Origin of the sequence: Nonomuraea sp. NPDC049400, assembly GCF_044466425.1 — a bacterium.
GTDB lineage: Bacteria > Actinomycetota > Actinomycetes > Streptosporangiales > Streptosporangiaceae > Nonomuraea.
Map to the genome: position 1 here is coordinate 285,310 of NZ_JBITMP010000002.1, position 175,322 is coordinate 460,631.

At 70.5% G+C, this 175,322-nt stretch carries 138 protein-coding genes (1 of these 138 running past the window's edge); 72 read left to right on the forward strand and 66 right to left on the reverse strand.

Going from position 1 to position 175,322, the window contains the following annotated elements:
* Positions 1-1,639 carry the 5' portion of an amino acid adenylation domain-containing protein gene (locus ACIBVN_RS03230; RefSeq protein ID WP_397132113.1) on the reverse strand. 530 nt of this gene lie to the left of the window's left edge, so the window shows 1,639 of its 2,169 coding nt (coding positions 1-1,639); the start codon lies at positions 1,637-1,639; its stop codon lies beyond the left edge, outside the window.
* An 11-nt stretch (positions 1,640-1,650) separates the two neighbouring features.
* Entirely contained in the window at positions 1,651-2,730 is a 1,080-nt protein-coding gene (locus ACIBVN_RS03235) for a serine/threonine protein kinase (protein ID WP_397132115.1), read from the reverse strand.
* A 369-nt stretch (positions 2,731-3,099) separates the two neighbouring features.
* On the opposite strand from ACIBVN_RS03235, the gene ACIBVN_RS03240 reads away from it, so the two are divergent.
* The 9 genes from ACIBVN_RS03240 to ACIBVN_RS03280 are packed head-to-tail and all read left to right on the forward strand — an operon-like array spanning position 3,100 to position 27,215.
* Positions 3,100-3,306 carry an MbtH family protein gene (locus ACIBVN_RS03240; protein ID WP_397132117.1) on the forward strand — a complete coding sequence of 69 codons (207 nt, stop codon included), beginning with the start codon at positions 3,100-3,102 and terminating at the stop codon, positions 3,304-3,306.
* A complete protein-coding gene (locus tag ACIBVN_RS03245; RefSeq protein ID WP_397132119.1) occupies positions 3,290-5,239 on the forward strand; it encodes a condensation domain-containing protein in 1,950 nt (649 codons plus the stop codon). Before ACIBVN_RS03240 ends, ACIBVN_RS03245 begins: the two co-directional genes overlap by 17 nt.
* On the forward strand, positions 5,236-6,276 hold the full coding sequence (locus ACIBVN_RS03250; protein WP_397132121.1) for a TauD/TfdA family dioxygenase: 1,041 nt from the start codon (positions 5,236-5,238) through the stop codon (positions 6,274-6,276). Before ACIBVN_RS03245 ends, ACIBVN_RS03250 begins: the two co-directional genes overlap by 4 nt.
* Entirely contained in the window at positions 6,273-11,666 is a 5,394-nt protein-coding gene (locus ACIBVN_RS03255; protein WP_397132123.1) for an amino acid adenylation domain-containing protein, read from the forward strand. The genes ACIBVN_RS03250 and ACIBVN_RS03255 overlap by 4 nt, the downstream gene beginning before the upstream one ends.
* Positions 11,667-11,671: 5 nt before the next feature.
* Complete coding sequence (locus ACIBVN_RS03260) at positions 11,672-20,971, forward strand: amino acid adenylation domain-containing protein (RefSeq protein ID WP_397132125.1); 9,300 nt, start codon at positions 11,672-11,674, stop codon at positions 20,969-20,971.
* A complete protein-coding gene (locus ACIBVN_RS03265; RefSeq protein ID WP_397132127.1) occupies positions 20,968-22,746 on the forward strand; it encodes an ABC transporter ATP-binding protein in 1,779 nt (592 codons plus the stop codon). The genes ACIBVN_RS03260 and ACIBVN_RS03265 overlap by 4 nt, the downstream gene beginning before the upstream one ends.
* Positions 22,743-24,509, forward strand: a complete 1,767-nt coding sequence (locus ACIBVN_RS03270) for an ABC transporter ATP-binding protein (RefSeq protein WP_397132129.1) — start codon at positions 22,743-22,745, stop codon at positions 24,507-24,509. Before ACIBVN_RS03265 ends, ACIBVN_RS03270 begins: the two co-directional genes overlap by 4 nt.
* 8 nt (positions 24,510-24,517) lie before the next feature.
* On the forward strand, positions 24,518-26,326 hold the full coding sequence (gene asnB, locus ACIBVN_RS03275) for an asparagine synthase (glutamine-hydrolyzing) (protein ID WP_397132131.1): 1,809 nt from the start codon (positions 24,518-24,520) through the stop codon (positions 26,324-26,326).
* A 25-nt stretch (positions 26,327-26,351) separates the two neighbouring features.
* The gene (locus ACIBVN_RS03280) at positions 26,352-27,215 is read left to right on the forward strand and encodes an alpha/beta fold hydrolase (protein WP_397132133.1); all 864 of its coding nucleotides are present in this window, start codon (positions 26,352-26,354) and stop codon (positions 27,213-27,215) included.
* On the opposite strand, the gene ACIBVN_RS03285 is transcribed toward ACIBVN_RS03280, so the two are convergent.
* From ACIBVN_RS03285 to ACIBVN_RS03295, 3 genes are read right to left on the reverse strand one after another with little or no spacing between them, the layout of a single operon-like run.
* Positions 27,148-27,909: an aspartate/glutamate racemase family protein gene (locus tag ACIBVN_RS03285; RefSeq protein ID WP_397132135.1), complete on the reverse strand. Its 762-nt coding sequence runs from the start codon at positions 27,907-27,909 to the stop codon at positions 27,148-27,150. The genes ACIBVN_RS03280 and ACIBVN_RS03285 overlap by 68 nt on opposite strands.
* Positions 27,910-27,940: 31 nt before the next feature.
* A complete protein-coding gene (locus tag ACIBVN_RS03290; protein ID WP_397132137.1) occupies positions 27,941-29,581 on the reverse strand; it encodes a PhpK family radical SAM P-methyltransferase in 1,641 nt (546 codons plus the stop codon).
* A 12-nt stretch (positions 29,582-29,593) separates the two neighbouring features.
* Positions 29,594-30,559 (reverse strand): helix-turn-helix domain-containing protein, encoded by a 966-nt coding sequence (locus ACIBVN_RS03295; RefSeq protein ID WP_397132139.1) that lies wholly within the window; start codon positions 30,557-30,559, stop codon positions 29,594-29,596.
* A gap of 374 nt (positions 30,560-30,933) precedes the next feature.
* Between ACIBVN_RS03295 and ACIBVN_RS03300 the strand changes: the two genes are divergently transcribed.
* The 5 genes from ACIBVN_RS03300 to ACIBVN_RS03320 all read left to right on the forward strand — a co-directional run bounded on the left by ACIBVN_RS03300 (position 30,934) and on the right by ACIBVN_RS03320 (position 37,091).
* Positions 30,934-31,155 carry a hypothetical protein gene (locus ACIBVN_RS03300; protein WP_397132141.1) on the forward strand — a complete coding sequence of 74 codons (222 nt, stop codon included), beginning with the start codon at positions 30,934-30,936 and terminating at the stop codon, positions 31,153-31,155.
* Positions 31,156-31,498: 343 nt separating this feature from the next.
* Complete coding sequence (locus tag ACIBVN_RS03305; RefSeq protein WP_397132143.1) at positions 31,499-32,482, forward strand: ABC transporter permease; 984 nt, start codon at positions 31,499-31,501, stop codon at positions 32,480-32,482.
* Positions 32,483-33,322 carry an ABC transporter permease gene (locus ACIBVN_RS03310; protein ID WP_397132145.1) on the forward strand — a complete coding sequence of 280 codons (840 nt, stop codon included), beginning with the start codon at positions 32,483-32,485 and terminating at the stop codon, positions 33,320-33,322.
* On the forward strand, positions 33,319-35,388 hold the full coding sequence (locus ACIBVN_RS03315; RefSeq protein ID WP_397132147.1) for a dipeptide ABC transporter ATP-binding protein: 2,070 nt from the start codon (positions 33,319-33,321) through the stop codon (positions 35,386-35,388). Before ACIBVN_RS03310 ends, ACIBVN_RS03315 begins: the two co-directional genes overlap by 4 nt.
* Positions 35,385-37,091, forward strand: coding sequence for an ABC transporter family substrate-binding protein (locus ACIBVN_RS03320; protein ID WP_397132149.1), 1,707 nt, complete (start codon positions 35,385-35,387; stop codon positions 37,089-37,091). The genes ACIBVN_RS03315 and ACIBVN_RS03320 overlap by 4 nt, the downstream gene beginning before the upstream one ends.
* A gap of 66 nt (positions 37,092-37,157) precedes the next feature.
* Here the strand turns inward: ACIBVN_RS03320 and ACIBVN_RS03325 are convergent, their stop codons facing one another.
* Complete coding sequence (locus ACIBVN_RS03325; protein ID WP_397132151.1) at positions 37,158-37,580, reverse strand: peptidase inhibitor family I36 protein; 423 nt, start codon at positions 37,578-37,580, stop codon at positions 37,158-37,160.
* 53 nt (positions 37,581-37,633) lie between these two features.
* Positions 37,634-38,662, reverse strand: a complete 1,029-nt coding sequence (locus ACIBVN_RS03330) for a polysaccharide lyase family 1 protein (protein ID WP_397132153.1) — start codon at positions 38,660-38,662, stop codon at positions 37,634-37,636.
* A gap of 342 nt (positions 38,663-39,004) precedes the next feature.
* Between ACIBVN_RS03330 and ACIBVN_RS03335 the strand changes: the two genes are divergently transcribed.
* Positions 39,005-40,063, forward strand: a complete 1,059-nt coding sequence (locus ACIBVN_RS03335) for a PQQ-dependent sugar dehydrogenase (RefSeq protein WP_397132155.1) — start codon at positions 39,005-39,007, stop codon at positions 40,061-40,063.
* 88 nt (positions 40,064-40,151) lie between these two features.
* On the opposite strand, the gene ACIBVN_RS03340 is transcribed toward ACIBVN_RS03335, so the two are convergent.
* Complete coding sequence (locus tag ACIBVN_RS03340) at positions 40,152-40,673, reverse strand: snapalysin family zinc-dependent metalloprotease (protein ID WP_397132157.1); 522 nt, start codon at positions 40,671-40,673, stop codon at positions 40,152-40,154.
* Between the two features lie 162 nt (positions 40,674-40,835).
* On the opposite strand from ACIBVN_RS03340, the gene ACIBVN_RS03345 reads away from it, so the two are divergent.
* Positions 40,836-42,698: an ABC transporter ATP-binding protein gene (locus ACIBVN_RS03345; protein WP_397132159.1), complete on the forward strand. Its 1,863-nt coding sequence runs from the start codon at positions 40,836-40,838 to the stop codon at positions 42,696-42,698.
* A gap of 97 nt (positions 42,699-42,795) precedes the next feature.
* Positions 42,796-43,344, forward strand: a complete 549-nt coding sequence (locus ACIBVN_RS03350; RefSeq protein WP_397132161.1) for a hypothetical protein — start codon at positions 42,796-42,798, stop codon at positions 43,342-43,344.
* Here the strand turns inward: ACIBVN_RS03350 and ACIBVN_RS03355 are convergent.
* The 3 genes from ACIBVN_RS03355 to ACIBVN_RS03365 all read right to left on the reverse strand — a co-directional run bounded on the left by ACIBVN_RS03355 (position 43,298) and on the right by ACIBVN_RS03365 (position 45,463).
* Positions 43,298-44,014, reverse strand: coding sequence for a TetR/AcrR family transcriptional regulator (locus ACIBVN_RS03355; RefSeq protein WP_397132163.1), 717 nt, complete (start codon positions 44,012-44,014; stop codon positions 43,298-43,300). The two genes, ACIBVN_RS03350 and ACIBVN_RS03355, sit on opposite strands and share 47 nt — an antisense overlap.
* A 24-nt stretch (positions 44,015-44,038) precedes the next feature.
* Entirely contained in the window at positions 44,039-44,437 is a 399-nt protein-coding gene (locus ACIBVN_RS03360) for an STAS domain-containing protein (RefSeq protein ID WP_397132165.1), read from the reverse strand.
* Positions 44,438-44,908: 471 nt separating this feature from the next.
* Positions 44,909-45,463 (reverse strand): hypothetical protein, encoded by a 555-nt coding sequence (locus ACIBVN_RS03365; protein WP_397132167.1) that lies wholly within the window; start codon positions 45,461-45,463, stop codon positions 44,909-44,911.
* A 415-nt stretch (positions 45,464-45,878) separates the two neighbouring features.
* Between ACIBVN_RS03365 and ACIBVN_RS03370 the strand changes: the two genes are divergently transcribed.
* Positions 45,879-48,290, forward strand: a complete 2,412-nt coding sequence (locus tag ACIBVN_RS03370; protein WP_397132169.1) for a PQQ-dependent sugar dehydrogenase — start codon at positions 45,879-45,881, stop codon at positions 48,288-48,290.
* A gap of 106 nt (positions 48,291-48,396) precedes the next feature.
* A complete protein-coding gene (locus ACIBVN_RS03375) occupies positions 48,397-49,566 on the forward strand; it encodes a carbohydrate-binding protein (RefSeq protein ID WP_397132171.1) in 1,170 nt (389 codons plus the stop codon).
* 123 nt (positions 49,567-49,689) lie between these two features.
* Here the strand turns inward: ACIBVN_RS03375 and ACIBVN_RS03380 are convergent, their stop codons facing one another.
* On the reverse strand, positions 49,690-51,309 hold the full coding sequence (locus ACIBVN_RS03380; protein ID WP_397132173.1) for an AMP-binding protein: 1,620 nt from the start codon (positions 51,307-51,309) through the stop codon (positions 49,690-49,692).
* An 85-nt stretch (positions 51,310-51,394) separates the two neighbouring features.
* Here ACIBVN_RS03380 and ACIBVN_RS03385 point away from each other — a divergent pair, with 85 nt between their 5' ends.
* Positions 51,395-52,261, forward strand: coding sequence for a LuxR C-terminal-related transcriptional regulator (locus tag ACIBVN_RS03385; RefSeq protein ID WP_397132175.1), 867 nt, complete (start codon positions 51,395-51,397; stop codon positions 52,259-52,261).
* Between the two features lie 27 nt (positions 52,262-52,288).
* Here the strand turns inward: ACIBVN_RS03385 and ACIBVN_RS03390 are convergent, their stop codons facing one another.
* Both ACIBVN_RS03390 and ACIBVN_RS03395 read right to left on the reverse strand, forming a co-directional pair.
* Positions 52,289-53,551: an ABC transporter substrate-binding protein gene (locus tag ACIBVN_RS03390; protein WP_397132177.1), complete on the reverse strand. Its 1,263-nt coding sequence runs from the start codon at positions 53,549-53,551 to the stop codon at positions 52,289-52,291.
* 44 nt (positions 53,552-53,595) lie between these two features.
* Positions 53,596-54,477: an AraC family transcriptional regulator gene (locus ACIBVN_RS03395; RefSeq protein WP_397132179.1), complete on the reverse strand. Its 882-nt coding sequence runs from the start codon at positions 54,475-54,477 to the stop codon at positions 53,596-53,598.
* A 94-nt stretch (positions 54,478-54,571) separates the two neighbouring features.
* Between ACIBVN_RS03395 and ACIBVN_RS03400 the strand changes: the two genes are divergently transcribed.
* Complete coding sequence (locus tag ACIBVN_RS03400; protein WP_397132181.1) at positions 54,572-55,354, forward strand: phytanoyl-CoA dioxygenase family protein; 783 nt, start codon at positions 54,572-54,574, stop codon at positions 55,352-55,354.
* Positions 55,355-55,359: 5 nt separating this feature from the next.
* On the opposite strand, the gene ACIBVN_RS03405 is transcribed toward ACIBVN_RS03400, so the two are convergent.
* Both ACIBVN_RS03405 and ACIBVN_RS03410 read right to left on the reverse strand, forming a co-directional pair.
* Entirely contained in the window at positions 55,360-56,943 is a 1,584-nt protein-coding gene (locus ACIBVN_RS03405) for an amidohydrolase (protein WP_397132386.1), read from the reverse strand.
* 65 nt (positions 56,944-57,008) lie between these two features.
* Positions 57,009-58,286 carry an MFS transporter gene (locus ACIBVN_RS03410; RefSeq protein WP_397132183.1) on the reverse strand — a complete coding sequence of 426 codons (1,278 nt, stop codon included), beginning with the start codon at positions 58,284-58,286 and terminating at the stop codon, positions 57,009-57,011.
* A 119-nt stretch (positions 58,287-58,405) separates the two neighbouring features.
* Here ACIBVN_RS03410 and ACIBVN_RS03415 point away from each other — a divergent pair, with 119 nt between their 5' ends.
* Together ACIBVN_RS03415 and ACIBVN_RS03420 are read left to right on the forward strand one after the other, a co-directional pair.
* Positions 58,406-59,890, forward strand: a complete 1,485-nt coding sequence (locus ACIBVN_RS03415) for a PucR family transcriptional regulator (RefSeq protein WP_397132185.1) — start codon at positions 58,406-58,408, stop codon at positions 59,888-59,890.
* Positions 59,891-59,922: 32 nt separating this feature from the next.
* Positions 59,923-60,540, forward strand: a complete 618-nt coding sequence (locus ACIBVN_RS03420; protein WP_397132187.1) for a TetR family transcriptional regulator — start codon at positions 59,923-59,925, stop codon at positions 60,538-60,540.
* Between the two features lie 79 nt (positions 60,541-60,619).
* Here the strand turns inward: ACIBVN_RS03420 and ACIBVN_RS03425 are convergent, their stop codons facing one another.
* The 4 genes from ACIBVN_RS03425 to ACIBVN_RS03440 are packed head-to-tail and all read right to left on the reverse strand — an operon-like array spanning position 60,620 to position 66,237.
* Entirely contained in the window at positions 60,620-63,190 is a 2,571-nt protein-coding gene (locus tag ACIBVN_RS03425; protein ID WP_397132189.1) for a family 78 glycoside hydrolase catalytic domain, read from the reverse strand.
* Between the two features lie 7 nt (positions 63,191-63,197).
* Positions 63,198-64,025 carry a carbohydrate ABC transporter permease gene (locus ACIBVN_RS03430; RefSeq protein WP_397132191.1) on the reverse strand — a complete coding sequence of 276 codons (828 nt, stop codon included), beginning with the start codon at positions 64,023-64,025 and terminating at the stop codon, positions 63,198-63,200.
* On the reverse strand, positions 64,022-64,909 hold the full coding sequence (locus ACIBVN_RS03435; RefSeq protein WP_397132193.1) for a carbohydrate ABC transporter permease: 888 nt from the start codon (positions 64,907-64,909) through the stop codon (positions 64,022-64,024). The genes ACIBVN_RS03430 and ACIBVN_RS03435 overlap by 4 nt, the downstream gene beginning before the upstream one ends.
* Before the next feature lie 26 nt (positions 64,910-64,935).
* Positions 64,936-66,237 (reverse strand): ABC transporter substrate-binding protein, encoded by a 1,302-nt coding sequence (locus ACIBVN_RS03440; protein WP_397132195.1) that lies wholly within the window; start codon positions 66,235-66,237, stop codon positions 64,936-64,938.
* 232 nt (positions 66,238-66,469) lie between these two features.
* On the opposite strand from ACIBVN_RS03440, the gene ACIBVN_RS03445 reads away from it, so the two are divergent.
* Complete coding sequence (locus ACIBVN_RS03445) at positions 66,470-67,510, forward strand: LacI family DNA-binding transcriptional regulator (RefSeq protein ID WP_397132197.1); 1,041 nt, start codon at positions 66,470-66,472, stop codon at positions 67,508-67,510.
* Here the strand turns inward: ACIBVN_RS03445 and ACIBVN_RS03450 are convergent.
* The 5 genes from ACIBVN_RS03450 to ACIBVN_RS03470 form a co-directional block, all read right to left on the reverse strand.
* Positions 67,507-67,866 (reverse strand): hypothetical protein, encoded by a 360-nt coding sequence (locus ACIBVN_RS03450; RefSeq protein ID WP_397132199.1) that lies wholly within the window; start codon positions 67,864-67,866, stop codon positions 67,507-67,509. The two genes, ACIBVN_RS03445 and ACIBVN_RS03450, sit on opposite strands and share 4 nt — an antisense overlap.
* A gap of 9 nt (positions 67,867-67,875) precedes the next feature.
* Complete coding sequence (locus tag ACIBVN_RS03455) at positions 67,876-68,781, reverse strand: hypothetical protein (protein ID WP_397132201.1); 906 nt, start codon at positions 68,779-68,781, stop codon at positions 67,876-67,878.
* Positions 68,778-69,143, reverse strand: coding sequence for a YbaB/EbfC family nucleoid-associated protein (locus ACIBVN_RS03460; RefSeq protein ID WP_397132203.1), 366 nt, complete (start codon positions 69,141-69,143; stop codon positions 68,778-68,780). Before ACIBVN_RS03460 ends, ACIBVN_RS03455 begins: the two co-directional genes overlap by 4 nt.
* Before the next feature lie 122 nt (positions 69,144-69,265).
* Positions 69,266-72,658 (reverse strand): alpha-L-arabinofuranosidase C-terminal domain-containing protein, encoded by a 3,393-nt coding sequence (locus ACIBVN_RS03465; protein ID WP_397132205.1) that lies wholly within the window; start codon positions 72,656-72,658, stop codon positions 69,266-69,268.
* Positions 72,659-72,820: 162 nt separating this feature from the next.
* Positions 72,821-73,864 (reverse strand): LacI family DNA-binding transcriptional regulator, encoded by a 1,044-nt coding sequence (locus tag ACIBVN_RS03470; RefSeq protein ID WP_397132207.1) that lies wholly within the window; start codon positions 73,862-73,864, stop codon positions 72,821-72,823.
* Between the two features lie 204 nt (positions 73,865-74,068).
* Between ACIBVN_RS03470 and ACIBVN_RS03475 the strand changes: the two genes are divergently transcribed.
* The 5 genes from ACIBVN_RS03475 to ACIBVN_RS03495 all read left to right on the forward strand — a co-directional run bounded on the left by ACIBVN_RS03475 (position 74,069) and on the right by ACIBVN_RS03495 (position 79,908).
* The gene (locus ACIBVN_RS03475; protein ID WP_397132208.1) at positions 74,069-75,349 is read left to right on the forward strand and encodes an ABC transporter substrate-binding protein; all 1,281 of its coding nucleotides are present in this window, start codon (positions 74,069-74,071) and stop codon (positions 75,347-75,349) included.
* The gene (locus ACIBVN_RS03480) at positions 75,346-76,287 is read left to right on the forward strand and encodes a carbohydrate ABC transporter permease (protein ID WP_397132210.1); all 942 of its coding nucleotides are present in this window, start codon (positions 75,346-75,348) and stop codon (positions 76,285-76,287) included. The genes ACIBVN_RS03475 and ACIBVN_RS03480 overlap by 4 nt, the downstream gene beginning before the upstream one ends.
* Positions 76,284-77,105 carry a carbohydrate ABC transporter permease gene (locus tag ACIBVN_RS03485; RefSeq protein ID WP_397132212.1) on the forward strand — a complete coding sequence of 274 codons (822 nt, stop codon included), beginning with the start codon at positions 76,284-76,286 and terminating at the stop codon, positions 77,103-77,105. The genes ACIBVN_RS03480 and ACIBVN_RS03485 overlap by 4 nt, the downstream gene beginning before the upstream one ends.
* 27 nt (positions 77,106-77,132) lie before the next feature.
* Entirely contained in the window at positions 77,133-78,635 is a 1,503-nt protein-coding gene (locus ACIBVN_RS03490) for a glycoside hydrolase family 43 protein (RefSeq protein WP_397132388.1), read from the forward strand.
* 79 nt (positions 78,636-78,714) lie between these two features.
* Positions 78,715-79,908, forward strand: coding sequence for a cytochrome P450 (locus tag ACIBVN_RS03495; protein WP_397132214.1), 1,194 nt, complete (start codon positions 78,715-78,717; stop codon positions 79,906-79,908).
* Positions 79,909-79,934: 26 nt separating this feature from the next.
* Here the strand turns inward: ACIBVN_RS03495 and ACIBVN_RS03500 are convergent, their stop codons facing one another.
* The gene (locus tag ACIBVN_RS03500) at positions 79,935-83,426 is read right to left on the reverse strand and encodes a protein kinase (RefSeq protein WP_397132216.1); all 3,492 of its coding nucleotides are present in this window, start codon (positions 83,424-83,426) and stop codon (positions 79,935-79,937) included.
* An 88-nt stretch (positions 83,427-83,514) separates the two neighbouring features.
* On the opposite strand from ACIBVN_RS03500, the gene ACIBVN_RS03505 reads away from it, so the two are divergent.
* Genes ACIBVN_RS03505 through ACIBVN_RS03520 form a run of 4 tightly spaced genes read left to right on the forward strand, consistent with a single transcriptional unit; the run spans position 83,515 to position 87,936 of the window.
* On the forward strand, positions 83,515-84,780 hold the full coding sequence (locus ACIBVN_RS03505; protein WP_397132218.1) for a CoA transferase: 1,266 nt from the start codon (positions 83,515-83,517) through the stop codon (positions 84,778-84,780).
* 6 nt (positions 84,781-84,786) lie between these two features.
* Positions 84,787-85,527 (forward strand): 3-oxoacyl-ACP reductase FabG, encoded by a 741-nt coding sequence (fabG, locus tag ACIBVN_RS03510; protein ID WP_397132220.1) that lies wholly within the window; start codon positions 84,787-84,789, stop codon positions 85,525-85,527.
* Positions 85,524-86,384, forward strand: coding sequence for a MaoC family dehydratase N-terminal domain-containing protein (locus ACIBVN_RS03515; RefSeq protein ID WP_397132222.1), 861 nt, complete (start codon positions 85,524-85,526; stop codon positions 86,382-86,384). Before fabG ends, ACIBVN_RS03515 begins: the two co-directional genes overlap by 4 nt.
* Positions 86,377-87,936, forward strand: a complete 1,560-nt coding sequence (locus tag ACIBVN_RS03520; RefSeq protein ID WP_397132224.1) for an acyl-CoA dehydrogenase family protein — start codon at positions 86,377-86,379, stop codon at positions 87,934-87,936. The genes ACIBVN_RS03515 and ACIBVN_RS03520 overlap by 8 nt, the downstream gene beginning before the upstream one ends.
* Before the next feature lie 51 nt (positions 87,937-87,987).
* On the opposite strand, the gene ACIBVN_RS03525 is transcribed toward ACIBVN_RS03520, so the two are convergent.
* From ACIBVN_RS03525 to ACIBVN_RS03560, 8 genes are all read right to left on the reverse strand, one after another.
* Complete coding sequence (locus tag ACIBVN_RS03525) at positions 87,988-89,178, reverse strand: ABC transporter permease (protein ID WP_397132226.1); 1,191 nt, start codon at positions 89,176-89,178, stop codon at positions 87,988-87,990.
* Between the two features lie 34 nt (positions 89,179-89,212).
* Positions 89,213-89,878: an ABC transporter ATP-binding protein gene (locus ACIBVN_RS03530; RefSeq protein ID WP_397132228.1), complete on the reverse strand. Its 666-nt coding sequence runs from the start codon at positions 89,876-89,878 to the stop codon at positions 89,213-89,215.
* A complete protein-coding gene (locus ACIBVN_RS03535) occupies positions 89,875-90,972 on the reverse strand; it encodes an efflux RND transporter periplasmic adaptor subunit (protein ID WP_397132230.1) in 1,098 nt (365 codons plus the stop codon). Before ACIBVN_RS03535 ends, ACIBVN_RS03530 begins: the two co-directional genes overlap by 4 nt.
* Complete coding sequence (locus ACIBVN_RS03540; RefSeq protein WP_397132232.1) at positions 90,969-91,478, reverse strand: hypothetical protein; 510 nt, start codon at positions 91,476-91,478, stop codon at positions 90,969-90,971. The genes ACIBVN_RS03535 and ACIBVN_RS03540 overlap by 4 nt, the downstream gene beginning before the upstream one ends.
* Positions 91,475-92,293 (reverse strand): ABC transporter permease, encoded by an 819-nt coding sequence (locus ACIBVN_RS03545; protein WP_397132234.1) that lies wholly within the window; start codon positions 92,291-92,293, stop codon positions 91,475-91,477. Before ACIBVN_RS03545 ends, ACIBVN_RS03540 begins: the two co-directional genes overlap by 4 nt.
* Before the next feature lies 1 nt (position 92,294).
* A complete protein-coding gene (locus ACIBVN_RS03550; protein WP_397132236.1) occupies positions 92,295-93,182 on the reverse strand; it encodes an ATP-binding cassette domain-containing protein in 888 nt (295 codons plus the stop codon).
* Positions 93,179-94,693 carry an AAA family ATPase gene (locus ACIBVN_RS03555; protein ID WP_397132238.1) on the reverse strand — a complete coding sequence of 505 codons (1,515 nt, stop codon included), beginning with the start codon at positions 94,691-94,693 and terminating at the stop codon, positions 93,179-93,181. Before ACIBVN_RS03555 ends, ACIBVN_RS03550 begins: the two co-directional genes overlap by 4 nt.
* A gap of 104 nt (positions 94,694-94,797) precedes the next feature.
* Positions 94,798-95,409: a response regulator gene (locus ACIBVN_RS03560; RefSeq protein ID WP_397132240.1), complete on the reverse strand. Its 612-nt coding sequence runs from the start codon at positions 95,407-95,409 to the stop codon at positions 94,798-94,800.
* A 480-nt stretch (positions 95,410-95,889) separates the two neighbouring features.
* Between ACIBVN_RS03560 and ACIBVN_RS03565 the strand changes: the two genes are divergently transcribed.
* The gene (locus tag ACIBVN_RS03565) at positions 95,890-98,490 is read left to right on the forward strand and encodes a BTAD domain-containing putative transcriptional regulator (RefSeq protein ID WP_397132242.1); all 2,601 of its coding nucleotides are present in this window, start codon (positions 95,890-95,892) and stop codon (positions 98,488-98,490) included.
* A gap of 194 nt (positions 98,491-98,684) precedes the next feature.
* Here ACIBVN_RS03565 and ACIBVN_RS03570 read toward each other — a convergent pair whose 3' ends face one another.
* The gene (locus ACIBVN_RS03570) at positions 98,685-99,587 is read right to left on the reverse strand and encodes an ABC transporter ATP-binding protein (protein WP_397132244.1); all 903 of its coding nucleotides are present in this window, start codon (positions 99,585-99,587) and stop codon (positions 98,685-98,687) included.
* A 183-nt stretch (positions 99,588-99,770) separates the two neighbouring features.
* Here ACIBVN_RS03570 and ACIBVN_RS03575 point away from each other — a divergent pair, with 183 nt between their 5' ends.
* Positions 99,771-100,244, forward strand: a complete 474-nt coding sequence (locus ACIBVN_RS03575) for a VOC family protein (protein ID WP_397132246.1) — start codon at positions 99,771-99,773, stop codon at positions 100,242-100,244.
* A gap of 417 nt (positions 100,245-100,661) precedes the next feature.
* On the opposite strand, the gene ACIBVN_RS03580 is transcribed toward ACIBVN_RS03575, so the two are convergent.
* Positions 100,662-101,231 carry a TetR/AcrR family transcriptional regulator gene (locus ACIBVN_RS03580; RefSeq protein WP_397132248.1) on the reverse strand — a complete coding sequence of 190 codons (570 nt, stop codon included), beginning with the start codon at positions 101,229-101,231 and terminating at the stop codon, positions 100,662-100,664.
* 85 nt (positions 101,232-101,316) lie between these two features.
* Between ACIBVN_RS03580 and ACIBVN_RS03585 the strand changes: the two genes are divergently transcribed.
* Positions 101,317-101,727, forward strand: a complete 411-nt coding sequence (locus tag ACIBVN_RS03585) for an organic hydroperoxide resistance protein (RefSeq protein WP_349454003.1) — start codon at positions 101,317-101,319, stop codon at positions 101,725-101,727.
* 72 nt (positions 101,728-101,799) lie between these two features.
* A complete protein-coding gene (locus tag ACIBVN_RS03590) occupies positions 101,800-102,210 on the forward strand; it encodes a hypothetical protein (protein ID WP_397132250.1) in 411 nt (136 codons plus the stop codon).
* A 33-nt stretch (positions 102,211-102,243) separates the two neighbouring features.
* On the opposite strand, the gene ACIBVN_RS03595 is transcribed toward ACIBVN_RS03590, so the two are convergent.
* Both ACIBVN_RS03595 and ACIBVN_RS03600 read right to left on the reverse strand, forming a co-directional pair.
* Positions 102,244-103,017, reverse strand: coding sequence for a S1 family peptidase (locus tag ACIBVN_RS03595; RefSeq protein WP_397132252.1), 774 nt, complete (start codon positions 103,015-103,017; stop codon positions 102,244-102,246).
* Positions 103,018-103,139: 122 nt separating this feature from the next.
* Positions 103,140-104,264, reverse strand: a complete 1,125-nt coding sequence (locus tag ACIBVN_RS03600) for an acyltransferase family protein (RefSeq protein WP_397132254.1) — start codon at positions 104,262-104,264, stop codon at positions 103,140-103,142.
* 111 nt (positions 104,265-104,375) lie between these two features.
* On the opposite strand from ACIBVN_RS03600, the gene ACIBVN_RS03605 reads away from it, so the two are divergent.
* The 3 genes from ACIBVN_RS03605 to ACIBVN_RS03615 are packed head-to-tail and all read left to right on the forward strand — an operon-like array spanning position 104,376 to position 106,824.
* Positions 104,376-104,960: a hypothetical protein gene (locus ACIBVN_RS03605; RefSeq protein WP_397132256.1), complete on the forward strand. Its 585-nt coding sequence runs from the start codon at positions 104,376-104,378 to the stop codon at positions 104,958-104,960.
* A gap of 23 nt (positions 104,961-104,983) precedes the next feature.
* Entirely contained in the window at positions 104,984-106,156 is a 1,173-nt protein-coding gene (locus tag ACIBVN_RS03610) for a sensor histidine kinase (protein ID WP_397132258.1), read from the forward strand.
* Positions 106,153-106,824 (forward strand): response regulator, encoded by a 672-nt coding sequence (locus ACIBVN_RS03615; protein WP_397132260.1) that lies wholly within the window; start codon positions 106,153-106,155, stop codon positions 106,822-106,824. Before ACIBVN_RS03610 ends, ACIBVN_RS03615 begins: the two co-directional genes overlap by 4 nt.
* 109 nt (positions 106,825-106,933) lie before the next feature.
* Here the strand turns inward: ACIBVN_RS03615 and ACIBVN_RS03620 are convergent, their stop codons facing one another.
* Positions 106,934-107,563, reverse strand: a complete 630-nt coding sequence (locus ACIBVN_RS03620) for a FadR/GntR family transcriptional regulator (RefSeq protein ID WP_397132262.1) — start codon at positions 107,561-107,563, stop codon at positions 106,934-106,936.
* A gap of 97 nt (positions 107,564-107,660) precedes the next feature.
* Between ACIBVN_RS03620 and ACIBVN_RS03625 the strand changes: the two genes are divergently transcribed.
* The 3 genes from ACIBVN_RS03625 to ACIBVN_RS03635 are packed head-to-tail and all read left to right on the forward strand — an operon-like array spanning position 107,661 to position 111,618.
* Positions 107,661-108,968 carry an SLC13 family permease gene (locus tag ACIBVN_RS03625; protein ID WP_397132264.1) on the forward strand — a complete coding sequence of 436 codons (1,308 nt, stop codon included), beginning with the start codon at positions 107,661-107,663 and terminating at the stop codon, positions 108,966-108,968.
* A complete protein-coding gene (locus ACIBVN_RS03630) occupies positions 108,965-110,131 on the forward strand; it encodes a CaiB/BaiF CoA transferase family protein (protein ID WP_397132266.1) in 1,167 nt (388 codons plus the stop codon). The genes ACIBVN_RS03625 and ACIBVN_RS03630 overlap by 4 nt, the downstream gene beginning before the upstream one ends.
* On the forward strand, positions 110,116-111,618 hold the full coding sequence (locus ACIBVN_RS03635) for a carboxyl transferase domain-containing protein (RefSeq protein WP_397132268.1): 1,503 nt from the start codon (positions 110,116-110,118) through the stop codon (positions 111,616-111,618). Before ACIBVN_RS03630 ends, ACIBVN_RS03635 begins: the two co-directional genes overlap by 16 nt.
* 28 nt (positions 111,619-111,646) lie before the next feature.
* Here ACIBVN_RS03635 and ACIBVN_RS03640 read toward each other — a convergent pair whose 3' ends face one another.
* Positions 111,647-112,513, reverse strand: coding sequence for an LLM class flavin-dependent oxidoreductase (locus tag ACIBVN_RS03640; RefSeq protein ID WP_397132270.1), 867 nt, complete (start codon positions 112,511-112,513; stop codon positions 111,647-111,649).
* A gap of 252 nt (positions 112,514-112,765) precedes the next feature.
* On the opposite strand from ACIBVN_RS03640, the gene ACIBVN_RS03645 reads away from it, so the two are divergent.
* Both ACIBVN_RS03645 and ACIBVN_RS03650 read left to right on the forward strand, forming a co-directional pair.
* A complete protein-coding gene (locus tag ACIBVN_RS03645; protein ID WP_397132272.1) occupies positions 112,766-114,235 on the forward strand; it encodes a hypothetical protein in 1,470 nt (489 codons plus the stop codon).
* 5 nt (positions 114,236-114,240) lie between these two features.
* Positions 114,241-114,516: a protealysin inhibitor emfourin gene (locus tag ACIBVN_RS03650; RefSeq protein ID WP_397132274.1), complete on the forward strand. Its 276-nt coding sequence runs from the start codon at positions 114,241-114,243 to the stop codon at positions 114,514-114,516.
* 34 nt (positions 114,517-114,550) lie between these two features.
* Here ACIBVN_RS03650 and ACIBVN_RS03655 read toward each other — a convergent pair whose 3' ends face one another.
* Genes ACIBVN_RS03655 through ACIBVN_RS03665 form a run of 3 tightly spaced genes read right to left on the reverse strand, consistent with a single transcriptional unit; the run spans position 114,551 to position 118,127 of the window.
* Complete coding sequence (locus tag ACIBVN_RS03655) at positions 114,551-116,671, reverse strand: NACHT domain-containing protein (protein WP_397132276.1); 2,121 nt, start codon at positions 116,669-116,671, stop codon at positions 114,551-114,553.
* A gap of 51 nt (positions 116,672-116,722) precedes the next feature.
* Positions 116,723-117,964, reverse strand: a complete 1,242-nt coding sequence (locus ACIBVN_RS03660; RefSeq protein WP_397132278.1) for a YcaO-like family protein — start codon at positions 117,962-117,964, stop codon at positions 116,723-116,725.
* 37 nt (positions 117,965-118,001) lie between these two features.
* The gene (locus ACIBVN_RS03665; RefSeq protein ID WP_397132280.1) at positions 118,002-118,127 is read right to left on the reverse strand and encodes a hypothetical protein; all 126 of its coding nucleotides are present in this window, start codon (positions 118,125-118,127) and stop codon (positions 118,002-118,004) included.
* A 247-nt stretch (positions 118,128-118,374) separates the two neighbouring features.
* Here ACIBVN_RS03665 and ACIBVN_RS03670 point away from each other — a divergent pair, with 247 nt between their 5' ends.
* The 3 genes from ACIBVN_RS03670 to ACIBVN_RS03680 are packed head-to-tail and all read left to right on the forward strand — an operon-like array spanning position 118,375 to position 120,860.
* The gene (locus tag ACIBVN_RS03670; protein ID WP_397132281.1) at positions 118,375-119,211 is read left to right on the forward strand and encodes a hypothetical protein; all 837 of its coding nucleotides are present in this window, start codon (positions 118,375-118,377) and stop codon (positions 119,209-119,211) included.
* A 4-nt stretch (positions 119,212-119,215) separates the two neighbouring features.
* On the forward strand, positions 119,216-119,647 hold the full coding sequence (gene tnpA / locus ACIBVN_RS03675; RefSeq protein WP_397132283.1) for an IS200/IS605 family transposase: 432 nt from the start codon (positions 119,216-119,218) through the stop codon (positions 119,645-119,647).
* Complete coding sequence (locus tag ACIBVN_RS03680; RefSeq protein WP_397132285.1) at positions 119,640-120,860, forward strand: RNA-guided endonuclease InsQ/TnpB family protein; 1,221 nt, start codon at positions 119,640-119,642, stop codon at positions 120,858-120,860. Before tnpA ends, ACIBVN_RS03680 begins: the two co-directional genes overlap by 8 nt.
* A 16-nt stretch (positions 120,861-120,876) precedes the next feature.
* On the opposite strand, the gene ACIBVN_RS03685 is transcribed toward ACIBVN_RS03680, so the two are convergent.
* A complete protein-coding gene (locus ACIBVN_RS03685; protein ID WP_397132287.1) occupies positions 120,877-121,746 on the reverse strand; it encodes a hypothetical protein in 870 nt (289 codons plus the stop codon).
* Positions 121,747-121,969: 223 nt separating this feature from the next.
* Positions 121,970-122,836 (reverse strand): SAM-dependent methyltransferase, encoded by an 867-nt coding sequence (locus tag ACIBVN_RS03690; RefSeq protein WP_397132289.1) that lies wholly within the window; start codon positions 122,834-122,836, stop codon positions 121,970-121,972.
* Between the two features lie 269 nt (positions 122,837-123,105).
* Between ACIBVN_RS03690 and ACIBVN_RS03695 the strand changes: the two genes are divergently transcribed.
* Together ACIBVN_RS03695 and ACIBVN_RS03700 are read left to right on the forward strand one after the other, a co-directional pair.
* The gene (locus ACIBVN_RS03695) at positions 123,106-123,702 is read left to right on the forward strand and encodes a TetR/AcrR family transcriptional regulator (protein WP_397132291.1); all 597 of its coding nucleotides are present in this window, start codon (positions 123,106-123,108) and stop codon (positions 123,700-123,702) included.
* Positions 123,699-125,501 carry an alpha/beta fold hydrolase gene (locus ACIBVN_RS03700; protein ID WP_397132293.1) on the forward strand — a complete coding sequence of 601 codons (1,803 nt, stop codon included), beginning with the start codon at positions 123,699-123,701 and terminating at the stop codon, positions 125,499-125,501. The genes ACIBVN_RS03695 and ACIBVN_RS03700 overlap by 4 nt, the downstream gene beginning before the upstream one ends.
* A gap of 5 nt (positions 125,502-125,506) precedes the next feature.
* Here ACIBVN_RS03700 and ACIBVN_RS03705 read toward each other — a convergent pair whose 3' ends face one another.
* Positions 125,507-126,010, reverse strand: coding sequence for a GNAT family N-acetyltransferase (locus tag ACIBVN_RS03705; RefSeq protein ID WP_397132295.1), 504 nt, complete (start codon positions 126,008-126,010; stop codon positions 125,507-125,509).
* A gap of 148 nt (positions 126,011-126,158) precedes the next feature.
* On the opposite strand from ACIBVN_RS03705, the gene ACIBVN_RS03710 reads away from it, so the two are divergent.
* Positions 126,159-126,785, forward strand: a complete 627-nt coding sequence (locus ACIBVN_RS03710) for a TetR/AcrR family transcriptional regulator (RefSeq protein ID WP_397132297.1) — start codon at positions 126,159-126,161, stop codon at positions 126,783-126,785.
* 9 nt (positions 126,786-126,794) lie between these two features.
* On the opposite strand, the gene ACIBVN_RS03715 is transcribed toward ACIBVN_RS03710, so the two are convergent.
* Entirely contained in the window at positions 126,795-127,133 is a 339-nt protein-coding gene (locus ACIBVN_RS03715) for a helix-turn-helix transcriptional regulator (protein WP_397132299.1), read from the reverse strand.
* Positions 127,134-127,351: 218 nt separating this feature from the next.
* On the opposite strand from ACIBVN_RS03715, the gene ACIBVN_RS03720 reads away from it, so the two are divergent.
* Positions 127,352-127,720 carry an STAS domain-containing protein gene (locus ACIBVN_RS03720; RefSeq protein ID WP_397132301.1) on the forward strand — a complete coding sequence of 123 codons (369 nt, stop codon included), beginning with the start codon at positions 127,352-127,354 and terminating at the stop codon, positions 127,718-127,720.
* A gap of 116 nt (positions 127,721-127,836) precedes the next feature.
* Here ACIBVN_RS03720 and ACIBVN_RS03725 read toward each other — a convergent pair whose 3' ends face one another.
* Positions 127,837-129,462: an SMI1/KNR4 family protein gene (locus ACIBVN_RS03725; RefSeq protein ID WP_397132303.1), complete on the reverse strand. Its 1,626-nt coding sequence runs from the start codon at positions 129,460-129,462 to the stop codon at positions 127,837-127,839.
* A gap of 164 nt (positions 129,463-129,626) precedes the next feature.
* Here ACIBVN_RS03725 and ACIBVN_RS03730 point away from each other — a divergent pair, with 164 nt between their 5' ends.
* On the forward strand, positions 129,627-130,733 hold the full coding sequence (locus ACIBVN_RS03730) for a LacI family DNA-binding transcriptional regulator (RefSeq protein ID WP_397132305.1): 1,107 nt from the start codon (positions 129,627-129,629) through the stop codon (positions 130,731-130,733).
* Positions 130,734-130,786: 53 nt separating this feature from the next.
* Here ACIBVN_RS03730 and ACIBVN_RS03735 read toward each other — a convergent pair whose 3' ends face one another.
* On the reverse strand, positions 130,787-133,390 hold the full coding sequence (locus ACIBVN_RS03735) for a hypothetical protein (RefSeq protein ID WP_397132307.1): 2,604 nt from the start codon (positions 133,388-133,390) through the stop codon (positions 130,787-130,789).
* A gap of 336 nt (positions 133,391-133,726) precedes the next feature.
* Between ACIBVN_RS03735 and ACIBVN_RS03740 the strand changes: the two genes are divergently transcribed.
* Positions 133,727-135,805: a SpoIIE family protein phosphatase gene (locus ACIBVN_RS03740; RefSeq protein ID WP_397132309.1), complete on the forward strand. Its 2,079-nt coding sequence runs from the start codon at positions 133,727-133,729 to the stop codon at positions 135,803-135,805.
* 45 nt (positions 135,806-135,850) lie between these two features.
* On the opposite strand, the gene ACIBVN_RS03745 is transcribed toward ACIBVN_RS03740, so the two are convergent.
* Positions 135,851-136,741 carry a diacylglycerol/lipid kinase family protein gene (locus ACIBVN_RS03745; RefSeq protein ID WP_397132311.1) on the reverse strand — a complete coding sequence of 297 codons (891 nt, stop codon included), beginning with the start codon at positions 136,739-136,741 and terminating at the stop codon, positions 135,851-135,853.
* A 74-nt stretch (positions 136,742-136,815) separates the two neighbouring features.
* Here ACIBVN_RS03745 and ACIBVN_RS03750 point away from each other — a divergent pair, with 74 nt between their 5' ends.
* Positions 136,816-137,538: a phosphatase PAP2 family protein gene (locus tag ACIBVN_RS03750; RefSeq protein WP_397132313.1), complete on the forward strand. Its 723-nt coding sequence runs from the start codon at positions 136,816-136,818 to the stop codon at positions 137,536-137,538.
* A complete protein-coding gene (locus ACIBVN_RS03755; protein ID WP_397132315.1) occupies positions 137,525-138,196 on the forward strand; it encodes a phosphatase PAP2 family protein in 672 nt (223 codons plus the stop codon). Before ACIBVN_RS03750 ends, ACIBVN_RS03755 begins: the two co-directional genes overlap by 14 nt.
* Here the strand turns inward: ACIBVN_RS03755 and ACIBVN_RS03760 are convergent.
* Both ACIBVN_RS03760 and ACIBVN_RS03765 read right to left on the reverse strand, forming a co-directional pair.
* Positions 138,173-139,732, reverse strand: a complete 1,560-nt coding sequence (locus ACIBVN_RS03760) for a phospholipase (protein WP_397132317.1) — start codon at positions 139,730-139,732, stop codon at positions 138,173-138,175. The genes ACIBVN_RS03755 and ACIBVN_RS03760 overlap by 24 nt on opposite strands.
* Positions 139,729-140,520: a DUF1206 domain-containing protein gene (locus ACIBVN_RS03765; RefSeq protein ID WP_397132319.1), complete on the reverse strand. Its 792-nt coding sequence runs from the start codon at positions 140,518-140,520 to the stop codon at positions 139,729-139,731. Before ACIBVN_RS03765 ends, ACIBVN_RS03760 begins: the two co-directional genes overlap by 4 nt.
* A gap of 200 nt (positions 140,521-140,720) precedes the next feature.
* Between ACIBVN_RS03765 and ACIBVN_RS03770 the strand changes: the two genes are divergently transcribed.
* Positions 140,721-141,962 (forward strand): polysaccharide deacetylase family protein, encoded by a 1,242-nt coding sequence (locus ACIBVN_RS03770; RefSeq protein WP_397132321.1) that lies wholly within the window; start codon positions 140,721-140,723, stop codon positions 141,960-141,962.
* Here the strand turns inward: ACIBVN_RS03770 and ACIBVN_RS03775 are convergent.
* Complete coding sequence (locus tag ACIBVN_RS03775; protein ID WP_397132323.1) at positions 141,929-142,969, reverse strand: glycosyltransferase family 4 protein; 1,041 nt, start codon at positions 142,967-142,969, stop codon at positions 141,929-141,931. The genes ACIBVN_RS03770 and ACIBVN_RS03775 overlap by 34 nt on opposite strands.
* Positions 142,966-145,800 (reverse strand): methyltransferase domain-containing protein, encoded by a 2,835-nt coding sequence (locus tag ACIBVN_RS03780; RefSeq protein WP_397132325.1) that lies wholly within the window; start codon positions 145,798-145,800, stop codon positions 142,966-142,968. Before ACIBVN_RS03780 ends, ACIBVN_RS03775 begins: the two co-directional genes overlap by 4 nt.
* Before the next feature lie 91 nt (positions 145,801-145,891).
* On the opposite strand from ACIBVN_RS03780, the gene ACIBVN_RS03785 reads away from it, so the two are divergent.
* Both ACIBVN_RS03785 and ACIBVN_RS03790 read left to right on the forward strand, forming a co-directional pair.
* Positions 145,892-147,004: a D-glucuronyl C5-epimerase family protein gene (locus ACIBVN_RS03785; protein WP_397132326.1), complete on the forward strand. Its 1,113-nt coding sequence runs from the start codon at positions 145,892-145,894 to the stop codon at positions 147,002-147,004.
* A gap of 38 nt (positions 147,005-147,042) precedes the next feature.
* On the forward strand, positions 147,043-148,062 hold the full coding sequence (locus ACIBVN_RS03790) for an LCP family protein (RefSeq protein ID WP_397132328.1): 1,020 nt from the start codon (positions 147,043-147,045) through the stop codon (positions 148,060-148,062).
* On the opposite strand, the gene ACIBVN_RS03795 is transcribed toward ACIBVN_RS03790, so the two are convergent.
* Positions 148,063-151,146, reverse strand: coding sequence for a protein kinase (locus tag ACIBVN_RS03795; RefSeq protein WP_397132330.1), 3,084 nt, complete (start codon positions 151,144-151,146; stop codon positions 148,063-148,065).
* 240 nt (positions 151,147-151,386) lie between these two features.
* On the opposite strand from ACIBVN_RS03795, the gene ACIBVN_RS03800 reads away from it, so the two are divergent.
* Positions 151,387-152,571 carry an esterase-like activity of phytase family protein gene (locus tag ACIBVN_RS03800; protein WP_397132332.1) on the forward strand — a complete coding sequence of 395 codons (1,185 nt, stop codon included), beginning with the start codon at positions 151,387-151,389 and terminating at the stop codon, positions 152,569-152,571.
* A 148-nt stretch (positions 152,572-152,719) separates the two neighbouring features.
* Here the strand turns inward: ACIBVN_RS03800 and ACIBVN_RS03805 are convergent, their stop codons facing one another.
* Together ACIBVN_RS03805 and ACIBVN_RS03810 are read right to left on the reverse strand one after the other, a co-directional pair.
* Complete coding sequence (locus tag ACIBVN_RS03805; RefSeq protein WP_397132334.1) at positions 152,720-153,820, reverse strand: LacI family DNA-binding transcriptional regulator; 1,101 nt, start codon at positions 153,818-153,820, stop codon at positions 152,720-152,722.
* A gap of 221 nt (positions 153,821-154,041) precedes the next feature.
* The gene (locus ACIBVN_RS03810; protein ID WP_397132336.1) at positions 154,042-155,028 is read right to left on the reverse strand and encodes a hydroxyacid dehydrogenase; all 987 of its coding nucleotides are present in this window, start codon (positions 155,026-155,028) and stop codon (positions 154,042-154,044) included.
* Positions 155,029-155,279: 251 nt separating this feature from the next.
* On the opposite strand from ACIBVN_RS03810, the gene ACIBVN_RS03815 reads away from it, so the two are divergent.
* The 7 genes from ACIBVN_RS03815 to ACIBVN_RS03845 all read left to right on the forward strand — a co-directional run bounded on the left by ACIBVN_RS03815 (position 155,280) and on the right by ACIBVN_RS03845 (position 163,212).
* On the forward strand, positions 155,280-156,266 hold the full coding sequence (locus tag ACIBVN_RS03815) for an ABC transporter permease (protein WP_397132338.1): 987 nt from the start codon (positions 155,280-155,282) through the stop codon (positions 156,264-156,266).
* Positions 156,263-157,129 (forward strand): carbohydrate ABC transporter permease, encoded by an 867-nt coding sequence (locus tag ACIBVN_RS03820; RefSeq protein WP_397132340.1) that lies wholly within the window; start codon positions 156,263-156,265, stop codon positions 157,127-157,129. Before ACIBVN_RS03815 ends, ACIBVN_RS03820 begins: the two co-directional genes overlap by 4 nt.
* A 28-nt stretch (positions 157,130-157,157) precedes the next feature.
* Complete coding sequence (locus ACIBVN_RS03825; RefSeq protein WP_397132342.1) at positions 157,158-158,729, forward strand: DUF3502 domain-containing protein; 1,572 nt, start codon at positions 157,158-157,160, stop codon at positions 158,727-158,729.
* Positions 158,730-158,793: 64 nt separating this feature from the next.
* Positions 158,794-158,937, forward strand: a complete 144-nt coding sequence (locus ACIBVN_RS03830; protein WP_397132344.1) for a hypothetical protein — start codon at positions 158,794-158,796, stop codon at positions 158,935-158,937.
* Entirely contained in the window at positions 158,937-161,030 is a 2,094-nt protein-coding gene (locus tag ACIBVN_RS03835) for a glycosyl hydrolase family 95 catalytic domain-containing protein (protein WP_397132346.1), read from the forward strand. Before ACIBVN_RS03830 ends, ACIBVN_RS03835 begins: the two co-directional genes overlap by 1 nt.
* On the forward strand, positions 161,027-162,502 hold the full coding sequence (locus ACIBVN_RS03840) for a glycoside hydrolase family 43 protein (RefSeq protein ID WP_397132348.1): 1,476 nt from the start codon (positions 161,027-161,029) through the stop codon (positions 162,500-162,502). The genes ACIBVN_RS03835 and ACIBVN_RS03840 overlap by 4 nt, the downstream gene beginning before the upstream one ends.
* Positions 162,499-163,212 carry an alpha/beta fold hydrolase gene (locus ACIBVN_RS03845; RefSeq protein ID WP_397132350.1) on the forward strand — a complete coding sequence of 238 codons (714 nt, stop codon included), beginning with the start codon at positions 162,499-162,501 and terminating at the stop codon, positions 163,210-163,212. The genes ACIBVN_RS03840 and ACIBVN_RS03845 overlap by 4 nt, the downstream gene beginning before the upstream one ends.
* Before the next feature lie 43 nt (positions 163,213-163,255).
* Here ACIBVN_RS03845 and ACIBVN_RS03850 read toward each other — a convergent pair whose 3' ends face one another.
* The 3 genes from ACIBVN_RS03850 to ACIBVN_RS03860 all read right to left on the reverse strand — a co-directional run bounded on the left by ACIBVN_RS03850 (position 163,256) and on the right by ACIBVN_RS03860 (position 165,018).
* Entirely contained in the window at positions 163,256-163,675 is a 420-nt protein-coding gene (locus tag ACIBVN_RS03850) for a sensor histidine kinase (protein WP_397132352.1), read from the reverse strand.
* Positions 163,676-163,832: 157 nt separating this feature from the next.
* Positions 163,833-164,141 (reverse strand): hypothetical protein, encoded by a 309-nt coding sequence (locus ACIBVN_RS03855; protein ID WP_397132354.1) that lies wholly within the window; start codon positions 164,139-164,141, stop codon positions 163,833-163,835.
* A 25-nt stretch (positions 164,142-164,166) separates the two neighbouring features.
* Positions 164,167-165,018 carry a TetR/AcrR family transcriptional regulator gene (locus tag ACIBVN_RS03860; RefSeq protein WP_397132356.1) on the reverse strand — a complete coding sequence of 284 codons (852 nt, stop codon included), beginning with the start codon at positions 165,016-165,018 and terminating at the stop codon, positions 164,167-164,169.
* A gap of 64 nt (positions 165,019-165,082) precedes the next feature.
* Between ACIBVN_RS03860 and ACIBVN_RS03865 the strand changes: the two genes are divergently transcribed.
* A complete protein-coding gene (locus tag ACIBVN_RS03865; protein WP_397132358.1) occupies positions 165,083-166,831 on the forward strand; it encodes a right-handed parallel beta-helix repeat-containing protein in 1,749 nt (582 codons plus the stop codon).
* A 49-nt stretch (positions 166,832-166,880) separates the two neighbouring features.
* Here ACIBVN_RS03865 and ACIBVN_RS03870 read toward each other — a convergent pair whose 3' ends face one another.
* Positions 166,881-167,510 carry a response regulator gene (locus ACIBVN_RS03870; RefSeq protein ID WP_397132360.1) on the reverse strand — a complete coding sequence of 210 codons (630 nt, stop codon included), beginning with the start codon at positions 167,508-167,510 and terminating at the stop codon, positions 166,881-166,883.
* Positions 167,450-168,547, reverse strand: a complete 1,098-nt coding sequence (locus ACIBVN_RS03875) for a sensor histidine kinase (RefSeq protein WP_397132390.1) — start codon at positions 168,545-168,547, stop codon at positions 167,450-167,452. Before ACIBVN_RS03875 ends, ACIBVN_RS03870 begins: the two co-directional genes overlap by 61 nt.
* Before the next feature lie 130 nt (positions 168,548-168,677).
* Here ACIBVN_RS03875 and ACIBVN_RS03880 point away from each other — a divergent pair, with 130 nt between their 5' ends.
* From ACIBVN_RS03880 to ACIBVN_RS03890, 3 genes are all read left to right on the forward strand, one after another.
* Positions 168,678-169,652, forward strand: coding sequence for a hypothetical protein (locus tag ACIBVN_RS03880; protein ID WP_397132362.1), 975 nt, complete (start codon positions 168,678-168,680; stop codon positions 169,650-169,652).
* Between the two features lie 69 nt (positions 169,653-169,721).
* Complete coding sequence (locus ACIBVN_RS03885; RefSeq protein WP_397132364.1) at positions 169,722-170,315, forward strand: RNA polymerase sigma factor; 594 nt, start codon at positions 169,722-169,724, stop codon at positions 170,313-170,315.
* A 50-nt stretch (positions 170,316-170,365) separates the two neighbouring features.
* Entirely contained in the window at positions 170,366-170,857 is a 492-nt protein-coding gene (locus ACIBVN_RS03890; RefSeq protein ID WP_397132366.1) for a peroxiredoxin family protein, read from the forward strand.
* Here the strand turns inward: ACIBVN_RS03890 and ACIBVN_RS03895 are convergent.
* The 4 genes from ACIBVN_RS03895 to ACIBVN_RS03910 form a co-directional block, all read right to left on the reverse strand.
* Positions 170,824-171,018: a DUF5708 family protein gene (locus tag ACIBVN_RS03895; RefSeq protein ID WP_397132368.1), complete on the reverse strand. Its 195-nt coding sequence runs from the start codon at positions 171,016-171,018 to the stop codon at positions 170,824-170,826. The genes ACIBVN_RS03890 and ACIBVN_RS03895 overlap by 34 nt on opposite strands.
* 141 nt (positions 171,019-171,159) lie before the next feature.
* Positions 171,160-172,698, reverse strand: a complete 1,539-nt coding sequence (locus ACIBVN_RS03900; protein WP_397132370.1) for an OmpA family protein — start codon at positions 172,696-172,698, stop codon at positions 171,160-171,162.
* Between the two features lie 55 nt (positions 172,699-172,753).
* The gene (locus tag ACIBVN_RS03905; protein ID WP_397132372.1) at positions 172,754-173,122 is read right to left on the reverse strand and encodes a barstar family protein; all 369 of its coding nucleotides are present in this window, start codon (positions 173,120-173,122) and stop codon (positions 172,754-172,756) included.
* Positions 173,123-173,129: 7 nt separating this feature from the next.
* Entirely contained in the window at positions 173,130-173,543 is a 414-nt protein-coding gene (locus tag ACIBVN_RS03910) for a ribonuclease domain-containing protein (RefSeq protein WP_397132374.1), read from the reverse strand.
* 215 nt (positions 173,544-173,758) lie between these two features.
* Here ACIBVN_RS03910 and ACIBVN_RS03915 point away from each other — a divergent pair, with 215 nt between their 5' ends.
* Positions 173,759-174,961, forward strand: a complete 1,203-nt coding sequence (locus ACIBVN_RS03915) for an alginate lyase family protein (RefSeq protein ID WP_397132376.1) — start codon at positions 173,759-173,761, stop codon at positions 174,959-174,961.
* Positions 174,962-175,322: the final 361 nt, after the last annotated feature.

A 175,322-nucleotide genomic window follows, 5' to 3' on the forward strand; every position in this document is an offset into this window, starting at 1 on the left:
GTGGCCCGCAGATCCAGAAGGTCCCGTCCACGGACGACTCGGTCTGCCCGTAGATATTGAACAGCGGAACGTCCGGACAGGTCGCAAGGTAAAGGTCCTGCAGCGGAACGGGAAGCACGTCGGCACCGGTGATCACGGCCTTGAGCGAGCTCCACGGCATCGACGGCTCCTGCTCGAGCAGCAGCTTCAGTTCCGACGGGACGACGCTGAGCAGGGTGACGCCGTGCTCGGCCACAAGCCTGGCGATCCAGCGGCTGTCCCGGGCGGCCCTCGGGGGAGCGATCACCACCTGGGCACCCGCACACAGCGGGCTGAAAAGCTCCACGATGGCCAAGGAGAAAGTGAACGACGCGAGGTGCAGCAGCCGGTCGCGCGGCGTGATCTGGTAGGCGGCGTGCTCCCAGCGCATGCTGTTGCACAATCCTCGGTGGGTCAGCATCACACCTTTCGGCCGGCCGGTGGTGCCGGAGGTGTAGATGACGCAGGCCGTGCTCTGCGGGACGTCGGGGGTGTCGAGGTTCTCTCCGGAGGTGGCCGCGACGCGCCAGTCGTGTTCGTCGACGGAGATGATCGTGGCGTCTGTGGCGGGCAGTCTTTCGGCGAAGTCGGAGTGGGTCAGCACCAGCTGGGCTCGGGTGTCGCTCAGGATATGGCGCAGCCGCGACTCCGGATGCGTCGGGTCGAGCGGCACGTACGCGGCGCCGGCCTTGAGCACGGCCAGGACGGCGACCGCCAGGTCGAGTGAGCGCTCCATCGCGATCCCCACCAGGTCGCCCGCGCGGACCAGCTGCTCGTCGACCAGATAGCGGGCGAGCCGGTTGGCCCGCGTGTTGAGGTCCGCATAGCTGAGTGCCCCGTCGGGGTGAATCACGGCAAGGGCGTCACCGGCCTTGTCCACCTGCGCCTCGACCAGCCGGTGCAGGCACTCGGCGGTGGAGACCGGCGGCACGCGCGCACCGCTCCACTCGACCGTGACCATGCGGTGCGACGCCGGCGGCAACGCGGCCACCTCCCCGACCGTGAGGATGTGATGCGACGCCGCCGCCACCTCCCCGGCGGTCCGCTCGGCTGCGTCCGCGCACGCCGTCCGGAGCGCGTGCTCCAGGTGGTCGCGGAACCAGCGGCCCTCGTCCTCGCCGAACGCCGCCGCGTCGAGCTCGACCATGCCGGTGAGCGCGTCGCCCTGACGGTCGAGCGTGACGCTTACGGCCCACCGGAGATCCGGCAGGTCGCCGTGGACGCGGGCCATGCGGCAGGCGACGGCGGCCAGCCGCTCGTCGGCCGGCGTGGCGGGAAAGGACGCGTCCTGATCGGCGTACGCCTCAGCGAGGTCAGCGAGCACCTGCTCCACCAGCTCGCCGAACGGTTGATCGGGCCGGACGTCCACCAGGACGGGAACACCGTTGGGCGCGTGGCCGGCCAGCGGCGCGCAGGTCACCAGGATCCGGCTCGGCGCGTCGTACCGCTGCACGCACGCCCCCACGGCGGCGAGCAGCCGCGCGAAGGTCTGTGGATGCGGGTCGCCGGGCAGCGGTCCGAGCAACCCTCCGACTGCCAACTCAAGACGGCGGACGCCGCCCGCGCCCGGTCTCCTGCGCCCGATCGCCGGCGCCTGCGCCCGCCTTCTCAGTCCGGCCAATCGCGACCTCATCAGAACCTGCCGTGGCGCCTGGGGAAGTAGTCCTGCAGCGTGCCCTCCCTGTGGACGTCCACGGTGGAGCAGTGCAGCCCTCCTCCGAAAGTCGCGACATCCCAGAACGGCACGGGGATGACCTCGAAGCCGAGCTTGTCCAGCAGCTCCATCTGCGCCACCTCGCTCGCCTCCACACAAACCGTGTCGGGCCCCAGACTGAGGATGTTCATCGACAGCCACGGGCTGCAGAAGCAGAGCCTGGGCAGACCGTCCCACGTCATGGTGGGCGGCGCGGCGGGCACGATCTCCCAGTCGTTCATCTTGAAGTACTCGACCAGCTCGGGCTCGGCTTCGCGTTCACCGCAGTGCAGCACGAGCCCGGGACGCAGCGGTACCCATGTCGCGTCGATGTGCACCGGATGCGCGTTGGCGAAGGTGACAGCATGAACGCGATGGGAGGGGAAGTGCCGCCGCAACCAGTCCACGCCGCTGCGGTTGGTCACCATCGAGAGCTGGACGAACAGGTCCTTCCCGAACCTGACGATATCGGCGGCGTCGAACAAGGGCTCGGCCTCGGTGAGCACCAGGTCGTTCGCGCGGACCCTGGCTATTTGCTGCGCGAAGTCCAGGCTTTCGTATTCCGGCCAGAAGTCCTTTTTGTACGACGCGTCGGTCAGCCGGGGCTTGGGCGCCGCCTCCCAGCGCATGTCCGGGTCCGCCCGGTAGTAGGAATCGATCAGCGGGCGGTAACAGAGATATTCGAACCACCGGCTGCGATAGCACATCGTGGCTTCGAGAATCTCGTTTCCGACGGTGATGAGAACATCGCGGGGCGGCATGCATCCGAACATGCTGTCCTGCGTCCAATCAGGAGTGGAAACCCGCTGGGAGAAGTCGATCGACTCCGGCCGGTCCACCCGGATTCCCCGGCTCCGCAGAATTTCCGCGAAATTGTCGAGTTGTTCGTTCGCGGCCGCCGTGAGGTCGTCGGGAATCGGGCCGTAGACACCGTGCGGAAATCCGTCTTCCGGCCAGCTTCTGTGTACGGCCGGCTCCGGCGCCTGCACCATGGTGCCGTCGGCGCGGCCGAGAATCACATGGGTGAGGGGATCCCATCCGTTCCAAGAGTTAACTTTCACCAGGCGAAACCCCGATCGAGCGCGATGTTGGCAGGGCCGGGCGCGGTGTGCGCGGTGGACGGGCAGGCCACGGCCTGTTTCCGGTGTCGGACTCTAGCCACGGCTGCTCGGCGGGCACAAGCGTGCGGCGCGGAGAGCGCACTCCCGGTCAATCGACCGTATTTCCCGACAAGAGTTGGCTTGACGGAACGTGCGCTCTCTTGACCGGCAGCACGGTCCTGACTTCGCGTCATTGCCCGGCAATTGGGCCCCTTGTTAAAGTCCGGCACCGTACCGGCCGGGCGGGAAACCGGCCGACCGGCGCCATCGGCGGACAAGGGGGATCGCGTGTCGACCGACAACGATGACGACCAGCGGCTCTACCAGGTCGTGTGCAACGACGAGGAGCAATATTCCATATGGTTCGCCGACCGAGAGCTGCCGCTGGGGTGGCGCGCGGCCGGGATGACCGGAACAAGGCAAAAATGCCTCGACCACATCGCCGAGGTCTGGACGGACATGCGGCCGTTGAGCCTGCGTGAGAAAATGGGTTGAACGCGTGCTCGGCGGCTCTCCTTTCGACAATGGAAAAGCCGGGGGCGCGGACGCCGCGGACCACTCCGGATGGCGGGAGCGCGTCGGGCGGCTGTCCGAGCGGCAGCGTTCGCTGCTCTACGCCCGCTTGGCCCGATACCTGGGCCAGGACGCGGTCGATCCGACTGTCCGCGTAGTCGCCTACGTCGTCGAGAAGCGGGCGGGCACGCTGACGAACGGTGAGATCCGCGCGTTCGCGCAGTCGCGGTTGCCCGCCGCCTTCGTGCCGTCGCGCCTCGTCCGGATGGCGGCGCTACCGGTCCTGCCCAGCGGCAAGGTCGACCGCTCCATGCTGCCTCCTCCCGACGTCAGGGACCTCGCGATCGAAACGCCCTATGAGGCGCCGAGGACGGATACGGAACGCAGGCTCGCGTCCCTCTGGTCGGAGGTGCTGGGTCTGCCCGTGGTCGGCGTGCACGACGAATTCTGGGCGCTGGGCGGCCAGTCCGCCCTGGCCGCGCGGCTGGTCGCGAGAGCGCGTGACGCCTTCCAGATCGAGTTGCCCGTGGTGAGCCTCTTCGAGGAGCCCACGATCGCCGGCCTCGCCCGCCTGATTGACTCCGCGCCCGCGGCGGTCCCTGTTCCCCGTGCCGCGCGGGGAAGGACTCCGCTGTCCTCGGCGCAGCACCGGCACTGGTTCCTGCAGACGCTGGAGCCGGACAGCGCCGTCTACAACATCTGCGACGCGATCCGGATCGCCGGTCCGCTCGACACGGCGGCCCTCGGCAGCGCGATCGCCGAGATCCACCGCCGCCACGACATCCTGCGGACCAGGTACGTGAGCGAAAGGGGACTTCCCGTCCAGGAGGTGCTCCCCAGCGATGCCGTGCCACTGCCACTGGACGACCTGCGCCATCTGCCCCTCCGAGAACGCGACGAGGCGGCCGCCACGCTGTTGGCCCGCGAGAGCCGCCGGCCCTTCGACCTGTCCAGGCTTCCGCTGCTGCGCGCCCGGCTGATCAGAATGCGCGCGGACGAGCACGTTCTGCTGCTGGTCGCGCACCACATCGTCGCGGACGACTTCGCCTTTGCCGTATTCCATCAGGAGCTTTCCGCGCTGTACGCGGCGTTCGCCACGGGAGGGCCGCTCCTCCCCGCGCCGCCGATGCAGTACGCGGACTACGCGGCCTGGGAGCAACAGGCCGTCGAACGGGATCTGCCGGAGGCGTTGGACTACTGGAGACGCCAATTGGCCTCCACCAGGCGGCCTTCCCGTCCGCTCACCGACTACTCGCACCCGCCCCGCCCGGCAAGGCTCGCCCGTACCGCTGAGTTCCACGTCACCGGCCGTACCGTGGACCTCCTCGCGGCGTGGGCGCGCGGGCACCGGACCACCATGTTCGCCGCCGTTCTCGCCGCCTTCTCCCGCATGCTCGGACGGCGCACGGCCGCGGACGACGTCGTCGTGGGCGTGCCGTTCGCCAACCGTGGACACCGGCATCTCGACCGCCTGATGGGCTGCTTCATCAACCCCGCGGCGCTGCGCGTCGACCTGGCGGGGCGGCCCGACGTGCACACCGTGCTCGCCCGCGCCCGCGATGCGATCGACCAGGCCCGCCTCCGGCAGCACATCCCTTTCGAGAAGGTTGTGAACGCGCTGCGGACGGACCACGACGCCGAGCTGTTCCAGGTGGTGCTCAACTTCATGGACGCCGCGAACGCCCCGGAGCTGGCGGGATGCTCGACCAGCCACATGGACGTCGGTGCCACGTTGACGGCCAAGCACGACATGACGCTCTACGTGCGCCATGCCCCTGGCGTCCTCGATGGCCATCTCGTCTGCGATGCGGATCTCTTCGCGGACCAGACCGTGACGGACATCGTCGCCGACTTCACCGTGACGCTCGAGGAAACGGCCGCTCTGTCGTCCCTGCCACGGAGGTCAGCTCGATGAGTGACACGCACCCAAGCGCACCCCGCCCGCGGCGCAAGCCGGTTCTGATCGACGCGGCGGACCTGGTGACCATGGAGTCCTTGGTGCCGGACGGCTCGCTGCCCCTGGTGATTCGGCCCAGCAAGCGGGTCGACCTGGTCACTTGGACGGAGGCGAACAGAGAACTGCTGGAGCGCCGCCTGCACACGCACGGCGCGATTCTCTTTCGCGACTTCGGCGTGCGGGAGGTGGCGGAGTTCGAGCGTTTCGCGCTCGCCCTCACACCTGACCTGCTCAACTACGTCGAGGGCTCCTCGCCGCGGACCATGCTGGCCGAGAAGGTCTACACGTCCACCGAATATCCTCCTGAATACCCGATCTCACTGCACAACGAGCTCTCGTACGCGCACAAGTGGCCGGCGAAGCTGTTCTTCTTCTGCCAGACAGCCCCGCGAAGCGGCGGGGAGACCCCGATCGCCGACTGCCGGCGTGTGCTGCGGATGCTGCCCCAGGACCTCGTGTCCAGGTTCACCCGATCGGGCGTGCGCTACCTGCGCAACCTTCGCGACGCCGACGGCCCGGGCCTCGCCTGGAGCACGGTGTTCGAGACCCGCGACAAGGACTTCGTCGAGCGGTACTGCGCGGAGGGCGGCATCGACTTCCAGTGGCACGCGGACGGAAGCCTGCAGACCAGCCAGGTACGGCCGGCCGTGATCCGGCATCCGGTGACCGGCGAGCCCGTTTGGTTCAACCAGGCCGACCAGTGGCATCCGTCGAACCTCGGCGAGGAGCTGTCGGCGGCGCTGAACTCCGTCGCCGACGCGGCCGAGCTGCCCATCAACGCCGCGTTCGGCGACGGTTCTCCGATCGACGTTCGCGATCTCGGCCTGGTGCGCCGGACGATCCGGACGGCCATGGTGCGCTTTGCCTGGAAAGAGGGCGACATCTTGCTGATCGACAACATGCTCGTGGCGCATGGACGCATGCCGTTCACGGGGCCGCGCCGGGTGCTCGTCACCATGGGCGAGACCGTCTACCTGGATGACGTGACGGCATGACAGGCGACCGCGTGGCGGGATACCGCCTCTCCCCCCAGCAAGAGCGGCTCTGGGCGTGGGGCAGGCGGGGCGTTCACGTTCACTGGACGCAGGCCGTGGTAGCGCTGCCGGCGCCGATGGACGTAGGCGGCCTGCAAAAGGCGCTGGCCGTGGTGACCGCGCGGCACGAGATCCTGCGCACGGCCTTTCGCACGCTTCCCGGGCTGAAGGATGCCGTGCAGGTCATCGAGCCGCACGCGGCGCCGACGGTGGAGCACGTAGCGGCCGCGGACGATCGGCGGGCGGCGGTCGCCGAAACGCTCAGGCGCGTTCGTACGGGCGCCGACCTGGCGATGGCCCCGCAGCTGCGGTGCGTGGCGATCGGTTCCCCGGACGGAACGGGGGATCTCGTGCTCAGCGCGCCCGCGCTCTGCACCGACGCGGCGGGGATGCGCGTCATCGTAGGCGAGCTCATGGCCGCCTACCACGGCCGCGGCCTGCCCGCGGCCGACGAGATCCCCCAGTACGCCGACTACGCGGAATGGCAGCGCGAGATCACGCCCGAGACGACGGACGGCGCGCTCGTGAGCGACCTGGAGCCGGCCGAGGCGTGCTACCGCCTCGGCGAGGACAGCTTCGCTCGCGCCGCCGCGGCGGCCGGGTCCATCGAGGCGCCACTCGCGGACTTCCTCCTCGCGTGCTGGCGGATCGCCCTTCAGGCGATTCCCGCGCAAGACCGCGGCGGGGCCGCGATGTGGCTCGCCGTCGACGGCCGGGACGACGAGCGCCTTGCCTCCGCGGTCGGGGTGTACGAAAGGAGGGTTGCGGTCCCGTCCGACGCCGGCGAGACCGACCGCTTCGACCAGGTGGCATTGCGGGCGCGGCAGGAGATCGACGCCGGGGAGGCCTCCGTGGGGTTCGCCTGCCGGATCACGAAGGACGAGCCGTCGATCTCGCTGCTGCGCAGCCGTACCGGCGCGCTCGCCCTCGAGCTCGCCGTCACGGTGCGACCGCGCGACGCCGAACTGCTGCTCTCCTACGACCCGGCCCGGCATGACGAGGACGGCGTACGGCGGCTCGGCGAGCGTTTCCTGCGCACGGTGGAAGCGGCCGCCGCCGACCCGTCGGCGATGGTGGGCGACCTCGACATCCGCACGGCCGCGGAGCGGCGCGAGTTCCACGCCCGCAACGACACGCGCGTGGACGTCCGGCTCACCTGCCCGCACACGATGGTCAAGGATCAGGCGGCGCGTCGCCCGGACACCACCGCCCTCGTGTGGGGCAAGAACCGGCTCTCCTACCGGCAGCTGGCCGAGCGCGTCGCCCAGATCGCCGGCATGCTGTCGGCCTCCGGCGTGCGGCGCGGCGACCGGGTGGGCATCTGCCTCGATCGCTCACCCGACCAGGTGGCCGGCGTGCTGGCAGTGTGGGAGCTCGGCGCGGCCTTCGTGGCGGTCGGCGCCGATGACCCCGCCCACCGGGTGACCCGCCTGCTGGAGGACGCCCGCTGCGGCGCGGTGCTCACCGATGCGCGGCACCGCAGGCTGTTGGACGGCTGCGCGGCCGTCACCCTGCTCGTGGAGTCGGCGGGGGAGACCAGGCCTGCGCCGTCCGGCCGCGCGGATCTCGACGATGTGGCCTACATCGCCCACACCTCCGGCTCGACGGGGCGGCCGAACGGCGTGGTCGTCAGCCACCGCAGCGTGGCGAACTACCTCGCCTACGTCTTGGGCGAGTACGGCGTGACCGCTTCCGACGTCGTGCTCCAGCAGGCGCCCTTCACCTTCGACGCCTGGCTGCGCGACTGCGTGGCCCCGCTCACGGCTGGGGCTTCAGTGGTGATCGTGGACGATGATCGGCGGCGCAGCTCGGCGGCGCTGGTCTCCGAGATCAGGCGCACCGGGGTCTCCAGAATCCTGCACAGCGTGCCCACGCTGCTGCGTGACCTGGCGGAAACCCTGTTGGCCCGCGGCGAGCGTCTGGACCAGGTGCGGACCGTGCTCAGCAGCGGAGAGCCGCTCTACCCTGCGGACCGCGACCTGCTCATAGCCGCGTTCGGGCCGAAGACGGGCATCGTCAACCAGTACGGGCCCACCGAGTGCACGATGACGACGACGTTCCACCCGGTCACGCCTGGGACGACCGGCGACGCCGTCCCGCTCGGCAGGCCCATCCGCAACGCCCGCGTGTATGTCCTCAACGGCAACGGCCGGCCCGTGACCACGGGCGCGGTCGGCGAGATCCACATCGGTGGAGCGGGCGTGGCGCACGGCTACTTCGACCAGCCGGCGCTCACCGCGGAGCGTTTCGTGCCGGACCCGTTCGCGGAGGAGCCCGGTGCGCGCATGTACCGGACCGGGGATCTGGCGCGCCTGCGCCCCGACGGCCACATCGAGTTCCTCGGCAGGAGAGATCACCAGGTCAAGCTGCGAGGGGTCAGGGTCGATCTCGGCGAGATCGAGTCCTGTCTCTCGGCGCATCCCGGAGTGCGCGAGGCCGCCGTGGCCGCGGTCACCGGCGCCGCGGGCGGCGCGCGTCTGTCCGGACACATAGTGCCCCGTACGCCGGATTCCCCGACGCTGGACGAGATCAGGGATTGGCTGGCGCAGCGCCTGCCCGCGCACCTGGTGCCCGCCGTGATCACGTTCACCGCCGCGCTGCCGCGCAACCGGCACGGCAAGGTGGACCGCCACGCCCTGGCGGCCGAGGCCGCGAACGCGCCGGTCGAGGCGTACGTCGCCCCCCGCTCGGCGACGGAGCAGGTGGTGGCCCGGGTCTTCGCAGAGACGCTCGGCCTGGACCGGGTGGGTGCTGACGGCGATTTCTTCCGGCTCGGCGGCCACTCGCTGCTGGCCACCAAAGTGGTCTACGAGATCGGCGAGGCGCTGGGGGTGAAGGTGCCGCTGCGGAGCATCTTCGAGCACCGCACGGTTGCCGCGCTCGCCCTGGCGCTGCGCGACGAAGGGGACGAGCACGATGACGGGCCGATCCCCCGTCAGCCCGAACTGCCCGATTACCCCGTGTCATTCCCGCAGCGACGGCTGTGGCTCGCCGACGCCCTCGGCGATCACGGGAACAACGTGCAGGTCGTGGCCCGCGTCAAGGGCGAGGTCGAGCTGGGCCTGCTGCGCCGTGCCCTCGATCTGCTCGTCGCCCGGCACGAGGCGCTGCGCACCACCTACGTCGTGTCCGGTGGCGAGCCGGTGCAGAGGATCCACGAGGCTGAGCCCTGCGACCTTTCCGTCGTCGACCTGACCCGAGCGGACGACGTCGACAAGCGCGTCCGGCGACTCGTGCTCGCCGATGCCAAGACCCGGTTCGACCTCACGCGGCTCCCGCTGTTCACCGCCCGCCTGATGCGGACGGCCCCCAAGGAGTCCGTACTGCTGTTGACCCTGCATCACATCGTGATCGACGAGTGGTCCGTCGGCGTGCTGCTGCGCGAACTGGTGCTGCTCTACGACGGGCTCGTGCGCGACGACGCCAGCACGCTTCCCGACATGCCCGTCCGGTACCGCGACTTCGCGGCCTGGCAGCGGGAACGGCTCAGCGGCGAGCGGATAGAGCCGCTGGCGGGGTACTGGAGGCGCAAGCTGGCCGGCGCGCGCCTCGACCTTGCCCTGCCGACGGACAACTCGCCGCCCGCTGAGCCCACGCTGAGAGGCGGCCGCGTCTCCGCGCCCCTGCCCGGCAAGCTGACCGCGAGGCTGACGCGGCTCGCGGAGGAGCGCGGTGCGACGCCCTTCATGGTGCTCCTCGCCGCGTTCAAGACGCTGCTGTTCCAGCATTCCGGCCAGGACGACATCGTGGTGGGCTCGCCGATCGCCGGCCGCACCCGGCGGGAGATCGAGCCGGTTGTGGGGTTCTTCGCAAACATCCTGGTTCTGCGCACAAGCCTCGCCGGGGACCCGCGCTTCGAGGAACTGCTCGACCGGGTGAAGGAGAGCGCCCTCGGCGCCTACGGTCACCAGGACATGCCGTTCGAGACCCTTGTGGAGATGCTGCGGCCCGATCGGGTCGCGCACCGCATTCCGGTGGCCCGGATCTGGTTCGTCCTGCACAACGCGCCGATGCCGGCGTTCGAGGCTCCTGGAATCGCCCTCGCTCTGGAGGAGAGGCCGAGCGACACGGCCCAGTTCGACCTCAACATGGCGCTCACACAGACCGACGGTGGGTTGGTGGCCGCCCTCGAGTACAGCAGCGACCTGTTCCATCGGGCGACCGTCGAGCGACTGTTCCGCGCGTACCGCGAGGTGCTCGAACGCGTCGCGGACGACCCGGGGATCCGATTGAGCGAACTGTGCGGCCACCTGGCGGCCGGCGTGGGGAAGGAGCGGCTGATGGCCCTGGAAAGGCAGGAGCGGTCCAGCGGGAAGAGCTTCAGCGCGTTCAGAGCGGCGAAGGTCGAACCCATTCGCGTCGCCCGTGACGCGCTGGTGCGGATGGAGCCGCTGCGGCCGGGTTCCTCGCAGCCGCTGGTGATCCGGCCCGGCGACGGCGGCGTCGCGCTCGACGAGTGGGTCGAGGGCAACCGCGACCTCATCGCCGAGCGCCTGCGCACGGTCGGCGCCATCCTGTTCCGCGGCTTCGCCGTCGAGAGCGCCGAGGACTTCGAGAAGGTGGTGCGGGCGTTCTCGCCGGACCTGCTTGATTACTACGAGCGCTCCACTCCCAGGAACGAGGTCGGCGGCAAGATCTACACCTCCACCGAGTTCCCGCCCGACCGCTTCATCCCGTTGCACAGCGAGAGCGCCTACTCCTCCTTCTGGCCGCGCACGCTGTGGTTCTGCTGCCTCCAGCCCCCCGAGGAGGGCGGCGCCACGCCCATCGCCGACACCCGGGAACTGCTCAGGCTCCTCGATCCGGGGCTGAGGCGACGCCTCGCCGAGCGCAAGGTGATGTACATCCGCAACTATCACGACGGCTTCGACATCCCCTGGCAGGTCGCCTTCCAGACCGATGACCGCGACGCGGTCCTCGACTACTGCCGAAGAGCCGGCATGGAATGGGAGTGGCCACCCGACGGCACGCTCCGGACCCGCCACGTCCTCGACGCGGTCGTCGACCACCCGGACACCCGGGAACCGCTCTTCTTCAACCAGGTGCACGCGTACCACATCTCATCGCTCGATCGTCAGACGCGGCGAGCGGTTCTGGAGATGTTCGGCGAGGACGACCTGCCCCGCGACGTCAGGTACGGCGACGGCCGCCCGATCGACCCGGCCGACCTGGAGCAGATCCGCAGGGCCTACGAGCAGGCCACGATCACCTTCCCCTGGCAGCGGGGCGATCTCCTGCTGCTCGACAACATGCTCATGGCCCACGGACGCGAGCCGTACCGGGGGGCGAGAAAGGTGGTCGTCGCCATGTCGGACCCCTATGACCGCCAGAAGCTGAACAAGGGGGTGTGACCGGGATGACCGCGTCCCACGAAGTCGTCGAGGGATTCCGGCTCTCGTCGCAGCAAGCCACCCTGTGGCTTTCCGGAGGGCAGGACAGCGTCCTCGGCTGCCGGCTCGCGTTGAGCGGGCCGATCGACGTCCGAGCCCTGCGGCGGGCGATCGAGCACGTCACACGGCGGCACGAGATCCTGCGCACCTGCTTTCGGCGCCTGCCCGCCATGGCCCTCCCGCTTCAGGTGGTCCAGGCCGACATGCCCGCTCGCTGGCACGAGGAGGGGCTCGGCACCACCACGCCCGACCTCGCGGAGGGTCCCGTGCTCACGGCGGGGATCACCGTTGACTCGCCCTCGTCGGCCCGGTTGGACCTGCGGCTTCCCGCCATGAACACCGACGCCGGGGGCATGGTCAACCTGGTGGAAGCGATCTGCCGGACCTACCGGGAGCTCCGGTCGGGCGATCGGCTGTCGCCGTCAGAGGCGGTCCAGTACGTCCAGTACTCCGAATGGCAGCACGGGCACGCCCGGGAGACGGAGGACGGTGAACGGTACTGGAAGGGGTTAGAGGAGCGGGACACCGACGCGGCGTGGCCGCTCCCCACGACGCCGGAATCCGTTGCCGACCGGCTCAGGGGGGCCGTCACCTGGTCGCTGCCCGCCGACGTCGTCCGCGAACTGGACGGGCGCGCCCGTGACGCGGGCGCCGAGCCGTCCGACGTGCTGTTCGCGGCTTGGACGGCCCTGCTTTCGCGGATGGCGGGCAGGGACGTGGTCGTGCACGGTGTGGTCGACGCCCGCACGTTCGACGAACTGCGCGATGCGATCGGCCCCTTCTCGCTCAGGCTGCCCGTCAGGGTCGGCGCCGCCGCGGACCTGTCCTTCGAGCACCTCCTCGGCGAGATCGCCGCGACGCTCGACGAACACCGCGCCTGGCTGGAACACGCGCCCGCCACGGCGGCCAGCCGGCCGATCGTCTTCGAGCACCTGCGCCATCCCGCCATGTTCGACCTCGGCGACGCCCGCGCCGCCATCGTGGGTCTCGACGCCCACCTGCCCGGGGAATCGCTCCGCCTGACGTGCCGGCGCGCCGGCGACGCCGTGACCCTCGATTTCGGTTACGACCTCGCCGTCATGGGGCATCGCGACGCCGCACGCGTCGCCGAGATGTACGTCACCCTGTTGAGGTCCGCGCTCGACACGCCCGCCTCCCCGGTCGGCGCCCTGCGCTGGCTGGGCGACCACCAGCGGCGCGAGGTGCTCGACGCGTTCAACCCGCCGATCGCGCCCGTGACCGGACAGAGCTTCAAGGACCTCTTCGAGGCCCAGGTCAGGCGGTCACCCGAGGCGGTGGCCGTCAGATGCGCGGGCGAGACGCTCACTTACGCCGAGCTCAACCGCCGGGCCAACGCCCTCGCCGCGCGCTTGCGCGAGGCCGGCGTCGAGGGGGGCGCGCCGGTCGCGATGTGCCTGGAGAGCTCGGTGCCGGCGCTGGTGGGGATCGTCGGCATCCTCAAGGCCGGGGGCGCCTACATGCCCGTCGACCCCGCAGACCCCGTCGATCGGCAGCTTTCCGTTCTGCGGCACGCGGACGCCGCCGCGGTCGTGGGTGGAGCGCACCTCGCCGGGCGGCTCCCCGATGGCATGGCGCACCTGCCCGAGGTGGCCGCCGACGACGCGGAGCACTCCGACCCCCTGATCGAGGTGCGCGATTGCGAGGCCGCGTACATCATCCACACCTCAGGCTCGACGGGGCGCCCCAAGGGCGTGGTGGTCGCCCACAGCAGCCTGGCCAACTACCTGACCTGGGTCAACGACACGCTGGTCGGCGATGTCGCCGTGCCGGCCGTCTCGCGGCTGACGTTCGACGCCTCTCTCAAGCAGGTCCTCGCGCCGCTCGTCCGGGGCGGCGACGTCTGGTTGCTTCCCCACGGCGTCACCGCCGACCCAGACCACCTCTATCGCGTGCTGCGCGACCATGAGGGCCCCGTCGGGTTCAACGGCGTGCCGTCTCTGTGGCAGGCGCTGATCGACGTGGCCTCCACCGACCCCGGCGTGCCCTTCGGCGGCCGGCTGACCCGCGTGATGCTCGGTGGTGACACGCTGCCGCCGCGCCTGGTCGAGCGGACGCGCGCCGTACTGCCCGGCGTCGAGGTGTGGAACCTCTACGGGCCTACGGAGGCGACGGCGAACGCCGGCGCGGGCCCCGTCGAGCCAGGGGAGACCGTCACCATCGGGCGGCCGATCGCCAACACGCAGATCTACCTGCTCGACCGCGACCTCGAACCGGTGCCCGTCGGGTTGGCGGGCCGGCTCCATGTCGGCGGGGCGGGTGTGGCCCGCGGCTACGTGGGCCTTCCCGCCGAGACCGCCGAGCGGTTCGTGCCCCACCCGTTCTCCGACCTGCCTGGGGCGCGCCTGTACGACACGGGGGATCTCGCGAGGTTCACCACCGACGGCCGGCTGGAGTTCCTGGGCCGCGACGACCTGCAGATCAAGCTCTACGGCTTCCGCATCGAGCTGGAAGGCGTTGAGGCGAGCCTGCGGCTGCTGCCCGGAGTGCGCGACGCCGCCGTCGCGCTGAAAGAGTCGCCAGACGGCGGACGCCGCCTGCTCGGGTACCTCGTGCCGGAGAGCGGTGCCCGGCTCGCCGTGCCGAGCCTGCGCGAGCGGATCCTGGACCTGCTGCCCGGCTACATGGTGCCCGCGGAACTCACTGTGGTCGAGGCGCTGCCGCTGACACCGACCGGCAAGCTCGACCGGCGGGCGCTCACCGAACTCGTCTCTGGCACCACGGCGGCGGACGGCGCTGCGGCGCCCCGCACTTTCGTCGAGGACCAGCTGATCGGCATCTGGAGCATGCTGCTCGGACACGACCGCATCGGCTTGGACGACGGCTTCTTCGCGATGGGCGGGCACTCGCTGCTGGTCATCCGGCTGATGTCGCGCGTGCACGAAGTCTTCGGGGTCGAGCTCCCGCCCCGGGCCCTCTTCCGCGCCCCCACCCTGCGCGCCCTCGCCGCGCTCGTGGAGGCGGCGATGGCGGAGCGGCGCGAACCCAGGACGCCCGCCCTCGCCCCGGCCCCAGCAGACAGGGAGCCTGCGCTCTCCTTCGGCCAGGAGCGGCTGTGGATCCTGGAGCAGATGGAGCCGGGCAGCCCGCGCCACAATGTGCTGGCGACCCGGCGCATCGTCGGAACGGTCGCTCCAGAGGCGGTGCGGGAGGCTCTCGACGAGATCGTGCGACGGCACGAGGTGCTGCGGACGGGATTCCTCAGCGTGGACGGCATGCCCCGGCTCGTCGTCCACGATCGCGTGCACGTGGCGCTGGACGTGGTCGATGACCACGACGACCTCGCCCGCCTGGCGAGCGTGCCCTTCGACCTCGCCCGCCCTCCGCTGCTCAGGGCGGTGCTGCTGCGCGAAGGCCCCCAGGAGGCGGTGCTCGTGCTCATCGTGCATCACATCGCCTGCGACGGGTGGGCGAAGACGGTCCTGCTGTCGGAGTTCGCCGAACTCTACGGGGGGATGCTCACCGGCGTGCCGGCGGACCTTCCCGCCCTGCCGGTGCAGTACTCGGACTTCGCCGCCTGGCAGCGCGATCGGCTCACCGACGAGGTCCTGGTCGAGCAGCTCGCCTACTGGCGCGAGCGGCTGGACGGCGCGCCGACGCTGCGGCTCGCCACCGACCGGCACCGCCCCGCACGGCGCCTGTACAAGGGAGGCGCCGTACGCAGGGCTCTGCCGGACGAGACGACACGGGCCCTCCGCCGGCTGTCCGTCGAGCACGGCGCGACCCTGGTGATGACCACGCTCACCGCCTTCGCGATCCTGCTTGCGCGCTACTCGGGCCAGCGGGACATCGTGGTCGGCACGCCCGCCGCCAATCGCAACAGGGTCGAGCTGGAGAACCTGATCGGCTTCTTCGTCAACACGATCGCGCTGCGCATGGACCTCTCCGGCGACCCGAGCTTCGCCGAACTGCTCGACCGCGGCAGAGAGGTGGCCCTCGCCGCCTACGCCAACCAGGATCTCCCCTTCGAGAAGCTGGTCGAGGAGCTCCAGCCGGAGCGGGACCTGTCGAGGTCGCCGATCTTCCAGGTGATGTACGTCCACGTGCCTCCAGGAGCGCCGGAGGTGGCCCTCGGAGAGGGCACCCGGCTGGAACCCGCCGACGTCGAGCCCGGCACGGCCCTGTTCGACCTCAACCTCTCCGTGCTCGAGAATCCCGGCGGGCTCGAACTCAACCTCAACTTCGACGCGGAGCTCTTCGACGCCGCCACCGCCGAGCGGATGCTGGCGCACCTGGAGGAGATCCTGCGGGCTGTCGCCGAGGACCCGGCGCGACGCCTTTCCGCGCTGCCGTCCGTCCCCGAGGCGGACCGGTCCCGCATCGCCGAGTGGAGCGGCACGGCCGAGCCTGCCGCCGCTGACGAGTGCCTGCACCAGCTCATCGAGGCCCAGGCGGAGCGCACGCCCGACGCGGTGGCGGTTGAATTCGACGGCGGCAGTCTCACTTACCGCGAGGTGAACGAGCGCGCCAACCGTCTGGCCCACCGTCTGTCCGCCCTCGGCGTGGGCCCGGAGACGCTGGTGGCCGTGTGCGCCGAGCGGTCGAGCGAACTGGTCGTCGGGCTGCTGGCCGTGCTCAAGGCGGGCGGGGCCTACGTGCCCGTGGACCCGGGCGATCCCGCCGACCGGGTGGCCGCGCTGCTGACCGACGTGTCGCCGGCGCTCGCGCTCACCGACCGCGCCGGCCGGGAGAAGGCCGCGGGATGGCCGGGCATGACCGTGCCGCTGGATGACGCCGGCTCCGGCGCGGGGCCCGCCATGAACCCTGACGTCACGGTCGATCCGGACAACGCGGTATACGTCATCTTCACTTCGGGATCCACCGGAAAACCGAAGGGCGCGGTCAACACCCACCGCGCCGTCTGCAACGAGCTGCGCCGGATGCAGGACGTCCACCGGCTCGACGGCTCCGACGCCGTGCTGCTCAAGACGCGCCTCACCTTCGACGTCTCGGTGTGGGAGTATTTCTGGCCGCTCACCGCGGGCGCCAGGATCGTGGTCACCACGCCTCAAGGGCATCTGGACCCGCATCACCTCGCCCGGGTGATCGAGACGCGCGGGGTGACGACCGCGCAGTTCGTCCCCACGATGCTGCGAGCGTATCTCGACTCGGGCGCGCCCTCGCTCGACCGCCTGCGCAGGGTCCTGTGCATAGGTGAGGCGCTGCCGTACGACCTGCGGGACCGCTTCTTGACTGCCTATCCGGGGGTCCGCCTGTTCAACCTGTACGGCCCGGCGGAGGCCGCGATCCACGTGACCGACCACGAATGCGAGATCGAATCCGGGCAGCGCCCGGTGCCCATCGGCCGGTTCATTCCCAACACCGCCGTTCATTTGCTCGACCTGGATCTTTCGCCGGTCCCTGTCGGGGTGCCGGGAGAGCTCTACATCGGTGGCGCCTGCCTGGCGCGGGGCTACCTGAACGCGCCGCGCCTCACCGCCGAGCGGTTCGTGCCTGATCCGTTCGGTGAGACGCCAGGGGCGCGCCTGTACGCCACCGGAGATCTGGCCAGATACCGGCCTGACGGCGAGCTCGAGTTCCTCGGCAGGATCGACCACCAGCTCAAGATCAGAGGACATCGGGTCGAGCCCGGCGAGGTCGAGGCCGCCCTGATGCGCCTGCCGGGCGTGGCCGAGGCGCTGGTGGCGCCGTTCTCCGACGCGTCGGGCACGGCGCTGGCCGCCTATGTGACGCCCGCCGGTGGCGCCGAGCTCTCTGCCGCTCGCGTGCGGGAGGAGCTCGGGCGCGACCTGCCGGCCCACATGATCCCCCGCCATGTCACCGTGCTGCCCGAGCTGCCGCGGTCGGCCAATGGGAAGCTCGACAGGAAGGCTCTGCCGGAACCCGGCCCTCGGCCGGACGGCGACGCACGCCTCGAGCCGGCGCCCCGCGACGGGCTGGAGACCCGCCTCGCCAAGATTTGGGAGGAGCTCCTCGACATCAGCCCCATCGGCGTCGACGACGACTTCGTGCGGCTGGGCGGGCACTCCCTGCTGATGATCCGGCTGGCCTCGCGCGTCAGGGACGCCTTCGGCGTGGAGCTGTCGCCCCTGGCGGTGATCGAGACGCCGAGACTCGCCGACTACGCCGAGCGCCTGCGCCGGGAGACCGGCGCGCCGGTCGGCCCGCCCGCCCGGCGGCTGCTGACCGATCTCAGCCACGCCCAGGAACGGCTGTGGTTCGCGAGCCAGGTGCAGCCCGGCAACGCCGTCTTCAACATCGCCGCCGCGTGGAAGGTGGACGGCGACATCGACGCCGCCGTGGCGGAGCGCGCGATCGCCGCCGTCGCCGCCAGGCACCAGACGCTGCGCTCGGCCTTCGTGATGGTCGGCGGAGAGCCCAAGGCCCGCGTGGAGGACGCCGTCACCGTGCCCGTTCAGGTCGCCGACCTGCGCGGCCGAGCCGACCGGGCCGACGAGTGGCTGCGAGAGTTCGGCCGTGCCGCCTTCGACCTCGGGACGCCCCCGTTGCTTCGCACCGCGCTGGTGCGAACGGCCGAGCACGAGTGGGTCCTCGCCGTCGTGATGCACCATATCGTCGGCGACGCCTGGTCGATCGACGTGTTCATCCGCGACTTCGCCGAGTCGTATCGACGGATCACGGCTGGGGACGCCCCCGACCTGGCCCCGCTGCCCGCGCAGTACGCCGATTTCGCCGCGTGGCAGCGGCGGCTGCTGCGGGGCGCGGACTTCGATCGCCAGCTCGCCTTCTGGCGGAGCCGTCTCGACGGAGCGCCCGCGCTCGAGCTGGTAACCGACCGACCCCGGCCGGAGGCCCCATCGCGCCGCAGCGGGCGAGCTCGCCTGACGCTTCCGCAACCCGTGCTCGAGGCGGTGCGAGAGACCTCCGCGCGACTGGGCGTGACGTCGCACATGTCCCTGATGGCGGCGCTGTCCGCGCTGCTCGGCCGATACAGCGGACAGACCGACTTCACGATCGGCGTCCCCGTCACGAACCGGACCAGGACCGAGTTCGAAGGGCTCGTGGGCTGTTTTGTCAACACGCTCGCCATCCGTGCCGACCTGTCCGGGGATCCCAGCTTTGCCGAGCTCGTCGGTCGGACACGTGACATGGCCATGAGCGCGTACGAGCATCAGGACATCCCGCTGGAAAGGGTCATCGAGGAGCTTCGCCCCGCACGCGAGGGGGCACGCTCGCCGCTCTTCCAGGTGCTGTTCCAGTTCATGCCGCGCCAGGAAGCGGCCCTCGAGCTGCCGGGCGCCACCTTGCGTCAGGTGGCGGCGGACACCGGCACGACCTTCTACGACCTGCGGCTGCTCGCCCTGGAGGAGCTCGACGGGCTGCACCTGATCCTGACTTACGACCGCGACCTGTTCGAGCCCGCGACGGCCGAGCGGATGGTAGCCGACCTCGGCGCGTTCGTCACCGCCGCGACGTCACGCCCCGACACGCCGATGTCGCGTCTGTCGTGGTCCGCCGGCAACCAGCCAGACCGGCGGGATGACGCGCGCGCGACGGCTTCGGTGGCGCTGGTCCACCGGCGGTTCGACGACCAGGTGCGAAAGACCCCCGACGCGGCGGCAGTGACGCACAACGGCCGCACCGTGAGCTACCGCGAGCTCGACGAGCTCGCCACGCGGATGGCGGCGCGGCTGCGCGCGTACGGTGCCGGGCCTGGTGCGCTCGTCGGTGTCATGCTGGAACGCTCGGTGGAGCTGATCGCCGGCGTGTTGGCCGTGCTGAGAACGGGAGCGGCCTATCTCCCGCTGGACCCGGGCTACCCCGCGGAACGCACGAGGCTCGTGCTCTCCGACGCGGAGCCCGCCATGCTGCTGACCACACGGTCGCTGGCCGAGCAGGTCGGCGGCTCGCCACCCGTGATCGTGGACGTCGAGGCAGAGGACGTCGAAGCCCAATCCGGCGGCATCAGCGCGGTCTCGCCGCAGGACGCCGCCTACGTGATCTACACGTCGGGCTCCACGGGCCGGCCGAAAGGCGTCGTGGTGACCCATCACAACCTGGCGCAGTCGACCGCCGCGCGCGTGGATCACTATGGATCGCCGGTGGACACCTTCCTGCTGCTTTCCTCCATCGCCTTCGACAGCTCGGTGGCCGGCCTGTTCTGGACGCTCTGCACCGGCGGACGGCTGGTGCTTCCCGGCGAGGGCGGCCTGGGCGACGCCGGGGGGATAGCCTCCCTCATCGAACGGGAGCGGGTCACGCACGTGCTGAGTGTGCCTTCCCTCTACGCCGCCCTGCACGACGTGACCGCGCCGCCGCGGCTCCGGTCGCTGCGCGTGGTGATCGTGGCGGGGGAGACCGTGCCGCCCCGGCTGCCCAAGACGCACCACGATCGACTGCCCGATGCCGCGCTCTGGAATGAGTACGGCGTCACCGAGGCCGGCGTGTGGAGCTCGGTCGGCGAATGCCCGCCCGGCGTGCATCTCGACCCCATCCCCGCCGGACGGCCGATCGCCGGCACCACGCTCCACATCCTCGACGACCGGCTGACGCCGGTTCCCGTCGGGGCCGTCGGTGAGCTGCACATCGGCGGCGCGGGAATCGGGCGCGGCTACCTGCGGCGCCCCGCCCTGACCGCCGAGCGGTTCGTCCCTGATCCGTTCTCCACGACCCCGGGGGCGCGCCTGTACCGTACGGGCGACATGGCGAGGCTGCGACCGGACGGCTCGCTGGTGCTGTGCGGGCGCGCGGACAACCAGGTGAAGGTCCGCGGCCACCGCATCGAGCCGGAGGAGGTCGAGGCGGTCCTGCGGGCGTGTCCCGGCGTGCGCGACGCCGTGGTCGCGCTCACCGGCGATACCCTCGGTGCCCATGTCGTCGCCGAGCCTGGTGCGGTCATCGCCGTGGACGAGCTGCGCGCCCGGTTGCGCGCCCGGTTGCCCGAGCCCCTGGTGCCGGGCGTTTTCGCGGTGGTGGACGAGCTGCCGAGAACCCCCAACGGCAAGGTGGACCGCACCGCGCTGGCCGCGCTCCACCCCGGGCGCGACGGCGTGCGCGACCGGTTCCAGGCCCCGCGCAGCGAACTCGAAGATCAGCTCGCGGGCCTGTGGGCGGAGCTGTTCGATGTTCCGTCGATCGGTGTCAACGACGACTTCTTCGAGCTCGGCGGGCACTCACTGCTGGCACTGCACCTGTTCGCCAGAATTGAGGACTCCTTCCAAGTGAAACTTCCCATGCACATCCTGTTCGACGCGCCCACCGTCGCCGAGCTGGCGGACCGCGTGGCGCACGCGCTCGCCGGGCATGCTGTCGAGGGCGGATCGTGACCGCCTTCGACGCCCGGGCAACCGGTTTGTGGCGGGCAGCGGCCTCGTCGGTGCAGTGGTCACTGTTCCGCGCCTACGCCCGCCCCGAGCGGCGACGGCTGACTGTCCTCGGCACGCTCCTGCTCGGCGCGACGCTCTTGCAGGTGGGCGCGCCGCAGATCGTCCGTCACTACATGGACGGCGTCGCCGGCGGGCTGATCGAGCCGCTCGTCATGCTGGCGGTCGCCTACCTGGCCACCGCGTTCGTGCTCCAGGCACTGCGCATCACTGCCACGTACGTCGGGGAGAAGGCGGCGTGGACGATGACCAACCTGGTACGGCTCGACCTGACCAGGCACTGCCTGAGTCAGGACATCCGGTTCCAGCGCGACCACACGCCGGGCGAGCTCATCGAACGAGTGGACGGAGACGTGACCTCGCTGGCCAACTTCCTGTCCAACGCCTTCCTGCTCATCCTCAGCAACGCCCTGCTCCTGCTCGGCGTGTTCGTCTCGCTGTTCCTCACCGACTGGCGCATCGGCCTGACCCTGTTGCTCTACGCGATCTGCGCCATCGCCGTCCTGTCGAGGGTCCGCGACATCGCCGTCGGCTCTTGGGTGAAGGCGCGCGAGGCGAGCACCGAACTGTACGGGTACGTGGAGGAGCGGCTGGCGAGCACGGAGGAGATCCGCAGCAACGCCGCGGAGGGTCACGTTCTCGCGCGGTTGTCCGGTCTGGGCGGCGACGTCCTGACGTGGCAACGCCGGGCGCGGATGCGGTCGAACTCCATCTTTCTGTCGCTGCACGGGCTCTACCTGCTCGGGTACGGGGCGGCCCTCGCGGTCGGCGCCTACCTGTTCACCAACGGAGAAGCGACCATCGGGACGGTCTACCTCGTCGTCGCCTACACCAACGCCATCTACACCCCGCTCAACGAGGTCCGCGTGCAGATTCAGGACCTCCAACAGGCCAACGCGGGCGTACGTCGCGTCGCCGAGCTGTTCTCCCTGCGCCCGTCGGTGACCGACGGACCGGGGGAGAAGCCGCCGGAAGGCGCCCTCGCCGTGCGGTTCGACGGGGTGAGCTTCGCCTACGACCCGGACGCCCCTCCCGCGCTGCACGATGTGTCCTTCCACCTCGAACCGGGCGCCGTGCTGGGCGTGGTGGGCCGTACCGGCAGCGGCAAGACGACGCTCGCCCGCCTGCTGTCGCGGATGTACGACGCCACGGAGGGAAGCGTCCGCGTCGGCGGGGTGGACGTCCGCCGGATGGCCCTGGCCGATCTGCGCGATCGGATCGGCATCGTCACTCAGGACACCCAGCTTTTCGAGGGCACCCTCCGCGACAACCTCACGCTGTTCGACGAGAGCATCGGCGACGAGGAGATCCTTGGCGCGGCCGACCGGCTGGGGATCCGGCAATGGCTCGAACGGCTTCCCGGCGGACTCGACACGCGGATCGAGTCGGGTGGGCGCGGTCTGTCCGCCGGCGAGGCGCAGTTCGTCGCGCTGTGCCGGATCATGCTGAGGGACCCGAGCGTGATCGTGCTCGACGAGGCGTCGGCGCGGCTCGACGCGGCCACCGAGCACCTCCTGCAGGAGGCGCTGGCCGCCGTGCACCACGGGCGCACCGTCATCGTCATCGCGCATCGGCTCGCCACGCTCGCCCACGTGGACCAGGTGATGGTCCTGGAAGACGGCCGGGTCGTGGAGTTCGGCCCCCGTGACACGCTGATGGCCGACCCCGGATCCCGCCTGCGTCGTCTGGCCCGCGACCCCGCACAGGAGCTGCTGTGACACTTCGGTTCATCTGGCGCCTGATCGCCCGCCACCCCTGGGTCTACTCGGGCCTGCTGCTGTGCTTGGGCCTGTTCCTGGTCGGCAGGCTGATACCGGGGTTCATGGAACGCGCCTTCTTCGACGCGCTCACGCATCAGGCCGAGGCGGCCTGGAATCCCTGGTCCATCGTGGCCCTGATGGTCAGCTTGGAGCTGGCCCGGCTGATGCTGTCGCTGGGCGGCGCGATCACGGACGCGACCGTCCAGTACTCTTCGGCGAGGCTGATCCAGGGCAACCTGATGCGCCGGATCCTGCGGCGTCCGGGTGCGGTGGCCGTGCGGGATTCGCCCAGCGCGACGCTCAGCCGGTTCCGCGACGACGTGCAAGACATCATCGTCTTCCTCACCGCGCCGGTCACGCTGCTCGGCACTCTCGTGTTCTCCGTGATCGCGGTGTGGATGATGATCCAGATCAGCCTCCAGCTCACCTTGGTCGTGGTGCTCCCGCTGGTGGCCGTGATCGCCGCGGCCACCGTGGCGAACGCCCGGGTGCAGCGTTACCGGCTGGACAGCAGGGAGGCCACGGCCCGCATCACCGGCTTCCTCGGCGAGTTGTTCGGCGCTGCCCAGCTGGTCAAGCTGTACGGCGCCGAGCGGCACATGCTGCGCAGGTTCGGCGAGCTCAACGATCAACGGCAGCGGGCCGCGGTGAAGGACGGTGTCTTCACGCAGGTGCTGAACTCCATCTTCTACAACGCCGTCGACCTCGGTATCGGGCTCGTCCTGCTGCTCGCCGCCGCCCCCATGGTCGGTGGCGAATTCAGCGTCGGCGACTTCGCGCTCTTCGACTACTACCTGTTCTTCGTCACCCGGCTGCCGCTGACCATGGGCCAGACGATGGTGCAGTATCGGCAGGCGGCCGTGGCGGCGGACCGGCTGATGAAGCTGGGCGACCTCGCCGACCCCGCCGAGCTCACCCGCGACGTCGCCGGTTCGGCGCCCGCGCCGGACCAACGCGCGCAGGGCCTGCGCGAGCTCAAGGTCACCGGTCTTTCCTACCGTTACCCCTCCTCGGAGGGTGGGATCACCGATGTCAGCTTGGTGCTCCAGCATGGCTCCTTCACCGTGGTGACCGGACGAGTCGGCTCGGGCAAGACCACCCTGCTGCGCGCCCTGCTCGGTCTGGTGCCGCGCGACGGAGGCGTGATCCACTGGAACGGCGAGGAGATCGAGGATCCCTCCAGCTTCCTGGTACCGCCGCGTGCTGCCTACACCCCGCAGACGCCGCGCCTGTGCAGCGACACGGTCAGGGACAACATCCTGCTGGGCCTCGCGGAGGACGACGTCGACCTGTCCACGGCGATCCACTCCGCCGCGCTCGACCACGACCTGCGGGAGGCGGTCGGGCTCGACACCATGGTCGGTCCGCGCGGGGCCAAGCTGTCGGGCGGGCAGGTGCAGCGCCTCGCGCTGGCCCGGATGCTGGTCCGTGACTCCGACCTTCTCGTCGTCGACGACCTCGCGAGCGCGCTCGACACCGAGACCGAGCGCAAGGTCATTGAGCGCCTGCGCGGCGGGCGCGAGGGCCGCACCTTCCTCGTCACCTCGCACCGTGCGCATGTGCTGGAGCAGGCAGACCGGATCATCGTGCTCCGCGATGGCATGGTCCATGCCGAGGGCACACTGCCCGAGCTGCTGGCCGACTGCCAGGAGATGCGGGACCTCTGGCGGGAGTTCACCGACGAGCAGAAGGCGGAGGGCGAGACCGCATGTGCGGGATAGCGGGCTGGGTGGACTATGCGGCGGATCTGACCCGCGAGCGGCCCGCCGTACACGCCATGGCCGAGACCATGGCCTGCCGGGGCCCCGACGACCACGGCGTCTGGGCGGACCGGCATGCGGCGCTCGGGCACCGGCGGCTGGCGGTGATCGACATCGCGGGCGGACGCCAGCCCATGGTGGCCTTTCGCGACGGTGTCGTCATGGCCGCCCTGACCTACAGCGGGGAGGTCTACAACCACGCCGAACTCCGGGCAGAGCTCAGCCGGCTGGGCCGGGAGTTCCGCACACGAAGCGACACCGAGGTGGTGCTCCAGGCGTACCTGGCCTGGGGCGAGGACTTCGTCGAACGGCTCAACGGCATGTACGCCTTCGCGCTGTGGGATCCGCCGCGCCGCCGGCTTCTGCTGGCACGCGACCGGCTGGGCGTCAAGCCGCTGTTCTACGCGCCCACGCCCACGGGGTTGTTGTTCGGATCGGAGCCGAAGGCCATCCTCGCCCACCCGCGTTTCGAACCTGCCGTCGACGTCGTGGGCCTGCGCGAGGTGCTCGCCCCGGTGCGGACGCCCGGAGCCAGTGTCTGGCGCGGAATCAACGAGGTACGACCCGGCACGATCGTGCTCGCCGATGAACGAGGCCGCCGCACGCGCGCCTACTGGCGGCTGCGCGCCGAGCCGTACGCGGGGGACGCGGACGCCGCGGCCTCGCGGACGCGAGAGCTTCTCGAAGACATCGTCGACCGGCAGATGGTCGCCGACGTGCCGATCGGGACGCTGTTGTCCGGCGGCCTCGACTCGAGCGCGATCACGGCGTTGGCGGCGCGCCGCGGGGCGGGGACCGTCCGCTCCTTCTCGGTCGAGTTCGACGGTCACGCGGAGAGCTTCCGGCCCGACGAGGAACGGCCCGACCTCGACGCGCCCTTCGTCGCGGACGTCGTCGCCCATGTCGGCTCCGAGCACTCCCGGGTGGTGCTGGACAGCGCCCGGCTGTTCGACCCGGCCATCCGCTCCGCCGTGCTGCGCGCCTACGACCAGCCGCCGCTGCAGGCCGACATGAGCACATCGCTGCACCTTCTGTTCCGCTCGGTGCGCGAGCACGCGACCGTCGCGCTCTCCGGCGAGGCAGCCGACGAGATCTTCGGCGGATACGGCTGGTTTCACGACTCGCGCAGCGTGGCGGCGGACACCTACCCGTGGGTGGCCGAGACCGGGCGGTTCCCCCGGTTCTCCGTTCTCCGCCCCGACCTCGACGCCCTTCTCGCCCTGGACGACCACCTCCGGCAGTCGTACCGGGACGCGCTGGCCGAGGTGCCGGCGCTTCCCGGCGAGGACGAGCACGGCCGGAGGATGCGCGAGATCACCTACCTGCACATCACCCGCTATGTGCCCGCCCTCCTGGAGCGCAAGGACCGGATGAGCATGGCCGTGGGGCTCGAGGTACGGGTGCCGTACTGCGATCACCGGCTGGTGGAGTTCGCCTTCAACCTGCCGTGGAAGCTCAAGGTCTTCGACGGACGAGAGAAGAGCGTGTTGCGCTCCGCGGTAGCCGACCTGCTGCCACGGTCGGTCCGCGACCGGCGCAAGAGCCATTACCCGACCACGCAGGACCGCCGGTACGTCGCGCTCGTCCGCGAGGAGTACGCGGACCTGATGTCCCGCCGGGACGCGCCGGTCTTCGACCTGGCCGATCCGCGCAAGCTCAAATGGCTCGCCGCCGACGTGGGCGGCAGCGGCAGCGAACTGTTCACCCGGCGGGCCCGCGAGCAGGTGCTCGCCCTGGACCGATGGCTGACGTCGTACCGGCCGCGGCTGTTGTTCTGAGTCAGTCCCCCTTTTGCGAGGTGTCATGGAACCGATGTCGGTCGACCTGCGCGCGCACGGTGCGCGCCCGCGCGGCCTCGGGCGCAGCCCTGTTCCGCTGCGCCCGGACGGCGACGGGGAGCCCTTGATCTGCGTCCATCCAGCGGGTGGCGGCGTCTTCTGCTACCAGGACCTCGCGAGATCCCCCGAGCTGGCCTTCCCCGTCTACGCGCTCCAGGCGGAAGGGCTGGAACCGGGGGAGCGACCGCTCGAAGGCATCGACGCACTGGCGGCCGAGTACCTGGAACGGGCGCGACCGCTCCATGGGGCGGGGGGATGGCGGCTGTGCGGGTGGTCGTTCGGCGGTCTGGTGGCCTACGAGATGGCGTGCCAGCTCGCCGACGCCGGGGAAGACGTGGAGATTCTCGCGATGCTGGATCCTCCGATCCGCACCGGATCCGACGAGCCGGCCACGGACGAGATCGGCGTGCTCGCCGATTTCCTGGAGTACTTCGCGGCGATCTCCGACCGGGAACCGGCGATGCGCCGCGAGGAGGTCGCGGCGCTCGACCCCGCCGTACGAAGATCGCGGGTGCTCTCGAGCATGCGCTCCGCCAGCCTGCTCCCACCGGGCGCGGGAGAGGAGCGCCTCAGCCGGATGCTGGACGTGTTCAGCTGCAACCGGCATGCGATGGTCGCATACCGGCCCCGGCCGTACCGCGGTGCGGCGCTGCTCTTCGTCACTGCCCAGCCCGGCAAGGCGCGCGCTGCCGGCGAACAGTGGGCGAGGTTGTGCCACGGCGGACTTCGGATCATCGAGATGCCGTGCGCGCACGTCGAGGTCATCCTGCGGCCTCACGTCGCCGCAGTGACCGCTGAGCTGATCCGGCTCGCCGGGTCAGCGGAGTGAGCCTGCGGACACACTCGGCGGCCAGGACGTTGAGGCTGTCGACTGCGACACCGGGATCGCCCGCGGCTTGCCACGCCAGCGACAGCTCGGTGCATCCGAGCAGGAACGGCAGTGGACGCGTGGCACGAAGCGCCCCGACCGCGATCGTCAGCGACCGGGCAGCCTCGGCGAGATCCCCCGCCTTGACAGCGCGCAGGCTGCGCTGCACGGCCGCCTGAGCACTGGAATCCGGGATAAGCAGGTCATATTCCTGCTCGGCGGCGTGCTTCTGGTAAAGACCGCACGCCACCGTGCCATCGGTCGCCATCAGCCATGCGCCCTCCGGGGCCCTGCGGGACGCGGCCGCGATGGCCGCCCGCACCGGGTGCACGACGGGCACGGGTAACTCGTGGCTGAACCGGTCGATGAAGGCGAACGCCGTGTTGCACGGCACCGCGAGCAGGTTGGCGCCCCACTCGTTCAGCAGGAGCAGCCGCGAGCGGATCAGGGCTGTGGGATCCGGCTGCCGCCCGGCAAGGGCCTCGGTCCTGTCGGGTATGTCCGGTTCGGACAGCAGCAACACCCGGGGGTGCTCCTGATCGGACCGGGCCGGCCACAGGCGCACGAAGACGCGGAGGAATTCGGCGCCCGCAGCCGGCCCCATACCGCCGAGCACACCGAGGGTGGGCAGAACGGATTCGGGTGACGGTGTCACGTGAGCTTCCGTGCCGGAGACGTGGCGGGCATCAGCGCGCGACGTGGGCGGCGGCCTGGTCGCGAACGGCCGCCGGAAGCGGGAACGCCGCCGCGGCCTTCAGCCGGGCCAGCAGCTCCTCGCCGATCTCGGATCGGCCAGGATCACTCAACTGCTCCCGGATGGCCGCGTTGAACGACTGCAGGTATTCCTTGATCTGGCGCATGGGCATGCCCTTGCGCTGCAAGTAGAACGTGCTCCACTGCTCGAACCCGAACTGCGGCATCCAGATCGGGTCGTCGACGGTCATGAAAATCCGCTCGATATGGCGGCACGCCTCCTTGGCCGTCATGGTGTCGTGTTCCCAGCTGAACCCGCCGCCGCGGATGCCGTACTCCTCCCTCTTGCTCCAGATGGGGGTCACCGGGTCGGCGTACCACAACTGAGCGCGGAAGAAGTCGGGGCGGCCCTCATCGAGCAGGCTGATGGTCTCCCCGACGGTGGCGTCCGTCTCACCGGGGAACCCGATGATGAGCGAGGCGTAGGTCGATATTCCGACGTCGCGGAACGATCGTAACGCCGACAGGTAGTCCGCCCGGCGGGCGGTCTTGTTCATCCGCTTGAGCTGGTCGTCGCTGCCAGACTCGATGCCGAGGAACACGCCTTCGCATCCCGCGGCCGCCATCAGCTCGATGGTCTCCCGGTCGCCGTGGTCGCTGCGGTAGTAGGAGTTCCAGCGAAATCCGTACCCTTTCTCGATCATCAGCCGCATGATGTCGCGGAACCGGTTCTTCGGCACGTTGAAGGTGTCGTCGATGAACGTGATGGTGTTGACGGGCCCGATCTCGGCGAGATGGTCAAGCTCGCGTTCGACGCACGACAGGTCCATGTAGGTGTACCGGCCCGCTCGCTTGGGGAACCCGCAGAAGGAGCAGGAGAACGGGCAGGACTTCGCGGTGCGGGTGGTGGCGAACTCGTTGAATGCCGCCGCCTGGAACAGGGTGTAATCGACCATGTTCTCCGTCAGGCCGTTCGACTCGGGCGCGCGGGGGGTGTGCACCCACTCTTCGCCGGCACGGATGACCAGGTTGTCTATCGCGCGGAGATCGCTGCCTGCGCGTAGCGCGCTCAGTACGCGGGTCAGCGCGAGCTCACCCTCCCGGTCGACCACCGCGATGTCCACTCCGAGGGCGGAGAGAGACCGGTTCATGATGGCTTTGCCGTGGGCCTCCAGATTCGTGATGTACGGTCCGCCGACGATGATCGGGACGTGCGGCGCGCAGGCGCGGACGAAGTCCACGATCTCGATGATCGGGTGCGGGGACACATACAGGGTCGTCGTGATGGCGACCGAGCCCACCTCGCCGCTCGTCAGCCGCTCCCGCAGCCGGTCCTTCTCCAGTTGGAAGAGATTGACATAGTCAAAAGCAAAACCGCGCCGCGCGAGAAAAGAGCCGAGGTACGTGATCACCGGCCACATGAAATCGGAGTTGTGAAAGCCGTGCGGGGGCACGGCGGCAGCGTCGGCGAGCTCGGACAACAGATCGAGAGCGCGATATCGCCGGCCGTTGTGGTGCACAAAGGCGAGCCGCACATCCTGGTAAGCGCCCGTTTCCAGGCCGCCGGCGGCGACCATGTTCACATAGGAGTCGAAATCGTAGTCGTTGAATCCGATGAGCATGCAGTCGACCATCGCCGACCTCCTTCACACCTGGGAATGGAACGCCCGGCAGCGGTAATCCCTGGGAGCGATGCCGTACACGGCGCGAAAGGCGCGGCTGAACGTCGCCGCGTGGGCGAATCCCCAACGGGAGGCGATGTCGTACACGGATGTCCCGGAAAGCTCGGGATCGGCGAGGTCGCGCCGTGCGTTCTCCAGCCGCTGGCCGCGGATCCAGACGGACACCGTCGTGCCCTGTATTTTGAAGAGTTGGTGCAAGTAGCTGAGGGAGATGTGGTGCGCCGCCGCGATCGTACGCGGGCTCAACCGCGGATCGTCCAAATGCTGCCGGATGAACTTCTCTATTTGCGCGACCATCCACTGCTGCCGGGTGCTCGGGTCTGGCCCGGGGTCGGCGTTGACCAGGTGGGCGAAGAACGCCGTCACCAGATCGAGCAGGATCTTCCCGAGCCGAGGGCCGTCGGCGGGCTGGTAAGACGCGGCGTCGGCGGTGAGCCGGGTGAGGAATCCGGCCAGCAGCGCGCCTACCCCGGCGCTGCCCGTGAGTCGGCGTCCGAGCACCTGATCCTCGCCACCCATCGGCAGCACCGCCAGCGAGACGGGCACCCTGGCGGTGACGATCCGACACGCCCCGTGCTCACCCGGCGCGTGGAAGGCCAAGCGGTCAAGGCGAGCGATGTCGTGCACGTACAGGTCGCCCGCCTCCAGTACGCTGTCTCGCCCGTCCCACGACGCCCGAACCGTGCCACGGATCGGCACCACCACTTCGTACATCCCGGAATGAACGAGTGCGGGCGACCGCACTGGCCGCCATATCCGCGGCGGTGCGAACGTGCCCGTCCCCACCCGCACCGCGCCTAGTTTCAATTCAAAGTCTGATTCTCTCCTTTTGGTGGCGAATTGCTCGTTGCGCACAGTTGAGGATCCTCCCCGATAAGCCCAGCCCAACGCTCGAAACGGGCGCGTGGAATAGCCTGTCCGGCCGCGCACATCTCGAGATTTGACCTTGCGGATTCAACCATGTGTTGAATATTGAATGGCGCATGACATCATCTATGGCTCTCCGGTGGAGGGATATAGAGATCCGCGCTCCCCCGCCCCGTGCAATAAGTCTTGACCGGGCGTGTGGGAAATGTCAAGGCATGAAAGTGGAGTCGTGGACATTCAGGCCACACGGTCGGGATAGGCATCGGTCGGTCCGCCGCCTGTCGTCGATGGATGAACCTGCCGGTGACGGTTGGTAAGTGGCTGCCGACGTAACGGTGACAGTCCCAATGCTCCTGTTACGCGAGAATGGTCATGAGACGTTGCTCCTCGGTGTTGATCGGCCGCCTCATGAGAGATGTGACATCGATATCAAGGATGTGACCTCGCGGGTGGGCAGGGTCATCGGCCGGCCCGCACCGGGTGTGGAGGACCCGGGTGGAGTGCAGAGCGCGAGCGCGAGTCCGGACCGAGCCGTCGGGGGCGACGTCGCGTCGTGCTTGGGCGGCGCGATCCGGCTGGAGTGCCACCGTCTGGGCAACCGCGACGGCGTGCGGGACTCGTACGAGGCCGTCGCCAGGGTAGTGTCCGAACTCACTTGACGATCAGATGGGCGTGAAGTGGATCACTTTCCGTGGCCGTCAATTAATGTCCGGATTCTGTGACACTCGACCCCTTGCGAGTGTCGTAAAAGATGTCGAAATGAGGGGTGTTTCCGCAGGTCAGAGCGGTTCTGGTAAGGCGGCCGACCAACCCTCGCCGGCTATTGTGAGTGACCTGACCGTTATGTCCACTGGTTTCTGTCTGTTACATTTTTGCTTATATTCTGCGCGTTGATCGCCATCTCGAGGTGCTTGGGGTTTTTGCAGCACGAGATGGGTTTTCGTTGCGGGGACACCTCTCCGGATGGAAGCACGTGTCCCCGGTCAGCGCGAACGGAGAGTAATGGGCAAGTACCTGCTTCGCAGGTTGGCTATAAATGTGATCTTGGTCGCCATAGCGGCAAGTCTCACGTACATGCTTGCCGCGACCACCATGAGCCCGCGGTCCGCGTACCAGGGCCGCCAACCTCCGGTCCCCGAGGCCGTCATCGACGCCACGCTCGACGCCTACAACCTGAACGACAAGACCCCTGTCCTGGTCCGTTACGGCACCTGGGCCAAGGGCGTGCTCACCGGGGACCTCGGCAAGACGTGGAACGGCGGCTCGGTGAACGATGAGATGGGCCGGCGCATCTTCGTCAGCCTCCGGCTGCTGATCATCGGCACGGTCGTCGGCTTCGTCGTCGGCGTGTTACTGGGCGCGGTCTCCGCGGTGAAGCAATACAGCTTCACCGACCGGGCGATCGGGGTCAGCTCTTTCGTGATCCTGGCGATCCCGGTGTTCCTGCTGGCCACGTTGCTCGCCATAGCCGCGATCAGCCTCAACAGAGGGCTGGGGTTCACCCTGATCGAGTACACCGGTGAGTACAACCCCCAGCTGTCGGGCTGGGACCAGTTCGTCAACCGGCTGAACCACCTGATCCTGCCGACCATCTCGCTCAGCCTCGGCGTGTCGGGAGCCGCCTTCTACAGCCGCATCCAGCGCAACATGATGCTCGACGTGCTCGGCCAGGACTTCGTCCGCACCGCGATCGCCAAGGGCCTGCGACGCAGGACCGCGCTCTACAAGCACGCGTTGCGCACCGCGCTGATCCCGGCGTCCACCTACTTCGCCTTCAACTTCGGCACGCTGCTCACCGGGGCCATCTTCACCGAGAAGATCTTCTCCTGGCACGGCATGGGCGCCTGGCTGATCGACTCGATCAACCAGAACGACGTCAACTCCGTCGCCGCGGTGACCTTGTTCTCCGCCGTTTGCGTGCTGTTCGCGGCCTTCCTGTCGGACGTGATGGTGGCGATCCTCGATCCTCGGGTGCGGGTGAGCTAAGTGCGTTCCAAAGTTGTCCTGCGGCGGCTGCTCCGCAACAAGCAGTTCCGCTATGGCGGCATCACCCTGATCCTGCTGGTGCTGCTGGCCTACGTCGGCCCTTTCCTCGGCCCGTACGACTGGACCGAGAAGGACTTCATGGCCTTCATGTCGCCACCCGGCGGCGACCACTGGTGGGGCACCACCTCCATCGGCGCCGACATGTACGCGGTCACGCTCCGCGGCATGCAGAAGTCCCTCGTCATCGGATTGCTGGTCGCCCTCATCGCCACCGGCCTCGCCGCCGTGGTGGGGGCGTTCGCCGGATATTTCGGCGGCTGGCTGGACAGGGTCCTCATGTGGGGCGTCGATCTCCTCCTCGTGCTCCCCAGCTTCCTGATCCTCGCGATCGTCTCGCCGCGGCTGAAAGGCGCCAGCTGGCTCTGGTTCGTGGCGCTGCTCGCCGCGTTCACCTGGATGATCACCTCCAGGGTGGTGCGGAGCATGACGGTCTCGCTGCGCGAGCGGGAGTACGTCCTGGCGGCCGTCTACATGGGCATCCCGCGCTGGAAGATCATCGCCCGCCACATCGTGCCGAACCTGTCCTCCCTGCTGATCATCGACGCGACGATCAACGTCAGCGGCGCGGTCATCGGCGAGGCGGCGCTGTCCTTCTTCGGCTTCGGCATCCAACCGCCGGACGTCTCCCTCGGCACGCTGATCGCCGAGGGCTCCCGCAACGCCACCGGCTACCCGTGGCTGTTCGCCTTCCCCGCCGGGTTGCTGCTGCTCCTGGTGCTGAGCATCAACCTGCTCGGCGACGGCCTGCGTGACGCACTCGACCCGGGGAGCAACTCGTGAGCATCTTGGAGGTCAGCGACCTCACCGTCACCTTCCCCGGCGGCGTCCAGGCCGTGCGCGGGGTGTCGTACGAGGTCGAGCGCGGCGAGGTGCTCGGCATCGTCGGCGAGTCCGGCTCGGGCAAGTCCGTCACCTCGCTGGCCATCATGGGCCTGCTGCCGAAGGGCGCCCAGGTCAGCGGCTCGGTCAAGCTGCACGGCCGCGAGCTGCTCGGCATGGACGAGGACGACCTGGTCAAGGTACGCGGCAAGGCCATCAGCATGATCTTCCAGGATCCGCTGTCGGCGTTCACGCCCGTCTACACCATCGGCGACCAGATCGCCGAGGCCGTGCGCGTGCACCAGAAGACGGGCAAGGACAAGGCCGCCAAGCGGGCCGTGGAACTGCTCGACCTGGTCGGCATCCCGAACGCGGGCCTGCGGGCCAAGGCGTTCCCGCACGAGTTCTCCGGCGGGATGCGCCAGCGCGCGATGATCGCCATGGCTATCGCCAACGACCCCGACCTGCTGATCTGCGACGAGCCGACCACCGCGCTCGACGTGACCATCCAGGCGCAGGTGCTGGAGGTGCTCAAGACCGCGCAGCGGGAGACCGGCGCCGGGATCGTGATGATCACCCATGATCTGGGCGTCATCGCGGGCATGGCCGACCGGGTGCTCGTGATGTACGCGGGCCGTCCGGTCGAGCAGGGCTCGGTGGACGACATCTACTACCGCCCGCGGATGCCGTACACCATGGGGCTGCTCGCCTCGATCCCCAGGATCGACGGCGAGGAGGGGCCGCTGGTGCCGATCGAGGGCAACCCGCCCTCGCCGTCGGCGCTGCCACCCGGGTGCCCGTTCGCGCCGCGCTGCCCGATGAAGGTGGACATGTGCGACGACGAGGAGCCGCCGCTGACGCCGTTCGGCGACGGTCGCCACGTGGCGTGCATCCGCTCGCACGAGATCGAGCACAAGGGGCTGACCGGCACCGATGTGTTCCCTGTGCCGGTCATCCCGCCGAGCGACGTGCTGCGCGTGCCGCGCGCCGAGCGCGCCACCGTGCTCGAGCTCGACGATCTGATCAGGCACTACCCGCTGATGAAGGGCGCGGTCTTCAAGCGCCGCGTCGGCACCGTGTACGCGGTCGACGGCATCAGCTTCGACGTCGCCGAGGGCGAGACGCTGGCCCTGGTGGGCGAGTCCGGCTGTGGCAAGACCACCACGCTGCAGCAGATCATGCAGCTGGTGCCGCCGCAGGGCGGGCGGGTCGTCGTGCTCGGCAAGGACAGCGCCAAGCTGGACAAAGCCATGCGCCGCTCGCTCCGCCGCGACCTGCAGATCGTCTTCCAGGACCCCATGGCCGCGCTCGACCCGCGCATGCCGATCGGCGACATCATCGCCGAGCCGCTGCGCGCGCACGGCAAGAAGGACGTGCGGGCCAGGGTGGCCGAGCTGCTGGAGCTGGTGGGGCTCTCGCCCGAGCACGCCGAGCGCTACCCGCAGCAGTTCTCCGGCGGGCAGCGCCAGCGCATCGGCATCGCCCGCGCGCTCGCGTTGGAGCCGAAACTGCTCGTGCTGGACGAGCCGGTCTCGGCGCTGGACGTCTCCATCCAGGCAGGCGTGATCAACCTGCTGGAGGAGCTGAAGAACAGCCTGGGACTGTCGTACCTGTTCGTGGCCCACGACCTGGCCGTGGTCAGGCATCTGGCCGACCGGGTGGCCGTGATGTACCTCGGCAAGATCGCCGAGATCGGCACGGTCGAGAACGTCTACGACCATCCAGCCCACCCCTACACGCAGGCGCTGTTGTCGGCGATCCCGCTGCCGGACCCCGAAATGGAGCGAACCCGGAAGCGGATCCTGCTCGAAGGCGACCTGCCCAGCCCGGCTGACCCGCCATCGGGTTGCCGGTTCCGTACGCGCTGCCCCAAGTTCGCCCGGCTCAGCGAGGCGGAGCGGCGGCGGTGTGTGGACGAAGAGCCCCGGGTGACGCGGCTCGCGAACGCCGTGGACCACGGCGCGGCCTGCCACTACGCGGAGGAGATCGAGGTCATCACGGCCTCGGACGATCAGGAGGAAATGTGAAGGTTCGTTACCGGGCAGCCGCGGGACTCGCGGTCCTGGCCATGGCCGTCGCGGCCTGCGGCGGTGGCGGCGGGAGCAAGCAGCCCAGCGCAGAGCAGTCCCAGCAGGCGCAGCAGCAGATGGCGGCGACCCCGGCCATCAGCATCAACCCGGTCGAATACGACAAGGTCAAGGACGGCGGCACCCTGACGCTGGCGATCGGCCAGTGGCCGAGCCAGTGGAACGGCAACCACGTGGACGGCAACCAGGCCGACACGGCGGACATGCTCGACCCGATCATGCCGCAGTTGATGGTGTCCGACGAGAAGGCCAACCTCGTCCCGAACCCGGACTTCGTGACCGACGTCAAGAACGAGATGTCGTCGGGCAAGCAGGTCGTGACCTTCACGCTCAACGACAAGGCCCAGTGGTCGGACGGCACGCCGATCACCTGGAAGGACCTCGAGGCCGCGTGGAAGATCAACAACGGTAAGGACAAGAAGTATAAGCCGGCCTCGTCGGACGGCTATGACAAGATCGAGTCGGTCGCCAAGGGAGACTCCGACAAGGTCGCCGTCGTCACCTTCAGCAAGCCGTACGGGGAGTGGCTGGACCTGTTCTCCCGGTCCCCGCACCTCTACCCCGCCGAGCACATGGTGGACCCGGAGAAGTACGAGAAGGACTACCTGCAGAAGATCCCCGTCACCGCGGGTCCCTTCAAGGTGGAGTCGATCAACGAGGGCACCAAGACGCTCACCCTCGTGCGTGACGACAAGTGGTGGGGCAAGAAGGCCAAGCTCGACAAGGTCATCTTCCGTACGATCGAGTCGCCCACCGCGGAGGTGAACGCCTTCGCCAACGGCGAGATCGACGCCGCGAACATCCCGTCGGGCAACCCGGCCGACCTCAAGCGGGCCAAGGCAGTCCCCAACGCGGACATCCGCAAGTCGCTCAGCCCGAACTGGCGGCACATCACCGTCAACAACCAGAGCGCGTTCCTGAAGGACAAGTCGGTCCGGCAGGCCATCGCCTACGGCATCAACCGTGAGGCGATCACGCAGGCCGACCTGAAGGACATGGACTGGCCGATCCAGACGCTCGGCAACCACGTCTTCATGAACAACCACAAGGCCTACGTCGACAACTCCGGCGACATCGGCAAGTACAACCCCGAGAAGGCCAAGCAGCTCCTCGACGCGGCCGGCTGGAAGCAGGAGGGCGAGGTCCGCAAGAAGGACGGCAAGGAGCTCAACCTGAGCTTCGTCATCCCGACGGACACGCCCACCGCGAAGACGGAGGGTGAGCTCACCCAGGCCATGCTCAAGGAGGTCGGGGTCAAGGTCACGATCCGCCCGGTCCCCCTGGAGAAGTTCTTCACCGACTACATCATCAAGGGCGACTTCGACCTGGTGCCGTTCACGTGGATCGGCGAGCCGCTGCCGGTCGGCAGCCTGGCGCAGATCTACAAGACCGGCTCGGAGAGCAACTTCCCCAAGAGCAACGACCCCGCCCTCGACCAGGCCATCGACGCCGCGGTGAGCGAGGCGGACCAGGCCAAGTCCTTCGAGAAGGCCAACGCCGCGGACAAGCTGATCTGGGACCTGGTGCACACCATCCCGCTGTACCAGCGGCCCGAGATCTGGGCGACGAAGAAGACGCTCGCCAACTTCGGCGCGCGCGGCTACAAGTTCTACGACTGGGCGTCGGTCGGCTTCACCGGCTGATCCTCGTCGCACAGGAACCCCCGGCCGGGGCTGACTCCGGCCGAGGGTTCCCCTTGTCCAAGGTGATCAGCCGTGCGAGTCGGCCTGGGCCTTTACGGTGACCCCCTCAGGGGGGAAGCACGACGGGCCGTTCGGGCCGTCGAAGCGGACGGAGTTGAAGAAGTCGCGGAACGGCGTGTAGAAGTTGCCCTTCCCGCCGGGGGTGGTCAGGGCCGAGCAGCCGCCGTAGTTGGCTTCCGAGTAGAGGTGGATGTACGAGCTCGTCCGGTTCCAGTCGGACTTGGCGCGGTCGGCCATGTTCAGGGCGGCGAGATCTGCGGTGTCGCTCTTGATCTGGACGATGTCGCCGGTGCCGTCGAGGCCGGAGAACAGGCAGTAGTAGCCGGCGGGGCAGCGGTCATAGCCGTCGGCCGCCTGGGCGGGCAGTGCCGTCAGCGCGAGAGCGGCGGCGGCGACCGGTAAAGCCAGCAGGTGAAGCTTCTTGCCCAAGACTCCTCCATAGGTGAAACTTTCCTTCTGGCAAGATACAGTGCGGGATCTTGTCAGGAAAGAGGGGCGACGAAGAGCTGGGTGGCGGCGGCCGCTGCCGCCATCGGGGCGATCTTGCCGTGGCCCGCGCCCGCCCGGACCGCCGACGGGACGCTCTGCGGCGGGTCGACCGTGTAGCCGTAGTAGGTCCGCGGCTCGACGACCGTTCCTGCGGTCTCCGGGGTGCCGGAGTTCACGAAGATGTTGTTGCGCTGGACGGCCCTGCCGGGGCCGCTGTCGCCGTACCCGCTGGCGGAGTAGAGCGGGTGTGGCACGTTCTCGAAGTAGTTGCCCTCGACCACGGCGCCCGCGTTCTGCGTGGAGGCCACCCCGTACAGCTCGTTGCCCAGGAAGTAGTTGTTGTAGACGTGCACCGGCTCCCCGAAACGGATGCGCGGGTGGCGCTGGCGGCTGTGGTCGAAGAAGTTGTGGTGGATGCTCACCTTGAGGTGTCCGACGTCCGTGCCCGAGGCGCCGTCGGAGTGGCTGATCAGCATGGACTTGTCGGAGTGGTCGAAGTGGTTCCACGAGACGGTGACGTAGTCGGCGCCCCTGACGATGTCCACCGAGCCGTCCACCGCGCCGGAGAACGTGTTGTGGTCGATCCAGATGTGGTGGGAGTTCTGCCCGATGTTGACGGCGTCGTCCTCGGCGTTCGTGAAGCGGAGGTTGCGCACGATCACGTTGTAGGACCGGTAGAAGTCCAGGCCCCCGCCGGTGATGTGCCCCGTGGCGCCGACGCCGACGATGGTCTTGTTGGGGCGCACCCCCTGCTTGCTGGTGATCGAGATCGTGCCCGAGACCTGGATGACCAGGGGCTCGAGGCTGTCGATGTACTCGAGGAACTGCTCGGCATTGGTCGCGGTGACGGTCCTGCCGCCGGCGCCGCCGGTGGTGCCGTTCTGGCCGAGGGCGTTGACGGCCGCGAACCCGGCCGGTCCGTCGGCGGCCTGCGCGGGCGCGCCGCCGGTTGACGGCACGGCCAGCGCGGCCGCCACGAGGACGGCCGCCCAGCCCGGGGCGCGTGATGAGGTGAAGGGCATGATGCTCTCCGTCTGTCAGGTGCCTCCATGGAATAGTCGGAAAGCGCTTTCCTTCGCGTATTATCGGCACTGCCTCACAGGCGGTAAAGCCGCGATGAAAGTTTCACGCCGGCCCCGTTCCGCCCGCGGGCGCGCCTGAAACTTTCACCCGGTTTCGCCCGGCGCAGGACGCGCCTCCGGGCGCGGGGGAGTGCGCCGCCACCTTGGACCCTGTCCGGGGCGAGCACGTCAGCCGACCGTTTCCGGGGGCCTCGTGGCGCCCTTGCCCGCGAAGACCGGCGGGCTACAGCTGAGGATGACGGGTACGTACAGAGATCTCGACAATCAGTCAAGGAGCTAGCCATGCGCGTACGCGCCGTGATCATGGTCCTCTTAGCCGCCGCGGGGCTCGTCCTGGTCGCGCCCTCCCCGGCCTCCGCCATCGGCGGCTTCGACTACTCCCGGGCGCAGGTGGCCGTGACGAACCTGCAGGTGCCGTGGGGGCTGGCGTTCCTGCCGGACGGCAGCGCGCTGGTCTCGGAGCGCAACACCGCCAGGATCCTGCGGGTGCGTCCCGGCCAGTCGCCCACGCAGGTGGCCACCGTCAACGGGGTGTCCGCCTCGGGGGAGGGCGGGCTGCTCGGCATCGCCGTCTCGCCGACGTACGCCCAGGACCAGTGGGTGTACGCGTACTTCAGCAGCAGCTCCGACAACCGGCTCGTGCGCCTGCGGCTGAGCGCCCCGCAGACCCAGACCGTCCTGCTCTCCGGCGTGCCACGCTCCTCCATCCACAACGGCGGGCGCATCGCGTTCGGCCCAGACGGCCTGCTGTACGTGGCCACCGGGGACGCGGCCAACACCGCCAACGCCCAGAACCTCAACACCCCTGCCGGGAAGATCCTGCGCATCAGGCCTGACGGCGGCATCCCGCCGGGCAACCCGTTCGGCAACTCGCGGGTCTACAGCTACGGGCACCGCAACGTGCAGGGACTGGCCTGGGACGCGCAGGGCAGGCTCTTCGCCGCCGAGTTGGGGCAGAACGCCAGGGACGAGGTCAACCTGATCGTGGCGGGCGGCAACTACGGCTGGCCCACCTGCGAGGGCGTCTGCGGCAATCCGTCGTTCCGCGATCCCGTCGTCACCTGGTCGACGGCCGAGGCGTCGCCGAGCGGGCTGGCGTACGCGAACAACACGCTCTTCGTCGCCGCGCTGCGCGGGACGCGGCTGTGGACGGTGCCCGTGACGAGCAGCGGCGGGGCGGGGACGCCGGTCGCCGAGCTCCGGGGCACGTACGGGCGGCTGCGCGCGGCGGCGGTCGGGCCCGACGGCTGGCTCTGGGTGACGACCAGCAACCGGGACGGCCGCGGCAGCCCGGTGTCCGCGGACGACCGCATCGTCCGCATCCCGCCCACCGGCTCCTGACGGTTCGCCGAAGGCGGCGGCGTCCGGGCGGACCGGACGCCGCCGCCCGGCCGGGTCGGCGGTCCGCGAGCAGCCGGTGCTTACCGGGTCAGCGGTCCACGAGAAGCTGGCCGAACTCCACCTGCGGCGTGCCTCCGGCGAAGTTGCGGTCGACCTCGGCCCGCTCGGCGGCGTTCGGGTTCGCATTGGCGCAGCTCACCGGCGCGCTCGAGCCCGACATCAGGTCGGCGCACAGCCCGGTGCGCCGGTCCGGGAGGCCCAGGATGTGGCCGATCTCGTGGGCGGCGATGCGGAGCCGGTTGTAGCCCTGGGCGGTGGCCTGCCTGCCCATCCAGATCGTGCCGCGGCCCAGGCTGGTGGGCAGCGCCCGCGGCCAGCCGTTGTCGGCGTACACCACGAAGTCGGCGGGTGTCCCCTGGACGAGCCGGACATTGGTGACACTCGAGTTCCAGATCTGGGCCGCCTGGTTCACCACGGTCACGAACTCCGCCGCCCTGCTGGGGTCGTACCTGACCACCCGGACCAGGGACGCGGCCTGTGCGGGCGCGGTGACCAGCAGGAACGTGAGGCTGAGTAAGAGGGAGAGCGTGAGACGAAGGGGTCTTGGCACGGGGCCTCCTCGGAGGAGTAGGGGGTGCCGCCACGGTATTCGCACCCTTCGCCCCGGGAGAGCTATCAGATTGCCCCTATCGCGGTGATATGACCCTCCGCGCTGGGCAGCCCCGTTTTATCGAGATGACAAACTGTCAGTGCCCGGCCGCATACTCAGAGCATGCCGGATGAGCCTCTCGAACTCGGCGAGATCGCCACCCCCAAATGGAACGCTCACAACGACAAGATGGCGGAGGTCGGCTTCCTGACCATCGCCAGGCGGCTCCCCTCACTCGTGTCCCAAGCGCTGCGCATGGCGTGGGGCGCGAGCCCGCGCGACACGCTCGCCACGATCAGTCTCAACCTCCTCGGCGGCGTCTTCACGGCCTTCGGCCTGCTGGCGACGACCGGCGTGCTCACCGCCCTCTTCAGCGAGGGCCCCACCCCCGACCGGGTGATGGCCGCGCTGCCCAGCCTCGTCCTCGTCGGCGGCGCGGCCGTGCTGCGCACGACCGTTCAGGCGGGCGCCGGCTGGGCGGAGTCGCGTCTCACCCCGCAGATCACCCGGTTGACCGAGGAGCGGCTGTACGGCCTGACCAGCCGGGTGGAGCTGGTGGCCTACGACGACCCCGAGTTCCACGACGCCCTGGAACGCGCCAGAGGCCGGGGCGTGGCCGTGGCCGACTGGGTGGTGTCCTCGGCCGTCGACGTGGTCACGGCGGCGGTCGGCATCGTGGCCGCGGCCGGGGTGCTCGGCGTGCTCCACCCGGTGCTGCTGCCGCTGCTGCTGCTCGCCGTCCTGCCTGACGCGTGGGCGGCGGTCCGCAGCGCGCGCATGCGTTACTCCACCATGTACGGCCTGATCCCGGCCCGCCGCCGCAAGTGGATCATCGCGGAGCTGCTGGCGGAGCGGGAGTCCGCGGCCGAGGTGCGCTCGTTCACGATGCGCGGGTTCCTGCTGCGCATGTACGACGCGGTGGCCAAGGCCGAGCAGGAGGTCATGCTCCGCCTGGCCCGCCGCGAGACCTTCGCCCGCCTGATCGGCGAGGCGCTGGGCGGCCTCGGCACCGCGCTGGTCTACGTCGCCCTGGGTGTGCTGCTGGCCCTGGCCGCCATCCCGCTGGCGGTGGCGGGCACGGCGGTCCTGGCCATCCGATCGGGCCAGAGCTCGCTCAGCAGCTTCCTGTACGCCACCAACCGTCTCTACGAGCAGGGCCTGTACTTCACCGACTTCCTGGAGTTCTGCGCCGACGCCGAACGCCGCCTGACCACCCCTCGCCCGGCCCCGGCTCCCGAGGGCTTCGACCGCATCGTCGCCTCCGACGTGACCTTCACCTACCCGGGAGCCGACGAGCCCGCCCTGCGAAACGTCTCCATCGAGATCAAACGCGGCGAGGTCATCGCCTTCGTCGGCGAGAACGGCTCCGGCAAGACCACCCTCTCCAAGATCCTCGCCGGTCTGTACGAGCCGGACTCCGGCACGGTCTGCTGGGACTCCACCGACCTGAGCCAGGTCGACCCCGAAGAGCACCGCCTGCGCACCGCCGTCATCGCCCAGGATCACACCCGCTGGCCGCTGACCGCCCGCTACAACATCACCATGGGCACCGACAAAGGCCCGGACGCCCTGGACGCGGCCGCCGCCGTGGCCGGCGCCGACGAGGTCATCGCAGGCCTCCCGCACCGCTACCGCACCCTGCTGGACCGCCGCTTCAAGGACGGCCACGAGCTGTCCGGCGGCCAATGGCAGCGCATCGCCGTGGCCCGCGGCTTCCACCGCGACGCCGACCTGCTCATCTGCGACGAACCCACCGCCGCTCTCGATGCCCGCGCCGAACACGCCCTCTTCGAACGCATCCGCCACCACTCCGACGGCCGCACCGTCCTGCTCATCACCCACCGCCTGGCCAGCGTCCGCTACGCCGACCGCATCTATGTCCTCGACCACGGCAAGGTCACCGAGCAGGGCGACCACGCCACCCTGATGTCCCTCGACGGCCTCTACGCCGAGCTCTACACCCTCCAGGCCGCCGCCTACCGCTGACCCGCCGCCGCTCGGGCTCAGACGCACTTGCACAATGTTCAAGTCCTCCTTAGGGTCGTACTTGAACATTGTGCAAGTGGCTACCTGAGAGGCCCCCATGCCGACCCCCGTCCTCGTCGCATCCACGCTGCAGTACGCGCTCGCCGCGACGTTCCTCGTCATCCCCGTCATCGTCCACACCCACGGAGAGCGGGCGCAGCGCGCGGCCGAGGCGGTCGTGACCCGGCGGGGACTGCCTGCCGGGGTGCTCGCCCAGCACCGGATCAAGTTCGCCGAGAGCGTCGTGGAGCTGTTGTTCCCGATCTCCATCGCCGCCGCCCTCGCCACGCTGGCCTCGCTCGGCCTGGCGGGAAGCGGGGTCGGCCGGATCCTGTCGTGGATCGCGGCGGCGCTCATGCTGACCGGCGGCGCGTTCGTCACCGCCAGCCAGGTCTTCGCCGCCCGCTACGTCGAAGCGGTGTTCAAGAAGTCCGGCGACCCCGCGGTGCGGGAGCTCGACGGGAGAGCGGTGGTGCGGGCGGCGCAGGAGGCGTTCCCCGCCGTGTTGCGCCCGCTGATCGTGTCCCGCTTCGTGCTCGCGACGGCGGGCTCGCTCGCCGTCATCGTCCTGTTGGCGACTCCGGCTGCGAGCGGTTATGTCCATTAGCCGCCAGCCGCGCCTCGAGACCGTCGAGGATGGCCCCCAGCCCGAACTCGAACGTGGCCTCGTCCGGCAGGGAAGGCGCCGCCTCGACCGACGGCGTGCTGCGGGCCCGCAACCGGGGATAGCGCTGGGCGATCTCGCCGATGCGCGCGATGGTCTCGCGCAGCTCCTGCTCCTCGTCGGCCCCCGCCCGGCGAAGGCGCGCCCGCCACGCCAGCTCGGCCGCCTCGCCCTGGGCGGCGCCGATCACGAACATGATCATGGTCGCCGCCGCCTGGTCCGCGTCCGGCCCGCTGAACCCGGCGGCCTCGTAGACGGCCAGGCACCGGTCGTCGTACCTGGCCTTGTTCGGGCCGTGGATGAGGTGGGTGCTCATGGCCGTGACCATCCAGAAGTGCCGGCCGAGCATGTCGTGCGCCCCGGAGGCGAGCGCGGCCGCGGCCGCCCGCCAGCCGACCTCGTCGAGGTCGGGCAGCTCGATCTCGTCCCAGACGTGGTCGGCCGCCAGCACGACCAGCTCGTCCTTGCTCTTGACGTGCCAGTACATCGCGGTGGCCGCCGCCCCCAGCTGGGCTCCCAGCCGCCGCATGTTGAGCCCGCCCACGCCCTCGGCGTCCAGCACCGCGACGGCGGCCCGGACGATCTGCTCCCGGGTAAGGGTGTCGCGCGGCATGAGCCCAAACTTTATCGCCAGACCTCACCCCGCGTCTTCGCCCCGGCTCGCGGGGCTGAGCGATTCGGTGGCCGGGCTGCTCAGCGCCGCGAGCACGGCCTGCTCCACCGTGGCGTGCACGTTCAGGACGGTGTGCGCCTGCGTGATCTCCATGATCCTCGCGAGCTTCGGATGGGGCGCGGCCAGGTGCAGGCTGCCGCTGTGCTGGCGGGCGAAGGCATGGGTGTTGAGCAGGACACGAAGGCCCGCGCTACCCATGAACTGAGCCTCGCTGAGATCGATCACCACGTGCTCGCCCGGCAGCCGCCGGCTGTGCCGGATGTAGCGATCGAGCTGTCCGGCGGTGGTGGTGTCGACCTCGCCGGCCACCGAGATCACACTCACGCCGGGCAACCTCTGGGTGACGAACGACAGATCCCGCATGCGATGCCCGCCGATCGGAATTCGGGAGACGGTGCACAGTTGTGGCTTGCCCGTATCGCACCATATCCGGGCGTCCGGCTTTCGCCTAGATACCGCCGCTTACTTCTTCCTGGACCGGCCGGGGCACGAATCGTATCGGCGAGCCCGCCACCGGGCGGGCACTCGCCCCCGTGGGAGCGCCCGCGACCGACGTCCTGCCGTTCGACCCGGGCTGACGTGCGGAGACGTCCTTTCTGTCCTGGATGAACGGGCGATTCAACGAACCCACACGAACCCTGCGAGACCGGCCCGAGTGAATGCGGGGGTTGGAAATATTCGGCACGCGACAACGGACGGGAATTCGAATGAGCTCGGCGCCGCGAATTTCGGTGTCGTTCTCGCCGAGTTTGACCGTCCTCGTCATGGTCGTGGCGCGGCTCATTGCCCGCGAAAGGGCGCGCCGGGTCTCGGCGCGCCCTCGTCGGCTCAGTCTCAGCCTGCCTGGGTGAACTGGTTGAACAGCGGGCCGTCCAGCTTCCAGCCCGGCTCGTTCGCCAGGATCTTCTGGGTGTGCGACTCGATGGCGAGGCGCCACTTGTTGTCGTTCGACAGGCGGAAGATCTTCACGGTCTGGCCGGGAACGCCGGCGGCGGGCGCGTACCCGAGGATGCCATCGTAGCGGAACTTGCCCGAGGTCACGAGCGCCTCGCGCTCGGCGATGGAGCCGGTGACGAGGTAGGAGGCCTTGTTCGCCCAGCGCAGCCGGTAGATCGGCCTGCCGCCGGCGAAGGGCGCGCGCGAGATGTAGTACAGCGGGGTCTGGGTCACAGTCCAGCCGTGCTTGGTGATCGCGTTCTGCTTCTCCGCCTCGTTGCTGGCGTAGAAGAACCCGCCGTCCTTCGTCACCAGCTCGTAGACCTTCACCCGCTGCTCGGCGACGCTCTGGGCGGACGCCTTCGCCGTGGTGGCGGACGCCTGCGTGGCGATGCCGAAGGACAAAGTGGCGCCGAGCGCCACCGCGAGCCCCAGGCCGACGGGACGGGTCATGCGGCCGAACGATATTGCCATGAAAGCTCTTTCCTCCGAATGGGCGGCAATGCTCGGCCAAGCTAACAGTGCGCTGCGTAACCGCCTGGTCCATTTCGAGTAACCTCTAAATATCAGGATTCGCCCAGACTCCACGGCGCACTGCGAGATCGTTCTCGGCCCCGAAGAGGCCGGCCGCCGCCGTGGTCGTGCGTAGACGTCCCATGTATCACTCCGGGTTTGACGAGCTGAGGCATGCAATCCGATCTAGCCCCTAGTTCATGGTCACTTTCATCCGATGTGTAAGGAGAGGAGAGTTAGGAAAGTTTCCTAAAATATGGAACGTTCCAAGGCTTGACGCCTCGTGGTGGTTTGTGACAAACGTTTGGAAAGCTCCCTCCTTACACAAGGCATCACTCTCAGCCAGGAGCGCCCGATGAACTTCAGCAAGTCCCGGGCCAGCGTCATCGCCTGCTTACTCGCCCTGGGAATGACAGCCGTCCCAGCCGACGCGGCGCCCACCCGGTACGAAGCCGAGAACGCGACGATCTCCCAGGGGGTCGTCGAGCCCAACCACGCCGGCTACTCCGGCACCGGCTTCGTCAACGGGGACAACGTCGCCGGCTCGTACACCGAATGGACCATCAACGCGCCCAGCGCGGGCACCGCCACGCTGGCCTTCCGCTACGCCAACGGCACGGGCGCCGACCGGCCCAGCGACATCGCGGTCAACGGCACGACCGTCGCCGCCGCCCGGTCCTTCCCCGCCACCGGCGCCTGGACCACCTGGACCACGGTCACGCTGACCGCCCAGCTCACCGCGGGCGCGAACAAGGTCAGGGCCACCGCCACGAGCGCGGGCGGCAATCCGAACTGGGACTACCTCGACGCCGAGGTCCAGTCGTCGAGCTTCACCGACTACCAGGCGGAGACCGCCACGATCGCGCAGGGGGTGGTCGAGTCCAACCACGCAGGCTTCACCGGCTCAGGCTTCGTCAACTATGACAACGTCAGCGGCTCGTACGTGGAGTTCGCGGTCAGCGCGGCCAGTGCCGGCAACCAGAGCCTGACCTTCCGCTTCGCCAACGGCACCACCACCGACCGGCCGATGACCATCACCGTCAACGGCACCGCCGTCGCCACCGCGCGGTCCTTCCCCGGCACCGGCGCCTGGACCACCTGGCAGGAGATCAGCGTGGACGCGCCGCTCAACGCGGGCGGCAACACAGTCAGGGCCGCGGCCACCACCGCCAACGGCGGGCCCAACCTCGACCGGCTGCGGGTGAGCGGCCCGGGAGACACCGAGAAGCCGACCTCGCCGGGCCAGCCGACCTGCTCCGACATCACGCACAACGCCCTGACCCTGGGCTGGCCGCCGTCCACCGACAACATCGGCGTCGTCGGCTACGACATCTACCACCAGGGCCAGCAGATCGCGACCGCGCCCGCGCCGCCGTACCGGCTGACCGGGCTCAACCCGAACTTCTCCTACCAGCTGTCGGTCTTCGCCCGCGACGCCTCCGGCAACGTGTCGCTGAGCAGCCCAGAGGCGAACTGCCAGACGCTGCCCGCGCCCGCCGACGACCCGCCGTCGCAGCCGGGACAGCCCGCCGTCAGCGGCGTGCAGGCCACCTCGGCGACCGTGACCTGGGGCGCCTCCACCGACGACAACGGCGTGCGGGCTTACCTGGTGCGCGACAACGCCACCAACGCCGTGCTGGCCACGATCACCGGGACCCCGCCCGCCACCACGGCCGGCGTGCCGCTCGAGTGTGCGCGCACGTACCAGGTGCACGTCGTCGCGCGTGACACGGCCAACCAGCTCTCGACGCCGAGCGCGCCGTCCGCGTCGTTCACCACGGGCAGCTGCGGCACCGTGCCGCAGACGCCGACCAGCGTCGCCGGCGGCTGGGACGTGCCGTGGGACATCTCCTGGGCGCCCGACGGCTCGTACGCGCTGGTGACCGAGCGTGACACGTTCAAGGTGTTCAAGGTGACCCCGTCGGGCACCAAGACGCAGGTCGGCACCGTGCCCAACGCGCAGACCACCGGCGGCGAGGGCGGCCTGATGGGCCTGGACTTCTCGCCCACCTGGAACGGCACGTCCGACCAGGAGGTGTTCTTCATGCACACCGCCTCCGAGGGCAACCGGGTCGCGAAGATGAACTTCAACGGCACCGCGCTCAGCGGGTACGCCAGCATCCTGCAGGGCATCGACAAGAACCGGTACCACAACGGCGGGCGCATCAGGTTCGGCCCCGACGGCTACCTGTACGTCGCCACCGGGGACGCGCAGTCGTCGGGCAACGCGCCCGACCTCGACTCGCTCAACGGCAAGATCCTGCGCATCACCAGGACCGGCGCCGCCGCGCCCGGCAACCCGTTCGGCACCCGCGTCTACAGCTACGGCCACCGCAACCCGCAGGGCCTGGCCTGGGACTCGGCCGGCCGGCTGTGGTCGTCGGAGCTGGGCAACTCCTCGCGGGACGAGCTCAACCTCATCCAGCCGGGCAAGAACTACGGCTGGCCCACCTGCGAGGGCAACTGCAGCACCTCCGGCATGACGAACCCGAAGTACACCTGGAGCGTCTCCGAGGCCTCGCCGAGCGGCATCGCCATCGTGAACAACACGGTGTTCATGGCGGCGCTGCGCGGCCAGCGGCTGTGGCGCATCGTGCTGAACGGCGAGAACGTCTCGACCGTCAACTCGTACTTCAACGGTACGTACGGCAGGCTCCGCGCGGTCGAGAAGGTGCCCGGCGCCGGCGCCGTCTGGTTCGGCTCCACCAACTCCGACAACAACGGCGACGGCTCGGCCGACACGATCCGGCGCTCGAACATCCAGTAATCACCGTGCAGGCGGGCGCCGTGCTGCCGCCGGCGCCCGCCACGGCCAGAGCGACCGCGACCGCTGCCGACGGCGGCCCCGATCTCGACCACCTGGAGGACCAGCCATGAACGTCACCCGTCGCCAGCTGGGCGCCCTGGTCGGCGCCGCGCTCCTCGCCCCCGCCGTGCCCGCCAGGTCCGCCTCGGCGGCGGCGCCGGCCTGGAAGCTCATGTGGGCGCCCGATCCGGCCGCCGTGGGGCTGCGCGCGTTCGAGACGCTCGAGGACGACCGCGCCGACTCGCACCCGGCGGGCCAGCCCCACATTTACGTCGAGGGCGACGCCTTCCGCTTCAACATGCACACCGTCGACCGCGACACGTCGACGGACCGGCAGCGCCAGGAGGTGACCGGCACCCGCAACCCGGACGGCTACCTGCGCTGGCTGGCCGGGGAGACGTGGCGCGTCACGTACTCGATGTACATCCCCAGCTCGCTCAAGGCGACCACGACCTTCACCCACATCAGCCAGACCAAGATGCCGGGCACCGGCACCAGCCCGATCACCGTCACGTCGTTGCGCCGCGTGAACGGCGTGCAGACCATCGAGCACAAGATCTTCGAGTCCGACACCCTGGTGGGCCGCACCGAGCTCGAGCCGCTGCACGACAAATGGATCGACGCCGAGTACGAGATCAAGATCGGCGACGGCAGCTCGGGCTCGGTGCGGTGGGTGCTGCGCAGCGGCGGCGTCACGCTCGTGGACGCCACCAGGACCGGCGACACCTTCCTCGGCGACCGGGTCCGCCCCAAGTGGGGCATCTACCGCTCGCTCGGCGACACCTCGGGCTCGCTGCTGAACTGCTATCTGCTGCTCAGGAACATGCGGGCCTACAAGCAGGTGCAGGCCGTCGCCACCCGCCTGGAGGCGGAGAGCGCCACGATCTCGCAGGGCGTCGTCGAGTCCAACCACGCCGGGTTCTCCGGCGCCGGCTTCGTCAACACCGACAACGTGGCGGGCGCCTACGTGGAGTGGCGGCACGAGGCCGCCGCGGCCGGCCCCGCCACGCTCACGGTCCGCTACGCCAACGGCACGGGCGCGGACCGCCCCGTGGACCTGGCCGTCAACGGCCGGGTGGTGGCCTCCGGCGTGTCCTTCCCGAGCACGGGCGCCTGGACCTCATGGACCTCCCGGAGCGCGGTCGCCGACCTCGCCGCCGGCGCCAACACCATCCGCCTCACCGCCACCACGGCGGGCGGGTGCCCCAACCTCGACTACCTGGAGGTGCTCCAATGACGATCTCCCGTCGCCGGGACCGGAGCCGCTCGCCCGCGCCGCCGTCAGGATCGTGGCGGGCACCGCGGGCTGGACCGCGCGCGGACCCTCATGAGCCGAAGCGCGTAGCAGGCGCCGCGGACCTCATGAGCGGCCCAGCATGCCGGCGGCGCGCTCGCGCATCTCCACCTTGCGGATCTTGCCCGTGACGGTCATCGGGAACGCGTCCACCACGTGGACGTACCGGGGGATCTTGTAGTGGGCGAGCCGGCCCGCGCAGAACTCCCTGACCCGCTCGGCCGTCAGCGGCTCGGCGCCCGGCCGCATGACGATCCAGGCCATGAGCTCCTCCCCGTACTTCTCGTCGGGCACCCCGATCACCTGGACGTCGCTGATGTCCGGGTGGCCGTACAGGAACTCCTCGATCTCGCGCGGGTAGATGTTCTCGCCGCCGCGGATGACCATGTCCTTGATGCGGCCCACGATGTTGACGTAGCCGTCGGCGTCCATGGTGGCCAGGTCGCCGGTGTGCATCCAGCGGGCGGCGTCGATGGCCTCGGCGGTGGCGTCCGGCTGGCCCCAGTAGCCGAGCATGACCGAGTAGCCGCGGGTGCACAGCTCGCCCGGCTCGCCACGGGGGACGGTCAGCCGGGTCTCCGGGTCGACGACCTTGACCTCGATCTGCGGCATGGCCCGGCCGACGGTCTCGGTGCGGCGGGCCAGGCCGTCGTCCCTGCGGGTCATCGTGGACACCGGCGAGGTCTCGGTCATGCCGTAGCAGATGGCGACCTCGGCCATGTTCATCTCGCTGACGACGCGCTTCATGACCTCGACGGGGCAAGGGGAGCCCGCCATGATGCCCGTTCTGAGGGTCGAAAGGTCGAAATTTCCGGACTCGGCGGACAGCGCGGCGAGCTCGGCGATGAACATCGTCGGCACCCCGTACAGAGAAGTGCACCGCTCCTCCTGCACGGCGCGCAGCGTCGCCTCCGGGTCGAACCCCGGCGACGGCAGCACGACGCACGAACCGTGCGAGGTCGCGCCGAGGTTGCCCATGACCATCCCGAAGCAGTGATAGAGCGGCACCGGCAGGCACACCCGGTCGGCCTCCGTGTAGCCGAGCAGCTCGCCCACGAAGTAACCGTTGTTGAGGATGTTGTGGTGGGACAGCGTGGCGCCCTTGGGGAAGCCGGTGGTGCCCGACGTGTACTGGATGTTGATCGGGTCGTCGAACGCCAGCAGCGCCGCCCGTTCCCGCAACGCGGCCGGGTCGCCGCGCCTGCCGTTGTCGACCAGTTCGTCCCACCCGGCCGAACCGATGAAGACGGCGTCCTCGAACCCGATCTCGCCGATCATCGCCCGGTAGTCGCTGGTCTTGTGCGCGACCGCGCTGATCAGCAGCCGCATGCCGGACTGCTGCACGACGTAGGCCAGCTCGTGGGCCCGGTACGCGGGGTTGACGTTGACCAGGATCGCGCCGATCTTGGCGGTGGCGTACTGGACGAGCACCCACTCCGCGCAGTTGGGCGCCCAGATGCCCACCCGGTCGCCCTTGGCGATGCCGCGGGCCAGCAGGCCGAGCGCCACCTCGTTCACGGCGGCGTCCAGCTCCGCGTAGGTCCAGCGGCGCCCGGCCGCCACGTCCACCAGCGCCTCGCGCTCGCCGAACCGCGCCACGGCGCGCTCGAAGTTCTCCCCGATCGTCTCGCCCAGCAGGGGGACCTCGGACACGCCCGAGGCGTACGAGAGCAGTGCGTCAGCCATGCCCGGAGCATTCCCCGATTTCCGGCTCCCCGCCACCCCCGTTCGGGGGTGGCTCCCGGCGGCGGGCCTGGTTCATGCTGGTGCCATGGCCGCACTGCACGCGCCCGCCGACCGTGAACGCGAGACGTTCCAGACCGCCGTGGGCAGGCTGCGGCGGGCCACCGGGCTGCCCGTCGCGTTCGGCGGCGTGGTGGGAGGCCGCTCCCAAGGTGTCACGCTGACGGAGTTCAGCGGCACCTTGACCGGCGCGCTGCGCGGCCTCGTCGTCGGCGCGGGCAACGGGCTCGGCGGCCGGGTGATCACCACGGCCAGGCCCGGCGCCGTCGACGACTACACCGCCGACCCGCGCATCAGCCACGAGTACGACAAACCCGTCAACCTCGAGGGGCTGCGGGCCATCGCTGCCGTGCCGGTCACCGTGGACGGCACGGTGTCGGGCGTCCTGTACGGCGGGATCCGCGAGCCGCTGTCGATCAGCGACCGCGTGATGGACGCCATGATCCAGGTCGCCCAGCGGGTGGGCTTCGAGATGACCGTACGGCGCGAGGTGGAGCGCCGGCTGGCCGAGATGGAGACGGCGGCGATCACCCGCGCCGCCCGCGAGTCGCCCACCGCCGGCGAGTGGGGGGCGGTCCGCCAGGCACACGCCGACCTCAGGGCCATCACGCAGGACGTCGCCGACGCCGCGATCCGGTCCCGGCTCCAGGACGTCTGCGACCGGCTGGCCGGCTCGAACGGCCGGGCCCCGGACCAGGCGAGCCCGTTGTCGCCGCGCGAGCTCGACGTCCTCGCCCTCGTCGCCGTGGGCTGCGGCAACGCGGAGATCGCGGTCCGGCTCGGGATCCGGCCGGAGACGGTCAAGAGCTACCTGCGCAACGCCATGCGCAAGCTGGGCACCCACACCCGCATGGAGACCGTCGTCGCGGCCCGCCGCCGCGGCTTCCTGCCCTGACCGGCCGGCCCCGCGCCGGTGGTCGGCTCAGTTCCCCTGCGGGTGGGTGCTCCAGTATTCGTCGGCCGCGGCCTGGATGTCCGTGAGGACCTTCTGGTACGTGTCCGGCTTGACGACGAAGGCGCCGAACCCGTCGAGCGCGGCGGTGAGCACCGGCGGCGGCGTGGCCTCGAAGTAGCGGTTGACCAGCCGGTACTCCCCGCTCCCCGCCGCCTTGCTGACCTCGGCGATGGCCTGGTCGGCGATGGCCACCTTCGGGTTGGCCGAGACGTCTCCCCTGGTGGTGGCCCACTTCTCCTGCGCGGCGGAGCCGACCCACCACTTGAGGTACTTCGTGCTGGCGTCGAGGTCGGGCGCCTTGGCCAGCGAGCAGAGCGGGCCGCTCTCGAAGATCATCGAGGTCTTGGCCAGAGCCGGGTTGACGTTCGGGATGACGAAGAAGCCGTAGTCGGTGCCCGCCTTCAGGTCGCGCTGCGTCATGCTCGTGTTGAACCACGTGCCGAACGACACCATCGCCGCCTTGCCGGTCTTGAGCACGTCACCCGGGTCGGTCTTGTCGCCCGGGTTGTTGAAGTAACCGGCGTCGATCATCGACTTCCACCGCTTCATGACCTCGACCACGCCGGGATCGGTGTATTTCGCCTGGCCGGTCGAGAGGCGGTCGTAGAGGTCGGGGTCGGTGCCGGCGAGCAGCTGCTCGAACCAGACGAAGGAGAACAGCACCGACGTGTGGTAGAACGCGGTCACGCCGTTCTTCTTCAGCGTGTCGGCGACCTTGATCAGCTCGTCCCACGTGGCCGGGGGCTTGAGCCGGTGCTTGTCGAAGATCGACTTGTTGTAGAACATGCCCCAGTACGCCGCGTTCAGCGGCACGCAGTACTGCTTGCCGCCCACCGTGTAGTACTTGGCCAGGTCCGCCGAGAGGTCGCCGTTCTTGATCGCCTCCTGCCAGATCGGGGTCGTCTCCGCCACCTGCTTCTGGGCGACGATCTCCGCCAGCCTGCCGCCCGTCGTCCAGGTGAACAGGTCGGGCTTCACGTCCGTCCGGAAGGACGCCTTGATGAACGCCTGGTACGTCGGCTCGTCGGTGTAGCCCACCGGCTTCATCGACAGGCCGATCTGCTGCTTGGACAGGCTGCCCATCTCCTCGAAGTACTTGCTCCAGGCGCCCTTGTCGTTGTAGAGCTTCAGCTCTGTCTTGGCGGCGGCCTGCTTCGGCGTGGATCCGCCGGAGGAGCAGGCGGCGAGGGCGAGGCAGACGGCGGCGGCGATACCAAGTGACCGGATCATGCCCGGCCTCCTCTTCGATCTTGGAGGGGGGATAGGTCATCTAATCACTTGATATCTTGGGTGTCCATAGGCACGACCGCCCTCCGCGTAACCTCCCGGTAACGTCGGGGCGCCATGCCGTACCTCTCCTGGAAAAGCCTGCCGAAGTAGGACTGGCCGGAGAAGCCGCAGCGCTGGGCGATGCGGCCGATGCCCTCCGTCGTCGTGGACAGCAGCAGGGCGGCGTGCTCCAGCCGGCGCCCGGCCACGAACGCGATCGGCGTGCACCCGTAGTGCCTGCGCATCGAGCGGGCCAGGTGTCCCGGGCTGACCGCGGCCATCGCCAGCAGTCTGGGCAGGCCCTCGCGCAGGTTCTCCTCCCGGCTCATCGCGGCGCAGGCCGACACCAGCCAGCCGGGCCGCGGGTCCACGGCCGTGCCGTCGGCGCCCTCCAGCAGGGGGACGACCGCCGTCCACAGCCCGACCAGGTCGAGGACGCGGGGCACGCCGGAGTAGGCGCCCAGCACGCGGCCGAACTCCGCCGCCACCGGCCCGTCGAGATCGGCGCGCGCCGACAGCGGGAGCTCCCGGCGGTCCCAGTCCGCCGGGCCCGCCAGCCCGGCCAGGTCGGCGAAGGCACGCCAGCGCTCGCTCGGGAAGGCGATGTTGACGAAGCTCATGCCGTCGTTCGAGGCGAACTCGTGGCGGTCATGGGGGCGGACCAGGACCACATCGCCCGCGCACAGCGGCAGTTCCCCTTCGCCGACCCCCCACCCACCTCCCCGGACCACTTGCATTCCCGCGCCCGCGGTCACGAAGACGAGCTCGTGGAAGTCGGCGTGACTGTGCGGCTCTGGCCGGTCCCTGCGGCTGCCGGTCACGGGCACGAGGGCCGCGTGGTACGGCAGGCCGGCCGCGAACTCGACCCAGCGAAGGACGGTCGGCATGTCAGGAAATTAATACTTATGGAGCGGCGAGTACTAGTAACTCGCGGCCCCAAGACCGAAGAATCCGATCGACGCCCACCCTTCCAAGGAGCACATGGTGATCACGGAAGTCGACCGGACCCTCCAGGACTACGACCGCGACGGCTACACGATCTTCCGCGACGTCCTCGACCGGGACCTGATCGGCGAGGCGAGCGACCACGTCGCCTGGCTCCAGGCCAAGCACCCCGACCGGCTCGGCGAGGACCTGGCCACCGAGCTGGTCGCCGGCGACCCCTTCTGGGTGCGGCTGGTCAGCGACGCCCGGCTGCTCGACATCGCCGAGCTCTTCGTCGGCCCCGACATAGCGCTGTTCGCCTCGCACTACATCAGCAAGCCGCCCTTCTCCGGCAAGCCGGTCCTGTGGCATCAGGACGGCGCGTACTGGCCGCTGGAGCCGATGCGCGTCGTCACGCTCTGGCTGGCCGTGGACGAGGCCACGCCGGAGAACGGCTGCATGCGCGTGATCCCCGGCTCGCACAAGCAGGACCTGCACGAGCTGCGGCAGCGCGACGACATCGACAACGTGCTCGGCTCGGAGAGCGCGGTGAGCGTGGACGAGTCGCAGGCGGTGGACCTCGTCCTCGCGCCCGGCGACGTGGAGGTCCACCACCCCAACATCCTGCACGCCTCCAACGCCAACACCTCGCCGCGCCGCCGCTGCGGCCTGACCATCCGCTACATCCCGACCTCGACCCGGATCACGAGCGAGCAGCAGCCGTTCGTCTCCGCGCTGCTCCTGCGCGGGCAGCCGGGTGTGAACGTGTACCAGCGGTTCCCGGCGTACGTGGAGGGCCAGCACATGCCGTTCGCGGGCGCCGCGAAGTGGGCTGAGTAAGGGGCCTACTCGACCGGCACGGGCGCGCGGTACGCGATGTGCCCGTCGAGCATGGTGAGCCAGGCGTCAACGCCGGACAGGGCGTCGGCGGGCAGGTTCTGGACGTCCGCGTCCAGCACCACCACGTCGCCCAGTTTGCCCGGCGTGAGCGAGCCGATCCGGTCCTCCATGCGCAGCGCGTACGCCGCGTCGATGGTGTGCGCGCGCAGCGCCTCCTCCAGGGTGATCGCCTGCTCGGCGCCGATCGGCCCGTCCTCTCTGGTCCGGCGGCGCACCGCGTTGGACACCGTCTCCATGGGCCGCAGCGAGGAGACGAACGAGTCGCTGGACAGGACCGGGCGCAGCCCCGCGTCCAGTTCCTCGCGCAGCGGCTGCAGGCGGTGCGCCCGCCGCTCGCCGAGCCGGCGCACGAAGTCGGTGCCGCTGTCGTACAGGAAGTTGGGCTGGTTGACCGGGATCACGCCGAGTGCGGCGAACTCCCTGATTTGGGCGGGCGTGGGATGGCCGCAGTGCTCGATCCTGGGCCTGGCGTCGTCGCCCGACACCGCCACCGCCGCCTTGATCGCTTCGAGGGAGTAGCCCATCGCCCGGTCGCCCTGGGTGTGGATGCCGATCTGCCAGCCCGCGGTCGCGGCCCGCCGTACGAGGTCCACGAGCTGCTCCGGCTGGTGGTAGAGCGAGCCCGTGAAGCCTTCGCCGTACGGCTCCTCGAACATCGCGGTGCCGCCCAGCAGCGTGCCGTCGCAGTAGAACTTCATCGCCCCGAACCGCAGCCGGTCGTCGCCGAACGGGCCCGCCAGGCCGATCGAGGCCAGCTCGTCCAGCATGTGCGACAGCGGCATGACCGCGGTGCGCACCGGCAGCGTGCCCGCCTCCCAGGCGGACCGGTAGACCAGCAGCTCGCGCCGCGACACCTGCGGGTCGCACACGGTGGTCACCCCGGCCCGCAGGTACGTCTCGCCGGCCAACTCCAGCCACGACCTCAGCTGCTCGAGGGGCAGGTCGACGTGGAAGTTGGGGCCGTGGCAGCCGATGTCCACGGCCACGGGCAGGATCAGCTCCATGGCCGAGTCCAGCACCATGCCGGTCAGCCGCCCGCCCTCGTCCCGCACGAACGCGCCGCCCGCCGGATCGGCAACGTCGTCGCCGATGCCGCGCCAGGACAGCGCGGCCGAGTTGACCACCGCCTGGTGCCCGGAGACGTGGTAGACGATCACCGGGTGCTCGGTGGTGGCCTCGTCGAGCTGCCGCCGGGTCGGCCGCCCGCCCGGGTACTTGGCGTCGTCCATGCCGTACGCCCTGATCCACTGACCCGCCGGCGTCCGCGCGGCCTCGGCGGCGACGGCGGCGACCAGGTCGGCGGCGCTGCCCACGGCCGGGTAGCGCGCGTCCACCGCCACCAGCGTCTCGGCGGTGGACAGCAGGTGGTTGTGCGGGTCGATGAAGCCGGGCAGCACGCTCCGCCCGCCCGCCTCGACGACCTCGGCTCCCGGACCCGCCGCGGCCAGCACGTCCTGCTCGCGCCCGACGGCCAGGACGCGGCCGTCGCGTACGGCCACGGCCTGCGCGTACGGGGCCGCGGGGTCCATGGTGATGACCTTCCCGCCGGTGATGACGGTGGTGGACAATGCACTTCTCCTAGTTCGGTGGTGATCTATCGGGTGGCCATCGGCGTGGCGGGCACACGGTCGCGGTGGCGGGGCGCCGCGATCAGGCAGACGACGCTGAGCGCGCACATCGCGACGAGCAGGGCCACGGCAGGCCAGGCGGCGCCGCCGTACGCGCCGACGAGGGCGGTGGCGGCCAGCGGCGACAGGCCGCCGAAGATCGCGCCGGCGCCCTGGTAGGCCAGCGAGATCCCGGTGTAGCGGACCTGCGGCGGGAACATCTCGGCCAGGACGGCTGCCATCGGCCCGTACGTGCCCGAGGTCGCCAGCCGCATCAGGCCGAGCATCAGGAAGATCAGGAACGTGCTGTGCGTGCCGAGCACCGCGAACTGCGGCACGGCCAGCACCGCGGTGCTGATCAGGAACCAGATGGCCACCTTGCGCCCGCCGAACTTGTCGCCCATCCAGGCGATGCCCAGCGTGGCGACCAGCTCGACGAACGCGGCGAAGCTCAGGCCGTTCAGGATGAGCTGCTCGGTCTCGCCGACGGCCGGGCCCGTGGCGTACGACAGCAGGAACGTGGTGAGGATGTAGTAGCCGCCGATGGCCACGGGCAGCGTGCCGATGCCGAGCAGCACCGACCGCCACGACGTGCGGAAGACCTCCTTGATCGGCACCCCGTCCTTCTCGGCCTGCTCGAAGACGGGCGACTCCTCGACGCGGAGCCGGATGAACAGCCCCACCAGCACCAGCACGGCCGAGACGACGAACGGCACCCGCCAGCCCCACGAGTGCAGCGTGTCCTGTCCGAACAGGCTCATCAGGCTGAACGCGCCGGTGGCCAGCAGCGCGCCCGCCGGGTTGCCGAGCTGCGCGAAGCCGCCGTAGAACGTCTTCTTGCCCTCGGGCGCGTGCTCGACCGCCATGAGCGCGGCCCCGCCCCACTCGCCGCCGACCGCGAGCCCCTGCACGAAGCGGAGCAGCACCAGCAGCACGGGGGCGAGCGTGCCGATCGACGCGTACGTGGGCAGCAGGCCGACCGCGAACGTCGCGCCGCCCATCATGAGGAGCGTGACCACCAGCGCCGACTTGCGCCCGACCCGGTCGCCGAAGTGGCCGAACACGATGCCGCCGAGCGGCCTGGCGAAGAAGCCGACCGCGTACGTGGCGAAGGACGCCATGAGCGCCACCGTGGGACTGGAGGCGTTGGGGAAGAACAGGTCGTCGAAGAGCAGCGCGGCAGCTGTGGCGTAGACGTAGAAGTCGTACCACTCGATCGTGGTCCCGACGAAGGCGGCGCCGGCCGCCCGGGTGGCGCGATTCATGGATCCTCCGGGTGTCAGGGGGTGCGACGACGATAAGCGCAGGTCAGGCATGCCGGGGCCGGGACGAAATGCACTGCGGGCGATGAATTAGGGTGCACTATGAACATCAGGGCGCTCCCATGGCGCTGACCGTCGCCCAGGCCATGACCCTGCCCGGCATGAGCATGCGGCTGCTGGCCGGGCGCGCCGGGCTGGCGCGCGTGGTGCGGTGGGCGCACGTGTCGGAGCTGGCCGACCCCGTGCCGTGGCTGCGCGGGGGCGAGCTGGTGATGACCATCGGGCTCGGCCTGCCCGCCGACACCGCCGGGCGGCACGCGTACGTCGAGCGGCTGGCGGGTGCGGGCTGCGCCGGGCTGGCCTTCGCGCTCGGCGAGGCGATGACCGCCGTCCCCGAGGAGGTGCTGGCCGCCGCGGACCTCCATGGCCTGCCGGTGCTGGAGATCCTCACGCCGTTCATCGCGGTGACCGAGGCCGTCGCCCGCTGGCACGCCGACGAGCGGGTACGCGGGGAGCGGCGGGTCGTCGCCGCCCAGGAGGCCATGGCGCGGGCCGCGCTGCTGTCGGGCACGTCGGGCATCCTGCGCGCGCTGGCCGAGCACACCGGCGGCGAGTCCATGCTGCTGGACCCGCAGGGCAAGCCCAGGGCGGCGACGCCGGCGGGGGAGCGGCCCTGGCACGCCAGGGCCCTGGAGATGGCGGAGGGCGCGGCCCGGCGCAGCGCCGGCGTCCTGGACGACGGCATCGAGGCCGTCCAGGTGCAGAGTCTCGGCTTCTCGGGGCCGCCGACCGGCTGGCTGGCGGTGTGCACCGCCTCGCCGCTGGAATGGCACGCGCGGATGCTGGCCAACCAGGCCGCCTGCCTGCTGGCCATGGAACTGCTCGGCGTGCGCGCCAGCCGGGCCAAGGCGCACGCCCAGCGGGGCGCGCTGCTGGCCGCCGTGCTCGACGGCAGGCTGTCGCCGGGCCAGCTGGGCGAGCTGTGCCCGGTGGCGGACCCGCCGTACGAGGTGGTCGTTGCGCGGCCCGCGGTGCCGGTCGAGGCGGCGACGGACGCGCTGGAGGAGGTGGCGGCGGACGCCGCGGAGCCGGCCCTCGTGTGCTCCCGGCCAGAGGAGACGGTCTTCGTGCTGCCCGAGGGCGGGCGGCGGTGGGGCGCGGAGCTGTGCGCTCGGCTGGGCGTGCCGGGCGGCGGTTGCCGGGCGCTCGGCCTGGGCGAGCTGCCCTCGGCGGTGCGGCACGCCGCCGCGCTGGCCGCCCGCGGCGACGGCTACGCCCACGTCGACGACCTGGAGACGTCGGCGCTGCTCAGGGACGCGTTCGTGCCTGACGCGGCGCACCGCTTCTCCGCCGCCGTGCTCCGCCCCCTGCGCGAGTACGAGGCCCGGCACGGCGGCGACCTGGTCGACACGGTCAGGGCGTACCTGGAGGCGGGCTCGAACCTGGAGACGGCCGCGCGCCGGCTGGGCGTGCACCGCAACACGCTCCGCCGCCGCCTGGCCGTCGCCGAACGCGTCTCGGGCCGCCCTCTGACCGACCCCGGACACCGGCTCCAGCTCTGGCTGGCCGTCTCCCTCGGCGACCTCGTCCCGCCAGGCCGCTCTTGACGGATGAAATGAACGAACTTTAAATTCCCTCCATGGGCCGCATAGCGGGCGTCACCGCAGCTGAGACGCGCGAACGGTTGCTGCAGGCGGCCGCCGAGGTGTTCGCCGAGCGCGGGTATGACGGCACCCGCGTGGCCGACATCGCCGCGGCGGCCGGCGTCAGCAATGGCGCGCTGTACGCGCACTTCAGCTCCAAGGCCGACCTGCTCGTGTCCGCGTTGAAGGCGCACGGGCGGCGGATGCTGGCCGACCTGTTCGCCTCCGGCCCGGACCGGTCGGTCACGGAGCTGCTCCTTGTCATGGGCCGCTGGCTGCCGCGCCGCGAAGGGGCTCCTGGCGACCTGATCGTGGAGGCGCTGGTGGCGGCCCGCCGTGACCAGGACGTCGCCCGCCCGATGCGGGACTACCTGGGCGAGCGCGCCGACTGGCTCGCCGACCTGGTGCGCGCGGCCCAGAGCGGAAGCGAGCTGGACCCCGCGCTCTCCCCGGACGCACTGGCCCACTTCTGCCTGCTGCTGTCGATGGGCAGCGCGCTCGTCCCGCCGACCCTGCACGCGGTGGACGACGAGGAGTGGTCGGCGCTGCTCACCCGCGTCGTGGCCGCCCTCGCGCCACCGACGACACCGCACACGGCATCCAGCGGCTGCTGATCCCATCCAGGCAGCGCTTCCCCGGCCCGCCGCCGGTCGTCTCGGCGGGCCGGGGAAGCCGGCTCACATCAGGCTCACATCAGGCTCGCATCGGGGTGGTGAAGGTGTGGGTGCCGGAGCCCACCTCCTGCGGGTCCGCGCCGGGCAGGTCCACCTCGGCGACCGTGCCCGGCGGCACGGTCGCGGTGACCGTGAGCGTCGTGCGGCTCCTGGACCAGGCGACCGACGCCGGGCCGTACGGGGTGTCGAGCCGGGCCGAGGCGTGGGTCAGGTTCCCGCCAGGCCGGGGCGCGATGCGCAGGCGGCGGTAGCCGGGGGCGGCCGGGGCGAGGCCGGCCACGGTGCGGTGCAGCCAGTCGGCCACCGCCCCCAGCGCGTAGTGGTTGAAGGAGGTCATCTCGCCGGGGTTGACCGAGCCGTCGGGCAGCAGGCTGTCCCACCGCTCCCAGATGGTGGTGGCGCCCATCGTCACCGGGTACAGCCAGGACGGGCAGTTGCGCTGGAGCAGCAGCGCGTACGCCGTGTCGTACGCGCCGACGGAGCAGAGCGCGTCGCAGATGAGCGGGGTGCCGACGAAACCGGTGCCGATGCGGTGGTCGTCCCAGGCGACCAGCTCGGCCAGGCGCCGCCCGGCCCGCTCCCGCTGCGCCGGCCCGTCCAGCAGGTCGAACGTCAGAGCCAGGGCGTAGGCGGTCTGGGTGTCGCAGGCCAGCCGTCCCGACGGCGTGACGAACTCGCGGCGGAACGCCTCGCGCACCGCCCCCGCCAGCGCGGCGTAGTGCTCGGCGTCGGAGGAGCGCCCCAGCAGGGCCGCCGTCTCGGCCAGGATCCCGGCGGTCCAGGCGTGGTAGGCGGTGGCGACGAGCGCGTGGTCGGTACGGGCCTTGCCCGGGTTGTCCGGCGGCGCGGCCGGGTCCAGCCAGTCGCCGAACTGGAAGCCCTCGTCCCACAGATGGTCGTCACCGGTCAGCCCGGCCACCTGGTCCACCCACGCCTTCATGCTCGGGTACTGCTGCCCGAGCAGGCCGAGGTCGCCGAAGCGCTGGTAGAGCGTCCACGGCACGAGCACCGCGGCATCGCCCCAGGCCGCGGCGGGAGCGGTGCCGAACACCAGCTCCACCCACGGCACGTAGTGCGGCACGGTGCCCTGCTCGGCCTGGTCGGCGGCGAGGTCGGCCAGCCAGGACGACAGCGGGCCCGCGCAGTCGTACAGGAAGGCGGCGGCCGGGGCGAAGACCTGGATGTCGCCGGTCCAGCCGAGCCGCTCGTCGCGCTGGGGGCAGTCGGTGGGCAGGTCGACGTAGTTGCCGCGCATGCTCCACCGGACGTTGTCGTGCAGGCGGTTCAGTGCCGGGTCGGAGCAGCGGAAGTCGCCGGTGGGCCGCATGTCGGTGTGGCAGACCACGGCCTGGACGTCGGCCGGGTCCAGCTCGCCCGGCCAGCCGTCGACCTGGGCGTAGCGGAAGCCGTGCACGGTGAAGCTCGGCTCCCACTCCTCGGGCGCGTCGTCGCCGCGCAGCGTGTACTGGTCGAGCGCGGCCGCGTGGCGCAGCGGCCGGAGGGCGAGGGCACCGTTGTCCAGGACCTCGGCGTGGCGGAGCGTGACGGTGTGCCCGGCCGGGCCCTGGACGCGGATGCGCAGGCGGCCGGCGATGTTCTGGCCGAAGTCGAGGATCGTCTCCCCATCCGGCCCGGCCAGTACCTTGACCGGGGCGAGCGTCTCCACCCGGCGGACCGGCGGGCCCGTCGGCGCGACGAGCAGGGCCGGGTCGTGCGGCAGCGCGTCGGCGGGCAGCCAGCCCGCGTCGTCGAAGCCGGGCTTCGACCAGCCGGACGGCAGCAGCCGGGCGTCGTACTTCTCGCCGTCGTACAGGCCGGCCGCGGTGACGGGGCCGCTCGCGCAGCGCCAGCTCCCGTCCGTGACGACCACGTCGGTCGTGCCGTCCTCGTAGGCGATCTCGAGCTGGGCGACGAGCGCGGTACGGTCGCCGTAGACGGCGTCCTTACCGCCCGCGAAGCCGATACGTCCCCGGTACCAGCCGTCGGCGAGGGTGGCGCCGATCGTGTTGGCGCCCTCGGCCAGGAGCTCGGTGACGTCGTGCGTGCGGTAGCGCAGGCGGTGGCCGTAGCTGGTCCAGCCGGGGGCCAGCACGTCGTCGCCCACGACCCGGCCGTTGATCTCCGTCTCGTGGATGCCGTGGGCGGTGACGTACAGACGGGCCCGCTGGATCGGGCCGCGGATGGTGAAGTCGCGGCGCAGCAGCAGGGCGGGGCCGTCGGGCACGCCCAGCAGCTCCAGCGGTGGCCCGGCCGCGCCCGCCCGCCAGTCGGCCTGGTCCAGCAGGCCGGCCTCCGCCCACGACCAGGGGCTCCAGTCGCTGGTCGAGCCGTCGCGGCCGTGCACGCGCACCCGCGCGCCGCGTTGTTCACGCGAGCTCAGCTCCGGGCCCGGCCAGGGCACGAGCACCGAATCGCCCGACTCGACGAGGCCGGTTGTGGTGCCGTCGCTGAGCTCGATCTCATACGCCTGCTGCTCCCAGCCGGGGATGCCGGTGGTGACGGTCCAGGACAGGCGCGGAGCGCTTTCGCCGATGCCGAGGGGGTCGCGGTGGTGTTCGAAGGCGGGCGCTTCGACATGCACGAGGGTCACGGGTCTCCTAGCCCTTGATGGCGCCGGCGGTCATCCCGGCGACGATCTTGCGGTTGAAGAAGATGAACAGCAGCAGCGGTGGGATCGTGATGAGCACGATGTCCATGAACAGCAGGTTCCACTGGGTGTTGTACTGGCTCTGGAAGTTGTAGAGGGTGACCTGGACGGTGGCGTTCTCGTCGCCGGGGGTGAAGTAGAGCGGGTTGACGAAGTCGTTGAAGACGGCCACCGAGCTGGTCAGGATCACGGTGATGGTGACCGGCCGCAGGAGCGGGAAGATCACCCGGAAGAACAGCGAGAGGCCGGTGCAGCCGTCGATCTGGGCGGCCTCGTCCAGCTCGCGCGGGATGGCCGCGATGAAGGCGCGGAACAGCAGCACCGCGTACGACAATCCGAACGCCACTTCCACCAGGATCAGCCCGGGGAGGGTCTTGAACAGGCCGAGGGCCTGCAGCAGCCAGATGGTGGGCACGATCGCGGGCGGGATGATCAGCCCGGACAGCACCAGGAAGTTGGCCACCGAGCCGAGCCGGCCCGCGCGGCGCTGCAGCACGAACGCGGCCATCGCGGCGAAGACGACGATCAGTGCCACCGACGCCACGGTCAGGACCGTGCTGTTGACGTACGCGCGCAGCAGCACGAAGTCGCGTGCCTCGATCACCTCGGTGAGGTTCTGGACGACGGGCCAGTTGGCCGGCCAGGCGAAGTCGAGGTCGGTGGCCTGGGTCTGGTCCTTGACCGCGGTGAGCAGCATGAGGGCGAACGGGACGAGGAAGATCACGGCGGCCACGGCCAGGGCGATGGCCTCGGCGCCGAGCCTGCGCAGGGCGGTCATGCGGCCACCTGCCTTTTGCCGAGGAAGTAGTTGAGCGGGACGACGACGGCGGTGACGACGAGGAACAGCAGCACGTTGCCCGCGGTGGACAGGCCGAAGAAGCCGGCCTGGTACTGCTTGTAGATGATCGAGGCGATGGTGTCGCTGGTGAAGCCGGGTCCGCCGCGGGTCATCGTCCAGATGAGGTCGAAGGAGCGCAGGCCGCCGATGAACGACAGGATGATCACTGAGTAGGTGGCGGGCCAGCTCAGCGGGAGCGTGACGTGGCGGAAGCGGTGCCAGACGCCGCCGCCGTCCACCGCGACGGCCTGGTAATAGTCGCGGGGGATGGACAGGATGCCGGCGATGTAGATGACGGTGGCGATGCCGACGCCTTTCCAGACGTCGACCAGCGCGACCGAGAGCAGGGCCGTGTTCGCGTCCCCGAGCCAGTCGGGGCCGTCGATGCCGACCAGGGCCAGGGCCTTGTTGACCAGTCCTGTGTCGGGCCGCAGCAGCGCGCTGAAGGTGATGCCGACCGCGACCGTGGAGACCAGGACGGGGAAGAACACCACCGAGCGCAGGAAGCCGCGCAGCCGCAGCTTCGAGGTGAGCAGCACCCCGAGCAGCAGCCCGAGCACCACCTTCAGGCCGCTGGTGACGACCGCGTAGATGACGGTGTTGGCGAAGCCGATGCGCAGGTTCTGCTCGGCCAGGAAGTCGCGGAAGTTGTCCAGGCCGACGAACTCGCTGTCGAACAGCGTCCAGCGGGTCAGCGCGAAGTAGAACGCCATCACCGTCGGCACCAGGAAGATGACGAGGTAGACGACGGCGGCCGGCAGGTAGAGCGCGTACGGGTAGGCGGACTTGCGCCTGGCCGGGCGGGTGAGCTCCTGCTCGGGCATGACGTGAGGTCTGGCCGCCTGCTTGGTCACCACCCCGCGAGCCCCAACTGCTTGGCCTGCTTCTCCACGTCCTTGTCGTACTGGGCGGCGCCCTCGGCGGGCGGCGTCAGCCCGGAGCCGACCGCGACGGTGATCTGCTCCAGCGACGGACCCTTGACGGGGGAGACGAACTCCAGCGCCGGCGCCGTCGCGCCCTTGTCGATGTACGCCTGCAGGTCCTTGGCGGCCTGGATGGCGTTGTCGGGCAGTTTGGCGCCGGTGATCCGGTACGGGCCGGACGGCTGCACGACCTTGCTCACCGCATCGGCCGCCGCCGGCGAGGCGACGAAGGCCAGGAACTTCTTGGCCGCCTCGAGGTTCTTGGTGGTCTTGGGGATGTAGACGCCGCCCGGCTCCCAGAGCGTCGCGCCGTTCTTGGCCGGGTCGGTGCCCGGGATCCCGAAGAAGCCGACGTCAGTGGCGGCCTGCGGCATCGAGGCCACCAGCGGCGGCAACTGGGCGCTGAGCATCGGATAGTGTGCGCCCTTGCCCTCCACCAGCATTTTCATGCCCTGGTCGGCGGTGGCCGAGCCGAAGCCCTCGTTGAGGTAGCCGCCGGCCTTCACATCGGCCAGGTGCTGGAACCCGGCCGCCGCGGCCGGGGTGGTGGCGAACTTGGCCTTGCCCGCGGTGTAGTCGGCGGCGAAGTTCGGCACGGCGGCCTGGACGTTGTAGAAGTCGCCCAGCACGAACAGCTGCGAGGTCCAGGTGTCCTTGAACGTCGAGATCACCGGCGTGATCCCGGCCGCCTTGATCTTCGCGTTGTTGGCCATGAACTCGTCCCAGGTCTTGGGCACCTGCAGGCCGAGCTTCTCGTAGACCTTGCGGTTGTAGAGGATGCCGCCGCCCAGGGCGGTGCCGAAGGGCACACCGAACGCACGGCCGCCCTGGGTCACCACCGGCAGGAAGTCCTTGTGAACGTTCTGCAGCACCGGGTCGCCGGTGAGGTCGACCAGGGTCTGGGACGGGTTGAGCGCCTGGAGCAGCGACCCGGAGTTGTACAGGAACACATCCGACATGTCGCCTGTCGAGAGCTTGGTCTTGACGATGTTGTCGCCCTCGCTGCCCGCCGGCCGCGTCTCGGTCTCGATCTTGATCTTGGGGTTGGCCTGCATGAACGCGTCCGTCATCGCCTTGGCCGAGTCGACGGCTCCCTGTCCGTTGTCGATGAGGAACTTCAGGGTGACCGTGCCGTCGGCAGCCGGCTCGGAGCCCGAGCCGCAGGAGGTCAGGGCAGTCATCGTGAGAACGGCCAGGGCCGCTCCGAGCATGCGGTGAGAGGTCTTCACAACGCCCCTCCGGGTCCGTTGAATCGTTTTAACGCCCCCCGTTTCGAGTTAACGTAAGCGTTACTTGGTGGGGCGTCAAGGCTCGATTTGAGGAACGGTCCCCAATCGTGACCCACGTGGAGCCCCCGCCTGACGATTGTTCGGAGGTATGCCATGGGTATCGTTACCCATCGCGGCCGCAGGCTTGAGCTCGTACAATCAGGTCCGCGTCTAGACGAATGAGGTGCGGCGGATGGTCACGCGCGACGGGCGGCGGCGGGTGACGATCAGTGATGTGGCCAGCCACGCCCAGGTCTCCACGACCGCGGTGTCGAAGGTTCTGCGCAACGCCTACGGCGTCAGCGAGGCGATGCGCGCCAAGGTGCAGGCGGCCATCGACGAGCTCGGCTACCGCCCGCACGCCGCCGCCCGGGCGATGCGGGGGCGCACGTTCACCATCGGCGTGGTGCTGCCGCACATCAGAAACCCGTTCTTCGCCGACATTCTCGACGGTCTCAACGAGCAGATCGCGGGCGCCGGCTACCAGGCCATCATCGTCCAGGGCGGCAGCATGGACCCCGACTCCGAGGGCCGCGCGATCAACGCCCTGGTGGACCGGCAGGTGGACGGCATCCTCATCGTCGCCCCGGTCCTCGCCAGGGCCCGGCTCGAGGAGATGGCCAGGAGCACGCCCACCGTCGTGCTCGGCCGCCACGACCGCTCGGCGGTCTACGACTCCGTGCTCGACGACGACGAGGTGGGCGCCGAGCTCGCCGTCGAGCACCTGATCTCGCTCGGCCACCGCCGCATCGCGCACATCTCGCAGAAGGACAGCGGCCCGGCCCGGTCCGTCATGTGGCTGCACACCATCAGGGCCAGGACGTACGAACGGGTGATGACCGAGCACGGCCTGGCCGAGCACGTCGCCGTCGTCGCCACCTCCTACACCGAGGAGGGCGGCTACCAGGCGACGCGCGAGCTGCTGGCCCGCGAGCCCCGCCCCACCGCCGTCTTCGCCGGATCCGACCAGGCCGCCTTCGGCGCGCTCGCGGCCATCCACGAGGCCGGGCTGGCCGTGCCCGGCGACGTCTCAGTGGCCGGCTACGACAACGCCCGCGTGACCGCGCTCGCGCACATCTCGCTGACGAGCGTGGACCAGGACGGGGCGATCATGGGCAGGACGGCCGGGCGGCTGCTGCTCGAGCGCATCATCGAGGGGCGCACGTCCGCGGTCCGCTTCTCCGTGACCCCCACCCTGGTCACCCGCCGCTCCACCGCCCCGCCGCGCGGTTAGTCCGCTCCCCAGATCGGCCGGTCGGGATCGGGAGGGGGCAGCTTGGACAGCATGACGGACACCAGGACCCAGTCGGTGACGCTGACGTTGTCCTTCATGAAACGCAAACGCCTGGCGATCTCCTCGTGGGCGTACAGGAGCACGTCCATGCCCTCCATGACCTGGCCGGTGACCGCCTCGTACCCGGAACCGCCGCCCTCGCCCTTGTAGAAGGCCACCCCCTCCTTGGTGCCGCCCCAGAAGTCCCCGATGGCCTCCAGTTCCTTGCCCGCCTCCTCGATGAACCTGCCGAGCTCGCTCTTCTCGAGTTCGAACGATTCCACCGCAGAGCGGAACACCGGCTCATGGATGTCCATGTCGTCCTCTCAGCGCGCGGGTTTGTGTGCCATGGTCAAATACAGCAGTATTCTGCCGAGGGTCTGCTTCCAGGTGGGAACGAGGTCCCCGCCCTCCTCGCCGTTCATGGCGTCGTACGAGGGGCCGTAGCCGATCGACCCGCCGGCCATCCGGCCGATGAAGTACTGGACGTCCTTGTTGCTGCTCATCGCCCTGGCCACCGGCATGGCGGCGTCGAACGCGCCGTAGAAGGCCACAGAGGCGGCGAACTCCTTCACCGCCTGTATCGCGTTCTCCTTGAACGTGCCCGGGTCGTCGCCCCGCCACTTCTTGACGCCGGCCACCACCGACACGTCTCCGACGGCGAAGGAGAGGCTGCCGAGCGAGTACTCCGTCAGCTTGCTCAGCACGATCTTGGCGATGGCGTGCTCCAGCAGCTTCGACAGCATGCTCGCCTGGGCCCGCCGCATGAGGATCTCGGTGATCTTGTACGCCGCCGTGGCCTGCCACGGGAAGGTGGTGAGGAACATGAAGCTGGCGAAGTTCGCCCAGGCGAGCGTCCAGTACGCGTGCCGCGCCGTCTCGACCACCTCGGCGAACTCCGCACAGGCCACGCTGTTCTGGCGGCAGCGCCGGGCCAGCTTGGCGGCGTATCCGTGGTCCGGGTCCTGGGGGTAGAGCCCGGCGGTGACGGCCGACTTGTACTCTTCCACCCCGCCGCCGTGGTTGTTCCGCCACACCGACGCGGCGGCCGGGAACGTCCTGTCCGGGCTCTGCTCGATGCGCTCCGCCAAGCGGGCCCAGACCGCGCTGGCCTGGCGGGCCTTGGCCGGGTCGCCCTCCGGGTATTCGACGGCGAGCATCTTGAACACGAAGACCGCGAGGCTGAAGCTGCCGAAGCCGTAGAGGCTGGCGCGGCCGGTACTGATCCTCAACGCCCGCGAGCCTCGCGGCCGTCGTCCTCGTCGAAGAGCGTGCCGGCGATGAACGGGCCCAGCACGTCATCCGCCCCCCGCTCGGCGTCGCGCGCCGCCGCGGCGGCGGCCTCGAGGATCGCCGCGGCCAGCTCGGTGGAGCCGAGCCGCATGGCGCGCGGATCGATGGTGAGCCCGGCGAGCGCTCCGGTCTGCGTCACCTCGGCCACCACACGTCCCTCTGCGGCCTCGCCCCGGCCTCTGACCGCTCCGATCTCCTCGCTCAGCCGCTCCAGCGCCGCCACATCCTGCCGGTAGCCTTCAAGCAGGCGGCTGAGCTCCGGGTCGCCGGCGGCGTTGAAAGGATCGCCCGGTGGTGTCATTCCGGTCTCCTGACTAAATCGGATGATCTCAGAATACCGATTAACAGGCGGGAAATACCGGATATTCCGGGCATGTCGGGCCTCGAGGGAAGCGGGCCCCCGGGGACCCGCCTCCCTTGGGATCAGCGTTCTGTGAGGCGGATGAAGGTGACGGAGTTGGCGGGGAAGTCGTAGGTGAAGGCATTGGAGAAGCCGGTCACCTTCCGCTCCACCGGCTTCACCTTGGCGGGTTCGGCCAGGGAGTTGACGTCGGCCGGCGCGCCGGTCAGCGAGGTGACCGTGGCGGTGGGGCGGACGCGGGCGCCGTCCAGGGCCACGGTGCTGCGCACGCCGATGTCCTGGGCGTTGACGACCTTGAGCGTGACGGAGTCGCCCTCGCTGGAGACGACCTGGTAGAGCGGCTCCACGGTGGCGATGTCGACGAAGTCGTTGATCTTCTGTCCGTCCAGCCAGGTGGTGATCCTGCGCCCGGTCACCTGGATCTTGATCTGGTGGTCGCGGCCGGTCTCGACCGTGGTGGCCGAGGAGGCGATCTGTGTCTTGCCGCCGTTGACGGCCTTCTCGACGGCCGACTGGGTGTTGCCCCAGCCGCCCAGGTTCCACCAGTAGAAGTTGCCGGTGTCGCGTACGCCGAACATGATCAGGAAACCTTCGGCGCCGCCGGTCTTGCGGGCCTTCACCTCCATCGTGTAGTTCGACCAGCCGGGCGAGCCGGCCGTCGAGCGGGCGTCGGTGACGTCGGCGGTCTGCACGTACAGGCCGTCCCGCACGGCCCAGGTGCCCTGGCCGGGCGTCCACTGTGAGGCGTCGCCCGAGAAGTCGTCCGACAGCAGCACGGTGCCGTCGGCGGCGGTCACCTTGACGTCGTCGTAGGCGACCTGCGTGGCCCAGGAGCCGAGCCCGACCGCGCCCTTGATGTCCTCGGCGGGCTTCGCCTCGCCCTCGAACGTGCTTGGCTGGATCCGCTCGCCGAGGTTGGTGGAGAACAGTCGCTGGACGTAGTAGTTCGGCGAGCCGTAGACCTGGTCGTTGTCGAACCAGATGAGGTCCGGGGCCCAGTTCACATAGTCGACGTTGGCCAGCAGCGGCGCGTACGAGGCCAGCTCCACCACGTCGGAGTTGCGCTCGAGACCTGTCATGTACGACGCCTCCGCCAGCGCGTTGCGGAACGTGTTGCCCCTGGAGGCGTACTCGCCGGCGAACACCTTGGGACCGTTGCGGTCGTAGGAGTCGTAGCGGTGGTTGTTGGTCAGGAACCAGTCCGGGCTGTTGTAGTAGTGCTCGTCGACCAGGTCGGCCTTCTGGTCGCGGGCGAACTGCCACATCCGGTCGAACCAGGCGCCCTGCGACGTCTGCCCGGAGTTACTGATGATCTTGATCGACGGATATCTGGCCCTGATCGCCTCGGCGAACTTCGGGTAGTTGGCGAAGAACTCGGGATAGATCTCCTCGTTCCCGAGCCCGATGTACTCCAGCCCGAACGGCTTCGGATGCCCGAGCTGTGCCCGCTTCCTGCCCCACTCCGACGTCACGGGCCCGTTGGCGTACTCGATCAGGTCGAGCGTGTCCTGCACCCATCGGGCCAGTTTGGCCTCGTCGGTGAGCGGCCGGTTCTCGCCGCACCCGTTCACGCCCACCGACAGCACCGGCAGCGCCTCGGCCCCGATGTCCTCGGCGAACTGGAAGTACTCGTGGTAGCCGATGCCGTAGCTCTGGTTGTAGCCCCAGAAGTTGAAGTTGGCGGGCCGCTCCTCGACCGGGCCGATCGTCTCTTTCCACTGGTAGATGCGCCGCCGGTCCTGGTTCACCGAGTACGGGTCGTAGGTGCCGACGTTGGTGACGCACCCGCCGGGGAAGCGCAGGAATCCGGGCTTCAGGTCGGCGATCATCTTGGCCAGGTCCGCCCGCATGCCGTGTCCCTTGAACGTCTCGCGCGGGAACAGCGAGACCATGTCAAGATCGGTCTGCCCGCCCGGGGCAAGCACGATCAGGCGGCCCGCGTCGGTGGTGCCAGAGGCGGTGAACGAGGCCCTGTACCTGGCCCAGCCGCCGGCCTTGACCTCCAGGGTGACCGTGCCGAGCACGTTCGTGCCGTCCTCGACACTCACCGTCAGCGGGCCGCTGTCCGCGCGCCTGGCCCACAGCGACAGGTCGTACTTCGCGCCCGCCTTGAGCGGCAGGCCGCGGTTGAAGCCGGAGTTGGCCACCCCCGCCGTGCCGTCGCCGGTCACGTCGAGCCGCAGGTAGTTGCGGTTGTTGTCGTTCAGCGGCCGGTCGGTCCCGATGGCCAGGGCGGCGGTGGCGCCGCGCTCGACCTCGGTCCAGGCGGTCAGCCCGGTGTAGGAGCCGTGGTCGGTGGAGTTGAACTCGAACGAGCGGTTCTGCACCAGTTCGGCGTAGAGACCGCCGTCGGCGGCGTGGTTGATGTCCTCGTAGAACACGCCGTAGAGGTTGGGGCTGACCTTGGTGCCCTTGGCCTCGGTGTCCACGGTGAGCTTGCCCGAGGTGTAGCCCTCGATGGCGAACTTCGTCGCCGCCGTGCCGGTGACCAGCGTGCCGTCGCTGACGGAGACGTTCTTGCCGCCGGAGGAGAGGGCGACCTTGCCGCCGCCGGCGTCCTTGAGCTGGAAGACCGAGGCGGTCGCGCTCAGCCGCACCTGGCCGGCGGCTTGCAGGTACTTGCCGCTCGCGATGTCCTTGAGCGCCAGGCCGCCGTCGCGGGCCTCGGCGGTCAGGAGCAGGCCGGTCATGGCCGCCTGCGCGGAGGCGCGCACCACGCCGGTCCTGTCCGCCGTCAGGTACGGCGCTCCCGGCGCCTTGAGCGTGAACCGGCCCTGCGGGGTCACCGGCTTGCCCTCGCTCGCCTTGACGGCGACGTAGTCGAAGTCCGCGCGAATGGACGTGCCGTTCTGCGCCGACAGGCCGAACAGCCCGACCTGCTTGACGTCCAGCTTGGCCGTGGTCTTGGCGGCCTGCACCCAGGCGGAGCCGTCCCAGAAGGAGGAGGTGAACTCGTCACCGGTCCTGGCCAGCTTGAGGATCTCGCCGGTCGAGCCTGGCCGGGCCGCGAAACTGGCGGTGTAGGCGGCCCTGACCTCCGTGCCTGTCTCGATCACGACTCCGCCGGCGGAGCCGACGTGGGCCAGCCCGGCACGGACGTAGTTGTCCCAGTCCTGCCAGGCCACCAGTCCGGCGTCCTGGAAGTCCAGCGCGACGGGGGCGCTGACCTTGGTGACCACCTCGAAGTCGCCGGCCGGGATGTCGACGAGGAAGATGTTCTTGGCGTTGTTGCCGCCCTGGTAGGTGTCTCCGGGGGAGGTGTCGAGGTGGAGCGCGCCGCCGGAGAGTGACCAGCGGGAGTCGTCAGGGGACAGGACCGTCCAGTCTTGACCCAGCGTGGTGCCGTCGAACTGGTCGACGACAGCCCCTTCCGGGATCGCGTCGGCCGCGGCCGACGCGGGCGGCGGTGTCAGCAGGCCTGCGACAAGGACAGCGGATAACGCGATTCGGTTCATGAGTGGGGGGCTCCTCGATGACGTCAGCGTTCTCCCGAAGGCGGTTCTGTTAGCGCTAACAACCAGCTGTCGAAGCTAACCGCTGCGATCTGCGTCACGTTAGGCAGCCGTCTTGCGGCTGTCAACCTCCGATGCGTACGGCAATAATCCAGAAAGTTTCGGTCAGCGCGCAGGGGGAGCGGTGCTGCCCCGGATGATCAGCTCGGTGCCCAGCTCGACCCGGCTCTGCGACAGCGGCTCGCCCTGCGCGAGCTTCATGAGCATGCCGGTGGCCGCGGCGGCCATCTCGGTGAGCGGCTGGCGGACCGTGGTCAGCGGCGGGTTCATCCACTCCATCGGGGGCAGGTCGTCGAAGCCGACGACGCTCAGCTCGCCGGGGATGCGCAGGCCCAGCTCATGGGCGGCACGGTAGACGCCGGTGGCCTGCCCGTCGTTGCAGGCGAAGATCGCGGTCGGCGGGTCGGGCAGGCGCAGCAGCCGGTGGGCCTGGGCCCGGCCGCCCTCGATGAGGAAGCCGCCCGAGCCGATCAGGTCGGGGTCGGCGGAAACTCCGGCCAGGTCGAGCGCGGTGCGGTACCCGTCGAGCCGGGCCCGGCTGGGCAGGGCCCAGTCGGGGCCGGTGATGATCGCGATGCGGCGGTGGCCGAGGTCGAGCAGGTGGCGGGTGGCCGACAGGCCGCCGCTCCAGTTGCCCGCGCCGACCGAGGGGAACCCCGGCCCGGGGTCGCCGGACGGGTCGAGCAGCACGATGGGGATGTCGCGGGTGACGAGATGCTCGCGCTGGTCGTCGGTCAGCCCGAAGAACACCCCGATCACCCCCGTGGGACGGCGGCTCAGCACACCGTCGATCCACCCTTGACCAGCCGGTTCGCGGTCCGGCCTGTCGGAGATCACCACGGCCAGGTTGTGCTGGCGCGCTACCTGGTCGACACCCTTGACGATCTCGATCGGGTAGTCGCCGTCCAGCGCGTGGAACACCACCTCCACCAGGGGTGCCGGGCTGACGCGCCGCCGCTGCCTGCGGTAGCCGTGCCGGCGGATGAGGCCCTCGACCAGGGCGCGGGTCTCGGGGGCGACCTCGGAGCGGCCGTTGACCACCTTGGAGACCGTCGCGGTGGACACACCGGCCAGCTCGGCCAGCTGAGTGATGGTCAGCGGCCGGCCGGGCATGGCGTCGGCGTCGAACGGCTCCTCGGTCGCGGTCATGGGGCGCAGTCTAACCCGATTGATTTCGGTGATCTTACGGTCGTGTTCTTGACGGGTTTCGTAATGCCTGCTTAGAGTCCCCCATTAACGATCGGCCCTACAGCCGAAAGTTTCAGGCAAAACCCGCCGTGGACCCCCTCGAAGGAGACTCGTCGGCGCCCGCCACCGCGCTCCCCTCCTCACCCCCACCGGAAGAGAACAACCGTGAAGCTCCGTATCGCAACCCCCGCCGTGCTCGCCACGGCCATCGCCCTGTTCGCCACCGCCTGCGGAGGCGGCTCCGGCGGCACCCCGTCGCAGCCGTCGGGCGACGGCAAGTCGTTCGAGTTCTGGTCGTTCTCCGGGATCAACCAGAAGGCCTCGGTCGACGAGTACCAGAAGGCCAACCCGGGCGTGCAGGTGAAGCTCACCGAGGTGGGCGGCTCGACCGAGACGGCGCAGGCGCTGACGACGGCGCTGGCCGGTGGCAAGGTGCCCGACCTGGTGCTCATCCAGGGCGACGACCTGCCGAAGTTCGTGCAGCAGCCGCAGAACTTCTACGATCTGCGGCAGCTCGGCGCGGACAAGATCAAGGGCGACTACCTCGACTGGGTCATGAGCCAGAGCACCGCCAAGGACGGCACGATCCTCGGCATCCCGACCGACGTGGGCGGCATGGCCATCGCGTACCGGACGGACCTGTTCAAGGAGGCCGGGCTGCCGACCGACCGGGAGGAGGTCGGCAAGCTCTGGCCCACGTGGGACGCGTTCATCGAGACCGGCAAGAAGTACGTCGCCAAGACCGGCAAGGCGTTCATCGACAATGCCGAGACCAGCGTGTTCTACCAGGCGGTCAACCAGGGTCCGCAGAAGTACTACGACCCCCAGGGCAACGTCGTCTACAGCACCAGCCCGCAGGTCAAGACGGCCTTCGACCTGTCGCTCAAGGCCGTGGCGGCCGGGATCAGCGCCAAGCAGACCTCGTTCACCGAGGGCTGGAGCGCGGGCATGGGCAAGGGGCAGTTCGCGGTGATCTCCGCGCCGTCGTGGCTGCTGGGCCAGATCCGCAGGAACGCCCCCGACACCAAGGGCAAGTGGGACATCGCCAAGATCCCCGGCGGAGCCGGCAACTGGGGCGGCAGCTACCTGGCCATCCCCAAGGGCGCCAAGAACGCCAAGGCCGCCTGGGACTACATCAGCAAGATGCAGTCGCCGCAGGGCCAGCTCACGCACTTCCTGGACTCCGGCTCGCTGCCCACGACCCCATCGGTCTACCAGGACCCCAAGCTCATTGCGAAGAAGGACGAGTTCTTCTCCGACGCGCCGATCGGGAAGATCTACACCGAGTCGCTGCTCGGGCTCAAGCCGTTCTACATCGGCCCGGACAGCGCGGCCATCGGCCAGGAGTTCCTGAACGCCATCACCAGCGTCGAGCAGGGCAAGGGTGACCCCGCCAAGGCCTGGGACACGGCGCTGACCAACATCAAGACGGCGATCGGCAAGTGACCGCGACTCTCGACAGGGTCGCGGACGCGCCCACGATCACGACACGGGTCCACCAGAGCGTCGGCGAGCGCATCGCCCCCTACGTCTACATCGCGCCGTTCTTCCTGATCTTCGCGGTGTTCGGGCTCGTCCCCCTGCTGTTCACGTTCTACGTGGCGCTGTTCGACTGGAACCCCATCGGCGAGCACGTCTTCGTCGGCTTCGACAACTTCACCCGCCTGTTCGGGGATCCCCGGTTCTCGAACGCCCTGTGGAACACCCTCAGCATCTGGCTGCTGTCCACTCTCCCGCAGCTGGTGCTCGCGCTGGGCGTGGCGCACCTGCTCAACCGCGCCCGGCTGCGGCTGGCGGTGTTCTTCCGGATGTCGATGCTGGTGCCGTACATCACCTCGGTGGCGGCCACCGCGATCGTCTTCGCCCAGATGTTCGACCGTGACTACGGTCTGCTCAACTGGCTGCTGGGCTTCGCGGGCATCGGGCCGATCGACTTCAAGCAGTCGGTGTGGGGCAGCCACCTGATGATCGCCGTCATGGTGACGTGGCGCTGGTTCGGCTACACGACGCTGCTCTACCTGGCCTCGCTGCAGGCGATCCCGCGGGCGATCTACGAGGCGGCGGCGGTGGACGGCGCGGGCGGGTGGAAGCAGTTCCGCCACATCTCCCTCCCGTCGCTGCGCCCGGTCATCGTCTTCACGATCGTGACCTCGACGATCGGCGGCCTGCAGATCTTCACCGAGCCCCTGCTGATGTCCCGCTCCACGACCTGCGGGGCGATCCGGCAGTGCCAGACGCTCACGTTGTTCCTCTACGAGCAGGCTTTCGGCCAGTTCCAGTTCGGCTACGGCGCCGCCATCGGCGTGGCGCTGTTCGTCCTGATCATCCTGTTCGCCGCGCTCAACTACGTCCTGTCCACCCGCATCCGCCCGGGGAAGTCATGAACGATCGGATCCGCTGGTGGACCTACCTGCTGATCGGCCTGGCCACGCTCGTCTGCCTGTTCCCGCTGTACTGGATGTTCGTGGTGGCCACCACCGACTCGGCGACGGCCACCCAGCTGCCGCCCGAGATCGTGCCCGGCGGCAACTTCTTCGAGCTGGCGGGGCTGGTGTTCTCGACCGTGCCGTTCGTGCGCTCGATCATCAACAGCCTGATCGTGGCCGGGACGATCGGCGTCGGGCACGCGATCCTCTGCACGCTGGCCGGCTTCGCCTTCGCCAAGCTGCGCTTCCCGGGCCGGAACGTGCTCTTCCTGATCGTGGTGCTGACCATGACCGTGCCGACGCAGCTCGCGGTCATCCCGCAGTACATGATCATCTCCTCGCTGAACTGGGTGGACACGCTGCAGGCGCTCATCGTCCCGGGTCTGGCCAGCGCGTTCGGCATCTTCTGGATGCGCCAGCACCTGTCCTCGACGATCAGTGACGAGATCCTGCAGGCCGCCCGCATCGACGGGGCGAACAGTTGGCAGATCTACTGGCGCATCGCGTTCCCGCTGGTGCGGCCGGCCGCCTTCGTGCTCGGACTGCTCGGCTTCGTCTACTCGTGGAACGACTTCCTGTGGCCGTTCATCGTGCTGAAGTCGCCCGAGATGTACACCGCGCAGATCGCCATCAAGGCGCTGCAGAACAGCTTGGACATCGACCTCGGCCTGGCCATGTCGGGCTCGTTCCTGGCCACGCTGCCGCTGGTGGTGCTGTTTATCTTCGTCGGCCGCCGCATGGTGGCCGGGATCATGGACGGCGCCTTCAAGGGCTGAGCTCTCCGGAAAGGCCTCAACGTGCAGATGTACGACAACCCGGTGGTGGCCGGGTTCCACCCGGACCCCAGCGTGTGCCGGGTCGTCGAGGACTATTACCTTGTCTGCTCCAGCTTCGAGTACGTCCCCGGCGTGCCGATCTTCCACAGCCGGGACCTCGTGCACTGGCGCCAGATCGGCAACGTGCTCGACCGGCGCTCGCAGCTGAACCTGCCCGCGGACGTGCCCGCCTCGGGCGGCGTCTTCGCGCCGACGATCCGCCACCACGACGGCCGCTTCCACATGATCACCACCAACGTGGGAGCGGGCGGGAACTTCGTCGTCACCGCCGAACGTCCCGAAGGCCCCTGGTCCGACCCCGTCTGGATCGACCTGCCCGGGGTCGACCCCGACCTGGCCTGGGACGAGGACGGCTCGTGCTGGTGCACCACCTCGGGCAACCAGGTGGCGCGCATCGACCCGGCCACCGGCAAGGTGCTGGAGGGGCCGTACCCGATCTGGTCGGGCACCGGCGGGAAATATCCGGAGGCGCCGCACCTCTACCAGGTGGACGGCTGGTGGTACCTGCTCATGTCCGAGGGCGGCACCGAGCGCTGTCACGCCGTGTCGATCGCCCGTGCCCGCTCGCCGCGCGGGCCCTTCGAGCCGGGGCCGGTCAACCCCATCCTGACGCACCGCGGCACTGACCGGCCGATCCAGAGCACCGGCCACGCCGACCTCGTGCAGGCCGCCGACGGCACCTGGTGGATGGTCCTGCTCGGCACCCGCCCGCGCGGCTACACGCCGGAGTACCAGGTCCTCGGGCGGGAGACCTTCCTCGTCCCCGTGCGGTGGGAGGGCGGCTGGCCCGTCGTGGGTCCGGTCGAGGAACGCCACCCCGCGCCCGCCGCCTGGCATCCCTTGCCGGCGGAGCCGTACCGCGACGACTTCGACGCCGGCGCGCTCGCGCCGTACTGGATCTCGCCGCGCAGCCGCCCCGACGGGTCCTGGTCGCTGGGCGAGCGGCCCGGCTGGCTGACCCTGCACGCCACCGGCCCGACGCTCGACCGCCCCGGCCACACCTTCGTGGGGCGCCGCCAGCAGCACCACGACTGCCGCGTCGCCGCCCGCCTCGATCCCGGAGCCGGCCCCGGAACTGGCACGGCCGGGCTGTCCGTGCGCCTGGACGAGGCCCACCACTACGACCTGGAGGTGAGCGGGGGCCGGGCGCGGGTGATCGCGCGCATCGGCCCGGTGCGCCAGTGCGTGGCCGAGCGGCCGGTCCCGCCTGGACCGCTCACCCTCACCCTCGACATCCGCACCCGCGACGTCCTGCCGCCCTCCGTCATCGAGCCGGTCGCCGAGCCGACGGGCGCCGGCGGCAGGGGGCCGGACACCATCGCCTTCTCCGCCGGCGGCGCCGTGCTGGCCTCGCTGGACGGCCGGTACCTGTCCACGGAGGTGGCGACCGGCTTCACGGGGCGGGTGATCGGCATGTACGTCACGGAGGGGAGCGCGGCCTTCGACTGGTTCGACTACCAGGGTAATTAAGGAGCTTGCCTTATTTAGGTGATCTTCTTAGGGTTGGCGGTGACTCGTCAACGACATTGGGGGCGCCATGTCTGACACCATGCCCGATTACCCCTTTCCCCGGGCAACCGCTCTGGAGCCGCCGCAGGAGTGGGCCGAGTTGCAGGAGCGCTGTCCCGTGGCCCACGTACGGCTGCCGAGCGGCGACTCCGCCCAGCTGATGACCCGCTACGACGACGTCCGCGCAGTGCTCGCGGACACGCGGTTCCAGCGCGGCGGCGAGGGCGCCGCGCGGGTGTCCACGACGGAGGACGGCGGGATCTTCTCCCGTAACAGCACCACGAGGTTCAGGGAGGGCGAGGACCACCTACGGTGGCGGCGGCTGCTCAGCAAGTCCTTCACCATCCGCAAGATGGAGGCGTGGCGGCCACGGGTGCAGCGGATGGCCGACGAGCTCGTGGACGGCATGGTCAAGTCCGGCTCGCCGGCCAACCTGTCGCTCCGGCTGGGCCTGCCGCTGCCGGTGCGGGTCATCTGCGCCCTGGTCGGCGCCCCCAGCCATGACCAGGACAAGTTCGCGCACTGGTCGCAGGTCATGCTGACGCTGACGCGCTACACGCAGGAGGAGGTGCTGAAGACGTACGAGGAGTTCGGCGCGTACGTCTCCGCCCTGGTCGAGGAGAAGCGCGCGAACCCCGGCGACGACCTGCTCAGCGAGCTGACCCAGATCTCCGACAGCGAGGACGGCAGGCTCAGCCACGAGGAGCTGATCACCACGGTGATGGCGCTCCTGCTGGCCGGGCACGAGACCACCTCCAACATGATCGCCATCATGGCGGCGATGCTCCTGTCGGAGCCGGAGCGCTACCAGGCGGTCATCGACGACCCCGAGCTCATCCCGGGCACCGTCGAGGAGGTCCTGCGGCTGGACACCACGCTCAGCGTGATCGGCTTCCCCCGCGTCGCCACCGAGGACAGCGAGTTCAGCGGCACCGTCGTGCCCGCGGGAAGCACCGTGATCCCGTGCCGCCCCGCGGCCAACCGGGACCCGCGCAAGTTCGACGACCCGCAGCGGTTCGACCCGCGCCGCGAGAACGCCGGCCAGCACCTGAGCTTCGGCGCCGGCCCGCACTACTGCCTCGGCCAGCCGCTGGCCCGCCTGGAGCTGCAGGTCGTGCTCGGCACGCTCACCCGCCGGCTGCCCACCCTGCGCCTGCGCGACAGCGCCGGCGAACTGCGCCTGCGCACCGGACTGCTGTCGGGCGGGCTCCAGGACGTCTGGGTCGCCTGGTGAGCGAGTCCGTCGCACTCGGCGCGGTATCAGGGGCAGATCCTCCGATATGGCACTCCCGTGATGTGATGCCCCCATTCGGCCGTGGTGAGCGGGCTCCCGGCCCGTGAGCACACGGCCGCCGCCACCTTGTCAGGTGCTACAGGTTGCTCGCGTAGCGCGCCGGTGCCGTCGAGGATCAGCAGGCTCGACCCGTCGGCTGAGAACGTCAGCCCCGTGAGCCCTTCCAGGTTCCCGTCCCGCAACGTGCCCAGGCTCGTCCCGGCCGCGAGGTCGAAGAGCTGCACCCGCCCGCCCTGCGTGCCGATCGCGATCACGTCCTCGCGCGGCGATCTGGCGGCCACGTCGCCGCCGTTGAGCTCGCCCCGCGCGACCGGCCCGACCTGGCGCCGGGTGGCGGCGTCGTACACGGTCACCCGGCCGCGCGTGTCGGCGATCGCCACCGACCTGCTGTCGCGGGTGAACACGACGTCCGTCACCGTCGTGCCCCGCCCGGTCCCTCCGAACGGGGACCCGAGACTCTTGCCGGACGCGGCGTCGAAGAGCCGTTGAGCGTCGGCTGCCACCGCGAGCGTCCGTCCGTCGGGGGAGAACTCCAGGTCGCGCACCCCCTCCACGTCCGCCTTCCACACCAGACGGCGGCTCCTCCAGTCCCACACCGTCACCGCGCCCCTCTCGGACGCGGCGGCGAGCCTCGTGCCGTCGGGGTTGAAGGCCAGGACCTGAGAGGCGGCGGGCTGCGCGTACTTCCACGTCGCCACCGCGCGCCGCGCGGCCACGTCGAGCACGGTGATGCTCTCGTTCCCGCCCACGGCGGCCAGCCGCCCGTCGCCGCTGAAGGCCGCGCCCTCGATCCCGTCGCTGTCCGGCCTCTTCAGCACGGCCCCGCCGAGCGCGCGCCGCGGATCGCCCAGCAGCACCGTGGTGAGGTCCTCGCCCGCAAGGAGTTGCCGCGCGCCGGGGCCGAGCCTGGCCCACGCCCACGACACCGCCGTCTTCGGCGCGCGGGTCGCCAGGTCGCTGAGGTCCACCGTGAAGACGCGGTCCTCGTTCAGGTAACGCAGCGTCCCGCCGTCGAAGGCGGCCTGCGGGAACGGCGCGGTGTCGAAGTCGGAGCCGCTGATCAGAGGCAGTGTCGTGAGGTGCTCGGGGTCACCTCGCCAGACCTGGATGCCCGTCCACGTCACCGAGGCGAGCAGGCGCCCGTCAAGGCCGAGGATCACCTCGCCGCGGTTCCAGACATCGGGGCCGTCCTGCCCGAGCGTGCCGCTGCGGCCGTCGGCCAGCGAGGTCTCCTGCAGGCCCCTGCTGAGCGGCTCGAGCAGCGAACGCCCGTCAGGGGAGACCGCCACCGGCAGCCCGCACGTGCCACAGCGGTCCGCGTACGGGCGCGTGCTCTCCACGGCGAGCCCCGGCAGCCTGAGCCGCTCGACCCGCCCGCGGCTCTCCGCGTAGATCGCGTCGCCGGACGGCGTCATGGGCCCCAGCGACTTCGCCGTCCGCGTCCGGCGTCCGGTTTCCAGGTCCCAGAGATGGTCGACACCGTTGATGAGGAGCATCGGATATCTGTCGACCGTTCCGTACCGGACATGGACCGGGATGGAACGGCCCGCGCGGAGCGTCGAGGACCCGATCAGCTCGCCGTCGCGCAGCCGCCACACGCGGGCCTTGCGGTCGGTGGCCACCAGCACCTCGCGGCCGCTGGGCGAGAGCGCGGCGGCCAGCACCCGCTCGCCTGCCAGGCCCAGCTTGGCGATCCCACCCGCCCGCCTGCCGGTGCGCACGTCCCAGAGCCGCACGGCGTCGTCGCTCACGCTCGCCAGCGTCCGCCCGTCCCGGCCCAGCATCCGCAGGACGTCGCCGGAGGCGGCGGGGTCCTTGAACATCGCCACCTCGCGCTGCGCCAGGGCGGCCGTCAGCGCCGCGCGCGTCTGCGGCGTCGCGTGCAGGCGCCAGGACGCCACGCTGAGCAGCATCGCCGCGCGCGGGTCGCTCTGCCGCAAGGTGTCCGCGAGCTGCGCCAGCCGCGCCGCCTCGGCCTGGTCGCGCTGCGCCGCGATCCGGCCGGCCCGCTCGTCGGCCAGCCTGCCCTGCTGCACGGCCAGGCCGGCGGCGACCAGCGCGATCACCAGCAGGCCGGCCAGGCTGAGCGCGAGCAGGCGGTTGCGCCTGGCCCGGCGCCTGGTCAGCGCCGCGCTGGCCTCCAGGAAGTCCCGCTCGGCCGGTGACAACGTGATGTTCCGGCGCGCGGTGGCCGCCCACTGCAACGCGTTCTCCAGGCTGATGCCCTGGAGCAGGGCGCCGTCCCTGCGCCCGGCCCGCTCCCACCGTCTCGCCCCGGTGAGGATCTCCTTGTGCACGGGCAGGCCGTCCCTGTTGGCCTCCACCCACCGCCGGAACCTGGGCCAGGCGTGCGGCAGCGCGGGACGCAGCAGCCAGACCTCCTCGTCCTCGCGGCCCAGCAGGTACTGGAACACCTGCAGGATCCGGGTGATCGACGCCACGTCGGGCAGCGCCCTGCCCTCCACCAGCTCCGACACGGAAGCCCGGCGGGCCGACAGGCGGCCCTGCTCGTCCACGGTGACCAGCCGCAGGAAGACCTCCGCCGCCAGCTCCTGCTCCTCGGTGCCGAGCAGCCCGTACGCGTCCTCGGCCAGCGTCCCCAGCGCCGGGTCGTCGGCGGCCACACCGATGTGCGCGGCCTCCCTGCCGCCCTGGGCGAGCAGGTGCTCGGTCTCGGCCCGCGCGTCGCCGCTGACGAGGGAGAGCAGGAGCTGCCGGGCGGTCGGCCGCTCCAGCGGCTCCTTGGCCAGGGCGGCGGCCACCAGCGGGCGCAGCGAGGCCGGCAGGACGCTCAGATCGGGGTTGTCGGACAGCACGCGGTGCATCACCCCGCCCAGGCTCTCGGCGTGGAACGGGTCCTCGCCGGTGGCCGCGTACAGCACGATCCCGCCCCACGCGAACACGTCGGCCGGCATCCCGGCCCGGTGCCCGCCGAACACCTCGGGCGCCATGTACGTGGGCGTGCCCGTGACCAGGCCGGTCGCGGTCAGCGACATCTCCGCGGTCCTGGCGACGCCGAAGTCGATCACGCGCGGGCCGTCGGGGCCGAGCAGGACGTTGTCCGGTTTCATGTCGCGGTGGATCACTTCGGCGTCGTGGATCGCGGTCAGCGCCGTCGCCACGGCCGTCGCGAGCCGGTGCAGGTCCCCGCCGGTGAAGCGCCGCCCGCCGGAGATCGCCTGGCGCAGGCTGGGGCCCTCGACGTACTCGCTGACGATGTACGGCCTGGGCCCGTCCAGTCGCGCCTCGATCACCGGCGCCGTGCAGAACTCCGCGACCCGCTGCGCCGCGGCCGCCTCTCTGGCCAGCTGGGCCGCCTGGTCCCCGTGCAGCACCTTGACGGCCACGCGCCTGCCGTCCTCGGCGTACGCCTCGTACACCACGCCCTGACCGCCCGCCCCCAGCCGCCCGGCCAGCCAGTAGCCGCCGAGCCGCTGGGGGTCCCCGTCGATCAACATGTCCACGGGCTATTGGACGCAGGCTGCTCCCCGAAGGTTCTGGCACTCATGGGGACAGCCTGGCCTGAGTCCCGGGTATGGGTGGATCATGGCGTTCATCCGATCGCGGCCGCTGAGCGGCATGCGCGTCATCGAGATCTCGACGTACGTGGCCACCCCGTTGAGCGGGATGACGCTGGCGCAGCTGGGCGCCGACGTGATCCGGATCGAGCCGATCGGCGGCGCCCCCGACCGCACCCGCCGGCCGCTGGCCGAGAGTGGGACGAGCCTGTACTGGTCGGGGCTCAACAAGGGCAAACGCGCCATCGAGGTGGACCTGTCGTCCCGGCAGGGCCGCCGGCTCGTCGCCGACCTGGTCGTCAGCGGCGGGCTGCGCGGCGGGATCGTGGTCAGCAACTCTGAGCGGCACCCGGAGCTGTCCTTCGAGGCGTTGCGCGAGCGCCGCCCCGACGTGATCCACGTGCTGCTCACCGGCCGCAGGAACGGCGAGACCGCGGTGGACTACACCGTCCAGGCGGCCACCGGCTTCCCCCAGCTGACCGGACCGGAGGAGGCGGCGCAGCCGGTGAACAACGTGGTGCCCGCCTGGGACCTGGCCGCCGGGCTCTACCTGGCGGTCGGGCTGCTCGCCGCGGAGCGGCACCGCCTGCTGACGGGCGAGGGGCAGCAGGTGCGGGTGGCGCTGGAGGACGTCGCCCTGGCGAGCGCCGGAAACCTCGGCTACCTCGCCGAGGCGCAGCTGAGCGGCACCCCGCGCGAGCGCTGCGGCAACTACGTCTACGGCACGTTCGGCCGCGACTTCACCACTGCCGACGGCGGGCGGCTGATGGTCGTGGCGCTCACCGTCCGGCACTGGCGGGACCTCCTCGCCGCGACCGGCCTCACCGAGGTGGTCTCCGCGCTGGCCGCCGCGCTCGGGGTGGACTTCGGCGACGAGGCGGAGCGCTACCGGCACCGCAAGCTGCTCGGCGACCTGCTCGCGGGCTGGTTCGGGACGCGTACCCGCGCCGAGGCCGAGTCGGCCCTGCGCGCCACCAGCGTGCTGTGGTCGGCGTACCGGAGCTTCACCGAGCTGGCCGCCCTGCTGCCGGGGAACCCGCTGATGGGCAAGGTCACGCAGCCCGGGGTCGGCGAGCACTGGGCGCCGGGATCGCCCGTGGTGATGGACGGCGAGCAGGCGCTGCCCGAGGCGTCGCCGCTGGTCGGCGAGCACACCGGCGAGGTGCTCAGGGCCGAGCTGGGGCTGTCCGCCGCGCAGCTCGCGAAGCTGCGCGAGGACGGCGTCATCCGGGACGCGGGCGGGCATCAACCCGATCGCGCGGAACACCGTGAAGAGACGAACGAGAGAAGCTGATCATTCATGACGCTACTGGCCGGCAAGACCGCGGTCGTCACCGGCGGCGCCCAGGGCATCGGCCTGGCCATCGCGGAGATCTTCGTCAAGGAAGGCGCGAAGGTCGTGCTCGGCGACCTGAACCTGGACGCTGTGGAAGCGGCGGCCAAGGAGCTCGGCGGCCCCGCGACGGCACGGGCGGTGCGCTGCGACGTCACGAGCGCCTCCGACGTGGACGCCCTGATCACGACCGCTCTGGAGGGCTTCGGCTCGCTGGACGTCATGGTCAACAACGCCGGGATCACCCGCGACGCGACGATGCGGACGATGACCGAGGAGCAGTTCGACCAGGTCGTCGACGTACATCTCAAGGGCACCTGGAACGGCACGCGCAAGGCGGCCGCGATCATGCGTGAGCAGAAGAGCGGCGCGATCGTGAACATCTCCTCGCTGTCGGGGAAGGTCGGCATGGTGGGTCAGACCAACTACTCCGCCGCCAAGGCCGGGATCGTCGGCCTGTCCAAGGCCGCCGCCAAGGAGCTGGCGCACCACGGCGTGCGGGTCAACGTCATCCAGCCGGGCCTGATCCGTACGGCCATGACCGAGGCGATGCCCCAGAAGGCGTGGGACGAGAAGATGGCGGAGATCCCGATGCGGCGCGCGGGCGAGGCGCACGAGGTCGCCACCGTCGCGCTGTTCCTGGCCTCCGGCTTGTCCTCCTACATGACGGGCACGGTGCTGGAAGTGACCGGCGGACGGTTCATGTGAGCTGGGAACCGCACACCGTCACCACGACGGAGACGCTCGACCCCCATCCCGTCGCGGCGCTGTCGGCCCTGTTCGACGACGGCGCGCCCACGCCCGGCCCTGGAGACGCCCTGCCGCCGCTGTGGCACTGGCTCGCGCTGGCCCGCTGGCCGCTCTCGTCCGCGCTCGGTGTGGACGGCCATCCGGCGCGCGGGTCGTTCCTCCCTCCGGTGGAGCTGCCGCGGCGGATGTTCGCGGGCGGCGAGGTCGTCTTCCACGCCCCGCTCACGGTGGGGAGCACGGTACGCCGCGAATCGTACGTCGACTCGGTCACGGAGAAGTCGGGGCGGTCGGGCAAGCTGGTCGTCGTGGCCGTCGCCACCACCCTGTACGACGAGAGCGGCCGGCTCGCGATCGAGGAGCGGCAGGACCTCGTCTACCGCGACTCCGGAGCGGTCTCGCCCGCGGCGGAGCCGGCCGTCCTCGACCCGGCCGGCGCACCCCTCACCCGGACCGGGGAGTGGGCCTGGAATCTCGCCACGGACCCGACGCTGTTGATGCGGTTCAGCGCGGCGACGTGCAACCCGCACCGCATCCACTACGACTGGCCGTACGCCACTCGCGTCGAGGGCTATCCCGGCCTGGTGGTGCACGGGCCGCTGATGACGCTCGCCCTGGCGGAGGTGCCGCGCCTGGAGGGGCAGGCCGGCCGGGTCCTGCGCGTGCGCCACAGGAACCGCCGGCCCCTGTTCTGCGGCCGGCCCGCGCTGCTGCGGCGGGTCGAGGACGCCGAGCCGCTCACCCTGGGGGTGTTCGGCCCGGATCACGAGCCCCACAGCACCTTGACGATCGAGCACGAAGGGGCGGGCCATGGGTGACGCGGACGCCCGGGCGCGGGCCGTCGTCGACGTGCTTCGCTCCGTCGTCGCCGGGGCGGCGGCGCGCATCGCGCCGGCCGGCCGTGACCTTGACCGGGACCAGGCCGTCGCGTACGACGTGGCGTCGATCTCGTCGGCGGTCGCCGCGGCCGGCGAGCTCATCGAGCACGACGCGGACCTGGCGCTGCTGTACGCCGCCGACGTCGCCGCGGACCTGGCCGGCCGGATGACCGGCAGGCAGTCCCAGTGGGGCGTGGGCAGGACGGCACTCGACGGCATCGAGGCGGACCTCGCCGCCGGACGCGACCCGGCCTTCCTGGAACGCGTGGCCGAGCGGGTCATGGCCACCCGCGAGGCGGGGCCGTGTCGCCTGTCCGACGAGCTGCGGCTGGTCCGCTCCGCCTTCCGCGAGTTCGCCGAGGACCGGGTGGCCCCGGTCGCGGACCGGATCCACCGCGACGACGAGGACATCCCGGCCGGCATCATCGACGGGCTCGCGGACATGGGCTGCTTCGGGCTGTCCATCCCGGCCGCGTACGGCGGCGGCGCCGAGGGCGGCGAGCTGCTCAGCATGGTCGTGGTCACCGAGGAGCTGTCCCGCGCCTCGCTCGGCGCCGCCGGCTCGCTCATCACCCGCCCCGAGATCATCGCCACCGCGATCGCCCGGGGCGGCACCGAGGAGCAGAAGCGGCGCTGGTTGCCGCTGATCGCCTCGGGGGAGCGGCTCTGCGCGGTCGCGGTGACCGAGCCTGACCACGGCTCCGACGTCGCCGCGATCACCACCAGCGCGGTCAGGGACGGCGGCGAATGGGTGCTGGACGGCGTCAAGACCTGGTGCACCTTCGCCGGCCGCGCGCACTACCTCCTGGTCCTGGCCCGTACCGATCCGTCCGGTCACCGGGGCCTGTCGCTCTTCGTGGTCGAGAAGCCGTCCTTCACCGGTCACGAATGGCGGCTCACCCAGGAGGGCGGCGGAGCCGTCGAGGGGCGGGCGATCCCTACCCTCGGCTACCGGGGCATGCACTCGTTCGAGGTCCGCTTCGACCGCTGGCGCGTCCCGGCGGCCGACCTGATCGGCCTGGACGAGGGCCTCGGCCGCGGGTTCTACCTGCAGATGCAGGCGTTCGCCAACGCGCGGCTGCAGACCGCCGCCCGGGCCGTCGGCGTCATGCAGGCGGCGTTCGAGCTCGCCGTCGACTACGCGAGCCAGCGGCCGGTCTTCGGCCGCCCGCTCGCCGGCTACCAGCTGACCCGCGCCAAGATCGCCAGGATGGCCGCGTGGATCGCCGCGTGCCGTGCCTTCGCGTACGCGGCGGCCCGCGCCGTGGCGGACGGCGACGGCCAGCTGGAGGCCGCGCAGGTGAAGCAGCTCGCCTGCCGGGCGGCCGAATGGGTCACCAGGGAGGCGCAGCAGCTGCACGGCGGCTACGGGTACGCGGAGGAGTACAGCATCTCGCGGCTGTTCGTCGACGCCCGGGTGCTGTCCATCTTCGAGGGCGCCGACGAGGTGCTCGCCCTGCGCGTCATCGCCCGCCGGCTGGCGAAGCCCTGAACCGCCTGGTGCGTCAGGCCGAAATCGCGGGCCCAGGCCAGGGCCGCGCCGTCAGGTGCTCAGTGCCACGGTCGGGGGGACGCGGGCCGCGCGGAGCGCCGGATAGATGCCGGCCAGCGCGCCGATCACCACCGTGATGCCCAACCCGCCGCCAAGCGCCCACAGCGGGACCACCGTCGGCAGCCCGTTGAGCTGGGCGTAGACGAACGTGGCCAGCGCCCCGAGCAGCACCCCCGCCCCGCCGCCGAAGGCCGACAGCAGCAGCGCCTCGACCAGGAACTGGTTGCGCACCTGAGCCCTGGTGGCGCCGAACGACCTGCGCAGGCCGATCTCCCTGCGCCGCTCCAGCACGGCGACCACCATCGTGTTGGCCACCCCGACGCCGCCGACGAACAGGGCGACCGCCCCCAGCCCGAGCATGAGCCCGGTGAACGCGCCCGCCGCGGCGGCCTTGGCCTTCAACGCGTCCGACGGCCGGCTCACCTTGGCCTCGTTCGGGCTCTCCGGGCTGACCGTGCGGGCCAGCACCGCGCGCACGCTCTCCACCGCCTCGTCGGCCGAGCGTTCGTAGACGGTGGTGGGGTGGCCGTCGTGGTTCAGGTACTCCTTGGCCGCGGGAAAGCCCACCAGCGCCGACCGCTCCACCTCCTCGGCCAGTGGCGTCTTGTCCAGGACGCCGATGACGGTGAACCACCTGTTGTCGATCCAGACCTGGGCGTTGGGGGTGAGCAGGCCGAGCCGTTCCGCGGCCACCGCGCCCAGCACCACCACGGGCTGGCGTTCGGTGGCGGCGTTGAGCCAGGTGCCCCGGCGTACCCGGCCGTCGAGGGTGGTGAGCAGGTCGAGGCTGGTGGCCTGGACCGTGATGCCCAGGGAGATGCCGCTGGGGATGAGGTCGTTGCGGCGGACCGTGGTGCCGGTCTCGGCGGTCTGGCTGGCGCTGGTGACGCCGTCGATGCGTTTGACCATCTCGGCGGCGTTCTTGGGGAGCTTGACCTTGTCGCCGAAGAGGCTGTCGCCGGGGGAGACCCTGAGCAGGTTGGTGCCGAGCTCGTCGAGCTGGCGCAGCAGCTTCTCCTGGCTGGAGGCGGAGATGCCGACCACGGTGACCATGGTCGCGATGCCGATCGCGATGCCCAGCGCGGCGAGGATCGCCCTGGCCGGCCTGGCCCGCAGGCCCGAGGTGCCGAGCCTGGCCATGTCCGTCGTCCGCAGCCGCGCCGGGCGCAGCGCCGTGCTCATAGAACCCCCGTCGTGCCCATGAGAACCCCCGTCGTCATGAGACCTCGGACCTGACCAGGCCGTCGCGGACGCGGATGCGCCGCGGGCAGGCCATGGCCACCTCCGAGTCGTGCGTGATGATCGCGATGGTGATGCCCCGCGCGTTCAGCGTCCGGAACAGCGACAGCACCTCGGCGCCCGCCTCGGAGTCCAGGTTGCCGGTCGGCTCGTCGGCGAGCAGCAGCGGAGGCCGCCCCGCCACCGCGCGGGCGACCGCCACCCGCTGCATCTGCCCGCCGGACAGCTGGTTGGGCCGGTGCCCCAGGCGGTGGGACAGCCCCACCAGGTCGAGCGCCGCCTCCGCCCACTCCCGCCGCTCCCGCCTGGACAGGCCGGTGTAGAGCAGGCCGTCGGCGACGTTGTCCAGCGCGGACAGGCTGGGGGAGAGGTGGAACTGCTGGAAGACGAAGCCGATGAAGCGGGCGCGGAGCGCCGAGAGCTGGCTGTCGGACAGCGTGCTCACGTCATAGCCGGCCACCCGCACGGTGCCCGAGGTCGGCCGGTCGAGGGTGCCCGCGATCTGCAGGAGCGTGGACTTGCCCGAGCCGGACGGGCCGACGATGGAGACCATCTCGCCCTTGCGGATGGTCAGGTCCACGTTGCGCAGGGCGTGCACCCGGCCGTAGGTCTTGCTGACCCCGCGGATCTCCAGGACGTTCATCGGCCCGACACCGTCACCTTCATGCCCTCGGCCAGCCCGGAGCCGCTCACCTCGACCCGGCCGTTGCCGAACGCGCCGGTCTGCACCGGTACCCGGCCGGCCACGCCCTGATCGACGACCTCGATGCCGTAGCCGCCCTGGGGCAGCGCCAGCAGGGCCTCCACCGGCACGGTGAGCACGTTCTTGGCCCGCTGCCTGGCCAGCTCGACGGTCACCGGCGCCTCGTCCAGCGACCCGAGCGACTTGGCGGCCACTTTGATCTCCACCTCGACCGTGGCGGCCTTCTCCTGGTTGGCGGAGCCCTTGGCCAGCGTGGCCACCTTCGCCACCCGGCTGATTTTGCCGGTGACGCTCTTGCCGTCGGCCAGCTTGACGGTGACCTTCCTGCCCTTCTTGGCGATGTCCTGCTTGTCGGCGTCCAGGTCGATGCGGACCAGCCGGTCGGTGGCGGTGATGCCCAGGATCGGGCGCAGGTTGCCGACCTGGTCGCCGACCTCCACGTCGGTCTTGCTGACCCGGACCGCCTCGGCGAGGAATACGACGTCCGCCGGGGTCACCCTTCCGTTCCGCTCCATGCCGTGCTTCTTCTGCCACCGCCGTACGGCACGGGCCGTCGCGTCGGTGAAGCGGTTGTCCACCGTCACGCCGCGGCCGAACCCTAGTGCGCGCAGGTTCTGCTCGAGCTGCTTGACGTCCGGGCCCTTCTTGACCCCGTCCCGCAGCGTCCGGTACGCGGGGAGCTTGCCGTACATGAGGATGCGGGGGCGGCGGTCCACGGCGTAGAGACTTCCGCCGCGCTTGATGACCTGGCCCTCGTCCGGCAGATCGGTGATCGTCCCGCCCGCGGCGGCCTTGATCGTACGGCTGTCCGCGTACGTGAGCTTCCCGTCCACGCTCTCCTCGTCCACCAGGTCGCCCCGGGTGATCTCCGCGGTGGCGGCCGAGACCGGGCGCGCGGTCGGGGTGGGGTCCACCTTCGCCTGCGGGCCGGCGTCGAACAGCGCCGCCGAGGCGAACACGCCGCCCGCGGTGACCACGCTGCCGACGACCACGGTCCCCAGGGCGGCCACGGCTCCCTTGAGTCCTCCGTTCACTGGGTGCCCCCTTGTCCGGGCAGGTGCTGGATGCAGGACTCCGCCGCCTTCTGCAGCTTGGGGTCGTTGGGGTCGAGCTTGGAGTTGACCTGCGGCGGGTCGGGCATGTCGATGCCCTGCTCCCGCATGCACCGGGCGTACTGGATGAGCTTGTCGCGGGTCTTCGGGTCGTCGAGGGGGTTGGGGATCTGCGAGGTGTACTTCTCGCACGCCTTCAACGCCTTCTCCATCTTGGCCGGGTCCCCGGTGTACTTCCACGTCTTGTCCTCGGCGGAGCCGGGGTCGGGCACGTCGATGCCGTTCTGGCGCAGGCACTGGGCGACCTTGAGCAGCACGTCGTCGGGATCGACCGTGCCGGCCGGCGACGGCTTGGGCGCGGCCTGCTTGGCCGCGGCCGCCTGCGGGGTGCCGGCGATGGCGATCGCGATCGGGTGCTGCTCGTCCCGCTGCGCGCACCCGCCGGCCAGCAGGGTGAGCACGGCGACGGCTATCAGGACTCTTCTCATGACGTACCGTCCCAGTCGAAGACGCGTCTGGTCACGACGTTCGCGACGACGGCGGTCGCGAGCAGCCCGGCCACGGCCGGCCAGGTGTCCGACAGCCGCCCCTGGTAGGCCGCGAAGACGAAGTCGTTGAGCTGGGCCAGCGGGTTGACCGTGGTGACCTGGTAGAACCACGGCGCCACGCCCTCCCAGCCCTCGCGCGGCACGCCCAGCCCGCTGCCGAGGAACAGCAGCGCGAAGCAGAGCGGCGCGGCGATCCTGGCCCCGGTACGCGACATCCGCAGGCCGCCGAGCAGCAGCCCGGCGCTGACCGAGCAGTACGTCACCACCAGCAGCGCGCCCGCCAGGTAGAGCGGGTGCCAGGAGCGGGGCAGGCCGTACACGATGAAGGTGACGGCCATGAACAGCACCGTGGACGCCGCCACCAGCGCACCGGCCACGACCGCCTGCGCCGTGAGGTACGACCCGTCCCGCATGGGGCTGCGCCGCAACCGCCTGAGCATCCCGGTGGCCCGCACCTCCGACAGGTGCAGCGTGAGCACGAGGATCCCGGCCGCGGCGGCGACGGTGCCCGCCATCTCGGGCAGCAGCCGGTCGATCACCCTGACCCCCGGCATCGCGCCGAACTCGATCGTGGGGAAGCGGAAGCCGATGACCAGCATCAGCACGAGCAGCACCGCGAACGGCAGCCCGAGCACGGCCAGCAGCACGACCGGCGTGCGCAGCAGCAGCCTCACCTGTGCGCTCACGAGGGTCCACACCGTCCCGGCCCCGCGCACGCCGCCCGAAGGCCGCTCCGCCAGAACTGTTCCGGCCATCTCATGCCTCCAGAGCGACCGGCTCGGGGACGGCCGACAGCGTGAGGTAGGCGTCCCTGAGCGTGGGCGGGCGGATCGACCAGACCCGGTCCCCGCTCATCGGCGACAGCTCCTGGATGGCCGCCTCCAGCGCCGGGCGCGAGCCGTACAGGTAGGTGGCCGAGGCGCAGGGCAGCACGCGCACGTCCCGGAGCCGGTCCACCCGCAGGTGCGGGGGCACGCCCATGACGAACGTCGAGCCGAGGAGCTGGACCAGCCTGGACGGCGTGCCCTCGGCCAGCACGCGGCCCGCGCGCAGCAGGATCACCCGGTCGGCCAGCCGCTCGGCGAGGGCCAGGTCGTCGAGCATGACGCAGACCCCGCCGTAACCGGTGCGCAGCTCGTCGATGGCTTGCTCGATGCGGCGCCCGCTGCCCTCCCTGAGCCCGGCCGTCGGGTCGTCGAGCAGGACCAGCTCGGGGTTGCCCACCAGGGCCAGGCCGATCATGGCCCGCCTGCGCTGGCCGTCGGTGAGGCGGCCGAAGCGCTTGGACAGCAGCGGCTCCAGATCGAGGAGGTCGATGAAGCGCCCTGACAGGCCGCGCGTGCCGTACAGGCGGGAGAACAGCCTGATGGCCTCGGAGACCTTCATCCGGTCCGGGAGGGTCTCGGCGCGCGGGGCGGCGGCCAGCCCCGGTGGCCGGCGGTCTCCGGGGCCGACGGTCACGCCGAGCATCTCGATGTGGCCCGCGTCCGGCTCGTCCGCGCCGACCAGGCAGTCCATCAGCGTGGCGCCGCCGTTGCCCGGCGGGCCCACCACGCAGACGACCTCGCCGCGTTCGACGGTGAACGACACCTCCTCCAGGGCCGGCGATCTCGACAGGTCGGTGACGCTGAGCAGGGAGGTCATGAGGCCGCTCCAGGGCCGAAGCGGTCGGCGATCGTGGCGCCCACCTCGAGGTAGGTGTCCCGGGTGGCGGTGCGCAGCAGGTCGAGGTCGACCTCCGAGCCCTGCTCCAGGTGCGGGTCGAACGGCACGCCGATCACCGCCCGGCAGCGCTTGGTGAAGTGGTCCTTCAGCTCGGCGACGTTGACGGCGTTCCTGCGCGGGTTCTTCACCGCCGACAGCACCACCACGGCGCTCGCGGCCAGGTCCTGGTGCCCGTGGGCCTGCAGCCAGTCGAGGGTGGCGGAGGCGGACCTCGCGCCGTCCACGGTGACCGGGCTGACCAGGACGATCTGGTCGGACATGTCCAGGATCGCGCTCATCGCCGAGTGGAGCATGCCGGTGCCGCAGTCGGTGATGGCGATCGAGTAGAACTGCTCCAGGATCTGCGCGACCGCGCGGTAGTCGTCGGCGTTGAACGCCTCGGAGATGGCCGGATCCCGGTCGGAGGCCAGCACCTCCAGCCGCGAGGGCGCCTGGGAGGTGTACGAGCGCACGTCGGCGTAGCGCCAGATGCCCGCGCGGTCGTTGAGCAGGTGCCGTACGGTGGCCGGCGACTCCACCCTGAGCTTCTCCGACAGCGTGCCCCGGTCCGGGTTGGCGTCGACCGCGATGACCCGGTCGCCCCGGTGGTGGGCGAGCGTGGCGCCCAGGCCGATGGTCGTCGTGGTCTTGCCCACGCCGCCCTTGAGGCTCATCACCGCGACCCTGAAGTGGCCGGCGGAGACCGGCTGCCTGACGCGTTCGATCAGCTCCTGGCGGTGGCGTTCCGCCTTGGAGTCGCTGGGCCGGATCAGCCCGCCGGACAGCGTGAAGACGGCCTTGCGCCAGCCCCCGGCGGGCGGGCGACGGCGGGTGCGCAGCAGCCGGTCCGGCCGCAGGCTCTCCGAGGACGTGCTGACCAGCGGGATGTCCGCCCCAGCCGGAGGCATGGGCTCGGCCTGCTGGGGTGGCGGGTAGACCGGCACCCCGGGAGCGGCCGACGCCGCGGGATTCGGCCGGGCGTTCGAGGCCGCCGGCCTGTCCGGAACCGGCGGGGCGGCCGCCGCCTCGGGCGCCGGCGCGACCTCGGGAGCGGCCCACGCGTCGGGAACGGGCGGGACCTCGGGGTCCGCCGGCTCCTCTGAGGCGTCAGGAGTGGCCAGCCCCGGGGGCGGGTCCCAGGACGGCAGCTCGAACGGGGGCGGCGCGGGGAAAGAGCTCAGCGCGCCGAACGAGCTCAGGGAATCGATGGGGCCCGGCGGCGGTCCCACGGTGGAGGGGCCATTCTTCCCGGGATCCTCGGAATTGTTCGCCGCGAAATGCCCGAGACGCCGGGACGGATTGTCCCCGGAGTCCTGCTGCCGCCACAGGGGAGGCTCCGGAGCAGGGGGAGGCGCCTGGTCCGTCCCCTTGGACAGTTTCGGCGGCGGAAAGCGCATGGTACGCGTGCGATCCGGATCCAGTTCGGCTTCTTCCCCGTTCACGTCCGCCATGACCTCGTCATTGGTTTTGCGCTGAGGTCGTTCATCAGGAACGCCGTGCATGATCCACCAGTCCGCATCTGTGCGAATTTTCTGCGTGTGGTCGTCGAATTCGGTCACAGCCAGCCCTGTCGTCGTGCGGTGTGGACGGCTTCGTGATGGCCCGCCGCGTTGAGTTTGGTCATCGCGCTGGAAACGAGCCCGCGTGCGATCGTCTCGGACACGTGGAGCTCAATGGCGATTTTCGTGATCGTGGCCCCGCCGCCGGCCAGGCGCAGCGCGTCGCGCTCGCGGTCGGTGAGCGGGCTGTCCCCGGTCGTCATCGAGGCGACGGCGAGCTCGGTGTCGAGGTACCGGCCGCCGGCGGCCACCTTGCGGATCGCCGCGGCCAGCTCGTCGGCGGACGCGTCCTTGCCGAGGAAGCCCCCGACCCCCGCGGCCATCGCCCGGCGAAGGTATCCCGGCCTGCCGAAGCTGGTCAGGACGACGATCGAGCAGCGGCCGCCGATCCGCACCGCGGCGGACAGGCCGTCGCTCCCGGGCGGCTCGGCGTCGATGACGGCCACGTCGGGCCGGTGCCGCCGGACCGCGTGGACGATGTCGTCCCCATGACCGGCCTCGGCGATGACCTGAATCCCCCGCTCCAGGCTGAGCAGGGCGGCCAGTACCCGCCGAGTCTGCTGCTCGTCGACGGCGAGTAGAACTCGGATCGGCGACTCTGTGGACATACCAGGAGTCTGGCTCTGGGCCGTTTTACCCGGTAGGCGCCTATGTCATTGGGGCGATGTGACATCTATCATGCGCGATCATGAACGGAACACGACAAGCAGGCATTTAGCGCCTTCTGCCCGAAAAAATCGCCCTGATGTGTTCCTGAGATGTCCGGCTTTATGGCGATCCGAAAGTCAGCTGCAAGTGGGGATCGTCACACTTGCGTCAGCCAAGGTGAGTAGTGCCCACGAACGATGACAGAGCTGTCCGGTGGGAGAGATCGGGGAGCGAACCAGAGGGGGCATGTGCTGTTGATGCACTTTGGAATCCTGGGGCAACCGGCAATATGGCAACAAGGAAACGAGATCAGACTGGCCACCCGTCGATCGCGTGCGGTGCTGGCCCATCTGTTGCTGAGCCCCACTCGCTCGGCATCCGTTGACAGCCTTATTGACGCGATATATGGAGATACCCCAACCAAGAGTGCCAGAAACCAGGTGCACCGCGGCGTCGGCGAGCTCCGGCGCAGCGGTGTGACGATCGACGTACACGACAACATCTACAGACTTGAGGCGGCCGAGGAGAGCATCGACGCCTTCGTCTTCATGCGCATGTACGACCAGGCGTGCCTGCTCGCCGACAAGCGGGACCACGCCCAGGCCGCCAAGACCCTGGACGCCGCGCTCAAACTGTGGCGAGGCTCGGCGCTTTCCGGCCTCGACAGCGAGGCGTTCATGGCGGAGGCGGCCGTCTGGAACGAGCGGCGGCTGGCCGCCATCGAGGCCCGCATCGACGCGGATCTGGCGCTTGGACGGCACCGCGAGGTGATCGCCGAACTCCAGCACCTGGCCGACCAGCACCCGCTGAAGGAACGCTTCTGCGCCCAGCTCATGATCGCGCTCTACCGTTCCCAGCGGGGGAGCGAGGCGCTGCAGGCCTTCACCGACCTGGAGGAGCGCCTGCGGGAGGAGCTCGGCACGGATCCCAGCCCCACGCTGCGCGACCTGAGGCTCCAGATCCTCCGTCAGGACTCCGCGCTGGAGCTGACGCACCTGGTCGCGGACGTGCCCAGGCAGCTGCCTGCCCGTCCGGGCGTGCTGGCCGGGCGGGACGGCGAGCTGGGCCGGATCGTCGAGGGGCTGACCGAGCAGGAGATCTCCCCTCTGGTGGTGGTCACCGGCTCGAGCGGCGCCGGCAAGACCGCGGTGAGCCTGGAGGCGGCGCACCGCGTGGCCGGTCGTTTCCCCGACGGGCAGCTGTTCGCCGACGATCTCGACGACCCCGGCAAGGTGCTGGCGGGCTTCCTGACGGCGCTCGGGGTGGCGGCGGAGGAGATCCCCGAGGGCGCAGGGGCGCGCGCCGCCCTGCTGCGCAGTGTGCTGGCCGTACGGCATGTGCTGATCGTGCTGGACGGCGTGACCGGCCCCGGGCAGGTGCGGCCGTTCCTCCCCGGGCACGCCGGCTGCGCCGTGCTCGTGACCAGCAGCTCGCCGCTGGCCCTGCCACGCGGCGCCGTCACGGTGGACCTCGCTCCGCTGGACGCCCCCGCGGCCAGGACCCTGCTGGCCACCGGGGCGGGCCGGCAGCGGATGCAGGCCGAGCCCGCGGCGGCCAACCGGATCGTGAAGTTGTGCAACGGGCTGCCGGTGGCACTCGACATCGTGGCGGCCAAGCTGGCCGCCCGGCCGCACCTGAGCCTGCAGCGCCTGGCCGAACGCCTGGCCGACCCGGCGCGGATCCTCGGCGAGCTCCGGCACGGCGGCAAGAGCATCGCTCCGACGCTGCTGGGCGGATACCAGGCGCTGCCCGCCGAGCTACGCTCGCTCATCCGCAGGATCGGTTACCTGGGCATTCCTCAGGTAACGGCCGTGATCGCCGCCGCGCTCGCGGACGTCCCCGTGGACACCGCAGAGGAGTTGCTGGAGGAGCTGGCCGAGAGCCACTTCGTCACACCCCTGCCGGGCGGCGAGCGTTACCACTGCCACGAGCTGCTGCTCGGCTTCGGCGCCGCCCGCGCCCGCGTGGAGGACGACGAGCAGGACCTGACGGCGGCCGTGGGCCGTGCCTTCGGCGGCTGGCTGGCACTGACCGACGCCGCCCACGCCTTCATGCGCGGCAAGGACAACTCCATCCCGCGTGGCACGGCGCCCCGCTACCGGCCCGCCGGGGCCCGGGCGCGGACGGAGCAGGGCTCGGCCTGGTTCGAGGCGAACATCGACATCAACCTCGCCCTCGTACGCCGCGCCGTGGCCTTCCCCGAGACCTGCTGGGAACTGGCCATCGCACCGCTGGCGTTCTTCGAGGCCGGCGCGCGCTTCGACGTCTGGCTGGAGTCACACCAGATCGCCCTGGCCAGCGTCACGAACGCGGGCAACCTGCGCGGGCAGGCCGTATTGACGTACTCGCTGGGCCACCGCGCGCTGCTGGTGGGCGACTACACCGGCGCGGCCTACCGCCTGGAGGAGGCGCTGGCGATCTTCCAGCGCCTGGGCGACGATCACGGCCGCGGGCTGACCCTGCGCCTGATCGGTGACCTCGACCGCATCAACCAGACGCCCGCCACCGCGCGGGAGGTCTACCAGGAGGCCGTGGCGGCGCTGCACCGCAGCGGCGACGTGCTCGCCGAGGCCGACGCCCTGGCCGGGCTGGCGACGGTGCTGCACAGCACCGGCGAGGAGGCCGCCTCCCGGGAGTGCCTGGACCGCGCGCTCAGCCTGTGCCGCGACGCGGGCAGCCTGCGCAGCGAGGCCCGCATCCGCCGCGCGGTGGCCATGCACGCGGCCAAGGCGGGAACGCCGGAGAAGGCGTACCCGAAGCTGATCGAGGCACTGGAGATAGCCATCCACATCGGCGACCGGGTGGTGCAGTCCGACATCCTGCTCGACCTGGGGACGACGCGGATCCTGCTCGGCGACCCCAAGGCCGCCTACGACGACCTGGCGACCGCCGAGGAGATCGCCCGGGTCTCGGGCATGAAGCGCACCGCGTTCAGGGCCAAGCAGGCCCGCGCCTTCATCAACGGCAACGCCCTGGCCGCCCAGGGCACCTGGCCACCCAGGGCGCTTGACACCAGCGGCTTCGGGGCGAGGGACGCGTGACGGAGACGGCATAGGCGGTGAGGCACGCGTGACGGGGACGGCTTTTCGGGGGGCCGCCCGGACACGTGAAGGGGGCGGCCTTTTGGGGGCCGCCCGGCGGGTGCGGTGCGGCCCGGCGTGCGGGCGCGCGCGGGTGGCCCGGGGCGGTGGTGGTCACGAAGGGGTGGCCCGAAAACGATTACACGAAGCCGTGTCTAGCAGGCCTCGTCCCTGATATCGGCCGCGTCGGCGGTGGCCGCGTTGAAGGCCGTGCGCAGGCTGCGCTCCTCGGTGAGGCCGAACAGCGCGATGCCCGCATCGCGGGCGATCTCGCCCAGCTGGTTGGAGGTCAGGCCGCTGATCAGGATGCGCTGGCCGTTGGTGTCGAGGATCTGCCCGCCGGCCCGGCTCACGGCGGCGCCGAGGGCCTGCGGCTGATCGGACAGGACGCTGAGGGCCTGCGGCTGGAAGCGGTCGATGAAGGCCCCGGCCGAGCCGCTGCCCACGACCTTGTTCCGCGCGATCACCACCAGGTCGTCCACCAGGTCTTCCAGCTCGGCCAGCAGGTGGCTGGCGATGAACACGGTGCGCCCCTCGTCGCGTAAGCGGCGCAGGACGTTCTTGATCCAGGCGATGCCTTCTGGGTCGAGGCCGTTCATGGGCTCGTCCAGGATCAGGACCTCCGGTTCGCCGGCCAGCGCGATGGCCAGCGCGAGGCGCTGCAACATGCCGCGGGAGAAGGCGCCGGTGCGCTGACCGGCCGCCTCGGTCAGGCCGACCCGGTCGAGCAACTCCTCGGCGTCGGCTCCGGCGCCGGCCAGCCGGGCGGCCCAGCGCACGCTGTCGACGGCCCGGCGGCCGGGGTGCGTGCAGTGGCCGTCCAGCACCGCGCCGACCTTGCGGCTGGGAACCGGCCACTCGTGGAGTGGCTTGCCGTCGATGAGCGCCGAGCCCGAGGTGGGATGGACGAGTTCGAGGAAAAGGCGGAGCGTCGTCGTTTTTCCCGCCCCATTGGGCCCCAGAAAGCCGGTGATCGCCCCCGCCCGCACCGCGAAGCTCACATTGCTCACCGCTACCAGTGAGCCGAATCGTTTGGTGAGGTTCTCTGCTCGCAGCATCGGCCTCATGCTCAGCGCGCCCCGTTCCGTTGCCAGCTGAGGATTGGCGGCGCCATATGGAAATTGCCCGCAACTCCCCAAGTCGGCGCAATTGTGTTGATCACAGCTTGGGGCCACATGTAAACACCGGCTCAACAGGGTGTCAATACTGCCACGCCGGACCGGTGCCAGGAGGCGTCTACCATGGTCGGTGTACGGTCGGCGCTCGGCTCCTGCATCGCCCAGCGCCGACCGTACTTCATCGGTCACCGTGCGCGGTGGCAGCATGTGACCATGGCGCGCCTCCACGACATCGTGCTCGACTGCCGGCATCCCGCCTCTCTCGCCCGCTTCTGGGCGCAGGCGCTCGAGGGCTACGAGGTCGCCCCCTATGACGAGGCCGAGCTGGAGCGCCTGCGGAGCAACGGCATCGACGATCCCGAGGACGACCCGAGCGTCCTGGTGGAGGCGGGGCCCGGTGTCAGGCCGCGCTTCTTCTTCACGCTCGTGCCCGAGCCCAAGGTGGTCAAGAACCGCCTGCATCTCGACCTCACGGCCGACGACCTGGAGGCGGAGGTGCGCAGGCTGGTCGGGCTGGGCGCGCGCGTGCTGGCCGAGTACGGCGCGTGGGTGACGATGGCCGATCCCGAGGGCAACGAGTTCTGCGTCCTGCGCTGAGGCCGGGACCTGGACCAGCATCGAGCTCCAGATGAATGACCGGATCATGGACATGCGCCATTCTCCGGTACGCAATTCCCCCTTCCTCGATTCGCGCTGATTCCCGTGGATTGTTGAACCCTCCCCCAGCTGAAGGCAGGGGGATTCCTGGCTCAGGAAGCCCCGCAGGTCAGCGACCAGCAAGGTCTTACTCCATCAACACCAGCCGGGACGGAACCTACCCGGTTTGGTACGGCAAGCTTGGAAACGCATGTGCTGTCTTGGTTCTTGATCAGCACGCGCGGGAGGCTTGGTTCTCGCAACCCGCGGACGCGACTCTACCGGACGCTGATCCGCCCTGGGAGCGCATCAGCTGTTCCTGCCCTGCTCCGCAGGAGTCCAATTCCTCTTCCTCCCCGGCCTGCAGTGAAGGCCGGCTCATCCGAGCACCCTGGCGAGGGCTTCGTGGACGGCGGCGCGGACCGCGGCCGGATCGTCGAGGTCGAAGCCGACCACGAGTCCGTCCCGCAGCAGCAGCAGGATGTCGGCGGTCCGCTCCGCGTCGGGGTGGCCGTCGGCGGCCAGCAGGTCGCGGTACAGGTCGCGGTTCCAGCGGCGGTGCTCGGCGATGGCCTGTCGTACGGGGTGGGCCGGGTCGGGATATTCGGCCGCCGTGTTGACGAAGGGGCATCCGCGGTAGCCGGGACCGGCTCCGAAGTCGCACATGAAGGCGAAGATGGCCTGCAGCGTCTCGCGCGGCGAGCCGGCGCGCATCGTGGCGACCACGGTGCGCTGCAGCGAGCTCTGCTCCTCCACGTAGGCGCGGACGAGGTCGTCCTTGCTCGGGAAGTGGTGGTAGAAGGTGGCCTTGGCGACGCCTGCCTCGGCGATGATCCGGTCGATCCCGACCGAGTGCACGCCCTCCGCGTAGAACAGGCGTGTCGCGGTCTCGAGGACGCGGGTGCGCGCCGAGCTCGGCCGACTGCCTTTCAACGTTTCTGCGCTCACGAGTTGACGATACCAGACAGACCTGTCTACTCTGCTGTCATCGCCAGACAGACAGGTCTGTCTGGACTTTCGAAGGGGCTTTGACATGAGCATCTACACCGCCATCGCGACCTCCGCCGGGCGTGACCGCCGCGCGGTCTCCTCGGACGGCAGGCTGGACGTCAAGCTGGCTCTGCAGAAGGAGCTCGGCGGCGACGGCGAGGGCACCAATCCCGAGCAGCTCTTCGCCGCCGGTTACGCCGCCTGCTTCGCCTCGGCGATGCGGCTGGTGGCCTCGAGCAAGGGTCTCGATGTCTCGGAGGCGGCGGTCACGGCCGAGATCGGCCTCTCGCCCAACGGCAAGGGCGGATTCCAGCTCGACGCCACGCTCCGGGTGGAGCTGCCCGACTCCATCTCGCCGGAGGCGGCTCGCGAGCTCGTCGAGGCCACCCACCAGGTGTGCCCCTACTCCAACGCCACCCGGGGCAACATCCCGGTCAACCTGGTCATCGAGTAGGCCGGACCGGCCGGGGGAAAGCGGGCGTGCTCGTGACCCGCTCTTGGTTTCCGGATCAGTACGCTCCCGACCGTGGTAGATGGCAAGAGCCGGAGCAGGCGGCGGATCAGCATTGACGTGGCGGGCATCGAGAGGCGCAGGACGGCGATCCAGACGCTCGTCGATCAGGCGCCGCAACCCAGGGCCGCCCACGCGGCGGCGCCCAGTCCCATCTTCGGCGAGAGCCCGGACGGCATCGCCGACGCGAGCCCGGGCAACAAGGCCGACGTGGGCCCGGGCGACAACATCGGCGCGAGCCTGGGCGACAACGCCGACGTGGGCCCGGGCGACAACGCCGACGCGAGTCCGGGCGACAACGCCGACGTGGGCCCGGGCGACAACGCCGACGCGAGTCCGGGTGACAACACCGGCACGGGCCCGGACGGCATTGTCGGCGCGGGCCCGGACAATGAAACGCCTCGCCTGCCCGTTCAGGGAAGGTGAGCGCGGTCCCCGTGCCGGGCGCGCGCGGGCGGGTCAGGGAAGGGTGACGTACTTGCCGAGGAAGTGCCGGGCCGTGGCGCTGTCCAGGCGGTAGTCGTAGTTGGTCGCCTTGCAGGCGTCGTCGGCCCCGCTGATCGAGGTGGCCACGAGGAGGTGCGAGTCGGGTCCGCCCAGGAAGTTCGGGCCGCCCGAGTCGCCGAAGCAGGTGCTGCCGTCGCCCTTGGACGACAGGGACAGGTCCAGCCACCTGCGCGACAGGTCCTTGAAGGAGATGGAGACCTGGTGGCGCGTGTCGGTGTAATGGAAACTCTGGTCGCGCCCCTTCTTCACCGGGGCCAGCGAGCCATAGCCGACAGGAGTGAAACGCATGGACTTCAGGGTTTTGTCGGCCTTGAGCCGGTCGAGCAGCCCTGAGGCCGGCAGCTGGGCGGGCTTGATGCCCGGGATGGGCGTATTGAAGACCACGACGGCCATGTCATGGTTGTTGGACTTCCCGTTGTACCGCGGGTCCGCAATGAAGCGGCCGGTGTAGACGGGAGCCCCGGGCTTGTAGTGGCTGGCGAAGGTGACCCGGGCCGTCTTCGGTTTGTCCTTCCCGCAGTGGGCCGCGGTGAGGAAGACGGTCGGCGAGATGAGCGTGCCGGTGCAGTAAGTCCATGTGCCGTCTTCATACTGCTTGTCGTCGACGAGGGCCCCCACTTCGGGGTGCGTCTCACCGTCGGCGGAGCCGTTTGTGATGGCCGCTGCGGGCGTCGCGGTGCACGCGATCGACGCAGCAACAATCAGGGCAAAAGGGACATAACGCATCCACGAAGCTTAGGCGGCGATAAGTCCAAAATGACACATATGAGTAAAAAATCTACTCACGCCCTGTCAGGTGACTGCGGCCGGCCCGGACACGGGTTGACGAGCCGGGAAGACCACCCCCGTCATCGGCGCTCGGTGGCGCGGGGGAGCAGGCGCTTGCCGAGGCGCTGGGCCGGGGCCTCGATCAGGTGGTAGGTGAGCAGACTGAGCGGGATGAGCGCCAGGAAGAACAGCGCCACGTGCGGGAGCACGTGCAGCAGGATCGGGTGCAGCAGGTAGAGGGAGAAGCTGATCACGCCGAGCCGCGTCAGCCAGCGCGGGAACGCCCGCCGGCGCAGGGCGAAGGCCAGCGCGAAGAAGCCGTACGCCAGCACGATCGCCGCCGCCCAGGCGGGCTCGTCCTTGGCGGGGATCCCGCACCCCAGCACCACCGCGACCGCGAGCGCGGCCGCGCGCCAGGAGATCGTGCCCTGCTCGGCGCGGTATATCGCCGTTCCCGCGAACATCGTGGCCAGGATGATCACACCCTGCCAGGTGCCGGCCCGGCTGCCCAGGACCACCAGCGCGAGCCCGAGTAGACCGCCCGCGGCCGCGGCGGCCGTACGCGTCCTGCCGTGGCCGAGCACGGTCACGGCGATGGCCGCGACGACCGCGAGGCAGAGCAGCACGGCGGCCAGGTCGGCGCGGCCGCCGATCGTCGCGCCAGGCAGCAGCAGGCCCAGGGGCACGGCAGACAACGCCAGCGTGACGGCGATTCCCGCCGACCTGTGCGCATGCCGCGTCGCGAACAGCGCGACGCTCAGCAGGTAGAACGCCATCTCGTACGAGAGCGTCCACGTCACGCTGACGACGGCGGGCAGGTTGACCAGCTCCTGCAGCATCGTCAGGTTGCCGAGCACGACCAGGGGCAGGGGGCGGTCGCCGAGCGTCGGCTCCAGGGGGAACACGCCCGCGAGAGCGAGGACGAGCGCCGAGCCGCAGGCGGCGAGCAGCAGCGGGAGGAGGCGGAAGGCCCGGCCGGTCCAGAAGGCCCGCAGGTCGCCGCGCCGTTCCAGGGAGGCGGGGATGATGTACCCGCTGACCAGGAAGAACACGAACACGCCCCACGTGCCGAAGTCGATGTGACGGTCCACTTCCGCCCAGAAGGCCGGAACGAAGGTCCAGCCGGCGTGGTGCATGGTGACGGCCAGCGCTGCCGGCCCTCGCAGGGCGTCCAACCAGGCCAGCCGGGCGAGGGCGGGGGACATTCGTCGGATTCTAGGTCATAAGACCGATTCGCACTCACTCTCGCGAGTGAGTCCCGGAATCGCCCTCACCGGCGATGCCCGCCACCCCAGGTGAGCCCGAGGATCTTCCCCATGAACTCTCGTATCGCATTCATCGCCGCCCCCGTCCTCGTGTTCGCCTACGGCGTGATCCGCATCCTCGACGGCCTCGACGGCAGCCGCGGTCCTGGCCTCGCGTGGACCACGGGCCATCTCGCCTTCATGGCGGCCCTCGTCCTGTTCGTCGGCATCTTCTGGCAGATGCGGCGGATGGCAGGCGGGAACGCCTTGTCCACCGTGAGCGCGGTGGCCGGGACCGCCGGCGTCGTGGCGCTGCTCGCGCAGTTCGGCATCGACATCGCGGTCGGGTTCATGGCCGCCGACCACGCCGGCATGAGCGTCCTGTTCGAGCAGGTCAAGGCGGTTCCCGGGGTGCCGATCGCGGTCTACGAGGGCGGGCCGATCCTCTTCTACCTCGGCCAGCTGGCCCTCGTCGGGCAGCTCGCGGCCATGGGACGGGTCAAGGCGTGGACGCCGGTGCTGGTGCTGGCCGACCTCGTCCTGCCGTTCATCGACAAGGACCTCATCCCGCTCGGCGCCGTCTGCCTGCTGGTCTCCTTCGTCCCGCTCGCCCGCACGGCCGCCGCCGCGCCCAGGCCCGCCGCCGCTCTCGCGTGAGGGGGAGGGCAGGATTGGGCCTTGTGTCCGAGCTGAGGTTCCTGGCCCCCGTCCGGCGGTGGTCGAGCGCGTTGCCGCCGATCTGGCTGGACGCCGCGCTCGCGAGCCTGCTGCTGGTCGTGCAGCTGTGGCCGCTCCTGACCCGCGACAACCCCGGCGGCGGGCCCTGGCACTGGTGGGGCTACGTCGTCGTGGTCGCCGCCACGGTGCCGCTGGTCTGGCGGCGGCGCGCGCCCGTGGCCGTCCTGCTGGCCAGCCTCTGCGCGACCGCCTGCTACGACGTCGTGGACGAGGTGGCGGCCCAGCCCATCTGGTACGGCGGGCTGATAGCGGTCTACACCGTCGCCGCCCACTCCGCCAGATGGCCGAGACGGATCATGATCGTCCTCACGATCGGCGGCGGCCTGCTCCTGGTCGGCTCGTCCGAGACCGCGATGCGCGGCGTCGTGCTCTTCGTCGCCGCGTACGCCATCGGCCGGGCCGCCGCCGTCTCCCGCGACCACGCCGCCGCCCTGGAGGAGCGGGCGGCGCAGCTGGCCAGGGAGCGCCAGGTCGAGGCCGAGCGGGCCGCGGAACGCGAGCGGGCCCGGATCGCCCGCGACATGCACGACATCCTGGCCCACGCGGTCAGCCTCATGGTGGTCCAGGCAGAGGCGGGACCGGTGGTGGTCAGGAACGACCCGGCCAGGGCGGAGGCCGCGTTCGACGCGATCGCCGCGGCCGGCCGCGACGCCATGGTCCAGCTCCGGCGCCTGCTCAACGTGCTCAAGAAGGAAGAGGGCCCACGTGCGCCGCAGCCGACGATCGCCGCGGTCGCCGACCTGGCGGACCAGGTCAGGGCCGCCGGGCTTGACGTGACATACTCCACCTCCGGCGAGCCGGGGCGGCTGCCTCCCGACGCGGAGGTCGCCGCGTACCGGATAGCTCAGGAAGCCCTCACCAACATCGTCAAACACGCGGGCGCGACCCGCGCCGACATCAGACTCGCCTGGCAGGACGACACCCTCATGATCGATATCACCGACGACGGCGCCGGTTCCGCGTCCTCGCTGCCCTCGGGCGGCAACGGCCTGATCGGCATCCGCGAGCGGGTCGCGGCCTGCGGCGGCACCGCCGTCATCGGCCGGCGCGCCGAAGGGCCGGGCTTCCAGGTCCTCGTACGGCTGCCCGTGACCGGCCCGGCGGTGGCGGCGTGAGCGTGCGCATCGTGGTCGCCGACGACCAGGAGCTCGTACGTGCCGGGTTCGGCATGATCCTCGACGCCCAGCCGGACTTCGAGGTCGTCGCCGAGGCGGGCGACGGCGCGCAGGCGGTCGCGGCCGTCCGCGACCATGATCCCGACCTGCTCCTGCTCGACATCCGCATGCCCGTCATGGACGGCATCGAGGCGGCCAGGATCGTGTGCGCGCAGAGCCGCTGCCGCGTCCTCATGCTGACCACGTTCGACGTGGACGACTACGTCTACGACGCGCTGCGCGCGGGGGCGAGCGGGTTCCTGCTCAAGGACGTCCGCCGCGACGACCTCGTCCACGCCGTGCGGGTGGTGGCGGCCGGCGAGTCGCTGCTCGCGCCGTCGGTGACCACGAAGCTGATCGCCGAGTTCACCTCCAGGGCGGCCCCCCGGCAGCCCGCCGCGCCGCCGTCAGAACGGCTGGCCGTGCTCACGGCACGCGAGCAGGAGACGCTGCGGATGATCGCCCGCGGGCTGTCCAACGCCGAGATCGCGCAGGCCATGGTGGTCAGCGAGCACACGGTGAAGACGCACGTCAGCAACGTGCTGACCAAGCTGGGGCTGCGCGACCGCGTCCAGGCGGTGATCGCCGCCTACGAGGGCGGCCTGATCGTCCCGGGAGACGCGCGCTGACGCCCCGCCCCGGCGAAGGTGCATTCGCTCGCGCGTGGCCGACCCCGTTCCCTGTGCTGCGCGTTTGCCCGTCCATGAAAGCGACGGCCGGCCCACGTCGTTCATGGGGTCAGAGCTGAAGCAGGTGGGCGCAGGCGGCCGCGGCGGCGTCGGCGTCGCCGACCACGACGGCCCGGGCGAGAGCGGTCAGGCGGTCGGCCGAGACCTCGGTGTCGTCCAGCGGCGCGGCCTCGGAGAGCAGATCGTCGAGGTCGGCCAGCAGGCTCTCGCCCGCGAGCCGGCGTACGCACGGCCAGGTGTCGGAGAAGCGGACCGGGCGGCCGTCCGCGTCGAGCAGGGCGAGCCGGAGGCTGCGGTCGGGATGCGCCGCCGCGCTGCGCGCCAGCCCCGACATGACGGCCTCCCTGGCCCGCGCGAGCTCTCCCAGGTCCCGCTCGGCCAGGAATAACGGCAGGTCCGGTCCGGCCTCCTGGGAGGCGGTCGGCGCGAGCACCACGGCACCGTTGCCGTGCTGGACCTCGACCTTGCCCTGGACCTCGAGTGCCACCAGGGCGCGGCTCAGGGTGGCCCGGCTGACGCCGAGCTCCGCGGCCAGGCGGCGCTCGGGGGGCAGGCGGTCGCCGGGGGAGAGCCCTTGGGCCTCGATGAAGCGCGCGATGTGGTCGGCCAGCTGCACGTACAGGCGGGGACGCTCCATCCGCTCGGGCACCGCGGAGCTCTGGGGGCGCTTCTTGGTCACGGGGACAGTCTATTGACATCCGGCGCAGTGGAGCAGAGGCTAGGCCAATCCGGAAATCCCCCCGTAACCGGAGAGTTACTGACCCGAGGAGTCGCCGATGTCGGCGGAAGTCATTGCGTTGATCGTGCTGGTGCTGGTCTTCCTGATAGCCACGGTCCGCTCCATCAACATGGGCGCGCTCGCGCTCGTGGCCGCCTTCGTCGTGGGCACCGCGGTGTTCGGCGTGAAGGTGACCGACGTGCTCGGCGGGTTCCCGGCGAACCTGTTCGTCATCCTGGTCGGCGTCACGTACCTGTTCGCGCTGGCCAAGAACAACGGCACCGTGGACTGGATCGTGCACCGGGCCGTGATCGCGGTACGCGGCCGTGTCGCGCTGATGCCGTGGGTGATGTTCGTGGTGTGCGCCGCGATCACGGCGATCGGCGCGGCCAGCCCGGCCGCGGTGGCCATCGTGGCCCCTGTGGCGATGGGCTTCGCGGCCAGGTACCGGATCAACCCGGTGATGATGGGCCTGATGGTGGTTCAGGGCGCCACCGGCGGGAGCTTCTCGCCGATCGGCATCTTCGGCGCGATCACCAACGGCGTGGTGGACAAGAGCCAGCTGCCGGGCAGCCCGGCAGTGCTGTTCTTCAGCGCGATGGGCGCGTGCGCCCTGATCAGCCTGATCGGCTTCCTCACCCTGGGCGGCGCGAAGCTGCTGCAGCGCGACCGCGAGTCCCCGAAGGTGCCCGCGACGACTCCCGCCCCGGTGGGCGGGTCCGCCGGGGACGGTGCGCCGGAGCCCGCCGGTGACGACCTGCCCCGTCTCGACGCGCAGCGCTCGCTCACGCTGATCGGCCTGGCCGTGCTCGCCGTGGGCGCGCTCGTCTTCGACCTCGACATCGGCTTCCTGGCGCTGGCGGTGGCGGTCACGCTCACGTTGATCTTCCCCTCCGCTGCCCGCGGCACGGTCGACAAGATCAGTTGGGGTACGGTGCTCCTGGTCGGCGGCATCGTCACCTATGTCTCGCTGCTCGAGGACCAGGGCACGGTGAAGTGGCTCGGTGACGGGGTGGCCCACGTCGGCACCCCGCTGCTCGCCGCGTTCCTGATCTGCCTGATCGGCGCCGTGGTCTCCGCCTTCGCCTCGACGACCGGCATCCTCGGCGCGCTCATCCCGCTCGCCGTGCCGTTCCTGCAGACCGGGCAGGTCGGCGCCGTCGGCCTGGTCACGGCGCTGGCCATCTCCGCATCGGTGGTCGACTGCAGCCCGTTCTCGACCAACGGCGCCCTGGTCGTCGCGAACGCCGACGCCGACGACCGCGACAACGTCTTCAAGCGCCTGATGACCTGGGGCATGACCATCATGGTCGTCGCGCCGGTGCTGTGCTGGGCGATTCTCGTCGTGCCGGGGAGCCTGTCATGAGCGGGCCGCTCGCGGGTTACGTCGTCGTCGACCTGACCAGGGCGCTCGCCGGGCCGCACGCCGCGATGATGCTCGGCGACCTGGGCGCGCGCGTGATCAAGGTGGAGCAGCCGGGGAGCGGCGACGACACCCGTGGCTGGGGGCCGCCGTTCGCCGGATCCGAGTCCACCTACTTCCTGTCGTGCAACCGCAACAAGCAGTCGATCGCCCTGGACCTCAAGAGCGACGACGGCCAGGCGACCCTCGAAGCGCTGATCCGCAAGGCGGACGTGCTGCTGGAGAACTTCCGCGCCGGCGTGCTCGACCGGCTCGGCTTCACCACCGCGCGCCTGCTCGAGCTCAACCCGCGGCTGGTGGTCCTGTCCATCACCGGTTTCGGCCACGACGGTCCCGAGGCGGGGCGGGCCGGCTACGACCAGATCGCGCAGGGCGAGGCCGGGCTGATGTCGCTCACCGGGTCGGGACCGGACGACCCGCAGCGGGTCGGCGTGCCGATCGGCGACCTGCTGGCCGGCATGTACGGCGCGTACGGCGTGGTGTCGGCGCTGCTCGAACGCGAGCGGACCGGGCGCGGCCAGGTGGTGCGGACCTCGCTGCTGGCCTCGATCGTCGGCGTGCACGCCTTCCAGGGCACGCGCTGGACCGTGGCCGGCGAGGTCGGGCGGGCGCAGGGCAACCATCACCCGTCCATCGCGCCGTACGGGCTGTTCCGCTGCGACGGCGGCCAGGTGCAGATCGCGGTCGGCAGCGAGGGGCTGTGGCAGCGCTTCTGCGCGGAGTTCGGCCTGGATCCGCAGGAGCCGGGCCTGGCCACGAACGCCGAGCGGGTGGCGGCCGGCAGCCGGCTGGTCGAGCGGGTCGAAGCCGTCTTCGCCGCCTTCGGCCCGGACGAGCTGCTGGAGCGGCTCGCCGCCGCCGGCGTGCCCGCCGGCCGGGTGCGCACCCTCGACGAGGTGTACGGCTGGCCGCAGACCAGGTCGCAGGGGCTGCTCATCGACGTCGAGCACGCGAGCATCGGCGAGATCACGCTGCCCGGGCCGCCGCTGCGGTTCTTCGACCCGACGGGGCCGGACGGCGAGGTCGAGACCACCCGGGCCGATCACGCCGCGCCTCCCGTACTGAACGCCGACGAGGAGGAGATCCGCTCATGGCTGGCCGGCTGACGGCCCTCGAACTGGTCGACCTCGTGCTCGACGACGGCTCCTTCCGCGGCTGGGACGAGCCGCTCGGCCCCACGCGCGACCCCGACGTGGCGGCGGCCAGGCAGCGCACGGGCCTGGACGAGGCGGTGATCACGGGGGAGGGGCTGCTGCGCGGCCGCCGGGTGGCCGTGGTCGCCTGCGAGTTCGGCTTCCTCGCCGGATCCATCGGGGTCGCCGCCGCCGAACGCATGGTGGCAGCCGTGGAACGGGCGACCAGGGAACGGCTCCCGCTGCTCGCCGCGCCCGCCTCGGGCGGCACGAGGATGCAGGAGGGCACCGTGGCGTTCCTGCAGATGGTGAAGATCACGGCCGCGGTCACCCAGCACAAGGCCGCGGGCCTGCCGTACCTGGTCTACCTGCGTAACCCGACCTTCGGCGGCGTGCTCGCCTCGTGGGGGTCGCTCGGCCACGTCACGGCCGCGGAGCCCGGCGCGATGATCGGCTTTCTCGGCCCGCGCGTCTATCAGGCCCTGTACGGGGAGGTGTTCCCCGAGGGCGTCCAGGTCGCCGAGAACCTCTACCGGCACGGTCTGGTCGACGCCGTGCTGCCGCCGGAGGCGCTGGCCGGCACCGCCGACCGTGCGCTGCGCATCCTGCTGGCCCCGTCCGCGGGAGCGCCGCCGGCCGCCGCGCCGTCGCGCGAGCAACTGCCTGACGTGCCCGCCTGGGAATCGATCACTCGCTCAAGGCGGGCCGACCGGCCCGGCGTCAGGCAGCTGCTGCGCTACGCCGCCTCGGACGTCCTGCCGCTGAGCGGGACCGGGGCAGGGGAGAAGGACCCGGGGCTGTACCTGGCGCTGGCCCGCTTCGGCGGCGTCTCATGCGTACTGCTCGGCCAGGACCGCCGCAGCCAGGCGGAGGTCGGGCCGATGGGACCAGCGGCCCTGCGCGCGGCCCGGCGCGGACTCCGGCTGGCTCGCGAGCTGGACCTGCCGCTCGTCACCGTCATCGACACCCCCGGCGCGGCGCTCAGCGCGGAGGCGGAGGAGGGCGGGCTGGCCGGCGAGATCGCCCGATGCCTGTCCGAACTCGTCACCATCGAAGCGCCGACGCTCTCGGTGATCCTCGGGCAGGGCTGCGGCGGCGGCGCGCTCGCGCTCATCCCCTGCGACCGGGTGCTCGTCGCCCAGCACGGCTGGCTGTCCCCGCTGCCGCCCGAGGGCGCCAGCGCCATCGTGCACCGCGACGTCGAGCACGCCCCGCAGCTCGCGTCCGCGCAGGGCGTGCGCTCCGCCGATCTGGTCGCCGGCGGCATCGCCGACCGGATCGTCGCCGAACGCCCCGACGCGGCCGAGGAGCCGCAGGCGTTCTGCCGGCGCGTAGGGGGCGAGCTCGAGCGCGAACTCCTCACGATGGTGCACGCCCACCGTCCCGAGCTGCTCGCCCGGCGGCTGCGGCGCTACCGGGCTCTCGGCACCACCCTCGCCGCCGGCAGCGAGGTCGCCTGACGGCTTCCATACCTGCCAGGCGGCGAACTCAAGGTTTCCTGCCGGCCTGCTTCAGTGCCTCGGACAGCAGGCCGATCTGCTCGAACCCGCTCGAGCAGGGGAGCAGCACCAGATCGTCGGCGCCCGCCTCGGCGACGCGGTCGATCTCCGTGCGCAGATGGTCGACGTCGGTCACGACGTCCTGGCGGACCTGGGCATACAGATCGCCGTAATAGCGCGCGATGTACGCGTCGGCGGTCTCCGGAGCGCCGGGCCCCAGGCAGAAGTAGCGCTCCACGATGATCCGAGGTTGCCCCTGGCGCCCGGCCCTGGCCCACTCCCGGCGTACGGCGTCGACGCCCCTCTTCAGGATCTGCAGCCCGAAGGACGGCGCGACCCAGCCGTCGGACAGGGTGGCGGCGCGGGCGAAGGCGGCGGGCACGAAACCGGCGAGCAGCAGTCGCGGGCGCCCCGGGGGCAGCGCGGGGATCGGGCCGGCGGGTCCGGTCAGCTCGCCTCGCCACACGCTGCGCATCGTGGCGAGGGTGGCCTCGAGCGCCGCGCCCCGCCCGGTCATCGGCACATTGCTGACCGCGTAGTCCTCCGCCCAGCCGCCCATGCCGAGCCCCACGGCGAGCCGCCCCGCGGAGACCCGTTCGAGCGAGCTGATCTGCTTGGCCAGGACGACGGGGTTGCCGCGGTAACCGGCGTTGAGCACGGTGGTCACCAGCTCGATGCGTTCGGTACGGGCCGCCGCGGCGGCCAGCGCCACCAGCGGGTCCAGGTTGTCGTACACCAGCCGGTCGAACGCGCCCAGCGATCGAAAGCCGCGATGCTCGCTCTCCACCGCCCATGGCCCAGTGGACCTGGCGTCGGCCCCCGGCACGGCGGACGGCAGCCCGATTCCGATCCGCAACCTTCCCCCCGAGATCGTCCGACTCTTGGCCGCGGCGCCGTACGGACCGACGGCGTCACTGACTGCGCGGGTTCGCGTTCATGCAGGTCAACCTAACCAAACAGGCACTCGCCGGGTGGCTGGGGGCGGGTGCCGGCGGGCCGAACCTTTGAAATCCCATGTGCGAGTGCTTATCCGGCGCTGGGGAAGACCCGAGAAGCGCGTGGGGCTCGTGACTCGAGCCCTCGATCACATATGGGAAGAGAAAATCAGATGATTATTCAGGAACTCAGGGAGAAGGCCGTCCCTGAATATCGTGAAGTCACGGGAGCGGCCGTGGCCGACTACACGAAGCAACTGCTCCAGCCGCCCTTCACCATGGAAGCGGCGCCCATGCCGAGTCCCGTCCCGGCCCCGATCCCGGTTCCGGTCCCGCCGATCGTCGGACCGAGGATTCTCGTCTACAAGCAGGATCCCACCATCGCCGAACTCGGCGTCAGGGCGATCTTCATCCCCAGCCCGGTGCTGAACGGGCCCACCGACGCCCGCATCACGACCCAGCTGACCGGCACCACACCGGTGGCGCGCAACATCAACGGCGACTTCATCTTCGTCCCCAACTCACCGGAGTTCGACTGCGCGCACACGTACGCGGTCGTCCGGGAGACGATGACGATGTACCAGCGCCACAACGGCGGCGCCCCCATCCCGTTCGCGTGGAACACCGGCGGGAACCTCGACCGGCTCACGGTCTTCCCGCGCTCCGGGGCGGGCGCCAACGCGTTCTACAGCAGGACGGCCAAGGCGCTGAAGTTCCTCTTCTTCACCCCGACCGGCTCCTCGCAGCAGGTCTTCACCTGCCGCTCGCTGGACATCGTCGCCCATGAGGCCGGCCACGCGATCCTCGACGGCCTCAAGCCGGGCTGGCTCAGCGCCGGGAACCCGCCGCAGACCGGTGGCCTGCACGAGTCGTTCGGAGACCTGACCGCCATCTTCCTGGCGCTGTCGATGCCGGACCTGGCCGAGGCGCTCGTCGCGCTCACCAAGGCCAACCTGCACGCCAAGTCCTTCCTGCCGAACCTGGCCGAACAGTTCGGGCAGGGGCTCGGCATGCCGTTCGGCCTGCGCAACGCCGACAACGACCTCAAGCTGAGCCAGGTCAGCAACGAGGTGCATGCGATCTCGCAGGTGTTCACCGGCGGCGTCTACGACGTGCTCGCCGACATCTACGCGCACGAGCGCATCAGGCAGGGTGCGACCAAGAGTCCCACCGTGATCCTCATGGAGGTCGCGGACAGGCTGTGCAAGCTGCTGTTCGACGCCATCGTGAAGGCGCCCGCGACCGGGGCCACCTACACCGACGTCGTCAACCAGATGCTGCAGATCTCGGCCGCCCAGGGCGATCCCATCATCTACCGGACCTTCATCCGCAACCGGTTCGCCTTCCGCGAGGTGGTCACCTCGCCCACGCCGTTCACCGAGATGCTCTCCGGCGAGATGGACCTCATGAACGCCGACTACACCGGCGACGGCAAGACCGCGAAGGACGTCACCAACGTCAAGCCCGCCGACACGTCCTCCGCCAGCCTGCGCGCCGTGCAGGACCGGTCGATGTGCTGTGGCACCATGCAGCTGCCCGAGTTCCAGATCATCGACAAGAACAAGCTGACGACCAAGGGCGACCTGGGTGACGACGACATCCTGGCCGCCGAGCTGACCGCACTCAAGAAAGCCTTCAAGTAACCCCCATGCGTGTGAAGATCGAGAGAACCGGCGGCTTCGCCGGCATCGAGGAGACCGTCGCCGCGTACGACACCGACGACCTCCCCGAGCAGGAGGCCGCCAAGGTGTACGACGCGCTGACCGCGATCGAGGCCGCCACGGCACAGGAGCCCGGTGAGGTGGGCGCCGACCTGATGACCTACCGGATCACCGTCGGCGACGGCCCCGGGAAGGTCTACACACTGCCCGAGGAGCCTCAGCCCAGCCTGGCGGGGCCCTTGACCGCGCTGCTCCGCCAGTGACCGTCCGCACGGCGCCTGACCGGGCAACCGCAGGTCAGGCGCCTCCTCCCGGTGAGCCGACCCGCTCACGCGCGAGATGCTGCTGCAGCTCGACGTGCCGGAACTGGTAGTACGGTCCCTCGGTGCGCAGCAGGCCCAGGCGATGGGCGTCGTCCAGGAAGTCCATGGCCCGCAGGGGCAGCATCCCCTTGGTGGCCAGACGGGGGACCGTCAGCTTGTAGGCCAGCCAGGCGTGGTGGCGGCCCAGGACGAGCCCGAACAGCAGTCCCAGCACCAGGCCGACCACGATCGTCATGGCCAGGGGGAGCGCTGAATACAGCAGGACGCTCGTGGTCGCGAGCCCGACCACGAGCCCACCGAGGATCCGGATGGCGGTCAAATTCCTGTCGGCCTGCCAGGTCGAACGCGGGGATCTCGCCGTCAGGTCAGCGGTGGGGCTCTCGACCCAGCGGATCAAGCTGAGCAGGGCGACATAACCGACGAAGGACAGCAAACCAATTTGCGCCGAGGATGTCGGGGCGAATTCCGGCGTCCTGCTCGCGTAGGGCATGAGCCATCCGACGATGGCCCCCAGGGCTCCGACGATCAGCCCGTCCCGGAGAGCGGGAAGGAGCTCGGCGAGCCGGCCGCGCAGGTGGAAGTCGGCGTGGCCCGGCGACTCGGTGAACCAGGAACCGATCAAGGTCTCGGCCACGAGCGCGGAGAACAGCCCGATCATCGCGCCGAGGCGAGGCTCCCCTGTCAGCAGTCCGAAGGCCAGCCAGACCGCGGCCCCGATCGCGATGGCGGCCCCGATCCGGACCGTGCGGCTGGAGGTGTAGCGGGCCAGATGCCACCACGCCACGTCGTGCATGCCGTTGCGCGCGAGCTGGCGGGACAGGTACGTGAGCCAGCGGTCGACCTGCTCCGGCGTCCACCTGTGTTGCGGCCGGAACGGCTGCGGCGGGCCGTCGGCGGGCGTACGCGTGCTCACCAGGGCGGGAATGAGCTGGTCGCACAGATGGTCGTGCAGTTCGGCCGCGCCGGCGCGCCCCAGCTCAAGCAGCGGACTCGGATCCACCCGCGGCGCGATATAGGTGGCGCGGACCAGCCAGAGCCCCAGAGACGTCGAAGTGACCTCGGACAGGGCGGGAACGGTGCCCTTGCGCAGCTCCTCCAGGACGTGGGGCCAGACGGAATGGGGCCGAGGGGGCAGACAGGCCTCCAGGTAGTCGGCCGCCGCGGCGGGGGACATGGGCTGTGGCTCGATGACCGCCGCCGCCGTGAGGACGTCGCCGATCTCCTCGACGGACTCGGCGAACTGCTCCGTACGGCAGGTGAGGATGAGCTGGTCGGTCTCGTACATCGACCGGTTCAGCGCGTTCAGCATGTCCGCGCGGGCGGTGTCGGGCAGCTCGTCCAGCCCGTCGATGACGGGCAGCACCTCGCCCCGGGCCACGAGCGTCTCCGGCATGTCCACGCCGAGGTCCTCCGCGCGCAGCGCCGGATAGTCCATCGCCAGGCTCGCGGCCAGCCAGTCCTGCAGCCGCTGATAGACGCGGTCGTCCCAGCGCGCGGCCGACAGCAGCACCGGGACGGGCTCATCCGGCTCCCGCGTGCGCAGCAGTTCGAGCACGAGCTGCACGGCCAGGGTCGTCTTCCCGGTGCCCGGACCGCCCAGGATGACCAGCCGGCGACTGCGCAGGGCGCGGAAGTTACGTGCCATGTCCGCGATGTGCACATCCAGGCCGGGAAAGGCCACGGTGCCCTTGGCGATGATCTCGGGACGGTCGGCGAGCTCGCGGCGCCCGGCCGAGTGCCAGGGCAGCGGCATGGGCTCGGGATCGCACAGCGAGCGCAGGACCGTCTCGTCGCGCCACTGCTGGGTCACCAGCCCTCCGAGGATGTCCTTCGCGGTGGCGACGTCGGCGGACGTGGGCGCGGCCGTGGCGGCGCCGCGCTTGCGCCACCAGGACAGGAACTGCACCAGGCCGTTACCCAGCCCTATCGCACCCGTCGCCATCGCTAGGAGCTGCGCGAATCCGGCCGATATCCCCCATTCCTCCGGCAATCGGGTGACCACGGTCAGGGTCAAGGTGGTCAGGGCCAGGAGCAGAACTCCTAGCGCTACCGACATCTTCGCCTTTCGGTTCTGCTGCCAGGATCGTGCAGACATGAAACCTCCCGCATAAGGTCGATGAGCCGGAAAACCTTATTGAGGGAACCGTCAATCGGGCGGTGTCGCTTCGAACATCTTCCCGGCCGCGGCTGCCTGCCCTCTGCGGCCGGGCAGGACCAGGTTGCCGTCGGTGACGAGCATGAACCGCTCCAGGCCCGGCACGACCACGTGCACGGCGGTGACCCCGCCAGGGAGCGTGCGCACCCTGCGGTGGTAGGCCGCGTGGCCCCGCGCGGCCAGCATCGCGGCCACCTTCCGCAACTGGCCGGACGGCGGCGCGGCCGGCTCGGCGGCCCGGGGGAGGGCGACCACGTGTGCCTGGTGCAGGAGGCCGGTGAGATCGAACCGCCCGCACGCGTGCAGCGCGGGGTACGCCGCCAGCCCGGCCAGCTCCCGCCCCGCCGGGGCCCCGGGGAGGCGCTCGCCGAGGGTGGTCTGGACGAGCTCGGTGAGGGCGCGCCAGGCGGCGTAGGCCGGGTCCAGGGAGGTCCCGGCGCCGCGCCGGTGCGGATGGCGGGGGGTGGGGGCCGTGTACGCCAGCATGGTCGGCACCCCGATGTCGCTGGTGATGTCCAGCAGGTGCGCCGGCGATCCGGTCAGCTCTTCCGCCGTCGCGCGCGCTCGCGCCAGGCCGTACGGGAGCGTCTCCGGGTCGATCAGCCTGGGCCGGAAGCCGCCCCCGCCGAGGAAGGCCCGCGCCAGGAGCAGGGACAGGCAGTCCCGCTCGATCGCCTCGTTGAGCGCGTGCAGCAGCGCCTCGGTGGCGGTGACGCCGGTGGCCGAGCCACTGTTGCAGCTGTAGCGCATGAGGTCGGTGTAGTCGCAGTCGTCTCCGGCCAGCTCGCGCAGCCGTACGGCGTCCGTCTCGACGTACCACGGGGCGGACAGGAACAGCGGCACCAGCGCCTCCCGCCTCCCACCGAGGGCGCGATAGCGCAGGCAGGCCATCCGCCGCCCCGGCATCCGGGCCAGCAGCAGGGCGCAGGCGTCCCCGCCCAGCGGCCCCGCGGCGATCCGGGCGGGTGTGGCCGGCTCCACGGCGGCGGGGGCGAACGTGGCCGGGCCGGTGAGGTAGTGCTCGACGGCCTCGAACAGCGCGCCCACGCGAGCCTCCTCCGGGCGGCCCTTCCCCATGCCGCACGCGACCGGCGAGCCGTCCCCGGCGTCGCCGTGGAGCTCGCACCACCAGGCGGTCGGATCGCGGCCCCGGCCCGCGTCCACGAGCTGCGCCCGCAGGCCCAGCTCGGCCAGTGCCGCCGTCGCACGCCTGGCGGCCTCGCGCAGCGGCACGGCCCGCTCGACTTCAGCGCAGGGATCCCGACGGTGCCTAATGTTCGTCATCATCGGTCATCGCGGTCAGCAGTTCTTCCAGCCGGTCCAGCTCGGCCCGGGTCAGTTGTTGGGCCCGTCTGTCCAGCGACCCGGGAGTCCTGAAGTCCACGCGATTTCCCATGACACTATCCCCCTCGTTTCGCGCCTTAATTCTAACTACGCCTGGACAAAGTGCCAGAAAAGTGGACTAATCGGTATTTGGATGCGGATTTACATAATTGGGGGATTGGTGCTCCGAGTGGGGAGACGGCGGGTGCTGTTGTAAGCGGGCGTGACTGCTGTGGAGCTCGCTGCGGCCGGTTCGCGGAAGTGGTGGACTTTTCGCGGCCGTGAGCCGATTATGTATTTCTGATTCCCAGGATCGCGGGATGCCGTCGGGGCGGGGCTCGGTTGTTGACCATTTGGTGAGGCGACGCGTGACCGAAGTTGACTACGACGAGATCGAACGATTGCAGGAGCGCGTCAATTCTTACGAGCTGATGTCCGCGCTCACCCCGGCCGAGTTCGACGAATATTTCGCCGCCGAATCCGACCTGGAGAACAGGATCGCCGCATTCGCCGATCTCTGCGCCGGATACCTCAACTTCAGCACGGCGAGCGACGCCTTCGACGAGATCATCGAGCTGAACCGGCGGCTGCGCGAGATCTGCGGGTGCGAACTCGACCGCACCGAGCCGCCGCCCGCCGAGGAATACCGGGACCGGCTGCGCGGCGCCCAGATCGAGGCGCACGCGCTGACGTTGCTCGCCGAAGGCGTCAAACGGACCTTCCAGGCCGAGGACCGGCGTCTGCGCGGCGATCTCAACTCGACCCTCGCTTATCTGGAGGGGGCCCGCGAATATTTCATCGAACTGGCGAACGGCCCTTCCGGGCAGGCCCACCAAGGGGTCCTGAGAAACGCGATCACCGACGCCAACATCGCCTTCCACCGGGCCACCTCCAATCTGCGGCAGGGCCACCTCACGAGCGCGCTCGAAGGCTTCCAGCTGGCCCAGACGTTGTGCGAGAACCTCGACCCGCCCGCAGTCGGCGCGTACGCGGCGATGAACCGGAACTCCATCAGGTCGAAGGCAGGGGACTGCTCCCTTCAGGGAGCGGGGAATGCCGGGCGGGAAGGCGCGCTAGCGCCTGAGCGTGCCTTGTGCCGCAGGTCTGTGCGGGTTCCGGCGAACACCGGTGTTATAAGAGCATCATTGTTATACTGATCGTGTGTCTCGTCAGGTGCGTACTTCCCCCGGTGCGGCCTACGACTTGGGCTACCACGTGGTGTGGTGCTCCAAGTATCGGCGGCCGGTCCTGGGCGGCCAGGTCAGGGCCCGGCTGGGGGAGTTGCTGCGTGCCAAGGCCGCTGAGCACGATTGGGAGATCATCGCCTTGGAGGTGATGCCCGACTACGTGCATCTGTTGGTCAAGCCGCATCCGAAGGACTCCCCCTCGTACGTGGCCAACCAGTTCAAGGGCTACACCTCCCACCACCTGCGGGCCGAGTTCGATCACCTGCGCTCCCGGCTGCCGACCTTGTGGTCGCGCTCATACTTTGTGGCCAGTGTGGGCGCGGTCAGCGCGGCCACACTCCAGCGGTACATCGACACCCAGTACGAGCGCGTCCCCAAGGCCGAGAGCGGGGGCGAGGATGCGTAGGTCGTTCAAGTTCCTGCTGCGGCCGACCCGGCACCAGCAGATCGCTCTGACGGCGATGCTGGACGATCACCGGGCGTTGTACAACGCCGCGCTGGAGGAACGCCGCCAAGCGTGGCAGCGCTCAAGAGTTTCGATCCGGTACGGCGATCAGTCCGCCCAGTTGAAGGAGATCCGGGAGGCTGACCCCGAGGGGCAGGGCCGCTGGTCGTTCACCAGCCAGCAGCAGACCCTGCGGCGGCTGAACAAGGCGTTCGAGGCGTTCTTCCGCCGCATCAGGGCCGGTCAGACACCTGGCTATCCCCGGTTCAAGGGCAGGGGCTGGTTCGACACCGTCACCCTGGTCGAGGGCGACGGCGCCAGATGGGACTCCCAGCCGCACCACCCGGCCGCGACCTACCTGCGCGTGCAGGGCGTCGGGCACCTGCGGGTGCACCAGCACCGGCCGATCGCCGGACGGGTCAAGCAGATCGAGATCAAACGGGAGGGCTCGCGCTGGTATGTGATCTGCTCGTGCGACGACGTGCCCGCTGTGCCGTTGCCTGTGACCGGCCGTGAGGTCGGGGTGGACATGGGTGTGGCGCACTTCGCGACCGTGAGCGAGCCGATCGAAGGCGTCACCGACGAGGGCGGGCATATCGCCAATCCGCGCTACCTCAAGACCGTGCAGGAGGAGCTGGCCGCCGCGCAGCGGGCCTACGCCCGCACCAGACGCGGCAGCACCCGCAGGAAGAGGGCCGCCAGGAAGATTGGGCGGATCCACCGCAAGGTGGCCCGGCAGCGGACCGACCACGCGCACAAGACCGCGCTTGGCCTGGTCCGCGCGGCCGACGTGATCGCGGTCGAGGACCTGCGCATCGCGAACATGACCAAGAGCCCTGCGGTGAAGCCTGACCCGGAGCAGGCGGGCCGATTCCTGCCCAACGGGTCAGCGGCGAAGGCTGGGCTGAACACGAGCATCCTGGACGCGGGTTGGGGGGTGTTCCTCGCGATCCTCACGAACAAGGCTGAAAGCGCCGGTCGGGACGTGATCACGGTGGATCCCCGCAACACCTCCCGCACCTGCCCCGAATGCGGGCACGTGTCAGGGGAGAACCGCACCACCCAGGCCGGCTTCGTCTGCGTCATGTGCGGGTACGCCGCCAACGCGGACGTGGTCGGGGCGAGCAACATCAAGAGGGCCGGGCTGGTCCTCCGCGACGCCCGCGCGGCGTAGCGAGAAGCCACCCCGTTTACGGGGTGGAGGAGTCACAGAGATGGCGAAGTACTCGGCGCGCGGGGTCCGCGGTGGTGCCGGGCCGTTCGCGGCGTGCGGCATCCGCGGTGGTACCGGACCCTTCGCGGCGCGCGGAGTCCGCGGTCGTGCCAGGTCGTTCGCGGCGCGCCCGATCAGTGCCTGATGGGTCGCGGCGGGCCGGGTCCGTGCCGGATCGGTCGCGGAACGCCTGGTCCGAAGCGGTGCCGGGGTGGGACCGATACGGCGGGTACGAGCCTGACGGGCGTGCGTGTGCTCCGGACGCGTACTCCCTCTCGTCGGCGTCGGCCGATTCCGCGGAAGCCTGCCTGCGCATCCGCCGGGCCGCGGCGGCGGCGATCAGGGCACCGGTGAAACCCAGGACGGTGGCCGCGGCTCCGGCCAGCAGACCCGGCAGAGCGGACGCCCCCTCCTGCGGGCCGACGTGGACCAGGGCGACGGGCTCGCCGGGCTGCGACAGGGAGCCGGGGTCGACCGGCGGCGAGAGCATCCGGAGCACCCGGTCGGCCTGGGGGTCCGAGTAGAACCAGACCTTCTTCGCGAACGGCGCCACAGCCCGGCACACCGGGGCGTCCTTTTTCTCCAAGCACGAACTCCACAGCTGGAGGTTGTCGACGAGCATGATCGTGCCGTCCACTACCGCGGGGTCGATGGTCTCGATCGCGGCGGGGGCGGCCATGGACCGCGGGTTCTCGCCGCGGGCGTCGACAAGGAGGAGTCTCTGCTGCTGGGGTCGCGTACCGCCGAGGACGAAGGCCAGGATAAGCACTCCGATCGCGGCGAGCGCTATTCCGATCCCCAGTTGCCGCAATGGAGGCAACGCGCTGGATCTGCCGCGGTTTGTCATGGCGGAATCATAGACGGGAAATCCTTGCATTTACCTTGCAGGGCAATTGACCCCGTCGAATGCCGTACTTATGAGAAATTTCTGAACGACCCAAATACTCCACCGATAAGGTGGACATAAATTGACGCATTCGCGTCGGAAATCTCGTTCAGGTAACGGTGTTGACCGGTGGGGCTGTTGTGCCGGTCGGAACAATCATGAAATATCCCGATAAATCAGGTCGTCAGGGGATGCGGGCCACGGCGCCGTAGTTGCCCGAGGAGCAGGGTTCGTCGCGGCAGGCGGGATCGCGCTCGATGGGGCAGGCGAGGTCGCGCTCGGCGGGTCGCCACTCCGGGACCCACACCAGTCCGGGTTCGATCAGGTCGAGGCCGTCGAGCAGGGCCTGGACCTCGTCCCGCGTGCGGACGGCGAGGCGGGGCAGCGTCATGGCGAGCATGCTCCGGATGGCGGGCAGCAACTCCGGCGGGATGCCGTCGAACGTGGTGTGCAGCAGGCCGAGGAAGCTGCCTTTCGGCGCCGCGTGCTGGAGCCGCTTGACGACGAAGTGGGCGCTCTCGTCGTCGTCGAGGCAGTGGGTCGACACCAGCAGCACCGCGAGGGGCCGGTCCCAGTCGAGGAACGTCTGGACCACGTGATCGCGGAGCAACTCGTCGATCTCGCGCATGTCACCGTCCACCACGCGCACCAGGTCGTTGAAGGGCTCGATGGTGGCCTGCGCCATGGTCATCACCATCGGGTTGCTCTCCACGTACACGACACGCGGGCCGGGGTCCGGACCGGGGCAGGCGCGGCGCGCTATGTCGTGCAACCGGTGTCCGGCCGGAAGGCCGCTGGGGACGCCGCTTCCCACGATCAGGAACTGGTCCACGCCCTCGGCGGCGGCGAGGTGGCGTACCGCCCGGGACAGGAATTGCAGCACGGCGCGCGCCGCGGTGGTGAGGGCGGGGGTTACTTGATCGAAATGGCGCACCATGTCCTTGTCCACCAGGAAGTTGTTCTTCCCGCCCGCCGCCGCGTCGAAGATCCGCGTGATTCTGGCTTGCGTCGTGTCGAGCTTGGCCAGGTTTCGGACAGCACGTTGGTGCATGAGCGTTGCCCCTTTCCCCTTCCGCCACCTGCTTGCGGTAAGCGATCTTTGGACTTCACTCGATGACTATGACCATATGTTCCAACAATTCCAGTCAATGGCAATACGATAGACCGGTTATTTCGGGAAATGTTTGTGACCAGAATCTTCGTGTCGGGGCGCCGGGCGGTGATCGCCGAGTCCGCCGAGGACCACATTTCCGCAGGTGGGCGGATGCCGGAGCAGGTCGCCGGTTGCGCAAAATATGTAGACTGGTCTACTTTTATGCCATGGTGACAGACAAGGGTGCGCGGACGAGCGGGCGGCTGGTGGCGTCGATGCTCGACCTGATCCAGGCACGCGGCTACAGCGGCACGGGGCTCAACACGGTGACGGAGCATGCAGGGGCCCCGAAGGGGTCGCTCTACTTCCACTTCCCCGATGGCAAGGAGGCACTGGGGGAGAAGGCCGTCGAGCTGGCGGGCGACCAGTTCCGCAGGCTCGTGACCGAAATGACCGCCGAGGCGGCGAGCCCGGGAGACGTTCTCCGGCGCGTCGCCGACGTCCTGATCGGCATCCTCACCGGCAGCGACTACCAGCTCGGCTGCCCGGTGTCCGTGGTGACCCTGGAGATGGGCGCGCACAGCGAACGGCTCCGCACGGCCTGCGCGGTCGCCTTCGAGTCCTGGATCGGACCGATGACCGAGCACCTCGTCGGCCGTGGCCACGCGCGTCCGGCGGCGCGCGCCGTGGCCACGACCGTCGTCAGCGCGCTGGAGGGCGCGGTGATCGTGTCCCGCGCCCGGCGCGACGTGGAGGCGCTGCGCCACGCCGCCCAGGTGCTCGGCGATCTTCTCGACCAGCCGCCCGCGAAGGAGACCTCATGAGCAGGCACGCGCTCGTGTTCGGGGCCACCGGGTTCGTCGGCCGGCATCTGATCCTCGCGCTGGACCGGGCCGGTGTCCGGGTCATCGTGGCGACGCGCGACAGCGGGTCCGGCGCCAGGCTGGGCGCCTGGCTCGCCGAGCACGGCTGCGGGACCGTCCCTGCCGACGTCCGAGTCGACTTCGACGCGCCCGCGTTGACCGAGGGCGGCGCCGTGGGCCTGGAGGACGTCACCGAGATCTACAACTGCGCGGGCGCGTACCGGTTCGGGATGATGGCCGAGGAGGCACGTCACGCCAACGTCGACAGCGTGCGGGCGATCGTGTCGTTCGCCGCGCGGCTGCCCCGATTGCGGCGGCTCGTGCACGTTTCCGGCTACCGCGTGGGCGGCCAGGACCCCGCCACGGTGCCGTGGAGCGATGACCTCGTACGACGTGCCTACCAGCGCCTCGGCCCCTACGAGGCGTCCAAGGTGGAGTCCGACGCGGTCCTCCAGGCCACCGCCGACCGCCTGGGCGTGCCCTGGTCGATCGTCAACCCTTCCAGCGTGATCGGCGACAGCACGAGCGGCGAGTCCGACCAGCAGCTCGGGCTCGCCTCCAGCCTCAAGGAGATCTGGCGCGGCTCGCTCGCCGCCCTGCCGGGGAACGCGCGGACGTTCGTCCCCGTGGTTCCCGTGGACCACCTGGCACGTTTCATGACGCTGCTTCCTGAGGACCCGGCAGCCGCGCGAGCCGCGTTCTGGATCCTGGACGACGACACACCGCCGCTGCCGGAGCTCCTCTCGCTCGTGGGGCGGCACTACCAGGTCGAGGTCCCGCGGCTGAGGGTCCCCGTGTCGCTGATACGGCGCCTGCCGGCCGCGCTGACCAGGTCGGACCCGGAGACCTTGACCTTCCTGTCGGCCGACCGCTATCCGACGGGGCCGGCCCGCGCGCTCGCCGAGCGTCACGGACTCGCTCTCCCGGGCACCACCGAGTCGATCCTGCGGTGGGCGGACCACCTGGCCGCCCACCGGTTCGGGGCCGTGCCCGACCGGCGGCCGGTACGGCGGTTCACCCGGCACGCGGGCGTGCGGACCTTCGGGATCGGCGAACCGGGCGCGCCGACCCTGGTGCTGCCCGGCCTGCCCGTCAACGCCGACACCTGGGCCCCGGTCGCCGTCGCGCTCGGGCATGCCCGCGTGGTGGACCTGCCGGGCCTCGGACTGAGCGCGGGGCGTCCGCGGGACCTGCGCGCCTGGCTGAGCGCTCTGGTGGCGGAGAACGGCCGCGTGCACCTTGTCGGCCACTCCATCGGCGCCGCCGCCGCTGTCGAGGCGGCCCTGGCGCACCCGGACCGGGTCGGGCAGCTCACCCTGGTGTCGCCCTTCTTCCTCCAGGCCCGCGCCGGGCTCGCCACGCGGGTGGCCCCGCTGACCCGCCTGTACCTCCGCCGGGCGCGGCCCGCTGCCCTGTCGCGGCTGCTCACCGGGGACGCGGCCCATGCGGGACGGCTCGACTCCAGCGCCGAGGACCTGCGCCGGGGCCGGGTCGCCGCCCACGCGGCGCGGCTGCTGTCCGCCGCAGGCCGTCCGCGATGGCGCGGCGAACTCGGGGCGAAGCTCGCCCGCTACCAGGGCCGCGTGCACGTGATCGTGGGCACCGAGGACCCGCTGACCGGCCAGGGCCGGGCGCTGCTGGACACGCTCGGGGCGCGGGCGAGGGTGACCACGATCAAGGGGGCGGGCCACCATCCCCAGCTCACGCACGCGGAGGAACTGGCCGAAGCGATCCAGGAGGTCGCCTTGACGCGCGGATGACCCCGTCAGGGTGTCTTCCGGTAACGGGTCATCGGGCCGAGCAGGCCGGGCACCACCTCGAAGGGGGTCATGCCGAGCCGCTCGATGACCGCGACCGACGCGGCGTTGCCCTCGTCGACCTCGGCGAGGACTTCGGGCAGCCCAAGAGGGCCGAGAGCGTATGCCACCACCGCGCCGGCGGCCTCGGTGGCATAACCCTTGCCCCACGCGCTGGGCTCCAGGCTGTAGAAGACCTCGAGCCCGAGCTCCTCCAGCGGCCGCAGCCCGGCCGTGCCGATCAGGCCGGGCTCGCCGTTCCTGTCCCGGATCAGCCAGAGACCGTGGCCGCCCGAGGCGAAGTCCCGCCCGCTGTCCTCGATGACCTCAGCGATCTCCGCCGGAGACAGGACCGCTCCGTCGAAGAGGAAGCGCCGCACGTCGGCGCCGGTCCAGTGAGCCGACAGCTCGGCATGGTCGGCCACGGTCACCGGGCGCAGGGTCAGGCGCTCCGTCATCAGCACATGCTGCATGGCGGCCACCCTATGGCCGGACGGCCACGCCGCCGGCAGGCGGACCAGGCGGAGGTGAACTGGAGCGCGGCGGAACGCGTCGACTCGTCGAGCCGGGCGTCGGGAGTTATATTCAATATAGTCAGCGTAAATCATTAGGGTGCAAGGCATGGATGCAGAGGTGGGCCGGCGTCGTTACGACTCGTTGCGCCGCACGGCACAGGCGCTGGAGACACGTGCCGAGATCGCCCGCGCCGCGCGCCGGCTCTTCGTCGACTGCGGCTGGGCCGCCACCACCGTGCGCGACGTGGCGCGCGAGGCCGGGGTCTCCGTGCCGACCGTCTACTCGGTGTACGGCAACAAGGCCGGGCTGACCCGGGCGCTGGCGGACGCGGCAGACCTGTCGGCTGACCCGTCCCAGCAGCTGGCGGAGCTGGAGGCCGCGGCGCAGGACCCCGCGCGGCAGCTGGCCGCGATGGCCGGCTTCGACCGGCGCCTGTACGAGCGCGCCGGCGACGTGATCACACTGCTGCGCGAGGCCGGCCGTAGCGAGCCGGAGCTGGCGGCGGTCTACCGCGACGGCCGCAGGCGGGCCGACGAGACCCGCATGGCGGTGTTCTCCTCGTGGCCCGCCGGAGTGCTGCGGGAGGGCCTGGATGTGGCCGCCGCCGCCGACATCTACGCGGGCCTGTGCAGCATCGACGTCTATGCCACGCTCACCGCCGAACGCGGCTGGCCGCCCGATCGGGTCGAGCGGTGGTGGCGCGAGGCGCTGGTCCGCGAGCTGCTGAGCTGAGCCCGGCGGTCAGGACGCCGGCGGGGCGTCGGAAGCCTGAGCGGTGGACAGGTCGTGCTGCGTGAACACGTCGATGAGCAGGCGGACCGGCAGTCCGGCCTCGGTGGGGTAGCGGAAGTGCTGCTCCAGGTTGAGGCTGTAGTGGTTGCGCCGCCCGATGCGGGTGCGGGTCAGGTAGCCGGCCTCGTAGAGGTCGCGCACGATGTTCTGGGCGGTGCGTTCGGTGATGCCGATGCTGGCGGCGATGTCGCGTAGTCGTACCTGGGGGTCTCGGGCGATCTCCACCAGCACGCGGGCGTGATGGGTCAGGAACGTCCAGGTGGAGGGATGGTCATCGAATGTGCTCACGGCTCACTTCGCCTCCTCCGCCCCCTGGGTGCCGATCCCGTGGAGCGGGTCAAAACTGGTTACCTGAAGATCTTATGGCGAAACGGCTTTCCGGTAACTGGCTTCGGGGATTAGTCTTGTGGCGCGGACCATGCCGTCGCAAGCCCAGCTGACCCCTACTACGAGGACGCCATGCTCGTCACCGTTGTGCAGGCGCTACCGGCGCTCTGAGCCCCGCCATGACCCCTCTGAGACTGGAATGCCGGCAGCTGATCACGGGTGTGCTGATCTCCGTCGCCGGCGAGATCGACTGCAGCAACGCCGGCCAGCTCGAGTCGTACACCACGCAGAGGCACCTGCACGGACAGCCCGTGGTGCTCGACCTGAGCGGACTGACCTTCATGGACAGCAGCGGCCTTCATACGCTTCTACGACTCGACGCCGCCGCGCGCCCGCCGGGGCTGTACCTCGCCGCGGTGCACGCCATGCCGGCTCGCGTGCTGCAGATCACCAGGGTGTGGGACGTCCTGAACGTCCATCCCACCGTGGAGGAGGCCGTCGAAGCGGCGCTCGGCGATGACATAGCCGGTTTGCCCGAGTCCCCATGACCCCCATGCTCACATGTGACCTGTTTCTCGCGTTCACCGGGTAGGTGTTGATCCCGGGCGCCCTCGCAGGAGCAGCACCAGCGCGCCCCGGACCTGATCGCGACGAGGGGCCGGCCTCAACGCGGCCGGGCGTACCGCCCCGTGCGCACCAGCACGTCGGCGGACTCCCCGGCCAGGTCGATCGCCCAGCCGGCCGCCGTCCGCGGCGACGGCTCGAGGGCGTGGTGGGCCCGCTCGGCCGACCGCCACCAGGTCTTCTCCCGGCGCGGCTCGGCGGCCAGCCCGGCCGCCGCCAGCCCCGCCGGGTGACCGGCCCGCTTCCACAGCTCCTCCCACTGCCCGCGGCGCAGCCGCAGGTAGAGCAGCCCCTTCAACTCGCCGAGCACGCCGATGTCGCGGATCGCCGCCCGGGACAGATCCAGCCCGTACAGCCGCGGGCACGACCGCAGCGGCGCCAGGTCCACGGGCCGCGCGGTGCTCAGCGCCATCATCCGCAGCGTGGCATGGCCGGCCAGCGGCGCCAGGTCGATCGGGTCCATGGCCAGGTCCAGCAGTTCGACCGGGGTGTCCTGGAGCGGCGCCAGGTCGGCTCCCGGGCAGTTCTCCACCCGCACCTCCCACAGCGCCGGCGCTCCTCGTACGGGCCCGAAGTCGGCGCAAGGGGCGTCGCGCACCGACAGGCGCTCGATCCCGTGATGCATGGCGGGCATGGACGCCGCGCCGGCGCCCGTGACCGTCAGCGAGCCCGGCTCCTCATGCGCGTCCCGGCCTGGGTCGCCGAGGTCGACCCAGAGCCCGCCCCGCTCCACCCGGTAGGCGCCCGCACGCAGCGCGTCGACGTGCCGCCGCAGCAGGCCGGTCACCGAATCGGCGACGTAGGCCGGGCCGCCGCCGTGGTGCAGGCCCATCCGGATGACCTGACCGGGCCGCCCGCCCGGCCCCGGCGCCAGGTCCACGGCCAGGAAGTCGCCGTCGGTGCTGGTGGCGAACGGGATCCAGCGCGGATGGTCCGACATCCGGCGCACCGCCAGCGGCGCGCCCGCGCTGGTGATGACCGGGCGCTCCAAGTGATCGCGCCAGGTACGGCCCGCCGCCCACCACCGGTTCTCCCGACGGCTCTGGTTCTCCAGCAGCTCGAGGCCGAACCACGGATGCCGGTCCAGCAGGCCCTCGCCGCCGTCGCCGTCCACGTGCGTGTAGAGGGCGCGCAGGTCGTCGGGGAGCGGTGCCGGCAGCCGGGTCTCCAGCCGGGCGCGGCGGGCCCCGGGAAGCGCGGGCGGCGGCGCGTACATGTCCCTGCCCAGGATCCGGTCGCGTTCGCTCAGGTACGCCCCGAGCAGGGCGACCGCCTCCCGCGGATCTCCCGCGGGGGCGGCGCTCGCCGGGCCCTGCTGGAACGTGCCCGGCTCGGCCGGCAGCGCGTCCCGATCGAGCACGTACAGGAAGCCGTTCCCCTCATCGCGCTCCAGTGACTTACTGATCACCGCCTCGAACCGGCCCTTGGCCTCGACGACTAGTTCGACGGTGAGCCGGCCGCTCGGCGCGCCGGCGAGGTCGTGCAGCGCGGTCAGCTCCGGGTGCACGTCGATGGCGTCGCCCGCGCCCCCGGGCTCGAACCTGAGGCCGCGATGACCCGACCCGCCGCGACCGGTCGCGAACCCGCGCAGCTCCGCCCGCCGCCATCCGGAGGGCGCCCCCGCCGAGATCTTCTCGGCCATCGCACGGAGCACGTCGTCAATCACGCAGCACACCTCGTCCTCGGGAAACGCGGCCCCCTTTCTAACATGGGCTGATCATTTCGAGGACGGTGCTGTCCTAAACCGGTCAAGCGATGACAGGCAGGAGCAGACGGCTCGGCCGGCGGGCCTCAACGGTGGACTGGGAAGGCTAGCGTTGTGAAGGGGACATGGCGATAGCGAGCATCAAGGAGGTCGCCCAGCTGGCCGGCGTGTCGGTGGGGACGGTCAGCAACGTGCTCAACCGGCCCGACACGGTCTCGCCGGCGACCCGTGAGCGGGTGCTCAACGCCATGAACCAGCTCGGTTTCGTCCGCAACGAATCCGCCCGGGCGCTGCGCTCCGGCCGTACGCGGACGATCGGGCTCGTGGTCCTCGACGTCACCAACCCGTTCTTCACCGACGTCGTCAAGGGGGTGGAGGCCGCCGCGGACGCCAACGGCATGATCATCAGCCTCTGCAACAGCGACCAGGACGGGCCACGCGAGCGGCGCTACCTCGATCACCTGGAGGAGCAGCGCGTCCAGGGCATCCTCATCACCCCCGTCGAGGGGGAGACCAAGCAGCTGGAGCAGCTCATCGAGCGGGGGACGCCGGTCGTGCTGCTCGACCACCGGGCCACGAGGCGCAACCGGTGCTCGGCCGCCGTGGACGACGTCCTCGGCGGAGGGCTGGCCGCCGAACACCTGCTCTCGCAGGGGCACCGCCGGCTGGCCTTCGTGGGCGGCCCGCACACCATCAGCCAGGTCGCCGAGCGGTACAAGGGAGCGTCGGAGACCGTGCAGGCGGCCGGGGGAGTGGTCGCCCGCGCGGCGGCGCGGGGCGACGGCGCCGCACCGGACGCCCCCGAGCGGGTGGCGGGCAACGGCACTCTGCCGGGCGCTGCCGAGGCGCCCTCACTTGTCCGCGTGGATGTGCCGTCGCTGAGCTTCGCGTCGGGCCGCCACGCCGCCGAGAGCCTGGCCGCCGTGCCCGCCGAGCAGCGGCCGACCGCGCTGTTCTGCGCCAACGACCTGCTCGCCCTGGGCATCATGCACGGGCTGACCGTCGCGGGCCTGCGCGTTCCGGAGGACGTGGCGCTCATCGGCTACGACGACATCGACTACGCGGAGGTGGCCGCGGTGCCGCTGTCGTCGATCCGCCAGCCGCGCAAGGAGCTCGGCCGGGTGGCCGCCGAGCTGCTGCTGGAGGAGATCGACGAAGGCGAGCGCCACCGCCACCGCCAGGTGCTCTTCCAGCCCGAGCTGATGGTCCGCGCCTCGAGCCTGCGCCGCTGAGGGCCTGATCTCCTCCCGAGTGGACCTCAGTCATGACTCCCCTCGGGAGGGCATCAGTCACGAGGCTTGTTGTCGACCTCGAGGACGAGCCGCGCGAGCTCCAGCCGGTCGACATTGGGCCCGTACGCCTCCGCGTTGCCGAGAACGAGCGCGCCCTTCTCCGTGTTGAGCGTGAGCGGCGTCGCCTGCGGCCAGAAGTTGTCCCAGGCGTAGTTGTGCCGGAACACGCCGCGCGTCGTCGCGCCGCCGGTCTCGGTGATGTCGAGGAAGCGGCTGATGACGTCGGTGTTGTACGCGTGGCCGGTGTTCCGGTCCGCGTTGGCGTAATGCACGGTCAGGACGTACTCGCCGGGACCGAACCCGTCCGGGCGGGGGAGGGTCACGGTGTTGCCCGCGCCGTTTCCGACGTACCCGACATACGCGTTCCCGGAGGCGTTCGAGCCGCTCGTGGCGGGCACGTCGACCACCTGCGCCGTTCCGGCGCGCGGCGCCTGCTCGGCCTCGACCCGGTGGACCGCCGTGTCCGCCTGCTCGGCCCGGACCGTGGTGAGCCCGCGGAGCTCCAGACCGGCCGGACCGCCGACCTCGACCTTGGAGATCCCGGCCGGGAGGTACAGCCGGGCACGGGAGGAGGCCTCGCCCGGGCGGGGCGCCCGCAGGCCCGGGATCTCACGCCCGTCGACGAGGACCCGGAGGCCGCCCGTTCCGTGTGCCCGGTAGGAGAGCTCGAGGTCGTAGTAGCCGTACTCGCTCGCGGCGATGAAGAACGTGGCACGCGCGCCGCCGCCGAGTGCGATGGCGGGGTCCTTCCCCTGGCGCGTGATCCGGGCGCCGCCGGACAACCGTGCCTCGTCGGCGGGGTACGCCGCCCGCTCGGCCGCGCCGGCCTCGGTGAGGTCGAACTTGTCGAGTGTGATGTCGCTGCCCGGCAACAGGTTCGTGCCGTCGGCGCTGGTGCGCAGGGAGAGCTCGTGGGTGCCGGCGGTCAGCCGGAGCTCCACGTCGGTACGGCCACGGTAGGTCCACCCGAGGTTCGCCGAATACTGCACGATCTGGTTGAGCGCGCCGTCCACGAAGAGCGCGTGCCTGCCCGGCGCCTTGTTCGCGCCCTGGTAGATGCCCAGACGGTAGCGGCCGTCGCGGGGCACGGTGACGGGGAACGTCACGGCCGAGCCGACCTTGTTCATCGCGCCGACGTCCCGCTTGCCGGAGGTCGCGTACAGCTGGGGGTCCGCCGTCGTGTCCTGGGCGAAGGCCTGTGCCGAGTCGAGCGTGGCGGACTCCGCCTCGACCGAGAGCGCCCACGGCGCGTCGGGCTCCGGCGCGTCGCCGCCGGCGGGGACGATGGTGACCCGGTAGGCGGCCATCACGTCCCCGCCGGGCAGGTCCACCTGCAGCTTGCCGCCGGACACCGCGGCGCGCCCGGCCGCGATGACCGGCGGTTGGAGCGCGTCGCCTTCGTAGCCGCTCCAGGTCGTCTTGGACACGAGGACGTCGACCTCCTCGCCGAAGACGCCGGGGGCGAGCCCGGAGATGTCGAGCCGGACGGGCTCGGAGCCGCCGCCGACCAGGATCGTGCCGCGCCGCGCGGACTCGTCGATCGCCGCGACGGCCTGGACGGTGTCGGCGACGTTCAACCGCGGCGGGAGCGCCTTGACCGTCTGCCCGGTCAGGTCCGCGTACCACTTGAGCAGCCACCAGCCGCCGTTGGCCTGACGGGTGCGCACCGCGTGGTCGTCGAGGTTGCCGGCGTAGGTCCAGTACGCCATGTCGGCGTCGACCTTGGTGTCCTCGAACAGGGAGATCCACTGGATCATCTGGCCGGGGACGGACATGTCACGCCGGTTGCCGTACTCGTCGATGTTGATGGGCAGCGGGCCGATGCCCAGGTCGCGCTCCATCTGGCGGTAGTGCTCGTAGTGGCCCCGGTAGTCGGCGAGCCGGCTGCGCGACAGCTCGTGCCAGCTCATGATGTCCGGCAGGCAGTTCCCGTCGCCGCACTTCGCGTCCCTGGCCCAGGTGAGGAAGTCCCGCAGCCGCCCGGGGTTGTAGTTCGCCTCGTTCGGGCCGACGATCTTGGCGTCGGGATCGATCGAGCGGATGCGTTCGAACACCGCCTTCCAGTCGCTGAAGAACTTCTCCTTGACGGCCGCCCAGTCCTGGTACCAGATGCCGTCGGGCTCGTTGAACGGCACCCAGACGAACTTGTCCTTGTCCTGCGGCCGCTCCCGGACGACCTTGCGGACCATCGTGTCGACCTTCGCGAGGTAGTCGTCGATGCCGCGGTTCTCGTAGGGCCACTGGCTGTAGACGTCCTGCATGTAGATGACGATCTCCTCGCCGCCCGCGGCGAAGAAGCCGTCCGCGATCACGAGCGCGTCGCCGTTGGGATGCTGGTCGCCGTCCGGCGCCTTCTGCGCGACGGTGCGCGGCCGGGCGCCGGCGAGGAGGGCATCTCCCGGCACACCTGGGTCCGACAGACCGTAGAGCATGCCGGTCGCTCCGCCGTGGACCGGGCCGGTGGGCTGCGCGAAGTCGACGGTGACCACGTCGGGAGCGGTGGCCGCGTCGGCCGGGGCGGCGGTCACGGCGGAGGCGGCGAGCGCCGCGACGGCGCCGGCCACGTGGGCGCGCCGGACTGGCTGGGGTCGGTGCATGGGTGTCCTCTCCTGGCAACAGGACGGAGTCCGCTCGGGGGGTGGGAGTTGGGCGAGGAGTGATGTGACCGGTCACATTCTTGGAACAACAGTGTGACCGGTCACACTTCGCGGGGTGAAGACCTGTTTGCAAGATTGTTACGCGGAGGTTTTGGAGGAAGTGGGCGAGATGCGGCAAATCTGCCATTTTCCACCCAGTTGGTGGCCAGGATCTGGCAATGCGTGCTCTTGCCTCAGCCGCGGCCCTCTTACGGTCGTTGTATGGGGTTTTCTTCGCATGCAGCGCCGTTGCCGCAGGATGGGGCGGAATACCCGATGCCACGGCATGGGTCCGAGATGGATGAGGTGCTGCTCCAGGCTGTACGCGAGTCCGGAGCCCACATCGGCGTCGTCTACCTCCTGCTGGACAGCGAACCGCTCCTGGTCATGGACGTGGAGGTCGGCATGCCGGCCCAGCTCGTCAAGCCCTGGGCAAGGGTCAGGCTGAACGCCGGCACCCCGGTGGCGGCCGCCGCTCGTCAGCGCCGGCTGATCTGGGTGCCCGACCACGAAGAGCTCGCCCGGCGTTTCCCCGCGACCGCGCTCGCCGCGCCGTACGCGTTCGCCATCGCCGCCGCTCCCATCATGACCGGCACGACCCTGCGTGGCGTGCTCGTCCTGCTCTGGCCGGAGTCGCACTCCTGCGAGCTGGCCACCCGCGAGAAGCAGGCCCTCACTTCGGCCTGCGACAGGGTGGCCGCCATCCTTCAGCGGCCGGTCGAGCACCCGCTGAGCCGTACGGGCGAGCCGCGCGTCCTGACTCCGGCGCCGCCTCCAGCGCCGGAACAACATCCCGAGTCGGCTGTCTGCGGCTATCTCGATCGCATCCACGTGGGCTGTCTCGTCCTGGACCTGGAGGGCCGCATCACGTTCGTGAGCGCCGCGGCGGCCGAGCTCTTCGACGGCGACGTCACGGGCCTGCTGGGCAGGCCGTTGTGGGAGGTGGCGCCCTGGCTGAAGGATCCCCTGTTCGAAGACCGCTGCCGCGCCGCCGTGATCGGCCAGCAGATGACCTCGTGCGTCACCCGATGTCCCGACGGCCGCGTGGTGGAGTTCCGCATGTATCCGGATCCGTCCGGTATCAGCTTGCGCGTCGCTCCCCTCGACGTGGACAACCCGGCTCACCTGAACGAACCCGAATCGGGCCGGGAAGCCCTGACCCGGGCGGAGGTCTTCTACAGTTTCCTCCCGCTGGCGGTGGCCCTGACCCGGGTGCTCAGTATTCCGGAGATCGTCGATCTGGTCGCCGACCATGTCATGCCCATGTTCAAGGTCAAGGCCATGGCGATATTGGTGGCCGAGGGCGGCAGGATGCGGGTCATGGGCGCGCGCGGCTACGGCCAGGACGTGCTCGAACGGCTCGACGGCCTGCCCATCACCTCGGACGTGCCCGCCGGGGACGTCGCGCGAACCGGGGAGCCGGCGTTCTTCGCCGACGTGAACGAACTGCGGCAGAGGTACCCGCACGCCGAGGACCAGGACGGGATGTCCGCCTGGGCGTTCCTGCCGCTGGAGGTCCAGGACGAGGGGGTCGGCTCCTGTCTGCTCGCCTTCGACGAGCCCCACCCGTTCACCGTCGAGGAGCGCACCACCTTCACCGCCCTGGCGGGAATGCTCGCCCACGCCCTTGACCGGGCCCTGCGGTACGACAGCAAGGACCGGCTCGCCCACTCCCTGCAGAAGGCCCTGCTCCCGCGCAGCCTGCCCGAGATCGCGGGCCTCGACGTGGCCGCCTGGTACGTGCCCGCCACCCGCGGCGTCGGCATCGGCGGCGACTTCTACGACCTGATCCGCCTGACCGACACCTCGGCAGCCGCGGTCATCGGCGACGTCCAGGGCCACAACGTGACGGCAGCCGCCCTCATGGGACAGGTGCGCACCGCCATCCACGCCAACGCGGTCGCGGGCGCCAGCCCCGGCGACGTGCTCAAGCACACCAACCGCCTGCTCATCGACGTGGACACCGAGCTGTTCACCAGCTGCCTGCTCATCTACATCGATCTGCAGCTGCGCACGCTCCGCGCGGCCAGTGCCGGGCACCCTCCGCCGCTGCTGCGGCCGCCCAACATGCCCGCCGAGATCATCGACGTGCCGGTCGGCCTGGTGCTCGGCGTCGACCCCGACGCCGACTACCCCACCCTGCAGGTGCCCTTTCCGCCAGGCGCCCTGCTCGCCCTCTACACCGACGGCCTCGTCGAGACGCCCGGCATCGACCTGGACCACGCCATCGGCAACCTGGCCGGCCACCTGACGCACGACCCACAGGAGCTCCAGCAGCTCGGCAGAACGCTCCTCGAGCACGCTCCGCACACGAGCCAGCGCGCCGACGACATCGCGCTGCTCCTCCTGGAACACCGCGCCAAGCCGATGGGCTGACCGGTCGGGGCTGACCGTCCGGTGGACGGCAGATGGGCTGACCGGTCAGGGCTGACCGTCCGGCGGAAGGCAGATCATGAGCCCGCCCGGGACGACCTCGGCCTTGAGCCGGCTCGTGCGCCCGCGCTCTCCGCCGTCCAGCTCGTACGTCAGCGGAGCGCCGAACCGGGCGGACACCTTCCTGGCGCGGGAGATCCGGACGAGCGGTGAGCCGTCGGAACGTCCCGCGGACATCCTGCCGAGCACCCGCCCCCACTGGACCGGGCCCTTGGCGGTGGAGACACCCACTTCCAGCCAGCCGTCGTCCGGGCGGGCGTCGTCGAACGCCTCGATGCCGCCGGCGATCGTGCTCACGTTGCCCAGCAGCAGGCAGCTCGCGTCTCCCTCGAACCAGGCCGTTCCGTCAATCTTGATCTTCATCGGCACCAGCGGTCCGCCGACGTGCCGGACGGCCGCCTTGACGTAGCTCAGCTTGCCGAGGCGTTCCTTGGCCTGCCCGTCGACGTCGGCGATCATCTCGGCCTCGAACCCCGCCCCGGCCATCACCGCGAAGTGCTCGCCGTTCAGCATCCCCAGGTCGAGCCGCTCCCGGCGGCCGTGGAAGCCGATCCGCACCGCCTCCTCGAGGTCGGCGGGGATGCCGACGTTCGTGGCGAACAGGTTTCCGGTGCCCGCCGGGAGGATGGCCATCGGCACGCCCGAGCCGGCCAGCACGTCGGCGCAGCGTTGCACCATGCCGTCACCGCCCCAGACGAACACCAGCCCGGCGCCCTCCTCCAGCGCCCGGCGGACCTTCTTGGGCGCTTTCCTGCTCTTTCCCACCTCGTACCAGAGGAGATCGCCCACGTCCTGCTCGGTGATGAGCACACGCAGCCTGTCCAGACCTGCGCCGAGTGTCTTCTTGCGGTGCGCGACGACCGCCACGGTGGGGGACATGTGCCACGGACTACCCTCGGCGCCGTCGTTCAGGCCGAGGAATCAGCTCCTCCTTCCCGGGTAGCACGCGTGGAATGCGCAACGAGGAAAGGCGGCTGGGGCTGCGGCTGGCGATCGCCTCCCTGGCGGCGGTGCTCGTCATGATCCCGTTCAGCCTGCTGCTCGTCGTGGCTAAGCTGCCGGTCAACGAGCTGGACGCACAGGTCGCCGATGAACTGCACCAATACGCGCTCGCTCACCCGGAGGTGACGCGATTGCTCATCGTGTGGACGGACGTGTTCGGGCCCTGGCCATGGCGGATCGCGGTCATCGCGTACGCCGCCTGGCTGCTGTGCAGGGGAGCGCCGCGACCGGCCATCTGGGCGGTCACCACCGTGACCGTGGGCGGGCTGCTCGGCCTCGCGCTCAAGATCATCGTCGCCCGGGCCAGGCCGCATCTGCCCGATCCCGTCGCGCTCGCCCCGGGCGACGCCTTCCCGTCGGGCCACGCGGTCAACGTGACGCTCGGCGCGGGAGTGATCGTCCTGCTCATGCTGCCCAGGCTGCCCCGGTGGGGGAGGCGCGTGGCCTGGGCGGTCGCCTGGTTCCTCGTGCTGTCGGTCGGCTACACCAGGGTCGCGCTGGGCGTGCACTGGGTGAGCGACGTGGCCGCGGGCATCGTCCTGGGGGTGGCGGTGATCGCCGCCACCGCGGCGGGATTCGAGACGTGGCGGCGCGACGAGGGCCGCAGGCCCGCCTCGCCGCTGGCGGAAGGGGTCGAACCCGAGTCGGTGGGGGCCACGCATGGCCAGAACTGAGCTGGTGAAGCATTACGCGTTGACGCTCTTGTTACCTTTGCTGCTGCTGGCCGGGATGACGTACGGCGCAGGGAGGCTGATCCTCGCCCTGCCCATCGGCGAGGCGGCGGTGAACCGCGCCCTGGCCGCCGGCCGCACCTCGTCATGGAACGTGCTCACCGACTTCGGCAGCAGCCTGTCGGACACCCCGTACATCGCGGTGCTCACCGCGGCGGCCGCGATCGGCTTCAGACTCGTGTACAAGCGCTGGCTCGAATCGATCTTCCTGGTCGCGGCCGTCTGGAGCCAGTCGCTCATCTTCCTGACCGTCACCGAGGCCGTCGGGCGGCACCGGCCTCCCGTACGGCACCTCGACCCCGCCCCGCCCACCTCCAGCTTCCCGTCGGGACACGTCAGCGCCGCCGTCGCCTTCTACTGCGGCGTCGCCCTCGTCCTGACCACACACGTCCGCAGCAGGGCGCTCCAGGTGGTGATCTGGGCGCTCGGGATCGCCGCCCCGCTCGCGGTCGCCTTCTCCCGCCTGTACCGCGGCATGCACTTCCTCACCGACGTCGCCTGGGGGCTGCTGCTCGGTGCCGCCTGTGTCGTGACGGTCGCCCGGGCGATAGCGCGGCAGCCGATCCGGACCTCGGCCTCAGAACTCGTTCGATCGGTGTAGCCGTGGCGGCCGCCCGTCCGGGTCGATGACCATCCGGTACAACGGCAGCGCCATCGCCCGGCGGATGCGGCCGAGCTCCGGATGCGGGTGCGGGCGCAGCCGGCCGGGCGGGCGCGGGCCCCGGCGGCCGCCGCGGTGCCAGGACTCCAGCCTCGCGGCCGACTCGGCGAACGCCTCGAACGCGCCCCTGGGGTCGCACAGATCGGCCACGTCGCCGCCGGGGTCGCGGTCCAGATGCTCGGCGGCGAGCGCCAGCCGGAGTTCCCTGGCGAACCTGCGTGCCCCGGCGGGCGGGCGCGGATCGGGCTCCTCGTCCAGCACGGCGCAGCTCAGCTCGGAGTCGAACGTCCATGAGCGGAGGTTGACGTTGTCGGAGCCGACAGCCGCCCACACGTCGTCGACCACGCAGACCTTGGCGTGCACGTACACCGGCGTGCCCCAGTGGTTCTCCAGGTCGTAGATCGCGACCCGCCCGTTCCCGGCCCGCATCAGCCTGGACAGCGCCTCCGCCCTGCCGATGAGGCTGGCCGGGCCCGCCAGCCAGCCGTCCTGGTCGGGATGGCGTGGCACCACGATGATCATGTGTAGTCCCGGCTCGCGCTCCAGCGCACGGGCGAACGGCTCGATCACCTCCGTGGACCAGAGGTACTGGTCCTCCAGGTAGACCAGCGACCGCGCCCGGCCCAGCACCTTGTGGTACGCCCTGGCCACGCTGCGCTCACCCTCCGGCGCGAACGGAAGGGCGCGGGGCAGGTGCGGATACGTGGTCAGCAGCTGCACGGCATGCCGGCCCGCGGGCCGCGGCGGCGGGCCCGGCTCCGGCAGCGGCGGCACGTCGGCCATGCGGGACAGGCGGTCGCGCAGCCGCCTGAACGGCTGGCGGGTCTCGGGCGCCGGATCCTCCCAGCGCTCGCAGAAGACCTTCTCCACCTCGGCCACGGCCGGGCCGCTGATGGCCACCTGGGCGTCGTGCCACGGAGGTCGCTCGCCGTAGGCGGCGGGCATCGGCGCCACCTGCGGGTCGCCCAGATGCTCGGCGTCGTCACGGCGGCTGTGGCACAGGTCGATGCCGCCGACGAACGCCACGTCCCTGCCGGGGTCGCGGTCATGGCGCAGGACGACGAACTTCTGGTGGTGCGAGCCGCCGTGCCGTACCCGGGTGTCGAGCAGCGCCTGGCCGCCCGCCGCCTCGATGTCCTCGCCGAGGTGCCGGTTCTCGGCCGAACTGAAGCGCAGGAAGTCCAGGTGCGAGCGCCAGATGAGGCCCCTGACCAGCGCGCCCCTCTCGGCCGCGCCCGCCATCGCGGCCGCCACCTCGGGACCGTCCGGCGTGAGCCGCTCGTCGGGGTCGCCGCGCCAGTCGGCGAACAGCAGCAGGTCGTCCTTGCCGAGGCCGGCCAGGCATGTGCTGAGCTCGCCGAAGTAGGCCGCGCCGTGGATGAGCGGGCGCACCAGGTTCCCCTCCGTCCAGGGCGCCAGCTTGGTCGAGCCGTTGCCGCGCTCCTCGCCGGTGAGGAACCAGTCGTCGAGTCTCATGTACGCCGCCAGCGCGCCTCTCCGAAGCAGTACCCGGCGAACAGCAGCAGCCCGAGCGCCACGACCACCAGCAGCCACGGCCCCGCCGGGGTGTCCGCGAACGCCCTGAGCGTCGCATCGATGCCGCCGGCCTTGTCGGAGTCGAACGTGACGGCCGCCTGGACCACGAAGACCCCGGCCAGACCGGCGATCATCCCGCGTGCCAGGTAGCCGGCGAGCCCGAGCCGGTCCATCACCATGTGGGCCCGGGGCGACATCGGCCGCAGCTCCTTGCGGAACTCCTTCTTGAGGCCGCACCGCACCCAATAGACGCCGAGTGCGACGATGCCGAGCCCGATCGCGCCCACGATCAGCTGCCCGGCGGGCAGGTCGAGCAGCTTGGCCGTCAGGTCGTGGGACGTTTTGTCATCGGACTTGCTCTTGCCGCCCAGCAGCAGGGTCAGCAGCGCGGTGCACACGAACACGTACACCACGACCCGGCAGCCCGCCTCCACCCGTTCCACGACCTTGCCGTGTCCGAAGATCGCCTCGGACGCCTGCCACAGGGCCAGCGCGGCGAAACCGACGGCCATGACCCACAAGAGCACGGCCCCGAACGGCAGGTCGGCGACCGTGCCGATCGCCCCGCTCTTGTCCGCCTCCCGGCCGCCCTGACCCAGCGCGATCTGGACCGCCAGCACGCCGATCAGCCCGTAAAGCACGCCACGGCAGACCAGACCGACCCGCGCGAGCTTCTCCATGACTGGGCTGTCCGCCGCCCGGCGAGCCATGGCCGCAGCCTCGCTCATGAGTTCTCCCGAAAGTCCGTCGAAGACCTTGGCACTGCCCGGGATTCCGCGCTCTAGACCTCGACGGCACAGCCGCCGTCCCGGCGCTCGCCTCGATCTCCTCAGGCTGATCGAACCGGCTCCGAAATAGCGCGGATTCTGGCATGCGTCTGGATCGGTGCGCATGGGAGGATATGCGCCCTGACGGGGAGGAGAGGGAAATGCGTCGAGTGGTGATGGTGGGTGTGGCGATCGCCGTGGCGGCGTTATCCGCCGGATGCAGCGGTCAGGGAGCCAAGGCTACTCCGAGCGCCGGGCCGACGGGCGCCGTGCCGGCGAGCGGGGGTGGTGTGGTCTCACTGACCTTCGACGACGGTCTGGAGCGTCAGGAACAGATGGCGCAGGAGCTCACCAAGCGCGGCATGGCCGGCACCTTCTACGTCCTCAGCACCCGGATCCAGGCCCCCGGCTACCTCAGCCAGACCCAGATAGCGGAGTTGTCCCAGGCGGGGCACGAGATCGGCGGGCACACCCGTACGCATGCCAGGCTGCCCGCCCTCCACCCCGACGAGCAGCGCAGAGAGATATGCGGCGACCGGTCCGCGCTGGAGGCGATGGGCTTCACCCCGAGATCGTTCGCCTACCCCTTCCACGCGGTCAACGCGGCGGCCGAGGCCGCGGTGAAGGAGTGCGGTTACAGCAGCGGCAGGGGCCGGGCGGGCGCCGCCGCGGAGCAGACCACGCCGGGGGACCCGTACAACCTCAACACGCCGCTGGCGGTCGGCGCGAACGCCACGCTTCCCCAGATCCAGCAGTACGTGATCGCGGCCGAGCAGCGCAAGGGCTGGGCGATCCTCGTCTTCCACGACTACTGCGACAACTGCGGATCGTTGGGGGTGAAGCCCAAGATCTTCACGGAGTTCCTCGACTGGCTGAAGGGGCGGAAGGTCCCCGTCCGCACCGTCGGCGACGTCATCGGCGGCGACGTGCGGCCCGTGCCGCCGCTCAAGCCCCCGTCGATCGTGATGAACGCCTCGCTGGAGAACTATTTCGGCAAGGAGGGGCTCCCGGACTGCTGGCAGCTGGACGGAAGATCTCCGGCGGCCACGTTCAGCCGCGTGCCGAACGCGCACACCGGGCGGTGGGCCGGCCGCATCCAGGTGACCGGGGGCGACCCGGGGCAGCTCAGGCTGGCGATCAAGCAGGACGACGGCGAGTGCGCGCCCAAGGCGGGCCGCCTGTCGGTCTGGTACACCTCGACCGCGCCGGTACGGTTCACGCTCAGCAAGCGGACAGGTGACGGGGTGTGGTCGCGCTGGAGCGACGGCCCCGTCTTCCCCGCCACGCCGACCTGGCGGCAGGCCACCTGGGCGCCTCCGCTCGCGGACGCCGCGGGGATCAGCTTCGGCCTGGTGCTGACCGCGCCGGGTCAGGCCACCTTCGACGACTTCGCGCTGCGCTGAAGCACATTGCGGAAGGCGGCCAGCGCGTATTCCGTGTGCGTGCGCTCCTTGACGACCTGGGCGGTGCTCATCAGGGCGGTGCGGAAGCCGGCATCCGACAGCGCCCGGAGTGCCTTGCCCGCGGCGGCCGCCCAGTCTCCCGGCGGGTAGAGCGCCTCCTTCGGGAGGATCTCGGGGAGCGCGCCCACCGCGGGCGCGATCACCGGGCATCCCCGCACCAGCGCCTCGGCGACCGACATGCCGAACGACTCGTCGGTCGTCGTCGAGACGGTCAGCCCGCCGTTCGCCGCGACGGCGGAGTACAGGGCGGGCATCCGGTCGTAGTCGAGGCGCGGCAGCCAGCGGGCCGAGCCGAGGGCGGGTGAGGTGGCGAGCTTGGTGGTCAGCGCGGACACCTCGCCGGCCGGGGCGGTGTACCCGCCGACGATCAGCGGCGTGACGCCGGGGCTCGCCGCCGCGATCCGGTCGAGCAGGTCGGCGGCGGCCCGCCAGCGTTTGTGCCCGTCGAGCTTGCCGATCCAGGCCACCGGCGTGGAGCCCAGCGCGGGCGGCACGGTCTCGGCGTACCAGCGCTCGTCCAGGCAGTTGGGGACCACGCTGATCGGGGACAGTCCCAAGGCCCCCAGCTTCTCCCGCATGTACTCGCTCACGGTCACGATGTGGTCGGGGCGGATCGCGAGCTCGCCCAGGTAGGAGAGGTTGGCGGTGGTCGTGTGCACCTCGAGGATCAAGGACCCGGGGGAGCCCGCGCGCTGCCACGCGGACAGGAAGCTGGGGCTGTCGATCACGACGAGGACGTCCGGGGCCGCATCCCTGATGGCGGCCTCGCGGGCCTCGTCGGTGGCCGTCACCCGGGCCACTCCCGGGGGGAAGTGGGCGACCATGCCGTGGTCCGCCTCGTACAGAATGCCGATCTCGAACTCGGCCGAGAAGTGCGTGTACCGGTTGAGCAGCTGGGTGGACACCCCGCCGATCACGCCGTAGCGGTAGCAGAACAGCACCTTCATCGGCACTCCAGCAGCGTCAGCAGGCCCTCGCGGCCCTTCCGCACGACCTGCTCGGCCAGCTCCGAGTACGCGTCCACCCGGCACTCCCAGGTGTTGCGCGCGAGCCAGGAACGGATCTCGCCGACGTCGAGGGCCGAGCCCGCGACCTGGGGTATGGCGGTGACGAACTCCGCCGCCGACTCGGTGACCCGTACCCCCGGATAGTCCACGCACTGCGGGAAGTAGGTGCTCAGCACCGGCAGGCCGAGATGGAGGTACTCGTAGACCTTGATCGGGTCCACCGCGTCGGCCAGCGCGCCGTTCCTGAACGGGATCAGCGCCAGCGCCCACCCGGCGCTGAGCTCGGCCAGCTCCCGATGGCCGAGCAGCCCGAGCAGGTGCACGTTCTCCGGCAGTCTCAGGTCGGGGTTCTGATGCCCGGCCAGCTCGAAGGTGTAGTGCGGATAGGTCTTGGCGGCGCGGATCAACAGGTCCCAGTCGAACCACTTGTCGGTCAGGTGCCCGAAGTAGCCGATCGTGGCGGCGTCCGGCCGGCGCGGAGCCGTGGGGGCGGGGAAGGCCGGATCCAGGGCGTTGGCGTTGACGCTCACCTTGCGGCCACCCAGGGTCTCCATCTTCCTTGCCAGCGGCGCGGAGACCGCGGTGACCACGTCGGCGTGCGCGACGAGGTAGCGCTCGTAACCGGGGTGGTACCACTTCGCCATGCCGATCTTGGCGAACTCCTCCCAGTCGTCGCGGGCGTCGTAGATCGTCACCCAGCCGTGCGAGGCGGCGTGGGTCAGCGTCCGCACCATCGCCTCGTGCGGGAACGAGGCGAACAGCAGCTTCCGCTTGCCGCCGAAGTCGGCGCTCAGCACCTCGTCGAGCAGCTTGGGCGTGATGTCGATCGGGCTCTGGAACAGCAGCGGATCGGGGTGCGAGGGCAGCGGGTCCGTGTCGCGCCAGCGGTAGTAGTTGAAGAAGACCGGGCAGTCGCGGCCGAGGTAGACGCGCGTGAGGCGGATGGGCCTGTTGCCCCGGGCCTCCTGCACGAAGGTCGTGCCCGAGAACATCAGCACCACCTCGTCGCCTTCGGCCGCCCTGGCGCGTTCGATCCACTCGTGCAGCCCGATCCTGACCTCCTCCACCGGCACCGGTGCGACCGCGGCCGGCCGTGGCCGTGGCTGTGGCGCCGGGGCGGGGGCGGACGGTGGGGACGGCCGTGTGACGTCCGCACGGGCCGGGGCGGCGGGGGAGGGCGCGGGGCCGGCCTTCGGGCCGGGCTGCGCCGGGTCGGACCGCCCGGGGCGGCGTAACCGCCGGTAGACGGACAACACGCGCCAGGCCCGCGAGGAGCGGATCCTGTTGACCTGCTCACGGTAGTCCGCCAGCCGGCCGGTCACCGTCTCCAGCTTGGTCCGCAGCCGCTCGTTCTCCTGCCGGAGCTTGGACTCGACCGTGACGAGCTTGTTCAGGCGCTGCTGGGTGAGTTCGTGCCGGTGCCGCTCGCCGTTGTAGACCGTGCGGAGCCTGGTCAGGCCCGCCCGCTCCGTCTGGAGCTCCTCCTCGAGCGTGGCGACGTGCTCGCGCAGGCCCCGCACGTCCTCCGCGTGTGCGGCCTCGGCTGCCCGCAGGTCCTCCGCGTGCGCAGCCCCGGCCGCTCTCAGATTCTCCGCGTGCGCGGCCTCGGCGGCCCTCAGTGCCTCGCCGTGGGCGGCCTCGGCAGACCTCAGGGCGTCGCCGTGGGCGGCCTCGGCCGTTCGCAGGTCCTCGGCCTGGGCCCGGACGAGAGCGCGCAGCTCGTCCCGCTGGGCGGTCACCGCCTCGGCCGTCTCGCGGACCGTCTCCAGGCCGGCGCTCAGCTGCTGAATCAACTCCAGGAGCTTGTGCCGCTCCGCTTCGGCGGCGGCGGCCGCCTCGCGGAGCAGGCCGGCCTCGCTCTCCGCCGCGCGGATGCCCGCCCGCAGCCGGTCACGCTCCTCGGTCAGCGCGTGGAGCTGCTCCTGCAGCCCGGCCCGTTCCGTGGCGGCCCCGTCCGCGATGCTGAACGACATGCGGCGCACGGTGTCCTGGAGCGCCGACAACTCATCGAGGACGTGCTGTCTTGTCCTGCTCTCGCCGATCTGCGCCTTCAGTTCGGCGTTGGCCGCGGTGACGTCGCGGTAGAGGCGGTTGGCCCGCTCCAGCTTGTCGCGGACGCTCTGTAACCGCTGCTCCAGGTGTTCCTCGCGCTGGAGGAAGTCCGCCTCCTCCGGGCTGAGCAGGTAGGCGGGGACACCCCGCGGCTCATCCCGCCGTACGGCCACCGCGGCGATGTGCCGGCCCAGGACGGTCAGCTCGTGGACCTCGAACAGGGGGTCGATCAGGCGGCGGAAGCCGGCGCGGTAGAACGTACGGCGATGGTCGTGGTGCGGCATCAGCCCATGGGGCACGGAGAGCAGGAGCGTCCCGCCGGGCGCCAGGACCCGGTGGAGCTCGGTCAGGATCACGCCGGGGTCCGCCACGTGCTCGAGCAGCTCTCCGGCGACCGCCGAGTCGAAGCAGCCGTCCGGGAAGCCGAGGCGTTCGCCGTCGCCCCGCAGGAAGGCCAGCCTGGCGGCCACGTCGGCGGGCAGCTCGGCGGCCAGTCTCGCGGCGAAGGCGATGGCCTCTTCCTCCAGGTCGACGCCGGTCACCTGGTCGCCTCGGCGGGCGGCGAGGATGGACAGCGTCCCCTGGGAGCAGCCCAGGTCGAGGACGCGACCCCCGGGGAGGTGATCCAGGAGCCAGTGCAGCCTGTTCCTGGTCAGTGCCTGCGTTTCGGGGTCGACATCTATCCCGTTATAGGCACAATGGACGCGATCATGGTTCATATGGGAAGGGACCCCTGGGCGATGATCAGTGAAGGCCCGACATTACCATTTCTCGAAATAACCGTTAAGGGCGGTAATCAAGGTGCCTGTCATGCGTAAGTTCATCGTCCTGGTGATCGCCTTGTGCGCCCTCATCGGTTGCACCTCGTCAGCGCCTTCCGGCGCGGGGAGGCCGCCCACGGCGGTCGAGGCGACACAGGTGCCCGTCGGGCTCCTCGACGAGACCGTGCCGGGGCTGCGGGTCGACGACGAGCTCTACGTGCCGCTCGACGCGCTGGCGAAACGACTGGAAGTGACCGTTTCCACGGGCGCCGACGGTGTCGTCCGTGCCGAGTATTTCGAGGACGAGACCCCTCTCATCAAGCAGCACGACCCGCGCGGGCCCTGGCTGCACTTCGCCGGCGTGGACGTCACCACCTGGCGGCGCATCTCCATCGGGCCGGACGGGATCCCGGCGAGCACCTACGATTTCGGCACCTTCCAGTATCCGGTCGAGGTCGTCCAATACGGCATGGAGAATTACAGCAAGTGGGTCGCCACGGGTGACGAGAAATACCGGCCCAAGGCGGAGACCGTGGCCCGCTGGCTGCTGGAGCACCAGGACGCCAAGGGCGGCTGGCCCGTGCCCTTCGACTACTCCTATCGCGAAGGGCTGGCCGGCGAGCTGCGCGCCGGCTGGTATTCGGGGATGGCCCAGGGCATCGGGGCGGCGTTCCTCGCCAAGATGTACGACAAGACGCGTGAGTCGCGCTACGGCGACGCCGCGTTGCGGGCGCTCGGCCCCCTGCGGACCAAGGTGGAGGACGGCGGCGTGCTCCGCCGGTTCGAGGGCCGCTTCGACTGGTTCGAGGAGTACCCGACGCCGACCCCGACGCATGTGCTCAACGGCTACCTGTTCGCCCTGATCGGCGTGCACGACGTCGGCGAGCTCATGGGCGACAAGGCCGCGAAGGAGATGTTCCAGCAGGGGCTCAAGACCCTCGACAGGATCCTGCCGCTGTACGACCTGTCGTACCGGACCACCTACGACCTCCTCCACTACACCCGGACGCCCGCGACGGCGCCCAACCCCGCCCGCTGGAGTTACCACTCGTTGCACGTCACCCAGCTGTCGGCGCTGGACGCGATCACCGGGGGGCGCTACCGCGAGATCGAGCAGCGCTGGCTCGGCTACCTCAACGGGAAGGCGTTGCCCGGCAATTAGCATAAAGTCCACTAATCGATCTCGGGAGGTATCGAGGGATGCGCCGCTTACGTCGCCTGTTGTGGATATCCCTGGCCTCCCTGGTGCTGCTGGGGACGCTCGGCGCCGGCGGGCTCTTCATCTACCAGTCCAGCCTCGACAGCGACATCGTGCGGTTACCCGCGGCCCTGCCCACCTCCCAGGAGGAGGAGAAGCAGCGCCCGCAGCCCAAGCCCGGCCACGGAGAGACGTGGCTCCTGGTGGGCAGCGACCGCAGGTCCGAGGCCGCCACCACGGGAGACGGCGCCAAAGGGGTGCTCTGGGTGCCCGGCTCGCAGCGCACCGACACGATCATGCTGGCCCACCTCTCCGAGGACCGGAAACACGTCGCCGTCGTGTCGATCCCCCGGGACTCCTGGGTGCCCATCCCCGGCCGAGGCCGCGCCAAGATCAACGCCGCCTTCTCCTGGGGTGGACCCGCCCTGCTGATCAAGACCATTGAGTCGCTCACCGGCATCCGCATCGACCACTACGCCGCGATCGACTTCAAGGGGTTCGCCGCAGCCGTCGACGCGGTCGACGGGGTGGACGTCGAGGTGGCCAAGACCGTGCGCGACACGAACACCGGCACCACCTGGACGGCGGGCCGCCACCACCTCAACGGCGAGCAGGCCCTGCTGTTCGTCCGGCAGCGCTACAACCTCCCCGGCGGGGACTTCGACCGGATCAAGCGCCAGCAGGCGCTGCTGAAGGCCCTGTCCGACCGGACGCTGAGCGCCGGCACCCTGACCAACCCCGCGAAGGTCGACGGGCTGCTCCGCTCGATCACCAAGGCGACCACCGTCGACGACGGCGTGACTCTGCAGATGCTCCGCAGCCGCCTCATCGACCTGGCGGAGCTGGACGCGTCCGACTATTTCACGATGCCGACCCGCGGAACCGGCATGGAGGGCGCGCAGAGCGTCGTCTACCTGGACAACCGCAAGACCCGCGCGCTGAGCGAGGCCATCAAGGCCGACCGGGCACGCGAATACGTCAAGAAGAACGGGACGGGGAACTCGCTGGACACGGTCCGGTAGTCACCCGCCGAGAATGTTCCAGGCGCGTACGGTCCAGTCCGCGCCGGCGGAGACCGCGACCGTCGTGCCGCCTGCCTGGCCGGCGGCCAGCGCGTACACGGGACCGGCATGCCCCCTGATCGGCTTGCCGACCGCCTTGCCGGTGCGCAGGTCCCACACGCGCAGCGACCGGTCGTCACCTGCCGAGACCACCCGCCCGCCGACCGCCGACAGCGCGCGAACCCAGTCGGTGTGCCCGGTAAGCGGGGTGCCGATGGCCGTTCCCGTGATCAGGTCCCAGCGGCGCACCGTACGGTCCTCGCCCGCCGACACCGCGACGGGACGGCCGTCGACCACGGCGGTGGCCACCGCGAGCACGACGCCCTGGTGGCCGGTGAGCGGGGCGCCGATCTGCTTGCCGGCGGCGATGTCCCACAACCGCAGCTCACGGTCCTCGCTCGCGGAGATCGCCACGGGCCTGCCGTTCACGATCGCGGAGGCCAGCGCCCTGATCGGCTTGCGGTGCCCGGACAGGGGCGGCCCGAGTGGAGCCCCCGTGCCGGCGTTCCACCGGTGCAGGCGGCCGTCGGCGCCGCCGGAGACGATGACGTCGCCGATGAGCGTGACGGCGTTGACGCTGCCCCGGTGGCCGGTGAGCGGCTTGCCCAGCGCCGCCCCCGTGTCCAGCCGCCACGTCCGCAGGACTCCGCCCGCGTCGCCGCTGACGGCCACCGGGTTGCCGCCCACGGTGCCGGCGGCCATCGCCATGATCTGGTCGGCGTGCCCGAGCAGTGGGGTGCCGATGGCCTTCCCGGTCAACGGGTCCCACATCCTGACGGTCTTGTCCGCCCCGCCGGAGACGGTCACCGGCCTGCCGCCCACGGTGGCCAGCGCGACCGCCTTGACCGCGGCGGAATGACCGGGAGTGCCCGCGGCCATGGCGGAGGCGCTCCACTTGCTCAGGTCCCACGCCCGCATGGATTTGTCCGCGCCGCCGGAGAACGCGAGCGGGGCGCCGTCGACCACGGCCGCCGTCACGGCCATGACGTATCCGGTGTGCCCGGTGAGCGGGGTGCCCACCGGCTTGCCGGCGGTGTCCCAGCCACGGATCACACCGTCACGGCCCGCGCCCAGCAGCGTCCAGGACGTTCCCGTCTTGATCGCCGCGAGCGAGATCACGACATCGGGCACGTCACGGATCGTGACGACCCGGTCGGAGGCAAGGTCCCAGACCTTGACCGTCCTGTCGTCGGAGGCGGAGACGACCGCGTCCGGCGTGACGGCCAGTGCCCGCACCCAGTCGGTGTGCCCGGCCCTGGCCGCGCCCGCGGGCTTGCCGGTCTGCAGATCCCAGAACCGCAGCACCCGGTCCTTGCCCGCGCTCACCGCGACCGGCTTGCCCTTCACGGCGGCCGTCGCTACGGCGAGCACGGCGCCGGTGTGGCCGGTGAGCGGGGCGCCGATGGGGCGGCCGGTGGTGAGGTCCCACATGCGTACGGTCTTGTCGTCGCTGCCGGTGACCGCGACGGGCTTGCCGTTCACGGTGGTCGTGGCGACGGCGAGTACGGCGCCGGTGTGGCCGGTGAGCGGGGCGCCGATGGGGCGGCCGGTGGTGAGGTCCCACATGCGTACGGTCTTGTCGTCGCTGCCGGTGACCGCGACGGGCTTGCCGTTCACGGTGGTGGTCGCCACCGCGCGCACCCAGTCGCCGTGACCCGGCATCGGTGCGCCGATCGGCTGCGCGGTACGCGCGTCCCACTGCCGGACCGTCCCGTCCTCGCTGGCGGTCACCGTGACCACGCGCCCGGCGACCTCGGCCGTGGCGACGGCGGTGACCGCCGCGAAGTGACCCGTGGGGTGCCAGCCGATCGGGGCGCCGAACCCGGTGGCGACCTGCGTGGAACCGGGCGGCGCCGGCGGACCCGAGACCAACCGGGGCACCAGCACCACGCCCGCCCCGGTCAGCGCCACCAGCACCGCGCCTGCGATGGCCAGCCGCCCCACCCGCTTGCGGGAACGCAAGGTCGGCGGCGCGGCGCCGGTGGGTTGCGAGATCGGGTCCGGGAAGGCCGCAGGGGCGGGCCGGACGGCACCGGGGATCGAATCGGGGAACGCCGCAGGGGCGGGCCGGACGGCGCCGGGGACCGAATCGGGCGGCGCGAAGGGCGAGATCACGGGGGCGGACGTCTCGCGTTCGGCGGGCCACGGTTGCGGCTGATCGCCCGGACCGGGCTGTGCCGGGGGCGTGATCGGGGGAGTGGACGCCTCGCGTACGGCAGGCCACGACTGCGGCTGATCGCCCGCGATCAGGACGTTGAGCACCTCACGCGCGGTCGGCCGTGACTCGGCCTGACGCACCAGGCAGGAGGCGATGATCGAGCGCAGCGGCTCGGCGATCTCGCTGAGGTCGATCTCGTCCTGGCGCAGGGTGATGGCCATGGCCGCGATGGTGTTGCCGCTGAACAGCGGCCGCCCCAGCGCCGCGAAGGTCATCGTCAGGCCCCAGCTGAACATGTCGGAGGCCGGGGTCACCCGCTCGCCCGCGAGCTGCTCGGGAGACATGTAGGCGGGCGTGCCCAGGACCCCCGTGACCGTCACGGTCTTGTCGCCGAACGCCCGTGCCACGCCGAAGTCGATCACATAGGGGCCGTCCGAGCCGAGCAGGACGTTGCTGGGTTTGAAGTCCCGGTGGACGATCCCGGCGTTGTGGATGGACACCAGCGCCGTGGAGGTGTTGACGGCGAGCCGGGTGAGCGCCGAGGCCTCCAGCGACCCCCGGGCGAGGACGTGCTGCTGGAGCGACTCGCCCGCGATGTACTCGCTGACCATGTAGAGCCGGTCGTCGTAGACCCCGTGTCCCAGCACGCGCACCGTGCAGAATGAGGCCACCTTGGACGCGACCTCGATCTCCCGCTGGAAACGCAGCCGGGACTCGGTGTCGGAGGCGTCGACCGACGTCATTACCTTGATCGCCACTTGCTGGTCGTCGTCGTTGTCGACCCCCAGGTAGACCGTCCCCTGTCCGCCCTCGCCGATGCGGCCCGTGATCCGGTACCGGTCCACGGACCTGGGATCTCCGGGCCTGAGGGGCTGGATGTCCGGCACAAGACTCCTGGGCGGGGGCGGATGTGGGTGTCTCTGATCATAGGGCCACAAACTCCACCGGGGCAGAGACGACGCCCGTACGGTAGATCGCATGGTCGCGGCCCGGGGTATGCCCGTGACATGCGATCTACCTGCTCCAGCACGACTGCGCGCACCGGGGCCGGCCGGACGGCCGAAGGTGAACGATGTGTGCACGTTGTGTTGGCAATCGCGTCATGTGACACCTCTAGCCTGCCCGGCATGAAACGCATCCCAATGGCGGTGGGTGCCGCCGTGCTGGCCATGGGCCTCGCCGCCGCGGCCGGTCCCGCCTCCTACGCCGCCGCCGAGCCGGAGGGCGCGGGCCAGGCCACGCTGACCGGGTTCGCCTCGCTCCCGGCGCAGACTTTCGTACCCGGCAGCGAGCCGTCCGGCTCGCAGCTCGGTACGGCCCCCGTCAACGGGGTCACCCCGCCCTTCTCCGGCCAGCCGGTCCAGGGGTTCAGCGGCATCGTCCGGCGCGGTGACGGCACCTTCGACGTGCTGTCCGACAACGGGTTCGGCGCCAAGAACAACAGCGCCGACTTCCTGCTGCGCGTGCACCGCATCAAGCCGGACTTCCGGGCGGGCACCGTGCGGGTGCTGGGCGGCTTCAACCTGTCCGACCCGGACAAGCGGGTGTCCTGGCCGCTGACCAGGGCGGATCGGGTGCTCACCGGCGCCGACTTCGACGTGGAGTCGATCGTGCGGGCGGACGACGGCACGTACTGGCTCGGCGACGAGTTCGGCCCGTTCCTGCTGCACTTCTCGGCGCGCGGCACGCTGCTGGAGGCGCCGATCGAGCTGCCCGGCGTCAAGGCGCCGGAGAACCCGACGCTGAACGGCGCGACCCCCAACCTGGCCGGCAGCAAGGGCTTCGAGGGCATGGCCCGCTCCGCGGACGGGCGGCGGCTGTATCCGCTGCTGGAGGGGACGGTCAGCGGGGACCCCGCGGGCACGCTGCGGATGAACGAGTTCGACGTCCGCAAGCGCGCCTACACCGGCAAGCGCTGGACGTACCGGCTGGACAGCCCGGCCAACGCGATCGGCGACGCCATCGCGGTGGACGACCACCGCTTCCTGATCATCGAGCGGGACGGCAACCAGGGCGACGCCGCCGCGCTCAAGCGCGTCTACCTCGCCGACAGCCGCGACCGCGACCACGACGGCGCGCTGGACAAGACCCTGGCCGCCGACCTGCTGAACCTGGCCAACCCCAAGGGGCTCGGCGGGTTCGGCAAGACGTTCCGCTTCCCGTTCCAGACCATCGAGGACGTCGTCATCCTGAACGACCGCACGATCGGGATCCTCAACGACAACAACTTCCCGTTCTCGTCGGGACGCACGCCGGGCCAGCCGGACAACAACGAGTTCATCACCGTCCGCCTGCCCTGGCGCCTGAGGTGAGGGATACTGACCGCCTCGGTCGCGGTCGCCGCCACTGGTCATTCCTCGGCTGGAGCGGCGACGTCACCATGGACGCCGGCGCCCCCTCAGCGGTGATCTGGCGGCGCTGACGCGACCCGTGGTCGAGGACGCGGTCGGCAGGGGGACCCTAGCGAGGGGTCACGGTCCTCTTGCCGACCGAGCCGCGGACCACGATGTGCGTGCCCAGGACGACGTGCTGCGGCTGGCTGAGGTCCAGTGCCAGCCGTACGGCGGTGCGGCCCAGCTCCTCGGTGGGGATGTGCACCGTGGTGAGCCCGGGCACCAGGTCGGCGGCGAGCGGGATGTCGTCGTAGCCCGCGACCGACACGTCCTCCGGCACCCGCACGCCCGCCTCGCGCAGCGCGGCCAGCACGCCGGCGGCGACCATGTCGGTGCCCGCGAAGATCGCGGTGAACTCCGCCCCGACCGCCAGCAGGCGCTTGGTGGCCTCGTAGCCGGCGCTGCGGGAGAAGTGGCTGGGCAGGACGAGGTCCGGGTCGCAGGGCACGCCGTAGTCCTCGTGCGCGCGGCGGAAGCCGTGCACGCGGTCGATCTTGGTGGTGTTCTGGTCCTCGGCGTCGGCGGCGCCGAGGTAGACGATCCGGCGGTGGCCGCGGGAGAGCAGGTGGCTGGTCATGGCGTACGCGCCCGCCTCGTTGTCGTACTCGACCACGGTGGTCGGCACGTCGTCGCCGAGCGGGGGACGGCCGCACAGCACCAGCCGGGAGCCGGCCTTGTCCAGGGCGTGCGCGAAGTGCGTCATGCGGCGGCGGTAGGCGTCGTCGGCCGAGCCGCCGCCGACCAGGATCACCGCGTCGGCCCGCTGCTCGCGCATGGCCTCCACCACCGCCAGCTCACGCGCCGGATCGCCGTGCGTGGTGCAGACCAGGCACAGCCGGCCCTCGGCGGTGGCCTGCTGTTCGACGCCCTTGGCGACGTAGGCGAAGGAGGGTCCGGTGACGTCGTCGAGCACGAAGGCGACCATTTTGGTGCCGGCCCCGGACAGGGCGCGGGCGTGCACGTTGAGGACGTAGTCCAGCTCGCGCATGGCGCGCAGCACGCGGGTGCGGGTGGCCTGCGCGACCGGGTAGTCGCCCTTGATCACGCGGGACACGGTGGAGGCGGAGACCCCGGCCCGGGCCGCGACGTCGCGGATGGTGACGCCCTCGGCGTGAACAGGCGTCGCCTCCTGAGCGGCGTGCTGTGGCTTTCCCGGCTTGCGTGGCAAGGCGCACCTTTCGTCAGGCGGAGCAGTGGTGCTGAGCACGGCCGGCACAGCACCACGCGTAGTGTGCCCGGACCGGTCTCGGCAGTGGCCGGGAAGAGCGGCAGGGCAGCTTGATTGTCGCGGACGGCGGGCTCCGGCGCCACACGGAGCCACACGGGAGTCCGCCGTACGCGCTCCCGCGCCACACGGAGCCACACGGGGTGCCGCCGTCCTCGCTCACTTCAGGCCACCCGGTCGAGGTCGTCGTGGTTCACCGGGTGCGCCAGCGGCAGCCCGGCGGCCAGCCGTTCCAGCTCGTCCACGACGACGGCGCCCATCCGGGCCAGCTCGTTGCCGTGCGAGCCGGCGATGTGCGGGGTGAGGAAGGCGTTGGGCAGGTCGAACAGGGGCGAGTCGGACGGCAGCGGCTCGGGCTCGGTGACGTCGAGGATCGCCGACAGCCGCCCGGACTTCAGCTCGGCGACCAGCGCGCCGGTGTCGACCAGCGAACCGCGGGCGGTGTTGATCAGCACCGCGCCGTCCGGCATCAGCGCCAGCCGGGTGCGGTCGAGCATGTGCCGGGTCTCGGCGGTCTCGGGCGCGTGCAGGCTGACGATGTCACTGCGGCGCAGCAGCTCCTCAAGCGAGGCCTGCGGCACGCCGGGAACCCGGGTGTAGGGGTCGTACAGGCACAGGTCCAGGTCGTACGGCGCCAGCAGCTCGATCACCTTGCGGCCGATGCGGGAGGCGCCCACGATGCCGACCCGGCGGCCGTTGTTGCCGATCCCCTGCTCGATCTTGGCCAGGGTGAAGGCTCGTGCGCGCCGGTAGCGCTCGTTGAGGGCGAACACCCCCTTGCCGGCCAGCAGGATCGCGCCGACGGTGTACTCGGCCACCGGGACGGCGTTGGCCGCGGCGGCCGAGGAGACCAGCAGGCCGCGTTCCCAGCAGGCGGGGGTGACCAGGCTCTTCACCGATCCCGCCGCGTGCAGCACGGCGCGCAGGCGAGGCGCGGCGGCCAGCACCGCCTCGTCGAGCGGCGGGCAGCCCCAGCCGGTGAGCAGGATCTCGGTGTCGGCCAGAGGCAGGCGCGGGTCGTCGAAACGCTCGGCCACCAGGGTGACGTCGATGTCGGCCAGCGTGTCCAGCCGCCGCAGCAAGGGCGCGGGGAAGAGCAGGGCGAGATGTTCCTCGCTCATGGCGAACAGCGCCTTCGGGCGTGTGGACACAGGGAAAGCCCTCCATTCGGATAGAGACCGGTTTCTAAACTAGAAGCACAGCCTCGTGCGGTCAACGGTCCGTGCCGATTGGGCTCGATCGAAGGTGCTACCAGGGTTCCCTGATTGTCCTGCGTCGTTGATGTGTAACGTCTCCGTAACGCAACCTTGAACGTGTCGACCGCTCGGACGTAGCGTTCGCAGCGAACGGTTTCTATCAACCTAGAGAGCCACCTGCTGCCGCCTCAGACGGGACTTCGGTGATGAGCACGCTACAGACGAGGCAAGAGCCTCAGACGAGACCGCCTTCCGGGCCGCCGGGCAGGCGCCGCGTCCGACGCGGGGCGGTCCGCACGAGCTGGACGGTCGGGCTGCTCGCGCTGCCGGCGGTCGCCTTCTTCCTTGTCTTCAACTACCTGCCGATGGCCGGCCTGGTGGTGGCGTTCAAGCAGTTCGACGTCAACCTGGGGATCTTCGACAGCCCGTGGAACGGGCTGGAGAACTTCGCCTACTTCCTGGAGTCCGGGGACGCGGCGCGGATCCTGTTCAACACGCTCTTCCTCAACATCCTGTTCCTGATCGCGACGCTGGCCGCCGGGATGATTCTGGCGATCATGCTGAACGAGATCCGCAGCACCTTCTTCAAGCGGGTCTCCCAGTCCGTCGTCTTCTTCCCCTACTTCGTCTCGCCGGTCGTGATCAGCATCATCCTGCAGGTGCTGCTGGCCGGGGCCTCCGGCGGGGGCGGGGCGGTCAACGACGCCCTCGGGGGACTCGGGTTCCCCACGGTGGACTGGTACACGGAGCCGGGGCCGTGGCCGTGGATCCTCACCGTGGTGAAGGTCTGGCAGCTCGGCGGCTACCTGAGCGTCATCTTCCTCGCCGCGATCACCGGCATCCCCGAGGAGGTCTACGAGGCCGGGATGATCGACGGAGCCTCTCGCGCCCAGATGGCCTGGCGCATCACCCTCCCGCTGCTGAAGCCCACCGCGGCGGTCCTGCTGGTGCTGGGGGTCGGCCGCATCTTCTACGGCGACTTCGGCACCATCTACGCGATCGTCGGGGACAACGGCACCCTGTTCGACAGCACGGACGTCATCGACACCTACGTCTTCCGCGCACTGCGCCAGCTCGGCGACTTCGGCACCACCGCCGCGGTCGGCCTGTTCCAGTCGGTCGTGGGCTTCATCCTCGTGTTGATCGCGGTGCTGATCCAGCGCAAGTACTCGAAGGAGACCAGCATCCTATGAGCGGCAAGAAGCTGGAACCGTTCACCGTCGTCAGCATCATCGGCGTCTCCTTCGCCGTGCTGGCCTGCGCGATCCCGTTCTGGATGATCATCTCGGGGTCGTTCACCAGCGAGAGCGAGCTGGCCACCACCGGGTACAGCCTGTTCCCCGCGGCCTTCGACCTCACCGCCTACAAGATGATCTTCACGGGTCCGGCGGTGCTCGACGCCTACTTCGCCAGCGTCTTCATCACGGTCGTGGGCACAGCGCTGTCCCTGGCGGTGACCTCGGGGCTGAGCTGGGTGATCGCCCGCCGGCTGCCCGGCATCAGCCGGCCGCTGACCGTCTTCGCCTACCTGCCGATGCTGTTCTCCGGCGGCCTGGTGCCCCTCTACCTGCTGGTCACGCAGTACCTGCAGCTGCAGAACAGCTACTTCTCGGTGATCCTGCCGCTGCTGGTCATGCCGTTCCTGGTCTTCGTCCAGGTCAGCGCGTTCCGCCAGCTGCCGGAGTCGATCTTCGAATCGGCCAAGATCGACGGTGCGGGCGAGCTGCGCATCTTCTTCACGATCGCGATTCCGCTGTCCAAGCCGATCCTCGCCGTCGTCGGCCTCTTCTACGCCGTGCACTACTGGAACGACTGGTTCATGGCGCTGCTGTTCATCGACGACGTGCACAAGTTCCCGCTCCCGCTCGTGCTGCAGAACCTCATCTCCAACATCTCGTTCACGCAGATGCTGCCGCAGCTGGCCGAGGCGGCCACCCCCGTCTACCAGCTCCGGCTGGCTCTCACGGCCGTCACCATCGGCCCGATCCTGCTCGCCTACCCCTTCGCCCAGCGCTACTTCGTCAAGGGCATCACCCTCGGCGCCACCAAGGGCTGATCCAGCTCCCCCCACCTCAGGAGTTACCGTGTCCCACCACATCATGTCGCGGCGCCGCCTGCTGGCCACCGGCGGCGGCCTGTCCCTCGCCGCACTCCTCGCCGCCTGCTCGGACGACTCCCAGAAGCCGCAGACCACCGGCGGCGCCGCGAGCGGTGGCGCGCTCGCTCTGAGCCTGCTGCTCCCCGGCGACCTGCCGGCCGGCTGGGACCCCGTCCTCGCCGAGGTCAACAAGAAGCTCCAGGCCGACCTGGGCTTCACCATCAAGCCGCAGTTCATCCCGTGGACCAGCTACGGCCAGCAGGCGCTGCTCAAGTTCACCGCCGGGGAGAAGTTCGACACCGCGCTGCAGGCGCGCTGGCTCAACATGACCCAGCTGGCGGCCAGCGGCTCGATCGTCGAGCTGAGCAGCCTGCTGTCCAGCGGCAAGTACCCCAACCTGGCCGCCACGATCGACCCGAAGATCATCGAACTGAACCGGTGGAGCGGCAAGCTCTACGGCCTGCCCCAGATCAACTCGGTCGCCCGCTTCCACCACTTCAGCATCCGCCAGGACCTGGCGGAGAAGCTCGGCATGAGCGACATCACGGACTTCGCGGGGCTGGAGAAGTTCTGGTACGACGTCAAGCAGAAGAACAAGGACATCATCCCGATCGGGGTCAGCTCCCGGATGCCCAAGCTGCTGGTGGCGTGGAACCCGGTCGGCTGGCTCAACCCCTACATGTGGGACAACCCCACCATGAGCATCGCCTCCTTCACCGGCGACTCCCTCAACTTCGTCCTGGCCGCCGACGGCAAGCAGACCGGCTCGTCCAACCCCATCCCGTGGTGGGAGGCCCCCGGCATGGTGGACGCGCTGCGCAAGATCCGGAAGTACTACCAGGACGGGCTGATCAACAAGAACGCCCTCACCCTGGACTCCAAGGCGCTGGACTCCCAGTTCAAGGCCGGCCGCGTCGCCACCGGCTGGGCCATGACCGACGGCCTGTCCTCCACGGCGCTGCCTGAGCTGACCAAGAACGTGCCGGGCGCGATGATCGCGAACGTGATGCCGCTCAAGGGCGGCGAGAACGCCAAGCCGTACCAGACCTTCCAGAGCGACAACTTCGTCGTGCTCAACGCCAAGGGCCAGAGCAACGAGAAGGCCATGCAGCTGCAGGACTGGGTGTCGATCAAGGAGAACCACGACCTGCTCAATTACGGCATCGCCGGCAAGGACTGGAACCCCATCGGCGAGGACAAGTACGAGAAGCTGTCCACGTACACCTTCCCCGGCTTCGCCCTCGCCTGGCGGGCCAAGCTGGAGCGCCGGGTCAAGGACATGACCGAGTCCGAGACCAAGTGGTTCGACTGGGCGCAGGACATCAACAACTTCACCATCGACCCGTACGCCAGCTTCGTCCCCGACCCGGAGCCGATCAAGCGGGAGAACACCCAGGTCACCGCCGCCATGACGCAGTTCGCCAACCCGCTGTTCATCGGCGCGGTGGACGTCGACCAGGGGCTGGACAAGCTGAAGAAGGCGCTGGACAGGGCGGGCCTGGCCAAAGTCCAGGCGGAGATGGCCAAGCAGGCCGACGCCTACCTCAAGGGCCAGTGAGAATGACACGCGGCATCAGCCGGAGGACCGTGCTGGCGTCCTCCGGCGCGCTGGCCGCCGCCTCGTGGTTCTCGAAGACCGTACGCGCACCCTGCATGTGAGCGGCTCCAGCCACGCCCGTAATCTCGTCACCGGCCGCCGTGTCCCGCTCGGCCGCCCGATCGAGGTGGGACCGCTCAGCACCGTGGTGCTCTACCTGGAGGACTGATGCACTCCTTGCTCGACCTGTCGCCCGCGCTCACCTGGGAGGACGCGTTCCTCTCCGGCAATGGCGAGGTCGGGATCATGGTGTACGGCGGGCCGCGGGAGGAGCGGGTGGTGGTCAACCACCACCGGTTCGTGCTGCCCAACGGCACCCGCGACCGCCGCCCGCCCGCCATCGCGCACCTGCTGCCGGAGATCCGGTCCCTGATCCTGGCCGGGCGGCCGGTCGAGGCCCAGGCGCTGGCGGCCGACGGCCGGAGCCTGGAGTGGACCCAGCCGTTCCACCCCGGCTGGGAGCTGGTGATCTCGCGGCCGGTGCCGAGCGGGGAGTACCGCCGCACGACCGACTTCACCACCGGTGAAGTCGCCACGCAGTCGCACCGGGCCTTCGTCTCCCGGGCCGACGCGGTCGTCGTCCAGCGCCTCACCGGTGACGTCACCCTCCGCCTGACCGGCGACCTGCCCGGCAGGCCGGACACGGTCCGCTACGAGACGGCGGCCGGCGAGCGCGACGGCCAGGTCTTCCTGCGGATCCGCGGCACCTACCCGCCCGAGGGCGGGGGAGCCTTCGGCTTCGAGGGCCTCACCCTGGTCCGGCCGCGCGGCGGGAGCGTCGCCGTGGCGGGCGACACGGTGACGGTGACGGGCGCGGCCGAGGTGCTGCTGCTGACGAAGGCGGCCCGGTACGAAGAAAGCCCGGCGGAGCCGCTCCCGGACGCCGACCTGGGAGAGCTGGCCGCGCTGGGGTACGACACCCTGCTGGAAAGGCACGTCGCCCGGCACCGCCCGCTCTACGAGCGCGTCACCCTCGACCTGGGCGCCACCCCGGACGAGCGGGCCAGGCCGGTCGGCGAGCTGGCCGGCGCCGCGCTGCTGGAGCGGCTGTTCCACGCGGGCCGCTACCTCCTGCTGAGCTCCGGCGGCATCCTCCCGCCCCGGCTGACCGGCCTGTGGCTGGGGGCGTGGGGAGCGGCCTGGTCGGGCGACTTCACCACCGACGCCAACCTCAACCTCCAGATGTCGGGCGTCAACATCGGCGCGCTGCCGGAGCTGATCGACGGGTACGCCGACCTCATCCGGGGCCAGATCGACCACTGGCGCACCAACGCCAGAGAGATCTACGGCGCCAGGGGCATCCTCGCGCCGAGCCGCACCGACGGGGAGAACGGCCACCTGTTCCACCTGAACGCGAAGTGGCCGTGGACGATGTGGCTGGCCGGGGCGGACTGGCTGCTGTATCCGCTGGTGGAACACGCCGAGACCACCGGCGAGCCGGTCCCCGAGCTGGCGGACTGGCTGGCGGAGTGCCGCCTGTTCTGGGAGGACTTCCTCGCCGGGACGGACGGGAGCGTCGTGCCGTCGTTCTCGCCCGAGGTGGGGCCGGGCGGTGGTCCGTTCGCCTGCGTCAACGCCACCATGGACGTCGCGGCGGCCAGGCACGCGCTCGGCGACTCCCCGGCAGGCAAGCGGCTTCCGCCGTACAAGATCGACGAAAGGGGCGCGCTCGCCGAGTGGATCGCGGACGTGGCGCCGTACGAAGATCACCGGCATGTCAGCCACCTGTACCCCGTCTGGCCGCTGCACGAGATCAACCCCGACGACACGCCGGAGCTGGCGACGGCCGCCCGCGTAGCCCTCCTGCTCAGGGGCGATGAGAACGTGTCGGCGCACGGGAGCCTGCATCGGGCGCTGGCGGCGGCGCGGCTGAAGGACGGGGAGCTGGCCTGGGCGAATGTCCGGAAAATTCTGGACAACGGGATGTTCTTCGACTCCTTGATGAGCTCCCACAACCCCGGCCGGGAGATCTACAACGCCGACGCGGCCATCAGCCTGCCGGGCGTCCTCCTCGAGCTGCTGGTCTACTCGCGGCCGGGGATCGTCGAGCTGCTGCCCGCGCTCCCACAAGCACTGGAGCGGGGCCGCGTGAGAGGCGTCCGCTGCCGGGGCCGGGTGACGGTCGAGGAGCTGACCTGGGGCGACGGCATTCGCGCCCGGCTCACCTCGCCGATAGATCAGACTGTCACGGTGCTCCATCGTGCCTCGGGCCTGCGCCGAGAAGTTGAGCTGCCTGCTGGAAAGAGTGTGGAGATCGCATGATCCGCAACCCCGTACTGCCCGGTTTCCACCCCGACCCGTCGATCGTGCGGGTGGGGGATGACTATTACCTGGCCACCTCGACCTTCGAGTGGTACCCGGGCGTGCGCGTCCACCACTCCCGCGACCTGGTGCACTGGCGTCCGCTCGGCGGCATCCTGACCGAGCGCAGGCTGCTCGACCTGTCCGGCGTGCCCGACTCCGGCGGCGTCTGGGCGCCCGACCTGACCTACCACGACGGGCTGTTCCACCTGGTCTACGGCGTCATGGACAACTACGCCCTCGGGTACAAGGACATCGCCAACTACCTGATCACCGCGCCCTCGATCGAAGGGCCCTGGTCCGATCCGGTACGGCTGCCCGGCCGCGGCTTCGACGCCGCCCTCTACCACGAGGACGGCCGGAGCTGGCTGCTCAACATGGTCTTCGACTCCCGGCCAGGACGCGGGTTCGCCGGGATCGAGATGCAACCCCTCGACGGCGGCAAACCCGAGCTGATCCTGCCCAACCGCAACATCACCGAAGGCCCGCACATCTACCGGATCGACGGCTGGTACTACCTGATGGTGGCCGAGGGGGGCACCGGTTATGAGCACGGGACCACGGTGCTGCGCTCCCGCTCGCTGGCCGGGCCGTACGAGGAGGATCCGGCGGGGCCGATGCTCACCTCGCGGCACGACCCGAGCCTGGCACTGCAGAAGGCGGGGCACGGCTGCCTGGTGCAGACGCAGACGGGGGAGTGGTACGTCGCTCACCTCGTGGCCCGGCCGTACCACAATCGCCGGTGTGTGCTCGGGCGCGAGACCGCGCTGCAGCGCGTGGTCTGGGAGGACGGCTGGCCGCGCGTGGCGGGCGGCGTGGCCGCCGCCGAGGTGGTCCCGCCCGCGCTGCCCGCCCATCCGTGGCCGGCGGCTGAGGACTCCCCGAGCGGGCTCGGGACGGACTGGAGCACGCTGCGGCGGCCCGCCTCGCCGGACTGGCTGGTCGCCGACCCCGGCGGCTTCACCGTCCAGGGCGGCCAGTCTCCGTACGGCCTGCGCAGCCCGAGCCTGGTCGCGCGGCGGGTCACGGCGCAGAAATGCTCCCTGGAGGCCGTCATGCGGTTCGAGCCGGACAGCGTCCATCAATCGGCGGGCATCACCGCGTACTACAACTCGCGCAACTGGCACTACCTCGCGCTGACCACCGACGGCCTGGTGCTGACCAGCAGCGACCGGGGCACCCGCACCGAGCACCTGCTCGGCCCGGCGGGACCCGAGGTCAGGCTGCGGGTGGAGTTCGACGGGCCGGTCGTGCGGTTCAACGACGGTCCCGAGCTGGACGCGACGATCGTGTCGGACGAGCACGCCGACGAGTTCATCGACGGTCACGTGCGCGCGTTCGGCTTCACCGGCGCGTTCGCCGGATTCTGGGTGCAGGACCTGGCGGGCGAGGGCTGCGCCGCACGGTTCGAGCAGATCAGATACGACACATGAACGTGCACGTGGCGACCCGGGGCCACGAAGGGCCCGCGCTGCTCCTGGTGCACGGCTGGGGCGGCGACCACCGGGTGTGGGACGCGCTGGACTTCGGCGGGCGCCGGGTGATCGCCCCCGACCTGCGCGGCCACGGCAGGTCACCGGCCCCGGCGACCGGATATCGGCCTGCCGACCTGGCCCGTGACCTGCTGCCGCTGCTGGACGAGCCGGTGGTGGCCATCGGGCACTCCATGGGCGCCCAGGTGGTCACCGCGCTGGCGGTCGAGCATCCGGACCTGGTCAGCGCGCTGGTGGTCATCGCCCCCGCCTACGGCGCCGACGAGGCGGAGGAGCGGCTCATCCCCGGGCGGCTGGCGGCGCTGCGTGCCGACGGTGCGGACGCGGCGTCGCGGCAGCTCGGGCCGCTGCCCGCGCCGGTCACCGAGCAGCTGCTGGCCACGCCTGGTCACGTGCTGGCCGAGTGCTACGCCGGGATGTACACCGTGCCGGGGGCGTTCGGGGTGCGCCGCGAATCCGCGCGTTATCTGGCCAGGCGGACGTGCCCGGTGCTCGCCGTGCACAATGTGCCGCAGGCCGCGCAGTGGGAGGCGGGCCTGCCCGGGCACCCGCGCTCCACGACCGTGGTGTGGCCGGACGCCGGGCACTTCCTGCACCTCGACCATCCCGCGCGGTTCGTGGACCTGGTGCTGGCCGAGTGGGGCTGCTGAGTCCCGGCGGGGCCGTGACGCGTGCCGCGCCACGGCCCGGCCGTCAACTCCGCAGAGCCCTGGCCGGGACGATGCCCGTGATGGTGCTCCCCTCGCCGGGCACTCGGTTCACCGTGAGCTCCCCGCCGATCTCGGCGAAGCACGCCTTCATCACGGCCACCTCCCGGTCGGCCTGACCGTCGGCAAGGCCGTCCCCGTCGTCGCTGACCGTCAGCCGCAGGCCGCTCGCGGCCAGCGTGGCGGCGATCGAGACCGTACGGGCACGGCCGTGGCGCTCGATGCCGGCCAGCGCCTCCTGCACCGCGGCGAACACGTTGCGAGTGGCGAGGCCGGGAACATCGCCCTTGGGCAGGGCCCAGATCTCGACCGCGATCCCCGAGCGTGCCGACCAGTCCTCCAGCAGCTTTTCCAACATCCGCGCGAGGCCCTCGGCCTCATGCGACTGCTCTTCCAAACGTTCCAAGATCGGGCCCCATCGTCGTGGTGTCGCAAGAGCGGCGGAGGGCAAGGAGGTCTCGCGCCGTTTCCGCACGGCAGTCAGATCACCGCCACCGCGGATCTTCATCCCCTGTGTCCGAGATGCTACACGCATAAGGCGGTATCAGAGGGTATGCGGAGAATTACTCTCGGGTGTGACCGGGGGCGCGCCGCCGGGCGTTCGTCCGCGCCTTCTCCGGCGGCAGCCCGGCGCGGCGGCTCAATTCCATCAACGGAGCCAGCCAGCCCTCGACCATTCTGTCCAGCAGGTGCGTGGTGCCGGGCCGCCCCTGCAACGCCTGGCCGCACATCTCGAACCAGAGCCGCTCCTGCGACAACCGCGCCGGCCCGGTCAGCCGTCGCCAGAACCGGCGGGCCACCTCGGCCACCGGTGCTCCGTCGTCGAGCCCGCGCTGGAGGCCGGCCAAGGCAGCCTGCTCCTTCTCCTCCACCGCGCGGATCATTCCCGGGCCCGATTCAGCCGGATTTGCGCTTGCGATAGGCGCGCTGCTGGCAGGCGCGGGAGCAGTAGACGCGTGGGCGGCCCGACACCCCGGGCTCCAGGGGCCTTCCGCACTCCTCGCAGTGCTGAGTTTCGTCACGACTTTCGTCACGGCTGTTGACGAGGGCCTCGACGCCGTCCAGCAGGCGGCGCAGGCCGAACTCGAAGGAGTCCTCGGGGGCGTCCCAGCCGCCGGCCGTCCACAGGTGCGAGATCGCGGGATAGCGGTCGAGGCGTTCGTAGAGCGTGTCGCGCGCGCCCCACCACTCCTGCTCGGACACGCCACTGCGCCGCTCCTCGCGCTGGGTCTCGAGCAGGAGCAGGGCCTCGGCGTCGACGAACCTGCCGACCACGCCGACGACGGCGATCACCTCGGACGGGGTGAGCGCGGTGTCGATGAGGGTGCTCAGCATGTAGTCGTAGTGGGCGACGCCGTTGGGTCCTGGGAGGTGGCGGGTGCCGCGTACCTCGCCCAGCCAGGGGTGCCTCCTCCTGATCCGCCACGCCTGGCGCGCGCCGGCCTCCAGCCGCGCCCGCCAGCCCTCGGCGCTCGGCACGTCGTCCGGATGCTCGCCCATGACCTCGTCCACGATCAGGTCGACGAGCTGGTCCCGGCCGGGCACGTGGCGGTAGAGGGACATGGTCGTGAAGCCCAGCCGGTCGGCCACCTTGCGCATCGACAGGCCGGCCAGGCCCTCGGCGTCGGCCAGCTCGATGGCGGCCTGCACGATCCTGCCCAGGCTGAGGCCGGGCCGCGGCTCGCGCTCCCGCGCTCGCCACAGCAACTCCACCCCGTGGTCCGGGTCCCCGGCTCTGCCTCGCGTCATTGGCGCCCTCCTCGCTTATGGTGTACTACTACGTGTACGCCATAAACCACAAATGGAGGTCCTGATGTTCCACTTCCACGTCGCGCCTTCCGGTGACGACACCTGGCCGGGCACGGCGGAGCGTCCCTTCGCCACGCTCGAACGCGCTCGGACCGCGGCCAGAGAGGCGGCCGGTGACGCCGTCGTGCACCTCAGGGCGGGCGTCCACGTGCCGGCCGGGCCCCTGGAGCTCACCGAGGCCGACTCGGGGACCGTCTACCAGGCGTACGGCTACGGCACGCCCGAGCAGGAGGAGGCCGTGGTGAGCGGCGGCCGCCACATCACGGGCTGGCAGGTGCGAGCGGACGGCGTATGGTCGGCCGACGTCGGGGACCTGGACTTCCGCCAGCTCTACGTGGACGGCCGCCGCGCCCTCCGCGCCGGCATCCCCGGCCTGCCCGGCACCGCCGCCGCAAACGTCACGGGTTACGTCACAGACAGCGCGGACCCGCTCGGATGGCGGAGCCCGGGCGACGTCGAGTTCGTCTACCGGGGCGTCTACCCGTGGACCGAGGCCCGCTGCGGAGTGGCCGGCGTCTCGGCCGACGGCGGCTCGACAGTGATCACCATGGCGCAGCCGGCGTTCGGATGGGCGGCCGAGCTCTACAACTCCACCTGGGAGGGCCAGACGTCGCAAGGCCCCGGGCTGCCCACCCGCATCGAGAACGACGCCGCCTTCCTCAGCGAGCCGGGCACGTTCGTGCTCGACCGCTCACGTCCCGGGCGGCACGTCCTGCTCTACCTGCCTGGCCCCGGCGAGGATCCCGAGCGCACGCGGGTGGTCGCGCCGGTGCTGGAAACGCTCATGAACGCCGTGGGGACGCGGAACCTGTCGTTGCGGGGCATCGTGTTCGCCGACGCGACCTGGCTGCGGCCAAGCCGTCCCGAGGGCTTCCTGCACTATCACGGCAGCGGCTACTACGAGGGCGGCGGCGTCGAGACGGCCGTCCTGGGCGAGGGGATGTCGGTGACGTTCCCCGCCGCGTCGGCGTCGATCCCGGCGTGCGTGACGTTCGCGGACGTGGCCGGGGTGGAGATCGAAGGCTGCCGGTTCACCCGGCTCGGGGCGTTCGGGCTGAGCATCACGGGCGGCACCGAGGTCGGGGTGCGCGGATGTGACCTCGACACGCTGTCGGGCGGCGGCGTCTCGGTGTCGGGCGGGCGGGATGTCACGATCGAGGACACCTGGGTGCATCACGTCGGGCTCGAGTACAGCGGGTCGCCGGGGATCGCCGTGACGGGCACGAAGGGGTGTGTGGTCGCGCGGAACGAGGTCGCGGACGTGCCGCACTGCGGCATCGTCGTGGGCCCGGGGGAGGGGACGCGCGTCCTGCGCAACCTCACCGCGGACACCATGCAGGTGCTGGCCGACGGAGGCGGGATCTACCTGGCCGGGGCGCAGGGCACCTCGCGTGCGGACGGGGCGCTGGTGCAGGGCAACGTCATCGAGGACACGCGCACGCCGTACAACTTCGGGCTCTACACCGACTACGGGGCCTCGTGGGTGACGGTGGAGGGGAACGTCGTCGCGCGGGCGGACAGCACGGCGGTGCTGACGGTGGCGCCGCCGCTGGAGAACGTCGTCTACCGGGGCAACTTCTGGGACGCCGATCCGGTCGGGCACGACGGCCCGCCCAGCGGGGTGACCTACGAGGGGAACGTGACGCTCAAAGACGAACGGGAGCTGAACGCCGCCACCGCCGGCATCCGGTCACAGGCGGGACTCGTCCGTCTGCGGGCGGGGTCGCGGTCGGCGGGATCGCCGCGCCGGTGAAGCCCGGCCCCGGCGCCGTCCCGCACTGGTCGCCTGCCCGCGCCTGAGCTCACGGCTCGGCCCTGCCGGTGGCCCAGGCCCATGCGGCGATGCCGACCCGGTTCCTGGCGTCGATCTTGCGCTGGACGGCCGCGATGTGGTTCTTGACCGTGCCCGGCGCGAGGAACAGCTCCGTGGCGATCTCGGCGTTGGTCTTGCCCTGCGCCACCATCGCGACGATCTCGTCCTCGCGCTCGGTGAGGACGACGTCCGGCCGCTCGCGCGGCAGGCCACGCTCGCGCAGCAGCCGGACGGTGAGCTGGGGGCTGATGAGCATGTCACCGTTCATCGCGGCCCGGATGGCCTCGACGAGCAGCGCGGGGCCGGAGCGCTTGAGCACGAACCCCGACGCGCCGTGCCGCAGCGCCGCGTGAACGTACTCGTCGAGCCCGAACGTCGTGACGATCACCACGTGGATGCCCGTGCCGGCCAGGGCGCGGGCCACCTCGATGCCGTCGGCCCCGGGCATGCGGATGTCGGCGAGCACGACGTCGGGCTCGATCGCCTTGGCCGTGTCGATCGCGGCCCGGCCGTCGGCGGCCTCCGCCACGACGGTCATGTCGGGCTGGGCGTCGAGGATCAGCCGGAAGGCGCTGCGGATGCCTTCCTGGTCGTCGGCGATGAGGATGCGGGTGGCCACTCGGGCGATTGTGCCAGCGGCAGGCGGGCGGTCAACGACCACCCGTCCCGTACGGCCTCCGTCGCCAGGTCACCGCCCTGCTCCCGGACGAGCGCCGCCAGCCCGGCCAGCCCGGACCCGCCGCGCCGCCCGCCGCGCGCTCCGGTCACGCCGTCGTTGGCCATCGTGATCTCGAGTGCGCCGGACCCGGCGCCGACGGTGAGGTCCACCCGGGTGGCCTGGGGAGCGTGCCGCCGTACGTTGGTCAGTCCCTCGACCACGATCCGGTAGGCCAGCGCCCCGAGCTCCGCGGGAACCGTCACGTGCGCATCCATGCGCAGGCGGACCTGAGCGGCGCCCGCGGCGGAGAAGCGTTCGGCGGCCGCGCGGATGCCGCTCAGGTCGCCCGCGGGGGAGAGGGGGCGGTCGTGGTGGAGCATGTCCAGGGTGCGGTCCAGCATCGACATGGCGCGCTGCCCCGCCGCTTCGACGCGTTCGAGCGCCCGCAGCGGATCGCCCGTGACCGTGCCTGCCTGGGCGTGCGCCACCATCTCGCTGATGTCGTGGGCGACGAAGTCGTGCAGGTCCCTGGCGAGCCGCAGCCGCAGCGCGGCACGGGCGTCGGCCACCGCGCGGGTCTCGCGTACCTCGACATGGCGCAGGTAACCGCCGACGGTGGCGGCCAGGAGCGCGCCCAGGCCCCAGAACGCGCAGGCACCCACCCCTTCCAGCGGCGAGGCGGGGGTGAACAAACGCAGCAGCCACACGGACGCGGCCAGACCCGCCGCCGGCGCGGCCGCGGCGGCCTGCCGCGGCGGCGCGTACCGGACGACCAGTCCGGTCAGCGCCATGAGCGCCAGGCTCTCGGCCATCCACAGCGCGCCGGCGCCCGGCGCGGGCTCGGCCACCCCGAGGACGCAGGCCAGCGTGAGGGCAACGGAGACGGCGGCGGCCGGCCAGGCCAGGGCGGGCAGCCGCGACCTGAGGCTCCGGCGGAACAGGACGGCCGCCGCCGCTCCGACGGCAACCAGCACCGGCACGGAGGCCGCGACCCACATCAAGCTCACCGCACCGAGGATATGCCCGCGCCAGAAGCACCCACAGGGTGCCGAACGGCACGTTCGCCGGCGGCAAAGGGTGCCGAACGGCATCTCGCCCGGCAACGGGCCCGGCCACGACGCTGATCCCATGGAAACCGTTACTTCTCGCCGGCGGGGTTACGCGGCTGCGGTGTGGGCGCTGGCCTACGGGGTGCTCGGGGCGGCATGGGCGCTGGGGATGCCCGGCTTTCCCTGGGGCGCCTCCGACCCCGACCCGGACGGGGCACTGTCCATCCTGGCCAGTACGACGCCGCGCTTCGGCTGGTGGATCGCCGCCTTCGCGCTGCTCACCATGGTGACGGCGCTGGCGCTGACCCGCGGGGGCGGCGGCCGGGCTCCCCTGTTCGTCGCCTGGCCGATCGCCGCGCTCCTGGTCCTGGTGATCCCCGACTCCCGCCTCATGATGGGCGTCGCCTATACGCCCCTGCTGCTGGTCGCGCCGGTCTTCGGCTGGGGCCTGGGCGGGGCCACGTTCGCCGACGCCTGGCCGTGGCCCGTGCTCAACCAGCTCGTCTGCGTGCTCGGCGGGCTGCTGCTGACGGCCGCCGCGCTGGCCTACGGCCGGGGCCGGTCCCACTGGTTCACCCCGTCGCGGGGGCGGAGGGCCGCGTACGTGGCCGCCGTGGTGCCGCTGGTGTACTGCCTGACCCGGTGGGCCTGGGCGCTGGGCATCCCGCTCGGGGTGAGCGGGGAGTTCCTCGCCGAAGGCGAGAGTGGCCTGTGGCTGGCCGGGGCCTACCTGGCGACGTTCGGCGCGTTCGGCGGCGTGCTCACCCTCGGACTGGCCCAGCGGTGGGGTGAGATCTTCCCCAGCTGGATCCCCGGGCTGCGCGGCAGGCGGGTGCCGCCGCTGCTGGCGGTCATCCCGGCCGGGTTCGTCTCGATCATCGTCACCGTGGCCGGGCTGACCTACGTCCGGTGGACGATCGCCGGTCGCTTCGCCCTGGACGAATGGGGGGCCTGGCTCCCGGAGTGCTTCTGGCCGATCTGGGGCGCCGCCCTGGCCACCGCCACCGTCTCCTACCACCTGCGCCGCAGGCAGCAGCCGCGAGGTCGGCTCTGATAACGGTGAATCCTTTTGCGGTCCTGGGCCCTCTTATGAGGTGATGGCCACACTGAGAAGGAGATGGGTATGCGTGACGTCATGAGGCCGGCTGACCGCTCCTGGGTGAGCGCGCAGCTCATTGAGGCCGCGCAGGCCGGCGATCGCGAGTCGATCAGCGCGGTGATCTACGGCGCCCATTCTCACGTGCGGCGCTTCGCGGAGCATCTCTGCGCGTCCCCGCAGGACGCCGAGGACGCCGCGCAGGAAGCGCTGATCATCCTCTATCGGAAGATCGGCTCGCTGCGCGCCACCGGGGCACTGGCATCGTGGATGTTCAGAATCGTCCGGAACGAGTGCCTGCGCCGCGCGCGACTGCTGTTCGACCGCCACGAGGAGGCCGGCGCCGGTCTGGCGACGTCAGCCGAGGACGAGGTCATCCGGCGGCTGGAAGCCGAACTTGTCGCGCAGGCGATCAGGGAGCTGCCGGATGTTCAGCGCAGAGTGCTGATCATGCGGGATGTGCTGGGCTACCCGGGCCGGACGGTCGCGGGGATGCTCGGCTTGAGCAACGCCGCGATGAAGTCCCAGCTGCACCGGGCCCGCAGCAGGCTCCGGCTCGGCCTGGGCGGCATGACCGGCCCCACCGGCGGCCCGGCCGACCCAGAAACCACCAGCGCCTGACCTGAGCCGACCGCATTTCCACAACCCGAGTCCGAAGAGGAAGTTCCGCCATGCTCGAAACCGGATCGCCCGCGCCCGACGTAGTGCTCGAGGACACCGACGGCCAGACCGTCCGTCTGTCCGACTACCGGGGCAAACATGCCGTGCTGATCTATTTCATGCGGTCGACGTCGTGCCCGGTCTGCAACAGGCACGTGCGCGATCTCATCCGGCGCCGCGACGAGCTCGCGGCCGACAACGTCCACGTGTTCGTCGCCGTCCCTGAGGACCGTCAGGAAGCGGCCGCTTGGAAGGCCAAGCGCCAGATCCCCTTCCCCGTCCTCATAGGGCGCCGCGGCACACCGCACGAGATGATCGGCCTGAGCAGGAAGGTCTTCGGCTCGCTGCAGCAGTCAGGCGACCTCCTCATCGATGCCCAGGGCGTCATCCGCCATGCTCACGGCGCCACCATGCCCACCAGCGGCTACGACAAGAACGGGATCACTGCCGCTGTCCAGGGCCTCCGCGCTCAGGCCGCGTCGCCGCCGCGCACGCCCTTGTAGATCCCGTACATGGCCTCCAGCCCGCCGACGACCATGAGGACCACCCCCACCTTCGACGGCGTGAAGATGAAGATCTCCTCGTCGAGCCCGAACAGCCACAGCGCCAGCCCCACCACGAAGGTGGCCGAACCGGTGATCAGCGTCTTGCGGGCGGAGGCCATGAGGGAACTCTTTCGATCGCGAGGGGTGGAATCACCGGAAACCCTAGTGAAGGGCAGGGTCGCGAGGCTTCCTGCGGACTGAGGAGATCGCGTACATCCTTCGGCTGATTCCGGTGGACAGGTGGTTGCGCCGTCCTGCCGCTACTGGATCGGCACCTGCAGGTCGCGGAAGTTCCCGATCTTCACCTTCAGCGTGGTGGCCGCCTCGGGCAGCGCGAACAGGCTCCAGAACTCGCGCTGCTGCCCGGGGCCGAACTTCTCGGTGTTCAGGCGTACGCCGGACACGTCGGTGCAGGCGCAGTAGGAGTCGAAGCCGCCCTTGTCGTCGGCGACCTGGAGGCGGGCGGGCAGGTACTGGCGGCGGGCTGCCACGTCGGTCAGCCTGACGTTGTAGGCGGCCTGGTACTTGAACGACATCCAGTCCTGCGCGTGGTGGAGCTCGTTGAACCAGGCTTCGCCGTCACCCTGGTTCTCGATCCGGTACGTCAGCAGCCCGAGGCCGCCCGGCAGCCGCCGCAGGCCCGTGATCTCCATGGAGATCGGCTGGCCGTCCGCCTGGCCGGTGCCCGTCAGGCCGGTCGCGCCGGGAGTGACGGTCGTGGAGGGCGCGGCGGGCGCCGGCGACTGGGGCTTGGCGAAGGTCACGGTGACGCGGCGGTTGCGCCGCTTGCCCTCGTCGGTGTCGTTGCTGTACAGGGGGCGGCGCGAGCCGTACCCCTTGGCCTGGAAGCCCACGCCCTGCCTGGTGACCAGCGCGGACAGCGCCTGGCGCACGGCCTGGGCGCGGCGGGTGGACAGGGGGTCGTTGATGGCGTTGTTGCCGGAGGAGTCCGCGTGCCCCTCCACCTTCACCGTGGAGCCGGGCGAGGCGTCGATGAGCTTCGCGGTACGCGCCAGGACCGCTTTCGCCTTGGGGGTGAGCGTGGCCTTGTTCACCGCGAACAGCACGTCGGAGGAGAGGTTGACCTGCAGATCCCGGCCGTCGTCCGCGGTTTCCTCCGACTTGTCGAGCGACTCGGAAGGGGTCACGAGGCGGCGGGTGGCGGTGGTGACGGGCTCGGCGTCCGGGTCGGGGATCGTCATGCCGGACGGCGTGACCGGCGGGTCGTCGCTGATCGGGACGTCTGTCATCGGCGGGCCCACGGGGGTGACGACCGTGGTGGTGGACGGGTTGCCCGAGGGGGCGGGCATGACCGCGTACAGGCTGATCGACTTGCCCGGGTCGATGAAGTAGCCGAGGCCGTCACGCTTCTGGTCGCTGCACAGGCAGGGGGAGCCGGCAGGCTGGTACGGCAGGATCCAGGAATGCGCCTGCGCGTCCAGCACCCCGATGCCGGACGCCCAGCGGATCTCCCCGAGCGGGCGGGTGTTGTCGCCCATCTCGCCGGTCCACGGCAGCTGTTCGCTGCCCGTGTTGGTCAACCTGAGCTGGGCGACCAGGTGTTTGCCCTTGACCCGGTTCAGCCCGACGACCTCGACCTTGAGGTTCTCGGACTTGGTGCTGCGGGTCTGCGCCAAGGCAGGGCGGGTGTCCTGATCTGCTGTGCTCGGCTTGCTGGTCGCGCTGGGGGAGGGCGTTGTCGCCGGCGGTGCGGACGTGCGCGGTGCGGCCTGCGAGGACAGGCCACAGGCCGAGATCGCGAACAAGGTGATCAAGGGGGCGGCGATCCGGTAGTTCATCTGGGAGATACTGCCGTATTTGTATCTCGGTGGCCTAATTTCCGGTGCCAGCTCTTCAGGTCAGCGCGGCGGCGGCCCGCTGCCGGAGCGCGGCCTCGTGGGCAGGGTCGGTGCGCAGAGTCACGGTCAGCCCGCTCTCGGCGGCGTCGGCGAGGACGGCCAGCAACGTGGCGAACTGCTCGGGAGGCTCGGCGTCGAGCAGCTCCTCGGCGTGCTCCACGAACAGGGCGACGGCGCCGGTGTCGCGCAGGCAGTCGGTGAGCGCGTCCCAGTTGCGGCCGAAGTAGCCGGGGAAGCGCAGAGCCCGCGCCACCTCCTCGAAGAAGGCGGCGCGGGTCCGGCAGGCCCGCCCATCCACCACCGCGGGCGCCGGGCCGGTGGACACGGTCAGCCAGTGCGGCAGCGGGTGTGCGGCGGAGGTCATGGCAGTCCTAGAGCCGGTAGAAGTCGGTGTAGTGGTTGGGCGAGAACCACACCACGCCGGTGCTGCGGTTGACGACGATCCGGTACGCGTCCCGCGCGGCACCCCGCGCCCGGGAGTAGACGTCGTACTCATAGTAGGTGGCGCCGCTGGGGAGCTGGCCCTCGCGGTTGTAGAAGCGCCCGCCGGTGTAGTTGTACCTGCCGTCCGGCCACGAGTACCAGCCGCTGGAGGTGGGGTAGCCCTTGGAGGCCCAGATCGAGCTGGCCGAGCGCGCGTCGGCGCACCGCGAGATGGTGCAGGAGTTGTAGACCGCGGCGCCGGCTGGGCTGATGCCGACCAGGGCGATGACGGAGACGATGGCGGCGAGGACGACGGTGAGCCTCACCGGCCAGGACGGTCCGGGGCGTTGGGGAGTGTGCACGAAGCCTCCTTGTGGGGTGCGACGGACACCGTAATGATCACCGCTCGAGTCAGATCAAAAAAGACAAAGACGTCAAAAGTATGGTGAATATTTCGCGGCCGTCCTATACGTGGAGCCAGTGGTAAGCGCCTTCCGGTTGGGCCTTGTCAAGAAGTTCTGTCAGGGCTACGATCTCACCAAAAATTTAGGAAAGTTTCCTAAATAAGGAGTGAGCTGTGGTCCGTCTCCGTAGTCGCGGCAACCTGTTATCACTCGCACTCGCGCTGGTGGTCGCCCTGATCGCCCCCGTCTCGTCCCCGCCCGCCGCCACGGCCCGGACCGCGCCGGCTGCTTTCACGCATCCCGGCGTGCTCGTCAGCAGGGCTCAGCTCGACTTCGTCCGCGCCAAGGTCAATGCCGGCGCCCAGCCGTGGAAGGGCGCCTACGACCAGATGATCGCGAGCCCGCTCGCGTCGTTGTCGCGGACCCCGAAGCCGCGGGCCGTCGTGGAGTGCGGCTCGTACTCCAATCCCAACTACGGCTGCACGGACGAGCGCCAGGACGCGCTGGCCGCCTACACCGCCGCGCTGGCCTGGTACATCTCGCGGGACAGCCGGTACGCGGAGAAGGCGATCCAGATCATGGACGCCTGGTCCGCCGTCATCACCGACCACACCAACAGCAACGCGCCGCTCCAGACGGGGTGGGCGGGGTCGTCCTGGCCCAGGGCTGCCGAGATCATCCGGTACACGTACACCGGGTGGTCCGCCACGGGCGTCAACCGCTTCGCGACCATGCTCAGGAACGTCTACCTGCCCGAGATCATCAACGGCAGCACCCGCACGAACGGCAACTGGGAGCTGTCGATGATGGACGCGGCGATCGGGATCGCGGTGTTCCTGGAGGACAGGGCCGCCTACGACAAGGCCGTGAGCACGTTCCGTGCCCGCGTGCCCGCGTACATCTACCTCACCGGCGACGGCGCCTTCCCCAAGGGGCCGGCCGGCTCCGGCATCGACACGCGGGCGGAGGTCGTCGACTACTGGCAGGGGCAGGACACCTTCGTCGACGGGCTGTCCCAGGAGACGTGCCGCGACTTCACCCACACCGGGTACGGCCTGGCGGCGACGGCGCACATCGCCGAGACCGCCCGGATCCAGGGGCAGGACCTCTACCCGGAGATCGCCGACCGGCTGCGGCACGCGCTCGGCCTGCACGCCAAGTACCAGCTCGGGGCGGCCGTGCCGTCCTGGCTGTGCGGCGGGAGCCTCGCGCTGGGCCTGGGGCCGGTCACCGAGGTCGGCTTCAACGCCCTGCACAACCGCATGGGCATCGCGATGACCAACACGCAGGCCCTCACCGAGCGGCAGCGCCCGGCGGGCTCCAACAACCTGTTCGTCGCCTGGGAGACCCTCACCCACGCCGGTAATCCCAACTAGACGCCGCCGCCCACTGCCGGAAAACTGAGATTGACGAATCCATTCAGGCCATGAAATAGTGGCCTTGGCACCGAGGTTGACACTAATAATAAGTGTGGACATTCGTTTCTGATTTGAGTTATGCTGCCCTCTCGTGCTGCCCTTTTTGACGTCCCGCTTCCGCGTCAGTGGTTGTTGGGGCGTCTGGCATGCGCGCAGTTCGATTCCATCCGTGCCCTCCGGAAGGACATCTGTTGGCAGCCTCGCGCAACGCCTCCGCCGTACCTGCTGGTCCCCGTCGCGTGTCTTTTGCGCGCATCCAGGAGCCCCTCGAAGTTCCTGACCTTCTGGCCCTGCAGACCGAGTCTTTCGACTGGCTGCT

Bases quoted from the DNA above. Each gene is read 5' to 3' on its own strand.
- ACIBVN_RS03585 (WP_349454003.1), top strand. From the start codon at position 101,317: ATGAGCATCTACACCGCCATCGCGACCTCCGCCGGGCGTGACCGCCGC.
- ACIBVN_RS03685 (WP_397132287.1), bottom strand. From the start codon at position 121,746: ATGACAAACCGCGGCAGATCCAGCGCGTTGCCTCCATTGCGGCAACTG.
- ACIBVN_RS03545 (WP_397132234.1), bottom strand. From the start codon at position 92,293: ATGGCCGGAACAGTTCTGGCGGAGCGGCCTTCGGGCGGCGTGCGCGGG.
- ACIBVN_RS03550 (WP_397132236.1), bottom strand. From the start codon at position 93,182: ATGACCTCCCTGCTCAGCGTCACCGACCTGTCGAGATCGCCGGCCCTG.
- ACIBVN_RS03680 (WP_397132285.1), top strand. From the start codon at position 119,640: ATGCGTAGGTCGTTCAAGTTCCTGCTGCGGCCGACCCGGCACCAGCAG.
- ACIBVN_RS03880 (WP_397132362.1), top strand. From the start codon at position 168,678: ATGGAAACCGTTACTTCTCGCCGGCGGGGTTACGCGGCTGCGGTGTGG.
- ACIBVN_RS03735 (WP_397132307.1), bottom strand. From the start codon at position 133,390: ATGCACCGACCCCAGCCAGTCCGGCGCGCCCACGTGGCCGGCGCCGTC.
- ACIBVN_RS03900 (WP_397132370.1), bottom strand. From the start codon at position 172,698: ATGAACTACCGGATCGCCGCCCCCTTGATCACCTTGTTCGCGATCTCG.
- ACIBVN_RS03750 (WP_397132313.1), top strand. From the start codon at position 136,816: ATGCGCAACGAGGAAAGGCGGCTGGGGCTGCGGCTGGCGATCGCCTCC.
- ACIBVN_RS03835 (WP_397132346.1), top strand. From the start codon at position 158,937: ATGCACTCCTTGCTCGACCTGTCGCCCGCGCTCACCTGGGAGGACGCG.
- ACIBVN_RS03410 (WP_397132183.1), bottom strand. From the start codon at position 58,286: ATGAATCGCGCCACCCGGGCGGCCGGCGCCGCCTTCGTCGGGACCACG.
- ACIBVN_RS03400 (WP_397132181.1), top strand. From the start codon at position 54,572: ATGGTGATCACGGAAGTCGACCGGACCCTCCAGGACTACGACCGCGAC.
- ACIBVN_RS03790 (WP_397132328.1), top strand. From the start codon at position 147,043: ATGCGCCGCTTACGTCGCCTGTTGTGGATATCCCTGGCCTCCCTGGTG.
- ACIBVN_RS03650 (WP_397132274.1), top strand. From the start codon at position 114,241: ATGCGTGTGAAGATCGAGAGAACCGGCGGCTTCGCCGGCATCGAGGAG.
- ACIBVN_RS03840 (WP_397132348.1), top strand. From the start codon at position 161,027: ATGATCCGCAACCCCGTACTGCCCGGTTTCCACCCCGACCCGTCGATC.
- ACIBVN_RS03595 (WP_397132252.1), bottom strand. From the start codon at position 103,017: ATGCGTTATGTCCCTTTTGCCCTGATTGTTGCTGCGTCGATCGCGTGC.
- ACIBVN_RS03520 (WP_397132224.1), top strand. From the start codon at position 86,377: ATGGGTGACGCGGACGCCCGGGCGCGGGCCGTCGTCGACGTGCTTCGC.
- ACIBVN_RS03405 (WP_397132386.1), bottom strand. From the start codon at position 56,943: ATGGACCCCGCGGCCCCGTACGCGCAGGCCGTGGCCGTACGCGACGGC.
- ACIBVN_RS03670 (WP_397132281.1), top strand. From the start codon at position 118,375: ATGCCGTCGGGGCGGGGCTCGGTTGTTGACCATTTGGTGAGGCGACGC.
- ACIBVN_RS03845 (WP_397132350.1), top strand. From the start codon at position 162,499: ATGAACGTGCACGTGGCGACCCGGGGCCACGAAGGGCCCGCGCTGCTC.
- ACIBVN_RS03665 (WP_397132280.1), bottom strand. From the start codon at position 118,127: ATGGGAAATCGCGTGGACTTCAGGACTCCCGGGTCGCTGGACAGACGG.
- ACIBVN_RS03895 (WP_397132368.1), bottom strand. From the start codon at position 171,018: ATGGCCTCCGCCCGCAAGACGCTGATCACCGGTTCGGCCACCTTCGTG.
- ACIBVN_RS03490 (WP_397132388.1), top strand. From the start codon at position 77,133: ATGTACGACAACCCGGTGGTGGCCGGGTTCCACCCGGACCCCAGCGTG.
- ACIBVN_RS03710 (WP_397132297.1), top strand. From the start codon at position 126,159: ATGGATGCAGAGGTGGGCCGGCGTCGTTACGACTCGTTGCGCCGCACG.
- ACIBVN_RS03730 (WP_397132305.1), top strand. From the start codon at position 129,627: ATGGCGATAGCGAGCATCAAGGAGGTCGCCCAGCTGGCCGGCGTGTCG.
- ACIBVN_RS03505 (WP_397132218.1), top strand. From the start codon at position 83,515: ATGGCGTTCATCCGATCGCGGCCGCTGAGCGGCATGCGCGTCATCGAG.
- ACIBVN_RS03770 (WP_397132321.1), top strand. From the start codon at position 140,721: ATGCGTCGAGTGGTGATGGTGGGTGTGGCGATCGCCGTGGCGGCGTTA.
- ACIBVN_RS03800 (WP_397132332.1), top strand. From the start codon at position 151,387: ATGAAACGCATCCCAATGGCGGTGGGTGCCGCCGTGCTGGCCATGGGC.
- ACIBVN_RS03345 (WP_397132159.1), top strand. From the start codon at position 40,836: ATGCCGGATGAGCCTCTCGAACTCGGCGAGATCGCCACCCCCAAATGG.
- ACIBVN_RS03865 (WP_397132358.1), top strand. From the start codon at position 165,083: ATGTTCCACTTCCACGTCGCGCCTTCCGGTGACGACACCTGGCCGGGC.
- ACIBVN_RS03360 (WP_397132165.1), bottom strand. From the start codon at position 44,437: ATGCGGGATCTGTCGTTCGTCACCCAGAGGTTGCCCGGCGTGAGTGTG.
- ACIBVN_RS03465 (WP_397132205.1), bottom strand. From the start codon at position 72,658: ATGAACCGAATCGCGTTATCCGCTGTCCTTGTCGCAGGCCTGCTGACA.
- ACIBVN_RS03330 (WP_397132153.1), bottom strand. From the start codon at position 38,662: ATGCCCTTCACCTCATCACGCGCCCCGGGCTGGGCGGCCGTCCTCGTG.
- ACIBVN_RS03525 (WP_397132226.1), bottom strand. From the start codon at position 89,178: ATGAGCACGGCGCTGCGCCCGGCGCGGCTGCGGACGACGGACATGGCC.
- ACIBVN_RS03625 (WP_397132264.1), top strand. From the start codon at position 107,661: ATGTCGGCGGAAGTCATTGCGTTGATCGTGCTGGTGCTGGTCTTCCTG.
- ACIBVN_RS03500 (WP_397132216.1), bottom strand. From the start codon at position 83,426: ATGTTGATCGACGGGGACCCCCAGCGGCTCGGCGGCTACTGGCTGGCC.
- ACIBVN_RS03690 (WP_397132289.1), bottom strand. From the start codon at position 122,836: ATGCACCAACGTGCTGTCCGAAACCTGGCCAAGCTCGACACGACGCAA.
- ACIBVN_RS03370 (WP_397132169.1), top strand. From the start codon at position 45,879: ATGAACTTCAGCAAGTCCCGGGCCAGCGTCATCGCCTGCTTACTCGCC.
- ACIBVN_RS03635 (WP_397132268.1), top strand. From the start codon at position 110,116: ATGGCTGGCCGGCTGACGGCCCTCGAACTGGTCGACCTCGTGCTCGAC.
- ACIBVN_RS03280 (WP_397132133.1), top strand. From the start codon at position 26,352: ATGGAACCGATGTCGGTCGACCTGCGCGCGCACGGTGCGCGCCCGCGC.
- ACIBVN_RS03720 (WP_397132301.1), top strand. From the start codon at position 127,352: ATGACCCCTCTGAGACTGGAATGCCGGCAGCTGATCACGGGTGTGCTG.
- ACIBVN_RS03705 (WP_397132295.1), bottom strand. From the start codon at position 126,010: ATGCAGCATGTGCTGATGACGGAGCGCCTGACCCTGCGCCCGGTGACC.
- ACIBVN_RS03575 (WP_397132246.1), top strand. From the start codon at position 99,771: ATGGTCGGTGTACGGTCGGCGCTCGGCTCCTGCATCGCCCAGCGCCGA.
- ACIBVN_RS03815 (WP_397132338.1), top strand. From the start codon at position 155,280: ATGAGCACGCTACAGACGAGGCAAGAGCCTCAGACGAGACCGCCTTCC.
- ACIBVN_RS03430 (WP_397132191.1), bottom strand. From the start codon at position 64,025: ATGACCGCCCTGCGCAGGCTCGGCGCCGAGGCCATCGCCCTGGCCGTG.
- ACIBVN_RS03875 (WP_397132390.1), bottom strand. From the start codon at position 168,547: ATGTGGGTCGCGGCCTCCGTGCCGGTGCTGGTTGCCGTCGGAGCGGCG.
- ACIBVN_RS03255 (WP_397132123.1), top strand. From the start codon at position 6,273: ATGACAGGCGACCGCGTGGCGGGATACCGCCTCTCCCCCCAGCAAGAG.
- ACIBVN_RS03600 (WP_397132254.1), bottom strand. From the start codon at position 104,264: ATGTCCCCCGCCCTCGCCCGGCTGGCCTGGTTGGACGCCCTGCGAGGG.
- ACIBVN_RS03390 (WP_397132177.1), bottom strand. From the start codon at position 53,551: ATGATCCGGTCACTTGGTATCGCCGCCGCCGTCTGCCTCGCCCTCGCC.
- ACIBVN_RS03605 (WP_397132256.1), top strand. From the start codon at position 104,376: ATGAACTCTCGTATCGCATTCATCGCCGCCCCCGTCCTCGTGTTCGCC.
- ACIBVN_RS03395 (WP_397132179.1), bottom strand. From the start codon at position 54,477: ATGCCGACCGTCCTTCGCTGGGTCGAGTTCGCGGCCGGCCTGCCGTAC.
- ACIBVN_RS03355 (WP_397132163.1), bottom strand. From the start codon at position 44,014: ATGCCGCGCGACACCCTTACCCGGGAGCAGATCGTCCGGGCCGCCGTC.
- ACIBVN_RS03655 (WP_397132276.1), bottom strand. From the start codon at position 116,671: ATGTCTGCACGATCCTGGCAGCAGAACCGAAAGGCGAAGATGTCGGTA.
- ACIBVN_RS03560 (WP_397132240.1), bottom strand. From the start codon at position 95,409: ATGTCCACAGAGTCGCCGATCCGAGTTCTACTCGCCGTCGACGAGCAG.
- ACIBVN_RS03695 (WP_397132291.1), top strand. From the start codon at position 123,106: ATGGTGACAGACAAGGGTGCGCGGACGAGCGGGCGGCTGGTGGCGTCG.
- ACIBVN_RS03250 (WP_397132121.1), top strand. From the start codon at position 5,236: ATGAGTGACACGCACCCAAGCGCACCCCGCCCGCGGCGCAAGCCGGTT.
- ACIBVN_RS03350 (WP_397132161.1), top strand. From the start codon at position 42,796: ATGCCGACCCCCGTCCTCGTCGCATCCACGCTGCAGTACGCGCTCGCC.
- ACIBVN_RS03700 (WP_397132293.1), top strand. From the start codon at position 123,699: ATGAGCAGGCACGCGCTCGTGTTCGGGGCCACCGGGTTCGTCGGCCGG.
- ACIBVN_RS03290 (WP_397132137.1), bottom strand. From the start codon at position 29,581: ATGGTCGACTGCATGCTCATCGGATTCAACGACTACGATTTCGACTCC.
- ACIBVN_RS03760 (WP_397132317.1), bottom strand. From the start codon at position 139,732: ATGAGACTCGACGACTGGTTCCTCACCGGCGAGGAGCGCGGCAACGGC.
- ACIBVN_RS03780 (WP_397132325.1), bottom strand. From the start codon at position 145,800: ATGAACCATGATCGCGTCCATTGTGCCTATAACGGGATAGATGTCGAC.
- ACIBVN_RS03745 (WP_397132311.1), bottom strand. From the start codon at position 136,741: ATGTCCCCCACCGTGGCGGTCGTCGCGCACCGCAAGAAGACACTCGGC.
- ACIBVN_RS03415 (WP_397132185.1), top strand. From the start codon at position 58,406: ATGGCGCTGACCGTCGCCCAGGCCATGACCCTGCCCGGCATGAGCATG.
- ACIBVN_RS03375 (WP_397132171.1), top strand. From the start codon at position 48,397: ATGAACGTCACCCGTCGCCAGCTGGGCGCCCTGGTCGGCGCCGCGCTC.
- ACIBVN_RS03630 (WP_397132266.1), top strand. From the start codon at position 108,965: ATGAGCGGGCCGCTCGCGGGTTACGTCGTCGTCGACCTGACCAGGGCG.
- fabG (WP_397132220.1), top strand. From the start codon at position 84,787: ATGACGCTACTGGCCGGCAAGACCGCGGTCGTCACCGGCGGCGCCCAG.
- ACIBVN_RS03530 (WP_397132228.1), bottom strand. From the start codon at position 89,878: ATGAACGTCCTGGAGATCCGCGGGGTCAGCAAGACCTACGGCCGGGTG.
- ACIBVN_RS03860 (WP_397132356.1), bottom strand. From the start codon at position 165,018: ATGACGCGAGGCAGAGCCGGGGACCCGGACCACGGGGTGGAGTTGCTG.
- ACIBVN_RS03485 (WP_397132212.1), top strand. From the start codon at position 76,284: ATGAACGATCGGATCCGCTGGTGGACCTACCTGCTGATCGGCCTGGCC.
- ACIBVN_RS03380 (WP_397132173.1), bottom strand. From the start codon at position 51,309: ATGGCTGACGCACTGCTCTCGTACGCCTCGGGCGTGTCCGAGGTCCCC.
- ACIBVN_RS03335 (WP_397132155.1), top strand. From the start codon at position 39,005: ATGCGCGTACGCGCCGTGATCATGGTCCTCTTAGCCGCCGCGGGGCTC.
- ACIBVN_RS03385 (WP_397132175.1), top strand. From the start codon at position 51,395: ATGGCCGCACTGCACGCGCCCGCCGACCGTGAACGCGAGACGTTCCAG.
- ACIBVN_RS03450 (WP_397132199.1), bottom strand. From the start codon at position 67,866: ATGGACATCCATGAGCCGGTGTTCCGCTCTGCGGTGGAATCGTTCGAA.
- ACIBVN_RS03445 (WP_397132197.1), top strand. From the start codon at position 66,470: ATGGTCACGCGCGACGGGCGGCGGCGGGTGACGATCAGTGATGTGGCC.
- ACIBVN_RS03260 (WP_397132125.1), top strand. From the start codon at position 11,672: ATGACCGCGTCCCACGAAGTCGTCGAGGGATTCCGGCTCTCGTCGCAG.
- ACIBVN_RS03775 (WP_397132323.1), bottom strand. From the start codon at position 142,969: ATGAAGGTGCTGTTCTGCTACCGCTACGGCGTGATCGGCGGGGTGTCC.
- ACIBVN_RS03740 (WP_397132309.1), top strand. From the start codon at position 133,727: ATGGATGAGGTGCTGCTCCAGGCTGTACGCGAGTCCGGAGCCCACATC.
- ACIBVN_RS03785 (WP_397132326.1), top strand. From the start codon at position 145,892: ATGCGTAAGTTCATCGTCCTGGTGATCGCCTTGTGCGCCCTCATCGGT.
- ACIBVN_RS03495 (WP_397132214.1), top strand. From the start codon at position 78,715: ATGCCCGATTACCCCTTTCCCCGGGCAACCGCTCTGGAGCCGCCGCAG.
- ACIBVN_RS03645 (WP_397132272.1), top strand. From the start codon at position 112,766: ATGATTATTCAGGAACTCAGGGAGAAGGCCGTCCCTGAATATCGTGAA.
- ACIBVN_RS03555 (WP_397132238.1), bottom strand. From the start codon at position 94,693: ATGGCGGACGTGAACGGGGAAGAAGCCGAACTGGATCCGGATCGCACG.
- ACIBVN_RS03365 (WP_397132167.1), bottom strand. From the start codon at position 45,463: ATGACCCGTCCCGTCGGCCTGGGGCTCGCGGTGGCGCTCGGCGCCACT.
- ACIBVN_RS03470 (WP_397132207.1), bottom strand. From the start codon at position 73,864: ATGACCGCGACCGAGGAGCCGTTCGACGCCGACGCCATGCCCGGCCGG.
- ACIBVN_RS03305 (WP_397132143.1), top strand. From the start codon at position 31,499: ATGGGCAAGTACCTGCTTCGCAGGTTGGCTATAAATGTGATCTTGGTC.
- ACIBVN_RS03755 (WP_397132315.1), top strand. From the start codon at position 137,525: ATGGCCAGAACTGAGCTGGTGAAGCATTACGCGTTGACGCTCTTGTTA.
- ACIBVN_RS03420 (WP_397132187.1), top strand. From the start codon at position 59,923: ATGGGCCGCATAGCGGGCGTCACCGCAGCTGAGACGCGCGAACGGTTG.
- ACIBVN_RS03460 (WP_397132203.1), bottom strand. From the start codon at position 69,143: ATGACACCACCGGGCGATCCTTTCAACGCCGCCGGCGACCCGGAGCTC.
- ACIBVN_RS03820 (WP_397132340.1), top strand. From the start codon at position 156,263: ATGAGCGGCAAGAAGCTGGAACCGTTCACCGTCGTCAGCATCATCGGC.
- ACIBVN_RS03885 (WP_397132364.1), top strand. From the start codon at position 169,722: ATGCGTGACGTCATGAGGCCGGCTGACCGCTCCTGGGTGAGCGCGCAG.
- ACIBVN_RS03765 (WP_397132319.1), bottom strand. From the start codon at position 140,520: ATGAGCGAGGCTGCGGCCATGGCTCGCCGGGCGGCGGACAGCCCAGTC.
- ACIBVN_RS03435 (WP_397132193.1), bottom strand. From the start codon at position 64,909: ATGCCCGAGCAGGAGCTCACCCGCCCGGCCAGGCGCAAGTCCGCCTAC.
- ACIBVN_RS03540 (WP_397132232.1), bottom strand. From the start codon at position 91,478: ATGAGAAGAGTCCTGATAGCCGTCGCCGTGCTCACCCTGCTGGCCGGC.
- ACIBVN_RS03890 (WP_397132366.1), top strand. From the start codon at position 170,366: ATGCTCGAAACCGGATCGCCCGCGCCCGACGTAGTGCTCGAGGACACC.
- ACIBVN_RS03570 (WP_397132244.1), bottom strand. From the start codon at position 99,587: ATGCTGCGAGCAGAGAACCTCACCAAACGATTCGGCTCACTGGTAGCG.
- ACIBVN_RS03905 (WP_397132372.1), bottom strand. From the start codon at position 173,122: ATGACCTCCGCCGCACACCCGCTGCCGCACTGGCTGACCGTGTCCACC.